Origin of the sequence: Acinetobacter corruptisaponis, assembly GCF_030053775.1 — a bacterium.
In the GTDB taxonomy this organism is placed as follows: domain Bacteria; phylum Pseudomonadota; class Gammaproteobacteria; order Pseudomonadales; family Moraxellaceae; genus Acinetobacter; species Acinetobacter corruptisaponis.
This window is the reverse complement of sequence record NZ_CP125669.1, coordinates 1,670,956-1,901,641: the sequence shown is the minus strand read 5'-3', so window position 1 is coordinate 1,901,641 and position 230,686 is coordinate 1,670,956. Positions and strand designations below refer to the sequence as shown.

213 protein-coding genes, 5 tRNA genes, 3 rRNA genes, 3 pseudogenes and 1 riboswitch (2 of these 225 running past the window's edge) are annotated in these 230,686 nt (G+C 43.5%); of the genes and pseudogenes, 115 read left to right on the top strand and 109 right to left on the bottom strand.

Features of this window, described 5'->3' with window-relative positions; translation table 11 throughout:
- A protein-coding gene (locus QLH32_RS09050; protein WP_283269246.1) for a helix-turn-helix domain-containing protein crosses the window boundary here: on the top strand, nucleotides 1-596 show its 3' portion. Its footprint begins 586 nt before the window's first position; only the last 596 of its 1,182 coding nucleotides appear in the window; its start codon lies off the left edge, out of view; its stop codon occupies nucleotides 594-596.
- Nucleotides 597-809: 213 nt separating this feature from the next.
- Here the strand turns inward: QLH32_RS09050 and mdh are convergent, their stop codons facing one another.
- From mdh to QLH32_RS09025, 5 genes are all read right to left on the bottom strand, one after another.
- Entirely contained in the window at nucleotides 810-1,982 is a 1,173-nt protein-coding gene (gene mdh / locus QLH32_RS09045; protein ID WP_279959797.1) for an iron-dependent methanol dehydrogenase, read from the bottom strand.
- Between the two features lie 455 nt (nucleotides 1,983-2,437).
- On the bottom strand, nucleotides 2,438-4,057 hold the full coding sequence (locus tag QLH32_RS09040; protein WP_283269245.1) for an ABC1 kinase family protein: 1,620 nt from the start codon (nucleotides 4,055-4,057) through the stop codon (nucleotides 2,438-2,440).
- 12 nt (nucleotides 4,058-4,069) lie between these two features.
- Nucleotides 4,070-4,780 carry a ubiquinone biosynthesis accessory factor UbiJ gene (locus tag QLH32_RS09035; RefSeq protein WP_283269244.1) on the bottom strand — a complete coding sequence of 237 codons (711 nt, stop codon included), beginning with the start codon at nucleotides 4,778-4,780 and terminating at the stop codon, nucleotides 4,070-4,072.
- Between the two features lie 10 nt (nucleotides 4,781-4,790).
- Nucleotides 4,791-5,732 (bottom strand): bifunctional demethylmenaquinone methyltransferase/2-methoxy-6-polyprenyl-1,4-benzoquinol methylase UbiE, encoded by a 942-nt coding sequence (gene ubiE, locus QLH32_RS09030; RefSeq protein WP_283269243.1) that lies wholly within the window; start codon nucleotides 5,730-5,732, stop codon nucleotides 4,791-4,793.
- Nucleotides 5,733-5,925: 193 nt separating this feature from the next.
- Nucleotides 5,926-6,633 carry a DUF8198 family protein gene (locus QLH32_RS09025; RefSeq protein WP_283269242.1) on the bottom strand — a complete coding sequence of 236 codons (708 nt, stop codon included), beginning with the start codon at nucleotides 6,631-6,633 and terminating at the stop codon, nucleotides 5,926-5,928.
- A 202-nt stretch (nucleotides 6,634-6,835) separates the two neighbouring features.
- Here QLH32_RS09025 and pap point away from each other — a divergent pair, with 202 nt between their 5' ends.
- Nucleotides 6,836-8,254 (top strand): polyphosphate:AMP phosphotransferase, encoded by a 1,419-nt coding sequence (gene pap / locus QLH32_RS09020; protein WP_283269241.1) that lies wholly within the window; start codon nucleotides 6,836-6,838, stop codon nucleotides 8,252-8,254.
- A 17-nt stretch (nucleotides 8,255-8,271) separates the two neighbouring features.
- Here pap and QLH32_RS09015 read toward each other — a convergent pair whose 3' ends face one another.
- Complete coding sequence (locus tag QLH32_RS09015; RefSeq protein WP_279959791.1) at nucleotides 8,272-8,778, bottom strand: hypothetical protein; 507 nt, start codon at nucleotides 8,776-8,778, stop codon at nucleotides 8,272-8,274.
- A 462-nt stretch (nucleotides 8,779-9,240) separates the two neighbouring features.
- Between QLH32_RS09015 and QLH32_RS09010 the strand changes: the two genes are divergently transcribed.
- The 3 genes from QLH32_RS09010 (at nucleotide 9,241) to recD (ending at nucleotide 18,432) form a co-directional block, all read left to right on the top strand.
- Nucleotides 9,241-12,864 carry an exodeoxyribonuclease V subunit gamma gene (locus QLH32_RS09010; RefSeq protein WP_283269240.1) on the top strand — a complete coding sequence of 1,208 codons (3,624 nt, stop codon included), beginning with the start codon at nucleotides 9,241-9,243 and terminating at the stop codon, nucleotides 12,862-12,864.
- A 3-nt stretch (nucleotides 12,865-12,867) separates the two neighbouring features.
- Nucleotides 12,868-16,581, top strand: a complete 3,714-nt coding sequence (locus QLH32_RS09005; RefSeq protein ID WP_283269239.1) for a UvrD-helicase domain-containing protein — start codon at nucleotides 12,868-12,870, stop codon at nucleotides 16,579-16,581.
- Nucleotides 16,582-16,728: 147 nt separating this feature from the next.
- Nucleotides 16,729-18,432 (top strand): exodeoxyribonuclease V subunit alpha, encoded by a 1,704-nt coding sequence (gene recD, locus QLH32_RS09000; RefSeq protein WP_432442312.1) that lies wholly within the window; start codon nucleotides 16,729-16,731, stop codon nucleotides 18,430-18,432.
- A 725-nt stretch (nucleotides 18,433-19,157) separates the two neighbouring features.
- Here the strand turns inward: recD and QLH32_RS08995 are convergent.
- The gene (locus QLH32_RS08995; RefSeq protein ID WP_267981231.1) at nucleotides 19,158-20,456 is read right to left on the bottom strand and encodes a serine hydrolase domain-containing protein; all 1,299 of its coding nucleotides are present in this window, start codon (nucleotides 20,454-20,456) and stop codon (nucleotides 19,158-19,160) included.
- 237 nt (nucleotides 20,457-20,693) lie between these two features.
- Here QLH32_RS08995 and rpsO point away from each other — a divergent pair, with 237 nt between their 5' ends.
- The 3 genes from rpsO to QLH32_RS08980 all read left to right on the top strand — a co-directional run bounded on the left by rpsO (nucleotide 20,694) and on the right by QLH32_RS08980 (nucleotide 24,630).
- Complete coding sequence (gene rpsO / locus QLH32_RS08990) at nucleotides 20,694-20,963, top strand: 30S ribosomal protein S15 (RefSeq protein ID WP_004637724.1); 270 nt, start codon at nucleotides 20,694-20,696, stop codon at nucleotides 20,961-20,963.
- Between the two features lie 269 nt (nucleotides 20,964-21,232).
- On the top strand, nucleotides 21,233-23,320 hold the full coding sequence (pnp, locus tag QLH32_RS08985) for a polyribonucleotide nucleotidyltransferase (RefSeq protein WP_283269309.1): 2,088 nt from the start codon (nucleotides 21,233-21,235) through the stop codon (nucleotides 23,318-23,320).
- Nucleotides 23,321-23,406: 86 nt separating this feature from the next.
- Nucleotides 23,407-24,630, top strand: coding sequence for a magnesium transporter CorA family protein (locus QLH32_RS08980; protein ID WP_267981260.1), 1,224 nt, complete (start codon nucleotides 23,407-23,409; stop codon nucleotides 24,628-24,630).
- Nucleotides 24,631-24,759: 129 nt separating this feature from the next.
- Here the strand turns inward: QLH32_RS08980 and QLH32_RS08975 are convergent, their stop codons facing one another.
- The 8 genes from QLH32_RS08975 to QLH32_RS08940 form a co-directional block, all read right to left on the bottom strand.
- The gene (locus tag QLH32_RS08975; RefSeq protein ID WP_283269237.1) at nucleotides 24,760-25,104 is read right to left on the bottom strand and encodes a hypothetical protein; all 345 of its coding nucleotides are present in this window, start codon (nucleotides 25,102-25,104) and stop codon (nucleotides 24,760-24,762) included.
- A gap of 316 nt (nucleotides 25,105-25,420) precedes the next feature.
- Nucleotides 25,421-25,750, bottom strand: a complete 330-nt coding sequence (locus QLH32_RS08970; protein WP_283269236.1) for a chaperone modulator CbpM — start codon at nucleotides 25,748-25,750, stop codon at nucleotides 25,421-25,423.
- Between the two features lie 11 nt (nucleotides 25,751-25,761).
- Nucleotides 25,762-26,727, bottom strand: coding sequence for a DnaJ C-terminal domain-containing protein (locus QLH32_RS08965; RefSeq protein ID WP_283269234.1), 966 nt, complete (start codon nucleotides 26,725-26,727; stop codon nucleotides 25,762-25,764).
- A 177-nt stretch (nucleotides 26,728-26,904) separates the two neighbouring features.
- Complete coding sequence (locus tag QLH32_RS08960; protein WP_283269233.1) at nucleotides 26,905-27,324, bottom strand: type II toxin-antitoxin system VapC family toxin; 420 nt, start codon at nucleotides 27,322-27,324, stop codon at nucleotides 26,905-26,907.
- Nucleotides 27,321-27,563, bottom strand: a complete 243-nt coding sequence (locus QLH32_RS08955) for a hypothetical protein (RefSeq protein WP_283269232.1) — start codon at nucleotides 27,561-27,563, stop codon at nucleotides 27,321-27,323. Before QLH32_RS08955 ends, QLH32_RS08960 begins: the two co-directional genes overlap by 4 nt.
- Before the next feature lie 123 nt (nucleotides 27,564-27,686).
- Nucleotides 27,687-28,562, bottom strand: coding sequence for an Hsp33 family molecular chaperone HslO (gene hslO / locus QLH32_RS08950; RefSeq protein WP_283269231.1), 876 nt, complete (start codon nucleotides 28,560-28,562; stop codon nucleotides 27,687-27,689).
- A gap of 119 nt (nucleotides 28,563-28,681) precedes the next feature.
- Entirely contained in the window at nucleotides 28,682-30,499 is a 1,818-nt protein-coding gene (locus tag QLH32_RS08945) for a cation:proton antiporter domain-containing protein (RefSeq protein ID WP_283269229.1), read from the bottom strand.
- Between the two features lie 37 nt (nucleotides 30,500-30,536).
- Nucleotides 30,537-32,762 (bottom strand): primosomal protein N', encoded by a 2,226-nt coding sequence (locus QLH32_RS08940; RefSeq protein WP_283269228.1) that lies wholly within the window; start codon nucleotides 32,760-32,762, stop codon nucleotides 30,537-30,539.
- A gap of 161 nt (nucleotides 32,763-32,923) precedes the next feature.
- Between QLH32_RS08940 and gspF the strand changes: the two genes are divergently transcribed.
- The 3 genes from gspF to QLH32_RS08925 all read left to right on the top strand — a co-directional run bounded on the left by gspF (nucleotide 32,924) and on the right by QLH32_RS08925 (nucleotide 35,280).
- Nucleotides 32,924-34,129 (top strand): type II secretion system inner membrane protein GspF, encoded by a 1,206-nt coding sequence (gspF, locus tag QLH32_RS08935; protein ID WP_283269226.1) that lies wholly within the window; start codon nucleotides 32,924-32,926, stop codon nucleotides 34,127-34,129.
- 8 nt (nucleotides 34,130-34,137) lie between these two features.
- A complete protein-coding gene (gspG, locus tag QLH32_RS08930) occupies nucleotides 34,138-34,671 on the top strand; it encodes a type II secretion system major pseudopilin GspG (protein ID WP_283269224.1) in 534 nt (177 codons plus the stop codon).
- A gap of 264 nt (nucleotides 34,672-34,935) precedes the next feature.
- A complete protein-coding gene (locus tag QLH32_RS08925; RefSeq protein ID WP_279959780.1) occupies nucleotides 34,936-35,280 on the top strand; it encodes a hypothetical protein in 345 nt (114 codons plus the stop codon).
- Nucleotides 35,281-35,343: 63 nt separating this feature from the next.
- On the opposite strand, the gene QLH32_RS08920 is transcribed toward QLH32_RS08925, so the two are convergent.
- On the bottom strand, nucleotides 35,344-35,607 hold the full coding sequence (locus QLH32_RS08920) for a DUF2798 domain-containing protein (protein ID WP_283269223.1): 264 nt from the start codon (nucleotides 35,605-35,607) through the stop codon (nucleotides 35,344-35,346).
- 242 nt (nucleotides 35,608-35,849) lie between these two features.
- Between QLH32_RS08920 and QLH32_RS08915 the strand changes: the two genes are divergently transcribed.
- A complete protein-coding gene (locus tag QLH32_RS08915; protein WP_267981218.1) occupies nucleotides 35,850-36,188 on the top strand; it encodes a tRNA-binding protein in 339 nt (112 codons plus the stop codon).
- A 1-nt stretch (nucleotide 36,189) separates the two neighbouring features.
- On the opposite strand, the gene lnt is transcribed toward QLH32_RS08915, so the two are convergent.
- Both lnt and QLH32_RS08905 read right to left on the bottom strand, forming a co-directional pair.
- On the bottom strand, nucleotides 36,190-37,749 hold the full coding sequence (gene lnt / locus QLH32_RS08910) for an apolipoprotein N-acyltransferase (protein ID WP_283269222.1): 1,560 nt from the start codon (nucleotides 37,747-37,749) through the stop codon (nucleotides 36,190-36,192).
- Entirely contained in the window at nucleotides 37,746-38,585 is an 840-nt protein-coding gene (locus QLH32_RS08905; protein WP_004656129.1) for a CorC family transporter, read from the bottom strand. The genes lnt and QLH32_RS08905 overlap by 4 nt, the downstream gene beginning before the upstream one ends.
- A 175-nt stretch (nucleotides 38,586-38,760) precedes the next feature.
- Here QLH32_RS08905 and tusA point away from each other — a divergent pair, with 175 nt between their 5' ends.
- Nucleotides 38,761-39,018 (top strand): sulfurtransferase TusA, encoded by a 258-nt coding sequence (tusA, locus tag QLH32_RS08900; RefSeq protein WP_283269220.1) that lies wholly within the window; start codon nucleotides 38,761-38,763, stop codon nucleotides 39,016-39,018.
- Between the two features lie 37 nt (nucleotides 39,019-39,055).
- Nucleotides 39,056-39,850 carry a hypothetical protein gene (locus QLH32_RS08895; RefSeq protein WP_283269219.1) on the top strand — a complete coding sequence of 265 codons (795 nt, stop codon included), beginning with the start codon at nucleotides 39,056-39,058 and terminating at the stop codon, nucleotides 39,848-39,850.
- Between the two features lie 52 nt (nucleotides 39,851-39,902).
- Here the strand turns inward: QLH32_RS08895 and QLH32_RS08890 are convergent, their stop codons facing one another.
- From QLH32_RS08890 to QLH32_RS08880, 3 genes are all read right to left on the bottom strand, one after another.
- Complete coding sequence (locus tag QLH32_RS08890) at nucleotides 39,903-42,779, bottom strand: type III restriction-modification system endonuclease (RefSeq protein ID WP_283269217.1); 2,877 nt, start codon at nucleotides 42,777-42,779, stop codon at nucleotides 39,903-39,905.
- Between the two features lie 2 nt (nucleotides 42,780-42,781).
- Nucleotides 42,782-44,776, bottom strand: a complete 1,995-nt coding sequence (locus QLH32_RS08885; protein ID WP_283269216.1) for a site-specific DNA-methyltransferase — start codon at nucleotides 44,774-44,776, stop codon at nucleotides 42,782-42,784.
- A gap of 239 nt (nucleotides 44,777-45,015) precedes the next feature.
- On the bottom strand, nucleotides 45,016-46,728 hold the full coding sequence (locus tag QLH32_RS08880) for an electron transfer flavoprotein-ubiquinone oxidoreductase (protein WP_283269214.1): 1,713 nt from the start codon (nucleotides 46,726-46,728) through the stop codon (nucleotides 45,016-45,018).
- Between the two features lie 189 nt (nucleotides 46,729-46,917).
- On the opposite strand from QLH32_RS08880, the gene QLH32_RS08875 reads away from it, so the two are divergent.
- From QLH32_RS08875 to QLH32_RS08855, 5 genes are all read left to right on the top strand, one after another.
- A complete protein-coding gene (locus QLH32_RS08875; protein ID WP_279959808.1) occupies nucleotides 46,918-47,553 on the top strand; it encodes a DUF1285 domain-containing protein in 636 nt (211 codons plus the stop codon).
- 47 nt (nucleotides 47,554-47,600) lie between these two features.
- Complete coding sequence (murI, locus tag QLH32_RS08870) at nucleotides 47,601-48,479, top strand: glutamate racemase (RefSeq protein ID WP_283269213.1); 879 nt, start codon at nucleotides 47,601-47,603, stop codon at nucleotides 48,477-48,479.
- A 103-nt stretch (nucleotides 48,480-48,582) separates the two neighbouring features.
- Nucleotides 48,583-49,611: a DUF4062 domain-containing protein gene (locus QLH32_RS08865; protein WP_283269211.1), complete on the top strand. Its 1,029-nt coding sequence runs from the start codon at nucleotides 48,583-48,585 to the stop codon at nucleotides 49,609-49,611.
- Between the two features lie 339 nt (nucleotides 49,612-49,950).
- Entirely contained in the window at nucleotides 49,951-50,967 is a 1,017-nt protein-coding gene (gene hemH / locus QLH32_RS08860) for a ferrochelatase (RefSeq protein WP_283269209.1), read from the top strand.
- A gap of 23 nt (nucleotides 50,968-50,990) precedes the next feature.
- Nucleotides 50,991-51,635, top strand: a complete 645-nt coding sequence (locus QLH32_RS08855) for an MBL fold metallo-hydrolase (RefSeq protein ID WP_283269207.1) — start codon at nucleotides 50,991-50,993, stop codon at nucleotides 51,633-51,635.
- A gap of 341 nt (nucleotides 51,636-51,976) precedes the next feature.
- Here QLH32_RS08855 and QLH32_RS08850 read toward each other — a convergent pair whose 3' ends face one another.
- Nucleotides 51,977-53,713, bottom strand: a complete 1,737-nt coding sequence (locus QLH32_RS08850) for a hypothetical protein (protein WP_283269206.1) — start codon at nucleotides 53,711-53,713, stop codon at nucleotides 51,977-51,979.
- Between the two features lie 274 nt (nucleotides 53,714-53,987).
- Nucleotides 53,988-54,179, bottom strand: a complete 192-nt coding sequence (locus QLH32_RS08845; protein ID WP_004680638.1) for a DNA gyrase inhibitor YacG — start codon at nucleotides 54,177-54,179, stop codon at nucleotides 53,988-53,990.
- Between the two features lie 91 nt (nucleotides 54,180-54,270).
- Here QLH32_RS08845 and QLH32_RS08840 point away from each other — a divergent pair, with 91 nt between their 5' ends.
- The 4 genes from QLH32_RS08840 to QLH32_RS08825 all read left to right on the top strand — a co-directional run bounded on the left by QLH32_RS08840 (nucleotide 54,271) and on the right by QLH32_RS08825 (nucleotide 57,205).
- Nucleotides 54,271-54,918: a class I SAM-dependent methyltransferase gene (locus tag QLH32_RS08840; RefSeq protein ID WP_283269205.1), complete on the top strand. Its 648-nt coding sequence runs from the start codon at nucleotides 54,271-54,273 to the stop codon at nucleotides 54,916-54,918.
- Nucleotides 54,908-56,107, top strand: a complete 1,200-nt coding sequence (locus QLH32_RS08835) for a TIGR03862 family flavoprotein (protein WP_283269204.1) — start codon at nucleotides 54,908-54,910, stop codon at nucleotides 56,105-56,107. Before QLH32_RS08840 ends, QLH32_RS08835 begins: the two co-directional genes overlap by 11 nt.
- Before the next feature lie 66 nt (nucleotides 56,108-56,173).
- The gene (locus QLH32_RS08830) at nucleotides 56,174-56,584 is read left to right on the top strand and encodes a GFA family protein (RefSeq protein ID WP_267981204.1); all 411 of its coding nucleotides are present in this window, start codon (nucleotides 56,174-56,176) and stop codon (nucleotides 56,582-56,584) included.
- Nucleotides 56,585-56,602: 18 nt separating this feature from the next.
- Entirely contained in the window at nucleotides 56,603-57,205 is a 603-nt protein-coding gene (locus QLH32_RS08825; protein WP_279959765.1) for a flavin reductase family protein, read from the top strand.
- Between the two features lie 319 nt (nucleotides 57,206-57,524).
- Here QLH32_RS08825 and QLH32_RS08820 read toward each other — a convergent pair whose 3' ends face one another.
- A complete protein-coding gene (locus tag QLH32_RS08820) occupies nucleotides 57,525-57,857 on the bottom strand; it encodes a HopJ type III effector protein (RefSeq protein WP_283269201.1) in 333 nt (110 codons plus the stop codon).
- Nucleotides 57,858-57,993: 136 nt separating this feature from the next.
- Here QLH32_RS08820 and QLH32_RS08815 point away from each other — a divergent pair, with 136 nt between their 5' ends.
- On the top strand, nucleotides 57,994-58,863 hold the full coding sequence (locus QLH32_RS08815) for a DUF2071 domain-containing protein (protein WP_283269200.1): 870 nt from the start codon (nucleotides 57,994-57,996) through the stop codon (nucleotides 58,861-58,863).
- A gap of 70 nt (nucleotides 58,864-58,933) precedes the next feature.
- Nucleotides 58,934-59,000: riboswitch (Fluoride riboswitch) on the top strand.
- 132 nt (nucleotides 59,001-59,132) lie between these two features.
- Nucleotides 59,133-59,513: a fluoride efflux transporter CrcB gene (gene crcB / locus QLH32_RS08810; RefSeq protein ID WP_283269198.1), complete on the top strand. Its 381-nt coding sequence runs from the start codon at nucleotides 59,133-59,135 to the stop codon at nucleotides 59,511-59,513.
- A 113-nt stretch (nucleotides 59,514-59,626) separates the two neighbouring features.
- Here the strand turns inward: crcB and QLH32_RS08805 are convergent, their stop codons facing one another.
- The gene (locus QLH32_RS08805) at nucleotides 59,627-59,881 is read right to left on the bottom strand and encodes a type B 50S ribosomal protein L31 (protein WP_004674493.1); all 255 of its coding nucleotides are present in this window, start codon (nucleotides 59,879-59,881) and stop codon (nucleotides 59,627-59,629) included.
- Between the two features lie 410 nt (nucleotides 59,882-60,291).
- Between QLH32_RS08805 and QLH32_RS08800 the strand changes: the two genes are divergently transcribed.
- On the top strand, nucleotides 60,292-61,257 hold the full coding sequence (locus tag QLH32_RS08800) for a metal-dependent hydrolase (RefSeq protein WP_283269197.1): 966 nt from the start codon (nucleotides 60,292-60,294) through the stop codon (nucleotides 61,255-61,257).
- A 19-nt stretch (nucleotides 61,258-61,276) separates the two neighbouring features.
- Here QLH32_RS08800 and QLH32_RS08795 read toward each other — a convergent pair whose 3' ends face one another.
- The 3 genes from QLH32_RS08795 to QLH32_RS08785 all read right to left on the bottom strand — a co-directional run bounded on the left by QLH32_RS08795 (nucleotide 61,277) and on the right by QLH32_RS08785 (nucleotide 64,610).
- A complete protein-coding gene (locus QLH32_RS08795; RefSeq protein ID WP_283269195.1) occupies nucleotides 61,277-62,569 on the bottom strand; it encodes an ABC1 kinase family protein in 1,293 nt (430 codons plus the stop codon).
- A gap of 189 nt (nucleotides 62,570-62,758) precedes the next feature.
- Nucleotides 62,759-64,120: an MATE family efflux transporter gene (locus tag QLH32_RS08790; RefSeq protein ID WP_283269193.1), complete on the bottom strand. Its 1,362-nt coding sequence runs from the start codon at nucleotides 64,118-64,120 to the stop codon at nucleotides 62,759-62,761.
- A gap of 28 nt (nucleotides 64,121-64,148) precedes the next feature.
- Complete coding sequence (locus QLH32_RS08785; protein ID WP_267981196.1) at nucleotides 64,149-64,610, bottom strand: DMT family transporter; 462 nt, start codon at nucleotides 64,608-64,610, stop codon at nucleotides 64,149-64,151.
- 108 nt (nucleotides 64,611-64,718) lie between these two features.
- Between QLH32_RS08785 and hemW the strand changes: the two genes are divergently transcribed.
- Nucleotides 64,719-65,873 carry a radical SAM family heme chaperone HemW gene (gene hemW, locus QLH32_RS08780; protein WP_283269192.1) on the top strand — a complete coding sequence of 385 codons (1,155 nt, stop codon included), beginning with the start codon at nucleotides 64,719-64,721 and terminating at the stop codon, nucleotides 65,871-65,873.
- 172 nt (nucleotides 65,874-66,045) lie between these two features.
- On the opposite strand, the gene QLH32_RS08775 is transcribed toward hemW, so the two are convergent.
- The 4 genes from QLH32_RS08775 to QLH32_RS08760 form a co-directional block, all read right to left on the bottom strand.
- Entirely contained in the window at nucleotides 66,046-67,680 is a 1,635-nt protein-coding gene (locus tag QLH32_RS08775) for a nuclease-related domain-containing DEAD/DEAH box helicase (protein ID WP_283269191.1), read from the bottom strand.
- 1,361 nt (nucleotides 67,681-69,041) lie between these two features.
- On the bottom strand, nucleotides 69,042-71,255 hold the full coding sequence (locus QLH32_RS08770; RefSeq protein ID WP_283269189.1) for a DEAD/DEAH box helicase family protein: 2,214 nt from the start codon (nucleotides 71,253-71,255) through the stop codon (nucleotides 69,042-69,044).
- 58 nt (nucleotides 71,256-71,313) lie between these two features.
- Complete coding sequence (locus QLH32_RS08765; protein WP_283269188.1) at nucleotides 71,314-72,489, bottom strand: site-specific integrase; 1,176 nt, start codon at nucleotides 72,487-72,489, stop codon at nucleotides 71,314-71,316.
- 208 nt (nucleotides 72,490-72,697) lie between these two features.
- Nucleotides 72,698-73,285, bottom strand: coding sequence for a hypothetical protein (locus tag QLH32_RS08760; RefSeq protein WP_283269187.1), 588 nt, complete (start codon nucleotides 73,283-73,285; stop codon nucleotides 72,698-72,700).
- A gap of 420 nt (nucleotides 73,286-73,705) precedes the next feature.
- On the opposite strand from QLH32_RS08760, the gene QLH32_RS08755 reads away from it, so the two are divergent.
- A complete protein-coding gene (locus QLH32_RS08755; protein WP_283269186.1) occupies nucleotides 73,706-74,194 on the top strand; it encodes a hypothetical protein in 489 nt (162 codons plus the stop codon).
- A gap of 126 nt (nucleotides 74,195-74,320) precedes the next feature.
- On the opposite strand, the gene QLH32_RS08750 is transcribed toward QLH32_RS08755, so the two are convergent.
- The 7 genes from QLH32_RS08750 to QLH32_RS08720 all read right to left on the bottom strand — a co-directional run bounded on the left by QLH32_RS08750 (nucleotide 74,321) and on the right by QLH32_RS08720 (nucleotide 77,844).
- Nucleotides 74,321-74,599: a hypothetical protein gene (locus tag QLH32_RS08750; protein WP_283269184.1), complete on the bottom strand. Its 279-nt coding sequence runs from the start codon at nucleotides 74,597-74,599 to the stop codon at nucleotides 74,321-74,323.
- Nucleotides 74,600-74,653: 54 nt separating this feature from the next.
- The gene (locus QLH32_RS08745) at nucleotides 74,654-75,001 is read right to left on the bottom strand and encodes a hypothetical protein (RefSeq protein ID WP_241283443.1); all 348 of its coding nucleotides are present in this window, start codon (nucleotides 74,999-75,001) and stop codon (nucleotides 74,654-74,656) included.
- On the bottom strand, nucleotides 74,982-75,482 hold the full coding sequence (locus QLH32_RS08740; RefSeq protein WP_283269181.1) for a hypothetical protein: 501 nt from the start codon (nucleotides 75,480-75,482) through the stop codon (nucleotides 74,982-74,984). Before QLH32_RS08740 ends, QLH32_RS08745 begins: the two co-directional genes overlap by 20 nt.
- Before the next feature lie 70 nt (nucleotides 75,483-75,552).
- Entirely contained in the window at nucleotides 75,553-75,720 is a 168-nt protein-coding gene (locus tag QLH32_RS08735; RefSeq protein ID WP_283269180.1) for a hypothetical protein, read from the bottom strand.
- An 85-nt stretch (nucleotides 75,721-75,805) separates the two neighbouring features.
- Entirely contained in the window at nucleotides 75,806-76,111 is a 306-nt protein-coding gene (locus tag QLH32_RS08730) for a hypothetical protein (RefSeq protein WP_283269179.1), read from the bottom strand.
- A 37-nt stretch (nucleotides 76,112-76,148) separates the two neighbouring features.
- Nucleotides 76,149-76,937 (bottom strand): hypothetical protein, encoded by a 789-nt coding sequence (locus QLH32_RS08725; protein ID WP_283269178.1) that lies wholly within the window; start codon nucleotides 76,935-76,937, stop codon nucleotides 76,149-76,151.
- 28 nt (nucleotides 76,938-76,965) lie between these two features.
- Entirely contained in the window at nucleotides 76,966-77,844 is an 879-nt protein-coding gene (locus tag QLH32_RS08720; RefSeq protein ID WP_283268303.1) for an IS982 family transposase, read from the bottom strand.
- A 170-nt stretch (nucleotides 77,845-78,014) separates the two neighbouring features.
- On the opposite strand from QLH32_RS08720, the gene QLH32_RS08715 reads away from it, so the two are divergent.
- Nucleotides 78,015-78,269, top strand: coding sequence for a helix-turn-helix domain-containing protein (locus tag QLH32_RS08715; protein ID WP_267981181.1), 255 nt, complete (start codon nucleotides 78,015-78,017; stop codon nucleotides 78,267-78,269).
- On the opposite strand, the gene QLH32_RS08710 is transcribed toward QLH32_RS08715, so the two are convergent.
- From QLH32_RS08710 to QLH32_RS08700, 3 genes are all read right to left on the bottom strand, one after another.
- Complete coding sequence (locus tag QLH32_RS08710) at nucleotides 78,266-78,490, bottom strand: helix-turn-helix domain-containing protein (RefSeq protein ID WP_283269176.1); 225 nt, start codon at nucleotides 78,488-78,490, stop codon at nucleotides 78,266-78,268. The genes QLH32_RS08715 and QLH32_RS08710 overlap by 4 nt on opposite strands.
- Nucleotides 78,491-78,502: 12 nt before the next feature.
- On the bottom strand, nucleotides 78,503-78,652 hold the full coding sequence (locus tag QLH32_RS08705; RefSeq protein WP_283269175.1) for a hypothetical protein: 150 nt from the start codon (nucleotides 78,650-78,652) through the stop codon (nucleotides 78,503-78,505).
- A gap of 140 nt (nucleotides 78,653-78,792) precedes the next feature.
- On the bottom strand, nucleotides 78,793-79,206 hold the full coding sequence (locus QLH32_RS08700) for a hypothetical protein (protein ID WP_283269174.1): 414 nt from the start codon (nucleotides 79,204-79,206) through the stop codon (nucleotides 78,793-78,795).
- Between the two features lie 363 nt (nucleotides 79,207-79,569).
- Between QLH32_RS08700 and QLH32_RS08695 the strand changes: the two genes are divergently transcribed.
- From QLH32_RS08695 to QLH32_RS08680, 4 genes are all read left to right on the top strand, one after another.
- Entirely contained in the window at nucleotides 79,570-80,472 is a 903-nt protein-coding gene (locus QLH32_RS08695) for a helix-turn-helix transcriptional regulator (protein WP_283269173.1), read from the top strand.
- A 73-nt stretch (nucleotides 80,473-80,545) separates the two neighbouring features.
- Entirely contained in the window at nucleotides 80,546-81,787 is a 1,242-nt protein-coding gene (locus QLH32_RS08690) for a hypothetical protein (RefSeq protein ID WP_283269171.1), read from the top strand.
- 44 nt (nucleotides 81,788-81,831) lie between these two features.
- Nucleotides 81,832-82,719, top strand: coding sequence for a diguanylate cyclase regulator RdcB family protein (locus QLH32_RS08685; RefSeq protein WP_283269170.1), 888 nt, complete (start codon nucleotides 81,832-81,834; stop codon nucleotides 82,717-82,719).
- On the top strand, nucleotides 82,719-83,810 hold the full coding sequence (locus QLH32_RS08680; protein ID WP_283269168.1) for a patatin-like phospholipase family protein: 1,092 nt from the start codon (nucleotides 82,719-82,721) through the stop codon (nucleotides 83,808-83,810). The genes QLH32_RS08685 and QLH32_RS08680 overlap by 1 nt, the downstream gene beginning before the upstream one ends.
- A 457-nt stretch (nucleotides 83,811-84,267) precedes the next feature.
- Here QLH32_RS08680 and QLH32_RS08675 read toward each other — a convergent pair.
- From QLH32_RS08675 to QLH32_RS08660, 4 genes are all read right to left on the bottom strand, one after another.
- Nucleotides 84,268-84,343: transfer RNA gene (locus tag QLH32_RS08675), tRNA-Lys, on the bottom strand.
- A gap of 23 nt (nucleotides 84,344-84,366) precedes the next feature.
- Nucleotides 84,367-84,442: transfer RNA gene (locus tag QLH32_RS08670), tRNA-Lys, on the bottom strand.
- Nucleotides 84,443-84,672: 230 nt separating this feature from the next.
- A complete protein-coding gene (locus tag QLH32_RS08665) occupies nucleotides 84,673-86,514 on the bottom strand; it encodes a long-chain-acyl-CoA synthetase (RefSeq protein ID WP_283269166.1) in 1,842 nt (613 codons plus the stop codon).
- A gap of 247 nt (nucleotides 86,515-86,761) precedes the next feature.
- A complete protein-coding gene (locus tag QLH32_RS08660; protein WP_283269164.1) occupies nucleotides 86,762-90,115 on the bottom strand; it encodes an Rne/Rng family ribonuclease in 3,354 nt (1,117 codons plus the stop codon).
- A 354-nt stretch (nucleotides 90,116-90,469) separates the two neighbouring features.
- Between QLH32_RS08660 and QLH32_RS19865 the strand changes: the two are divergent.
- The 5 genes and pseudogenes from QLH32_RS19865 (at nucleotide 90,470) to QLH32_RS08640 (ending at nucleotide 93,943) form a co-directional block, all read left to right on the top strand.
- Nucleotides 90,470-90,846: pseudogene (locus QLH32_RS19865) on the top strand (hypothetical protein).
- A 62-nt stretch (nucleotides 90,847-90,908) separates the two neighbouring features.
- The gene (locus tag QLH32_RS08655) at nucleotides 90,909-91,841 is read left to right on the top strand and encodes an RluA family pseudouridine synthase (protein WP_283269163.1); all 933 of its coding nucleotides are present in this window, start codon (nucleotides 90,909-90,911) and stop codon (nucleotides 91,839-91,841) included.
- Nucleotides 91,838-92,512 carry an HAD-IA family hydrolase gene (locus QLH32_RS08650; protein ID WP_283269161.1) on the top strand — a complete coding sequence of 225 codons (675 nt, stop codon included), beginning with the start codon at nucleotides 91,838-91,840 and terminating at the stop codon, nucleotides 92,510-92,512. Before QLH32_RS08655 ends, QLH32_RS08650 begins: the two co-directional genes overlap by 4 nt.
- A 72-nt stretch (nucleotides 92,513-92,584) precedes the next feature.
- Nucleotides 92,585-93,283 (top strand): helix-turn-helix transcriptional regulator, encoded by a 699-nt coding sequence (locus QLH32_RS08645; RefSeq protein WP_283269160.1) that lies wholly within the window; start codon nucleotides 92,585-92,587, stop codon nucleotides 93,281-93,283.
- Between the two features lie 51 nt (nucleotides 93,284-93,334).
- Nucleotides 93,335-93,943 carry a glutathione S-transferase family protein gene (locus tag QLH32_RS08640; RefSeq protein WP_267981167.1) on the top strand — a complete coding sequence of 203 codons (609 nt, stop codon included), beginning with the start codon at nucleotides 93,335-93,337 and terminating at the stop codon, nucleotides 93,941-93,943.
- A 49-nt stretch (nucleotides 93,944-93,992) separates the two neighbouring features.
- Here the strand turns inward: QLH32_RS08640 and QLH32_RS08635 are convergent, their stop codons facing one another.
- Nucleotides 93,993-94,889 (bottom strand): LysR substrate-binding domain-containing protein, encoded by an 897-nt coding sequence (locus tag QLH32_RS08635; RefSeq protein ID WP_283269158.1) that lies wholly within the window; start codon nucleotides 94,887-94,889, stop codon nucleotides 93,993-93,995.
- Nucleotides 94,890-95,304: 415 nt separating this feature from the next.
- Here QLH32_RS08635 and QLH32_RS08630 point away from each other — a divergent pair, with 415 nt between their 5' ends.
- Nucleotides 95,305-96,357, top strand: coding sequence for an MBL fold metallo-hydrolase (locus tag QLH32_RS08630; protein ID WP_283269157.1), 1,053 nt, complete (start codon nucleotides 95,305-95,307; stop codon nucleotides 96,355-96,357).
- Here QLH32_RS08630 and QLH32_RS08625 read toward each other — a convergent pair.
- From QLH32_RS08625 to QLH32_RS08605, 5 genes are all read right to left on the bottom strand, one after another.
- Nucleotides 96,344-96,751 carry a DoxX-like family protein gene (locus QLH32_RS08625; protein WP_283269156.1) on the bottom strand — a complete coding sequence of 136 codons (408 nt, stop codon included), beginning with the start codon at nucleotides 96,749-96,751 and terminating at the stop codon, nucleotides 96,344-96,346. The two genes, QLH32_RS08630 and QLH32_RS08625, sit on opposite strands and share 14 nt — an antisense overlap.
- Nucleotides 96,748-97,188, bottom strand: coding sequence for a thiol-disulfide oxidoreductase DCC family protein (locus QLH32_RS08620; RefSeq protein WP_283269155.1), 441 nt, complete (start codon nucleotides 97,186-97,188; stop codon nucleotides 96,748-96,750). Before QLH32_RS08620 ends, QLH32_RS08625 begins: the two co-directional genes overlap by 4 nt.
- Before the next feature lie 91 nt (nucleotides 97,189-97,279).
- A complete protein-coding gene (locus QLH32_RS08615) occupies nucleotides 97,280-98,800 on the bottom strand; it encodes a catalase (protein WP_283269154.1) in 1,521 nt (506 codons plus the stop codon).
- 452 nt (nucleotides 98,801-99,252) lie between these two features.
- Entirely contained in the window at nucleotides 99,253-101,547 is a 2,295-nt protein-coding gene (ptsP, locus tag QLH32_RS08610; protein ID WP_267981162.1) for a phosphoenolpyruvate--protein phosphotransferase, read from the bottom strand.
- 94 nt (nucleotides 101,548-101,641) lie between these two features.
- A complete protein-coding gene (locus QLH32_RS08605; RefSeq protein WP_004674529.1) occupies nucleotides 101,642-102,118 on the bottom strand; it encodes an RNA pyrophosphohydrolase in 477 nt (158 codons plus the stop codon).
- A gap of 182 nt (nucleotides 102,119-102,300) precedes the next feature.
- Here QLH32_RS08605 and QLH32_RS08600 point away from each other — a divergent pair, with 182 nt between their 5' ends.
- The 3 genes from QLH32_RS08600 to QLH32_RS08590 all read left to right on the top strand — a co-directional run bounded on the left by QLH32_RS08600 (nucleotide 102,301) and on the right by QLH32_RS08590 (nucleotide 104,123).
- The gene (locus QLH32_RS08600) at nucleotides 102,301-102,951 is read left to right on the top strand and encodes an HAD family hydrolase (protein ID WP_283269152.1); all 651 of its coding nucleotides are present in this window, start codon (nucleotides 102,301-102,303) and stop codon (nucleotides 102,949-102,951) included.
- A 77-nt stretch (nucleotides 102,952-103,028) separates the two neighbouring features.
- On the top strand, nucleotides 103,029-103,271 hold the full coding sequence (locus QLH32_RS08595) for a DUF2789 domain-containing protein (protein ID WP_283269151.1): 243 nt from the start codon (nucleotides 103,029-103,031) through the stop codon (nucleotides 103,269-103,271).
- A 93-nt stretch (nucleotides 103,272-103,364) separates the two neighbouring features.
- Complete coding sequence (locus QLH32_RS08590; RefSeq protein ID WP_283269149.1) at nucleotides 103,365-104,123, top strand: glycine-rich domain-containing protein; 759 nt, start codon at nucleotides 103,365-103,367, stop codon at nucleotides 104,121-104,123.
- 3 nt (nucleotides 104,124-104,126) lie between these two features.
- Here QLH32_RS08590 and QLH32_RS08585 read toward each other — a convergent pair whose 3' ends face one another.
- Together QLH32_RS08585 and QLH32_RS08580 are read right to left on the bottom strand one after the other, a co-directional pair.
- Nucleotides 104,127-104,990: a LysR family transcriptional regulator gene (locus tag QLH32_RS08585; protein WP_283269147.1), complete on the bottom strand. Its 864-nt coding sequence runs from the start codon at nucleotides 104,988-104,990 to the stop codon at nucleotides 104,127-104,129.
- 41 nt (nucleotides 104,991-105,031) lie between these two features.
- Nucleotides 105,032-105,247 (bottom strand): DUF2061 domain-containing protein, encoded by a 216-nt coding sequence (locus tag QLH32_RS08580; RefSeq protein WP_283269145.1) that lies wholly within the window; start codon nucleotides 105,245-105,247, stop codon nucleotides 105,032-105,034.
- A gap of 160 nt (nucleotides 105,248-105,407) precedes the next feature.
- Here QLH32_RS08580 and QLH32_RS08575 point away from each other — a divergent pair, with 160 nt between their 5' ends.
- From QLH32_RS08575 to leuB, 5 genes are all read left to right on the top strand, one after another.
- Entirely contained in the window at nucleotides 105,408-106,106 is a 699-nt protein-coding gene (locus tag QLH32_RS08575; protein ID WP_283269143.1) for a hypothetical protein, read from the top strand.
- 210 nt (nucleotides 106,107-106,316) lie between these two features.
- Nucleotides 106,317-107,735, top strand: coding sequence for a 3-isopropylmalate dehydratase large subunit (leuC, locus tag QLH32_RS08570; RefSeq protein WP_283269141.1), 1,419 nt, complete (start codon nucleotides 106,317-106,319; stop codon nucleotides 107,733-107,735).
- 12 nt (nucleotides 107,736-107,747) lie between these two features.
- Entirely contained in the window at nucleotides 107,748-108,398 is a 651-nt protein-coding gene (leuD, locus tag QLH32_RS08565) for a 3-isopropylmalate dehydratase small subunit (protein WP_283269139.1), read from the top strand.
- A 406-nt stretch (nucleotides 108,399-108,804) separates the two neighbouring features.
- Entirely contained in the window at nucleotides 108,805-109,380 is a 576-nt protein-coding gene (locus QLH32_RS08560; protein ID WP_267981153.1) for a hypothetical protein, read from the top strand.
- 43 nt (nucleotides 109,381-109,423) lie between these two features.
- On the top strand, nucleotides 109,424-110,503 hold the full coding sequence (gene leuB, locus QLH32_RS08555) for a 3-isopropylmalate dehydrogenase (RefSeq protein ID WP_283269137.1): 1,080 nt from the start codon (nucleotides 109,424-109,426) through the stop codon (nucleotides 110,501-110,503).
- Between the two features lie 56 nt (nucleotides 110,504-110,559).
- On the opposite strand, the gene QLH32_RS08550 is transcribed toward leuB, so the two are convergent.
- The gene (locus QLH32_RS08550; RefSeq protein ID WP_283269136.1) at nucleotides 110,560-110,904 is read right to left on the bottom strand and encodes a hypothetical protein; all 345 of its coding nucleotides are present in this window, start codon (nucleotides 110,902-110,904) and stop codon (nucleotides 110,560-110,562) included.
- Nucleotides 110,905-111,135: 231 nt separating this feature from the next.
- Here QLH32_RS08550 and QLH32_RS08545 point away from each other — a divergent pair, with 231 nt between their 5' ends.
- Nucleotides 111,136-111,507, top strand: coding sequence for a lysozyme inhibitor LprI family protein (locus QLH32_RS08545; protein WP_283269135.1), 372 nt, complete (start codon nucleotides 111,136-111,138; stop codon nucleotides 111,505-111,507).
- A 63-nt stretch (nucleotides 111,508-111,570) separates the two neighbouring features.
- Here the strand turns inward: QLH32_RS08545 and infA are convergent, their stop codons facing one another.
- Entirely contained in the window at nucleotides 111,571-111,792 is a 222-nt protein-coding gene (gene infA, locus QLH32_RS08540; RefSeq protein WP_001284370.1) for a translation initiation factor IF-1, read from the bottom strand.
- Nucleotides 111,793-112,021: 229 nt separating this feature from the next.
- Between infA and QLH32_RS08535 the strand changes: the two genes are divergently transcribed.
- Nucleotides 112,022-113,029 carry an AraC family transcriptional regulator gene (locus QLH32_RS08535; RefSeq protein ID WP_267981149.1) on the top strand — a complete coding sequence of 336 codons (1,008 nt, stop codon included), beginning with the start codon at nucleotides 112,022-112,024 and terminating at the stop codon, nucleotides 113,027-113,029.
- A 45-nt stretch (nucleotides 113,030-113,074) separates the two neighbouring features.
- Here the strand turns inward: QLH32_RS08535 and truA are convergent, their stop codons facing one another.
- The 5 genes from truA to asd all read right to left on the bottom strand — a co-directional run bounded on the left by truA (nucleotide 113,075) and on the right by asd (nucleotide 119,092).
- Nucleotides 113,075-113,872: a tRNA pseudouridine(38-40) synthase TruA gene (gene truA, locus QLH32_RS08530; RefSeq protein WP_283269133.1), complete on the bottom strand. Its 798-nt coding sequence runs from the start codon at nucleotides 113,870-113,872 to the stop codon at nucleotides 113,075-113,077.
- A gap of 13 nt (nucleotides 113,873-113,885) precedes the next feature.
- Nucleotides 113,886-114,851, bottom strand: coding sequence for an asparaginase domain-containing protein (locus QLH32_RS08525; RefSeq protein WP_283269131.1), 966 nt, complete (start codon nucleotides 114,849-114,851; stop codon nucleotides 113,886-113,888).
- A gap of 62 nt (nucleotides 114,852-114,913) precedes the next feature.
- The gene (locus QLH32_RS08520) at nucleotides 114,914-116,164 is read right to left on the bottom strand and encodes a FimV domain-containing protein (RefSeq protein WP_283269130.1); all 1,251 of its coding nucleotides are present in this window, start codon (nucleotides 116,162-116,164) and stop codon (nucleotides 114,914-114,916) included.
- A 61-nt stretch (nucleotides 116,165-116,225) separates the two neighbouring features.
- Nucleotides 116,226-117,830 carry a FimV/HubP-related protein gene (locus QLH32_RS08515; protein WP_283269129.1) on the bottom strand — a complete coding sequence of 535 codons (1,605 nt, stop codon included), beginning with the start codon at nucleotides 117,828-117,830 and terminating at the stop codon, nucleotides 116,226-116,228.
- A gap of 143 nt (nucleotides 117,831-117,973) precedes the next feature.
- The gene (gene asd / locus QLH32_RS08510) at nucleotides 117,974-119,092 is read right to left on the bottom strand and encodes an aspartate-semialdehyde dehydrogenase (protein ID WP_004674561.1); all 1,119 of its coding nucleotides are present in this window, start codon (nucleotides 119,090-119,092) and stop codon (nucleotides 117,974-117,976) included.
- A 201-nt stretch (nucleotides 119,093-119,293) separates the two neighbouring features.
- Here asd and QLH32_RS08505 point away from each other — a divergent pair, with 201 nt between their 5' ends.
- Nucleotides 119,294-120,427, top strand: coding sequence for an endonuclease/exonuclease/phosphatase family protein (locus tag QLH32_RS08505; RefSeq protein ID WP_283269128.1), 1,134 nt, complete (start codon nucleotides 119,294-119,296; stop codon nucleotides 120,425-120,427).
- A 250-nt stretch (nucleotides 120,428-120,677) separates the two neighbouring features.
- Here the strand turns inward: QLH32_RS08505 and QLH32_RS08500 are convergent, their stop codons facing one another.
- The 3 genes from QLH32_RS08500 to QLH32_RS08490 are packed head-to-tail and all read right to left on the bottom strand — an operon-like array spanning nucleotide 120,678 to nucleotide 123,651.
- Nucleotides 120,678-121,493: a hypothetical protein gene (locus QLH32_RS08500; protein WP_283269127.1), complete on the bottom strand. Its 816-nt coding sequence runs from the start codon at nucleotides 121,491-121,493 to the stop codon at nucleotides 120,678-120,680.
- 1 nt (nucleotide 121,494) lies between these two features.
- Entirely contained in the window at nucleotides 121,495-122,379 is an 885-nt protein-coding gene (locus QLH32_RS08495; RefSeq protein WP_283269126.1) for a DUF6502 family protein, read from the bottom strand.
- A gap of 57 nt (nucleotides 122,380-122,436) precedes the next feature.
- Entirely contained in the window at nucleotides 122,437-123,651 is a 1,215-nt protein-coding gene (locus QLH32_RS08490) for a cupin-like domain-containing protein (RefSeq protein WP_283269125.1), read from the bottom strand.
- A 410-nt stretch (nucleotides 123,652-124,061) separates the two neighbouring features.
- Between QLH32_RS08490 and QLH32_RS08485 the strand changes: the two genes are divergently transcribed.
- A complete protein-coding gene (locus tag QLH32_RS08485) occupies nucleotides 124,062-125,666 on the top strand; it encodes a PT dipeptide repeat lipoprotein (RefSeq protein ID WP_283269124.1) in 1,605 nt (534 codons plus the stop codon).
- 54 nt (nucleotides 125,667-125,720) lie between these two features.
- Here the strand turns inward: QLH32_RS08485 and QLH32_RS08480 are convergent, their stop codons facing one another.
- A complete protein-coding gene (locus QLH32_RS08480; protein ID WP_283269123.1) occupies nucleotides 125,721-126,656 on the bottom strand; it encodes an LpxL/LpxP family acyltransferase in 936 nt (311 codons plus the stop codon).
- A gap of 137 nt (nucleotides 126,657-126,793) precedes the next feature.
- Here QLH32_RS08480 and QLH32_RS08475 point away from each other — a divergent pair, with 137 nt between their 5' ends.
- Nucleotides 126,794-127,339 carry an O-acetyl-ADP-ribose deacetylase gene (locus tag QLH32_RS08475; RefSeq protein ID WP_283269121.1) on the top strand — a complete coding sequence of 182 codons (546 nt, stop codon included), beginning with the start codon at nucleotides 126,794-126,796 and terminating at the stop codon, nucleotides 127,337-127,339.
- A gap of 108 nt (nucleotides 127,340-127,447) precedes the next feature.
- Here QLH32_RS08475 and QLH32_RS08470 read toward each other — a convergent pair whose 3' ends face one another.
- Nucleotides 127,448-129,355 (bottom strand): ATP-binding cassette domain-containing protein, encoded by a 1,908-nt coding sequence (locus tag QLH32_RS08470; protein ID WP_283269120.1) that lies wholly within the window; start codon nucleotides 129,353-129,355, stop codon nucleotides 127,448-127,450.
- A 32-nt stretch (nucleotides 129,356-129,387) separates the two neighbouring features.
- Between QLH32_RS08470 and QLH32_RS08465 the strand changes: the two genes are divergently transcribed.
- The 12 genes from QLH32_RS08465 (at nucleotide 129,388) to QLH32_RS08410 (ending at nucleotide 139,763) form a co-directional block, all read left to right on the top strand.
- Nucleotides 129,388-129,633 (top strand): SlyX family protein, encoded by a 246-nt coding sequence (locus tag QLH32_RS08465; RefSeq protein ID WP_267981135.1) that lies wholly within the window; start codon nucleotides 129,388-129,390, stop codon nucleotides 129,631-129,633.
- Nucleotides 129,634-129,693: 60 nt separating this feature from the next.
- The gene (locus QLH32_RS08460; protein ID WP_283269119.1) at nucleotides 129,694-130,572 is read left to right on the top strand and encodes a PIN domain-containing protein; all 879 of its coding nucleotides are present in this window, start codon (nucleotides 129,694-129,696) and stop codon (nucleotides 130,570-130,572) included.
- Between the two features lie 70 nt (nucleotides 130,573-130,642).
- The gene (locus QLH32_RS08455) at nucleotides 130,643-131,092 is read left to right on the top strand and encodes an ammonium transporter (protein WP_267981134.1); all 450 of its coding nucleotides are present in this window, start codon (nucleotides 130,643-130,645) and stop codon (nucleotides 131,090-131,092) included.
- Between the two features lie 33 nt (nucleotides 131,093-131,125).
- The gene (topA, locus tag QLH32_RS08450) at nucleotides 131,126-133,765 is read left to right on the top strand and encodes a type I DNA topoisomerase (RefSeq protein WP_283269118.1); all 2,640 of its coding nucleotides are present in this window, start codon (nucleotides 131,126-131,128) and stop codon (nucleotides 133,763-133,765) included.
- An 85-nt stretch (nucleotides 133,766-133,850) separates the two neighbouring features.
- Nucleotides 133,851-134,609 (top strand): hypothetical protein, encoded by a 759-nt coding sequence (locus QLH32_RS08445; protein WP_283269308.1) that lies wholly within the window; start codon nucleotides 133,851-133,853, stop codon nucleotides 134,607-134,609.
- Nucleotides 134,610-134,787: 178 nt separating this feature from the next.
- Nucleotides 134,788-135,360 carry an HdeD family acid-resistance protein gene (locus QLH32_RS08440; protein ID WP_283269116.1) on the top strand — a complete coding sequence of 191 codons (573 nt, stop codon included), beginning with the start codon at nucleotides 134,788-134,790 and terminating at the stop codon, nucleotides 135,358-135,360.
- Between the two features lie 117 nt (nucleotides 135,361-135,477).
- The gene (locus QLH32_RS08435) at nucleotides 135,478-137,457 is read left to right on the top strand and encodes an ATP-dependent helicase (RefSeq protein WP_283269115.1); all 1,980 of its coding nucleotides are present in this window, start codon (nucleotides 135,478-135,480) and stop codon (nucleotides 137,455-137,457) included.
- A 61-nt stretch (nucleotides 137,458-137,518) separates the two neighbouring features.
- On the top strand, nucleotides 137,519-137,764 hold the full coding sequence (locus tag QLH32_RS08430) for an RNA recognition motif domain-containing protein (protein WP_283269113.1): 246 nt from the start codon (nucleotides 137,519-137,521) through the stop codon (nucleotides 137,762-137,764).
- A gap of 6 nt (nucleotides 137,765-137,770) precedes the next feature.
- Nucleotides 137,771-138,124, top strand: coding sequence for an ASCH domain-containing protein (locus QLH32_RS08425; protein WP_283269111.1), 354 nt, complete (start codon nucleotides 137,771-137,773; stop codon nucleotides 138,122-138,124).
- Nucleotides 138,125-138,142: 18 nt separating this feature from the next.
- A complete protein-coding gene (locus tag QLH32_RS08420; RefSeq protein WP_283269110.1) occupies nucleotides 138,143-138,763 on the top strand; it encodes a hypothetical protein in 621 nt (206 codons plus the stop codon).
- A gap of 105 nt (nucleotides 138,764-138,868) precedes the next feature.
- A complete protein-coding gene (locus QLH32_RS08415; protein ID WP_004674592.1) occupies nucleotides 138,869-139,372 on the top strand; it encodes a DUF6586 family protein in 504 nt (167 codons plus the stop codon).
- A gap of 112 nt (nucleotides 139,373-139,484) precedes the next feature.
- Nucleotides 139,485-139,763, top strand: coding sequence for a hypothetical protein (locus QLH32_RS08410; protein ID WP_267981123.1), 279 nt, complete (start codon nucleotides 139,485-139,487; stop codon nucleotides 139,761-139,763).
- 56 nt (nucleotides 139,764-139,819) lie between these two features.
- Here the strand turns inward: QLH32_RS08410 and QLH32_RS08405 are convergent, their stop codons facing one another.
- The 4 genes from QLH32_RS08405 to QLH32_RS08390 all read right to left on the bottom strand — a co-directional run bounded on the left by QLH32_RS08405 (nucleotide 139,820) and on the right by QLH32_RS08390 (nucleotide 143,781).
- Nucleotides 139,820-141,535, bottom strand: a complete 1,716-nt coding sequence (locus QLH32_RS08405; protein WP_267981122.1) for a cation:proton antiporter — start codon at nucleotides 141,533-141,535, stop codon at nucleotides 139,820-139,822.
- A 218-nt stretch (nucleotides 141,536-141,753) separates the two neighbouring features.
- Nucleotides 141,754-141,909, bottom strand: a complete 156-nt coding sequence (rpmG, locus tag QLH32_RS08400) for a 50S ribosomal protein L33 (protein WP_003654787.1) — start codon at nucleotides 141,907-141,909, stop codon at nucleotides 141,754-141,756.
- 12 nt (nucleotides 141,910-141,921) lie between these two features.
- Entirely contained in the window at nucleotides 141,922-142,158 is a 237-nt protein-coding gene (gene rpmB, locus QLH32_RS08395) for a 50S ribosomal protein L28 (RefSeq protein ID WP_004649871.1), read from the bottom strand.
- A 168-nt stretch (nucleotides 142,159-142,326) separates the two neighbouring features.
- Nucleotides 142,327-143,781, bottom strand: coding sequence for a coniferyl aldehyde dehydrogenase (locus QLH32_RS08390; protein WP_267981121.1), 1,455 nt, complete (start codon nucleotides 143,779-143,781; stop codon nucleotides 142,327-142,329).
- 121 nt (nucleotides 143,782-143,902) lie between these two features.
- On the opposite strand from QLH32_RS08390, the gene QLH32_RS08385 reads away from it, so the two are divergent.
- From QLH32_RS08385 to QLH32_RS08365, 5 genes are all read left to right on the top strand, one after another.
- Entirely contained in the window at nucleotides 143,903-144,604 is a 702-nt protein-coding gene (locus QLH32_RS08385; protein ID WP_267981120.1) for a TetR/AcrR family transcriptional regulator, read from the top strand.
- Nucleotides 144,605-144,688: 84 nt separating this feature from the next.
- Nucleotides 144,689-145,552: a formyltetrahydrofolate deformylase gene (purU, locus tag QLH32_RS08380; protein WP_267981119.1), complete on the top strand. Its 864-nt coding sequence runs from the start codon at nucleotides 144,689-144,691 to the stop codon at nucleotides 145,550-145,552.
- A 212-nt stretch (nucleotides 145,553-145,764) separates the two neighbouring features.
- Complete coding sequence (locus QLH32_RS08375; RefSeq protein ID WP_279959709.1) at nucleotides 145,765-146,499, top strand: energy transducer TonB; 735 nt, start codon at nucleotides 145,765-145,767, stop codon at nucleotides 146,497-146,499.
- Nucleotides 146,500-146,541: 42 nt separating this feature from the next.
- Complete coding sequence (locus tag QLH32_RS08370) at nucleotides 146,542-147,162, top strand: MotA/TolQ/ExbB proton channel family protein (protein ID WP_283269102.1); 621 nt, start codon at nucleotides 146,542-146,544, stop codon at nucleotides 147,160-147,162.
- Nucleotides 147,162-147,566: an ExbD/TolR family protein gene (locus QLH32_RS08365; protein ID WP_279959708.1), complete on the top strand. Its 405-nt coding sequence runs from the start codon at nucleotides 147,162-147,164 to the stop codon at nucleotides 147,564-147,566. Before QLH32_RS08370 ends, QLH32_RS08365 begins: the two co-directional genes overlap by 1 nt.
- A 53-nt stretch (nucleotides 147,567-147,619) precedes the next feature.
- Here QLH32_RS08365 and msrA read toward each other — a convergent pair whose 3' ends face one another.
- The 8 genes from msrA to QLH32_RS08325 all read right to left on the bottom strand — a co-directional run bounded on the left by msrA (nucleotide 147,620) and on the right by QLH32_RS08325 (nucleotide 153,796).
- Nucleotides 147,620-148,144: a peptide-methionine (S)-S-oxide reductase MsrA gene (msrA, locus tag QLH32_RS08360; RefSeq protein WP_279959707.1), complete on the bottom strand. Its 525-nt coding sequence runs from the start codon at nucleotides 148,142-148,144 to the stop codon at nucleotides 147,620-147,622.
- A 107-nt stretch (nucleotides 148,145-148,251) separates the two neighbouring features.
- A complete protein-coding gene (locus QLH32_RS08355; RefSeq protein WP_283269101.1) occupies nucleotides 148,252-148,719 on the bottom strand; it encodes an META domain-containing protein in 468 nt (155 codons plus the stop codon).
- Between the two features lie 132 nt (nucleotides 148,720-148,851).
- A complete protein-coding gene (locus tag QLH32_RS08350) occupies nucleotides 148,852-149,907 on the bottom strand; it encodes an Lnb N-terminal periplasmic domain-containing protein (RefSeq protein WP_283269100.1) in 1,056 nt (351 codons plus the stop codon).
- Nucleotides 149,908-149,927: 20 nt separating this feature from the next.
- Nucleotides 149,928-150,437, bottom strand: a complete 510-nt coding sequence (locus QLH32_RS08345) for a dihydrofolate reductase (RefSeq protein WP_283269099.1) — start codon at nucleotides 150,435-150,437, stop codon at nucleotides 149,928-149,930.
- A gap of 23 nt (nucleotides 150,438-150,460) precedes the next feature.
- Nucleotides 150,461-151,303: a thymidylate synthase gene (thyA, locus tag QLH32_RS08340; protein WP_267981111.1), complete on the bottom strand. Its 843-nt coding sequence runs from the start codon at nucleotides 151,301-151,303 to the stop codon at nucleotides 150,461-150,463.
- Nucleotides 151,304-151,483: 180 nt separating this feature from the next.
- Nucleotides 151,484-152,059, bottom strand: coding sequence for a xanthine phosphoribosyltransferase (locus QLH32_RS08335; RefSeq protein WP_004674619.1), 576 nt, complete (start codon nucleotides 152,057-152,059; stop codon nucleotides 151,484-151,486).
- 144 nt (nucleotides 152,060-152,203) lie between these two features.
- Nucleotides 152,204-152,920: a DUF3108 domain-containing protein gene (locus QLH32_RS08330; protein WP_283269098.1), complete on the bottom strand. Its 717-nt coding sequence runs from the start codon at nucleotides 152,918-152,920 to the stop codon at nucleotides 152,204-152,206.
- A 195-nt stretch (nucleotides 152,921-153,115) separates the two neighbouring features.
- Nucleotides 153,116-153,796, bottom strand: a complete 681-nt coding sequence (locus tag QLH32_RS08325; protein ID WP_283269097.1) for a hypothetical protein — start codon at nucleotides 153,794-153,796, stop codon at nucleotides 153,116-153,118.
- A gap of 242 nt (nucleotides 153,797-154,038) precedes the next feature.
- Between QLH32_RS08325 and QLH32_RS08320 the strand changes: the two genes are divergently transcribed.
- Together QLH32_RS08320 and QLH32_RS08315 are read left to right on the top strand one after the other, a co-directional pair.
- Entirely contained in the window at nucleotides 154,039-154,923 is an 885-nt protein-coding gene (locus QLH32_RS08320; protein WP_283269096.1) for an energy transducer TonB, read from the top strand.
- A 295-nt stretch (nucleotides 154,924-155,218) separates the two neighbouring features.
- Nucleotides 155,219-157,384 carry a TonB-dependent siderophore receptor gene (locus tag QLH32_RS08315; RefSeq protein ID WP_283269094.1) on the top strand — a complete coding sequence of 722 codons (2,166 nt, stop codon included), beginning with the start codon at nucleotides 155,219-155,221 and terminating at the stop codon, nucleotides 157,382-157,384.
- Between the two features lie 71 nt (nucleotides 157,385-157,455).
- Here QLH32_RS08315 and QLH32_RS08310 read toward each other — a convergent pair whose 3' ends face one another.
- From QLH32_RS08310 to miaB, 4 genes are all read right to left on the bottom strand, one after another.
- Complete coding sequence (locus QLH32_RS08310; protein ID WP_283269093.1) at nucleotides 157,456-157,755, bottom strand: antibiotic biosynthesis monooxygenase family protein; 300 nt, start codon at nucleotides 157,753-157,755, stop codon at nucleotides 157,456-157,458.
- A gap of 11 nt (nucleotides 157,756-157,766) precedes the next feature.
- Nucleotides 157,767-158,252 carry an rRNA maturation RNase YbeY gene (gene ybeY, locus QLH32_RS08305; RefSeq protein WP_283269091.1) on the bottom strand — a complete coding sequence of 162 codons (486 nt, stop codon included), beginning with the start codon at nucleotides 158,250-158,252 and terminating at the stop codon, nucleotides 157,767-157,769.
- A gap of 71 nt (nucleotides 158,253-158,323) precedes the next feature.
- Nucleotides 158,324-159,400: a PhoH family protein gene (locus tag QLH32_RS08300; RefSeq protein WP_279961339.1), complete on the bottom strand. Its 1,077-nt coding sequence runs from the start codon at nucleotides 159,398-159,400 to the stop codon at nucleotides 158,324-158,326.
- Between the two features lie 39 nt (nucleotides 159,401-159,439).
- Nucleotides 159,440-160,891 carry a tRNA (N6-isopentenyl adenosine(37)-C2)-methylthiotransferase MiaB gene (gene miaB / locus QLH32_RS08295; RefSeq protein ID WP_283269090.1) on the bottom strand — a complete coding sequence of 484 codons (1,452 nt, stop codon included), beginning with the start codon at nucleotides 160,889-160,891 and terminating at the stop codon, nucleotides 159,440-159,442.
- A gap of 309 nt (nucleotides 160,892-161,200) precedes the next feature.
- On the opposite strand from miaB, the gene QLH32_RS08290 reads away from it, so the two are divergent.
- The 4 genes from QLH32_RS08290 to QLH32_RS08275 all read left to right on the top strand — a co-directional run bounded on the left by QLH32_RS08290 (nucleotide 161,201) and on the right by QLH32_RS08275 (nucleotide 165,366).
- Nucleotides 161,201-163,099: a lytic transglycosylase domain-containing protein gene (locus QLH32_RS08290; RefSeq protein ID WP_283269307.1), complete on the top strand. Its 1,899-nt coding sequence runs from the start codon at nucleotides 161,201-161,203 to the stop codon at nucleotides 163,097-163,099.
- 73 nt (nucleotides 163,100-163,172) lie between these two features.
- A complete protein-coding gene (locus tag QLH32_RS08285) occupies nucleotides 163,173-163,811 on the top strand; it encodes a ribonuclease T2 family protein (protein WP_283269088.1) in 639 nt (212 codons plus the stop codon).
- A gap of 168 nt (nucleotides 163,812-163,979) precedes the next feature.
- On the top strand, nucleotides 163,980-164,966 hold the full coding sequence (locus QLH32_RS08280; protein WP_267981101.1) for a malate dehydrogenase: 987 nt from the start codon (nucleotides 163,980-163,982) through the stop codon (nucleotides 164,964-164,966).
- A gap of 157 nt (nucleotides 164,967-165,123) precedes the next feature.
- The gene (locus tag QLH32_RS08275; protein WP_267981100.1) at nucleotides 165,124-165,366 is read left to right on the top strand and encodes a DUF2789 family protein; all 243 of its coding nucleotides are present in this window, start codon (nucleotides 165,124-165,126) and stop codon (nucleotides 165,364-165,366) included.
- A 24-nt stretch (nucleotides 165,367-165,390) separates the two neighbouring features.
- On the opposite strand, the gene QLH32_RS08270 is transcribed toward QLH32_RS08275, so the two are convergent.
- The gene (locus QLH32_RS08270; RefSeq protein ID WP_283269085.1) at nucleotides 165,391-165,918 is read right to left on the bottom strand and encodes a hypothetical protein; all 528 of its coding nucleotides are present in this window, start codon (nucleotides 165,916-165,918) and stop codon (nucleotides 165,391-165,393) included.
- Nucleotides 165,919-165,982: 64 nt separating this feature from the next.
- Nucleotides 165,983-166,591, bottom strand: a complete 609-nt coding sequence (locus QLH32_RS08265) for a 2OG-Fe(II) oxygenase (protein ID WP_283269306.1) — start codon at nucleotides 166,589-166,591, stop codon at nucleotides 165,983-165,985.
- 118 nt (nucleotides 166,592-166,709) lie between these two features.
- On the opposite strand from QLH32_RS08265, the gene QLH32_RS08260 reads away from it, so the two are divergent.
- From QLH32_RS08260 to QLH32_RS08205, 12 genes are all read left to right on the top strand, one after another.
- Complete coding sequence (locus QLH32_RS08260; protein WP_267981097.1) at nucleotides 166,710-167,567, top strand: 23S rRNA (adenine(2030)-N(6))-methyltransferase RlmJ; 858 nt, start codon at nucleotides 166,710-166,712, stop codon at nucleotides 167,565-167,567.
- Nucleotides 167,568-167,606: 39 nt separating this feature from the next.
- Complete coding sequence (gene pssA, locus QLH32_RS08255; protein WP_267981096.1) at nucleotides 167,607-168,440, top strand: CDP-diacylglycerol--serine O-phosphatidyltransferase; 834 nt, start codon at nucleotides 167,607-167,609, stop codon at nucleotides 168,438-168,440.
- A 16-nt stretch (nucleotides 168,441-168,456) separates the two neighbouring features.
- The gene (locus tag QLH32_RS08250; RefSeq protein WP_283269083.1) at nucleotides 168,457-169,518 is read left to right on the top strand and encodes a DUF6670 family protein; all 1,062 of its coding nucleotides are present in this window, start codon (nucleotides 168,457-168,459) and stop codon (nucleotides 169,516-169,518) included.
- Nucleotides 169,519-169,898: 380 nt separating this feature from the next.
- Nucleotides 169,899-171,435: ribosomal RNA gene (locus QLH32_RS08245) — 16S ribosomal RNA — on the top strand.
- A gap of 59 nt (nucleotides 171,436-171,494) precedes the next feature.
- Nucleotides 171,495-171,571 (top strand) — tRNA-Ile (locus QLH32_RS08240).
- 68 nt (nucleotides 171,572-171,639) lie between these two features.
- Nucleotides 171,640-171,715: transfer RNA gene (locus QLH32_RS08235), tRNA-Ala, on the top strand.
- Between the two features lie 381 nt (nucleotides 171,716-172,096).
- Nucleotides 172,097-174,991: ribosomal RNA gene (locus QLH32_RS08230) — 23S ribosomal RNA — on the top strand.
- Nucleotides 174,992-175,168: 177 nt separating this feature from the next.
- Nucleotides 175,169-175,283, top strand: a 5S ribosomal RNA gene (gene rrf / locus QLH32_RS08225).
- The 16S, 23S and 5S rRNA genes sit together here with 2 tRNA genes alongside, the layout of an rRNA operon.
- Before the next feature lie 145 nt (nucleotides 175,284-175,428).
- Nucleotides 175,429-175,803 carry a hypothetical protein gene (locus QLH32_RS08220; protein WP_283269082.1) on the top strand — a complete coding sequence of 125 codons (375 nt, stop codon included), beginning with the start codon at nucleotides 175,429-175,431 and terminating at the stop codon, nucleotides 175,801-175,803.
- Between the two features lie 131 nt (nucleotides 175,804-175,934).
- Nucleotides 175,935-176,498, top strand: a complete 564-nt coding sequence (locus QLH32_RS08215) for a DUF4256 domain-containing protein (RefSeq protein ID WP_283269081.1) — start codon at nucleotides 175,935-175,937, stop codon at nucleotides 176,496-176,498.
- A gap of 169 nt (nucleotides 176,499-176,667) precedes the next feature.
- Nucleotides 176,668-177,831, top strand: a complete 1,164-nt coding sequence (locus QLH32_RS08210) for an acyl-CoA dehydrogenase family protein (protein WP_283269079.1) — start codon at nucleotides 176,668-176,670, stop codon at nucleotides 177,829-177,831.
- 94 nt (nucleotides 177,832-177,925) lie between these two features.
- A complete protein-coding gene (locus QLH32_RS08205; RefSeq protein WP_283269077.1) occupies nucleotides 177,926-179,095 on the top strand; it encodes an acyl-CoA dehydrogenase family protein in 1,170 nt (389 codons plus the stop codon).
- A gap of 71 nt (nucleotides 179,096-179,166) precedes the next feature.
- Here the strand turns inward: QLH32_RS08205 and QLH32_RS08200 are convergent, their stop codons facing one another.
- From QLH32_RS08200 to QLH32_RS08185, 4 genes are all read right to left on the bottom strand, one after another.
- Nucleotides 179,167-179,904, bottom strand: coding sequence for a hypothetical protein (locus tag QLH32_RS08200; RefSeq protein WP_283269076.1), 738 nt, complete (start codon nucleotides 179,902-179,904; stop codon nucleotides 179,167-179,169).
- A gap of 2 nt (nucleotides 179,905-179,906) precedes the next feature.
- Complete coding sequence (locus QLH32_RS08195) at nucleotides 179,907-180,650, bottom strand: hypothetical protein (RefSeq protein WP_283269075.1); 744 nt, start codon at nucleotides 180,648-180,650, stop codon at nucleotides 179,907-179,909.
- Nucleotides 180,651-180,662: 12 nt separating this feature from the next.
- Nucleotides 180,663-181,280, bottom strand: coding sequence for a DUF6915 family protein (locus QLH32_RS08190; RefSeq protein ID WP_283269074.1), 618 nt, complete (start codon nucleotides 181,278-181,280; stop codon nucleotides 180,663-180,665).
- A 110-nt stretch (nucleotides 181,281-181,390) separates the two neighbouring features.
- Nucleotides 181,391-181,990: a TetR/AcrR family transcriptional regulator gene (locus tag QLH32_RS08185; protein ID WP_283269073.1), complete on the bottom strand. Its 600-nt coding sequence runs from the start codon at nucleotides 181,988-181,990 to the stop codon at nucleotides 181,391-181,393.
- A 195-nt stretch (nucleotides 181,991-182,185) separates the two neighbouring features.
- Here QLH32_RS08185 and QLH32_RS08180 point away from each other — a divergent pair, with 195 nt between their 5' ends.
- The 7 genes from QLH32_RS08180 (at nucleotide 182,186) to QLH32_RS08150 (ending at nucleotide 194,069) form a co-directional block, all read left to right on the top strand.
- Entirely contained in the window at nucleotides 182,186-183,991 is a 1,806-nt protein-coding gene (locus QLH32_RS08180; protein ID WP_283269072.1) for an acyclic terpene utilization AtuA family protein, read from the top strand.
- Between the two features lie 14 nt (nucleotides 183,992-184,005).
- On the top strand, nucleotides 184,006-184,911 hold the full coding sequence (locus QLH32_RS08175) for an SDR family oxidoreductase (RefSeq protein ID WP_283269071.1): 906 nt from the start codon (nucleotides 184,006-184,008) through the stop codon (nucleotides 184,909-184,911).
- Nucleotides 184,912-184,914: 3 nt separating this feature from the next.
- On the top strand, nucleotides 184,915-186,528 hold the full coding sequence (locus QLH32_RS08170; protein ID WP_283269070.1) for an acyl-CoA carboxylase subunit beta: 1,614 nt from the start codon (nucleotides 184,915-184,917) through the stop codon (nucleotides 186,526-186,528).
- A 43-nt stretch (nucleotides 186,529-186,571) separates the two neighbouring features.
- Nucleotides 186,572-187,732 (top strand): acyl-CoA dehydrogenase family protein, encoded by a 1,161-nt coding sequence (locus QLH32_RS08165; RefSeq protein WP_283269069.1) that lies wholly within the window; start codon nucleotides 186,572-186,574, stop codon nucleotides 187,730-187,732.
- Nucleotides 187,733-188,147: 415 nt separating this feature from the next.
- Entirely contained in the window at nucleotides 188,148-190,988 is a 2,841-nt protein-coding gene (locus QLH32_RS08160) for an HD domain-containing phosphohydrolase (RefSeq protein ID WP_283269068.1), read from the top strand.
- A gap of 234 nt (nucleotides 190,989-191,222) precedes the next feature.
- On the top strand, nucleotides 191,223-192,053 hold the full coding sequence (locus QLH32_RS08155; RefSeq protein WP_283269067.1) for an enoyl-CoA hydratase/isomerase family protein: 831 nt from the start codon (nucleotides 191,223-191,225) through the stop codon (nucleotides 192,051-192,053).
- Nucleotides 192,054-192,122: 69 nt separating this feature from the next.
- Complete coding sequence (locus tag QLH32_RS08150; protein WP_283269066.1) at nucleotides 192,123-194,069, top strand: acetyl/propionyl/methylcrotonyl-CoA carboxylase subunit alpha; 1,947 nt, start codon at nucleotides 192,123-192,125, stop codon at nucleotides 194,067-194,069.
- A gap of 30 nt (nucleotides 194,070-194,099) precedes the next feature.
- Here the strand turns inward: QLH32_RS08150 and QLH32_RS08145 are convergent, their stop codons facing one another.
- From QLH32_RS08145 to QLH32_RS08135, 3 genes are all read right to left on the bottom strand, one after another.
- Entirely contained in the window at nucleotides 194,100-194,567 is a 468-nt protein-coding gene (locus tag QLH32_RS08145) for a ferritin family protein (protein WP_283269065.1), read from the bottom strand.
- 150 nt (nucleotides 194,568-194,717) lie between these two features.
- Nucleotides 194,718-195,647 carry a lipase secretion chaperone gene (locus QLH32_RS08140; RefSeq protein ID WP_283269064.1) on the bottom strand — a complete coding sequence of 310 codons (930 nt, stop codon included), beginning with the start codon at nucleotides 195,645-195,647 and terminating at the stop codon, nucleotides 194,718-194,720.
- A gap of 20 nt (nucleotides 195,648-195,667) precedes the next feature.
- A complete protein-coding gene (locus tag QLH32_RS08135; protein ID WP_279961206.1) occupies nucleotides 195,668-197,008 on the bottom strand; it encodes a sphingomyelin phosphodiesterase in 1,341 nt (446 codons plus the stop codon).
- 332 nt (nucleotides 197,009-197,340) lie between these two features.
- Between QLH32_RS08135 and QLH32_RS08130 the strand changes: the two are divergent.
- A pseudogene (locus QLH32_RS08130) lies at nucleotides 197,341-197,589 on the top strand (IS1595 family transposase); the annotation flags it as partial.
- A gap of 551 nt (nucleotides 197,590-198,140) precedes the next feature.
- Nucleotides 198,141-198,698 (top strand): TetR/AcrR family transcriptional regulator, encoded by a 558-nt coding sequence (locus QLH32_RS08125; protein WP_283269063.1) that lies wholly within the window; start codon nucleotides 198,141-198,143, stop codon nucleotides 198,696-198,698.
- Between the two features lie 100 nt (nucleotides 198,699-198,798).
- On the opposite strand, the gene QLH32_RS08120 is transcribed toward QLH32_RS08125, so the two are convergent.
- The 9 genes from QLH32_RS08120 to rplM all read right to left on the bottom strand — a co-directional run bounded on the left by QLH32_RS08120 (nucleotide 198,799) and on the right by rplM (nucleotide 204,402).
- Nucleotides 198,799-199,218: a roadblock/LC7 domain-containing protein gene (locus tag QLH32_RS08120; protein ID WP_249571255.1), complete on the bottom strand. Its 420-nt coding sequence runs from the start codon at nucleotides 199,216-199,218 to the stop codon at nucleotides 198,799-198,801.
- A 22-nt stretch (nucleotides 199,219-199,240) separates the two neighbouring features.
- Complete coding sequence (locus QLH32_RS08115; protein WP_004800075.1) at nucleotides 199,241-199,783, bottom strand: GTP-binding protein; 543 nt, start codon at nucleotides 199,781-199,783, stop codon at nucleotides 199,241-199,243.
- 8 nt (nucleotides 199,784-199,791) lie between these two features.
- Nucleotides 199,792-200,760, bottom strand: coding sequence for a hypothetical protein (locus QLH32_RS08110; RefSeq protein WP_283269061.1), 969 nt, complete (start codon nucleotides 200,758-200,760; stop codon nucleotides 199,792-199,794).
- Between the two features lie 165 nt (nucleotides 200,761-200,925).
- Nucleotides 200,926-201,285, bottom strand: a complete 360-nt coding sequence (locus QLH32_RS08105; protein ID WP_004652550.1) for a roadblock/LC7 domain-containing protein — start codon at nucleotides 201,283-201,285, stop codon at nucleotides 200,926-200,928.
- A 385-nt stretch (nucleotides 201,286-201,670) separates the two neighbouring features.
- Nucleotides 201,671-202,330, bottom strand: coding sequence for a hypothetical protein (locus tag QLH32_RS08100; RefSeq protein ID WP_283269060.1), 660 nt, complete (start codon nucleotides 202,328-202,330; stop codon nucleotides 201,671-201,673).
- 15 nt (nucleotides 202,331-202,345) lie between these two features.
- Complete coding sequence (locus tag QLH32_RS08095) at nucleotides 202,346-202,771, bottom strand: ClpXP protease specificity-enhancing factor (protein ID WP_283269059.1); 426 nt, start codon at nucleotides 202,769-202,771, stop codon at nucleotides 202,346-202,348.
- Between the two features lie 14 nt (nucleotides 202,772-202,785).
- Nucleotides 202,786-203,442 carry a glutathione S-transferase N-terminal domain-containing protein gene (locus QLH32_RS08090; RefSeq protein WP_267981999.1) on the bottom strand — a complete coding sequence of 219 codons (657 nt, stop codon included), beginning with the start codon at nucleotides 203,440-203,442 and terminating at the stop codon, nucleotides 202,786-202,788.
- Between the two features lie 132 nt (nucleotides 203,443-203,574).
- Complete coding sequence (gene rpsI, locus QLH32_RS08085) at nucleotides 203,575-203,961, bottom strand: 30S ribosomal protein S9 (RefSeq protein WP_004675485.1); 387 nt, start codon at nucleotides 203,959-203,961, stop codon at nucleotides 203,575-203,577.
- 12 nt (nucleotides 203,962-203,973) lie between these two features.
- Complete coding sequence (gene rplM / locus QLH32_RS08080; RefSeq protein WP_004675486.1) at nucleotides 203,974-204,402, bottom strand: 50S ribosomal protein L13; 429 nt, start codon at nucleotides 204,400-204,402, stop codon at nucleotides 203,974-203,976.
- A 261-nt stretch (nucleotides 204,403-204,663) separates the two neighbouring features.
- Between rplM and QLH32_RS08075 the strand changes: the two genes are divergently transcribed.
- From QLH32_RS08075 to QLH32_RS08060, 4 genes are read left to right on the top strand one after another with little or no spacing between them, the layout of a single operon-like run.
- Nucleotides 204,664-205,296: a hypothetical protein gene (locus tag QLH32_RS08075; protein ID WP_283269057.1), complete on the top strand. Its 633-nt coding sequence runs from the start codon at nucleotides 204,664-204,666 to the stop codon at nucleotides 205,294-205,296.
- Nucleotides 205,297-205,332: 36 nt separating this feature from the next.
- Nucleotides 205,333-206,307 (top strand): 4-hydroxythreonine-4-phosphate dehydrogenase PdxA, encoded by a 975-nt coding sequence (gene pdxA / locus QLH32_RS08070; protein ID WP_283269056.1) that lies wholly within the window; start codon nucleotides 205,333-205,335, stop codon nucleotides 206,305-206,307.
- Nucleotides 206,308-206,339: 32 nt separating this feature from the next.
- Nucleotides 206,340-207,152, top strand: a complete 813-nt coding sequence (rsmA, locus tag QLH32_RS08065) for a 16S rRNA (adenine(1518)-N(6)/adenine(1519)-N(6))-dimethyltransferase RsmA (protein WP_279960116.1) — start codon at nucleotides 206,340-206,342, stop codon at nucleotides 207,150-207,152.
- A 1-nt stretch (nucleotide 207,153) separates the two neighbouring features.
- Nucleotides 207,154-207,993: a symmetrical bis(5'-nucleosyl)-tetraphosphatase gene (locus tag QLH32_RS08060; RefSeq protein WP_283269054.1), complete on the top strand. Its 840-nt coding sequence runs from the start codon at nucleotides 207,154-207,156 to the stop codon at nucleotides 207,991-207,993.
- Here the strand turns inward: QLH32_RS08060 and QLH32_RS08055 are convergent.
- Complete coding sequence (locus QLH32_RS08055; protein ID WP_283269053.1) at nucleotides 207,990-208,895, bottom strand: hypothetical protein; 906 nt, start codon at nucleotides 208,893-208,895, stop codon at nucleotides 207,990-207,992. The genes QLH32_RS08060 and QLH32_RS08055 overlap by 4 nt on opposite strands.
- A 141-nt stretch (nucleotides 208,896-209,036) precedes the next feature.
- Between QLH32_RS08055 and QLH32_RS08050 the strand changes: the two genes are divergently transcribed.
- The 14 genes and pseudogenes from QLH32_RS08050 (at nucleotide 209,037) to QLH32_RS07985 (ending at nucleotide 222,344) form a co-directional block, all read left to right on the top strand.
- Nucleotides 209,037-210,323, top strand: a complete 1,287-nt coding sequence (locus tag QLH32_RS08050; protein ID WP_283269051.1) for a glycosyltransferase family 4 protein — start codon at nucleotides 209,037-209,039, stop codon at nucleotides 210,321-210,323.
- 27 nt (nucleotides 210,324-210,350) lie between these two features.
- Nucleotides 210,351-210,902 carry a phosphatase PAP2 family protein gene (locus QLH32_RS08045; protein ID WP_283269050.1) on the top strand — a complete coding sequence of 184 codons (552 nt, stop codon included), beginning with the start codon at nucleotides 210,351-210,353 and terminating at the stop codon, nucleotides 210,900-210,902.
- A 105-nt stretch (nucleotides 210,903-211,007) separates the two neighbouring features.
- Nucleotides 211,008-211,208: a Fe-S cluster assembly protein IscX gene (iscX, locus tag QLH32_RS08040; RefSeq protein WP_005269171.1), complete on the top strand. Its 201-nt coding sequence runs from the start codon at nucleotides 211,008-211,010 to the stop codon at nucleotides 211,206-211,208.
- Nucleotides 211,209-211,320: 112 nt separating this feature from the next.
- On the top strand, nucleotides 211,321-211,752 hold the full coding sequence (ndk, locus tag QLH32_RS08035; protein ID WP_267981992.1) for a nucleoside-diphosphate kinase: 432 nt from the start codon (nucleotides 211,321-211,323) through the stop codon (nucleotides 211,750-211,752).
- Between the two features lie 122 nt (nucleotides 211,753-211,874).
- A complete protein-coding gene (rlmN, locus tag QLH32_RS08030; RefSeq protein ID WP_283269048.1) occupies nucleotides 211,875-213,110 on the top strand; it encodes a dual-specificity RNA methyltransferase RlmN in 1,236 nt (411 codons plus the stop codon).
- A 17-nt stretch (nucleotides 213,111-213,127) separates the two neighbouring features.
- A complete protein-coding gene (gene pilW, locus QLH32_RS08025) occupies nucleotides 213,128-213,928 on the top strand; it encodes a type IV pilus biogenesis/stability protein PilW (RefSeq protein ID WP_267981990.1) in 801 nt (266 codons plus the stop codon).
- Entirely contained in the window at nucleotides 213,919-214,710 is a 792-nt protein-coding gene (locus QLH32_RS08020; protein ID WP_283269047.1) for a helix-turn-helix domain-containing protein, read from the top strand. The genes pilW and QLH32_RS08020 overlap by 10 nt, the downstream gene beginning before the upstream one ends.
- Nucleotides 214,711-214,732: 22 nt before the next feature.
- Nucleotides 214,733-215,848 (top strand): flavodoxin-dependent (E)-4-hydroxy-3-methylbut-2-enyl-diphosphate synthase, encoded by a 1,116-nt coding sequence (ispG, locus tag QLH32_RS08015; protein ID WP_283269046.1) that lies wholly within the window; start codon nucleotides 214,733-214,735, stop codon nucleotides 215,846-215,848.
- Entirely contained in the window at nucleotides 215,845-217,137 is a 1,293-nt protein-coding gene (gene hisS, locus QLH32_RS08010) for a histidine--tRNA ligase (RefSeq protein WP_283269045.1), read from the top strand. The genes ispG and hisS overlap by 4 nt, the downstream gene beginning before the upstream one ends.
- Nucleotides 217,138-217,168: 31 nt before the next feature.
- Nucleotides 217,169-217,867 (top strand): YfgM family protein, encoded by a 699-nt coding sequence (locus QLH32_RS08005; RefSeq protein WP_283269043.1) that lies wholly within the window; start codon nucleotides 217,169-217,171, stop codon nucleotides 217,865-217,867.
- Nucleotides 217,867-219,009: an outer membrane protein assembly factor BamB gene (gene bamB / locus QLH32_RS08000; protein WP_279960125.1), complete on the top strand. Its 1,143-nt coding sequence runs from the start codon at nucleotides 217,867-217,869 to the stop codon at nucleotides 219,007-219,009. Before QLH32_RS08005 ends, bamB begins: the two co-directional genes overlap by 1 nt.
- A 175-nt stretch (nucleotides 219,010-219,184) precedes the next feature.
- Nucleotides 219,185-220,594, top strand: coding sequence for a ribosome biogenesis GTPase Der (gene der / locus QLH32_RS07995; RefSeq protein WP_283269042.1), 1,410 nt, complete (start codon nucleotides 219,185-219,187; stop codon nucleotides 220,592-220,594).
- 65 nt (nucleotides 220,595-220,659) lie between these two features.
- A pseudogene (locus tag QLH32_RS07990) lies at nucleotides 220,660-221,301 on the top strand (4'-phosphopantetheinyl transferase family protein); the annotation flags it as partial.
- Between the two features lie 74 nt (nucleotides 221,302-221,375).
- Nucleotides 221,376-222,344 carry a hypothetical protein gene (locus QLH32_RS07985; protein WP_283269040.1) on the top strand — a complete coding sequence of 323 codons (969 nt, stop codon included), beginning with the start codon at nucleotides 221,376-221,378 and terminating at the stop codon, nucleotides 222,342-222,344.
- A 60-nt stretch (nucleotides 222,345-222,404) separates the two neighbouring features.
- On the opposite strand, the gene secF is transcribed toward QLH32_RS07985, so the two are convergent.
- The 8 genes from secF to QLH32_RS07945 all read right to left on the bottom strand — a co-directional run bounded on the left by secF (nucleotide 222,405) and on the right by QLH32_RS07945 (nucleotide 230,320).
- Nucleotides 222,405-223,373 (bottom strand): protein translocase subunit SecF, encoded by a 969-nt coding sequence (gene secF / locus QLH32_RS07980; protein ID WP_283269039.1) that lies wholly within the window; start codon nucleotides 223,371-223,373, stop codon nucleotides 222,405-222,407.
- A 10-nt stretch (nucleotides 223,374-223,383) separates the two neighbouring features.
- Nucleotides 223,384-225,285, bottom strand: coding sequence for a protein translocase subunit SecD (secD, locus tag QLH32_RS07975; protein WP_283269038.1), 1,902 nt, complete (start codon nucleotides 225,283-225,285; stop codon nucleotides 223,384-223,386).
- Nucleotides 225,286-225,336: 51 nt separating this feature from the next.
- Nucleotides 225,337-225,666, bottom strand: a complete 330-nt coding sequence (gene yajC / locus QLH32_RS07970; protein ID WP_004675516.1) for a preprotein translocase subunit YajC — start codon at nucleotides 225,664-225,666, stop codon at nucleotides 225,337-225,339.
- A 109-nt stretch (nucleotides 225,667-225,775) separates the two neighbouring features.
- Nucleotides 225,776-226,906 (bottom strand): tRNA guanosine(34) transglycosylase Tgt, encoded by a 1,131-nt coding sequence (tgt, locus tag QLH32_RS07965; RefSeq protein WP_283269037.1) that lies wholly within the window; start codon nucleotides 226,904-226,906, stop codon nucleotides 225,776-225,778.
- Between the two features lie 387 nt (nucleotides 226,907-227,293).
- Nucleotides 227,294-227,863 (bottom strand): LemA family protein, encoded by a 570-nt coding sequence (locus QLH32_RS07960; protein WP_283269036.1) that lies wholly within the window; start codon nucleotides 227,861-227,863, stop codon nucleotides 227,294-227,296.
- Nucleotides 227,864-227,926: 63 nt separating this feature from the next.
- Complete coding sequence (locus QLH32_RS07955; protein ID WP_283269035.1) at nucleotides 227,927-228,952, bottom strand: hypothetical protein; 1,026 nt, start codon at nucleotides 228,950-228,952, stop codon at nucleotides 227,927-227,929.
- Nucleotides 228,953-229,130: 178 nt separating this feature from the next.
- Nucleotides 229,131-230,168 (bottom strand): tRNA preQ1(34) S-adenosylmethionine ribosyltransferase-isomerase QueA, encoded by a 1,038-nt coding sequence (gene queA, locus QLH32_RS07950; protein ID WP_283269034.1) that lies wholly within the window; start codon nucleotides 230,166-230,168, stop codon nucleotides 229,131-229,133.
- Nucleotides 230,169-230,233: 65 nt separating this feature from the next.
- A tRNA-Leu gene (locus tag QLH32_RS07945) sits at nucleotides 230,234-230,320 on the bottom strand.
- A gap of 314 nt (nucleotides 230,321-230,634) precedes the next feature.
- Between QLH32_RS07945 and QLH32_RS07940 the strand changes: the two genes are divergently transcribed.
- On the top strand, nucleotides 230,635-230,686 hold the beginning of the coding sequence (locus tag QLH32_RS07940) for a sensor histidine kinase (protein WP_283269032.1). The gene runs 1,220 nt beyond the window's last position; the window shows 52 of its 1,272 coding nt (coding positions 1-52); it begins with the start codon at nucleotides 230,635-230,637; its stop codon lies off the right edge, out of view.

Sequence of the window (230,686 nt, the reverse complement as noted above, 5' to 3'; positions counted from 1 at the left end):
GTGCCTCCATCATTCAAACCGCACTTATTGATCAGCAAAGACAACATTTATATATCCGTGCTTTTTCAACCCCACAAATCTTCTTTAATGGTAAGTCATTGGTTCTTACACCACGTCAAATTGAGATTTTGGCAATTTTGGTGCTTTGTCCAAATGGATTAAATTTAGAAAAATTACATCAAGCCCTATATGGTGAGCGTAAAGTCAGCATTGGCACATTAAAAGCTGAAATGTCACAACTCAGGGATATTCTGGGTGGGATGCTAGGTTCACGGCCCTATCGTTTATTGGCCGATGTGGAGGCTGATTTTCTTTTGGCTGAACAGGCGCTTGATTCTGGATATGTGGCTTCTGCGTTACAGGTATACAAAGGGGTATTTTTGGCTAAGACGGAAAGCCCTTTTTTATGCGCATGGCGGGATTGTCTGGAGTCGCGTTTAAGTGATGCAATCTTTAAAACCACAGAAACGGATTTGTTATTGAAGCATGTTGCTCACTTCCCCGAAGCAATAGATGCGGTTGAACGCCTGATGGAGTTATTGCCTTCAGATCATCCTGCGCATTTATCTTTGAATAAGTTTAAAGATATGTTTTGAAGCTCATTTTTAGTATTCTGCGAAAAATTATCTTTGAAATTCTAATTTTAGTTTTATTAAAAAATTAAATATATCAGTATATTAATTTAATGGTTGTGTACTGCGATCACAGTTTTTATAGGGATAAAAAAAGTGGGAATATCACCAGTTTGCTATTCCCACAAAAAAAGTAAGCCAGTTCTCGGAGGCTGTGACTTACTTTTAACAGAACGATTAGAGAGCAGCTTTAAATATCTCCACAACCTGGGCATGAGTCGCTTTACGTGGGTTGGTCAGCATACATGCATCCTTTTGTGCATTTTCAGCCATGATTGCAAGATCTTCAGTTTTCACGCCGAGTTCATTCAAACCAGATGGAATACCGATTGAAGATGACAATTCCCGAATGGCGTCAATGGCTGAAAAAGCCGCTTCAGTTTCAGTAAATCCGTCAGTATTTACACCCATCAATTCTGCAATTTTTGCATAACGATCCTGACAGGCAATTAAGTTGAATTCACAGACATGGGGTAACAGTACCGCATTACATACACCATGCGGCAGATTATAGAAACCACCTAATTGATGTGCCATCGCATGAACATAACCGAGAGAAGCATTGTTAAATGCCATACCTGCCAAGTACTGCGCATAACTCATGGCATCACGTGCTTCAATATTTTCGCCATTGGCAACAGCAGGGCGTAACCATTGACTAATCATGGCAATCGCCTTTTCTGCACATGCATCGGTAATTGGATTTGCTGCTGTGGAAACATAGGCTTCTACCGCATGTGTTAAAGCATCCATACCCGTTGCGGCAGTCAAGCCAGCAGGTTTGGCCACCATGAGTTTAGGATCGTCAATTGCAATCAGTGGGGTACAGCGCCAATCGACGATTGCCATTTTTACATGGGTGTCAGTGTTGGTAATGATACAGAAGCGGGTCATTTCAGATGCTGTTCCCGCCGTGGTATTGATCGCAATCAACGGTGTCATGGGAACAGTGCTTTTATCAATGCCTTCATAATCACGGATATGTCCACCGCCAGCTGTTACCAGGCCGATTCCTTTGGCGCAGTCATGTGAGGAACCACCGCCTAAAGAAACGATGAAATCGCAGCCATTGTCGTTATAGGCCTGTACGCCATGATGCACATTGATATCTGTTGGATTGGGTTCTGCACCAGCAAAGATATGGCTGTCTACGCCAGCATCTTTTAAATATTCTGCAATGGTATTGGCTACACCAAATTTAAATAAGCCTTCATCCGTTACAATCAAGGCTTTTTTCGCACCGAGATTTTGAGCTTTAGTTCCAATCTCTTTGGCACAGCCAGGGCCAAAAAGTGACACGCAAGGGATATAAAAACCGTTTGTTTGATCTGCAATATTCTTAAAAGCCATGGAGTGATTCCTTCTTCCATAATCCATTGTTTGTTATTCAGTGATCTCGTCACTGTAGGCCTAGTATGGGAGGGTTAAAATTTTTTCCCACCTACCAAAAACCTACCAATAAATAAATGAGGCGGCATTGGAAACAGGAGAAGTGGTTCGGATATCCAACACAACAGGGGATAGGGTTTTCTTGGAAACAGTTTAAAACTAGAGCTGATAAAAAATAATATTATTAATAAAATCAGATATTAAATTTGGTTATTATGAGCTGGATTGGGATGTATAAATTATTTATTCAATTGAGACAGTTTAGAATATTCGTTATTTGATATGACCATTTAAAGCATAACGATAAGAGTGCTGTTACTTGAATTTTTATATTGATTGAGTGGCAATGATGAGGAGCCAATAGCACCCCATCACACTTGAAGCTAAAAAGTCCCTTGTTTATAGGCGAGTGTAGCTTATTTCATAATACGCCACAGCGCCAACAAGCTACTCAATACAATTAAGACAATTGAGACAAACCACGGTGTAATAATGGCAATGGTCAGCAAAATCAACATGGTGCTGCCAAACATCCAGCTACGGCGCTGTTGCTGCTGCATTTGCAAACGCATCTGCTGAATTTCTTTAAGCTGTTTGTCATGCCAGGCGGATTGATTCTTCAAGCCATTGAGACTATCAATCAACAGGCTCGGTAAGTCCTGTGCACCCAATAATAAATCAGGAATTTGCTGACCAATTTCCTTAAAATTTTTCACTGGATTCATATTGGCCTTGACCCATTCAGTGAGAATCGGTTTTGCCAGTTTCCAGATATCCAGTTGTGGGTAAAGGTCAGTGCCCAGACCCTCAACATGAACTAGGGTTTTGAGTAACAACATCAGTTGTGGTGGAATTTCCAGATGGAAACGCCGTGCAATATCCATCACCTGAATCAGGATGCCTGCAAAATCTAGTTGATCCATCGGCTTGGACACCATCGGACCAACGGTACGGCGCATTTCACGTGCCAGTGCATCCTGATCAGTTCCTGGTGGAATCCAGCCTGCCTGATGCACAATCTGAATCAACTGCATAAAGTTGCTGTTCATCACGGCCAGTAACATTCGTGCAACGGTCATTTGATCAGACTTGGACAGCTCACCCATAATGGCACAGTCCAGCGCAATAAAACGTGGATTGGCTGGATTAATGGTCTCTACAAAGACATTGCCAGGGTGCATATCGGCATGGAAAAAGTTGTCACGGAACACTTGGGTAAAGAAAATGGTCAAACCTTTTTCTGCCAAGTCTGCACGATTCATACCTAAACGGTCAAAGGTCGCAATATCGGAGATCGGTACGCCCGTAATACGTTCAGCGACCATCACGTCTTTACTGTCCATATAGACTTCAGGCACATACATCATGCTGGAACCTGTAAAGTAATGACGCATACGGCGAGTGTTGTCTGCTTCCAGACTCAGGTCAAGCTCATTTAAAATGATCTGACGGTAGTCCTGAATGATCTCGGAAAGGTGCAGCGCACGGGCAGCTTCCAGACGGTTTTCCAGCCAGTCACCCAGCCATGCCAAAATTTCAAAGTCCTGAAGAATCTGGTTGCGAATATCAGGACGGGTGACTTTCACCACCACCTCACGGCCATCATGCAATGCGGCGGTATGCACTTGCGCAATTGAGGCAGCGGCAAGTGGCTGTTCATCAAAACGTGCAAACAAGGTGCCAACATCCGCCTTGAGGGATTCCTGAATCCGCTGTTTAGCCAACTGGGTGTCGTAGGGCTTTACACGGTCTTGCAACAGCACCAGTTGCGATAAGAGTTCTGGTGGAATCAGGTCACGACGGGTAGAGAGGAGTTGACCCAGCTTAATCGCCAAAGGCCCCATCTCTTCCAGAGCTTCTTTAAGCTTAAGCGGATTCTTTTTCTCACGGCTTGACCAAGCCGCAGGATGCATTTTAATCACACCCAAGGCATGTTGGGCTTTTACAGGTAATTCTTCCGCAGGAAATAAGGTGTCAAGGCGATAATGTGCTGCAATGCGCCAAAGTTCAAATAACCGTCTAACATGCGGAATCATATAAAATCTTACCTAGTCTTGTGTGGGGTTCAATAATTCCTCTCCTTTTGAGGGGGAGGTGAGGAGGGGGTGTAATTGGGCCTGTAATTGCTGGAATCTGGCATCCAGACGATCTATTTCCTGATTGAGCTGGCGGGTCTCCCGATTCAGGTCATCCATTTGCCAGCGTGGGGCAAATAAGCCGCTATCTTCTTTTAGGGCATCTTCAACAAAGAACAGGTGGCTTTGCAATGAGCGTTTGAGCTGCTTCGGTGCAAGCTGTATCTTACCCAGTTCATGCGCCAGCTGAGGACCAATCCACGGAGATAGATGTGCGGCAAGGTCAGGTTCTGCCTGCTGCATGATACGCTGGATATCCTGCAATAAATGATAGTCACCTTGCAGTGGAATATTGCCAATCTGGTCCATATCACTGAGCAGGAGTTTGGCTAATTCGACCACATTGGCGACATGCAGGGTGGCTGTGGCATCTGTAATTTTATTTTGAACATCATATGGACGCTGTTCAAATATTGATGGGCTTTGACTGTGTCCCGTCACGGTAGGTTCAAGACGAACTTTATTTTCATCAAAAAAAACATCAACTGAGAGTTGTGGATGATCAATCACAACCCGCAATAATTGACCTTGTAGCTGATTGAGCTGAATACGGCTAATCGCATCCAGATCAATCACCTGATGAATGATACGTTCGACTGCACCCAGTGCTAAAATCGACCACATATCCTAAGCCTTAAAGTTTGAATCCACGGTGAACAGCAACAATACCACCTGTCAGGTTGTGGTAGTCACAGCTTTGGAAGCCCGCATTTTCCATCATGCCTTTTAAGGTACGCTGGTCTGGGTGCATACGGATGGATTCAGCAAGGTATTTATAGCTTTCAGAATCATTTGCAACCAGTTTGCCCATGATTGGCAGGGCCGTGAATGAGTAAAGATCATAGAGCTTTGAAAATGGTTCAAACACAGGTTTGGAAAATTCGAGGATCAGTAAACGGCCACCTGGCTTAAGTACACGGTACATGGCTGCAAGTGCTGCATCCTTATCGGTCACATTCCGTAAACCAAAACTGATGGTGACGAGGTCAAAACTGTTATCGGCAAAGGGTTCAAGCGTTTCTGCATTGGCAAGCACAAAATCCACATTGGTACAACCCGCATCAATCAGGCGGTCACGGCCCACATTGAGCATCGATTCATTGATGTCTGAAAGCACCACATGACCATTCGGGCCAACTTCGCGGCTAAACACTTTAGCCAGGTCGCCTGTACCACCCGCGATATCCAGTACATGCTGTCCACGGCGTACGCCTGACATGTTAATGGCAAAACGTTTCCATATACGATGAATACCAAATGACATCAGGTCATTCATGATGTCGTATTTGCTTGCCACTGAATGGAACACTTCCGCCACTTTCTGTGCTTTTTCATCGCTGCTGACAGTTTGATAGCCAAAATGGGTGGTTGCGCCAACATTGCCTGTATTGGCACCACGCGGCAGGTTGTATTTCGGTACGGAACCTGTTGGTGCTGAGGTCAAACCCTGTTGTAAGGATTGCTGTTGACCCTGTGGTGCTCCCTGTGGAAGCGGTGTGCTGAGGAAAGGACTGACTTTGTCTGAACCTGGGGTTTGCTCAACTTCTGGGGTGGGCTGTTGGTTTTCGTTAGACATTGTTTTCTCCTAAACTTTCGCTCTAGCGGCACGAATCAGCATGCATCATGACAGATTTTGTATTTTTTTACAGGGCTTAGCATATCATTGTTATGAATAATATACAGAAAGTCACTTTCCCAAAAGTGTTTTAATTTTTTATGTGAAGATGAAAAAAATCCCTCTTGGTAGAGGGATTGGAATAGTCCAGCATTTAACTGCGGAAAGGATCTGGATGCCCTGAATGGACTTTCTCAATGATCTCGCGTTCTTTTGCGGTAAAGGTCTTAATAAATGCTGCCGCCGACTTCATTGGCTTCATGGCATCAAAACCTTCCTGAATAAACTCATACATGCCATCAAACTGGTGTTTATGCGCCACGCCCTTACACATTTTAAACGCGGCATACATCATGGTGGAACGCATATATTTATCCAGCGTCACACCCAGTTCATCCAGCAAATCCAGTTGTTCATAACGTGCGTCATGCTGTTCCAGTTTAAGGAATGTCTGGCGCATGATTTCATCGGTTAATGGGGTGTCCAGTGGATAGTCCGCCAGTATTTGCTTCGCAACCTGCTCATCAAGCTGGGTGGCCAGTACCGCCAGACTCACCGACTTGGTGCCTGTCTTGATGGCATTGGCAGGAATCAGGCCCTCTACTTTATGGGCAAACTTAAGCAGGCGTTCGATTTGTTTTGCCAGTGCGTCAAAATCAGGGCCGCCATATAAACGTTTCAGGAAATATTGCGCCATGATCTGGTTTTCTGGCTTACTGAATAGTTCTTGATGGCTATGCTCAAGACGTTGTTTTATCCAGCTCTGGACATCATGCAAACGTTGGGCAAGGGCTGGGTCTTCATGATAGTTGAAAGCATTGTATTGTTGTAAAAGGTCATCAAATGCGGAGAGTTTAGACATAATCGGACTTAATTGAAGTAAACCATAAAATCATAGGGCGCATCATAGCTGAGAACCATGACAGCATAAACCCTAAATGTCCAACAATCGGTCAGTATGTCCATGCACTCATTTTGTCTACAGAAACTGTACAAGGGGCTTTCTTGGTGCTGGGTCGATTTCACTATACTTATTTTTAATAATGAGCCGTTTAGAGCAAAACATGAGTACCCAAGAACCAAAATTTGAATTACGTGATGAAGATGAGCTTTCGCTGGACCTGATTGAGGCCCAGTATGCATTGAAAGACAGTCGGGGCAAGAACAATGCGAAAAGTGTCCTGATCCTGGTTAGTGGCATTGAACTGGCGGGCAAGGGGGAGGCGGTCAAGCAGTTGCGTGAGTGGCTTGATCCCCGTTACCTGAAAGTCAAGGCGGATGCCCCGAAGCTATTGACAAATAACCAGACATTCTGGCAATCCTATACACCTTTTATACCTGCCGAAGGGCAGATTGTGGTGATGTTTGGCAACTGGTACAGTGACCTGCTGGCAACCGCAATGCATGTGTCCAAGCCATTAAATGAGGCGTTGTTTGATGGCTATGTTGAGCAAATGCGTACGTTTGAACATGACCTGCAACATAACCATGTGCATGTGGTTAAGGTCTGGTTCGACCTGTCATGGAAATCATTGCAAAAACGGCTGGACCAGATTGATGCCTCGGAACAGCACTGGCATAAACTGCATGGTCTGGATTGGCGCAATAAGAAACAATACGATACCTTGCAGAACCTGAGCCACAGGTTCACCGATGACTGGTTTATCATTAATGGCGAGGATGAAAAGTACCGCGACCAGTGCTTTGCACAATATGTTTTGCAAACGCTTCAGGAACTTCCTGACCACCAGACCAAAATGACTGAAAAATGGCAACAGGCAAACATCCCGAAACAATTGCTGGAACCCTCCAAAGAGAGTTTGGTTAAAGATGATTATAAAGAAGAACTCAATAAACTGACTAAAAAAGTGGCTGATGCCCTGCGCTATGATGAACGCAAGGTCATTATTGCCTTTGAGGGAATGGATGCTGCGGGCAAGGGTGGTGCCATCAAGCGGATTGTGAAAAAGCTTGATCCGCGTGAATATGAAATTCATAGCATTGCGGCGCCTGAGCGCTATGAATTACGCCGCCCTTATTTATGGCGGTTTTGGACACGACTGAATGATGGCGGCAAGATCACGATTTTTGATCGGACCTGGTATGGACGTGTGCTGGTGGAACGTGTTGAGGGTTTTGCCTCAGTGGTTGAATGGCAACGTGCTTATGATGAGATTAACCGTTTTGAACAGAACCTTGTGGACAGCCAGACGGTGATTGTCAAAATCTGGCTGGCGATTAGCAAGGATGAGCAGGCCGTCCGTTTCAAGGAACGTGAACAAACCCCGCATAAGCGCTTTAAGATTACCGAGGAGGATTGGCGTAACCGTGATAAATGGAATGACTACCTTGAAGCCGCTGCGGATATGTTTGAACGTACCTCCACTGACTATGCGCCATGGCATGTGATTGCGACGGATGATAAAAATACGGCACGGATTGAAGTGTTAAAGGCGATTCTGGAACAGCTTAAGGCAGACTAATCTGCCTTATCCTATTATTACGCTACAATCGTACTACGGCTTTTTTGCTGAATCCGTTTTGCAAGTGTGTAGCAGTCCTGAATATGTGCTTCTGTGATTTTACGCATCATAAAATAGCCAAGACTGGCCGCCACCAGTTGCCCACCCAGAGGAATGAATTTAGTCACCTGTTTGGTGGCAATCTTGGTGAAAAAACCATTAAATGATTTTTTCATTGCGGTACGTGCCACCACAAAACCTGAAAACTCGAAGCCACGTTTACGCAGTTCATCCCAGTGAACTTTTTTGGTCTCTGGGTCATAAACGCTGATATGTTCAGGTGCCAGGCCAAAACGTGCGTTAATATCAGGAATGATCTTCGTGAGCATGCCTAAATCAACCACCACATCGAAAAATGGAATGGGGACAATGGCCGCACCCGCAGAGTAGTAGGCAGTCTTCTTGGTACGTGCCAGACATTCATCACGGATTTGTTCCAGATTTAAACCTGGGTCAATTGAATCAGGAATTTTTTCAATTTTCATAAAGTTATACCTAAAGTCTATCCCTTGATCGTATATTCAACCGTATTGAATGGTGAATTTCAAAACAAATTTTTTATTTCATGCTGTGTTTAACGTGACATAGTTATATGAAGTTGTATAGTAGGGTCAGTTGATATTTCAGCCATGCCTTGCGTTATAGGCTAAAACCACACAAACAAGGCATGAAACGCAGGCAAGGGCGATCCCCTTGTCAAGTTTCATAACGAAGTTTGGGGCAGTTTTAGCGATAACCCTACGGGACAGGGACATTTTTTGCCGTTACTGCGTTATCTTGCGCAGCTTTGCTGCTCATCATTTAGAATGGCTAAATCTCATAAGTCATGCCTTGTACCGTCTAAAAATGTCCTCTGTCGCAAGCATCTGTGAAATGTCAACTGACCCTAATGATTATGTATTTTCATGTATCAAAATAGTCGTTTATTGATGAGGTTGTATTAACGGATGGGTATTCATGTTATTCAGAGTCAACGCCTTGATGTGTTATTGCAAGGTGTGATGGCCTCCATTACCCAACCCAGTGCATCACCGTTTCAGGTGTTTAAAACCCAGCATTTTATTGTGCCGAGTCCTGCCCAGGAGCAGTGGCTGACCCAGAAAATTGCCGAGCAGCAGGGTATGACCGCCAACTATCAATTTCACCAGAAAATTCGTGGTTTCCAGTGGTATGCCTATCAACAAGTGCTGGAGAATAAAGAACAAGTCCGTAAGGCCAATATTCCACGGCTGATCCTGAAATGGCGAATTTATCAGGCGCTCCAGCCCTTTATTCAGGCAGAGCAAAATAGCCTTGCGCCAGAGCATCCGCTTTATTCAATTGTGCAACGGATTTATGACAGTGCCGACCAGTTGCAACAGGGCACAGAAAAACAGCTTAAAAAACAGGGAATGTTGTATTGGGTGGCGGAACAGATTTCACAACTGTTTAACAACTACATGCTTTATCGTGGCGATTGCCAACAGGGATGCAAGGGAAATTGTCGCTGTGCAGGCAACTGGCTGGCGGCATGGGGGCTAGATCATCCTCTGGATATTGAACGGTTAATCTCCCAAACTGACCAGCAAGTTTCCGCATTTAGCTTAAACCAGACCCAGCAACTGGAAGCCTGGCAGCGCTGGCTATGGCAAAACTATTTTCATGCCGACTTTGTGGAGATGCAAAGTATTGATGCCGATTTCTGGCGGGTTCTGGACAATCCACAGACCCGCCAGCGTGCATTGGCGCAGCTTCCAGATCAGGTGATTGTATTTACCCTGTTGGACTTGCCACCCAGCCAACTGCAATTCTTGCGTCGTCTAGGGCAGTATCTGGATGTGTTGATTTTGCACTATAACCCCTCGCAGGAATATTGGGCGGATAGTGTCGATCCCCTATGGAAGCAGCGTTATGACTTGGGCGTTAAAGAGCGTTTTATTGCCAAAAATCCAGACGCCACCGATACTGAAATCCAGACCTTTTTTGAACAGTTCACCCTGTTTTTTAATTCTCAGGCGCGAGAATCCAGACATCCCTTACTGACACGGTTGGGCAAACAGGCGCGTGACCACTTTTCGCTGCTTTCACAACTTGCCACGGGTGAGGAAGGGAAATGGGTGGATGCCTTTGTGGAGCAGTTTCCCGAAACCCTGCTGGGTAAGGTCCAGTCCGATATTTTTTATCTGGCTGAACCTAAAGCGGAACAATATGAGCTTGCACTCGATGATGATTCGATTCAGGTGCATGTCTGCCATTCCAGTTTGCGCCAGCTTGAGGTGTTAAAGGAACAGTTGGTACATTGGTTGTCACAGCCTGATACGCTTGCTCGCCGTCCCAGTGATGTGCTGGTGCTTGCACCCAATCTGGCTGAGCTTGAGCCATTGATTCGCAGTGTTTTTCCTGCTGTGCCGAATGAGCATGAGGTGTTTCTGCCTGTCAAGATTGCAGGCGTGGCATCACTGGATGCCCTGAATGCATGGCGTGCGGTGCTGGGGCGTTTGCAGCTTACACAGGGACGCTTTGCCCATGATGATTTTGCCGACTGGCTCAATCTGTCTGCAACACAACAGCGTTATGGCCTAGACTATACCCAGGCACAACGGATGCTGGCCTTGTTGAGTGATGCAGGCTTTAAGCGCGGTCTGGATACTGAACATTTAAAACAGAGCTTGAGTGCCGATGATCAGGATTATCGCTATAGCTTTAAATTTGCGCTGGATCGTCTGGCACTGGGAATTGCCGTGCCAGCGCATGTGTTGGTACAGGATATACTGAGCTATGCACAGGTGCAGCCAGATGATTTTGAGCTGATCGGGATATTGATCCAGATTTATCAGGATTTATCTCTCCGACGCAATTGGTTGATTGCGCATGAGCTGGGGCAGCAGTCACCTGTTGAGGACTGGCTGAAAAAGCTCAAGGATGATATTCAGGAGTTTGAGCAGGCCGATATTGTTGCCCTAAAGGCCGTGCGTGAGATTGTACAGAAGCAGGAACGGATGCTGACTTTGGCGAGTTATTATGATGATGCTGAAACCCATTTGCGCCAGATTACACTGCCATTGCCTTATATCATTGAGGAAATTCAACGGACGCTGGAAAGCCAATCGGCACAGGTTGAGCCAACAGGACAGATCACCTTTAGCCAGATTGGACAGATTCGCCCGATTCCTTATCGCCTGATTGTGTTGCTTAATCTGGATACAGGTAAATTCCCCAATCGGGATGCGCATATTCCCTTTGATTTAATGGATGCATTACGTCAGCAATTGGGTGACCGTTCTCGTTTAGAAGATGATCAGGGGGCTTTTCTGGATGCGGTGCTTTTGGCCGAGGAACAGCTCTGGCTGTTTTATAATGGCTTTGATGTCAATGATGGGGAGGTGCGTGAACCCTCCAGTATTTTGCAGGCCTTTCGGGATCATTTGGCGTTGATTGTAAAGCCCTCCCTCTCTAAATCGCTTCCTGAGGAAGAGACTTCATTTGATGACATCCCCCCACAACTTTATCCGCTTTATCATATCCATCGGCTACAGCCCTTTGATCCACTGGGTTTTATGGCGGAACAGGGCCATGTCCGTTATCAGGACCACTGGTTTAATGTCGCATCGCAAATTCAGCAGGTCAAAGGGGAACGGCAGGCGTGGGTGAATACCCGTTATCCTGTTGAACATGATGAGATGCTGATTCTAAATAGCCAGCAATGGATTCAGGATGTGGCATTCCCAGCGCGTTTGTATTTAAAAACCCTGGGGGTGGAAAATTTAACGGCAACTGAACTGGTGGATCAAACTGAACCGTTATTGCTGGATGGTTTGGGGAAATATGCCATTCGTCATTTTCTACAGCAGCAGGATGAACAGACCTCGGCTGGTATCTTGCAGGATCAGCTTCCAGTTGGAAAGGTACAGCACAGTGCATGGCAGCAAAGCCGCTTGGAGCAACAGCGCTTGCTTGAACGTTTACAGCAATATGCGGCAGCCCCGACACCAACCACACAACGGGTCTGGCGTATCTCAAAACAACTGCAAATGGCCTGTGTCACGCCAAAACAGAATGTACAGGACTGGGTCAGTGTGGAAGCGTCGAGTGCGCGGGCTAAACGTTTTGTTAAGGTCTGGCTGGAGTATTTGTTGTGGCTGGCTGTGCTGAACGATGACTCCGCTACAGAAAAACGCCGTATCGTGGTGTTTAGTGACCAGACCGTGATTTGTGAGGGACTGGGTTCCGAACAAGCGAAACACTATTTAAACCACTGGTTACAACTGTGGCAAGAGGCACAGCAACAGCCTGTGGTTTTACCCGCAGCCTTGATCTTGAAGCCAATGGAAAAAGGCAAGTTCCACGAATGGGTCGAGCAGGAGTCTCAAAGGGTTCTAGTTGAAGACAGCCAAAAACAGGTTTTAAAAGACTGGAATGATACAGGCGATTTTTCTGGTTTTGATATGACTCAAAATGAAGCGTGTAAATTGCATCGTGACTGGCAGTTCCTTTTGCAGGAACAGGATGCAACCGTATTGTTACACTATGCCTGTGATCATTATTCCCATGCGTTGTATCAACCTATTTTCGAATTTTTACGTGTGGAGTAAGGCATGAACTCACATTTTTCTGTGTCTTATCAACCGATTCGGGATATTCAGTTTGAGGGGTTGCACCTGATCGAAGCCTCGGCTGGAACAGGCAAAACCTATACCTTGTCCAGTTTAATGGTACGGATTTTTCTGGAAAAATACTTACCGAATCAGGTCATTGCTACCACGTTTACCCGTGCCGCCGCTGCCGAACTAAAAAGCCGTATCCGTTTGCGTCTGGTGGAGATTCAGCAGTATCTGGAGCCATTACGCAGCGTACTGGAAACTGATATTCACATGCAGGCGGAGCAGGAAACTGATCCGCTAAAACAACATGTGTTAAAAACCTTTGCGCCACGTATCGCCTATGCCTGTGAACGGTTGAAACTGGTGATTGACCAACTGGATGAGTTGTTTGTCGGGACACTGGACAGCTTTAGCCAGAAGCTATTGCGCGAGTTTGCCTTTGAAAGTGGCAAGATCGAACGTGCCCAAATTACTGAAGATGCCAAGAGCTATACCCGTCAATTGATCCACGATGTGTTGCGCGAATGGATTCAGTCGCAGCCACAACAGGTGATTGATGCACTTTATAGTGTGGGTGGGCTAAAAAGCGTTGAGCATTTTATCAGCATGGTGGAAAGCTCGCTCAACTTTAGTTCGGCACAATTTAAATTGCCTGACATGCCTGAGATTGAACTGGCGCAGTTACAATATTGGCAACAACAGGCGACCGAGATCGACCTTGATACACTGGCAGATTATTTTCATCTAGATGGAGCCTATTATTCACATATTAATGGTGCGACATTCCGTAATCATGCCTTTCATAGCTTATTTACAGTGCATTGCTCAAGCTTATTGAACGCCTTAAAACAGCCTGAAAGCATCCAGATTTTTGATGCCTATTTTGCTGATGCGCGTGATGCGGTATTCAAGTTTCTGGATAGGCTGGACAATCAAAAGATTTTTAAAAAATGCCCTGCTGAAATCGCCGATGGCTTTTATCAGCATCCAACCCTATTACAACTACAGGCATTATTTCAGGCGATCCAGCAGACCCAGCAACAGTTTGAGCAGCTACAGGTTTATTTAAAGGCTTATTTGTGTGTTGAGGTAAAGAAGCGACTACCGCAAATCCTGCAACAAAAGGGTGAAACCACCTTTGCCCAGCAGATTAAAACCTTGTCAGATGCCTTAAAGGGCGAGCAGGGGCAACATTTTGCGGTATTTGTACAGGCACGTTATCCGTTGATTTTGGTGGATGAGTTTCAGGACACCAATCAGGATCAGGATGATATGCTGGCGAGCATCTGGCGACATCCGCAGCGCTACCAAAAGGGCTGCATGATTATGGTCGGAGACCGTAAACAGGCGATTTATGGCTTCCGTGGTGGCGACATGCTGACATTCCTGAATGCCTATCAGGATATTATGGCGAAGCAGGGGCGTGAATATAAACTGATCCACAACCACCGTTCGGTGAAAGAACTGGTTGAAGTGGTGGATGTGCTGTTTCAGCGGCAAATGGATTTTGGCGAGCAGGTGATCTATGACCCGATTCAGGCTGGTTCGCGTCCACATCCTGCCCTGATTGACAATGAACAGGCCAATCCCGCACCGTTGCGCTGGTTGCAACTGCAAGAGGGTAATGAGCAAGCCACTCAAGTCGCATGGAAAATCCAGAGCTTGCTGAATCAGGCACATTTGCAGCAGCTATGCCTAGATGGTGAGATACGCAAGGTCATTTGTGAAGATGATATTGCGGTGCTTTCCCGTAGCCACCGACAACTGGACGAGGTGCAGTATGCACTGGAACACTTGGGAATCCGTGTCAATCGCCCCTCAAAACGTAGTGTGTTTGATTCAAAGATTGCACAGGATATAGGCGCTTTACTCACGGCCTTGCTGCATCCCTATGATGAGGCCAAGTTAAAGCGTGCCTTGCTGAGTCGACTGTTTGGATTTGATTTAACTCGACTGTTGGCACTGGAACAAAGTTCAGAGGGCTTGAGCCATTATATCCAGCAATTCGATGACATCCGTGAGATGTGGCTGAATCAGGGGTTTCTGGTAGCATGGCAACGCTGCCTAAACCAGTTTGGTATCTGGCAGCAACTGGTTGCCACCCAGAGCAAGGACAATGAACGGGCAGTGGTCAATCTGCGCCATCTCACTGATATCCTGAGTCAGCACAGCGAGCATGTGCAGGGGGCACAAAACCTCTATCACTGGTATTTAAAGCAGCTCAATTCCCCCAGTGACCGTGAATGGGAACTGGAACATAAGCTTTCCAGTGAAGCTGGGGTGCAGTTGATGACCATCCACCAGTCCAAGGGTTTGGAATTTAAAATCGTCTTTTTACTTGGGGCGAATAAAGCCTTTTCTGAGATACAAAAGACTTTAAATTTCTCAACCACGGAAATCCAGTTGCCAGAAACAGGGCAAACACGAACACAACGCGTGGTGGCGATTGCGGATAAAAACTTTCTGCAACAGAATGAGCTGGATCAGCACCAGCAACGGGCGCAGGCTGAGCAGAACCGTTTGTGGTATGTGGCGCTGACCCGTGCCAGTCATCGGGTCTATGCGGTGTTTGAACCTGAAAAGGGCGATAAGAACAAACTTTCAGGATTGGCATTCTGGAAGAATCAGGGTGAGGTATTCCAGCATCCACATTGTCTGGATGAAGCCCTAGTTTTGGAGCGACCACAGGTATTGCATCGTCAGCAGACCCAACAAAGAATTCCACTTTCCGCACAGCCTTTACCTATGCAGCGTTTTTATGCACGGGGCAAGACCAGCTTCAGTTATCTGGCACAGCATTTAAGACACAAGGCTAGTCATGCGGATCGTCTGGCCAATATTGAGCAGAACTTTGATCAGGCTGAAGATGAGCTAAACGTTATACTGACAGCATCTGCGCCTGTTTCCCAACCAATCGCGTGGATTAAGCAATATTTCCCGAAAGGAACACTGGCTGGAAATTTTCTGCATGAGATTTTTGAGCAGATTGATTTCCAGCGACCTGAAACGTGGGTTGAGGAAATTCGCCGCCGTTTTAAGAATACCTATCAAGGCTTATGGTTTGACTTGCTGGATCAATACCAGAATTATTTTCCAGCACAGGAAAACTCAGAGCAGCAACTATACCAATGGATTGCGGCATGGCTGGGTGAGGTATTGGCCACGCCACTGAATCAGGGTTTTCAATTAAAACAATTGCTGACAGGACAATATCTGTCGGAATGTCCATTTTATCTGGCCTTGTCGGATCGTGTGCTGGCCATGCAGCGCGTACAGCAACTGTTCACAGAATATGGCATCAGCATGCCTGAATTGCTGGAGGCGAAATCTGCCCGCTACCTGAATGGCTCAATTGACTTGGTCTATTTCGATGGTCAGCGCTACCATATCGCCGATTATAAAAGTAACTATCTGGGCGCTGAACAGGCAGATTACCAGCCCAGCCAGATTGCGGACAGCATGTCGCTGTCGAGTTACTGGTTACAGGCGGCCTTGTATCTGGTGGCACTGCACCGCTACCTAAGCGTGAAACTACAGAATTACCAGATTGAGCAGCATCTAGGTGGGGCATCCTATCTGTATTTGCGTGGCATGAATGGACAGGCGCAGCAGGGCTATCTGTACTGGAAACCTGATGTTGAATTTATCTTGCGTCTGGATGCTATCCTCGGATATTTTTCTGAGGATAAAATGGGCAAACCAATGTAGATAAAAGTAATGAATTTAGATTAAACAGTAGCTTATCATGTGGATAAGCATGTTTATAACCTTGTGGACAAGCGTGTGGGTAAGTTTGAGGATAACTCTGTGGACAAACAAGTAAATGATCAGTCAGCAACGGCGGGCTGGCTTGAGATGTGGAGTAGCTATCTCACACAGGCACCATTTTCCCAATCAGCTCAGGCAGTTGGTGCAGCGCAAATCTTACAGCAACTGATTGAGGCCAGCCTGCAAGGCGACAGTTGTATTGAGGCAAATCCAGCACAGCTTGAGGCACTGGGCGATCTGGTGGTTTGCAGCGATGTTGCAGCCACTCAGGTTGCCCCATGCGTCCACGATCAGCAGGGCTTGGCATTATACCGATATTGGCAACTGGAACAACGCCTAGCTGATCAGATTTGTCGATTAAAGCGACAAACGATTCAGTTGGTCGATACAGCACCTTATCAGCACTTGCTTAGCGATGAACATCAGCAGGCTGCCCTTAAAATGGTGATGCAGCAATGGCTGAGTATCATTACAGGGGGGCCAGGAACAGGCAAGACCTATACGCTGGCCCGTATTATCGCGGTACTGAACCAGATGATTCCTGACCTACGCATTGCGATGGCTGCACCCACAGGAAAGGCAGCCCAGCGTATGCAGGAGGCCTTGCAACATTCATTGAATGATCCAAAACTGCTTGAGTCGGGATTGGTCACCGATGAACTGCGCCACCAAAACACCCAGACCCTGCACCGTTTGCTGGGTATGGGCAATCGGCAGATCCCACGTTTTCACCAAAAGCAGCCTTTGCCCTATGACGTGATTGTGGTGGATGAAGCCTCCATGCTGGACTTGAATCTGGCAACACTGCTGTTTGAGGCGGTGCCCGAACACTGCCGCATTATTTTACTGGGCGATGCCAACCAGTTGGCTTCTGTGGATGTGGGTTCTGTACTGGCAGACTTGCAGCAGGTGCAGGGCTTGGCTGAAAACCGTGTCCAGTTGCAAAAAAGCCGCCGTTTTGCGGGTGAGGCAAAAATTGGACAGTTGGCAAGATTTATTCAGGCCCAGCAGGAGCCAACACAACATGCTCAGGTATTGACCAGACTGGAACAGGAGATTGCTGCGCCTACCAGCTTGCAACCGATTGCATTATCCAAAGAGATGCCAGATTTTATTCAACTGGAATATTTGCCCAAGTATGGTGAGTTCGAAATTGAACCCTATCAACAAAAGTTGATGTATGGATTTCAGGGCTATGTTGAGGCACTGCAACACTATATGCAGGTGGATGAACCAGAACTGCATATCCAGCAGGTCATACACGCATTTGATGATTACCGAATCTTAACCGCCGTTCGACATGGTCAACTGGGATTGCAGCAACTGAACCGTTATGCTGAACAGTGGCTCAACCAGCAGCTTAAACAGATTGCGGTGGGTGACTGGTATGTGGGCCGCCCTGTGATGATGACCTATAATGACTATCAGCTTGGAATCTCCAATGGAGACATTGGCATTTGTTTTAAACATAGAAGCCAATCTCAGCAGTTTGAGGTGTATTTTCCAAGTCTGGATAAATGGATTGCTGCACATCGCTTACCTCGGAACATGCAAACTGCATTTGCGCTCACCATTCACAAGTCACAGGGCTCTGAATTTACCCATACCGCGATTGTTCTGGATGCTCCCGCAGAGAAATTACTGAGTCAGGAACTGATTTATACCGCGGTAACACGCGCCAAAAAAGTGGTCAGTATTCTGGCCGATTCAGGCACCTTGCAACAGGCGCTTACAATTCGAACAGTTCGCCGCAGTGGTTTAGTACAAAAGATCAATTTTGCTGGATTATAAACTTATTCTTTAAAATTCACTGTTTTGTAAGAAAAAGCTTACAAGGATTCGAGATATTGTCGCTAGAGCAAGCTGAGTGTTTTTGAGATTATGTACACACAAAGAGCCTAGCACGGAAAGCTAGGTAAATCGCAAAACGATAATAAGAAAGTCTAAAAGACAGCGAACTTACAGTGAGGTAAGTGATAAAAGAGGAAACTTACAGCCGCTAAGCCTTGTAGTTTTGGGAGAGACTACAGGGCTTTTTTATTTTTATCCATATTGAATGAATAACATTATGATAAATATTGGTTTTATTTTAACCAATATCGTTTGGACCATACTTAATCAATTATTGTGATAGCTCATTTGCACTGTTTTGTGTATAGACATTTATCTGTTGAAAAATAACGGCATCATCTGAGAGTAAAATATTGTTGTCTAACAATTTTTCTGGATTGTTAAGTTAAATGTTATACAGAACCGTACGTTTTTGCTTACAAAGAGATGAGAAAAATGCTATTTTTCTCCATAATTAATTTTGACAGAATAGTAAGTATAGAGGGAAGAAGATGTAACCAAAGGAAACATAAAAATCATAATATTGTGGAACGTTCAGAGGGTCTGAATGAAAAAATAACAAGCAATAAAGAATAAAAATAAATCAAAACTAGAATAATAAAAACTACGCGCAGAGGCCCAAGCGAAAACTTGGGCTTTTTTGTGCGTAGTTGTTTTTCAACTGATTAAACCAGATCATTTTCGCTACGGTCAGTGGCAAATAATGAGCGGCGCTGGTTTTTCGGGATTTTTGGACAGTTGCTTGAGATCTGGTACAAAGTTTTTGCCAGTGCGGGCAAGTGGGTACCAACCACAGATTTTCCTGTGGTGAGTAATGACACACTGATGTCACGCTCTGGATCGGCCCAGCATAAAATATTTGAGAAGCCAATATGTCCAAACGCCTGTCCCGTCATTGGGCCAAACAAGCCAATAGGGTTACTGCCTAGCATTGGCCCTAGAGCATAACGCATCGGCGCAAGTAAACTACGGTCAATACTGACGCCAGAGGTCGGCAAGGTGGAACGGAAAACGGTTTTGGCACTCATGACCTGTTTGCCCTGATACTCACCGCCGCTGAGCAACATTTCAAAAAAACGTCCTGACTGCTCTGCACTGGTGTAGATGTTGCCAGCAGGGCAGATGGTGTCCATGAAACGTGTGTCATTGGTAATGTCGACAGCCGTTTGTAGTCCAGCACCCAGCACATGCTCTAAATAACGATCAGTACCCAAACTTGGATGCATGCCAGTGGCATAGTTCAGTGCAACGTCCGCGCGGTACTCAGGTTTTAGGCCATAGTTGAAATAATCCAGACCCATTGGTTTTTCAATATGTTCAGCCAAATATTCACGCACACTTTGTCCTGTGACACGTTTTACCACCTCACCCAGAATATAGCCTGCGGTCACGGCATGATAGGCAAGATGGGTGCCTGATGGTGAAACGGGCTTGGCTGCACACAGGCGCTTTAAAATCTCTTTCTCATCAAACAGCAGTTCAGGCGTCACCTCACCCTCAATCCGTGGAATTCCACCGCGATGTGATAACAGGTGGAACAGGGTGGCGCGACGTTTGCCATTGACCCCGTATTCAGGTATGTAATAGCTGATTGGGTCCAGCAGGTTCAGGTCACCACGCTCATCCAGCATGTGCACCAGCATTGCCGTGACCATTTTAGAGGCTGAGAACAGGCAAACGGGGGTATCTGGTGTGCCGATCTTGGCATCCGTCGCAAGACCATCGGGAGAATTGCCCTGGGCATAACCAATACTACGGTTCAGCAGGATTTGTCCCTGTCGACGTAGACATAAGGTAATTAAAGGATAGTTCCCCGTTTTATAAAGACATTCAACACTATCCCAAATCTTCTGGACCTGTTTTTCCGTCATGCCGCCCAATTCAGCTGCAACTTCATCTTTGGAACGAATGACTTGATTGAGGTCATCTGGCACATAACAGGTATTGGTGGATAAGATTTTCACGATTCCCTCGCTAATTTTTCGTTTTCTTTCATTTCTGTTACAAACTGAAAACAGAATTGATAAATAGTTTGCCTGTTTTTCTGACAATTGTCATTGTCTAAATGACGAAATAAAAACATTTTTGCAATATAGCCATAGATCACTTAAAATAGGCGACTTGCTGTAGTGATGCACGGCAATCAGTTGCTTGCAACTGATCATTATCATTTTATTTTTTAAGCATCTCGGAGAAATCGAATGGCTTTAACTAACGCAGATCGCGCAGAGATCATCGCTAAATTTGCTCGTGCTGAAAACGACACAGGTTCACCAGAAGTACAGGTTGCTTTGTTGACTGCTCAAATCAATGATTTGCAAGGTCACTTTAAAGAGCATAAACATGACCACCACAGCCGTCGTGGTTTGATCCGTATGGTAAACCAGCGTCGTAAACTACTTGACTATTTAAATGGTAAAGATCACGGCCGTTATGTTGCTTTGATCGGCGCATTAGGTTTACGTCGTTAATTCGATTTGGCTTTATTTTCGGTATTTCGCATGTTGCAATGCCTTAACGCTGAAAACAAAGTTTCGCCTGATTTAAGTTAGGCGATTTTTAGAAGGGGCGCATGTTCGCTCCTTCTTTGTGTTTAAATTTATTTAAAAATTTTGATCTGGTGCGATGGCTTCTAAGCTTTGTCATTTATCCACACGCGAGTTGTGGTCTGAATGCCAAACCTTAGGGGTCTCACTAGAATAACTTTTTAAAAGAAACCAGGAAAATATAATACATGTCAATGTTTAATATCGTTCGTAAAGAATTCCAATTTGGTCAGCACCAGGTTGTTTTAGAAACGGGTCGTGTTGCACGTCAGGCAAATACAGTGTTGATCACAATGGGTGGTGTGACTGTTCTTGTTGCGGTGGTTGCACAGCCAAAAGCAAAAGCGGGGCAGGACTTCTTCCCGTTAACTGTGAATTATCAAGAAAAACAATATGCAGCTGGTCGTATCCCTGGTGGTTATGGCAAGCGCGAAGGCCGTGCTTCTGAAGCAGAGACCTTAATCTCTCGTTTGATTGACCGTCCAATTCGTCCGTTGTTCCCAGAGGGTTACTTCAACGAAATTCAGGTAACGGCAACCGTTGTTTCTTCTGACAAAACCATGGATGCTGACATTGCTGCAATGTTGGGTACATCTGCCGCATTGTCTATTGCGGGCACACCTTTCCGTGGCCCAATTGGTGGTGCGCGTGTTGGTTTGATCAATGGTGAATATGTTCTTAACCCAACGCTTGAACAGCTTGCACAGTCTGACCTTGACCTTGTGGTTGCAGGTACGGAATCAGCAGTGCTTATGGTTGAATCTGAAGCGAAAGAACTTTCAGAAGACCAGATGCTGGGTGCGGTTCTGTTTGGTCATGATGAAATGCAAATTGCAGTACAAGCCATTAAAGAATTTGCCGCTGCCGTTGGTGCCAAAGAATCTGAGTGGGTTGCGCCAACACACAATGAAGAATTGCGTGCAAAACTGAAAGAAGCGTTTGAAGCAAAAATTTCAGAGGCATATACCATTGCGGTAAAACAAGACCGTTATGCGGCTTTGGATGCGCTGTATGCAGAAGCGAAAGCGCAGTTCGTTCCTGAAGAAGATGTTGATGGCATCGCGGACGAAGTTGACTTCCTGTTCGAAGACCTTAAGTACCGTACTGTTCGTGACAACATCTTGTCTGGCAAACCGCGTATTGATGGTCGTGACACCAAAACAGTTCGTGGTATCGACGTTCAGGTTGGCGTGTTGGATCGTGCCCACGGTTCAGCATTGTTTACCCGTGGTGAAACTCAGGCACTTGTGACTGCAACTCTAGGTAACACACGTGATGCGTTGATGGTCGATACCTTGGCTGGTACCAAGACTGACAGCTTCATGTTGCACTATAACTTCCCTGCATATTCTGTAGGTGAAACAGGTCGTGAATCTGGCCCTAAACGCCGTGAAATCGGTCATGGCCGTTTGGCGCGTCGTGGTGTACAGGCGGTACTTCCTCCAGTTGACCGTTTCCCGTATGTGTTACGTGTGGTTTCAGACATTACTGAATCGAATGGTTCATCTTCAATGGCGTCTGTATGTGGTGCTTCACTTGCACTGATGGATGCGGGTGTTCCACTTAAGGCACCAGTTGCGGGTATCGCAATGGGCCTGGTGAAAGAGGGCGAGCGTTTCGCAGTGCTTTCTGACATCCTGGGTGATGAAGACCATCTTGGCGATATGGACTTTAAAGTGGCGGGTTCTGCAAACGGGATCACTGCACTGCAAATGGACATCAAGATTGAAGGAATTACCGAAGAAATCATGGAAGTTGCATTGAATCAGGCATTTGCTGGTCGTATGCACATCCTGAACGAAATGAACAAGGTGATTTCACGTGCCCGTGCGGAAATCAGCGCCAATGCGCCAACCTTTGAAGTGATCAGCATCAACCCAGACAAGATTCGTGATGTAATTGGTAAAGGTGGTGCAACCATCCGTGCTATTACCGAAGAAACCAAGGCTGCGATTGATATCGAAGACAATGGTACAGTGCGTGTGTTTGGTGAAACCAAGGCTGCCGCTAAAGCTGCAATTGCCAAGATTCAGGCGATTACTGCTGAAGTTGAGCCAGGCACAATCTATACAGGTAAAGTGATTCGTATCGTTGAATTCGGTGCATTCGTGAATATCCTACCAGGTACAGACGGTTTGCTTCACATTTCACAAATTTCAAATGAACGTGTTGCCAACGTGACTGACGTATTAAAAGAAGGTCAGGACGTTAAGGTTCAGGTTGCCGATGTGGATAACCGTGGTCGTATCAAATTGACCATGAAAGACATCGAACAAGCATAATCGCTGCAATCGACTGACAAAAAGCCCGCCTTGTGTGGGCTTTTTTATGGCATGATATTTTTAGGATTTAGATGAATATCAGGGTTATGCAGCTTTATTATTTTTATCGTCATAACAGTGAAGATACGATTTTTATTAGTGCCGAAGAACAATCAGAACATACGCTGGAATTTTTGTGGGTGGATAGTTTAAGGCAGGATCTGGTCAACCATACAGAATCCTGGCAGAACAATGTTTATGAGCACACAGGGCTGGTTTTGAATGAGTTTCATATGCGCGACCTGCTCAATATCGAACATCCCTGTGCTTTCGATAGTGTCGAGGAATATGACCTGCTGGTGTTCCGCAAACTGATTAGCCCAGACGACCAGATTTATGAAAGTGACAGTCCACTGGAATCTCATGAAAGTGTTTTTGGCTTGGCCACCACACCGATGAGTTTTATCTTAACGCCGAATGTCCTGATCAGTTTAAGGGAGCAGGGCAATAAGGCGGTGGAAAGCTATATCCAACGCATCCAGACCATTATGGGGCGGGCGATTGAGGAGCAGAATAAACCCCGTAAACTGGCCAGTACCCCAGCGGATCTCTGTTTGCGCCTGCTCAACAGCATGATTGATGGCTACCTCAACCTGCGCACCCCACTGACACGCCGTGTTGAATACTGGCAACAGCAACTGTTGCAGGGCAACCGCCGTTTTAAGCAATGGCATCAGTTGTTCCATGAGGATATGGCATTCCAGCAGATTGAAAACCTGTGTGAGGAACAGATTGAGACCTTGCAGGAATTTCGGGATGAGCTGGTAGACAACTACCATCATGTGGTCAGTGAACATAAACACAAAACACAGGACATTCTTCTGGTTCGACTGAATGACCTGATGAGCCATGTGGAGCGTGTGCAAAAGCATACCTTACGCTTGAGAAACGCCATTCAATCGGCCATTGATTTACACTTTTCGGCGATTGCCAACCAGACCAATGAAAATATGCGGATTTTGGCGATCATCACCGCCGTATTCGCACCCCTGACCTTGCTGACGGGAATTTACGGAATGAACTTTGAGTTTATTCCAGGATTAAAGTCACCTGTTGGGTTCTGGATCATGCTGGCGGTGATGTTATTAAGTACAGTACTGTTGCTGTACTATTTCTATCAGCAGCATTTGGTGGGACGGGGTGAGCGTAGTGTCATTGACCTGCTGGCACAGCAGCATAAACAACGCAACCTGAACCTGCTCTGGTTTCTGGACTATGAACCGATTAAACAAACCCTCAAAGAGGTTGAGAAAATGACCAAACTTAAATAAGTCGTATTTTATATAGCTTTTAGATTTAGTTATTATGGCTAGTTTCTTGAGTATTGGGGGTGGATTTTTGGTCTAATGTATTTGGAGAAAATTGATAAAACTAGCCGTACATATTTATATTAATTTTACTTATCTATTCCGATTCTCGATAATCACATCTGGACTATGCTGAATATTAGGTCGTGTATATAGTGGGTCATTATCTGTTAAACAACGAAATGTAAGCGTAATTGTTGTATCAATACCCATACGTGTAGGCATAATAGATTCATTGACAAACATAAAATTTTTACCCATTGTGGTACATTGTTCGGTAGCCTTGTTAAATGCCTTATTCCTTGCTGATGCGGCATCACGAAAACCATCGGCGGTAGCAGAAATAGAAAAAGTGTCTTTACCCATTGGAAGAACATGACTCGTACTAACACATCCTGTCACTATAAATGCCATGCTCACTAATAAAGTATTTTTCATAAAAGAATCTCTAAATAATAATTAATGAAATATTTTTTTTCTTACTTTGGCCATAATCTATATAGTCATAACAATAGTACTCGCTAATATCTAAAATTTTTTTTGCGGCCTCTACAATATTATGGCTATTTCTAGCTCGTACATAAATTTTATGTGTTACTTCAAGGTTATTATTCCTAAAGTAGATTAAAAAATTTTTCATATTTCTCTTAAAAAAATTTAACAGGACTTAGACTAACCAAATTTTATTAAAATGGAAAGAGACTATCTTAAGAGAGAATATGAATATTTCTTTCTAACGGAGACTATTATTTCCTCACGAATGAAAATGTTTTAACTGCCTGCGGAGTTGCTGCACTTCATCAATCAGGTCCAGCATCACCGCAACTGCAGATAGGCTGGCATCGAAGTCACGCTGTAAACGGTAGGCACGACGGGCGCGGGCAACATCTTCACCAATGAACTGGTGGCTTTGCGGATCAACCTGAATCTGCAAAATGTCGTAGTCGATCAGCTTGAGTACCCAGTCGGTGCTTTGACCACAGGCTTCGGCAAAATGCTCAAGATCAAGTGCCAATTGTTCATCAATGATTTCAACCTGGCAGTGACCGTTATATTGAATTTCTTTGTATTGAATGGTTGTCATGATCTTGCTCCTTATGAGGCACGAGGTCGGAAAGTGGAGAAGGTATCGGCAAACTGCTGATAGGCCTGCTGTTCCTGTTCACTGTGCGCTGGCGGTAACACAATATTGATGATCAGGTAGAGATGACCTGCGGTCTTGTTTGGAATCCCTTTGTCCTTTAAGCGGAGTTGCTGACCATTCTTGGCATTTTTAGGGAGGTTGACTTTCAACTGCCCAGCAGGGGTGGAAACCTCAATGCTCTGGCCCAGACCCGCTTCCCACGGGCTTACATCAATGGTCTGGTAGACATCGGCCCCCTCCACATGGATGCGGTCTGTATCCCTGTATTGAATCTCAATATACAGGTCACCATTTTCACCACCATTGATGCCACTCTGGCCCTGCCCATTGAGACGAATCTGCTGACCCTCTTTCATGCCTTTTGGAATTTTGACTTCCAGCGTTTTGCGCTGTACCTCAGGCTCACCATAGGCATTGTAGGTCGGAATCTGTAGGGTAATTTGCTGGGTCGAACCGTGATAGGCAATGTCTAAATCAACTTGAATGCTGGCATGCTGGTCTTCGCCCTTGTAACTACGTTGCTGGCGTTGCGAACGCTGCTGCCCACCACCAAACCCTGCGCCAAAACGGCCGAACAAGTCTTCAAAACCACTAAAGTCTGCACCCCCATCGCCTGAACTTTGGCGATAGAACTGGGAACCATCAAAACCACCCGTGCCTTGACCAAATCCACCTGTACCCTGGCCAAAGCCTGCAAAGCCCTGTGGATGATCCAGCATCTGGTCATATTCAGCCTTTTTAGTGGCATCACCCAAGGTATCGTAGGCGACATTAATCGCCTGCATTTTGGCTTCAGCATCTGCTTCTTTACTAATATCTGGATGATATTTCTTTGCTAATTTACGATAGGCTTTCTTGATTTCGTCTGCTGAGGCACCGCGTGTAACCCCTAGTTCCTCATAATAATTTTTTGCCATAATTTGATGAATATCGTTATCGGGTTTCTTTCATTATGAAACGAATTGCCAAGATTTCAATAGGCTGGATTGTATAAGACTTGTTTTGTTTCTGGTCGTTTAAAAAGTAAGTAAGACGCTCAATAGCAACAAGCACTTATCAGAAATAAAAGCTTTCCAAGAGCAATATGCGTCAACTCAAATATTCCAGGGATTGATGAGTTCTATACCACAATACTGAAAATCTTTTATATTACGAGTCGCTAAAATTGCGTTTTTACTACGAGTGATTGCTGCAATCATTGCATCAAACTGACTGATTGGGAGACCTTTGGTTTTACGTAAGGCTGCAATATCTGCATAATGTTCGGCTGCTTGTTGATCAAAACTTAGAATTAAATCACGAAAGTCCGTATCAAAAATATTCTTGATGCCTGTCAATAATTGCTGTTGTTTCTGCCCTTTAGGCATAATGTGGATGCCATATAACATTTCACTATAGCTAATTGTTGTGGTGAATAAGGATAATCTTTGTTGTTGAAGTAACCAGTGAATAACTTGTTCATTGGGTTTTTTGCGTAATAGTTCTGAAACGATATTGGTATCCAGAATAATCATTCTATAAATCCAGTCGTTTCGGGAATATACTCACGTTTAGGTAAATCAAGCTCTAATCCATCAAAAGACATCGCTTTTTTTCTGATGCTATCTAGCCAGTTTGCGGTATCTGTGGATGGTGATAAGGCGGCCTGTAGGATTTTATGGATTTCAACCTCAATGGGAACGCCATGTAAATCAGCTTGTCGCTGTAATTTTTCTGCAAGTTGAGCATCTAGGTTGAGCATCATATTTGACATTAAATACCTCCAACAAGACGCTTATTTTTTAGTCTTTTATTGTAGCATAGTGAAAAAAATGATTGATAGGCACTTTCCAAAATTAAGCCTTTATATCTTTTATATAAAGGCTTAATCAATAGTTTAACTCAAATGTTCGCCAAACAAGGCCAAAGCTTCTTCGGCAGTAAACTCATAACGTGCATTACAGAACTGGCAATCCATTTGAATCGGGTTCTGTGCTTCCAGCGTTTCGTGTACCGCATCCACCCCAATCTGGATCAGGGCATTGGCACAGCGTGCTTTGGAACAGGTACAGCCAAACTTTAACTGCTCAACATCAGGTAAACGTACTTCTTCTTCATTATACAGGCGGTACAGGATCTCATTGGCTGGCAGGTCGGTCAGCTCTTCTGGTTTTAGTGTTTCAGTCAGCATGGTCAGACGTGGCCATAAATCCTCATCCACCAGTTTCTGCTCTTCCTCATCATTGCGTGGAAGCAATTGAATCAGTAAGCCACCCGAACGTTTACTGTTGGTTGCCAGAACAATATGTGTTGGAATCTGTGCAGACAGGTCATAATACTGCATCAGGCAACCTGCCAGTGTCGGTTGATCCAGTGGCACAATCCCCTGATAGCGTTCGCCATGCTCAGGCTCGATATTGATAAATAGAACAGGACTGCTGAGTGACGCAAGTACAGTACGGCTGTCCGACCCCTCTACAAATCTTGGGTCATCTTCATAATCCGCCAGTGCGCGCACTTCACCCAAGTGGTTGCATTCCGCCATTGCCCACTTGAATGTGCCATTGGCCTGGATTTGCAGGCTGATACGGCCACGGATTTTAAGGGTGCTTGCCAGTAAGGCGGTGGCACTGAGCATTTCACCCAGCAGGCTTTGCACGGCGGGCATATATTCACGTTGTGCCAGAATGGTTTGCAGCGTTTCTTCCAAATGAACCACCTCACCGCGAACAGGGCAGTCTTCAATATAAAAGCGTTGGCGTAAATCAGACATCTTTTTCTCCAGTATTCCGTACAGCGCACAAACAACGCTTTGACTTGCCAAGCCTGAACGGCTGCACAAGTGGGTGAATGGGGGGTATGCAGTCAATAATGGTGGCGCTTTGCCAAAACTCAAGATGTTTCATGCGGCGATTTTGCATCAGTTTGTGTCGCCTGATCATCAGGCACGCGTTCAGGAGAAACAATTTTCATGTTTTCAAACAAATACTCAAGTTCAGCAAGCGCATGGGGATAATTGTCCATTGTTTCATACTGATCATGATACCAAGGCGACTGCTTGAGCAACTGTTGATCCTGCTGCTGGAACTGGCTGATTTTTACCTGTGCATCCTCAGTTGAATATCCAGTTTCAACTAGTGCCTGTTGAGCCATATCAAGTGAAGACAGATAGGTTTCACGCCAAACATGCTGAATGCCTAAATCATGCAATAAATGGGCATGATGTCGGTCACGCGCACGCACCAGTAAGCTCAGGTCTGGATAATTTAAACAAAGATGGCGCGCCAGATTCATGCTGTCCTCAACATCATCAATGGCAATAATCAGTAGTTTGCAATATTCAATGCCCGCCGCACGCAGATTTTCGACTTTGGTGACATCGGCATCCAGGAAATGGTGTCCATATTGTTCAATAAAATCGGCATCAGGCTGATTGCTGTCCATCACACTGAACTGCCTACCTTGCATATGTAATACGCGTGCAATTACTTGTCCAAAACGTCCAAAGCCCACAATCAGAATGGGATGCTGTGGCACATCCTGAGAATGTTCAGGAGCTTTTTTCTGCACCAAGGGCAAGATTTTGGCATTCATTAGCCAATACAGCAGTGGGGTGAGCAGCATTGAACCAAATATGATCAGCAAGGTCGGTTGCAAAATCTCTTTGCTGAGTAACTGTTCGGTTTCAGCGATTTTTAGCAGAATAAAAGACAGTTCACCGCTTTGTGCCAGCAGGATGGACAGTCCAAGGCTGAACTTGGCAGAACGGTGCTGATAATAACTGCTTGCCGCAATCATAGTTGCCTTAATTAGCAATAATCCAACGATAGAACCCAGAATGAATAAAGGTGACTGTAGCAGGGGAGTCAGGGAAAGTCCCAGTCCTATGGCAAGGAACAACAACCCAATTGCCGCATCTCTAAAAGGGGAAATAATCCGTTCAACTTCCACCTTAAACTCAGTCTCTGCCAGTAAGATGCCTGCCAGAAAAGCGCCAATCAATACATGGATATTGAGAATATCTATGATTAAAAGTACTGAGAGAACGATCAATAGTCCCAGAACGGGAATCAGCTCAATACTGTGGCGATGTGCCAAAAAGCGAAAGGCAGGTCGAACCAGATAACGGCTGGCGAGAAACAAACCTGAAATGGTGGCAATGATCGCAGCGAAATAGGCGATACCATGCTGGGTCGATGCTGTGTCTTCCAGTAGGGGAAACAAGCCAATTAGAACCACTGCAAACAGGGTGTGTAACTGTAGGCTGGGTAGTGCAGTCTGCCCCAATTTACTGTTGATTTGTATTTTATTTTGAAGCAGTTGCTGTACAAGGGTGATGGATGACAGGGCAAGTGCAAAGCCCAGAATCATACTTTTTAGAAAATCCTGTAGGATGAAAAAACTGGCACTGACCAGAAAAATAATGCTAAGTAGCAGTGGCAATCCACTATTGATCATCAGATTATGGCGCTGTACCCAGAGTTGTTGCGGTTTAAAGGCAAAGCCCAGAAACAACATCAACATGACCATGCCCAAGTCAGTCAGTTGACTGATTAGCCCTGCATCATCAATCAGATTAAAAACACCAGAACCCAGCAATAGCCCTGCCATCAGATAACCCAAAACAGGGGTTGAGGCATAGCGTTTTGCCAATGGTGCAAAGATTAAGGTCGCAAATAATAACAAAATGATTTGTAGCAGTAAGGACATCTAATGCCTCAAATTTTTATGTTTCTCATATTCAGTTCTAACTAAACTCCTGTGGGTCTACATCAATCGACAGTCTCAGTTGATGCTGACGAGGTAAATGTACCACTTGTTGCCACCATTGGCGTAAATAAAAATGCAGTTTTGCCCGATCAGCAGACAAAATCACCATATGCGCCCGATAACGACCTGCTTTACGCTCCATCGGTGCAGGAATAGGTCCCCAAATATCAACACTGTCTGTTGCCATTGTCCTTAACTGTTGTGCAATCTCAGTTAAAAACTGTTGGCTATAGGCCCTATCTCTGGATTCAACCCGAACCAGCACAGCATAACGATAGGGTGGCAATAACGCTATTTTGCGTTCAGCCAGCATTTGCTTTGCAACGGTTCGATAATCATGTTCAATCAGTGTGGTCAGCATGGGATGGTCAGGGCGTAGGCTTTGCAAATAGACATGGCCCTTGTGTTCGCCACGGCCCGCACGACCTGCAACCTGCACAATCAACTGGGCGGTACGTTCTGGCGCACGGATATCGACACTCAGTAATCCTGCATCAATATCCAGAATGGCAACCAAAGTGACATGGGGGAAATGATGCCCTTTTGCCAGCATTTGTGTACCCAGCAAAATCGTTGGTTTGTTTTGCTGAATACGGTCATAAATCTTCTGCCAGCTCCCCACCCGACTGGTGCTGTCACGATCCACCCGAATCACTTCATGATGGGGAAACAGCTCATTCAGGTGTTCTTCCACTTTTGCTGTGCCTGCACCGATGCTCTTGAGGGTTTGCTGCTGGCATTCAGGGCAGTGCTCAGGCAAACGCTGAATGGTGCCACAATGATGACAATGCAAATAATGATAGGGTTGTGAATGCACAGTAAAGTGGGCATCGCAATGTGGGCAATTGGCCTGCCAGCCACAGCTTTCACAAATCAGCACAGGCGCATAGCCACGGCGGTTGAGAAAGATGAGCACCTGTTCCTTGCGTTCCAGTGTCTGCTTGATCTGGTCAATCAAGGTTTGACTGATGCCATGCTGTTTTTTTGCCACCTTTAGGTCAATCACATGCATTTTGGGCAAGCTCGCAACGCCAGCACGTTGGTTCAATTCAAGTAGATGCAATTTACCTGATTCGACCAAGTGGTAGCTATCAATACTTGGTGTGGCTGACCCTAAAATTACGGGACATTGTTGGAGATGTCCCCGATAGAGTGCCACATCGCGGGCATGGTAGCGAAAACCCTCTTGCTGCTTATAGGAAAGATCATGTTCCTCATCCAGAATAATCAGCCCAAGACGGGGTAAGGGCGTATAAATTGCTGAGCGTGTGCCAATCACAATTGAAGCTTTACCCGTCTGGGCATGCTGCCAGGCCTGTAGGCGTTTTGAATCATTCAGGCCTGAATGCAGCAAGGCCACATCACAGTGAAAGCGAGACTTAAAACGGGCAACGGTTTGCGGAGTCAGGCCAATTTCAGGCACCAGCACCAGCATCTGTTTGCCCTGTTTTAACACCTCATGCATGACCTGTAGATAGACTTCGGTTTTACCGCTGCCTGTTAAGCCATCCAGTAAAAAAGCCTGATAGTGATGCAGCGATTTTGAAATCTGTTGAATGGCTTGCTTTTGGTCTGGATTGGCTGTGAGTGGCATTTGTGCCAACTGTACAGGCATTGGGGTGAAATCATGCGGTTCAAGCTGACATTGCACCAGCCCCTTTTTTTCCAGCGCCTTAAGTGTGGTGGTTTCCACACCACTCAGGTTTAAAATATTCTCTGTGGTTCCGTGCGGATGTAGTTTGAGAATCTGGTAGGCATCATATTGTTTTTGCGAGCGTTTCAATAAGCCATCGGGATCATCATGGGGAACGATTTTCCATTGGTGAAACAGGATGTCCAGTGCGCGGCCTTGTCTGAGTAGGGTGGGTAAGGCGCTTTGCATGACTTCGCCAATTGGAAATTGGTAATACTGTGCTGACCATGTCAATAAAGTTAAAACTTGTTGGTCTAGAATTGCTTCCTGATCGAGCAGTTCGGTAATGGCTTTAAGCTTAAATTGACCTGTAAATGCTTCGTTTGGATCAACCTTTTCAGTGATGATCCCAACCAGGTTCTGCCGTCCAAACGAAATCGCAACGCGTGCGCCAACTTGTGCCTGCGCATATTGCTCGGCACTGACCGTATAGTCAAACGTGTCATAAATATAGACAGGAATGGCAACCCGAATACGGTAAACAATGGCGCTGGAATCTTGGTTCGGCATATAGGCTTCAATCAGGTGTAAAATGGCATGACTGCATGTTGTTGAATTATGCTAAAGTGCTGTGCATTATGTCGATGAATTTCTTGCGGAACACTCGTTCCCCATCTCATACACGGATATAACGGTAACGACAACTATTTTGGGACAATTAGAACAGAACCATGCCTGCTTATCAATTTACTGCGCTTGATGCTTCAGGAAAGCAACATAAAGGTGTGCTTGAGGGAGATTCCGCGCGCCAAATCCGTCAACAGTTACGAGATAAAGCATGGACACCGCTTGCGGTCGATGCGGTTGAGCAAAAAGACAAACAGCAACAGCGCTCATGGTTTAGAAAGGGTTTTAGTGCCTATGACCTGGCATTGATGACCCGTCAGCTTTCAGTCCTGGTTGCGGCAGGTATTCCGCTGGAAGAAGCCTTGCGTGCGGTCAGTAAGCAAAGCGAAAAAACGCATGTGCAAAACCTGTTGATCGCCGTGCGTTCTAAAGTGCTGGAAGGCCATTCACTGGCTCAGGCCATGCAGCAATCAGGCCGTTTTCCTGAACTCTATATCGCAACCGTGGCAGCAGGCGAGCGCTCTGGGCATCTGGACCTGATTTTAGACCAGCTTTCAGACTACACTGAAAACCGCTTTGCCATGCAGAAGAAAATTCAGGGCGCGATGATCTACCCAATTATCCTGATGCTGATGTCATTTGCGATTGTGATGGGCTTAATGACCTACGTTGTGCCTGAAATTGTCAAAACCTTTGAGCAGAGTAAAGAAGCATTACCGTGGATTACGGTTCTGCTGATGAAAGCCAGTACCTTTATTCGCCATACCTGGATAGGGATGCTAATCCTTGCCGTGATTATCATCATCCTGTTTACCCGCTTTCTCAGAACCACAGCAGGGCATTATGCATTTGACCGTTTAACGCTCAAGTTGCCACTGTTTGGTAAACTTTCGCGTGGTATAAATGCGGCGCGTTTTGCCAGTACGCTGTCAATCCTGACCCGTTCGGGCGTACCTTTGGTTGAGGCATTACGCATTGGCGCGGAAGTGAGCAATAACTGGGTGATTCGCGATGCGATTGAAGTGGCGATGGAACGTGTAACAGAAGGTGGTAATTTGGCAACACAATTGGAGCGTTGCGGTTATTTCCCACCAATGATGGTACAAATGATTCGGAGTGGTGAGGCTTCGGGTGAACTGGACCGCATGCTGGATCGGGCATCGACCATGCAGGATCGGGAAGTCACAACCTTTATCTCCACCTTGCTGGCATTGCTGGAACCGCTGATGCTGATCTTTATGGCAGCCATTGTGTTGGTGATTGTGATTGCGGTCATGTTGCCAATTATTAATATGAATAATATGATCTAGGAAATTTGATGTTTGAGATGAAAATGAATAATTTAGTGAGTGAACAGCATTCTAAGTATAATCCTAATTCTGCTACTCGAAGCATAGCTTCTCGTCTTGCGGCAGGGTCGAGCGTTGCTCGACTTAATCCTGCCTCAGGCTTTACACTCATTGAAGTGATGGTGGTGATTGTGATTTTAGGTGTATTGGCTGCGCTGATTGTACCCAATGTGATGGGACGTGGTGAAAAAGCCAAGGTGGACACCACCAAGATCACACTGAAAGGTGTTGCAGGTGCACTGGATCAATACAAACTGGACAATAGCCGTTATCCAAGCATGCAGGATGGTGGTTTGGATGCCTTGGTAAATCAGCCTGCCTCTGCAAAGAACTGGTTGCCAGGTGGCTATGTCAAGGGTGGCTATCCTAAAGACAGCTGGGAAAATGACTTGCAGTACGTGATTCCAGGTCGTGAAGGTCGTCCATTTGATTTATATTCCTTTGGTGCGGATGGTAAAGAGGGCGGCGAGGGTAATGATGCTGATATTTATTATCAGCAATAATATCTAATCAAAAATATCACTTCACTTTTTAAATAAAATAAATCAGGAGTGAAGTGATAATTTTTCTTAGTTCGTGAATAAAATATAATACTTTGAAAAATATAGAACTATTAAAATGAATGATATTTGAGATTTATAATAAGAACTATTCCCATATTTAATAGTTACAAGAAATAGAAACTATGTAGGGAAATAGACTTTCTCTTTATATCGAAGCTTTGCATAATAAATTCAGACCATTTAAATCAAGTATGGAGTCATCAGATGAAAGCATTTTTTATGTTGGATGAGCTGAATCAGTTTCATTGGACAATGCTGAAGTCTGTATTGTTCATTTTAAGCCTGCTGCCGATTAGTGAGGGTGCCTTAAGCCTGTGGCAGACTACAGAGGGCAGTAGCCAGATCATGATTGGCTTTTTTGCATTAAGCATGTTGAGCGCATGGTTTGTGCTGTGTTTCCTAAGTGCCTTAAAAACAACGGTATGGGATAATCAGGAGATGATTTCCAGATATGAGCAATTGTTGTTTAAAGCCTACCGCTATATTCCGATGTTATTTTTATCAAGTCTGGTTGCATATTTATCCGTGCACTTATCTGTTGTATTTTAAATATCCTGAATAGTTAGGGCCAAAAACGTAGATTTAAAATCTACGTTTTTTTATTCTCCAAATTTAAGCGGGTCGTACCAGTAGCATCGTGATTTTACGAACGATAGGCAATACTAGTAACAAGACAGGAAACGCAATGAGCCATGAAATTCCCCAGGTAGATATCCAGGTATGAAAGGAAAACTGCGCGAGGCCCATACTTCGCAGCGTGCTAATACATGACACAATAAAAGTCATGATAATGGAGAGGAAGAAAGGTAAAACGATGGAAGCGTACCGACTTGGGATCTTTTGAAAATTAAAGGAAGAAGATTTTGAACTCTGCATTTTTTACTCCGTAAACCAACAAACGCCAGTGCCTGACCAAAATATAAAAATATCTTGATGTCATAGCTCCAAGCCTTGTTGGAGATATGTTGGCATGTTGATTGACGTAAACGTTTACGGCTTTAAGATCAGCAGCACTAATTTAGCATGAAGTATCTAGATTGGAAATAAAAACAGGTGTATTTATTGAGGTGGCTAAATTCGCTATGCTTCAACTGACTATGCAAGAGAAGAGAGGAAAGATGCAACAGATCGAGTGGAATGATTTTGCAAAGGTAGAATTACGTGTAGGAAGAGTTATTCAGGCAGAGGTTTTTAAGGAAGCACGAAAGCCAGCCTATATTCTACAGGTCGATTTTGGTGAGGAGCTTGGGATCAGAAAATCCAGTGCACAAATCACCAAGTTATATCAACCTGAAGACCTGGTCGGGAAGCTGGTGGTGGCGGTGGTGAATTTTCCGAAGAAGCAAATTGGCCCCATTCAGTCAGAATGTTTGGTGACAGGCTTTCATAATGCAGATGGGGAAGTTGCACTTTGTGTCCCAGAGTTTGATGTGCCTCTGGGAACAAAGTTACTGTAGGTTATCGACGTGACTTAAAGGAAACATCAACTTTACGTGGACGATAAATCCAGCCCATAACCAATAGAAGAATGGAGAAGATCAGAATTGGATAATCACTGAAACGACTATATAAGGTTTGCCCCTGCATTGCGGGTAAATCACCACGTAATACAAATTCCTCATCCAAAGGTGCCTGTTTCACGATATGGCCATTGTGGTCAATAAACGCTGTCACGCCAGTATTGGTGGCGCGAATAAACCAGCGGCCATTTTCTTTGGCGCGCATTTGCACCATTTGTAGATGTTGCCAAGGTCCAGCCGTTCCTGTAAACCAGGCATCATTGGAAACCGTGATTAAAAAGTCGCTATTGGATGCATTGCGGCGGGTGAGGTTCGGGTAGGCGACCTCATAGCAAATTGCGGCTGCGAGTGCATGACCTTTCACGATCAGTGGCTTCTGATTGGCTGCACCACGCGAGAAACCACTCATGCTGACATCATTCTGCATGGCAGGCAGTACCCATTTCAGCATGCCTGACAATGGAATATATTCCCCAAAAGGTACGAGACGCTGCTTTTTGTACAAACCGTGAGAATCGCTACCTGAAGACATGAGGCTGTTGTAGTACAGTGGTTCACCCACCTGTTGTGACTTTGTCACATCCCAGTATGGAATACCCGTTACCCAGGCTGTATCAGTTTTCTTGGCCTGAGCCGCCATGGCATCCAAAAACTCAGGAATATCGGTCTGGAACATTGGAATTGAAGATTCGGGCCAAACGATCAGGTCACGCCCCCATTCGGCACGGGTCAGGGTTGCATAAATCTCCAGAGTCTTGATCTGGTATTCAGTCAGCCATTTCAGGTCTTGAGGAATATTGCCCTGAATCAGAGACACGCTCAGTGGCTTGGTGGCTTTGGGCTGAACAAACTGGATAAATCCAGCACCCCAGGCCCCTAGCACCAGCAAGGTGGAGGGAATGGCCCAAAACCAGCGTCGATTTAAAATTTCGACCAAAGCACATGCCAGCACGATGACCACAAATGAAACTGCATAAATGCCAAATAAAGGCGCATAGCCATCCAGCAGCCGTTCAGTAAATGCGTATCCAGCAAACAACCATGGGAAACCTGTAAATACCCAGGTTTTTGCCCATTCGAACATCACCCAGAGCGGTGCAAAGGTTAATGGTGTTTCTGGAAAAAACCGTCGATAAGCCCATGTTTGAAAAGCTGTAAATAAGCCCATTGCGGCTGCCATAAAGACAATCATCAGGATGCTTAAAAAGGCATTGGTGTCGCCATAGGTATGGATGGAGGTGTAGAGCCAAAATGCCCCCACAAACCATAAACCAAAACCATAGGCCCAGCCCAGTGCAAAGGCTTGGCGTGGACTACGCTGGCGTAACACCGCATAAAGCAATGCTGGTGACAGAATCGCCAGCCACCAGAAATAATACGGTGCAAGTGCCAGACTGAAGATTGCGCCTGAGATCAGTGCAATCAGCAGTGGAACAATAAAAGGGAGCTGTTTTTGAGGTTGAGATGAATTTAACAGCTTTTCAAAATAGCTTCTCATTGACGGACAGCTCGAATCAGATGAATAGTGCGCGCATCTGCTTCAATAATGGTGAATTGCCAATCTCCAAGTTCAATGGTCTGACCCTGTAAATCGCTGACTAAACCAATTTCTTGCAGCAGTAAGCCGCCCATAGTTTCAACTTCATCGTCAGAAAAATCAGCATCTAAAATAGTGTTGAAGTGTTCGATTGGTGTAAGTGCCTGCACAATCCAGGTATTGGCTGTGGTTGGGTCATTGTCTGGCACGATATATAACGCTTCTTCATCCGCAATATCATGCTCGTCTTCAATTTCACCTACAATCTCTTCGAGAATGTCTTCAAGTGTCACCAAGCCAGAGGTTGAACCATACTCATCAATCACGATGGCGATATGGGTTTGCGTATTCTTTAACATGCGCAGCACCTGGTCTGAGCGTGCACTTTCGGGCACAAACACAGGCTGGCGCATCAATGAACGTATATCCACCTTGACATTACGCTCAGTTAAGAAAGGCAATAGGTCCTTGGCCAACAGGATACCCACCACATTGTCACTTTGATCCGCTGAAAACACAGGGAAGCGTGAATGTGCTGAATCGATGAGTACATGCAGAATATCAAGTAACTGGTCATCTTCCTGTAAGCTGATAATCGCTGTACGTGGCGTCATGACCTCTCGAATCTTTGTTGCTGGCAGATCGAGAACACCCTCAAGCATGGCAACAGTATCTGGCTCTAAAAAGCGACGTGAGTCTTGAACTAACTTGAGTAATTCATCGCGGGTTTCAGGTGCGGTACCTAACCATTTTCTTAAGCCACGCATACCCCACGATGGACTGGATTCCTCGACCATGATCTTTCCTAAAGACTCTCTATATCAATTAGATGATTTTCATCATACCGAAGAAAAAGCGGATATGCATCAATAAAACGATGCAAAAAATGTACAGTTTTTCAAAAAGCTGCCGATGATTTTTATAAGTGCAGTTTATGTTAAAATGTGAATATTAAAATATTTGAGTTTTACGATGTCTGAACAACCCCAAGTTGCTACTGTTCAATTGAATACGAGAGGTTTACGTTGCCCTGAACCAGTGATGATGTTGCATCAAGCTATTCGTAAAGCAAAGTCAGGCGACATCGTGGAAGTATTGGCAACTGATCCATCAACATCATGGGATATTCCTAAATTTTGTATGCATTTAGGGCATGAGCTTTTGCTCAAAGAAGAAAGCCTTGATGAAAATAGCAATACTGAATATCGTTATTTGGTACAAAAAGGGTAGTCTGGATATTGAGTTAAATTGTTGAGGAAATGGTTCAGTGAAATTAAAACAGCTTGAAAAACACATGTGGGTTTTTGAAACTTTGCTTGATGAGGATATAGAGCAGCAATTTGATGAAGCATTGGAGTACTTGTCTCAAGGCAGTTTACTTGCATCAGAGCTGACTCTAACCAAGCTACTTGCTGAGTATCCCCAACATATTGATGCTTGGGTTCATCTTGGGCTGGTTTATGAATATTCTGGTCGTAAAATAGAATCTTATCTTGCTTTGCGTGAGGCTCATCGTATTGGACTGGCAGCATTTCCCACTACATTTAACTGGGATAAAGATTTATTGGAATGGGGCTTTATTGAGAACCGTCCATTTTTAAGGGCTTGCTTTAATTTAGCCTTGCATATGACTGATACACCGATGGCTGTTGAGGCAGAGCAGATTTTTACAAGATTAGTCAAGATATCCCCAAATGATAATCAGGGAGCACGCTATCTGTTATTAAAACGCTTTCTTGAAACAGGGAATAAATTAAAATTGCAATGGCTGAATACCAAGTATCCAGAAGACTATAGCCCTGAATTTTTATATGGAAAAGTATTGTTTGCATTAATGCAGCAAGATATGGATAGGGCTAAAGCCGCATTTTCTGAAGCAAAAGCGGCTTTTCCCCTGGTTGCCCGAGAACTCAAGAAAAAACGTCATCCTCGACCTGCTGGATTTAATGAGGGATATATCACGGTAGGCGGCAAAGATCAGGCATTTGTCTACTGGAGAGAGTTTGGTGACTTTTGGAAAATAGACAGTCCTGCTTATGAATTTTTATTGGCTAATATATAGTCATGCTATGAATAAGCCCTGACCTTTTGGGACAGGGCGATTCCTTAATTTGTTATGCTTCCTTGATCAGGCTATTTTTAAGCAAATGTTCAAACTTGGCAATATCCGTAATTTCATGCCATTGAATATTCTGATGTTTGATTTGCTTAAAAAACCTTTCCTGTATATTAACGGCTAATTTATCTGAATCCCTTTGATTATCACTTTTTGCTTCAATGACTAGATTTAAGTGAATATTTTGACTATCTTTGGCTTGAATAGCATAAATAAAATCGGGGCTGGTTGTTCCACCAATATAAGTGGGAATACGAATACTTTTACGAGGAAGTTTGCCATACACAATCACTTCATCAGTCGGTTGAACTTTTAAAATCTCATGTTCAATTTCACTGTCATAGGCATAACGATCATATAAATATTTTTGATCATGAGGACGTTGAATATCATCCGCAATATATTCACCGACTAAACCTTGAGCCAACTCAGTGACAAGCTCTCCCTGATCATTAAAAATGCTGGTGCTAGCAGTATAATTTAAACTGGAATACTCATATTTTTGGGCAAACTTCTCAATAAAAGTATGTTGGAATGCTTTTAAAAATTGCTCAATATTATGCTGATTAAAATATTCAGGCTTCACTTCATTGTGTTGACTATAACGAATCAAGGCTTGATGTAAGCCATTCAAAGAGAGTGATGTTCGTTGATGTAACTGTTTTAAAAACTGACCATAGTTGAGTTGTCCGATGTGGCTTTGTATAGATTGATATCCTCCTTGATGAATCATGGCCTGTCGTTCAACATTCAGCATAAGGTTCTTGATTTCAATACTTGGAGCCATCCATTCTACTTGGGCAAGGGTATCATCAATTAAGCTTTCAATTTCTTCTGGTTGTGTTTTTGCAAATTCCAGCAAATAACGTTTGCTGACCACATTCCATAAATCACGGATTTTTTCAAAATTATCTTTGTTGAGTTTAAGTTTTGGTCGTGGCTTTTCTTCGCCACCCGTTACCTTGCCGTCTTGGAGTTTCTGTACAAAAGTCGTAGGGAAGAGTGAACAAAGTTTTTCTATATCCAGAATTTGATCTTGTTCATCAATAATATCCTCTAATAAAAGTTTGCCTTTGGCTTTTGCCAAAGTGTTGGCATAACTATTTTCAACCAATGTCGCTAAGATTTTATCGTTAATGCTATTGGTTTTTAAGCCACCACCATCGGCGTTAATTTCACCAATCAATTTTTTGGCAAACTCACGTTCAGAATAATCAATAATATAAGTTAAACGAAAATCTTCATGATGCTGTTCGGCATTGAGACGTGTACCATTCTCATCAAAAGGTAAACGTAAACCACGCCCAACTTCCTGTAATTTACTAATTTCTGAACCACTAGATCGGAGTTTACAAATGACAAAAACGTTAGGATTGTCCCAACCCTCACGCAATGCCCATTTTGAAAATAGAAAGCGTCTTAAATTCCAGCGACCATTGGCATGTTTAAATTTCAGCATACTTTCTTTGTTGCGTAAAATATCATCAACTTCGGCAATAATTGCTTCATCACCTTTTTTCTGTTGATCTTCGGCAAAATACCCTGCAATACAGGCATCAATATCCTGTAATGATGCTTGTAGAAATTCCTGATATTCACCCGTTGCCTTGTTTATTTCACTTGCTAAACGTTGGCGTAGTAATTCCTCAAACTTTAAACGTAACCAGCCTTTTTCCTGTTTATCCTGACCTCGAAAAGAACCAACGCTATCAATAAAAAATAAGGTATTGGTTTTGATTTTAGGTGGATGATTGGCAAGGTGTTCACGATAGAAATTGGTTTTCTCTTTTTCAAAATGTGCATCTAGTGCCTGTTTTAACAAAATTTCCTGATAACTTTGAGCAAAGGTTTGGGGAATCAGTTCCATTCCAGTCTCTAGATACAGTTCATTAGAAAGTTTAAACTTGCTGCCATCTTTATCCAGTTCCAGTCCTTTAAACCCAATATCCAAAATGCCTAAATCATCGCCAACTTTAATTTCAACAGTTTTTTTACTCCCGATCTGACTAAATAATAGGGTAGATTTATCTATTACTTTGGTTATTTTGAATTTAATCAGATCAGTCTGTTTTGGGTTTAAATGTGGATATTGAATATGCACACCTTTCACCAAATTTTCATTAAAAGCTCGAATCCCATTGAGTTCATAGACTAGATTTTCATAGTCTTTTTCAATGATTTTATGTTTGCCTGTGCCTATACTGCGTTCAGGGAAAGTTGCCCCAAAGCGGATAATCAGTTGTGGTTGTAAATTCTCAACAATATTTTTCCATGCAGTATTTTCTTTTTTAAAACGATGAGGTTCGTCAATAATCACAATTGGGCGAGTATGTGCCAGACCCTGAATTGGTGAGGAAAGATGACCAAACAGGGTACTGTCATAATCATCTGTGGTCATGGATTTAGAGGCAAGCATGGCATCATTGAGTAATAGTACTGAAATATTATTTTTTTCAGCCTGAGAGCTATCACAGAATTCTCGTATTGCTTCGGGTATTTGTTTGCGTTTCCCTTTTTTATTGGCAAAGTCACCTGCACTGACCAAGCCTAAGTGAATATTTTGATTATTAAATTCTTGTCTAAAATGCTGTATCCAGCCAGTGGATTGAATCGAGTTCTTAACACCCTCTTTAATCGCTAGACTCGGTACAAGCAGGATAAATTTAAAACAATTAAAATTCTGTTTAAGCTGATGGATCAAACGAGTATAAACATAGGTTTTTCCTGTACCTGTCTCCATTTTGACATCAATCCCTTGCTCAATATGCAGTAGGGGATTGGCTTGAGGATGGCTCGCCTGGATTTTATTCTCATCAATAGTTTCAATCACAGCTTGAACGGCATCAAGCTGATATTGTAGTTTATCCAGTTTCATTGTTAAAACCTCTCGATAATTTTAGGCGTATGCTCTAAGTTGGTTTTGAGATTGGTTTTAAGTTGATGGAGTTCCTCAAAACTAAATGAATAAGGATATAAAATAATGTTGTTGACCAATAATTGATTTTGACCCATTTGATTCAGTAAGACCTTTAAGCAATCGGCTTTAAAATCAGGTGCAAGTAAATATAAACTTTGTGCTTCTTTTAAATAAAATGCTTGATAGCCTGCAAAATTCAGTATTTCGATTGGTGTATTAAATGGATAGCCATCATTCATCAACCACGTTTGTAACAGGGTATCTATGCCTGTCGCTAGCCCATCCACTTGTAATATTGTGGCAGAGAATGGTTCGAGCATATCGTGGGCAAATAAATCCTGTTGATTTGGGTCAAAGTTTTCTATTTGTTCAAGGGTTTTTATCTGCGGTGTGGCAAGTCGATAATGTTTAAAACCTAAATCAAGCTGTTCAGGTAAATCGGTTTTTTCGCTACGGATTTTTGCAGCAGCCCGTTTAATCCGTTCTCGGGAAATCTGGTCAATCGTTTGATAACCAGCTTGGCGTGCAGCAGAATCAGGACTAGTCTGTTCGTCCCATTGCACCATAATGTATTTTCGATTGCCGCCATCTTCGGCGTTCAGTTGCATGACTGCATCGGCTGTTGTGCTTGATCCTGCAAAAAAGTCTAGGATGATTGAATTATGATGAGATGCGATGGTTAAGATTTGCTTGATTAAGTCTACAGGTTTAGGAAAATCAAAAAGTTTTTCTTCATCAAATAATTTTCTTGTTTCCCTTGTTGCTCGTTTGTTTCCTACATTATCTTTCCATAAATTAGAGGGTTGCTGTACTCTATTTTCTAGGTAAAACTTCTGATAGATTTGCCATTGCCCTGAAACTTGCTTCCATTCTATCAAATGATTTTCTTTCATTTGTTCATAGGTACTTTTTCCTACGACCCATCTACTTTCATATCCTGTTGGTCCAATTGGAAAAATGAGATTTCCATCAGGAGATTCAACTCCATAATACATTGATGGGCGATCTTCACGACGATCTTCACCACCTGTTCGGCGTAAAGAGCGTATTAAGTATTTGCCATTTTTATCTTCTTGATTATATATTTGAGTTTGTTCTTTTGTTAAAGGTAGTCCATTCGCTTGAAAATATATAGAATTTTTTGAGTAGACTAAAATGTAATCAAGTTCATTTACAAAAGTTGCATTTCCGTTGCCCGTTGGCGTACCTGTTAAACGTGAAATTGTTGATAAATAGTTATTTTCACCGAAGACATCATCCATCAATAATTTAAGGTTGGCTTGTTCATTATCATCAATAGAGACAAAAATCACACCATCTTCACGCAAAAGCTTTTGAGCGATTTTAAGGCGAGGATACATAAAAGTCAGCCAAGCCGAATGCGAAGATTTACCCTGAATAGATTTAAGGCGAGCAATTTCTTCATCACTATAGCCTAACTGATTTTTTAGCTTTTCATCAGTGAAATCAAATTTATCGTTATAAACAAACTCCTTACCTGTGTTGTAGGGAGGGTCGATATAAATCATTTTGATTGCATTATCGCCTGTATAAGCATTTTGCAAATGACGTAAAGCTTCCAGATTATCTCCTGTGATAAAGACATTTTGACTATTCTGATTTTCAGGTTTTTGATTATGCTCAATATCTGGCACAATCACGGTTTCAGAAGCTAAACCTGTTTGTAAACGGGCATAGTCTTTCCCTACAAAAGAAAGACGATAGCCATCCCGAGATTCATGGATATTATTCTGTGCTAAATCAGCTAAAAACTTCTCAATGTTAAACTCGCTAGTTTGGATCACTTGCGTTTCAGTCTGATCATCTTTAAGTTTAATCGTTTCGGTTTTTTCAGCCGTAAAATATTGGGGTAGCTTGGCTTGAAGTTCTTTTAAGAAAGCAGTATTGGCTTGTGCAGTTGCATTATGTTGTAAATTATTTTTAATACCACTCATCTTAAACCACCTTAAAAAAAGCTAGGTGATTTAAATTAAATTGTTGATTTTTATTGATTATATTTGTATAATATTGAATATTGAATATTGAATATTGAATATTGAATAACCATAAATACGTCCAGAAAAAGAAAAAATTGAGTTGATTCTAGCTTGAATGTTAAAAGTAACAAAGCCCCAATTTTTCAATCAGGGCTTTGAGTAATGACTATATAATAGATTGCATGTTTGGATACTAATTACATGTTAGGGTAATTAGGACCACCACCACCTTCAGGGGTTACCCAGGTAATGTTCTGTGATGGATCTTTAATGTCACAGGTCTTACAGTGAACACAGTTGGCTGCGTTGATCTGGAAGCGTTTAGAACCATCATCATTTTCCATGACTTCGTATACGCCAGCAGGGCAGTAACGTTGTGCAGGCTCATCCCACTTTGGCAGGTTCACCTGAATTGGTGTTTCAGGATTGGTCAGTTTCAAATGGGCAGGCTGGTTTTCTTCATGCACTGTATTTGAAATAAATACAGAGGATAAGCGGTCAAAAGTCAACTTGCCATCTGGTTTCGGATAGTTTGGCTTGAATGTTGAAGCATCAACTGTTTTAAGCGCAGCATAATCCTGTTTCAAGTCATGCAGGGTAAATGGCACTTTAAAGACGCTTTGATCAATAAAGTTAAATGCGCCACCGATCCATTGACCAAACTTGTGCATTGCTGGACCAAAGTTACGTGCGTTATATAACTCTTCTTTTAACCAGGAGTTGTTGTATTTCTCGGTATAAGCGGTGAGTTCCTTGGCAAAGTGATCTTCACCCTCAAGTACACGTGCAATCGCAAGATCGCCACCTTTGGCAACACCCGCAGCAATCGCTTCAAATACCGCCTCACCACACAACATGCCTGATTTCATGGCAGTGTGTGAGCCCTTGATTTTAGAGAAGTTCAGGAAGCCTGCATCATCACCAATCAGGCAACCGCCTGGGAAAGTCAATTTAGGCAATGAGTTAAAACCGCCCTTGACCACTGCACGTGCGCCGTAAGAGATGCGTTTACCACCCTCAAGGAATTGCTTGATGGTTGGGTGGGTTTTCCAGCGCTGCATTTCCATAAATGGATACATATGCGGATTTTCGTAAGACAGATCCACAATCATACCCAAAGTCACCTGGTTGTTTTCAGCGTGATAGAGCCACCAGCCGCCAGCAGAACCTGTTTCAGACAATGGCCAGCCAGCACCGTGCATTACAAGACCTGGTTTATGTTTTGCTGGGTCGATTTCCCAAAGCTCTTTAATTCCGATCCCGTAGTGTTGTGGATCAGAACTACTGTCTAGCGCAAAGCCTGCAATGAGACGTTTACCGAGGTGACCACGGCAGCCTTCTGCGAACAAGGTATATTTGGCATGAAGTTCATAACCAGGGGTGAAGTTATGCGTTGGCTCACCATTTTTGCCAATGCCCATATCTCCCGTCTGGATACCTTTTACAGTACCATCTTCATGGTAAAGAATTTCAGAAGCGGCAAAGCCAGGGAAAATTGAAACTTCCAGTTCTTCCGCTTTTTGGCCTAACCAGCGAACAACGTTACCCAGGGAAATTACATAGTTCCCCTCGTTGTGCATTGATTTTGGCACCATCCAATACGGCATTTTTTGTGCCTTGGTATCAGAAAGCAGGAAATAGGTTTCGTCGCCTGTTACAGGAACATTGAGTGGCGCGCCTTCTTCTTTCCAGTTCGGGAACAGTTCATTCATGGCGCGTGGTTCAAGTACAGCACCAGAAAGGATATGCGCACCTACTTCAGAGCCTTTTTCAACAACACACACAGAAAGGTCAGGTAGGTTGTTTTCAATCGCTAGTTGACGAATTTTAATCGCAGCAGATAAACCCGCAGGTCCTGCACCTACGATCACTACGTCAAACTCCATCGCTTCACGTTCGATGTGTTCCATGTAGGACTCCTCATATTTTTAAGGGTGGCAACCGTAATATTGCGATTCGGTGCTGCCATGAGTGTTCTGTATTGCCAAGCACAAAGACACTATTGTACTTGCAAACGTTTGGGATAGTATAGTTTTAAACCTTGGACTCGCCAATTGGCTGAGCGGTCATATTTTCTCGTCAGCTAGGCATAAACGACGATAAATGAAAATGATTCTCCACCAGACTCGCTACAAAATAAGGGAAAAATCGTGTTTTCTGATGATAAAAACTTAATGAGCATTGCACAATACGTAAAAGATGTACAGCAAAGTCACAAAAGGTCAATTCCACCTTTAGACCAGTGGCATCCAAAGCATTGCGGCAAAATGGATCTAAAGATAAAAGCCAATGGAGAATGGTGGCACGAAGGTCAATTGGTCAAGCGGCAGGCTTTACTCGACCTGTTTAGCAAGGTGCTGTGGAAAGAGGATGGAAAGTTTTACCTGAAAACACCTGTTGAGCAGATTGAAATTGAGGTTGAGGATGAACCGTTGCTAATCAACCAGGTGGATCAGGTTGAGATAGAGGGCAAGCGCTATTTGCAGCTCACCACCAGCAATCAGGATGTGGTGATTGTGGATGAGCGGCACCCAGTTTTTATGCGTGCCTATCCAAATGAAGCTGGGGAGGATGAATTACGTCCTTATGTGCATGTTCGTTTTGGAATGAATGCCCTGATTCAGCGTCAAAGTTTTTATCACCTTGTAAACTATGGCAGTTTGTCTGAAAATGCACAGGGTGAGACGGTTTTAACATTAAAAAGTGGTGATTTGGTCTTGCATTTAAGCACCTGAGGTTTAAGCTTAAAAGAGTGAAGAAACCACAGTGTTAATGTATTTGTATGACTGCTGTCCAATCCCTGCCCGTATTGGCTGACCCCATGCCACATGCATCCTCTGATGCGCCGATTGGGGTTTTTGATTCAGGCATTGGAGGCTTGTCGATTGCGCAGGAGATTGCCCGACATTTACCCAACGAACGGATTCTCTACTATGCCGATACCGCGCATGTACCTTATGGGGCCCGTTCAGATCAGGAAATTCGACAATTAACAGCGCGTGCGATTGAGTGGCTGTATCGGCAGGGCTGTAAGATTGCGGTGGTGGCATGCAATACTGCATCGGCATTTAGTCTGGACTACCTACGTGACTACTATGGCGAGCATTTTCCGATTGTGGGATTGGTGCCTGCATTAAAGCCCGCCGTGCTGCAAACACGTTCGAAAGTGGTGGCTGTGCTGGCGACACCTGCAACCTTTCGCGGACAGCTCATCAAGGATGTGATGAGCAGGTTTGCCGAACCTGCTGGCGTTCGGGTTTTAAAAGTCACCAGTCTGGAACTGGTGCCTTTTGTTGAGGCGGGACAGCAAATGAGTCAGGCCTGTCTGGATGTGTTGCAGGATATATTGCAGCCTGTGGTGGAGCAGGGCGCGGATTTTTTAGTGCTGGGATGTACTCACTATCCTTTTTTAAGGGATGCAATTCATCAGGTTTTTGATGAAAAGTTAAAATTAATTGATTCTGGACAGGCAGTTGCGCGACAAACAGCCTATATTTTGATAAAAAATAGGTTATTATGTGACAAAATAAGTCATAATGTTACACGTATTGAATGTTATGCCAGTGGTCATAATGCTGTTGAGTTAAAATCGGTACTCCAGCATCTCATGCCAGAACAATTAACATGGACGATTCAGAATTTGGATGATATGGGCGCCTAAACGCGTCAGTTGATTCATATTCAAGATTTTATTGGGGTTATTATTGATAAGGCTTAAGCGAAACGGCTTAAGGGTTATTGATAAGTGAATTGGGACCTAGCCTATGCAAGATACTCGTTATCAGGTTTTTATTTCTACGTCTGGCAATGAAATGCAACCAGAACGGGCGGTTTTGGCCCAAACGCTGGTTGGAATGGGGTTCTTTTCGTGGGGCTTGGAGCAGCGTACACCCTTGAGCACCTCCATTGCCCGCAGACAGATTGATGACTGTGATTACGTGGTGATTTTGCTGGGTAGCCAGTATGGTGAGCAGTCCGTTTCAGGTGTGGGCTATATGCATCTGGAATATATCTATGCCATGACCAAACAGAAACCCGTGATTGTGTTTATGCACGAAGAGCCAGAATCACGCGAAGCAAAACTGCATGACCACAAAAATGAGCTAAAAGAAAAATTCAAAGAGTTTAGAAAACAGCTGCAACATGAAGTTGATCAGGTTTTTACTTATCGTAGCTTAAGGGATCTGGAGCTTGCCGTTCGCTCCAGTATGCCGCAAATGCTGGAACGCTATCCTGTGGTGGGGTGGGTTCGTCCACAAAACACCCAGGTGTTGCGGGATGAAATTGATGCCTTGCGTGCCAAGGTTAAACAGCTTGAAACTGAAATGGGCAGTCGGGAAGCTGATCCACTTACCAGTGTACCAAAGGTATCCATGCATGAAGTATATGCATTTGAATACCGTATGCATGCCTATCAGGATGGTAATTTCAAGGAAGTCAAACCACACCGTAAAATGACCTGGGCACAATTACTGAATGTGCTTGGTTCATCATTTGTGATTCCAACGCCTGAAGAATATTTTTCCAAGCGCATGAACGAATATCTCAATGAAACGGGTCTGGATGATGCGCGTAAGGAAATGCCAAGGGCGCATGCGGTATCTCGTGCACAGGTGAATATCCGTGCCTTGCATGAAATCAAGTTGCAGATGCGTCAGAATGAGTGGATTGTGCCGACAGGACGGGATGACCGCCAACGCATGCTGTGGCAACTGACCGCAAAAGGGCAGAAGCTTCTGGAAAGCAACATACTGGACAGCAATCGGGTTTTTCAGTTTAAGACCATGCACTAGGGGCTGCTGATATTTCAACCATGCCTTGCGTTATAGGCTAAAACCACACAAATAAGGCATGAAACGCAGGTAATGGCCGACCCCCTAGTCAAGTTTCATAACGAAGTTTGGGGCAGTTTTAGCCATAACCCTGCGGGACAGGGACATTTTTTGCCGTTACTGCGTTATGCCTTATTCATTTAGAGTAGCTAAATCTCATAAGTCATGCCTTGTACCGTCTAAAAAATGTCCTCTGTCGCAAGCATCTGTGAAATGTCAGCAGACCCTAAATCCAATTTAAAAAAGTGCGGTAAAACTGCTAAAGTAACTGGAGAAATTCAGCTATAGCGGAAGCGATGTATGTCAGCGACACCAAAACCCAAAGTGACTGTGGTTTTAGCAAATTTAGGTACGCCAGACCAAGCCACTGTGCCAGCAGTACGTCGTTTCTTAAAACAGTTCTTATCCGATACCCGTGTCATTGAAATCCCCAAATTACTGTGGTGGATTATCCTGCATCTGTTTGTACTGACTTTTCGACCTAAGCGGGTTGCCGAAGCTTATGCATCGGTCTGGTCCAAAGATTCCCCAATGCGGGAAATTGTGCTTGAACAAACACGTTTGGTTAAGCAACGTTTGCAGGAAGAAAATCATCAGTTTGACCTCACGGTTGTCCCTGCGATGACTTATGGGCAACCGAGCATTTATGATGTCTTGGCACAACTGGAAAAAACACGGCAAGAGCATGTGATTCTTTTACCACTATTTCCCCAGTATTCAGCCACCTCAACTGCACCATTGTATGATGCCTTTGCCAGATGGATTCCACAGCAGCGCCATTTGCCAGGACTGACCCTCATCAAGGATTACTACCAGCATCCCCTGTTTATTCAGGCATTGGCGGATAGTGTTCTCAACTATCAGGCTGAACATGGCAAGCCTGAAAAGTTATTGATGTCATTTCATGGCATTCCCCAGCCTTATGCGGACAAGGGTGATCCTTATGCCGACCGTTGCCGAATCACTGCCCGTTTAGTTGCAGATGCCTTGCATCTGAAAGATGAGGAATGGGCGATTAGTTTCCAATCACGTTTCGGAAAACAGGAATGGGTCAAGCCCTATACCGATCAGTTATTACAACAATGGGGTAAGCAAAAGGTTCAGTCCGTGCAGGTGATTAGTCCCGCATTTTCGGCGGATTGTCTGGAAACGCTGGAAGAGTTGGCGATGCAGAATAAGGAGATTTTCCAGCATGCGGGCGGTGGTGAATATGCCTATATTGCTGCGCTGAATACCGATCAGGCACATATTGATTTGCTTGCCAGTCTGGTTCAGGCTAATCTTGATGCCCTAACCCATACCTTAGCCCACCGTTAACTGCGTTTTAGCCAGAGGTTTTTATGCTACAAGTCAAAATTGTCCCTGTGACTGCCTTTCAACAAAACTGCTCGATTTTATGGGACAGTGAAACCAAAGACGCGATTTTGATTGATGCAGGCGGTGATGCGGCAGTGCTGAAAAAAGAAGTCGAAGCTCTGGGCCTGAATGTGAAAGCGCTATGGCTCACCCACGGACATCTTGATCATGCAGGTGCGGTCGGTGAGCTGGTTGATACATGGAAAGTGCCTGTGATTGGCCCACATAAAGAGGATCAATTCTGGCTAGACATGATTCAGGAAGTTTCGGCACGTTATGGCTTCCCGATTCCACAACCCGTCAAGGTCGATCAGTGGCTAGAGGGTGGTGAAGTGCTGAAACTGGGTGAGGATGAGTTTGAGGTGCGTTTTGCGCCTGGTCATACCCCAGGCCATGTGATGTTCTACAATGCTAAACATGGCTTATTATGGACGGGCGATGTCCTGTTCAAGGGTTCGATTGGGCGTACTGATTTTCCTAAAGGAAATCACCAGCAATTGCTGGATTCTATCCAGCGTGAATGTTTTAGTTTGCCTGATGAAACACAATTTATTTCAGGGCATGGGCCAATGAGCACCATTGGTTATGAAAAGCAATTTAATCCTTTTGTGGCAAGCAAAGCAGGTTAATCTGAATGATTAATTCTTCTTTATAAAGTATGAGGTTTATGAAGAAAACCTTAGCTTAACCCGAGTTCTACTTAAAGATTTACTTAACTTATTGAAAAAAATATTTTGGTGGAATCCTGCCGAGTTATCATCCAATTTCAGGATAAGCCGTCGGCTCGACCTACTTTTGTTTCGGCAAAAGTAGGCAAAACCATTGTCATCCGCAAAACTCGTTGACTACCGTCAGCTAACTTAATGATTCGCAGAAACAACACTTTACTAACAGGGTCCTGTCTCAAACAATTGCGGATGACGCTTCCGAGTATCATATTCCTTGTCGAACTCAGGTTAACCTAATTAGGCTAAACCGTTTCTAACCATTTTTGGTTGGCCAGATTCAGGTCAAAATTTAAATGGTTGCAAATGCTCTGCAAGTCAAAAGAGGCTTTGTCCTCTGGGATCTGGATCAGAATGGGCAGGCGGGTAATTCCATTGTCTCCTGTTGGAAAAGCGTAGTGTCGTTCTTTGTGGTTGACTGAGATCAGTGACTCAAATTCCAGATACACCGTCAGGGACGGAAAACGACGCTGGATACGGATAATCTCCTGATGGGCATGTTTCTTGATTTGAGAGGTTTTCTGCTTGAGTTTAAGAATATTGTCCTTGATCTTCTGTGGTTTATTCAGCAGCTTGCTTAAAAAAGACGAGCTCTGTTTCAGCTGGCGTTGATTTTCCTTGAGCTCATAAAAGGCATCTTTGTACTCCTGTAGGGAGCTGATACTAATATCCTTTAGGATATTGGTCGGTTCCAGGGCCTCAGTATGATGTTTTTTCCATTCATCATAAGAAAACACGGTAAATACATCGGAATGTCTTTTTTGCAACAAAGTGGCATAGGACTTGAGTCGGGCAATGAACAGGATCACCTGTTTGTTGAAGATGATTGAGGGCTGTGACTGAAACTCGGTGAAATGGCGGATCAGCTCATCCAAAGTCTGCTTCACACTGATATAGAGATAATTGCATTCATCTATGTGGTGTACCGCATGTTTTAGGGCATCTGCAATCGGCTCAAGAATGTTGGTGCATAACTTCTGTTCAAAATCAATCAGCCGTTGCTCAACCAGTTTTTCAAGAAATACACCACTTGGGTTGAGTGGTTCCATGAGAAAGGGAATCAGGGTTTTATGGGTATACAGTTCGATGTTGCGGACAATATCGGACACATAATGATTGACCTGCACATCAATCGTCACAATTCGGCCAACCTGCCACTGGAATTGCTCAAGATGTGCCTCATCCTCAATCTTATCCAAATGCAGGATGGCTGAGTTGACGTAAATGTTCTCACATGCCTCAAATTTTTCCTCCTGTAAGAATCGGCGAATGGAAAAGGTGTTCATCTGGCTTTCTGGGCTAGGTGCCAGTGCAAAGATATATTTTGAGGTTTTGACAATATCCAGTTGTCTGGACTTCTGCTGTTTATATAAAAAGTATTTGAGGATATGGTCTTTTTCCTCCCTGAGCTGATGCGAGCGAAGAATATTGAATGTGTATTTTAAAAGCTGTTGTTTGAGGAACACTTCGGTGATGAATGTCTTGATCACCACTGTATCTATATGCCTTTGGTTGGCTGGCAGGTCGATTTCTTGCTTTGCCAAAATGATTTGGGCTGCGGCGTAGATGAATTCCCTTAAAATCAGTTTCTTTTGTTCCTGTAGGTCAAAATCATCTTCAGTGTCGATCTGGTGAATCTGGCTGAGAATATTCTCCAGATAGTCAGAAATGTCATGGATGTCGTTATATTTCCTTAGTTTCTCCAGAGAGCCTGCAATTCTGGTCGTCAGCAGCTTGATATGTGCATATGCAATCTTTTCAGTGAGCAAATGAAAGTCATGTTTTGCCAGATATGAAAAAGTATGCTCTTTTCTGTTCCAGTGAATTTTTTTAAGTTGCAAAATATCCTGGCAGATATTTTCCCATTCTGCTGGAGATGCCTTGGAAAACAGAACCTGTAATGCATCTTGCCAATGGAGGTCTAAATTGGGATCAATCTGTGTTGCCAACACCTTAAGCTGGTAGGGAATATAGTTATTCATTGTCACTTCCTGATAAATTTAATTTTTTTATTCACTACGCTGACTTCTTATAAAAAATGGTCAAAAATAAACCAGCGCGATATTTAATTTGTAATAGTTGATTGGTTTATATGGCTTATGGAATAAAGATTTGCATAAGGTCAAAAAAAAGTAAATTACTGTGATGTAATTCTCATATTTAAAATATGTAAGTTTTTATTAAGAATTATTTTTATAAAACAGGCATGGGATAAGTAGTGAATCCTATTCTTATCCTTTTAAATAAGGAAGATGATTAATCCTCATAATCATCTTCATGGCGTTTGAGATCCGCCTGAGGCGCATCCTGAGTTGGGAGTTTATATTCATCACTTGCCCAGGCACCCAGATCAATCAATTTACAGCGTTCTGAGCAGAATGGACGAAAATCATTATTTTCCCATGTGCTTGGCTGGCCACAACGAGGGCAGGGAAAGGTACGGGGCATGGAAAATTCCTAAGGCAGCAAGTAAATAGATTAGGCAAACGTCAGGTGAGTTGTTAGACTTATGCCGATTTATAGATAGTTTGATGGGATTATGTCGATTCGTCAATTTCAAGCACAACGCATGCAGGCACCACGTGATTTTCAGCCGATTCCAGATATCCCAATCTGCGTGGAGATTGGGGCTGGAAAAGGCAGGCATGCCTTGTTGTTCACTGCTGAACATCCGCAGGCAACGTTATATGCAATTGAACGAACCAGAGAAAAGTTTGTGGCGATGAAAAAACAGCATCAACAGGAACCGCGTGAACATTTAAATCCCATCCATGCCGATGCCTTGCCTTGGGTGGTGCATGCCCTGTTTCCAGTACAGGTTGAACAGTTTTTTATTCTCTATCCCAATCCAGAGCCGCATAATCCAGCACAACGCTGGTTGAACATGCCATTTTTCGAATTCCTGCTTTCCCGCCTAAAACCGAATGGTACGATTACGCTGGCGAGCAACATTCCAGCATATATTGATGAGGCAGAGCAACAGCTCATTGATGTGTGGAAATTGCCTTATGAAAAACAAAAGATTGCAACAGACTCGGCCCGTACCCATTTTGAGATCAAGTATCTGCAACGTGGTGAGCTGTGTCAGCAGTTAGTGATCACCAAACCACAGGACTATCAGACCCGTTTTGATGATTTTGCACCGTTGCAGGGGCGAAACATACAAGGGCAGCCTGATGCCGACTAAGCGTATTGCGATTATTGGCGCAGGCCCAGCAGGATTGATGGCGGCTGAAGTGCTGAGTCAATACGACTACGATATTGAGGTTTATGAGCAAAAACCATCAGCGGCCCGCAAGTTTTTAATGGCAGGCAAAACGGGACTGAATATTTCCCATGCCGAGCCTGTCGAAACGTTTATACAGCGTTATGACCATGCTGAATGGCTAGGCCCCTGGATTAAGCAATGCGATGCTGCATGGATTCAGGACTGGATGCACGGGCTGGGCATTGAATCCTACATTGGCAGTTCTGGGCGGGTATTTCCTGTGGAGATGAAAGCCGCGCCATTGTTGCGAGCTTGGTTAAAACGTCTAATGGCGGATGGCGTGAAATTTCATTATCGCCATCGTTGTGTGGCGTTGTCTGGTAATCAATTAATCGTTGAAAATCAAACCCAATCATTCACAAAAAGTTATGACACGATTGTCTTGGCCTGTGGTGCAGTGTCATGGCCGCAGTTGGGCAGCGATGGTGGCTGGCAACACTGGTTATCCTCAAATGAAATTAAGCCATTTCAGGCCAGCAATGTTGGTGTGTTAAAGGCTTGGTCACCGTTTATGCAGGACTGTTTTGGCCAGCCACTCAAGCGTGTCAATGCATGGGTACAGCCTGACCAGCAAACGCATGGCGATATTGTGGTGACGCATTATGGTTTGGAAAGTGGAGTTATTTATAAACTGGGACGTGAGTTAAGACAGCTTGCAGCCCAGAATCAGCCCTTGCAACTGCATCTGGACTTACTCCCTGATATTACGATTGAACAATTAAAAAAGAAATTGCAGGGCAATAAAAAGCAGTCCATTACCAATATTTGGCGTAAGGCAGGTTTGGACCATGTGAAGATCAATTTACTACGAGAAGTGGTGGATAAAAATCTGTGGTCACAGCCTGAAATGATGGCAAGGCAGATCAAACAGTTAAGCATTGCCCTGGATGGTTTCCGCCCAATTGAGGAAGCGATTAGCTGTGCAGGTGGGGTAAAGCAAGTAGCCTTATCTTCACAACTGCAATTGCAGTCCAATCCCTATATATTTTGCTGTGGGGAAATGCTGGACTGGGATGCACCGACAGGTGGATATTTACTGACTGCCTGTTTTGCCACAGGGCGAGCGGCAGGGCAAGGCGTACATCAACTATTGAATGCAGCCATATAATATTTATCTTGTTGTTGAGCTTTCAAAAATGCTAGTTTTTAGAAAACTTTGATTAGGATAATTGGCATGTCTCAAGTTACCCCTATTTACCACGGAAGTTGTTTATGTAATGGCATCCATTATGAGATTCATGGTGAAATTGGCGAGATTGTGCAATGCCACTGTCAACGCTGCCGTAAAGCCAATGGCACAGCCTTTGCTACCAATGCCCCGATTCACAGTGCAGATTTTAAAATTGTGCAGGGTGAAAACCTAATTAAAAAGTTTGAAGTATCGGGGGTGTACCGTTGGTTTTGTGGTGAATGTGGTTCACCGCTGATCAGCTCGCGTGATACACAGCCAGAGCTTTATCGTTTGAGAATTGGTACTTTAGATACTCAGCTACAACAAAAGCCGACTATGCATATCTTTGTTGCTTCTAAAGCTGAATGGGATTGTATTGCCGATGATTTACCGCAATATGCTGAACGTCCTTAAACTCTCAATGTGATTCCCATGATTTTTGATACAGCCTCCCTCAGTCCAACCGAAGCCTATCGTTTACTGGTCGGTGGAGTCACGCCGCGTCCAATTGCATGGATCAGTACCCGATCCGCTGATGGGATTGACAATATTGCCCCTTACTCATTTTTCAATGTGGCCAGTTGTAATCCTCCGATCCTGTGGTATTCACAGGTCAATCCACAAAGTGGTCAGGATAAGGACACCTTGAGAAATTTAATTGCGACCAGGGAATGTGTGGTACATATTGTGAATTCCCAGTTAATGGAAAAGATGAATTTATCCTGTGCCTTGCTTCCCCCTGAGCAGAGTGAGTTTGATTTTGCTGAGATTGAGTCATGTGCTGGCAATAGTGTTGAAGCGTTGGCAGTGAGAGATTCTCCCATTCGTTATGAATGTCATTTAAGGGAAGTGATTCAATTGAGTAGCCTGCCATCAGGTGGAACGGTTGCCTTGCTGGATGTAAAGTCTATTTATGTCGATGACTGTCTTTGGAATGGGACGATGATCAATCAGCAGCAGTTGGATAGCGTAGGCAAAATGGGTGGAGATTTTTATAGTTTAACCACTGAGCTACGCAAACTGGAAAGGCCTTAAAAATAACTTAAGCTCAGTAAAAATATGATACTCGGAAAAGTCATCCGCAATTGTTTGAGACAGGACTCCGTTAATAAAGTATTGTTTCTGCGATTTATTAAATTAGCTGATGGTAGTCAACGAGTTTTGCGGATGACAATGGTTTTGCCTACTTTTGCCGAAACAAAAGTAGGTCTAGCTGACAGCTTATCCTGAAATTGAATGAGAACTCGGCAAGATTCCACTAAGATATTTGTTTTTCAATAAGTTAGATAAATATTTTGATTGAACGCACGTTAAGTTAAAACAGATTAATCAAAATTGGAGGCTTAAACACCTCCTATTTTGCTGTTAAAGCCTCACCCTCAAACTTCACGCCATCCCAGCCATTCTGCATAAACTGGCGGATATTCTGGTGGTCGCTTGCTTCAGGTGTGGCAAGTACAGAGGCATAATGTTCCGCAAACAAATTGAGGGTATCCTGTTGGCTTAAACCCTCAAGTTTGGCAAAAGAGAACACTTTGGCACTGCCCTGATTTTCAGTTGCCGCATTAAACTGCGCGCCATTTTGAAAAGCGGTTGGCGTATGTTGATAACGCGCCTCGATAAATGCCAACACATCTGCAAACTTTGCAGAACCATCTTTTAATTGTGACAATAATTCTTGAGCCATATTCAGTTCCCTGTTGATCAAATGAATGGCAGCATCATAGCATTGAATTAATGGAATTGATGAAGACAGGAATTAAACTGGACGTAGCAATACAGGCGGTTTATGCTCAGGGAAAGAATTAACTTACTGAATAATAATGAATCGCCATGATTTTAAACCACCAAGACAAATACTATTTTTCAATTTTTTAGCCAGACTGCTCGCCTGTGGTGTGTTGTTGCAACTGCGCCGTATGTTGATGCGTGTGTTGCCATTTATGCGTTTGCAAAGTCGGGTCAGCAATATTGTTTATCTGTCATGGCTGGTGGATGCTGAACAGGTTCGGCAACGCTATCCTGAACAGGTGACATTGTGGGAAAAACAGGGTAAAACCATTTTTACGATTCTGACCTATCAGCACCATCATTTTGGATTCCAGTTTTTAGGCAGGCTACGAAAATTGATGCCATCCCCCCAGCAAAGCAACTGGCGGTTTTATCTGGATGACTCACATCCCAAGACGGTGATATTTGAACAGGTGATGTTAGACCAGTATCTATATGTGTTGGGTGGGCGTTTGGCCAGTGATGTAATGCCTGCCCAATATACGCCTGTATTTCAGCATCAGTATCATAAGCAGCAAAAAAGCATTCATACTGACATCATGCTTGATCCTGCTTACTCATTTGCCAGCAATGTACAAATCACAGGGGAAAAACGCCTGCCAGACTCATGGCGGAACGTGTTTACCTCATGGGATGAGGCGGTACATTTCCTTGTTGATCAGGATCATGCATGGGCTGAATGGGTCGACCAGCCACAACGGCTGTCACAGGGCGATATTGAAATGCCGATACAATTTCAGCAGATTCAGGCAGCAGAGATGATTTCCCTAAAAGCCCCTCAACTGTTACAGCAATTGGGTTTGGAGGATAATGCCGAAGTATTTGCCTTTGTGGTGCCTGAACTGGATTTCCATGTCATCGGCGAGCAGGTTTTAGCCAGCCCCCCCCTAAACTGTGGATAACTTAAACCTTATGCACAGCCTTATCACCGCCTAAAAACAGCAGTTGAGTTGTCGCAGAATTATGTTATTTTAGAGCAAAGGAGATGGCATTCCTCCTGTTACAAACCGCCATAGTGGCTAATGATGCCTACGTGACCCTGAACAGGGGACGTAGGTTCGTGCGTACTCTGTTCTCTATTTGGAGTTCGCAGATGAAAAATTTCCAGCACAATCTTTATAAATCCATGTCCAATCCACCATTTTCTCCAAAGCTTAATTTGGAGTGAGCCATGTATTATCCCTTAATTTCAATTGCCTTGGGTTCTGTGCTGGGTGCATGGCTACGCTGGTTTCTGGGTTTAAAGCTGAATCCCATTTTTCCAGATATTCCTTTAGGTACGGTCACCGTTAATTTTGTGGGTGGCTTTATTATTGGCTTTGCAATTTCTTATTTTTCCCAAAGTGCGCTGAGTCCCAATTATAAACTATTTGTGATTACGGGATTTTGTGGTGCATTAACCACGTTTTCCACATTTTCCGCTGAAATTATTGCCCTATTGCAAAGTGGCAAGCTGGGCTACGCCTGTGCAGCGATTTTAATTCATGTGATTGGATCGTTGCTGTTTACCATTCTGGGCATGAGCCTGCATCAGTGGTTGACGGCCACTTAGTTCAAAAAGATGAGCAACAGCTAATTTGGGCATAAAAAAAGAAGTCTAAGAGGAGGAGATAGAACCTTAGACTTCGAATTGTGTCAGTTTAATCAATAAAACTTAAAACTAGATTAAGCCTTGCGGTTAAAGCGGGAAAAGCGTTTGTTAAAGCTGGCGACACGGCCCTCATTGCTGGCCTGACGCACTTCACCTGTATAAAACGGATGTGATGCGCTGGAAATATCCAGTGTGACATAGGGATAAACCTTGCCCTGATATTCCTTGGTCTGTTTGGTTTGAATGGTGCTTCCAATCAGGAAATAGGCATCGGCATTGGTGTCGTGGAAAAGAACCTGTTGATAGGCGGGATGAATATCTTTACGCATTGTGAACTACTCCATTGTTTAAAGAAATGTTATAACATAACAATAAATGAAGTCAATTTAATCTATTTCAAGTTTTGCCTTAATGAGAATAAATCCTCATGGATGAATGGTTAAGGTAATTGCTGTTTAAGTTAAGTGGTTTGAGCATGAAAAACCCGAATACTTCATATCTTTATTTATAAAAATCTATGACTGATACATATTTTGATATGAAAAATATTCTTAAGCTATTGTTTAATATTTGTTTTATAAGAATAAATATTTAGGACGTTATCTGAATTGAACCCGAACAAAAGATCGGATTAATATGGTGTTGCTTTATATGGATTGGTCTGCACGCAAACTGGATATGCAGGCAAACATTGGAAAAACACACCACATCATCTTATTTTAGAATACAGGGAATTGCGATGCTTGTAAGGAAGTTAAAACAATCTGTGGGTAAATTGATGAACTCCACCATTGAGTACCCTGATTTTACCAAGAAAATCCCGTTCCCAATCCGTCATCTTGAGTTTAGATTTGATGGGCAGAATTTCTATAACAATTTTTACCGCAATGCAGAGCTGGCAAGTGCCTATGTAACAGCGATGTCGATTTTCCTGACCTATGGTGAGGAACTGGTGATTGAAACGGCACGTTATCACCGTGATTTTGTGAATGACCCGATTCTAAAACAGCGTGTAACCGCTTTAATTGGTCAGGAGGCGATCCATTCTAAAGTACACAATGCATTTAATGACCAGACTCTGGCAAACCATCAATATCCTGTACGTTTTTATCGTTTTTTGGCGGAAAATGTTTTCAAGTATGGTTTTCACCGTTTTCCCCAGCCGTTGAAATTATCACTGATGGCAGGTATTGAGCATTTTACTGCGGTATTTGCAGAATTTGCCATGAAGCATGATGCGGAGATCTGGGCAAAAGAAATCGATGACAAGACCAAGGGCTTATGGATGTGGCATTTTATGGAGGAATCGGAACATAAGGATGTCGCCTATGATGTTTTCCAGTTGATTTCAGGCAATTATGCCCTGCGTATTACAGGCTTCTTCCTTGCCAGTTTTACCATTATGGGACTGGTTTTCGCTGGTGCGGTAGGTATTCCAATTTTAAGACGGCCATTGAATACAATAAGTCCGCGTTATTGGAAAGATGTGGCCTACAGCCTAAATGTACTGTGGAATCCCCAGAATGGCGTTTTTGGCAGTACAATTGGGCATGTGATGGAATATCTGCGTCCAGATTTCCATCCGAATGACCATGACACAACCGTATATCTGCAAGACTATAAGCAAAAGTTGTTAAATCCTGAATCAGGCTTGCTCATCCCTTATTTCACCAAAGAATTTATGCCAAAGATTCAGGCGGCATGATAAAAACCTGCATCAGGCTTTAATTGGGAACCAGTTCCTCAAACAGGTCATTCAGGTTGTCATGCACCTTAAGATGGATCAGGTTCCAGTAATGTCCTGAAATGGTACGGTTGACCATTAACGTATCTGGAGATGGCTTAAATACATCCCAGTATTTCAATGATTTTTTCACCAGACGCATGCCATCATGATGGGATGAGTTTTCGGCAAAATCATAATGGGTGCTTAATGGACGCAACAGCACCTCAATCCACTGAACATACAGCTCGCTTGGAAATTTCTGTTTTTCAGCAATTGAATGCAGTTCTACCAGTAAATCTTCAACCTGGGCAATATCCTCCTGACGTGCAGCATTCACCAGGGCCTTAAAGTGCTGAATCAGTTCTGGCGAAAGGGTTTTGACACTGCCATAGTCATAGATGATGACACTGCCATCTTTCCGAAAGGCAAAATTGCCTGGATGGGGGTCACAATGGAAGCGTTTCAGGAAGAACATCTCCTGCCCTAGGGCACGGATCAGGCGGCGGCCAATCTGGTTGCGGGTTTCAACCGACCATGTGCTTGCGGTTTCAATGGATTCGCCCTGTTCCAGGCTTAGGGTGAGTACCCGTCGGGAAGAGTAAGGTTTATAGACTGTTGGAATAATCACTTGATCATCAAGCTGTTCATGGAAAGTCTTGAACACTTCCAGATTCTGCGCCTCAATTTCGTAGTTTAACTCGGCGGAAAGGCTATCCTGAATCTCCTGAAATAACTGGTCCTGTAATTTTTTATCAATCTTTAAAACACCCATTAAACGCAGGGCAAGACGGACCTGCTTTAAGTCACTTTCACAGGCTTGGTCAACGCCAGGATATTGCACTTTCACCACCACCGCCTGCCCGTCAGGGAGTACTGCACGATGCACCTGACCAATCGAGGCTGCCGCGAAAGGTTCTGGCTCAAATGAGGTAAAAATCTCATTCAGTGGTTTGCCCAACTCTTTTTCAACCTGCTGCTTGATTTCGGCAAAAGGCATGGCTGGGGCCTGACGTTGCAGTTTGGCAATCGCCTTGGCGACTTCGGGTGGGAAAATGTCTTTGTATTGTGAGGCGATCTGTCCGACTTTCATCACTGCGCCTTTCATTTCTCCAAGTGTATCGGCAATCTGTAAACCGATTTCCTGAAAAAGCTGGCTGCGTGCCGCATTTTTTTGTTCTTCATCTGCGGTCAGGTTGCGAATGGAGTTGGCAACGCTTTTGCTGGCGATGCTTGCAGTCATGCCAGCCAGTTTTAGAAAACGTTTACTGGGAGAACTTGCATGCTTTGCCATGATGGTTGGACCCCTGTGATCTGATTTTAAGCGATACCCTGATCATAGGCGACAAAACTTAAATTGCCTAGATGAAAATGTTAAGTCGTGTAAGTCTTATGAATCAATCACTCAATCTTGTTGATATTTACTATCGTGAGGGCAGTATCCACGCTACCCTCATGATAGCAACTGAATCGGAGCTGTTGCTTATGGATTTGAGCTTGTCAGTTGCATCAAACGTTTATTATTCAAATATAAACGACCAATCAACAGGACACAGGCAATGGTTAAACCAATGATCAGGCCCAGCCAGACACCCGCCACACCCCAAATGGTATAGCGAGCCAGATACAAGCCAATTGGAAAAGCCACCACCCAGTAGGCCATCAGGGTAATCCACATCGGGGCCTGTGTATCCTGCATGCCACGCAGGCAGCCTGCCGCACTGACCTGCCAGCCATCCACCAATTGGTATGCCATTGCGAACCAGAGTAGGTACATGGCAATCGGCATGATGTGTACATCATTGGTATAAATCGCCACGATATAGGGACGGGCTAGGGCAATCAGGGCCATGGTACAGGCGGCAAAGATGGTCGCACTGATCAACCCGACTTTTTGTACCTGACGCATAGCGAGCCAATTTTTCTCTCCATAATACATGCCAACCCGAATGGTTAAGGCTATCGCCAAGGACAGGGGAATCATAAACAGTTGTGACGTGACTGAAATGGCGATCTGGTGCGCTGCAATTGCATTTTCCCCCAATGGGCTGAGGACAATGGCACCCGTACTAAAGATGCTCACCTCAAAGAAAACCGCCAAACCAATCGGAAAGCCCAGCTTTAAAATCCGTTTTGTCCAGCCTAGGTCCAGCTTTTCCCATTGGGTAAAAATCGGTGCCTGTTGGTAAGCCTTGGCCCTGGAAATATAGATTGCCAAAGTGATGAACATCAACCATTGCAGGATGGCTGTGGCAAATCCACAGCCTGCGCTTCCCAATGCTGGAATAGGGCCAAATCCGTACATGAAAACAAGATTTAGGGGAATCAGCGCCAATAAGGCAAGTAGGCTAATTGCTGTAACAGGACGGGGATGTCCCAATGCCTCGGAATAACTGCGCAGAGCGGCGTACATCATCACTGCGGGCATGCCAAAACCAATTGCATGCAGGAACAGGCTGGCTTTGGGGAGTAAGCTTTCAGGTACACCAAACAGGGGTAAAAAGAATGGCATGCCTTGCAGGATCAGCATGGCAACCACTCCAAGAATTGCGGCAACCCATAAGGACTGGCGTGCAATGGTTGGGATTTTCTCAGGTGTTTTTGCGCCCCGTGCCTCCGCAACCAGTGGTGTGGTGGCAATCATGATGCCTGCAAACAGCAGCATAATCGGAATCCACAGCCCCACACCAATCGCGATTGCGGCGAGGTCGGCTGCGGATAAGTGGCCTGCCATAATCGTGTCAATCAAGCCTAAACCCGCCTGGGCGAACTGTGTAATCAGGATGGGTAACATCAGGTGAAACAGTTGCTTAAGTTCAAACCGTGCAGTGTGGGTGTGGGGCACAAAAAATACTCTTTAAAATTGTGAAAAATCAGCGTTGTAAAGTCAGTAAAACACCAATGAAAATGACAATACCGCCGAGTAGGCGCTGCCAGTTGACAGGGGTTTTCTCTGTCCCTAACCAGCCAAAATGATCCAGTAACATGGAAATGACAAGCTGCCCAAAAATGACCAAACCCGTAAATGTTAAGAAGCCAAGTTTAGGTGCAGTATAAATGCTCATACTAATTGCATAAACCCCAAGTATTCCACCCAGCCACAAAAACCACGGAATGTGTGAAAGTTCACTTAAACTTGGTTTTGCTGCGCTCTGGAAATAGACCATAACCGCAAGAATAATTGTACCAAACAAAAATGAAATAAAAGCTGCCTGTATGGGTGAATGTAAATATGTTTTAAGCTGGGTATTTATTGCGGTTTGAAAGGCCATTGCAATACCAATTCCCAAAGCGAGGGGAATGATAAAAAGTAACTGGCTTGAGAGTTTGATCATATTTATATCATTCATTATTCTTGGTGGTCTCATACATAACATAGATGATGAGCCGTTGATTAGTCGAGTCATGTTAAAATAATTAAGTTCTGTTATTGAGCTTATATTTTGAGTGAATTAAATCCAGCCCTTATTCCACTTTCACTTTATATCCATATGCCTTGGTGTGTGCGCAAGTGCCCATACTGTGACTTTAACTCACATGCTGTACCTGATGGTCAATTGTCCACCGACCTGGAACAGCAGTATCTGGCGGCATTGGTAGCTGACTTTGAAACTCAGGTGGAAATGGCACAAGGGCGCTCCATCCATAGTGTGTTTATTGGTGGGGGAACGCCATCGCTGATTTCTGCACAGGGCTATGCATGGTTATTTGAACAGCTCAGGGCTCGTCTGGACTTTGAGCCTGATTGTGAAATTACTTTGGAAGCCAACCCAGGAACGGTTGAACATGATCCTTTTGCAGACTATCTTGCCGTAGGCATTAACCGATTGTCGATTGGCGTGCAAAGTTTTAATGCAGAACATTTACAGCGCTTGGGGCGGATTCATTCTGCCGATAATGCGCTCAGTGCCATTCAGCAGGCGCGGCAGGCAGGCTTTGAGCGTGTCAATGTGGATTTAATGCATGGTTTACCCCAACAAACCCTTGAACAGGCTTTAACTGACCTCAAACTTGCGGTAGAGCAGGGCGCAACTCATATGAGTTGGTATCAGTTGACCATTGAGCCGAATACCGTTTTCTTCCGTACCCAACCTGTGCTTCCGCAGGATGAACTGTTGGAGCAGATACAGGAGCAGGGCGAAGCTTATTTAAAGGCACAGGGCTTTATCAATTATGAGGTTTCCGCATGGCGTAAAGAACAGCCATCGGCGCACAACCTGAACTATTGGCAGTTTGGCGATTATTTGGCAATTGGAGCGGGGGCACACGGTAAGGTCACCCGTCCAGATGGGGTTTATCGTTTTCAGAAAACCCGTTTGCCCAAGGATTATTTAGCCAAGGTTCCTGCGGATCATCTCCAGATGAAAAAGATTGAAGTGGATGAATTGCCCTTTGAATTTATGATGAATGCCTTGCGTTTAAATGATGGAGTAGAGGCTGAGCTTTATGAGCAGCGTACAGGATTGGCTTTGTTAGATTTGGAGCAGATTTTGGATTCATTACGCAATAAAAAATTACTGGTCGATGATGTATCTAAAATTGCCTGTACTGAGCAGGGGCATGTATTTTTAAATTCAGTGTTGGAAGTGTTTTTATAATTCAGCCCATAAATAGTTTTAGGTAAGGGTGTTCAAAAACTGAGAGGATGGGCATCTTTGAAAAATAGTTATTACAAAATAAAAAACCTCATTATTTTTGATGAGGTTTTTCAGAATCTGATGGGTCACCCGTGACTCGAATATAGAGTTACTTTATTAAAAAGTAAAATTTCTAAGATTCTGCGAACCAACTATCTTTCAATGCCAAAATATATAAGGCTGCTTTTGCCCGAGTCGCACCGACATAAAACCAGGTTGGGTGTTGAGCAGCTTTGGCATTGAGCCCGACAAGAATAACAACCTCGGCCTCCAAGCCTTTAAAGCCCTGAATTGTTCCGACACGTACATGATTTGGCACAATCTGTGCCATGTTGGTATTGACGTTGACATGATCTAATCCAACTGACCAAGAGGATTGTTTGTTGTTATGTCTGAAAGGGGAGAGGACTACAATGTTTTCCACAGGGATTTGTTCTTTCTCAATCAATTGCTTGAGCAACTGTCGCAGTTGTATCGCCATTTCCGCAAAATCATCGCAATAGTGCCAAAGGGGCTCAATACCTTGCTCAACTAAATAACGTTCAGCAGGTTTGGATTGGCCATATTTGGTGGCAACTAAGCCAATAGGCTGAGTATTACGCAGATTCTCGGTCAATGACATGACATTAGCTGCAAAAGGTGGTTGCCATATTTGCTTATCAAGATAAATATTCTGCTGTAAGTCAAAAAAACAATACCAGCTAAAATTTTCTGTACCTAAAGCCTCTAGGGCAATCCACCATTCTGATTTGAAGTCGGCTGCTTCATCAACAATGATGCTATCAAAACGGCTATTTACAATATCTATGGCTTCTAGCAGTAATTCTGTTGCACCCTCGCCATAAAAATATTCTAAATCAGCAGGATTTTGGGGCTCTGTATAGCTTAATCCAGCCAATTCAGCGTATTCCTTGACAAGATCATGAAAGGCAATTGCCTTGATATTGGGAATGTGTGCAGTTGCCTGTGCAAGCTGTGCCGCTAAGTAACGATTATAACAAGTGAGCAAGACTTGTTTATCTTGTTGAGTATGTTGCTCTGCCAGTGCCATTGCTAAATGAGTTTTACCAGAACCTGCAATACCATCAATCAATAAACGATTTTGACTACTGAGCATACGCAAGACATGCATTTGCTGTTGTGTTGCACGATGCAGAGCCTGACTGGTTTGTTCCATCTGTACGACTAAGGGGCTAAAGGTAACAACAGATGGAGCAAAGATTTGCTGAATGGCATGTTGCTGTGGTTTTGTCCAAGTCTTTTGTATAGAGCTTGCTTCTTTAAAGATTTGTAGCAAGGCATTTTCAATATTCTTTAAACTTTGACGATCAAGAAGAAAAGATTTTGAAGGTAATTCAGTTGGTGTTTCAGATTTCCATATCACATCAGGAAAAAACACGGCATGAGTCACCGTTAATTGATTGAGCGCCTCTTTACCAATTTTTGCACTGAGCTTTTCCATGAGCGCATAGCGATTACGCCGAGCCTGCTGACAAGGCGATTGTGACATTGACCGACCAGAAGCATAGAACCATTGCCCGTCTTTTACATATACAGCACCTGCCTTAATTTCCAGAACAATCAAGCCATGCTGGGGATGAAATACGATTGCATCCGCTTCCCCAATCTGTTCGCCATGTTGTTGTATCAATCGCCACTCTACCGAACTAAACGATTGCCAAGGCTTGCTTAACGACTCTAAGCATTCAATCACTTTTGATTCAGCCAGGTTACCAACCAATTGTGCACTGCTTATTGTGTTTTGCATATCTATGTGTTTTTGTTAAGGAAAGGTGATTTAATTATTGAGGATATGTTTATACAGTGCAAACCTTTTTATAGAAAAACTTCAATTGAACAATTCTTGAGGGAGTACCTGCCCCAAAAGCAGTCTATGAGCAAAAATATCCCATAGCTAAGTCTCCTTAGCTTTCTAATCACCACATTTTTAGCATGAATAAGTCCCCAAGCTTCCAAAGCTCACACTTTGTTCTGCTTGTGCAGCTTATTCGATGCCATTCCCCAGCATAGAAGTCTATCAAACTGTATCGCTTAAGCTGAGCCAAATTCGCAAGCAAGAGAACAGCAAAGGGGAGCGGTGATCGAGGTATTCAACCAATGAACCGTAAAATGAACCACAAAGAGAAGTTTTTTTTGAGTGATCTGGAATTAAAAAAGCATTGTAAATTTTTATTTACAAGGCTTTGAATCTGGTGGGTCGCCCGCGATTCGAACGCGGGACCAACGGATTAAAAGTCAAAGTAAGTGCTCATTATTTACATCATAAAATCAATGAATTATATTAATGGGTGTGATGAAAAAATGAATAAAATCAATAAGACCGCACGATAAACTATAACACCAAGAAAAATAAGGTTTTACGATTTCTATGTATCAGAAATATTGAGGCTACTCATTTGATAAGTCTAAGAAAAATAACAATCATATCGGACAGTTTTTTGAACAAAGACCTCAAATGAACCACAGACCATAGAGGTACATTCAATACTAAGTATCAGACTTATAAATGGTTTGAATGAACCGCAAAAGACCATGACAGTTTTATCGACAAGTTCAGACCGCAACCACAGATTTGACCATGTCATTACTTATACTCTATTTGTCCATGCAAGAATCGTTATGGCGTTAGCGTCAAGCTATAAAGCGTTGATTCCATTAGGGCAAGCAAATGCAGGGAGGATATCATTTTATCTATACAAGTGACCGATGTGGGGTGTGTTCGCATTTGAATTTTTTTCTTTTTAGAAAAACTCCCCCTTGAACTCTCTATTTTTTCTTTTGTTTTCATGTGAATACTCGAATTTTCAATGCGTCGTTTTTACTCCGCATTTGTATTATTTGGTAGCGTCATCACAATCATAGAGATCAGTCGCATCATGGTATGACGACTTCCGTACCAAATAATACAAATTCAACTAGGGGAGTGCTCAAACATGAAAATCGAAAATCATAATGAGACACGAAAAAAATAACCTCAAATACAGCGTAATTCATGGGAATAAAAGCGATTAACCTATGACGTTGTATCAAATGTATCATTTGAGCTGATCACTGCTTAAATGCTATAAAATGGTACTCATCGGGAAGTACCATTTTCAAACCATTGCTTTAGTCACAATCAAGCATGATCAATTCTTCTTTTGGTAGGTTGGCAATAAGATGACCAAATCTTGCACCAGAAAACTGATATTTGTCTAGAAGCTTCTGCTCGAATTGCAGTTTCTTACTATGTTGGGTTTTGGGTGAGGCTTGGTAGCTATACCCAAATCCGCCACCAATACTTAAAAAAATGACTTTCTTACAGTCGAGTGACTTCTTGTCATTCAATATCTGAACATGGGTATATCGTTTCAGAAAATTAATGATTTGGTCATGCTTGAATAGAATTTTGTCTTCTACCAATTCGACATATTTGAATGGGTGCTGAGCTAAAAAATGTTTGGTTGTTGCCAAACAGTCTAGACGTTGCAGATACTTATTCAAGCGTCGCTCTATATCTTTGACCGTATGGGTGATATTGAGGTTCTCTGATTTTTTGAGGTAGTCGCCCAAACCAAACATCACCGCTTTGACAATAGGATTACTCTGATAGTCATAGTCAATTTTGCGGATCAATTCAATCTTGTCATTCAACAAGATTTGATGTGCATCCTCTAGATTGGTGACGTATTGTGCGAGAAATACAGCCTGACCAAATATTTCATAGTGGAGTGGTTGTTCATCTTTCTTATAGGGTTGAATAAATAGAATATCGGAATCTTCCAAATATTGAATGACTTTGGGATAGTCTTTAATACTGTTCGATTTCATGGCTCGGACAAGTGAAGCCATAACATCAGGGACAACCTGTTTTTGATGCTCAATCAGTGCAATTTTGGCTTGTTTGAACGCTTTGTCTAGGGCTTTATTCACCTGACACGCTGACGAAGACAAGGTGATTTTGGCATTGGGCAGCAATTGCTGAATGCGAAACTGAAGATAATGAATATTGCTGTAACACTTGGCAAGATCAGTACGATAGAGTTTTGCCACAAGATTGGACTTGTTGAGAATGATCTTTTGACCATCATGCCAAAATGCTCTGACTTCAAAAGCCTCATTACTCATATTATTCAGCATTTTAACGTAGTCAACCTTACTGGAAATCATGTCACCCAAATCACGAATTTTATCTTGGGAAAACATATTTTTGATGCTCGTCAAAAAACTGATCATATTTAAATACATGCCCTCTAATTCATCCATTATTTTGGCGTGCATTTTGCGACAATCAATTTTAGTTTTACTCATCTCCTGACTAAGATGAATAAAAATAGGGGGATTTGCCTGACGAGTACGACCAATAAACTGAACGATTTCTTCAGGATGAGCATGTCGTCCAATAAAATGGATACTATCAATTTCATTATGACGATTATTCAAATTGACAGCTTCATCTAAAATAGAAGTACAAATGATGACATCATAGTTCAGACTTAATTCCGACGTTTGTAATATATCCCGACAGGATTTGCTATTCATTTCATCACGGTTGATCAGCATCACCCTGTAGCCTTTTTGGGCTAACATCGCTTGCATGGCTTTGCCATCATCCTTGTTATTGACTCGCACGAGCGCAATTTTAGATTGCCCAGCCAGAGCATTGCTTTCCAATCGCTTACATAGCGCAGGATAAAAATTCAGAATATGCGTTGCATCATAATGTGTGATGGTAATTTGACGCTGTACTGGGTTGCTTGGTTCGATATGAAAATATCGAGTCAGGGTAGGGATGATCATCTTGCATAGATGTTCAGTCGGTGTTGCTGTTAAGTACAACACCTGACTGAATTGATTGCCATTAATCGTTGCCAGAATCGGTTGAATCGCCTTATCACGATAGCTCCCTGCACTGGAAAGCTTATGTACTTCATCAATCACCAATGTATATGGATCAAAATTCAATTGCGTTGCAGGGCTATGGCGAGTTTGATATGTGGCATGACGATAGTGCAACCATTGGTCAAAAGTCATGACCACACTTTTTCTTTGAGCGATGGCGGATAAAACCTCCTCCCTGTTACTCATTTCACCATGACTGAACACCATCTCTTTGCTTGAGGCATAGTCCTGTTGAAGTTGCTTAATTTGAGAGACCATAGGGCATAACAGAATAATGGGGCGTTGTTTGGCTAAATGTTGCAAAACATAGGTTGTTTTGCCGAGACCCGTCCCTGCAATCAGCAGATTATGACCATCACTCAAGTTAATCTTATGGGCGACATCCATGATTTTTTGCTTGTTTGGCAGACGAATACATTGTGGTTTAGGAAAAAAAGACATAGAAACTCCTATGGGCACATTGGGGAATGTGCCCATTCATGATTGATAAGATTAGGGTTTAGCTCGCTCGGTTTGTCTGACGTATAGACTGAGCGATTTTTTCAGAGGCATTTCTGAGCGTGTCATGCTGTACATGAGCATAACGTTGCGTGGTGATTGGAGAAGAATGCCCCAGCAACTTTTGTACAACATACAAAGACTCGCCACTATTCACAGCCATACTTGCAAAGTTATGTCGCAAATCATGAATACGGATTTTGTCGATATCCGCAGCTTTCAAGATTTTTTCAAAGGTTTTACGAATATCCGCATAAGGCTGCAAGGTCTCAGGATTGGCAAAAACGTATGGGCAGCGTTTTGGCATTGAACAAATGATCTTCAAGGCTTCACTACTCAATGGAATCTGACGAGCTTTGCCTGCCTTATTGTGCTTGAGCAGCCAGACCCCAGTTTCCGTATCGACATCAGACCATTGCAAATCCATTGCCTCACGCTTGCGGACACCCGTGAGTAGCAGAAATCGGACAATCGCTACAATAATCAGGTTATCAATAGAGAATTGAGCAGGTTGGATCAATACCCTGTCTAAACGCTGCATCTCTGTATCATTGAGATAACGTTCAATCAGATTATTTTCCTTGAATTTCCGAACACGGCTTACAGGATTCGTCGTAATCCATTCATGCTCAATCGCCATATTAAAAATACTCGATAACAAAGCACGAATACGATTAACTGTTGCATTACTGAGACCTTTCTGCTGACATTCGATTAGTGCAGAACTGACCATCGGTACAGTAATTCCATTGATCAGTAACTTACCGAGAATTTGAATAAGGTGAGTACGGATACGAGATTCATCATCCTTGTATGAGCGTTTATACGGCTGAACCGTAGGCAAATAGATATGCGTTACGAAGTAAGCAAAGGTTGGGGTACTTTGTTGGCGACGTTGTTCAGCATCTGGGTTTATCCCTTTGTCCAGTAACACCTGATACTGTGTAATTAATTCAATCGCTTGGTAGATACTGATTTCAGGATATTTACCAAGCACCATTGAACATTTCTTACGTGCAAAGGAATAACGCCACAAAAATGTTGTACTTTTGGTTGAAACAACGATACGCAAGCCTTTTATACCATTGACAGAATATTCATGCTTGGACTTCCCCTCTGGCAAAGGATAGTTGTTCATGTCCAAAGCAGAGCTTGGTATCTTTAGGGATACATTCATAATAATGATTCCTTTTGGGGTGAAAATTAGGCATAACGACCCCTTGTCGCTTAGAGCAACAAGGGGAATGGAATAATAGGAATGTGCCAATAAGCTTTTTATAGGCGTGATTGATTCTCTGACCTTATGTAATAGTCATAGCTGAAAGGAATATTTTTAGAGTTGGATTTTAATTCAACGTAACTGCATGCCTGTTACGTTAATTTAATCAATAAGCGTTATCAGATAATACTGTCAATAAGTGATTATATTTAAATGAGAAATAATCTGGCATATTCTCAAAGAGGAACGACATACGTTCAACCATGCGATCCTCGAAAAGTAAGTCCTCAACACGATTATCTGGCTTAATTACACAATACTGATTATGGTCAACAATACATACCACTTTAGCGAAAAACTGATTGTCCTTATCAACCATATAATAACCAAAAGATGTCAATTGATTTTCTTGCTCATCTTGAGATGTGTAATTCTCTACCAAAATTACTTTAGCAGGTTTATATAGTTCAATGAGTAAAACCAAAGACTGTACTGAATCGCTACTCACTTTTAAGGTTTTTACAGATTCGACCCAATAGCCATTATTTCTAATAATAGTCATTGGTATATTTAGACTCTTAGTAATCAAAGAAGCATGTAATGAGACATCTTCAAAAAGAAGCTGTGTCATCAAGGCTGAATCTGAAATACCATTATCCACCCCATTTAGGATGCAACTTGCTTCATGATTGAGCAGACTAGAGTGATGTTGTTTTCCTGAAACAAGTTCTGGATATGTTTCTTTCTTTTCCATGTAACACCCATAGTTGATATGTCGACATGGATTAGTTTTTTCGTTTTGTACAGTGTTCATAATTGATACCTTTCATAACAATGATTGTGATTGATTTGCCTATTTTGGGGTAAGCGAATCATGTTGTATGGCTCAATGCCATGAGAGAACTATAGATGAGAAATGGAGCTTTAGAATACATGTCAAATGTTAAAATTGTATCCTAAGTAATTGATTAATATGGATTCATATTGGTTAAATTTTGATCTAAATTTTAAATTCAATTTTTCATTCTCATCCCAACTGTCCTGAAAATAAATTTCTCGGTAAGCAATCTTGGTGGCATCTAAGTGTTGATGGAGCAGTAACATTAGTAGTGATGGCGTGATAACATAAGTACACAGACTGTTTACAATAGGCTTTTCTATCCAAGGTTATGAAATGAAATCACTCTATATACCTAAAGATATTTACGACGCTTTGGAACAAGACGTTGGATTATCCATTAAGCAAGTTATGGCAATTCAAGGTACGCCTGATTCAACGGCTGCCCGATATAGAACAAATTTCAAGTTAATTAAAGATAAACCAAAATTATATTCAGTCAGACATACAAAAAATAATTTTGATATTGGAAACTGTCGAAAGATCAATATGCAACCGCAACAGATGGATGAGTTATTGAAAGATTTATTAAATCAAGATGGCTTTGCATCAACAGCACATTTAAGAGAGTTATATTATTCAAGATATTCAACCTCAAGCTCAGCATGTGAAACGCAGTCTCCAAGAAATTTCAATCGATATTTTAAAGCAGCACGTGAGAGCCTAGAGGTAGAGCAATATAAGTTGGAGATATATCGCTCTTCAAACAATAAGACGGGTTTTTGTACTCGACAAAATGCCGCATTTAAGCCCACGGACTACTAGAACGTAAGCCACTTTATCGTGAAAATCCATCACGTCATGCCTGACCTCGCTATCAAAAAAGAAACCGTAAAGCCAAAACAGCTTTACGGTCTATTTTGAGGTAAGGCAGTGGTCTGACAGGACGATTCAGTAATCAATCGGCAATAAGATGGTCGTTAGACTTCGATCAGCTTCAGTCATGATCCAAATTTTATCCGTTTCATATTGATAGCTAGAAAAAATACGTCCATCACAGATGAGAGCCTCTTCATTACTGTCTTTATCCTCAGAACATAGATTTCCCCAGTCACCTGTATGATGCCGTTGCAACAAGCCAAGTAGGTCGATTTGATGCTGATTGGCAAAGGTTAAGGCATTTACAGTCGCTACCACTTGACCAAGTTTAAATAAAGGTTTCTTTGACATTTTTACGTCCTTGATGCTGTGTGCTAAAACGCCAAGCTGTAACTCACTCAGCGTTCAGTTCGGTATCATGGGTAAAGAATGTTGAGGAAGTAATGTTCGTGGAATGAACACCAAAACGCCCTCATTGTCATTGAGTAAAATATAGATTTCATACCAATCCGATAATTCCTCTATATATTCAGCCTCGCCATTTTTGATCTTTTCATAAAGACTAAAAGACAGCTCTGGTAAGGGCTGAAATAACTCTTTGCCTTGCTCACATACAATAAACCACCCATGTTGGGTGGCTTGATAGGCTTCTTCATATTGCGTTTCCAGTCGAGATATCGTACTGGATATTGTCGAAGCAATTTCACGGTTGATTACATATTTGATGTCATCCTTATGCTTGATGTACTTCATTTTCGATCTCCTTTTCAGGGCGTTTTTTACTGCTTTTGGTTGGCGTAATCTCTTTGTCGATTGATACAAGGCTTTCCAATTGGTTCACCCACAATTCAAAATGAACATCAACTTCCAATAATCTTTCGGTCATAGGATGTGGTTGGACAAGTTTCTGGTCTACGAACACCGCAGCAAGGAAGCAATGATTATTTGCCGACTTCCCTGAGAATAGAGATTTGAATGCCGTTGCATGAAATGGCTTTTCAGTGGCTTTGAGATTTGCTAAACACTGTAAAATGTCAGTAACTTGAATGAGTTCGGCACTAAAGCCACCGCTTGATTCATTCTTGCAAAGTGAGATGCCAAAAGACTTATCTTCTTGATGCTGCCAAATTTGATAATGCAGTTTCCCTTCGGCACGTTCAGAAAGCTTATTACAGATCAAAGTCTCTACAAGGCAATAACCCACTTTGTCATGGATACGAGGTTGTGGTTGCATGATGATGCTCCATAAATACAAAACCCCCAATGCACGTGACTGCATTGGGGGCTATTGATAAGATCAAGATTTAAAGAAATTGTAAGGCGGCAATCAGTACAGCAGCAGCTTTTTCCTGATGACTGGCATCAATGCTATTACAGGTACGGATACTATTCGCCAAGTTTTGACACTTGGGATGAGGAATGTTGTCCATAACCTCACATACTTTTTCAAGTTCTGGATAATGTTTTTTCACGGTGTTTGCTCCTTGATTGAATCACCATGAAAATAATATCTATGCCAAATGCGGACGATTACAATTTATGTATGCAGCATCAGGTTTATTTACACTTTACTGTTTTTGCAGATTCAAATTCCATAACGGATATTACACCATCAGATTTTTCTAAAGTCTGATCTTTGGCTTTGATTTGAACACAATTACCTTTTTTCAGCGTATTCAAATCATTCGCCTGCTTCTTGGTTAACTCTAGGGCATAAATGGAAATGAGTCCTTTATCAGTTGCTAATTGAGCTGATTCTTCTCCCCACTGAGTATTTTTCTTCATTTTTACATTTAATGTCGCAGCATTTGCTGTGGACATTGCGAATATAAATAATGTAATAAAGATGCTTAAAGATTTCATAATTTTATCCTTTGATTTTAGTTAAATGATTTAAATATTAGACTTTACCATTATAGATGGTCGTTGCTTTTCCATCTTTTTTCACAGTCAGCTTATTCCCTTCAGCAAAAGCTTGGACATTTTCGGAACAGCCATCTATTTCAGTTTTACCTGTTACACTTTCACTTTTTGTATCATAGCTAAAGGCGTAGGTCGTGGCTGGGCAACTATTTCCATGTTCACCTGTGGAAACAATCAGTACATATTGATCAGCAAATTTATAGGCATAGTTAATCTGAACGTAACCTGTCGCTTCAACATCCTCCACGACTTGTTCCATTACATTAATTCGACCTGCTTTTGACTGATAATTAATTGCTTGCCCCATAGTATCTTCACCACGGTTTTCCAATGCAAAAATTTGGTCATAGCCTACACCTTCATCTGAAACATATAAGGCTTCATAACTGACTGTTGGTGCAGCAGGGGTTGTTTCTTTCTGCGGGCTTTGAGGAACTTTGAGATCAGATTTTTCAACTGATGACTCCTCAAAGTTTTTTGCAGCATCACGTAATTCAAAAGCTTTAATGACAGTATCATTAAAGTCAGTACCTCCTAGAAATGTTTGTAGTTGAAGAAATTCTGCTTCTTCTTTTTTTGTTACTGAAATACATTTAATAAGATCAGGATCATTTTTTATCTGCGCTGTTGAAAAAGTATCAAGTGCTTTTTCCAAGCTCATAGGACTGCATTTGGATGTAGTGGCATATTTATAGACCAATATTGTAGAAACTACGGTCATTACAACTATAGCAATAATAATAGTTGTAAGTTTCTTAATGCTCATGTTCTTTAATTTCCTATATTAACCCCAGTTACGGATAAGCCAAAGAATTAACCACATGAATTTGAGGCTTATTCTTCTGACAAAGCTGATAAGCACATAAAGAGGAAAATACACCTGATAAGAAACCCGCAATTGAACGATGTTTTCCTGTGACCAAATGGTATTTTTCTTTCAGTAAACCTATTAACGTTTCAATTCTTTTTCGTTGACGTAAGTGAAATTCATCAGAAAATGGTAATAGCATAACTTTCATATTCTTTCTAGGATAGGTAATTAAATCAATGCCTTGCTCTTTAAGAGTTTCTTTTAGTGCTTGGCTGATATATCCCCGATCACCATAGACTCTTGCTGATAATCCATCAACTAGTTTTTCTACCTTTCTAATATCAGCAATATGTCCATTCGAGATATCTGAATTTACAATCTCCCCTTGATGATTCATCAACAGGTGTAATTTACAACCATAAAACCACCCCATAGAACTTTTACCACGAGAAGCAATATCATCTAAAGCATGATGTTCTTTAGGAATTCTTTTATTTTTACATACAGGCAAAGGTGTCGAATCAATCCATAGATATGAATCTTCCTTATGCTGATTTAACGCATAATGCAAAGCATGAATCGCAAGCTGATGTTGATTGATAAGAGTAAGTATATTTTTATAACAAGGTAACTCTTTAAACAACCTGCTTTCATATTGACATAGAAGTTGGAAAAAAGCTTTAAAGTTATGCATTTGAGAAGCTTTATAGCAAATGGAGATCGTCACAATTTCAGACAAGGAGAGTGTGGCTTGTCGGATACGTTGACGTTTCTTCTCCTGTTTGAGGAATTGCCAATAGATAGGTTCAAACTTTTTGAAAAAATCATCAACACTACAAAAAATTTCTGTAAAATCGTACATGGTAGTTAGAGCTTTTAGGTTGTGTCGTAACTTTCTAAATTGTTCTAACTACTTTTTTTTCAAGTCAATTTCTTATCCGTAATTCAGGTTATATTAATCTCTTTGTACGTGTTTAAGGTACTTTTTGTATCTGTTTTGGGTACATTGTCTGGTGTATTCAAAATAGGTACATGACAAATAGTATCTATACTGACGAGATGCGAACTCTGATCCATTGGCTCAAGAGTGAACGCAAATTACGCCACCTTTCTATGCGTAGCTTGGCTGAACGCATGGACAAACCTCATTCGTACATACAAAAAGTTGAACAAGGCGAAAGGCGTTTAGATATTGTGGAATACGTTTGGTACTGCAATACGCTTGGAATCAATCCTCAAACTGGATTGGATTTAATTCAAAATGAAATCAACAAAGCAAAGGGTTAAGATTGTTTTTGCAATTCGTTTTGAATAATCTCAATCGCTATATTGTGATCAACATCCAAAGCACGGCAATATCGTAAAAATTCAACGATCTCTAAAATATGCTCTCCCTGTTCAATGTCTTGTATATATGAAACAGGTTGGTTCAGATTTTGTGCGAGCTGTTGAATTGTTAATTTCCTTTTTTCATGCTGTTCTATAAACCATTGCTGTAAGGCATCCATACAACTTTCTCCTTATTCTCTTATTACAGGGATGAATAAGGTGGAAAGAGTATAGGGTTTTGTTTTAGGGTTAATATTTACATTATTTGCAATAAGATTGAAAAATGATTTATCGCTATCAAGTAATAAACCTATATTGAATACAGAATAAATAATTTTCATGGTCACTCCTTTGTTTATAGACCATGAAAATAATATGTAAGTAAAATGTGATTAATTACATATTATTTTATAGCTTGAAGTTTTTGAGATTTATAATTAGGTATGCTCATATTAAAAATATTTGAACATGCTTTAAAATATTACTTACATGCAAGATAACTTTTGGCAGACTTAATTCGTTTAGGTCGTGTTTTATCTAAATATGCAAGTACATCCTCTTTTGTTACTTTGGATGGTGTCGTTGATAAGAACTGATTGATCGTGATCATAGATTTCATATACTTATACTGCTCATAAACTTCTGCGGCAGAATACGCTTGCCATTGACCTGTATCAGTCAAGGCATAAGCTGTTTTACCCTTTTCATTACATTGTTTAGCAAAATAATACATGGTATCTCCTTGTTCCAATGTAACTCCTGCAAAACTATTTGTAGTTATGAGTGCAATCATGGAAGCGAGTATAATTTTCATTCCTTTGTGATTTGTACGTTGGATGAATTTCTCAAATACACCAATTTTATTGACTCTTTCATTTTTTTCATAATGTGACATGACTTTTTTCCTGCAATGATTAATGTGACTGAACACACGAGACGAGATTGTGTTGTTTACCCCTAAAAAATCGTAGTAACACGTACCTTAGTTAGGTACAATTGCTGCCGACCTCACCACCAAACTTAGTATTCATAAAGTTCTAAGCACAGGTTTGATAGCGGTTTTTCCTACGTCTATTGGCGATGTTTATAAGCTAACAGGTTGGGCGGACAGGCTGTGTCGTCATAAAAATGGAAATTGAAAAAATTAAAATAAATGGACTTTTTATAAGGCACATCATTATTTTGATTAGTGACGACATCACCTGTCTATCAGTGTGGGTATTATGGATATAAGAAAGATTAACTTTGGAAAGAGTAAATGACAGATAATGAAAATGAACATGTCAAATTAGCACAACGTATCACGGACATGCTGTGTCAGCTTAATGAAGGCAAAGCATTGGATACCAAGCAACTTGCAGAACAACATCGTGTCAGTAAACGTACCATACAGCGTGATATTAATCAGCGTTTAATGTTGGCATTGCCTATGCTTGGGCTGAATGATGATGGTCTTTATGCGTTACCTGAAAATTATTATTTAGGGCAATTGAATAATGATGATATTCGTCATTTTTCCATACTATCAGGTGTTTCTGATTTATTCCCTAATATGGATAGACAATTCTTGCATCGTATCCTGAATGAAAATGCAAAATTTGTTTATGAAAGTAAAGGGCAATTTAATGAAGATGGTACAAAGTTTAAAGCTCTATTTGAGCAATTAGAACCTGCTATTTTAAAGAAGCATAAAATCACGCTTTATTATAAAGGTAGTTATCACTTACTTGAGCCATATAAATTGATTAATCATCGTAGTTGTTGGTATTTGGCAGCAGTGAAAGATGAGAAATTAAAAGCGTATCGCCTCAGCTTTGTTAAAGAGCTTACGATCCATGACAATCAACCTTCTTTTCAGCATAGCAAAGAAATATTGAAGCAATTAGAAACAGAAGAAAGTATTTGGTTTGGACAAGACAAACAGGAAGCTATTTTAACGATCAGTGCAGAAGTTGCAGATCATTTTAGACAACGGAGTTTGTTGCCACATCAGCAAATTGTCAAAGAAATGGATAACGGTGGTTTGCTGATGAGTAGTCAGTATGCCAGTTCAGTCCAACTTCTTTCGCTGATCCGTTACTGGATGCCACATATTCATGTGGTCAGTCCTGAAAGCTTGCAAAGTGAGTTGATGGATGGGTTAAAGGGCTATATTGGATAAATATGCAGCTCAATAAATAATATTTTTGTGATTTTAAGCCAAGCGTTAAATTAAAGGGAATAAAGGGGAAACCATGCGTTATACACCTATAGAAATTTTAAAAGATGAAGCTCAAGCATTATTTCAATTTGAGCAGGAGATGGTTAAGCAGATTTTTGATGAAAATATTCTATCTACGATTGATCAGGAATTAGTTGATCAAAAATCTCTATATCGTGCAATTGAAGTCATGCAGGAATCAATCTTAAAACCTAAAGAACTTCGTAAATTATTTGGAGAAATGGATACGCAAAATGATGAAACTGTGTTTACAAATTTAGATCAATTTACAGATAAGTTCGGTAATTATATAGATGCTTTAAGTCCTATTTTTTCTATTCTAAAGAACATTTACTCAGTGGATGTAAGTGATCAAAGTGAAGTAGGTGATTCTTCTGATAATAAAGAGATATCTATATTGAAAGAAGAAATTATAGCTATAGATAAAGATATATCAGTTTTAAAAACTGCAAGGGATCGTGATTTAGCTAATATTGAATCTGAAGATTATGCTTATAAAATAGATGAAATTAAAATGAGTAAAATTAAAGATGATGAAGTTGAATCTATAAGAAAAGAGGGTGATGTAAGAGGGTTTTTTGAAGAATTCTTACAAAATGATTTTGAAGATACTTTTTCAGTTTTAGATAGTAGAATGGAAGATATTGACAGTATGATAAAAGAAATAAAAAAAATAGTTAAAATAGAAAAGCTTGAAAATTTGAGCTTGGAAAATATTGGAGATAATAAAATTGGTCTTAATTTAGATGTTATTTACAATCTGGGATCTATTATTTCTACTGCTGATAATGTGTTTTTAAGGGCTGCGGAAATGTGTTGTACCTTGAGAGGAGCGGATGTTTTATTAATAACAGTAGAAAATGGTTTTGAAATGATGCAGGAAGTAGGAGAATTATTAAAAGATAATTTTGATAACTTGGGTATAGATGAGTTTACAGGATTTCAAGGGCTTGGCTTTTTGAATAATGCTATAAATCACTACTTACAAAAACTATTTGATAAACTAGACAAGAAAAAGTGGAGTAAAATACTGGTAAATCTTAAATTTTACCAAGACTTAAGTGAACTTATTGATGATAAAAATGAAAAACAAGATGAAATAAAAGAGTTGCAGAAATCAACTACAAATGCGTCATCAAAACCTCAGAAAAAGAATGAGGTAGAAAATCATGCTTTTCAAGACTTTTCTCTATCTCTAGAAAAGATGAAAGAACGCAATAAGGCATTAAAGCAATGTGTTGAAAAGTATATCTGATTTTATTGAGTTGAATAGATTACCCATTATAGAAAGGTCACAATATGAAGTTTGAAGTATCAGAAACCATGCCTTGTATGGCAGATAAGTTTGTCATTGAAATTGCCAATAGTATCCAAGTATCAAAAGATCACATTAATGTTCAATCACAACGCTTAGATAAAGTTTCTCGGTTGGTTGATGGTTTTACAGGGACAGGAGCAAAACGTCAGTATCAAATTAATCAAAATCTAAGTGAGGGTGTCGAATCTGCATTTGAGTGGTTAAACGTACTCACTCAAGAACATCGACTAGGTTTTGAAGCAATTCATATCGCTAATCAGAAAATTACTGAAGTTCAGGATGCGGTTACAGACCTAGCAAATTTTAGCGTAGAAACTCGTGACCTTTTGGCACAATTATCAAAAGATTTACATGATCGTTGTGACCATTTAGATCAAAGATTGTCTTTGATTGAAGCAGAAAGTAAAGCCGAACGCCAAATTGATTTGTTATTTAAGAAATGGGAAGTCTCTCATGACTTTGAACAATTATCTCCTTTACTGAAGTTTTATACCGTTTTGGAGCGATTATATTGGGGAGATTTTGGAGATTATGTTCGTAAGTATAAAGAAGAACCAAAAGCACGACGAGCACTCCAAGATTTAAGAGATCATATCTGCCTAACAGCTATTCAATCTTTACAAGATGATAAAGGAATTGGAAAAAGAGACTTTTTACATCCATTGCAATGGGCGGAACATGATGATGAATATAGCTTGGATTTTAATGAATCCTATGCCTATATGGGTGATTGGACACGTGTAAACAAAATGCCATTAAATTATTTTGCATCACAACAGCCTGAACAGCTATCACCTGCATTACCTCGTATTTTAACTGCAAGAACTTTGGTATTGCAGTCGTTTGATGAAATGTTTGAAGCACGATAATGGGGAACGTTATCAAAACAGGTTTAGTTCTTTCAGGTGGTGGCGCAAAAGGGGCATATCACGTTGGCGTGGTAAAAGCTCTTGCCGAATATGGTATTGAACCAGATTGTATTGCAGGGGCGAGTATCGGGGCATTAAATGGCTCAATATTAGCTTCTAGCCACTCTATGCGACAAGGTTATGAACGATTAAATCGGGTTTGGCGAGTATTGAGTCAACAATCGCCAATTAAAGTCCAAACTAAGAAATTCTTTATTCCTGCATATCTCATTTTATTGGCAAATTTGGGTTTACGTCTAAACTCACCACAGTATGTGGCATATCGTGGAATGAAAGGGTTATTACGATCATTCAATCTTGAGCCGCAATTCATCAAAGAAATTGAAGAAAAGCTACATGGAAAAGAGGGTATTTTGGATAATGCCCCTTTAACAGCATTACTGAATCAATATTTAACATGGCAAGACTTACAACAAGGTATACCGTTATACGTTTCAGCCTATAGAAGTCGTGGTGGCATGTTGGATATAGCCAGTTGTATCGCAGCTGAACTCGATTTGAAAGACACTGCACCATCCGAATTTTTTTGTTTGCAGCAACTTTCAGAACAGGATTGGAAAAGTGCTTTAATGGCTTCGGCTGCGTTACCCATACTTTATGAAAGTCAGAAAATTGGTCAGCATACCTATACGGATGGTGGGCAAGGTGGTTGGAAAACTGCACAAGGCAATACACCTATCACGCCATTGGTTCAATCAGGATGTAATCTCGTTGTTGTCAGTCATTTATCCGAAGGTTCATTCTGGAATAGACATGATTTCCCAAATACAACGGTTGTGGAAATTCGCCCGCAAAAAAATATTTCCAGAGATGGCATAACAGATTTGCTAGCGTTTAATCCTGATCGTATTGATGATTGGATAGAACAGGGCTATGAGGATACGGTTGCCTGTATTGGTACAATAAAGAGTGCTTTGGATAATCGTCATCGACTAATGACCACGATACAACAACAGCAAAATGCACAGCGAGAAATGTTAGATAGTTCAGAACGGATGCAGTCTGCAATGGCGAGGATTCGTAGACCATGACCGATATTTCCTGAAACGTTAGGCTTTTTTCTGATGAACCGCTTACGGTCTGTTTTTCAAGAACGTAGGCGATTTGTCAGCGAGAGCTTATCTTGTCATACCACAAATGGTTTGATTGGCAGGGGAAAGAGGTCAGAGAGTACCGTAGACGCATGTCAATTGCATAAAACAGCAAGAATCTATCTCGTGCAGTGTCTCTATACCCAAGCATTCATTAACATGCCTAGAAAGGGGAAAGAACGCTATTTTATTATGCCTAGATTTAAGCTAGAGAGGATAAAGCCTTGTACAGCATACTTTGATGAAAGATCATCTGGTTGAATATATAGAATGGATAGATTGAGACCATCGGAGTATTCAACCGATGAACCGTAAAATGAACCACAGAGAGAAGTTTTTTGAGATGATCTGAAATTAAAAAAGCCTTGTAAACTTTTGATTTACAAGGCTTTGAATCTGGTGGGTCGCCCGCGATTCGAACGCGGGACCAACGGATTAAAAGTCCGCTGCTCTACCGACTGAGCTAGCGACCCAGATAATAATCAAAACTATAAAGTGGTGGGTCGTCCGCGACTCGAACGCGGGACCAACGGATTAAAAGTCCGCTGCTCTACCAACTGAGCTAACGACCCTGAGCGAGGATAAGTAAAGCAACGCTTTACCCGAGCGCAAGAGAAAATCTATGATTTTCTTTGGTCTTGGATCCTAAGCAATCAGAGGAAAGATAAATCTTTCAAACACTGCATCGTTTTGATGTTGCGTATTCTAGCAATTTATTCAGCTAACACAAGAGGAAATTGTAAATCATGCGAATGATTGTTTATAAAAAACACGATTTCCTCTCGTTTAGCTAAAAAATAAACTAAAAACGGTACTGATAACTTTGAATATTGTTAAAGATTTCAGCATTTACATCGCAATAGCCTGTTGCCCCTGGCAATAACACCAACAAACGTTCAGACGTTTTGCCTGGATTAAAGGCATCCTCTTTCAGCTTGTTTTTCTGGTATTTAAATGTGCCTGTGGTTTCAACCTTGGCCTGAACACGCAGGAATACTGGGATTGCGTATGATGGCAGGCATTTCTTGAATACGTTCACCATAGCGCTTAAATCAGCTTCATTCAATTCTTCACCATCCACCAGCGTGATTGCAGCCATACCCGCACGGCCGTTGGTATTGGGAATTTCCACACCATAAACCACGGCTTCTGCAATCTTATCGTATTCGCAAACCATGTTTTCAACTTCAGTGGTTGATACATTTTCACCTTTCCAGCGGAAAGTGTCGCCTAAACGGTCCACGAACTGTGCATGGCGGAAACCGATGTCACGAACCAAGTCACCTGTATTGAAGTATGAATCACCCTTGGCAAATACATCCTTGAGAATAACCGACTTGTTCTTTTCAGGGTCGGTATAGCCATCAAACGGAGAGCGGCTGGTAATCTTGCCAACCAGCAAGCCCACTTCACCTGTCTTCACTTTCTTGCAGTGGCCTTTCTTGTCACGGACAAGCTCATTCTTTTCCTTGTCAAACTCAACAATGGCATAAGGGGTAGGAGAGAAGCCCACGGTATTGTCAAAGTTAAAGATGTTGCTAAAGCCAACATTGCCTTCACTTGATGCATAAAGTTCAAGAACTTCCTGCACACCAAAACGTTCCTTGAATTTGCCCCAGATGTTTGGACGCATACCGTTACCAATCATCTTGGTGACACGGTGGGCGCGGTCAAGTTCCGTTGTCGGCGCATCAATGAGGTAACGGCAAAGTTCACCAACATAACCAATCGCAGATGCATTGAATTTTTGAACATCTTTCCAGAATGCACTGGTTGAATATTTACGACGTACCGCAAGTGTTGCGCTACCCGCAATCACGCCACACCAGCACACCACCACGCCTGTTGCATGGTAAAGTGGCAGGGTCACATACATCACGTCATCCTTGCCAAGATTAAGGATATGGCCGTATGTACCATAAGCCAGCGTCCAGCGGCTGTGGGTGAAAATAACCGCCTTAGGCAGTCCTGTTGTACCAGAAGTATAGATATAGAACAGGCCATCCTTGCCTGTCACTGTACGGGTGGTGGATGGATTGAATTTCGGGAATTGATCAATTTGCTGGGCAAGATTGACATAGCCTTTAGGTGCAGTACCAGCATGCTTGCGCGTTTCCTGGTCAGCAAACCAGTGGAAACGGTCCTGGGCAACATTCAGGTCCTGACGGATCTCATCAATGGCAGCACGGACTTCCTCACCCGCAATCACTGCAATTGGATTGACCAGGTTGATGCTATGGGTAAGTACCTTGCCGACTTGTGAGGTATTCACCAGGGCAATGGTCACGCCAATTTTGGCCAGCGCCACGATTGTGGCAATGAGTTCAGGACGGTTTTCAACCATCACCGCAATAACATCACCCTTTTTTGCGCCCAGAGACAAATAGTAATGTGCAATCTGGTTTGCCCATTCATTTAGTGCTCGATAGCTATAGCTTTGATCTTCAAATAACAGTGCAATACCTTGCGGGTTACGCTTTACTGCTTTTTCAAAGGCGATCCCTAAACCAGCTGGAGAGGCTGGTGTCCGCAAATATGCCTGTTTAAGACCATTGAGGATATGAGGTACTTTGGTGATGAAGTTCGGAAGTCGGGTTGCGACATCACCAAGGGTAATAATATCGGTCTGCGTAGTTTGGCTCATATCAATCCTGTTTTATTTTTCGATCAATCCAAAAAATGGCTATTTGTTGGAACACAACCATTTAACATCATTGTTGTTGATGCTGTTTTTAATGGTAAGTCCCTAGAGCAATCAACCTGAGCTGCGACTAAGCAGCGCAAGGGCCTACCTCTCTTGCAATATTTCAATGACGCTACATTTTACAGTAACAAAAAAGCCTAGTCATCGAAATGACTAGGCTTTTGCTTATTGAGTGCAATTTAGCAAATTATTCATTGCCAACGGTACTCTTTTTCGGTGGACGTCCACGTGGACGGCGGGGGCGGCTAGATTTCTCTTTTTCCGCCTTTGCAGCTTCATCTTCCGCATCCGTTTCTTCAACGTTTGCGGCTGGTTCAGTATTTTCAACGGCTTGAACCGCTTCAGTTGTCTCTGTGACCACCGCAGCTTCAGTTTCAACAGCAGGTTGCTGTGGTTCAACTACTTCAGCAGGTGCTGTTTCTTCTGCCACCACAGGCGTTTCTTCATTTGCAAGTGCCAGTGCCTGTTGTTCAGTTGCTGCATCAGCAATAGTGTCTTCTGCAGCAACTGCCTCAATTGCTGTTGCCTGCACTTCTTGCGTGGTTTCAGTGCTTTCTACAGGGGCAGCAGGCGCTGTATTGGAAGCCAGATGTTCCTCTTTTGCCTGCTCAGCCGCAAGTTTTGCTAAACGACGACGTTCACGTGGATCATTTGCAACACGCGAAGCGGATGCTTCTGGTGGTGTTAATGGCAATACAGGTGCTGGTTCAGCTTCTTCCGTTGGCTTCTGGCTTGGAAGTTCTGCATCACGTGTAACAGGGCGCTTTTCCTCAGCAGCTGTTTCAACCACCAGAGTGCTGGCATATTGTTCAGCGAACTTCTGTAAGGCACGGTTGAACGTGGTCACCAAACCAAACTGCTCAATCAGGATTGTGCAATCTTCACCATAAACATGGCGAATCAGGCCACCCATGGTGTATTGCCCCAACGTTGGAATTTGCGATGGTGCAATTTTTGCTGCCGCTTTCTGACTGCTTTGCGCCCCACGCTGATGACGACGGCGTGAACGTGGATCATTGCTTGCACGTTTCGCTGGTGCCTGGGTTGCCTCTTCAACTGGTGTTGTTTCAGCAGCAACTTGCTCTGCCTGGGCAGGTGTGGCTGTTTCAATCGTCTCTACAACTGCTTTTACTGGCTCGACCTGTGGCGCTGGCGCAGTAGTCTGCTGTGGAGTGAGCGCAACAATTTCACTCTGTCCCTGATCAATGTTGACGATCAATGCCGTGTTCATTGGTTCAGTACGAGGCGTATCAATCACATCAACTTTAAGCTGCTGTGGATTGGACGCAACCTCAACTGCAACAGGCGTTTCATTGAGAACACTTTGGTCACGGTGACGGTTCGGGCGGTTTGGACGCTGCTGATTATGACGGTCACGACGTGGCAACGGTGCAGAGGCATCATTTCCATGAACAGCATCATTTTGCTGTTGCTGGTTTTGTGATTCCTGCGGACGTTTTTGCTGGCGTTTCAGGTCACGTTGCTCTTGGCGCTGTTCCTGACGTGACAGTTGAACAACTTCCTCATGCACCTGATTTTGTTGCTCATGGGCGTGTACATGCTGTTCACGCTGCTCTTTATGCTTACGTTTCTTCGGGTTCTGGGATTGATTTGGACGGTTCGACTTTTCGTCTTTATCAAACGCTTCGCGGGTTTCCTGTTTTACAGGTGTCTGGGAAATATAGACATTATTTGCTGTCGTTTCTGCAATTGCAGTTGTTGCAACCTGGCCGAATTGACCACGGCTCACAGCGCCATTATTGATCATCTGTTCAATGGCTGACGCCGCATTTTGTGCAGAGCGGGACTGATCAATGGTCTGAGCCTGTTTTTGAACAAACAGGTTCTCTAACCATGCGCAAGGGCTTGCTGCTTTTGATGCTGCTGCCTGTGCCTGTTTTGGCTGGGCAGTGCCTTGCTGTGTTGTAGCCTTTTTCTGTGGCGCTGCCGCCTGCTGCTGTGCTGGAGCAGCATGACTGTGCTCAGCTTCTTCCAGATGCCACTCAGAAGATTCATAGCCGAGTTGTTTTTCACTGTCACGAGTCGCTTCAGTACGTTCATAGCTGGATGGTGCAAAGCCTGCTGGATTGTACTGGATTTCATAATGTGGCGTTTCTAAATGTGGATGTGGCAGAATGGTGACACGCACATTGGAGGTTTGTTCCAGATATACAAGACTGTGGCGCTTTTCATTCAACAGGAATGCCGCGATTTCCACAGGGACTTCCACCTGTACCTCGCCTTGACGTTCACGTAATGCAATTTCTTCCACTTTACGCATAATTGAAAGTGAAAGGGAGCGTAGGTCGCGTACCATGCCTGTGCCATGACAGCGTGGGCACACATAGCCCGTTGCTTCCTCAAGCGATGGACGTAAACGCTGACGACTCATTTCCATCAGGCCAAAACGTGAAAGCTGGCCGAACTGGATGCGTGCGCGGTCACTTTGGGTTGCTTCACGAAGTTTCGCCTCAACCATACGCTGGTTGCGGTCCTTGGTCATGTCGATAAAGTCGATCACCACCAAACCGCCAATATCGCGTAAACGAAGTTGACGCGCAATTTCCTCAGCCGCTTCAAGGTTGGTATTTAATGCTGTTTCCTCAACATCATGACCACGGGTTGATTTCGCCGAGTTAATATCGATGGAAACCAGTGCCTCGGTTTGGTCAATCACGATTGAACCGCCAGAAGGAAGTTTTACTTCACGTTCATAAGCAGTCTGGATTTGGCTTTCGATACCGAAATGGGCAAATAATGGCTCATTCTGGGTATAGGTTTTTAACTTGTCCAGCTGACGTGGCATCACAGCCTTAACGAAGTTATAGGCTTCATTATAGGCCTGTTCGCTATCAATCAGGATTTCAGCAACGTCATCACGTAGATAGTCACGGATGGCACGTGTCACCACACCCGCTTCCTGATGCACCAGCATTGGTGATGGACCAGAACTTGCCGTACCCTGAATTTGTGCCCAGAGGTCAAGCAAATGCTGTAGGTCAAGTTGCAGTTCTTCCTGTGAGCGACCGATACCCGCAGTACGTACAATCACGCTCATGCCACGGGGAACATTCAGGGATGCCAGAATTTCCTTAAGCTCTTCGCGCACTGAACCTGAAATTTGACGGCTGATGCCACCACCTTTCGGATTGTTTGGCATCAAAACCAGATAACGGCCAGCCAGTGAAATGAAAGTAGAAAGCGCGGCACCCTTGTTGCCACGTTCCTCTTTTTCAACCTGAACCAGTAATTCTGTGCCTTCGGTGATCAGTTCACGGATGTTGGAGGTTTGGCGTGGGTCCGCCTTGAAATACGAGTTTGCAATTTCCCGCATTGATAAAAAGCCCTGGCGCTGAGCGCCGTACTCGACAAAGACTGCTTCTAGAGACGGTTCAACGCGAGTGACATGGCCTTTATAGATATTTGATTTTTTCTGTTCACGGGTACGATTTTCCAGGTCGAAATCGTAAAGACGATTACCAGTAATCAGTGCAACGCGAACCTCTTCAGCGTGGGTTGCATTAATCAGCATACGTTTCATGGGTGTGACACCTAATAGTGATGCACACAAACAACTCGCTCGCTATTTTTGAGCAAACATCAAATTGGCGTGATCAAGACTCAGGAGCAGCTTTGATATGCGAAGCTCTGAAACCACTGACTGTAAATCCAGTTCTGGGTTCTGATACGGTTATTTCGATGTCGGCAATCCTGCTTCAATCCTGGGCACCGTGATATATCACTGGACCCTAAATGATCCAAGTTTCCTGTGCGCTTCACTGGCGGGTGAGCGGTGCATTGGATGTGATGACTTTCACTGTCATTAAGCATTAAGGCCGCCCCATCTGGACGTCCCGATACGGAATGATCATCGTATCTTTGCCTGGCAGTTCCAATGCATCAACGCTTTAGCCTGAATGCGGCATCAGGGAGCAAATTGTCTGATGTGGATCAGTTTACGTTTAATAGCCAACAAACTTGTTGGCAACATATTTTTTCTGGACAAACCGTAGGGTTCATTGAAATATCAACAAACCCTATGTGCAGATGCACAATTAAACGCAACAGTTTGCCATTTTTGCCGATATAATAAGCCTTCGGCGTCGGCATAATTCTTTAGGACCTATCCGAGCTGTTGGTGAATATCTCATCAATTTGAAATTTCAACTGAATAAAATTTCTGATTTGATGCTCACTTACGGCGGTATCCGTGCGCTGAATATATCAAACCTTGCGGCATCTGCCTATGGGCTAAGTTTAGGTTTCTTGTGAAATAACTTAGCTAAATGATCATTTTTTAATCGTATTTAGCAAATCTTGGATGAATCGAGCGTATGAATTCTACACAGCAATGGCAAAGTGTCACTTGGTTTGACGTGGATGAGCATCAGGCTGGACAGCGAATTGATAATTTTTTATTTACCCGATTAAAAGGTGTTCCAAAAAGCCGTATTTACCGTTTGATCCGTGAGGGACAGGTCCGTGTAAACAAAAAAAGGGTAAAGGCCGAGACCCGTCTGGAAATTGGCGACCAAGTTCGTGTTGCCCCGATCCGCTACGAACAGAAAGATGAAAGTGCGGTTCCTGTCAGTGACAGTGTGGCACAAAGCCTGTTGAGTCGTGTGGTCTATGAGGATGAGGGCCTGCTGGTGGTGAATAAGCCATCGGGCATTGCGGTGCACGGGGGCAGCGGTGTGGCCTATGGCCTGATTGAGGCCCTGCGTGCCGCCACAGGTAAAAAATATCTGGAACTGATCCATCGTATTGACCGTGATACCTCAGGTTTGGTGATGATCAGCAAGAAACGCAGTACCTTAAAATTATTACAGGATTTACTGCGTGAGCATAAAATCCAGAAAACCTATGCGGCAATCGTCAAGGGGCAGGTCAGTCTGGATCAGCAACTGATTGATGCACCGCTGTTCCGCTATGAGCTTGCCAATGGCGAGCGCCGTGTGCGTGTCTCTAAAGAGGGTAAGCCGAGTAAAACCGAGTGGAACGTGGTTGAACGTTTCAAGGCGGCAACACTGGTGCATGCCTCACCTTTGTCAGGACGTACCCATCAAATTCGTGTGCATGGTTTAAGTATTGGTCATCCACTTATTGGTGATGATAAATATGGTCACAGCACCGCCTACGTTGGTCCAGAGGCCAGACGCTTGTGCCTACATGCCATGCGTCTGCAAATTCCAGGCTACCCAACCATTGAGGCGCCAATGCCTGAAGACATGCAACAGGTTTTAAATGAGTTGAGAAAGCAGAAATGAGTCAAAATATCGAACTGGTGATTTTTGATTGGGATGGAACCTTATTTGATTCAGTGGGACAAATTGTGGCAAGCCTGCAACATGCGGCGCAACAGTTCCAGCAGCCTTTAACCAATGAGGCTGCGAAAAGCATTATTGGGCTGGGCCTGCCAGAGGTGATGCAAATCCTGTTTCCACAGGTGCCGCATTTACAGCAGGATATTTTGCAATGCTATGCAGACCATTATGTTGCGAACTCTAAAGATGATGCATGGTTTGGTGGTGTTGCGGAACTATTGGCTGACCTAAAACGGCAGGGGATCAAGCTGGCGGTGGCAACAGGTAAGAGTCGCAAAGGTCTGGATCGGGTGCTGAACCAAACCAATAGTCACGATATTTTTGACATTACCCGTGCTGCCAGTGAAACCCGATCAAAGCCTGACCCGTTAATGTTGCAGGAAATCCTGCTTGAGACAGGTGTGGCGGTAGAGCGGGCCATTATGGTGGGTGATACCAGTTATGATCTTGAAATGGCGCAAAACCTGAATATGCAGCGCATTGGGGTGAGCTATGGGGTGCATAGTGTGGAAACCTTGCAGCAATACCAGCCCCTGACCATTGTCAGTTCAGTTCAGGACCTGCATGGCTATTTTCAAGCTGTATTGCCATCCTCAGCCTTGATTGAAAGTTAATCAACACAATATTGACCTGACTAGGGATAAGGGGAATGATGCCTTACCCTGCATAATAATAAAAGGGAAGTCATGAGTCGTTCAATCCGTTTGCTCAACCTGTTACAACTGCTAAGGGAGTACCGTTATCCTGTGACGGCACAGGTTCTGGCCGAGCGTTTGCAGATTAGCCAGCGCAGTGTTTACCGTGATATTGAAACCTTAAGGGCGCAGGGAGCGGAAATTGAGGCGGCGGCAGGGTTGGGATTTCAGCTCAGGGAGGATTTCCTGTTGCCTCCCATCACCATGAATGAGACCGAAATTGAGGCGATTGTCCTTGCCCTGAACTGGTTGAACTATATTCCTGATCAGGCCTTGAAATCGGCCTCTACTTCTGTATTGGCAAAGTTAAATGCGGTACTGCCTGAACATCGGCAACAGTTGTTGCAGCAAACCACCTTAAGGGCGATCAATGTCTGGTTGCCTGTGGATGAGGCACTGGTGGAGCAAGTCCGCTTGGCCATTCGCCAGCAGGTGAAAATCCTGGTTGATTATGCCGATGAGCAGCAAACGATAAGCTCAAGGATATTGTGGCCGTTTGCACTGGGCTATTTTAATGACCGTATCGTGCTGGCTGCCTGGTGTGAACTGCGTGATGGGTTTCGGCATTTTCGCATAGATCGGATTCAGCAACTGAGCCTGAGTCAGGAACTGTATCCACAGTTTAAGCAACAACTTTTTCAGCAATGGTGGACACAGGAGGTTTGTCGTTCGACTACTGACAAAAACTGACAATCAAAACAATTAGATTTAAATAAAACCAACAAGCAAGGAAATATGAAAATGGCACTTAAACTTTATACCAATAATTATTCACGTGGTGTGGTGGTGGACTGGTTGCTGATCGAACTGGGCGTTGAATGTGAACGCATTGAGGTTGCCTTTCAAACTGAAATGAAGACCCCTGAATACTTAAAGATCAACCCTTTTGGAAAGGTTCCCGTATTGGTGGACGATGAGGTGGTGGTCTATGAACTGGATGCGATTTGTGCCTATCTGGCGGATAAATTTGCGGACAAGGGTTTGGCACCTGCATTGAATGATCCTAAACGGGGCCTGTACTATCGTTGGCTGTTCTTTATCTCTGGTCCGTGGGAAGCGGCTTCCACCAATCAAATGCTGGGCGTGGAGGTGAAGCCAGAACAAAAATCCTCAGTGGGATATGGTGATTATCAGGATGCCTATCAGGCCTTTGTTCAGGGGCTAAGCGAGGCTGATCCATATCTATGTGGTCAGCAATTTACCGCTGCCGATGTGACGGTTGCCGCGATGCTGTTCTGGCAGCTTAAAATGGGAGGAGTTCAGTCCCATCCAGCCATAGAACGTTATCTTGACAATATAAAGCAACGACCAAGTTACCAAAAGTTTGCGGAATTTTTTAGTAATGCCTAAAGGGTAAAAAGATAGCCGACTGAATCGGCTATCTTTTTCATCATTGGGACTATGCAGGAATATCGAGTTCAAATACCTGCCGAATTTCTTCCAGAAACTGCTCTGTGGCCAGACTGGGCTCAAGTCTATTATAGCTGAAAAACACATCCAGACAGGGGAGGGAATGACTAAGTGGGCGCATCACAATCTGATCGGTTGCCAGTGCCTGCATATAGGAGGGCAGAATGGCACAGCTTTGGCCTGAATGCACTGCCTGAATACTCTCCGCAATGCTGTTGGCCTCGGAAATTGTCTGAAACTGAATCTGTCGCTGTTCAATGTACTGGGTGATGGTATCGAACAGGGGCTGGGAAAGCTTTTGGGACAGAACGGTTATGGCCAGCCCATTTAATTGCCCTACTGGAATTTCAGTTAATTGCGCCAGGGGATGCTGTTTGGGGAGCATAAACACCAAGGGTTCTTTCAGGATCAACTGACTGGCAAAAATATCATTTTGAAACTCCTGATTAATAAAAATAATGTCTAAGTCACCTTTCTTGAGTTCAGCGATTTGGTCATTCTCTTTCAGGTTCAGAGTGCGGATTTGCAGCTTGGGAAGCTTGACCCTCAGGCGCGGTAGAATATAGGGAAAAATACGGATTTCAGCAGAAGGGACAAAGCCAATTTTGAGGTACTGGACTTTTGCCGCAGCCACCTGCCGTGCCATGGTGATGGCCTTGTCCGCCTGTGTCAGGGTGAGGCGAGCCTGTTCCAGAAAAACCAGCCCTTCCTCGGTCAGTTCAACCTTGCGTTTGGTGCGGTGAAAGAGCTGTACGCCAATATCATCCTCAAGGTCCTTGATCTGCTGGCTTAATGAGGGCTGCGCCGTATGCAGCTTTAGTGCGGCTTTACTAAAACTGAGTTCTTCAGCGACGGTGATGAAGTAACGTAGATGGCGTAATTCCATAAGACTTGTCCGTGTGTGTCTTACTGTTATTCTTAATTAAAGTATTAAAAAATAATTCTCATGGCCGCATTATATAGTAGCTGCTTTTCTAGACAATATGCTTTTTTCTAAAATATAAAAAATATATTAAAACGCTATGCCTGTAAGTTTAGCTGAATTGTCATTTGGCGTTATGAGTTCAGTAAAATTGTGTTGACTCAGCCAGAGAAAATCAGCATAACTCAATGACCTTATGTTAGGATCAAGAACCGATTATGGAAAGCCATGTTTTTAAAGGATCAGGCAGGTCAAGGCCAGGTTATCGTCCCAAGCCATATCTTGATCTGGAAAAGATAAAGCCTTAAAAATAAGCCATAATCCTAAGCCAATATAACCCAGCCCCACGAGCGATCAGGTTCCACCACAGAAGAAGTACATGAAAGATAAGCCGACATTAACCTACCAATTGCCGACACAATCTTGCTTGAGCCATACCTGGGGGAAACCTCCTTTTCCACACGAGGCCTCTGACCACTGTGGGATTGACCGTTTCTACAACCTGGACAAACCGTTGACACCGTTTGACCGTAAGGGGCTGCTAAAATGGCTGACAACACGTAAATCCTTTACCTGGAATGTTGACCGTAGCCATGAGTCGAATCTGCGTAACCAGATGCTTGAGTTGCCGCAAAACCGCCCTCATGCCGGCCTGAATGACTGGCAGATTTGGTTTGTGGGACATGCCACCATTTTGATCCAGATCGGTCCCTATAATTTTTTAACCGATCCAGTCTGGTGTGAATATGTCAGCCCAAAGCAGGGACGGGGACCCAGACGGGTTTGCCCAGCGGGCATTGCACTGGAGCATCTTCCAACCATCCACGCAGTGTTGCTAAGTCATAACCACTATGACCACATGGATTTGGCTACCCTGGACTGGCTGCACCAGAAATTTGAAATGCCGATTTATACAGGTTTGGGCAATGGCCACTATCTGCCGAAGCATCTGCATGTCATTGAAATGGACTGGTGGCAGGAAATCCCCTTTCATGATGAATTAAAGATCGCCTATACCCCAGCGCAGCATGCATCGGGACGTGGTGTCAGGGACCAGAACAGGGCGCTGTGGGGCGGATTTTCACTATTGTCGAGAACGGGCCACTGTTTTTTCGCGGGTGATACGGGGTATGCAGGTCATTTCAAGAAAATTTATGAACGCTATGGGGCTGCAAGAATTGCATTGCTGCCGATTGGCGCCTATGAGCCACGTCAGTTGATGCGTTATGTGCATATGAATCCACAGGATGCCTTTCATGCGCATCTGGACCTGCATGCGCACCGTTCACTGGCGATTCACTATCGCACTTTCCAACTTACCGATGAAGACCGTGATGCACCAGAACATGAACTGATGCAGGCCATGAAATCCTCTTCAAAACTGGTGAACCCTTTTTACTGTATCCGTGAGGGGCACTTTATTCGGGCCTAGCTTCATGTAGTGTCCTGATACAGCATAAGGCAATGATGGAAAGGCTCGCAAGTCCAACATTCATCACTACAGGATTGAACGCCTGATAGGTTTGCTCTGGATAGATAAACAAAATAAGAGCCAATAATCCAGTCAAACTGAAGATGCTGAGCCAATGCAGATACTGATGGGTTATCCATAAAAATAGGCCACCAAAAATAATCTCGGCGATGCCTGACAGGGAAATCATCCAGGGAATATAAATGGTGGGTACATATAACTGTTGCCAAACGTATTGCTCACCAGTGGCCTGAAAAAACAGTTTGGGAATCAGGCCCTGATAAATCCAGAGTAGTGCGATCATCAACTGGCAAAACTTTAAAATGTGTTGAATCGTTTCAATCGGGCTTTTCATTGAAGTACATCATCCAACAAAAAGTGTTGCTGAACCTCGGGCGTGACCATATAGCAGTGGTCGGTTTTACCAAAAAGACCGTAACGGTTTAAGGCAATGCGGCGATAGGCAAAGTCGCGGATTGCTTTGGGAATCACCCCAGCATATCTCAGTAGGGCATAAGGGTTGTCCAGACGTTGAATAATGCGTAAAAAAGCGGTTGATTCGGTATAAAGCTGGCCCTTTTCAAGCAGTACCATGGTTTCAAAATGATCGGTGGGAAGCTGATATTCTTTGAGAAGTTGTTGCCCCAGGCTGGATTGAACAGATGCAAGCCTGAATTGAAGATGATGGTCATTTTTAATCATAAAATTGGCCCAGGCCGAACACAGCACACATTGTGCATCAAACAGGATAATGTGATGTGCCTGAATCAGTTGCTCTAGTTTATGCTGCATGGTTGTTTTTCTAGTCATGGCTTGACTAAATTGTCGCCTAATTCAATGTAAAAAGCCATCCGAAGATGGCTTTTTAAAGGATTCTCAGGAATTAAAGAAAGCTTGGTAAGTGACGGGCTGGATCAGTTTCACGGGCAGCCTGGGCATCAGCAACGGTCATGCCAAGTGCTTTTGCAACCCCTTCACCATAGGCAGGGTGGCAGGCATGGCAGTTACGGATATGGCGATATTTGATGAAGTCCAGCGCATCGCCCATTGCACGGGCAGTATTGCCAAACAAGACCTGCTGTTGTTCAGGTGTCATTAGTTCAAACAGGGCACGAGGCTGGCTGAAATAGTCATGGTCATCTTCACGATAATCCCAGAAATCCGCATCACCATTGATTTTTAATGGAGGTTCCCTGTATTGGGGTTGTTCCTGCCACTGGTTAAAGCTGTTTGGCTCATAGTGTGGTAAACCGCCATAGTTGGCATCAATACGGCCCTGACCATCACGGTGATTGCTGTGTACAGGGCAGCGTGCCGCATTGACTGGAATTTGTTGGTAGTTCACACCCAGACGGTAGCGTTGTGCATCGGCATAGTTAAACAGGCGTGCCTGTAGCATGCGGTCTGGTGAGGCGCTGATGCCAGGCACTAGGTTGCTTGGGGCAAAGGCTGACTGTTCCACATCCAGGAAGAAGTTTTCAGGGTTGCGGTTCAGTTCAAATTCACCGACTTCAATCAATGGATAGTCACCATGCGGCCAAACCTTGGTCAGGTCGAATGGATGGTAAGGCACTTTCTCCGCATCCTGTTCTGGCATAACCTGAACAAAAAGCGTCCATTTTGGATAGTCACCATTTTCAATCGCATCAAATAGGTCACGTTGATGGCTTTCACGGTCTTTCCCTGCAATGCTTTCTGCTTCAGCATCAGTCAGGTTTTTAATGCCCTGCTGGGTTCTAAAGTGGAATTTCACCCAGAAACGTTCTTTGGCTGCATTGATGAAACTATAGGTGTGGCTACTGAAACCATGCATATGACGGTAGCTGGCAGGAATACCACGGTCTGACATTACGATGGTGACCTGATGCAGCGCTTCTGGAAGTAGGGTCCAGAAATCCCAGTTGTTGGTTGCACTGCGCAAATTGGTTTTCGGGTCACGTTTGACCGCTTTGTTCAGGTCAGGGAATTTACGCGGATCACGCAGGAAGAATACAGGCGTGTTGTTGCCCACCATATCCCAGTTGCCTTCCTCAGTATAAAATTTTAGGGCAAAACCGCGAATATCCCGTTCCGCATCGGCCGCACCGCGTTCACCTGCAACGGTGGTAAAGCGGGCGAACATCTCGGTTTTCTTGCCGATTTCACTAAAAATTTTGGCGCGGGTATATTGGGTAATGTCATGGGTGACGGTGAAAGTACCAAATGCGCCTGAACCCTTGGCATGCATACGGCGTTCAGGAATCACCTCACGGACAAAGTTGGCAAGTTTCTCATTTAGCCATAAATCCTGGGCAAGCAAGGGTCCCCGTGCACCTGCGGTTAAACTATTCTGGTTGTCAACAACGGGAGCACCAAAGTCTGTGGTTAAGTGGCTAAAAGGACATTTTTTATCGTCTTGGCTCATGTTTGTTCTCCATCAAGATGACCTGTGTAAACTCATCTCGACCATTTGACCGTTCTAAAAGATAGATGCTTGAATCAGCTCATGTGCAAACTGGGTATCAAAATTCAGATGCCTGTACGGGATTTGCAATGATGATTGAACATCCTTTGTGTTTTTACTTTAGGTTGATGAAAGCTTTTTTTCCAATGGATTAAAGCTGATGCCGTAAATGTTTTATTTGATAAAAGCTGTATAAATATTAAATGTGGCAATGAGAATTGTTGAGCTATAAATTGTTAAAATTTGAAAAAAGTCCCATTAAAATAACCAATTAAAAGGAATTGAATGGTTCGTTAAGGGCAGTTGTATAATCAACCTCAAATCAGCTTGTATGTTCATATGTAAAAAATAGGACATTTTTCACCTGTTGCAGTTATGTAAAGGCATCCTTGAAAGGATGCCCTAGCTATTTTCTAGGCACTGACCAAACGATTGGATTTTACCATATCGGCCAAGCCGTGGGTTTTAAAGTAGTGTTCAAGCCAGCTTTTAATGACCAGTGGGTTATTCATTTGCAGGACATTGTCCAGTAGCTGTTTTGCATCTGCCATTGGGACATGGCAAATTGCCTTTCTCACCCGCAGGATGTTGCTTGAACTCATGGAAAGTGTATTGAACCCCATTGCCATGAGCAGGATGGCGGTCAGAGGGTCACCCGCCATTTCTCCACACACACTGATCGGCTTCTGGTGCTGATGGCAGGCTTGAACAAGGTTTTGCAAAGCCCGCAGCACAGACGGATGAAAATGTGAATAGACATTGGCAACATGCGGGTTGTTACGGTCAACCGCAAGCAGGTATTGGGTCAGGTCGTTGGAACCCACAGAGAAAAAGTCCACCAACTCTGCAAATTCATCAATCTGGAACAGGACACTTGGAACCTCAACCATGATGCCGATTTTAGGTTTGGTGATCTTCACCTGTTCCTCTTCCTGAACCGCAATCCAGTCACGTTCCAATAAATAGAGGACTTCCTCCACCTCGCTGACACTGGTGACCATCGGCAGCAGGATATGTAGGTTATTCAAGCCGATGCTGGCCTTGAGCATGGCGCGAATCTGTGCGGAAAAGATCTCTGGATGGTCAAGGGTAAAGCGCAGGCCACGCCAGCCCAGTGCCGAGTTTTCCTCTTCAATGCTAAAGTAGGGTAGGTCTTTGTCCGCACCAATATCTAGCGTCCGCATAATCACAGGCTTGTTGGCAAAATGGCTGAGCTGTTGACGGTAAATCGCACGCTGCTCTTCCTCACCTGGGAAGCGCTCACGCAGCATGAATGGAATTTCACTGCGGTACAGCCCCACGCCCTTGGCACCCCGTTGAACGCCACGCACCACATCAATCATTAAACCTGTATTGACGAACAATGGAATTTCCACCCCGTCAGGAGTAATGGCATCCCGTGTTTCGTATTGCTTCAAATCTTTGGCGATCTGTTCTTCTTCTTTCTGGACTTCCTTATAACGCTGACGTAAGCGGCGTGGCGGATTGACAAAGACACGCCCCTGATAGGCATCGACAATCATCTCAATGTCATCCAATGTGTTGATTGGCAATTCGGTGACACCAACAACGGTTGGAATCCCCAAGGCACGTGCCACAATCACCATATGTGAATTGGCGGCACCTTCAGAGGTCACAATTGCCGCAATATTATCGACAGGCAGTTCAACCAGTGCCGCAGTGCTGATCTCTTCACCAATCAAGATACTGTCAGGGCTGAGTTCACGATGGCTTGAATCCGCTTCCTGTAGGCAGGCTAAAATGCGCCGTCCCAAATCCTTGAGGTCAGAAACCCGTTCCCGCAAGTAGTCGTCCTCCATTTGCGCAAACAGCGCCACATGCTTGTCAATGACTTTGCGCACAGCACCCTGAGCCCAGCTACCTGTTCGGATATGGTCCTTGATTTCACTAGGTAATGCATTTTCATCCAGCATGCGCAGGAACACGCTGAATAAGGCGCGTTCCTCTGACATGAGGGAATCCTGCATTTTTTCATCCAGAGACTGGATTTCCTTACGAACAGAGGCAATGGCCTGATCAAGCAATGCCAGCTCGTCACTGATGTCCTCAGCTTCACGGTCTGGAATTGCGGTTAGGTCGGCGGGCGGATAGAGCACAATCGCCCGACCCAATGCAATACCGCCTGCGCCAGAAACTCCCTGAAAGGTCTTGTAGGTGGAACCACTATTCGGTTTGCGGAAAACATCAATATTTCCGACTGCATGGGCATGGGCGATGACGCCAGAAAGCTGTGCGCACAGTGTGACAAGGAATGATTCAGCCGCCTCGCTAAAGTCCTGGGACTCCTTGTTCTGAACCACCAGAACGCCCATGACCTTACGACGGTACATGACAGGTACACCGAGGAATGAGTTAAACAACTCTTCCCCTGTTTCGGGTAAATAGGCAAAACGTTCGTGTTTTGGAGCATTGTCGAGGTTGACAATTTCCTCACGTTTTCCAACCAGGCCTACCAGACCTTCACCCACGCTTAAGGAAACGTGTCCAACCGCCTCAGGCTTTAGGCCCTTGGAGGCCATCAGCACATAACGCTTGTTGCGTTCATCCAGCAAATAAATCGAGCAGACATCGACATGCATGGCCTCGGCCACATGGTTGACCATAATGTCGAGGGAATCATGCAAACTGACGGACGCATTGATTTCCTGCACAATGCGTCTGAGCGTGTCGAGTTGCATGTTTGACATGAGGTGCCTGCTCCAGTTTATTAAATTGTTATATGCCTATTTATAACAGCTATATCGTTAAAAATCATTGCTTAATATGATGATTTTGCGACAATTAACGCTGAGGTAACTGTAAACACAACTCCATCATGGCCTTGCGGTAAACATCACGCTTGAAGTTGACCACCTGACCCAATGGATACCAGTAACTCACCCATTGCCATTGATCAAATTCGGGTGGGTCTGACAGGTTTAGCTGAATATGGTGCGGCGATGCCGTCAACCTCAGTAAAAACCATTTTTGCTTTTGTCCAATACATACGGGGTCTGAATCTGACCGAATGTACCGATGTGGCAAACGATAACGCAGCCAACCTTTAGTTTGCGCTATAATCTGGACGTGTTCGGGCAATAAGCCGACTTCTTCTCTCAGTTCACGATAAAGTGCCTGTTCAGGGGTTTCTCCAAACTGGATACCTCCTTGTGGAAATTGCCAGGCATTGTGACCAATGCGCTTTGCCCATAAGACTTGTCCATCATCGTTTGCCAAAATGATCCCGACGTTGGGTCGGAAACCTTCTGAGTCGATCATTTGGCTACCTAAATTTTGTCTATATCGTTGACTTTGATCTCGGGGACAGTCACTCTTCACGTCCAACTCGAAAAAGGTCAAAGTAAAATGTTTAAATTGCTATGATCTTAACGAATTTTTAGTGACTTACGGAAATAGATTTACGTTTTTTTTCTTTAATTTGCATTTAAATGAGTATTTATATGAAATTGGCTTTGTTTGATTTAGATCATACCCTGTTAAATACCGACTCTGACCATTCATGGGGGGAGTTTCTGGTCAATGAGGCCTTGGTTGATCCAGTTCATCATCGTCAAATGAATGACAAGTTTTATGAAGACTATAAGGCGGGACAACTCGATCCGATTGCCTATAATGAATTTGTATTTGAATTTCTGACTCAACATGACAATGCCTATTTAACTGAGCTGCATCAGTTGTTTATGCAAAAGGTGATTCGTCCACAAATGCGCCCTAAAGGTTTTGAGGCCATCAGGAAACATCAGGATTTGGGACATGCCATTGTCGGGATTACCGCAACCAGTGATTTTATTACCGCACCAATTTTCCGTGAATTTGGCATTACTGAAATTATTGCAACCAATGCTGAGGTGCTTGAGGGTAAATATACGGGTAAAGTAACAGGCTTGCCATGCTACCAGAAAGGCAAGCTGGCACGTCTGGACCAATGGTTAGATGGTCGGATAGTTGAGGAATCGTGGGCCTATTCAGACTCGATTAATGACCGTTTCCTACTTGAATATGCCACCCATGCCATTGCAGTCAATCCAGATGACCGTTTGGAGAAGCTGGCACAGGAACAGGGCTGGGAAATTCAGGACTGGTCAATTTAGGACATTGTTGACTTTAATTTTCCAGTAAACATGCTATGTTGAATTCTTAACAAGATGAAATAAAAGGAAAATAAGTCATGAATAACGTTAGACCAAGAATGACCAACTTATTTGAACAGCTTGGCCTAGATTCAGGCGAAGCGGCAATTGCACAGTTTATTGACAGTCACCAACTTGAGGCCAATATCAATATTGTAGATGCAGTGTATTGGTCAGAGGCACAGCGTCAATTTTTGGCAGAGAAAATCAAGTCAGATGGGGAATGGGCCATTATCGTGGATCAATTGAATGAATCCCTGCATGAAGATGCCACTAAATAACGTATCAGGACGGCCTCTCTCCTTATGGAGAAAGGCCTCTTAATTCTGATTTGCTGTCATAGAATTGTCATCTTTTCTTCTTAAGATTTAAGCATGAAAATAAAAATAAATCGGGAAGAAAATACTTCCACCACAGTTGATGCACTCATCCAGTTAAAACGTCATCAACCTCATATAAAAATACGCTGGATCTTGTTACCCCTCATTATGTTGCTGTTGATGTATGCATGGCAACAACAGTTCTTTACTGGATGGGTGCTTATCCCTTTTATCTGGACCATTATTGTGGGTAATAATGCCCTGATTGCCCGAACCCGCCGTAAAAAATTGCAGAAAATAGATGAGCTAAAAATTGATGCAATTTTCTGGAATCAATTCCGAAATCAATATCCTGAACTGGGTCTAAAGCAACGGCGCTTGATCGAACTGGGTTTTAAGGATTATTTGGCACTTCATGCCATGCAACAACAAGCCTATGCGATGCCCTCACATGCGGTTGATGCCCTATGGCATGTCATGCTGGAATTTCCACAGCAATATCAGCAGCTCTGCCAGCAGACGCTTGGGAGAACGCTAAACCATCAGCCTTATGATCAAAATATAAAAGCGGAAGAACAAGACAGGCAACTCTTTGAGGCTTGGCGTTATAGCTGTATGTTGCATGGTGACCACCCAAGAAATACCACACAGATGCCGAGACTATTTGCCATTGATCAGGCGTTAAACTGGAATAATGGGCAGTATTTTGAATTGGAGCAAATGACCAAGGGCTACGCCAAATATTTACAGGATCAGTCCGCATCCTCCTCTAGTAGTTGTGGCAGTAGTTGCAGTAGCTGTGGCGGGGATTGAAGTTTAAACAAACAGCATCATGTTGATCAGTTCCTGGGCAGCCTTGGACTGGATACGTGCAGGATGCCAGACCATGCCCAGTTGACGGTTCATATTCAGTTTTAAATCCAGTTGTTTTAAATCCTGATTGAGCAAGGTTTTTGGTAATACTGACCAACCCAAACCAATTGAGACCAACATTCGTATGGATTCCAAGGGATTGTTGCTCATGGTGATTTTCGGTTTTAGCCCTTTCTTTTCAAATTCCGCCAGTGTGATCTGGCTGGTATAGGTATGTGAGGCGGGAAGCAGGCTTGGATAGGCAATCAGGTTTTCCAGACTCAGTTCTGTTTGCTGGGCTAAGGGATGAAAAGGGGAGGTTACAAAAACCAGAGGATCATTCCAGATGGTGACATAGTTGAGACGATCATCGCCAACAGGAGGCAGGGTTAAAAATGCCAGCTCCAGTTCACCTGCCAGAACCTGCTCATGCGCCTGTTCAGAATCAACAAAATGCACATCTAAAGTCACTTGTGGAAATTGCTGCACAAAACGCTTTAGGGGTTCAGCAAGGTGGTGTAGGCCAATGTGGTGACTGGTACCAATCTTTAAACGGCCCTGTACCTGTGATTGTTCATGGCTCAGCGTATGGTGAATTTCCCCAAGCTCATTCAGCCAGGTTCTCACTTTGGGTAAAAGGGAATGCGCCGCATGGGTCGGCTGAATCCCCCGTCCCGCAGATTCAAATAGTTTGACACCAAAATATTCTTCCAGACCATGAATACGTTTAGTGACGGCAGGCTGGGTAATAAAAAGTTGTTCTGCTGCAATCGAGATTGAACCTGTTTCCATTACTTTGACAAATGCTTCAAAAGCAGCAAGATTCATATCGGATGATCCAAGGAAATTTTAAAATCGTTTAATGTGTGTTATTTAACTTCAAAGTGATTCCAGACTTTTTCATGAAAGAAAAAAGCAAATGCCTGAACAGTAGGCTCAAGTAGACTTAAGGTTGCGGCGATCCAAAAGTTTCCTGTAATCACATAGGCAACCATCATGGCAACACTGATATGCACAACATAATAACTTAAAGTTTTTTTAAAAGTTTGGCGATTGTTGTGTACAAATTTTTTAATTCGAGTCATGGGGATTTCCTTGGAAGTTTTTACATTTGTAAATAATAATCATTATCGAGTGAAATGTAAAAAAGAAATTTGTGATAAACCACATTGAATAAAGCAATCGCTGACATAAAATGAAAAGTAGGGGATAAAGATGCTTATTTTTTGTAAATAAAATAGTTATATGGAAAATATTATAACCTTAGAGGGGATTGTTGAAGATTTATCAATCCAGCCAAGTCACTTAAGACTGGATATGACGAGTTATCGTGCACGTTATGTACGGAGTAAGAAGTTTACTTGCAAGATAAATGGATATCTTCTTCAGGGAAATTTTCAGGAGTTATTTTTTGAAGAGGGAAGTTGTGTTCGTGTTGTGACTTATGCTTATGATGATGTTTCTTTAAGACATCATATCGATGCATTATTAAACTTAAAGACAGCAATTCTTCATATTCCAGCTTGGATGGGGTATGGATTCAAATACGCTTTATTAGACATAGCTGTTATTTTGCCAATATTAATATGGTTAAGCATAGTCATCTCTCTTAGTTTGCTTTTTGGAGGTTCTCCAGTTGCCATTACTTTTGCCATGCTTTTAGCTAAGCTATTTTTGATCCTATATTTCATTATTCAATTGTTATGTATCCCTTTGTTTTGGGGGTTGGTTCGTGCTGATAAGGAACTATTACGTGATATAGGTTTCTCTCAAAATACGATCGCTTTGAAAAGAATTTTCTATTTTAGACATGGAAAATTCAGATTTGAGCATTCCTATGCTGAGGTTTATTTAAAGGGTAAATACTGTCATGGCATCCATGACTGCTTTAAATTGTTAGAGGTTTATCCAGAGTTTAAACTCTCTGATGTATATGTTGAATAATTCATTCTGATTAAAGTTAACCTCTTCTATTTGGTTAACTTGTTTAATGGCTTTTTAAGCAGTTAATAGCTAGATTTTTAAAATAGTTTTATCTATTCCTAAAAGTTTTTTAATTTATAAAAATGATAAATTAGATTTATGTAAAACGGTTGCTATAATCAACTCAAGATTTAATTCAGTCCTATGACAAGCACGATGGAGAGCGATGACATGGCAGGCAAAACATTATATGACAAATTGTGGGATGACCATTTGGTTAAGCAACGTGATGATGGTTCAAGCTTAATTTACATTGATCGTCACTTATTACATGAAGTGACCAGCCCACAGGCATTTGAAGGCTTGCAACTTGCTGACCGTCAGCCGTGGCGTTTAAGTGCCAACGTTGCAACCCCTGACCATAACGTGCCAACCTCGAAAAAGGAACGTGAACAGGGTATTGCTGGGATTGAGGATGATACCTCCCGCATTCAGGTTCAGACTTTGGATGACAACTGTAAAACCTTTAATATCACTGAGTTTGGCATCAATGACATCCGTCAGGGCATCGCGCACGTGGTGGGCCCAGAGCAGGGTTTAACATTGCCTGGCATGACGGTGGTATGTGGTGATTCACATACTGCAACACATGGTGCTTTTGGCTGTTTGGCACACGGTATTGGAACATCCGAAGTTGAGCATGTCTTGGCAACGCAATGTTTGGTACAGAAAAAATCGAAGAATATGCTGGTGCGTGTCGATGGCGTATTAGGTAAAGGCGTAACTTCAAAAGATGTGGTGTTAGCCATCATTGGTAAAATTGGTACTGCTGGTGGTACAGGCTACGCAATCGAGTTTGGTGGTCAGGTGTTCCGTGATATGTCAATCGAAGGGCGTATGACGGTATGTAACATGGCCATTGAGGCGGGTGCCCGTGTCGGCATGGTAGCTGTTGATGATAAAACTATTGCGTACGTGAAAGACCGTAACTATGCACCGAAAGGTGAGCAATGGGATCAGGCGGTTGCTTATTGGAATACCTTACATTCTGATGAAGATGCAGTATTTGATGCTGTAGTCGTGTTAAATGGCGCAGAAATTGAGCCACAAGTATCTTGGGGAACCTCACCAGAAATGGTAATTCCTGTTTCACAAGCAGTGCCAACTTTAGAACAGGCAAAAGACGATGTGCAGCGCAATGACTGGACCCGTGCTTATCAATATATGGGCTTAATTGCTGGTCAGGCATTGGAAGATATTCAGTTAGACCGTGTATTCATTGGTTCATGCACCAACTCACGTATTGAGGATATTCGTGCGGCAGCGGAAGTGGTCAAAGGCCGTAAAGTCGCTTCAAGCATTAAACAGGCGATGATTGTTCCTGGTTCTGGTTTGGTGAAACAGCAGGCTGAACAGGAAGGTTTGGATCAGGTTTTCTTGGAGGCAGGTTTCGAATGGCGTGAACCAGGTTGCTCTATGTGTTTGGCAATGAATGCAGATAAGTTGCAACCAGGTGAGCATTGTGCATCGACTTCAAACCGTAACTTTGAAGGTCGTCAGGGCAATGGTGGACGTACCCATTTGGTCAGTCCAGCAATGGCGGCAGCGGCGGCAATCGCAGGTCACTTTGTTGATGTTCGTTCATTCTAAGGGAGCAGGATCATGAAAAAATACACTGTAGAACAAGGTATTGTTGCACCTTTAGACCGTGCCAATGTCGATACCGACTTAATCATTCCAAAGCAGTTTTTAAAGTCAATTAAGCGGACTGGTTTTGGTGATAACTTATTTGATGAATTGCGTTATCTGGATGAAGGCTATTTAGGGCAGGACATTAGCAACCGTCCAATTAATCCCGATTTTGTATTAAATAAGCCTCGCTATCAGGGTTCAAGCATTCTTTTGGCACGTACCAATTTTGGTTGTGGTTCAAGCCGTGAGCATGCGCCTTGGGCATTGAATGAATATGGTTTCCGTACCGTGATCGCGCCAAGCTTTGCCGATATTTTCTTTAACAACTGCTTCAAGAATGGCATGTTGCCTGTGATCCTGTCTGAAGAGATCGTTGACCAGTTGTTCAAGGAATGTGCCGAGACAGAGGGTTATCAACTGACCATCGATTTAGAGGCGCAGGAAGTGCGCACTCCAACAGGTGAGGCATTTAAATTTGAGATTGACCCATTCCGTAAACATTGTTTAATCAATGGATTGGATGATATTGGCTTAACCTTGCAAGTTGCGGATGACATCCGTGCCTATGAAGAAAAAGCCAAACAGGCGCGTCCTTGGGTGTTTCAGGAAATAAAGGCCTAGGCTTTTGTTGACTGGAGATACTTTAGGGTCTGTTGACATTTCACAGATGCTTGCGACAGAGGACATTTTTTAGACGGTACAAGGCATGACTTACGAAATTTAGCTATCCTAAATGAGTAAGGCATAATGCAGTAGCGGCAAAAAATGTCCCTGTCCCGCAGGGTTATGGCTAAAACTTCCCTAAACTGCGTTATGAGACTTGACAAGGGGGGCGCCATTGCCTGCGTTTCATGCCTTGTTTATGTCGTTTTAGCCTACAACGCAAGGCATGGTTGAAATGTCAACAGACCCTAATGTCTGAGGACATTTTAAAGATAGTCATAGCGCAGACATTGAACTCTTGCTAACATGCTAGCGAATAATATTTGCTTGCATGTGTGCATGTTATGAGGACTGGGCTTGAATAATGAAAAGAAGACTCGCTTACAGTATTTTGCTGTGTTTAGGTCTTGCGACAACGTTAACGGCATGCCAAAACGCGCCGACTGTTGTTGATCAGGTTCGAATTGCACAGACCACATTGGAAAATAAAGCGAATAATGCAACTTTATATTGTTCAGGGACTGAGAATTGTGAGTTTGAGCGAATCAATGACATTGTTGTGATGGATGCGAAATCCCATCGTATCAGTCAACAGGCAATGGAACACGGCATCATCCGTCTGGATGGTTCGGTTTTCAGCCGAAAACAGCAGGTCTATTTAAGTATACCTGCCAAGCAATATGAGGTTGTGATTCGTTTCTATCCAATTTCTCCAGACCGCGCCGAGATGTTCCATGTAATTCATGAGTTTAAGCCGCATCAGCGCTACACCTTTAAAATGTATCGGGACAGGGCAAAACGCTCAGGTAGTTTATTGAATGTGTCTGCACCTGAACCCTTATGTGTGGATTTACAGCAAGAACAGCATACCATTCGCCGCTTCTGCCGCCCTTATGATGTGGTGACAGGACTGGGCGAGTTTGTTGAGAAAAAGATTTAATGACTTGCAGTTTAAAACTGCACTAATGAAACTGGAAAAATAGATGTCTAAACATATTTTAATTTTGGCAGGTGATGGGATTGGTCCTGAAATTGTGGGCGCTGCTGAGAAAGTCCTGACCAAGGTCAATGAAAAATTTAATTTAGGTTTGACATGGGAACATGGTCTGTTGGGTGGTTCTGCGATTGATGCACATGGTGAACCTTACCCTGCTGTCACCAGTGAGCAGGCGAAAAAAGCCGATGCAATCTTGTTGGGCGCAGTTGGTGGGCCTAAATGGGATACGATTGAGCGTTCAATCCGTCCAGAGCGTGGCCTGTTAAAAATCCGCAGCGAATTGAACCTGTTTGCCAACCTGCGTCCTGCAATCCTTTATCCGCAATTGGCAGGTGCTTCAAGCCTGAAGCCAGAAATTGTTGCTGGTCTGGATATCCTGATTGTACGTGAGCTTACAGGTGGTATCTACTTCGGTCAGCCACGTGGTATCCGTGAACTGGGAAATGGTGAAAAGCAAGGCTATAACACTGATGTTTATTCAGAAAGTGAGATCAAGCGTATTGCCAAGGTGGCGTTTGAGCTTGCAGGTCTGCGTGGTGGCAAGGTGTGTTCAGTTGACAAGGCAAATGTCCTTGAAGTAACTGAATTGTGGAAGCAAACCGTAACTGACTTGCAGCAGGCACAATATCCAGATATCCAGTTGTCACATATGTATGTGGACAATGCGGCCATGCAGTTGGTGCGTGCGCCAAAACAGTTTGATGTGATTGTAACAGGCAACCTGTTTGGTGATATCTTGTCTGATGAGGCGGCAATGCTGACAGGTTCAATTGGCATGTTGCCATCTGCCTCACTGGATGAAAATGGTAAAGGCATGTATGAGCCTTGTCATGGTTCAGCGCCTGATATTGCGGGCCAGAATGTGGCAAACCCACTGGCAACCATTCTTTCTGTAGCAATGATGCTGCGCTATACATTCCGTGAGGAAACTGCTGCACAGGCCATTGAGGATGCGGTAGGCCAAGTGCTTGACCAGGGCCTGCGCACAGCTGACATTATGGCTGAGGGGATGACCAAGGTCGGTACGGATGCAATGGGTGAAGCTGTGGTGGCGGTTTTAGGCTAAGTAACTTAGGCATCCCAAAAACGCAGCAATCGCTGCGTTTTTTATAACATAAAAAATTAACAGGCTTTGCCCTCATAGCGGATGGAGCGGGCAATCTGCTGCTGATCCAGCTCAAAAATAATTTTGCATTGCAGGTTGAGGTCATAGGCACTGCCTGCATTGCCCATGCTTTGAATGGGAATGTTCTGGGCACCCATCTCGGCGGACTGGGCAATTGGAATGGGAATACGTACAGGACGGATCACCGTATAAACAAGCTGGTTGTTCTGGTTTTGGGGCTGGGCCAGGGTTTGCAGTCCTAAAGGTCTTAAGTCAAGCTGCTGCTGGATACTGCTTGCAGACTGGCCAATGTAAGGTTGTAGATAGTCGGGGAGGCTGGTGTTTCGCTGCGGAGAGGTCATACATGCTGACAGTCCAATGACTGAACAAAAGAATAGGGACCTTGAATTTATCATTATGACGTTCCTTTATCGTATTGATCTTTTTTTATTCAAAGCCAAAGGGCACATCTTGTCGAGTCCATTTGTGTGAACCAATCAAAATATACATACCTATCTGTTTGTAAAGTAATGTTCAATTGACGCAAAATATGCTTAGATATGCCGCATAATTAAGCGATTGGGAAAAACTTGATGCGCAATATAATTTTAGGGTTAATGTGTGGTGCTTTCGCCACATTGAGTTATGCAGATAATTGCGACAAGGCACGTAACACTTATGATGATATTTACTGTACCAATAAAATTTATGCGAGTGCCGATGCTGACTTAAACAAGAATTATCAGCAGTTACGCCAGCAGCTCAATGAGACACAACAAAAGATTCTAAAAAGGGCACAGCTCGCATGGATACGCCATCGCGACGCAAGCTGTACAGATTCACAGCAGAACAGTGTTGATGTGCAATGCCGCCTGACCACAACACAGGAACGCAATCACTGGTTGCTGGAACGTCTTCGTGAGTGCCAAACCGTGGGATGTAAAACCACACGTTTAAGTGAATAATCCCTTGTTTATGCACATAAAAAAAGCCACATATTGATGTGGCTTTTTTGCATTCACTAATTCTTAGCGTGCACGGTAAGTGATACGACCCTTGGTTAAGTCATAAGGTGTCATTTCAACTTTTACGCTGTCGCCTGTCAAAATGCGGATATAGTGTTTACGCATTTTACCAGAAATGTGAGCAATAACTTCGTGACCGTTTTCTAGACGCACACGGAACATCGTATTAGGAAGCGTTTCGGTGACAACGCCTTCGAACTCAATGAGTTCCTCTTTATTGGCCATAGCCTACCTGATGATCAAATTGGAAAGGCGCAAATTATAGTCAATTTATTTAAATTTTACAAGATGGGGCTGTGGCAAAGCTTTGAGTCATCATTTGGAAAAAACTGTCAGACAATCGACGAATTTTTTTAACAAAAGAAGCAGAATAGTGTTGTCAGTTTGGTCAATCAACGTTAATCTAAATTTAGTGTTATTGTCACAATAAAGTATCTACAGGGAAGGGCACTGCGTGGGTCAGTTAACAGATGCATCGGTTGTATTGCGCTTTGGTTATCAGGCGATTCGTAAAGCTGGATTACCAACTGAAGAGATTTTAACAAAGGCAGGTGTCGCACTCAATCAGGTTGATACAAATGCCAGAACACCATTAAGTGCGCAGAACGCATTCTGGATTGCGGCACAGGACGTGAGCAATGACCCAGACATTGGTTTGCATTTGGGGGAGCATTTACCGCTTTATCGTGGGCAGGTGATTGAACATCTATTTATCAGTAGTGAAACTTTTGGAGAAGGCCTGAAACGTGCCTTGGCCTATCAGCGCCTGATCAGTGATGCCTTTGATGCCAAACTGGTGATTGCAGATGGTCGCTGTTACCTAAGCAATGGTGAGCAGTACTGGTCTGACCAATTTGTAAACCGTCATTTTTCTGAATGTGCGATGTCGGGCATTCTTCGCTTCTTTAAATTCATCACCGAAGGGCAGTTTCAGCCAATCTACATTGACTTCAACTTCAATGAGGGTGCGGATGATGATGAATATTTTCGGGTGTATGGCTGCCCTGTCAGCCTGGGTCAAAAAGAAACCCGCCTTTATTTTGATGATGCCGTGCTTGATTATCCATTATGGCAAGCTGAACCTGAATTGCTGCAACTGCATGAGCAGCTTGCAATTGAAAAGTTGCAGGAACTCGCCCGATATGATTTAGTGGGCGAGGTACGCCGTGCCATCGGTTCGACACTGGAAAGTGGAGAAACGACACTGGAAACTGTTGCAGCACAACTCAATATTACGCCACGCCGTTTACGTACCCAGTTGAGTGAAGCCAATACCAGCTTTCAGCAGATTCTTTCCGACTATCGCTGTCGTTTGGCGAAGAAGCTGCTGGCAAACACCAATGAAAGTGTGGAGCGAATCGTTTATTTAACAGGCTTCTCCGAGCCAAGTACTTTCTACCGTGCCTTTAAGCGCTGGACCAATGAAACGCCAGTGGAATACCGTAAACGCAAACAACGTTAGATTTTTTAGAATGACTAAGCCTTATCTTTTATCGATAGGGCTTTTTTATTCAGGCAGGTTTAACCACTGTGGGCCTAGTGGTGGCTGTGGCAAGTCAAACTCTTCAGGATAATAGGCCTGAATAAAGTAAAGTCCGTCAGGTGGGGCGGTAATACCAGCGGCTTTACGGTCCTGTGCAGCGAACATGGTGTCAATATGCTCAATCTCATACAGGCCCTGTCCAATCTCCAGTAAACACCCCATGATATTTCGTACCATGTGGTGTAGGAAACCGTCTGCCTGAATATCAAGAACTAAATAACGGCCATGTTCAAATAGACGACAATGCTTTACATGGCGTACAGGCTGGTTTGATTGACAGGCCGCTGCACGGAACGTCTCAAAATTATGAGTGCCTTCAAACTTGGCCGCTGCCGCAATCATTTTCTCTGTATTTAGCGCATAATAGATATGCGTAACCTGTTTATGCAGTAATGCTGGGCGGTGAGGGGCGTTATACACGACATAGCGATAACGACGTGCAGTCGCCTTGAAACGTGCATGGAAACTTTCATCCATGCACTTGATCCACTGAATTGAAATATCCTTTGGAAGCTGGCTGTTCGCACCCATCAGCCATCCATGGTCAGGGCGGACTGCTTCAGTGTCAAAATGGGCAACCATATTGGTGGCATGCACGCCTGCATCGGTACGACCTGCCCCATGTAATAGGATAGGTGCATTGGCAATTTTACTGAGAACTTTCTCAATGGTTTCCTGAACACTTGCAACGCCTGCCTGTTGGGTTTGCCAGCCACGGTATTGAGTACCACAAAATTCAATACCAATTGCATAACGTTGCATATTTAAACCTCAGTTAATGATGATGCCAATGTTCAAAGCATTGATCATGGGTCGGGTATTTTAAATACATTTGCAATGTTTTTGCATATAAATCGGCATGACTGTGGCAATCATTGATTAAAACCCTGGTAGATTGTATCCATGAACTGACTGCATAACGCTGGTCAAGCTGACCAAAGGTAACTTGACTGCTGACAATGGTCAGGCACTTTTGATGATATAGATCTTCAAACAAGGCCAAAACCTCATCATTGACAGCGATATTGCCTGTTCCAAAACCTTGCAGCACCAAAAACTGTGGGGGTGCAGTCAGAATGTTTTTGAGTTGTAAGATCAGTTGCTGTTGCGGTATTGGCTGTAGCATGAGGTTAAGCACACACAGTTGTGCAGCCTGTGTAATGCGTTCATCCTGTACAATAAACTGATTGGCAGATGTCAGGCATTTCTGGGTAGCAGGGATTCCTGTAAAGGCATCCAGTTCGGTTGTGTGTACTTTCAATGTGGTTTGGGCATGAAAAACCTGTTGGTGGAAAGCAAGATATACACCCGCAGGGAGTTTTAGCACCTGTTCCAGTGCTAAATACAGATTTCCAAGCGCATCGGTGAATTCTCGTGTGTCATTTCCCTCAATATTCAGTAGCGGATACTGGCTTCCAGTAATGATTGCGTGGCATGAATGTCCCAGAAAACGGGCAAGTGTTGCCGCAGCATAACTCAGTGTGTCTGTACCGTGAATAATCACGAAATGCTGGTAATTGTTGTGCTGTAACTGCTGAACCTGTTGTATCAGTTGCAGCCAGTCCATTGCCGTGCATGCGCTACTGTCCTTAATGCTGGGAGCGGCGAAACATTGAACCTGTAAATGAGGGGGAATAATCTTTTCCAGCAAAGGTAAAAAGGCTTGTTCGGGCATTGGCATAAGTGGTTCGCCAATACAGCCAAATGTACCACCCATATAAATTAAAGCGATTTTTTGCATAATCAGAATTTTTGGTATAAAAAAAGCAGTCTATAAGACTGCTTATATTAGACGGGTCAAATTCAGGAAGCTATTTTATTAAGTAACTTTTCTGAACGTTGTTGTTGTTCCGCATTTAGAAGAGCCTGGCTGTTCTTTAACAGTTCCCGTGCTGACTCATAGGCACCGAGCTCAATATATTGTTCAGCCAGTTCAAGGTTAAGCTGTGCTTCATCAAGCTGTTGGAGATCGGGGAATGATTGGGCCAAAGGATCATTGCCAGTTGCGGGTACTTGCGGTGCTGGTTCAATAAATGCTGTTTTAGGTTCAGTCTGGGTAACTGTCTCTGTAACATCAAAGGTGAACTCGGTTTTTTCAGCCGCAGGTGGCGTCTCTAGTTTATTCTCTGATGGTTCAAAATTAAAATCCAGGCTTGGAGCTGGAATATCCTCTGACTTGGTTTCAGTCTGGTTTGAACCGACTTCCAGACTGGATAGGTCGAAGTTTAATTCTGGCTTGCTCTCTACAGTTTTTGTTTCTTCAACTGCTGGAGAGGTGGTGCTTGGTTCTAAATTGAATGAGAACTCAAGTGGCTGCTGTTGTTCTTTTGTATCAACGGGTTCAGCTACAGGACTAGACTCAGCACTTTCTTTCTGTTCAAAAGAAAAGTTGAAATCCAGAGGCTGAACTTCAGGAACTTGTTCAGCAGGTTTCTCCTGTTCAGCGGGTGTGGTGTATTCAGACTGTAAATCATCAAAAGACTGTGTTGCTGGAGTTTGAACCAGTGCATCAAAATCAGCGGTATTGTTCTGAACAGGGGTTGCAGCAGGTGTATGCGGTTGTTGAAAATTACTTGGGCTAAACTCAATTGAGTCAGGCTGTCTGTTTCTTTCATACTCACGGTGTTTGGCTTCAGCGGCTTGCGCAATCTCTTCCAGTTTTAAGGCATGGACATGCTTGATCAACTGATCAGCGGCAAAATCATCTTTTTGTGCCAAATGAATATCAAGCAGGTACAGGTACAGCTCATGCTGGGTATTATCCTGTTTTAAGGCCTGATTGATCTGTGCCTCAGCAGTCTGGTAGTTGCCACTTTGAATTTGCTGTTCAAGTTTCTGGCGCAGACTGTCTGGAATCTGGTTCGTGGATTGTGGGGCGGCTTCCTGTTCTTCACGTGCCAGTGTCGTACGTGAAACTTTTTTTGTAGCTGCTGTTTTAGCTGTCTTGTTGGCACCCGTTTTGGGTGCTGTATTGCCTTGATTGTCACCCCGTTTTTTTAAAACGACTGCAACAACCAGTACAACGACTAGCAGTACAATTATTATAGTTGACATGATCCATACCCCTTGAAGATAGAGCCGCTTTTGTGCAAATTTATGAGAATTTTCCCGTAACCTAGCGTGTTGGCTTTTTAGTTTCCTGTTGCGCTTTCAGTTGTTCCTGTAGCTCTGCAAGCCGAGCATTCAGTAGCTGAATCCGTTGTTCCTTACCACGTAATGCCAATTCTAACTGTGTTACGTTTCTCTGTAATGTAACGGTTTTTTCGCGTGCTGTCATAACTTTTAATGATAAATCTGCACTGGTTTTCTGCTGTAGTGTGTCTTTTTTCGCACTTCCAGTACTGGAATCTTGATTACTTTCAGCAAGCAGGGTCATTTCCGCCTGTTGTAAGCGATATTTGGCTTTTCCTGCTGGTGCACCATGTGGTGTTTGGGCTGCAATTTGATTTGCATTTGGGTTTTGGTGGCTTGGGACAGTGCCCAGATTGAAATTTAAATGAGCACCCTGTCTTAACCGATTGGCATTGCCACCAATAAAGGCATGTTCATTTTGAGCCTTGATCTGGTTCATGACTTTGTACACAGGTTGTTGGGTTTGCCCTGCAATTCTTTGTGCAATGCTCCATAGCGACTCATTACGTCGAACCACATGCTGCTGTTGACTATTTTCAGTTGATGCTGAGGATGGGCTGCTTTGGGGCGATGGCTGTTTAATTGGCTGCTCTTTATTTTTTGCCTGATACTCAGCCACGGTATCCTGCTTTTTTTCCACAAGTTTATTTTCAGTATTTTGGATTGGTTTCTCAGCAGGAATATTTTCATTGGCTGGCTGGGCATTTGCCGCCTGAACAACCGCAGCCTGTTGAACTTCCTGCTTGATTGTTGGTGCAGGAGTTACTGGTTTTTGCTCGGCCACTGCTGTATTGGAAATAGGAGGTGGTGCTGGATTGTTTGCTGCCTGAACAACAGCCGCCTGTTGAACCTCCTGCTTGATTGTTGGAGTGGCTGGCTTTTGCTCAGTCGCCGCTGTTTTAGCTGTCGTTGCTTGTGTATTGCTGGCTGTCTGAATGGTGGTCGTCTGTTCTGCTTTAGCTGGAGGTGCAACCGAGATGGCTGTGACAACAGGCGCTTTGCTCTCTGGAATATTTAATGCAGGAGGAAGAGCAAAGGGTGCGTTCAGGAGTTTTTCCTGTCTTAGGTTTGTTTCTTTTGAATTTGTTGCTGCATTTGCGTTGTAACGTGTACTTTCTGGTAGGTTCAGTGCAATATCTTTTTCACTGACAATGTATTTAGGCGCCAGCGTTTTTTCATTGCTACTTTTAGCTGCTGCAATCTGGGTTTTTTGGCGTATTGGCTGTCTGATATGTTTTAGGTGTGCTGCGCCATTTTCCTGAATTTTAACAATAATGTTCAGCTCGGCGTCGGTCATTGGTCTTGAAGAGGTAATGACAATCACCCCTTCACCCTTGTTGTTACGACGTGTAAAAAAATTAAGGGCGGCGGGTGGCTGGTGTGTTGCACCAAGCATCATCAGGTCTTCTGGCGTTGCAAGGCTAACATCCAGTTTTGAATTGGCATCTGCCTGATGAAAGCTCATTTCTGCATAAAGCAACTCGCCTGGTGCGGACTGGATTTGCAATGGATCAAGTGTGATTGCATAAAGATGTTGCGAGGATAATATGGTTAAAATGGCAATTTTTAATTTGTTATAAATAGTCATCTCGATCCATGAAACAGTGATGTTTTAGTCAATTCAAAAGTATACATTACCGTGATGTAAATGAATTGTAAAATCTTCATCGGCAATCACAAGAAAAAAGCCGATCAACTGTGATCGGCTTTTGATTTTCATCTATTTTTTGCTTAGGCGTTCTTGTATTCCACTAAGATGCGCAGCATGCGGCGTAACGGTTCTGCCGCACCCCAGAGCAGTTGGTCACCCACTGTAAACGCGCCCAGGTATTCTTTACCCATATTCAGCTTGCGCAGACGGCCCACTGGAACAGTTAAAGTACCTGTAACCGCCACAGGAGTCAGGTCAGTCATGGAGGCTTCGCGGGTATTTGGAACCACTTTTGCCCACTGGCTTGAATTGCGGATCATATCCTCAATCTCGTCAAGCGGTACATCTTTCTTTAATTTCAAAGTAATGGCTTGAGAATGACAACGCATTGCACCAATACGAACACAGTGGCCATCAATTGGAACGATTTGCTGGTTACCCAGGATCTTGTTGGTTTCGACCTGACCTTTCCATTCCTCTTTTGACTGGCCGCTTTCCAATTGCTTGTCGATATAAGGAATCAGGGAACCTGCCAACGGTACACCAAAGTTCGCTTTAGGGAAACCCTCACCACGTTGTAAATCAGCAATTTGACGGTCAATATCAAGGATGGCGGATTTTGGATCGTCCAGTAATGCTTTGGTGTTGTTATACAAATAGCCCATGCCTGTGATGAGTTCACGCATGTTTTGCGCACCCGCACCAGAAGCGGCCTGATAAGTCATTGAGGTTGCCCATTCCACCAAATTGTTCTGGAACAGTGAACCCAAGCCCATCAGCATTAGGGAAACGGTACAGTTGCCGCCAACGAATGTTTTAGTGCCATTCACCAAACCATCCTTGATCACATTCAGGTTGACTGGATCAAGCACAATAATTGCATCATCCGCCATACGCAGGGTGGATGCGGCATCAATCCAGTAACCATCCCAACCCTCAGCCTTAAGCTTTGGGAAGACTTCAGAGGTATAGTCACCGCCCTGACAGGTTAAAATGACATCCATTTGCTTCAGGCTGTTAATGTCTGATGCATCCATAAGTGCTGGGGCAGTCTTACCACCAAATGCAGGCGCTTCACCACCTGCATTACTGGTAGAAAAATAGAATGGCTCAATATGAGCGAAATCATTCTCTTCAACCATACGTTGCATCAGGACAGAACCAACCATCCCACGCCAACCGACCAGACCTACTTTCATGTCATTGTGCCTCGGTATGTAAAAAACTTTTAAGGGGTTTGAGTGTATCAAAAGTGCCCGCAACTGCAAGCTTTACCTAAATAAAACCATAATTTTCTTGAGTGGAATAACTTGTTTATATTAGATAGAAAATTGATAAGACCATAACATGATTCAGAAATCCACAACATCAGCAATGAAGTGTAATAAGAGTAGGGCAAAATGATAGCAATTGAGGTTTGTGCGGTGCTGGCGATCTGGTTGAGTGGATGGTCATTGATTCGACGGGATGAGTGGTGGTTTCGGGGGGCTGATTTTCCAAGATTACAGATTCTGTTCGTGGGATTGGTTGCGCTTGCTGGCCTGCTTTTTATTGATGCAGAGTGGACATCCCTTAGGGAGTTACTGCTTTTGGGTGTGATTGCGGCGGTTGCCTACCAACTTAAGATGGTGCTGCCTTATACACCTGTCTGGAAAAAGCAGGTTTTGCATGTGCGTCGGGATCAACTGAATCTTGAGCAGCAAATCTCATTGCTGGTCGCCAATGTGCTTACGCCAAACCATAAATATCACCTGTTGCTGGAACAGATTGACCATTTGCAGCCTGATGTGGTGCTGACACTGGAAACCGACCAGGTTTGGCAGGAGGCATTAAAACCGATTGAAGCGGATTATCCTTACCGTGTTGCAGTGCCTCAGGATAATTTGTATGGAATGCATCTATATAGCCGCTTGCCGTTATCGGACACCGAAGTGAAATTCATCCTGAGTGATGAAACCCCATCCATCCATGCAACAATACGCCTGCGTTCGGGGCTAAGTGTGCAGTTGTACTGTCTGCATCCAAAGCCGCCAAGTCCCACAGAGGCAAAGGATTCCACCTTAAGGGATGCTGAACTCCTGATTGTGGGCGACCAGATCAAGGATATTGATGAGAGTTGTATTGTGATGGGTGACCTGAATGATGTGGCATGGTCAAGAACCACACGCCTGTTCCAGCGGATCAGTGGTCTGCTTGACCCGCGTGTGGGACGTTATTTTATGAATACCTTTCATGCGGATTATCCACTGTTACGTTGGTCGCTGGACCATATTTTCCACAGTACTGACTTTGGTCTAGTTGAAATGAAGCGTTTGCCCCATATTGGTTCAGACCATTTTCCAATCTATGTGGTGCTGCAAACAGGAAAGATATTTGAACAAAAGCAGGAAGAGCTGGAGCAGACAGAAAGTGATGAGGACGAGGCGCAGCAGGCGATTCAGGAGGGCATAGCGAAAGCGGAGCAGGAGGAAAAAGTGGTGGTGGATGAACTTGCCCAGACTCATAAAAGTGCAATCATTAAGAATAATCACTAAACTCTCATGTAAGCATTATCGTACAGTGATTTAGGTCCACAGCGAATAGTCTTGGCCGCTTAAAAGATTTATTCTAAATACATCAGCACAGGGACGCAGGAAAGGATTTCCGATTAAGGATAGCGACGCTGAGATGGAAAAAGCATCATGGATATGATGCATGCTATGGAAGCAAGATAATAAAAATATTGTGAAAGCACAACCTCATTTGCCCGAGTTTTGCAGGATGCGAAACTCGGGTTTTAATTTTCTATTGAGCCACTTTCATTTTTTGCATTGGTTTTCCAGCTGTTGGCTGTTCTGGTGGTGCTGTTTCATTTTCCTGTTCGGTTACAGGTATTTCCTCTTCACCCATTGAGTCCCCAGCTCCATCTGGTCTGGCGGCATCCTCTGGGTCCATGACTTTCTTTGGTTTGAAAATCTTGTCTACTGGAAGTGTGATCTCCAAAGGCTGACAGCGTGTCCAGCGTAAATCGTTGCTTGATGACTGGATACTATAATTGGCTGCTGTATATTTTATTTTCCAACGCTCAGCATCTGACGGTAGTTTGGCATCAAATTCGTAGATGCGGGTTTCATAAGGGCGTAGCACCTGAATACTGTCTTGTTCTGCTGCACATCTTAAATATTGGTCTGACTGAATATGTACATTGCCCAGTTCCGACCATACTTCCACCTGTCGGCATTGTGGTACATGCTCAAATATATAGTTTGGTGTGGTATTTCTCAGCTCAATCTGTAATGGTGTTGCCGCAAGCTCCTGTACAGTGCCTGACGGGATGGGTTGCTTGCTATCAGCATAGATAAATTGCATGGAGCGTTGTATGCCAAGACATTCATCTACAACTGCATCAGGGATGGTCATATAATATTCATAGCTATCTTCATCACCTTTACCATTGCCTGTTGCATCACTGCCTCCAGGTCGGGGTTTCTGTGTGCCTGAACCACTGCCGCCCAGACTGACATTGGCCGCCAGATAATGGTAATCATCGCCACAGGCGGTCAAGGCACTGGACAAACTACAGAACAAAAGCACTAGGCCTAAATTTTTACCTGAATTCATTTTATCCACCCTTATAAATATAAGGTACTTGTAGATTTATTTTTCTATCGTACTGATAGACCCCGAAACGAAATTGATAGTCCGCATCCTGTTTTTCCTGGTCTTGTTCGCAGTAGTGGATGGCGGCATTGAGTAACTGTTTGGCCATGTCCTGCCACAGTTCGAGGCTGAGCTGGCGTAGCGCTTCAATCGACGACATGGTGAGTTTTTCCGCCAGTACAGCCTGTTCCAGATGGGTAAAGCTTTTGTCACTAATAAAGTTGTCAATACCCGCTGCAAGATGATCGCTTAAGTTTGCGGAGAACAGTGCCTTGCTTTCCTGCATCTGGTTGTCTGGTGTAAAGCTATTCTGTTGCAGCACCACATCCTGCCCAACCTGTTGCACCACGCCCAGACGTTGTAGTTCAAACAAAATTGAACGGGGATGTTTCTCGGTTGAGATATGTCTGACCAGCGCCTCAAAACTATTTTCCTCACCTGAGACTGGAATCTGGTGGGGCAATTCAAGGGCAATCCAGCGTGCAATCACCCGTGCAGGGACACTAATGGCATAGGTTGCCTTGGCTGTTTCAGTGAGCTGGGTGGCCTGTTGCCGAAAGGCACTGACATCTTTGCGGTGCAGGCCAGAGAGCAGGCTGACAGCAGAGTCAGTTTTATTCTGCTTGATCCGTCCCAGCTCAGCCAGGGCCTGTTCGTAGAAAACAGGTTTCAGGGCAGCCACAAAATCGGTATAACCCACCCCTGAATGAATGAGCCAATGCGCAATATGCTGCATCATTGGCACAATACTCTCCAACGTGGTTTCTGCGTCTTGGGGAATCACGCCCTGTGTATTTGCAGAGGATTGCTCTATAGCGGCGGTCATTTGCTCGGCTGGTTTTTCCATATCAAAATACCCTAAGCGGTTGATGCACTGAAGCAGGCAAGTGTCTGATCCCAACTACTAAACAGAGGATGGGAATGTCTCGGCACCAGCATTGTCAATATTAAAATGAGTAAAAGAGACACTGATGGATACATCTAAACTTTCCACACAGTGCCACCAACCCAATGGAATGAACAAGGCCTCTCCCTCATTCAGCACACATTCAATTCTGCTGCTCTGTGCAAATTCGGGAAAGGATTCCACGAGATTTACGGCATGAGGATCAGCAATTTTACTGAACACCGCAACATCATTGTACAAATGGGCGACTTGCAGGGCTGGAATGAGGGTGACCTTTTTCCTGCCATAGACCTGAACCAGAACGTTATTGGTTAAGTCATGGTGCAGGGGGGTAAATGCACCCTTGGGGCCAAACCAGATAAAGCTGCGATCTGTCATCTGTGTGTGGTCGGTATAGCCATTAAAATGTCCAATATCCCTAAATAGCTTGGTCAGACTGGATTGGCTGGCTTTGGCATTATTCGCCGTCATGTAAAAATTATTGGAATGATCGGTTTGGGTGACAAGGTCAACATAGTCCCGCATGGTCATTTTGGTTTTGTGTCGGATGGAGTTTCTTTCAAAGAGTGGGTCCTGTTCACGGTTAAACTGGACCTCAATCTCCTGATCACCCACTACCTGCTGAAAATAGGCGGGTGACCAGTTTGTCAGCGCTGGCCAGTGATCAATCGCATGCGTCAGGATAACGGGTAAATTTCTGCTGTAATAATGCTGAATAAAAAAATCAAAAGACGGAATCTTAATACGTGTAATCTGTTGGTATTCAGGGTTGAGTCGTGCAAAGCGGTCTAAGGTATCCAATAGCCAATTTCTCTTTTTGACTAAAAAGTGCTGTTGCTGGGCAATCTGAAAATAGGGGTCCTGTTTAAGTTGCAGTAATTCCTGAGTGATGGCTTTTTCACTGAGACCCTGAGCCTGAAGTGTTTGATAAATATCTATTTGAGCTTTTTTTTCAAGAACCGCCTGAGCCAGCCATTTTTTCTGTTCGATACTGAAATGGACGGTGGACTCAGCAGGACTTGCTATCCCAGTCAATGACTCCTGCGGTCCAGTAAAAGTTTCATCTGTCTCAAGTGTAATCAGGCCCTCACGCAGCAAAATATTGGCAAGCTCCACAGGGTTGCAGCCACGTTCAAAGTTTTCTTCCAGCCATGCACGCCATTCCTCTGGTAATGCATTGAATTGTCTTATTAAGTTTTGCTGAACATCCATGGCTTTTGACCTATCAATACAACGATTTGACCTTTTGTCTAGGGGCTGTTGACATTTCACCTTGCGAGCTTTCAGCTCTCATTGCGACAGAGGACATTTTTTAGACGGTACAAGGCATGTTTTGCGTAACTTAGTGATTCTAAGTAAGCAAGACATAACGCAGTAGCGGCAAAAAATGTCCCTGTCCCGCAGGGTTATGGCTAAAACTACCTCAAACTTCGTTATGAAACTTGGTAAGGGAATGCCCTTACCTACGTCTCATGCCTTGTTTGAGTTGTTTAGCCTATAACGCAATGCATGGCTGAAATATCAACAGACCCTAAATTTAAGCATAAAAATATTTGCACTCAAGCAGAAAAGTGTTAAATTTTCACAGACAATATATGTGAAAATTTCACACAGAGGGCAATATGATGAAAAATATATGGACTCAACTTGCGATTGGCATGACATGCGCAGCTTTGGTGGGATGTAGTGGAAGCTCATCTTCCAATAACACCCCTACGCCGACTCCAACCCCCACACCGACTCCAACCCCTACGCCGACTCCAACCCCCACACCGACTCCAACCCCTACGCCGACTCCAACCCCTACGCCGACTCCAACCCCCACACCGACTCCAACACCCACACCGACTCCAACTACCGTTGCGGACCGTTTTGTGGGAACATGGATGGCTGGGCAGGGGGCTTGTATCAATGGTTCTGGCTTAAAAATGAATATTGTTAAGATGGCTGACAATAGCGTCCGTTTTGTCAATGAAACGGTAAAATATGCGAATGCAAAAGACTGTACAGGTGAACTTTCCCCAAGCTACAAACAGCCAAGTGAGTTTAGTTTGGCGACTGAGATTGGGGCAGCACAGACCATACAAAGTTCCAGCTTTAATCAGGCACAATGGCAACTTGAAGTAGGGGGTAAGTTGGGGAGCAAACAGCCTATGGTGTTTGGCTTCAAAAATGCAGATCAGTTCTGTCTTGTGCCCACAGATCAGCCGAATGATATTCATGCTTACTTGCAACAAGTTGATTTTAGTCGGGTGAATACCTGTTATACCCGTAGTGCTCCCTCTTTAAGCCAGCAAAAGCCACAGCAGATTGTTGCAACCGCAAGTTATCGTTTCGGTGATAATCAAACGGCATGGGCAGATGTTCTGAACCAGTTGAATGACCAGGGTCGCCAAGGCTATGCACTCATTACACCGTCAGTTGCATTAAAAAATCCAGAGGGAAGCAACAGCATCTACAAAAACTTATATGTGAAAAATAACGCCTCACAGGATACCTACACCTATACCACAGCTGATGTAAGCACCAATATTGTCGCCAGCCGTTATACACTTTGGTTTGATGAACTGAAAAAGCAGGGTGCGTTGGGCTATCTCTACAAGCTATCTTTTGGAGAAACCTCGAATAATACCCGCAAATATTTATTTGTAAAAAATGACCAAAAACCAGCGACCTATAGTTATGAAAATCGTTTTATAACAGATACGACCAGAGCCAATATTCTGGCTGCATTTAATGACATGGGCGCAAAAGGCTGTAAATTAATTGATGCAGGTTCTACCTATACCAATAATGGTACAAGTAATGGCACATTTTATGTGACCACCTGTGCAAACAGCAGCACGCATCATGGCATCTATAACTACCGTTATTTCCAGGTTGAACGTAATATTCCATTTAATGCCGAAGATGTGGCGAAGCTGGAAAAACTATTAAAAGAGCAGGCAGCAGAGGGTTACCGTCTGATTGACAAGGATAACAGTATTGGGTTTGGAATTAACACCAAGGGATATTTGTTTGAGAAAGATAGCGAAAACACAGGCGCGGTTGAATACAAACTTTATGCGGACGATGCGGTAGATAGTTCAGAAAGCGTTTATGGGGTTGAAAACCGTATTCAGGATCAGGGTAAATTGGGGTGGTTCTTTGCAACGAGTTTGGGTAGAGCGTATAGCAATGCACCAAGTCAGTATGATTTAACCACGGGTGTGGTTTTCCCTAAGTAAACTATTATTTTAAAATGAAAAAATCTGTGCTTTCGGGCACAGATTTTTTTATGGCTAATAGATTTTTTCGTAACCCTCAGCCCGAGTTTTAAAACGGCGATGGAACCACATCCATTGTGTTGGTGCGATTCTAAGCTGGGCTTCAATAATCTTGTTCACGCGAACAGCATCATCCATTTCATCCTCACTTGGCATATTTTCAACCATTGGCTCAATCAGCACTTTGTACTGAGGATTGCGGATATCACCATAACGGTAGAAATAAAGGGGAATGGCAACAGATTTGGAAATTTTTAACAGGCGACGATGTGCAGTCACCGTTGCGGCAGGAACACCAAAGAAAGGAGCCATCACCCCTTGCTTTAAACCAAAATCCTGATCGGGACTATACCAGATTGCACCGCCATCCTTGAGCCTGCGAATCAGGCCACGCATATCATCATGGTCAATTTGGTGCTGGTAAATAGTGGCACGGCAACGATAAATCAGCATATCCAGCATGGGATTGTTTTGTGGACGATAAACCACATCGGGCTCAAAGTATTGCGCACAGATATAACCGCCTGCATCCAGCAGGGTACTATGTGTGCCAAGCAATAAGATGCCTTTACCCTGTGCTTTGGCATGGGTAATGTGTTCCAGACCGTCAATGCTATGACGACCTTTAAACCATTTCGGACAGTACCAGGCATTCAGTGTCTCAAACACACCCAGCATCATATCCACAAATACCTGCTTCGCCTGTGCTTCAACCTCGGCAGGTGACCATTCGGGAAAACACAGTTCCAGGTTTCTAAGCGTGGTTTTACGGCGTGACTTGAGTAAATGCCAGCACAAGGCAGCCAGGCTATGTGCCAGTCGCCATTGAATTGCCCAAGGCAGGATTGCCAGTAGCATGAGAAAGCTGATGGCGATCCAGATTTTCCAGTATTTGGGTAATAGGAATTCCCATTGAAATTCGCCAGGTATATAAGACTGCTGTTGACTCATAAACTTATAAATATGAATGACATTGAATTTTGCAGCAGTGTAGCATGAACTTGGTTTTGCAACTTTAAATATGGCTTTAAACCCAGACTGTTTTATATTAAGACATTGATGGGTGATCATCAGAACAGGAGCATATTTTGAAAACCATAAGAATTATCAAGGGTGATATTACCCAAGTTGCTGTAGATGCGATTGTTAATGCGGCAAACACCTCGCTTTTAGGTGGTGGTGGTGTGGATGGCGCAATTCATCGCAAAGGCGGGGCTGAAATCCTTGAGGAATGTCAAAAGATACGCGCCAAGCAAGGAGGCTGTGGGGTGGGAGAAGCTGTGGTTACCACTGCTGGAAATCTGCCTGCTCAATATGTCATTCATACCGTTGGGCCAACATGGCGCAAAGGTGAAAATAATGAAGCGATTTTGCTGGAAAATGCTTATCGCAACAGCTTTAAACTGGCTGAAAGCTTGCAGTTAAAGACAGTTGCCTTTCCCAACATTTCAACTGGCGTGTATCGGTTTCCAAAACAGGCTGCGGCGCAGGTTGCCTTAAGAACGATATGTGAGGAACTAAACAAGGGGCAGTCAGTACAGGAGGTGATTTTTGTCTGTTTTGATGATGAGAACCTTAAAATCTATCAGGAAATTAAAGCTGATTTTTTATCACAAGATATTGAAATCATGTAAATAGAAAGTGGGATGGCAATCACACCAATTAATTGATTAATTAAAGTGGGGTGATTGCCATCGTCATACAAAATGAATAAGTACCCTATTTAGAAATGGTACTTTTCTTTAATTTCCTTTAGACAGGTTCTCCAACGTATCCCAACGTTCCAGTTTTTCCAGCATTATTTCCTCAATTTCGGCTAAACGCTGGCTGGCTTTGGTGGCTGTTTCCGCATCTTTTACAAACCACGACCCATCAGCAAGTTTTGCAGAAAGCTCAGCCTGTTCCTTTTCCAGTTTCTCAATTTCAGCAGGAAGCTGTTCAAGCTCACGCTGATCCTTATAACTGAGTTTGACTTTTTTCGGTGCAGTCGCAGCCAATGCTGCTGCCTCTGCTTTGGCCTGCGCCTTTTTCACATCGCTTTTTTGATCAACCACTTTCTGGTCAGGACGTTGTTCCAGATAGTCTTGATAGCCACCGATGTATTCATCAATATTGCCCTTGCCATCAAAGACCCAGGTTGAGGTCACGACATTGTCCATAAAGGCACGGTCATGCGAGATTAGCAACAGAGTGCCTTTATACTCAGACAGCATTTCTTCCAGCAATTCAAGCGTTACCATATCCAGGTCGTTGGTCGGCTCATCCATCACAATCAGGTTTGATGGTTTAAGCAAAAGTTTTGCCAGTAGAATACGGTTTCGTTCACCACCAGACAGTGCCTTTACTGGGGTACGGGCACGTTCTGGTGAAAATAAGAAGTCTTGCAAATAGCTATAGATATGGCGGCGGTTACCATTGACATCAACAAAGTCAGAACCCTCTGAAACATTTGCCATCACCGTTTTTTCAAGGTCCAGCGCATTGCGTAACTGGTCAAAATAGGCGATTTCGAGCTGTGTACCTGTCTTGACTGAACCACCATGTTCGATTTCACCTAAAATGGCCTTGATCAAGGTGGTTTTACCCACGCCATTGTCACCAACGAGACCAATACGGTCTCCACGCAACACGATTGCGGAGAAATCCTTAATCAGTGGCTGTTCATTATAGCTAACACGTAGATGTTCAATTTCAAACACCAGCTTGCCTGAGCGATTGGCTTCCTGAGTTGCCATGCTGACTTTGCCCTGTTGGGAACGACGTGCTTTTGATTCTTCACGTAAGGCTTTTAGGGCACGGACACGCCCTTCGTTACGGGTACGACGTGCCTTGATGCCTTGACGAATCCAGGCTTCTTCCTCAGCAAGCTTTTTGTCAAATAAAGCATTTTGTTTTTCCTCTGCCTCCATTTGCTGTGCTTTGAGGTCGAGGTAACGTGAATAATTGCCCTCATAACCACGCAAAACACCACGATCAAGCTCAACAATACGTGTTGCAATGCTGTCAACAAAGGAGCGGTCATGCGAGATAAACAGTAAAGTAAGATTATTCTGGTCGAGCAGGAATTTCTCCAGCCATTCGATGCTTTCAACATCCAGATGGTTGGTTGGTTCGTCCAGCAATAACACATCAGGCTGGGTCAGTAGGGCACGGGCAAGCAACACACGGCGCTTACGTCCACCAGACAAGTCAGCCAGATCGGCATTTGGATCAAGTCCCATTTTACCCAAAATGGTGTTGACCTTGTTTTCCAGTGCCCAGCCATCCAGTTGGTCGAGTTTGTGCTGGAGCATGCCCATACGGTCACAGGCTTCCATATCGCCCAGAACACAGGCATCGCTTGCCTCATGGTATTCTTTTAATACGCTTGCTGCTTCGCCTGCGCCATCGGCAACAATGTCGGCCACCTTACCTGAATCCATTGGCACATCCTGTGCCAGCATGGAAACGGTTAAACCATTTTGAATCGAAACTTCACCTGTATCGGGTAATAGGCTTCCCTCAATCAGTTTTAATAAAGTAGACTTACCCTCGCCATTACGACCGATTAAACAGACTCGTTCGCCACGCTCCAGATTAAAGTTCGCGCCGTCGAGTAGGGCAGGTCCGCCAAATGCGAGATGGACATCCCTTAAAGTAATATAGGCCATAATGTTTCCTAAAAGCTCAGATGAGGTCTGAAATGACTAAACCAAAAAATTTTGATGATCACGCGTCATTTTCCGCACCCATTGAAGATTTGCAAGTGCGAATTGCATTTTTGGATGATTTAGTTGAGCAATTGAATCAACAGCTCGCCATTCAGACACGTGAAATTGCTGATTTAAAAAAACAGATGCAGTTGTTGTACCAGCGTGTTGAGGCATCCGATCTGTCTGATGGAATAGCCCCTTTTGATCCCATGAGTAATAAACCGCCGCATTATTGATAAAATAAATTTGAAAAGTTAAAGTGATGAAATTAGGGGATTTTGTATTTAGAGATAAAAATGAAGAAAGTTTTGCTCTTGGATATTGAAAATATTCATAAAACTGAAAAAGAGCTATTACATTTATTGAAAACTTATGCTTGTGTATATTTAGTTTACGCAAAATCACCTGTGACTTTAAGTTTAGATGCATTGATTAAATTTTCTCCTTTTGTCGTGGAGAAAAAATTAGTTGTGATTAAAATGCCTAAAATTGGTAAGGATGCTGCTGATTTTGGTTTAGCATTTTTAGCAGGACAACTTTCAATTCAGATGGATAAAACAGCAACTTGTTTTGATGTGATGTCTAATGATGGGGCTTTAGAATATATTGTTGATTTACTGAAAATAATGGGTTTTCAATCAACTCAAATAAAAACATTAATTGAACAACCAAAAGAAACATTGAAATCTGATTTAAATGAAGAAATTTCGACGATTATTCCTGATATTACTCAATTTTCCCAACGTCCACATTTAATGATTTTTAAAAAGTTCTGTGAATATTTGGCAAAAATTCCAACCAATAAACCCACAAAAATTGAGAGTTTGAAAAATACAATTCGAACAAAAGTACAGGTGGAACATATTGATGAAAATTTAATTTTTAGTTTGTTGTTAAACTATAAAATAATTCAGAAAGATGAACTCAAAGTAATTTACATTGAAAACAATCTTCATACATGGGCAAATTTAATTCTGCCTGAAGATATTGGGAGGGAACCTCAAAAAGAAAAAATAGTTCAACTGGACAATGTGGTGAAAGAGAAATCTACTTTACCTGAACTTTTACAACGTAGACAGGCATTACAACAAAAGCATGAATATACCTTTACAGAAAAACCGACACTGACGGAACTGTTACGACGACATGACCCTCGTTTTAAGCAAGCTCTTTGAAGTATAAAACGGACTTGCCTTTTAACTTAAACTTATGTAACGCTAATAAAAGGAAGTTGTAGGCGGCTTTATGAGTAATATTGGAATTTGGATCACGGTTGCGATTGTACTGTTTGTACTTGGCTCTATTTTTGGCTTACGTGTCAGTCCACGGGAAAAGGCGCTTGGCATGATGCGTGAGCAGGCCCGTAAGATGGGGCTGCATCCACGTTTGATTGTGGCACCAGAATGGACAAAAATTCCAATGGCATCGGAAAAACGTGCCAGCATGGTGGCTTATTATAGTGTACTGATTCCAGATGCACGTTTGGCACTCATGCGGGCTAGGGTAGTGGATGGAAAGCTTCAGGTGGTGCAGGGTGATCAGAAATTTAATGATTTAACCATTGCATTAAAAGGAGTTTATGCTATTGATATGCAAGCGAACTGTGTCGGACTGTACTGGGATGAGGAAACTGACCTGAGAGCCACACAACTCGATGATATGAAAGCTTATTTACATGAATTGGCACAACGCTAATTCATTGATTGATTATAGGAAAAACGATTTATTATGGCGAATACTCCACGCTCTGCTTCAGAAAGCACAGCAGCTCCCACATCTGCTGCAAAAAAACGTGCCTTGGTGATTGTGGAGTCGCCTGCAAAAGCGAAAACCATTAATAAATATTTAGGTTCACAATTTGTTGTCAAGTCATCAGTGGGTCATGTGCGTGACCTACCTACAGGTGGTGGTGCAAAATCGACTGAAAAGAAGCCTGCGACCCGTACCAAGTTAACCGAAGAACAAAAAGCTGAAAAGGCTCAATCGGCACTGATCAACCGTATGGGTGTCGATCCAGAACATGACTGGATTGCCCATTATGAAGTACTGCCTGGCAAGGAACATGTGGTTGCTGAACTCAAGAAGCTTGCCAAGGATGCGGATGCCATCTATCTCGCAACGGACTTGGATAGGGAAGGAGAGGCAATTGCCTGGCATCTACGGGAAGTGATTGGTGGCGATGACAGCCGTTACCATCGTGTCGTCTTTAACGAAATCACCAAAAATGCCATTCAGGAAGCGTTTAAACAGCCAACACGTCTGGATTTGAACCGTGTCAATGCACAACAGGCACGCCGTTTCCTTGACCGCGTAGTGGGCTTTATGGTTTCGCCGTTGCTGTGGGAAAAAATTGCCCGTGGTTTATCGGCAGGTCGTGTTCAATCAGTTGCGGTAAAACTGGTAGTAGAACGTGAACGTGAAATTCGTGCCTTTATTCCAGAAGAATATTGGCAAGTTTTTGCAGACACGCTATCAAAGAAAGATGACATTCGTCTTGAAGCAGTTAAACAGGCAGGTAAAACGCTTAAACTCAAGAATAAAGCAGAAACTGATGCGTTGTTAAACGTATTAAAAGATGCTGAATATAAAGTGGCACTGCGTGAGGATAAACCGACCAAGGTCAATCCAAGTGCGCCATATATCACCTCGACCCTGCAACAGGCGGCCAGCACACGTTTAGGTTTTTCGGTGAAGAAAACCATGATGCTAGCGCAGCGTTTGTATGAGGGTGGCTTTATTACCTATATGCGTACTGACTCAACTTTTTTGAGTGATGACGCGGTGAATATGGTGCGTAACCATATTCAGCAAAATTTTGGTGAAAAATATATCCCAGCCAAACCAAATCGTTATGGTAACAAGGCGGGCGCACAAGATGCGCATGAAGCAATCCGTCCATCGGATGTTGGATTGACTGGGGATAAACTTGCAGGTGTGGAGCGTGATGCACAACGTCTGTATGACTTGATCTGGCGTCAGTTTGTTGCCTGTCAGATGACACCAGCAGAATATCTATCTTCAACCCTGACTGTTGAAGCGGCAAATGTTGAGTTAAAGGCAAAAGGTCGTACTTTGGTATTTGATGGCTTTACCCGCGTTCGTGGGGCCAATAAATCTGATGATGATATTTTATTGCCTGCGGTAAAAGTGGGCGAAGTGCTCAAGCTGGAAAAACTTGACCCAAGCCAGCATTTTACCAAGCCACCTGCGCGTTTTACCGAAGCCTCCTTGGTTAAAGAGCTGGAAAAACGCAGTATTGGTCGTCCATCAACCTACGCCGCGATTATTTCCACGATTCAGGAACGTGGTTATGTGAAACTTGAAAACCGTCGTCTCTTTGCAGAGAAGATGGGTGAGATTGTTACTGACCGTCTGGATGAAAGTTTTAACAACCTGATGAATTATGCGTTTACCGCAGATTTAGAGGGACAATTAGACCGTGTGGCGACAGGTGAACGTAACTGGAAAGAATTGCTGGATACGTTCTATGGTGACTTTAAAAAGCGTTTGACCAATGCACAAGGTGAGAACGGCATGCGCCGTAATCAACCTATCGAAGTTGCAGACGTGGCTTGTCCTGAATGTTCTCGCCCCATGCAAATTCGTACAGGCACAACAGGTGTATTTTTGGGATGTTCAGGTTATAACCTGCCACCCAAAGAACGTTGTAAGGGTACATTGAACTTAACGCCTGTCGAGTCTTTGGCTGCATTGTCTGATGATGATGGTGCTGAAACAGCAGACCTGATGTCAAAACATCGCTGTCCTAAATGCGGTACTGCAATGGACAGCTATGTGGTGGATGGCGGTCGTAAACTGCATGTCTGTGGTAATAATCCAGACTGTGATGGCTACGAAGTTGAAGAAGGTGAATTCAAGATCAAGGGCTATGATGGCCCAACCATTCCATGTGATAAGTGTGATGGTGAAATGCAACTGAAAACAGGCCGTTTTGGTCCGTATTTCGCCTGCTCAAGCTGTGACAATACCCGTAAAGTATTGAAGAATGGTCAGCCTGCGCCACCGCGTGTTGACCCAATCAAAATGGAACACCTACGCTCAACCAAACACGATGATTTCTTTGTCTTGCGTGATGGCGCGGCTGGTTTATTCCTTGCAGCAAGTAAATTTCCGAAAATTCGTGAGACCCGTGCACCGAAAGTGGCTGAACTGCGTAGTGTTGCTGATCAGCTTGATCCGAAATATCAGTTTTTACTGGAAGCACCAGATGTTGATCCTGAGGGTAATCCAACTGTGGTGAAATTCAGCCGTAAGAATCAGGCACAATATGTCGGGTCTGAAACTGCTGAGGGCAAGCAGACCAAGTGGAGTCTGGTTTTCCAAAATGGAAAATGGGTTGAAGCGTAATTGTTGACTTCAAAAAAGATGCTAGCAATTGCTAGCATTTTTTATGAAGCAAATAAAAAGAAAAGATTTTATTGAGATGAAAACGATGTGGAAGAATATTCGGGTTGCATGTTTACTGGCTGTGCTGTTAATTGTGGCAGTCAATGCTTATCGTGACCAAAATCAGGATTGGAATCAGCCGATAAATATTCTTTTGCATCCGATTAATGCAGATGGTTCAGTGGCAGCACAACGGTATATTCAACAATTACAGCAAGATGATTTTACTGAGGTGAAGTATTATTTAGGGAAAAATAGCCAGCAATACCGAGGGCAAAGTAGTTATTTTATGGTTCAGTTAGGGCGTGAACTCTATCAAGTACCTCCTAAAATGTCAGAACAACCAAGTATTCTGAACAATATTTTATGGAGTTTAAAGTTTCGATTTTACGCATGGAAACAACATCAGGCTGTGGATGGTTCACCAAGCTTAACTTTATATTTAAATTATTATGATCCAAAACAAGTCAAACAGCTAAAACATTCTACCGCTTTGGAACGTGGGCGGATTGCCTCTGTGAACTTGTTTGCTTCACAAAAACAGGCACAGCAGAACAATGTGGTGCTTGTACATGAGTTACTCCATGGCTTTGGCGCGACTGATAAGTATCATTTAAATACGGGTGAACCTATCTTCCCAATCGGTTATGCACAGGCAGATAAGCAGCCTTTGTATCCACAAACTGAGGCGGAAATCATGGGGGGAAGTATCCCTCTTTCAGAACATAAAAGTAAAATGCCGAATGATTTGGAACAAACCGTGATCAGTGTGCTGACTGCCCAGGAAATTGGCTGGATCAAGTAAATTGTGGATAAATTTTGACTTATCCATATCTTGTAAAACAACAAGCTCAATAAAAAATTATGGAATAAAACACTGGTTTTTCAACATTTTGTCATGAATTGTCAACATGCCTTATACAGAATTAGATCTAAAACACGCTCAATATATACATAGCACATTGATGATAAAAGAGTAAATCATGATGAAAACGGTGGGTAATGATCTGGTTCGCAATCAGCTACACGCTGATCGTAAATGGTATCTGTTATTGGGTGTCTTGTTAGTTATTTTCGGTTTGGTTCTTTTAGCCGCTCTACCATTCGCAACATTATCCGCCGTACTGCTGTTCGGTGTATTGATGATGTTGGGCGGTATTCTGCATTTTGTTGCGGCATTTACGGTGTTTAAGGGTGGTACACGCTGGTTGTGGGCATTGTTTGGTGTGTTGTATTTGGTAGCAGGTTACTTTGCGTTTACCACACCTGTAATTACCGCTGTTGTGTTGACCAGCTTTTTGGCAGTTGCCTTAATTATTGCGGGGATTATCCGTAGCGTAAACGCATTTATCCTGAGACCGATTTCAGGCTGGGGATGGGTGCTCTTCTCAGGCATACTCACCCTGTTAACAGGTATCCTGATTTTATCATCACCTGATTCACCATTCTGGGTATTGGGAATGTTCCTTGCGATTGATATTTTATTTCAGGGGATCAACTATCTGAGTTTTGCAGGGGCGATTAAGCAATTACCCCATAGTTCAACCACAGTTTAATGGTTCAATTTAAAAGTAAGGGCATGTGTCACACATGCTCTTTTTGTTTTGTAGCAGAAAATATCTCTCCTGCTTTAGTCTGTTAAAATAGCACTTCGTTTTTAATTGACCGCTTTTATGACGCTTGCCAAGCTAATTGATGAACTGAATCCACAACAAAAACGGGCTGCCACCACGACTGCACAAAACTGTCTGGTGCTGGCAGGGGCAGGTTGTGGCAAGACCAAAACCATTGTGGCAAGGGCAGCGTATTTAATTGACAAAGGTTTGCCAGCACAACAGATCCAGATTTTGACCTTTACCCGCCGTGCAGCCAGTGAAATCGTGACCCGAGTTGAACAGCATATGGGCGTGCAGGCAAAAGGTTTGCGTGCCTCGACTTTTCATACTTTTTGTATTTACCTGCTGCGCCGTAATCCAAAAGTATTTGGTCTGACCCAGTTCAGCATTATTGACCGAGATGATCAGTTGCTGATGTTTCGCCTGTTGCGTGGCAAGGATAAGGGCAATGTGTTGCCGAAAGCAGCCGAGCTGTGTGACCTATATTCCTATGCCCGTAATACCAAGACCAAACTATCAGAGGCCTTGGTTGAACAGTTACCCCAAGCCATCGAATATAAAACACAAATTGCTGAATTGATGAAAGCCTACGAACAGCGTAAGCAAGAACGTAATTTTCTGGATTATGATGATATTCTGGCGATTGTGGCAGTGCATTTACAGAATTCACCTGAGTTGGTGAATTGGGTCACTGGTTTCTGTTCGGCACTGTTAGTTGATGAAATGCAGGATACCAACCCACTGCAATGGGCCTTACTACAACCTTTGATTGGTAAAGTGAAACTGTTTTGTGTTGGGGATGATGCGCAGTCCATTTACGGCTTCCGTGGCGCTGACTTTGAAAATATTCATCACTTTAAAGAGTGTGTACCCGATGCTGAAGTGCTGACGCTGGAAATGAATTATCGTTCCACACAAGGCATTCTGGATTTATCCAATTGGTTATTGCAACAAAGTCCGATTGAGTATGGCAAACATTTACAGGCCTATCGTGGTCAAGGTTTAAAACCACAACTGCATATCTTGAGTAATGAGTTTGAGGAAGCCAACTGGATTATTCAGGATTTAAATCAGCGACATAGTCAAGGTGCTGCTTGGGCTGAACATATGGTGTTATTACGTTCAGGATTTAGCGGTCGTTATCTTGAGGGAGCGTTAATTGCGGCGAATATTCCATATCGTTTTATTGGTGGAGTGAAGTTGCTTGAATCAGCGCATGTCAAAGACGTGTTGAGCTTACTTCGCGTTAGTGTCAATCCACAGGATGATCTAGCCTGGATGCGTTTCCTGACGCTCTGGGATGGGGTGGGTGATGTCGGTGCCAGTAAATTGGCGCAGGAACTCATTCAACTGCCTGATATCGAGGCACGTTGTCAGCGCTTGGAGCGACATGGCAAAGTACCACAACAAGCGATTTTAATCTTGATGCAACTGGATGTATTGCAACAGCATGTTGAAGCCTGCATTGGTCTGGCCTTGGATGCCTTGAATGAACAACTGGAAAATAATTATAAAACTAAAGATTGGTCACGTCGTGTCAAAGACTTTGACTTGGTCAAGCAACTGGCACGCAAGCACAGTTCGCTTGGAGAATTCCTCGAGGAATATGTACTTGATCCGATTTCTGTTTCAGAAATTGATAAAACTCCAGATCAGGACCTGGTCACATTGATTACCATCCATTCAGCCAAAGGGGCTGAACAAAAGGTCTGTTATGTGCCGCATGTCTCACCCACACAATATCCGCATGCGCGGGCACAGGGTGACTTTGATGATGTGGAGGAGGAGCGTCGAGTGCTTTATGTTGCCTTAACCCGTGCGGAAAATGAGCTGATTTTGACCAAACAGAATTTAAATTTATGGTCACATGATCAGTATGATGAGCTGGGTAGAAAAATAGAAAGCTATTTCCTTAATGATTTACCTCAGGATTTGGTCGATATTCGGATTCATCGTGATATTCCACGTGCCTATGGTCAAGCCAGTCGCTCCCGTTCAACTGCAATCAGTTTAGGTTTTGGGATTGATTTGGATTAAACTAGACGGATTCATTTTTTGATTCACCTCTTTAAGCGTGAATCATCTTTTAGGTTTTAACATGAAAATTTTAGTTCGTAATTTAGACCGTGGCGTAACCGATGCAGAAGTGCTCGACCTATTCAAAGCATATGGCGCAGTCGAATCCTGTGTGGTGGTCAAGGATGCTGCAACAGGCAAGTCGAAAGGCTTTGGTTTTGTGGAAATGCCAAATCCACGTGAGGCGGTTAAGGCTGTTAAAGGCCTAAATACCTTGAAAGTGAAAGGCGCTGGTATCCGTGTGAAAATAGCGGAAGACAAAGCCTAAATCCAGATGTTAAAGCAATATACCGCTTTATCCATTGTCACACCGAATGGTGGGCGGATTGTACAAGGGCTAAAGACCCTGGAGGTTCGCTCATGGCAACCTGAAAGCTTTCCATTAAAAAACCTGGTTATTGTTGAGAATCAAAACTTCCTTTTGAATGATGGTGATGAGGAAGCGGGATTGGCAGTGGCGCTGGTTGACATTGAATCAGTGCATCCGTGGCAGCCAGACGAAATGGAGGCTGCCTGCGCCTCCTATTGGGCTGAGGGATATTTTGCCTGGGTGATCAGTAATGTACGGCCTTTTGCTGAACCGATTGAGGTCATGGCTAAACGAAAGCTATATAAAATTGAAGTATAAATAACAAGGTATAAAAATATGTACAAACTTTTGATGGGTTTATTATTTTTCTTCATTTTACAAAATAGTTTTGCAATGCCTGACTATCGGGCAGAAATGAGAAAAAAACTACAAGACCAAAAGGTATCACAATTTAATTTTGAAGATGCTTCAGTGTCAACTGTGACCCATTTGATTAGGCATGAGTTTGGTATCAATTTTAGTTTTGATGCAAATGTAGACCAAAACAAGACAGCCCCTATTCGCCTAAAAAATTCTAATTTTTTACAGTTTTTAGAAGTAGGACTAAATAAGCTTGACATGAGCTATCAGGTCGTAAGTCCAAATAGTATTAGAATTATGGCTAAAGCACAGCAGTTAAAACCCTTTCTTAATTCTCCTCCACAACTGTGGTCAGACCATAAACAATTAAACCTGTCAGTGGGAGCATGTGCGGATAAGGGATATAAGGTATTACAGAAGCTTGGTTTTTCAAAAATTGTGCAAAATCAATTTAATGTTTATGGTAATTTTCAGAATAACCGTGCTGCGGTGAAATGTGTAGATCAAAATCAGCAATCTTTTGTATATGCCATGGTGGCAGGGGAAGATGTAAAACAGGTTGAAAAGCTCCGTAATGCGATTATGAAAGAACTATAATCTGAATAAATTTGCATATTCAAAGAGAACAATTACTTCTACAATACATTAAGGTCTTTTGAATGAAATAGACCCAAGTAAATGCTTGACTGAAAGGAATGTGTTATGTCCCGTGTTGCCCGTTACCATGCTGATCGCACCAATCAAAAACTGTATTTTGCCCGACTCGCATGTCAACAAGCTGAGCAAACTGAACATATCCAACAGGCACAGGCCTATCGTGAGGCTGCGGTTTTCCATTTGCATGGAGCGATTCTAGCTTTTTTGCAGGAACTGGTGCGCTACTACCGCTTAAATGATTTACAGCCGACCTTTAAATCCATTGAGGAACACATGGCGGACAAGGGGCAGGTGTCGCCAGAAGTGCTGGTGTTGCAGCAACTGGCGAAAGATGGTTTTATTGCCGAATTAAAACGTGCTTACCGCATGTGTCAATACGCACCAGAACCAACAGCACCAGAGCCTGAAAATGAGACCTCCTCAAACCTGATTATCAAGGTCACCCAAAGCCCACAGGCATGGCTGCCAGATGCCAAGATTCTGCGGGAGTGGCATCGTGAGTTAAGCCATTTAATTGATGGTTTTCGTAACGAGATGGTTGAGTTCTAGCCTGAATTGATCTTAGACTTGAAATCTGCGCAAACAGGACCTATATAGATAAGACGTGAGAGCGCAAAGTGCAAGGGTACTTTGCCACCATGTTGAAGCATGGAGAAAATATATGTCAATGCAACAGTTAAAAGAGTTATTCGGTAATCAGGAAGCGATACTGGAATTGGTTCAACTTGAAGGTGGCGAACTTGCTTTGCGTAATGCTGGTTCTGAACAGGAGCCCTTGGTGAAGATACAGTTTAGTGATGAAGTTAAGGCAATTTTAGGTGAACAGACACCAATGGTTGCACAGCATATGATTCAGGCGGCCCTGTTTGGCCTGCTGGAAAAGCAGATGAATCAGGTGCAGGCTGAGATTGTGGATGAGCAACCCACCCATTTCAGCTAATGCTGAAAGTTAAAAAAGCGTACTTTGGGTACGCTTTTTTATTGCCCTGAAAATGTTTAATGTGCAGGGGATTGGTGTGCGAGTTCAATCTGGTTCAAAATATGATGACTCATATTCTTCGCCATTTCTTCCTTGGCATAGAATACTTCACCCAAGTGCTCCTCCCGAATCACCGCAGCCTCTTCCTTGCTCTCAGCACAGACCAGTACCTGAATTTCAGGGTTAAGCTGTTTGGAAATATCAACAATACGGTGAATATCCAGAATATCCATTGGGGAAATGACCAGCAGGCGTGCATGTTGGATATGGGCCTGAATCAGCACATTGGGTTCAGTTGCCTCACCGCTGACCGCGGCAATGCCTTGAGAACGCAGTTTTTCCACAATCTCACGGTTTTCCTCAGCAATCACCACCTTGATGTTTTGCTGTATCAGGTTTTCACTGATACGGCGACCTACGCCACCATAGCCAATAATCACCACCTGATCGCGTAAATAGGCCTGATCCACCTCATCTGGAAGCATAGCCAGTGGGTCACCACTACGTTCCAACAAACGTGCCAAATGCGAGCGCTCACGAATCCAGCGTTGTACAGGTTCAATGGCAGAAAACACAAATGAGTTGAGGGTAATTGAGAACAGTGCACCTGCCAGAATCAGGTTCTGTGCATCAGGAGTGAGTAAACCCAGTGATAGCCCAAGTGTCGCAAGGATAAACGAAAACTCACCGATTTGCGCCAAACTGGCACCGACTGTTAAAGCGGTATTGATCGGATAGCGGAAGAATAAAACCAATGCCATCGCGGCCAAAGTTTTACCCACCATAATAATGGCGATGACCGCCAGAATACGCAAAGGCTCTTCAATCAGGATACTTGGATCGAACAGCATTCCGACTGAGACAAAGAATAAAATTGAGAAGATTTCACGTAATGGTAGGGTTTCCTCTTCTGCACGATGGCTAAAGTCGGACTCTTTCACCACCATACCCGCGAAGAAAGCGCCAAGTGCCATTGAAACACCAAAAACAGCATAGGAACCGTAGGCAATCGAAACCGCCGCTGCAACTACAGTTAAGGTAAATAATTCGCGTGAACCTAAACGAGCGACAAACTGCATTATCATTGGCACAAGGCGTTTGCCAATAATCAGCATAAATGCAATAAAGCCTGTGACTTTGAGTAGGGTAATGCCAATCGTCAGCCAGATACTTTGTGAGGTGTCTGTACCAGGCAAGGCGTGTCCGCCCAGTAACACGGCGGTTGCAGGTAAAAGAACCAGCGCGAGAACCATGACAAGGTCTTCAACCAACAGCCAGCCCACTGCAATTTTTCCATTAACCGAGTCGAGTAGCCCACGATCACCCAGTGCCTTGAGCAAGACCACGGTACTGGCACAGGATAGGCTTAAACCAAAGATGAGCGCTGAACCAAAGCTCCAGCCCCATAACATGGAAACACCGATACCAAGCAAGGTGGCAACCGCAATTTGCAGAATCGCGCCAGGTAGGGCAATACGGCGGACCTGAAGTAAATCATTGAGGGAAAAATGCATGCCCACGCCAAACATCAGGAACATCACTCCAAGTTCGGCAAGCTGGTTGGCGAGCTGAATATCACCCACCACACCAGGCGTATTTGGACTAATAATAATGCCTGCAACTAAATAACCGATTAAGGGAGGTAGGCGTAGACGTGCTGCGATATAGCCAAAAATAAGGGCCATACCAAAACCGACAGCAAGTAATATAATCAAATCAACATCATGTGGCATTGTAGTTCCTTAATCGTTGCGGTTAAGGTAGAAATAAATGAGCATAAAACATGCCAAGAAAACAGCGAATAAATTGTAACAAGTAAAATCGAATTTGTTGATGACAATTTTTTTAATGATCAAAAAAAATCATGTAACTCATTTCTTACTATTAATAGCATTTTTTAGGCAATAAAAAAAACGGCTTCAAGAGAAGCCGTTTTTTTAAGGAACTAAAATTATTTAATTTTAGCTTCTTTGAAAATCACGTGTTGACGGATTTTTGGATCAAATTTTTTGATTTCCATTTTTTCCGGCATAGTACGTTTATTTTTAGTTGTGGTATAGAAATAACCAGTACCAGCTGTAGAAACGAGACGAATCTTATCACGCATTGCTCAGACTCCTTAGATCTTTTGACCTTGAGCACGGAGATCAGCAACAACTTTCTCGATACCCAATTTATCAATAATACGCATACCTTTAGTGGTTAAGCGAAGACGTACAAAACGTTTTTCGCTTTCTAACCAAAAGCGGTGGTGGTGCAGGTTCGGCTCGAACCGGCGTTTGGTTTTGTTGTTTGCGTGCGATACGTTGTTACCAACGATTGGACGCTTGCCGGTAACTTGGCAAACCTTAGACATGGTGAACTCCATTGCTAGTTTATACAGCACTGTTTCGTGCAACTAGCCATTCAAGTAAACGGATGAAATCATTCAAGGGGCGTTTTATACCAAAAATACGATTAAAAGACAAGCGAATTTGGTAAAAACGGGGCATGATCTAGTGTAATAGATCATGCCTTGATCAGCTTAGCGGAATAGGGTTTTCAAAAGCAGTTTGTGCGCTGCTTTATTGTACGGCGGCAAAATAAATTTGAGGCTGTACAGTTTCGGGCTAACAGGATTGGACATCATTGAGCGCTCATGCGAGAAGCTGAAGAAGCCTTCCTTACCGTGGTATTTACCCATACCTGACGCACCGATACCACCGAATGGCAGGTCATCCTGTGCCACATGGGTCAGTACCTGGTTGATGCCAAAATGTCCTGAATGGGTGCGTCCAGCAACATAGTCCGCACGTGCGCTGTCAATGTCAAAATAATAGAACGCCAATGGACGTGGACGGCTGTTGATGAACTGGATCGCATCTTCAATGTGCTCATATTCTAAAATAGGCAGAATAGGGCCGAAGATTTCATTCTTCATGATGTCCATTTCGGTGGTCACACCCGTCAAGAGTGTAGGGGCAATTTTACGAACCTCAGTTAAAGGCTCATTTTTGCTATTTAATTCAACAATACTTGCGCCCTGGTCACGTGCATCTTCCAGATAACCTTGCAGACGGTTGTACTGCTTGTCATTGACAATAGAGGTATAGTCCTTGTTGTCACGCAGAGTTGGGTACATCGTGTTCACAAAATCCTGATAGTGTTTTGTGAACTCTGCGGTCTTGCCTTTAGGCAGGAACATATAGTCAGGCGCAACACAGGTCTGACCTGCATTCCAGAGCTTGCCTACAGCAACACGTTGCGCCACATCACGGATATTCATTGAAGAATGGACCAGTGCTGGAGACTTGCCACCTAGTTCCAGAATCACAGGAACAAGGTTCTGTGAAGCGGCAGCCATCACGGTTTTACCGACAGAGGTTGAACCTGTAAAAATCATTTTATCGAAAGGCAGATGGCTGAACGCATCCGAAATGGCACCACCACCATTGACCACGGTCACCAACTCTTGAGGAAATGCTTCAGAAAGGGCATTTTCAAGCACATAACCGAAGTTTGATGATGCACTTGAAATCTTGATCATGGCATGGTTACCCGCAGCCAATGCACAGATCAGTGGACCAACTGAAAGTAGTAATGGATAGTTCCACGGTGCAATAATACCGATCACGCCTAATGGCTGATACTGTACCCAGCCTTTTGCAGGTTGGTGTAACATGCTGATATGGCGCTTAGAGGGCTGCATCCATTCAGTCAGGTTCTTGCTATAGTACTTGATATGCTCTAAACAGGTAAGAACTTCACCAATCTTGGTTTCCATAATGGCACGGTTGCCATAATCCTGACTGATTGCGTTCGCAAATTGATCTTGATATTTTACCAAGATGTTTTTAAGTCGGGCTAAGCGTTCAATACGTTCTTTTGCGCTTGGTACAGGATGGCGTTGGTAGGCTGCTTGCTGCTGCTCAAGCAAATCATGTAACCGTTGTACATCGACACGAGGTGTCATCGCGGTTGTTTTTGTTTGACTGTTCATAGGAGTGGACCAAAAGAAAGCTTATTATTTTTTAATTTTTAGAGTAAATACTCTAAAGTGTCAAGTCGCTTTATAGGTTTGTTTTATAACCTATTGATAATGTTATAGATGGTTAAAATCAATGTCGCATGCTAAACCGAACAAAACCAAAGATCGAATTTTGCAAATCAGTTTGCAGCTGTTTAATGAGCGTGGCGAGCGTTCGGTCACAACCAACCACATTGCGGCTGAACTGGGGATCAGCCCAGGCAACCTGTATTATCACTTTAGAAACAAGCAGGAAATTATTAAAGAATTAGCACAGCAATATCAGGCTGAAACTTTGGAAATGTTGGCATTACCAACAGATCGACCTTTAAATGCCAATGACAAAATCAGGTATTTTCAGGTGTTGAGCAACCAGTTATGGGCCTATCGTTTTATTCATCGTGATGTCTATCATCTGGTCGAAAATAATGAAGACTTTCGCAAAGTTTATCCACATTTTGCAGGTCAGGTGATGCAGCAGGGGCAGAAAATTTACCGTGCATTTGTGGATGCTGGCCTGATGAAAATGACGGACTCGGAAATTGAGGCATTGATCATCAACCTTTGGATTGTACTGACCAACTGGACCAACTTTTTGTATATGTCGGGCCATATCAGTGACAACAACCGTCTGGAGGAAAAGTGGGTCTGGCAGGCATTGCGTCAAATGGTTTTCCTGGAAGGCCCATATTTAATGGGGGAAAGCCGTCAGACCTACGAGCAGTTACTGCGCTCACTCGGTCCATCAGAATTGTTTGCCAGCCTCTCCAATCTTAAAAATGACGACGATGAGTAGGCTTCACCTATTTAGTCAATGACAAAAAAGCGCTAGAATGCTCGGCTTGATTTTAACTTGATTCGAATAAGTGATATTAACCACATGAACACGACCACTGCCCATACGGCACGACTACTGATTACTTGCGAAGACAAGCCAGGGATCGTGCAAGCTGTATCGAGCTTTTTGTATCATCAGGGAGCAAACATTACCGCACTTGATCAGTACGCAACAGAAGCTCAAGGCGGACGTTACTTTATGCGTGTTGAGTTTGAGCTAGATCATTTACAGTCCCGTAAAGAAGCCCTGATGCAAACCTTTGCGGCCAATGTTGCAGATCGCTATGAAATGCAATGGAAACTAACTTTCGTGGGTGAACTAAAGAAAGTCGGGATTCTGGTTTCCAAAGTGGACCATGCCTTGCTGGAGCTGTTATGGCGCCATGCACGTGGTTCGTTGCCATGTGAAATCACCCAAGTGGTTTCCAACCATCCAGACTTACGCGAAGCGGTTGAAAATTTTGGTATTCCGTTCCATGTGGTGCCTGTCAACAAGGACAACAAGGTGGAAGCTTACGCCCAGATTAATGAGATGATGCAAGGCAATGACCTATTGATTCTGGCGCGTTATATGCAAATCCTGAGCGAAGAGTTTGTTTCGCAATGGGAAATGAAGATCATCAACATTCACCATTCATTCCTGCCTGCTTTCGTTGGTGCAAACCCGTATAAACAGGCCTATGAGAAAGGGGTGAAGCTGATTGGTGCCACAGCGCATTATGTCACTGCCGACCTTGATCAGGGTCCAATCATTGAGCAGGATGTTGAACGTGTCAGCCATGACTACAATGTTGAGCAATTGCGTGAGTTGGGCGAGGACGTCGAACGTAATGTATTGGCACGTGCAGTCAAATGGCATCTGGAAGACCGCATCATTGTCGATGGCAATAAAACTGTAGTGTTCTAATTTGTTATTGTGTATGCATTATGTAAAAAGAACATGCTGTAAGGCATGTTTTTTTATGCCTATTTTTCAATGGCTAATGATTATACAAGAAAAAATAGTTGCAAATGAAAACACTTCTCATTTATTATTAGCCCACTTTCATTGTTCTATCCGATGAGTGAAATCGTTTTTTATTTTTAAAGCGTCACCATCTATTAGGTACTTAGATTCTTATGAGTCAATCTCCTGCAATATTGAATACACCTCATCCGATGAAGAAAAAAATCATCGCTGCCCTCGTGGCGGTTGTGATTGGTCATGTGGGAGTTCTGTGGGCGGTGAGCCACATGAAAACGATTGAGTTAAGACCAGTCGAAAAACAGCCGCTCAAGGTCAAGTTCGTTAAAATTAAGGAACCACCGAAGCCTGAGCCACCGAAGCCTAAAGAAAAGCCAAAGCCACCTGAACCGAAAAAAGAAGTGAAAGAGGTCAAGGTGGTTGAAAAGGCATTACCTCCACCACCGAAGAAGATTCAGCAGGTTAAAAAAGCAGAAACGCCAAAACCTGTGGTTGAAACAGTTGAGCCCAAGGTTGAATCTGTTGTGGTGAGCACCACTGTGGTTGAAAAACCACAGCCAGTGGTCGAAGCACCAAAACCAGCAGCGCCGCCAGCGGATCCATCTCCAAAACGTGTTTCAATTGGTGGTTCAGGCGTGCAGTGGAGCCGTTCACCAAAACTGTCAGTGTCCGCAAAAGATCTGGAAAACCAGCCGCGTTCAGCAATGGTACTCATCGAAGCAGATGAGAAAGGTAAAATTACCAATGCCCGCATTACGCGCAGTAGTGGTTTGCCAAGTCTGGATGAAAAGATTTTACGTGCTGTCAGAAGTGCAAAATTTAAACCTTATATGGAAAATGGTGTTGCTTACCCAATTCGAGCAGAGCAACCGTTTGATCTTAGTCCTTAATCAATTTGAGTCCTCGCGACAGATAAAATCAGGAGTTCGTATATGAACTTTTCAGTTTATTGGCAACATGCAGATGCAGTAAGTAAAACACTGTATTTCATCCTTTTAGCAATGTCGATTGCGACATGGACTATTTTCATTCTACGCCTATTGGGAACACGCCAGTTGAAGCAACAGGCCTATGCCCAGCTTGCCCAGGCCTTGGCCACGTTGAAGTCTAAGCTACAGCCTTTAACCTTTGAACAGCGTAAGGCTGTTGCGGAACAGGCATTGCTTCGCCAGATTTCTGCCGAAAAGTCACAGGCGGAAAAAGGTGTCTCTGTTCTTGGGACGATTGCCTCACTTGCACCATTTGTGGGTTTGTTTGGTACGGTGTGGGGAATTTTCCATGCACTGGTCGCAGTGGGTAATAGTGGACAGGTAGGCCTGGCTCAGGTGGCAACCCCAGTCGGTGAAGCCCTGATCATGACTGGTCTTGGTCTTGCTGTGGCAATTCCTGCGGTACTTACCTATAACATCTGTGTACGTTTCAATCGTGGTTTGGCACATGACTTACAGGATCAGGCGCACAAGCTATTGATTGACACCATGTTGCAACAGGAAACAGCGGCAGTGTCAGAAACCAAGACAACGCAACAAAGCTTAGTTGGAGGTCAGGCTTAATGGGCTTTCAATTGGGTGAAGACCACGATAGTGGCATGAATGAGATGAACCTCATTCCTCTGATCGACATTATGTTGGTATTGATGATTATCTTTTTAGTCACAGCAACGGTTGCTAACCCATCAATTCCATTAAATTTACCACAAACTCAGGCAGAGATTCAGCCACCGCCACCAAAAGCGATGACCATTAGTATTAAAGCCAATGGTGAAATTTTCCTGGACGGGCAAAATCTAGGTTTAGCAGAGCTTGAAACCAGGTTGCATGAGGCAGGACAGGGCGAGCAAAAGCCAACAGTTCAACTGGAAGCGGATAAAGAGTCCAAATATGATACCGTGGCTCAGGTGATGTCCCGTGCCAGTGAAGCAGGTTTAAGTGATATTGCCTTTGTAAGCAAAAACTAGACTTTCAATTCGTTAGATAAAAAGCAACTCAATGATGAGTTGCTTTTTTATGTCTAATCAGTTTTGAGCAGGTCTACAAATCTGGAGCGTAATTTGGAAAGCTTGGGTGGGATGCTAAAGTTGCAGTAACCCTGTGATGGGTTGCGGGCATAGAAATTCTGGTGATATTCTTCCGCAGGATAGAATGTAGGTGCTGGACTTAACTCGGTGACAATGTTGAGGTTTTCATCTTCCAGACCCTGAATGACCTGCTCAGCCTGCTGTTTCTGTTCATCATTGAAATAGTAGATGACGGAGCGGTATTGTGTGCCAATATCATTGCCCTGGCGGTTTAATGTGGTTGGATCATGTGTGGTGAAAAACACGTTCAGGAGTTGTGAATAGCTGATCTGCTGTTCATCGAAATCAATCAGGACCACCTCGGCATGCTGTGTATTGCCCTGACAGACCTGCTCATAACTTGGGTTGTGGACAATACCCCCCGCATAGCCACTCACCACTTTCTCTACACCTTTAAGCTGTAAAAACACAGCCTCTACACACCAAAAACATCCACCACCAAACAGTGCTTGCTGCATATATTTCCCTTTTCTAATTTTTCAGAATGCTATTAAAGTAAACGAAGTGCCTAAAAAGTAAAAGCCCGTATTTGAAACGGGCTTTTACTTTTTGGCTCAGGACATTATCAGTTCTTGAAAGGAAGTGGCTGAATAACCGTCACAAATTTCACTAAAGTTTGACCTGATTTGTCTAGAAATTTCAACTCATGGCCTTTAATTTCATAACGATCTGTTTTTGCTAAAGCATCATTAAACTGACGGGAAACCGTGTCCTGTACGCCATGGCAAGCCATCAATGTACCTGCAATTTGGCCTAGGCTAAGCTGTTGGCCCTTGGTTTCATAGCTACCCTGAATCTTGTTACAGCCGTCAGCACCGCCAAAGCGTTTACTGTCTGTATCAAAAGACAGTGTTGGGCGGTTCGGGTTATCCAACTGGATTTTTGTCCCATTGACTTCGGTTGCAAACCATGGGGTATTCTGTAAAACAATCGCTGTTGAAGAGTTTGCGTTTAGGGAAGATTCAAGTGATGCACAGCCTGTAAATGCCAATGTTGCAGCCAAAGTGCTTGCCGCTAAAATTTTTTTTACCATAAGATAAACTCAGTTGTTTGTTTTGCTGGATATATTACATCAAAATATAATGTGAAATGATTCACGTTTTTATAAGTGTTTTTGTAGGATGAACGTAGTTTTTGGTAAATATTCACGTGAATTTATACTTAATTATTCACTCTTTGGTAAACCTGTTCGAATCAACCTGGAAAATGCCTCACTGCTTTGGTCTGACCGCTGCCCAAAATCTGCGGTACGCGTATTGATATAGGCCATCTGATACCATTCTTTCATGCTGTAATTTTGATCCAGTGCCCTAAGATCATAGAGGTAATTGGGTAGATAGCCTGATGCCAATAAACGGTAATCTTTAGGTAGTCGTTGTGGATTAATCGCCTGTACCATATCAAATACCAGCGTGGTGCAGTTACTGGTCAGTGTATTGTACCATTTCGCCTCAGCCCGTAATTCATCAGCCTTGTCGAGATACTCAATGAAGAGGGCCTTGCGTTCAGTGGCAGGCATTTTGATCGGGAATAGGTAGACCTGTTCATGGCGGATATTGCTTCGGGTATACACAATGTCTTTTTCGTCAGAGGCGACTAGGCTGAGTTCATATTTACGGAAAAAACCGCCAATGGCTGAAAATTCTTCACCTTTTTCTTTGCGAATTTCAATGGAAAAAACCAGGGGTTTTTGATCAGAGAAATCAAAGCTGACCAATGTATGTGCAATTTGTGGCCCCATCCAGTAGGAGGTAATCACATTCACGCCTGTGATTTTATTCAGGTCAATGTGACGGTCTTCCCAGCGAATATCGTAGCTGCCATCTTTATGCCAGTCAAAATTGCGAACTTTATGCAAGGTTACAAGGTCACCTTGTTTTTCGTAGCTCAACTGTTCAGCAACTTCAGGATTCCAGTCTCGGTCCTGTCTTGCATCCAAAGAAAAATACCAGCCAAGTGAACAGGCAAACACCAGACAGTAGATGATGATGTCAGTACGGCGGCTAAATAAATGCCCACTGACATAAAAGCCAATTAGGCTCAGGGCAAATAAGCCCCAGATGACGATGACCACACGGCTGAGCACCGTTCCGAGGGGCTGTTGAATCCATAAGGCAAGGCATAACCAGATACTGGAGAGGATCACGAACAGGGCAAAAAGGCTGTGTAGGAAACCAATCCCTAGTGCAATAAAGAACTCTCGTGATCCAATGTTATGCATGAGCATCTGCAATCCATTTTTTATTTTTGGTAGGTTGCAAACTCGAACGCTATATTGGTTTTTTCATCAGTATGATGTTCTGAGTTTACTTTATGAAAATCCTCAGAGAGTTCTGGATAATGTGCGTCTCCCTGAACATCCAGATCCACATGGGTTAGTTCAAGGCGATCGGCAATCGCAAGTGTTTGGTTGAAGATCTCTCCTCCACCTATAATAAATAAGGATGACTTTTCAGCGTGTTGTACGTCTGTAAGTGCACCATCAAGTGCCTCTTCGATGCTGTGCGCCACCTTCACATCCTCATACAGCCATGACGGATCACGGGTAATCACCCAGTTCACACGGTTTGGCAGGGCACGTCCCATTGATTCCAGGGTTTTACGGCCCATGATCACCACACCGCCCTGGGTGATGGCCTTGAAATGCTTGAGGTCAGCAGAAATATGCCAAGGCAGGGCATTGCCCTTGCCGATGCAGTTGTTTTTATCCATTGCCACCACGTGAACAACTTCTATACCTTGCCATGCCATTTGATCGTCTCCCTAATCTGATTTTAAACTGCCACAGGTGCCTTGATCGCAGGGTGTGATTCATAACCCACAATTTCAATATCTTCAAATTTAAAATCGAAAATATCCTTGATGTCTGGGTTAAGCTTTAACTGGCACAACGGTAAGGGTGCACGCGTAAGCTGTAACTGGGCCTGCTCAAAATGGTTGGCATATAAATGCGTATCACCGCCTGTCCAGACAAAGTCACCTACCTCTAAACCGCATACCTGCGCAATCATATGCGTAAGCAGGGCATAGCTGGCAATATTGAATGGCACGCCTAAAAACACGTCCGCACTGCGCTGGTAAAGCTGGCATGACAGTTTGTTATCCTGAACAAAAAACTGGAACAGGGTATGGCAGGGTGGCAAAGCCACTTTTCCAGCCTCGTTTGGATTCCAGCCTGACACAATCAAACGACGTGAATTGGGATTGGTTTTGATTTCATTGACCAGCCATTGGATTTGGTCAAAACCATTTTGCTGGTAGCTGCCATCCTGATTTTGTGTTGCGCCAAAGTTGCGCCACTGATGGCCATAGACTGGACCAAGCTCACCTTCTGGACGGCCAAAGCGGGCGGTTTGTTCCGCAGTTGCCCACTCATCCCAAATGGTGACTTTGTTGTCCTTGAGATATTGAACGTTGGTGTCACCTTTCAGGAACCAAAGTAGCTCAATCACAATGGAACGAAAGTGAACTTTCTTTGTGGTTAATAGCGGAAAGCCTTTGGAAAGGTCAAAGCGCATCTGATGACCAAATACTGAACGTGTACCCGTTCCAGTGCGGTCACCCTTGTCACCGCCATTGTCGAGGATATGTTGTAAAAGGTCTAAATATGTACGCATAACTCTCTCTAAAACATTCTGTGGTTAATCAAAAGATGTTGAAACCAATGAATATGGAACAGCAAAATTGTTGTCATGATACCTTGATTGCGCTTGGCATGACACTTGCGATGTGTAGTATTTTTTCATTTTCCAATATAAAAAAGAGCGCTCAAGGCGCCCTTTCGTCAGCGGTCAAGCTTATTCTGTGATAAAGCTAACTTTACCGTCCGCCAAGGATTTTACACGTGCCAGCGACTCGACACGGTAGCCTTTCTCAAGCAAGACATCACGGCCTGGCTGGAATGACTTTTCAATCACAATCCCGACCCCCACAACTTCCGCGTTGGCCTGATGAATGAGGTCGATGAGGCCCAGTGCAGCCTGACCATTTGCCAGAAAGTCATCAATCACCAGCGCCTTGTCTGTTGAACTGAGGTGCTTGTTTGAAATGGCAATGGTGCTTTCAGTTTGCTTGGTGAATGAGAACACTTTAGAGCGGTAAAGATCATCCTTAAGTGTTAAGGACTGATATTTACGGGCAAAAATCACAGGAACACCAAGTTCTAGACCCGCCATGATGGCTGGCGCAATCCCCGATGCTTCAATGGTGATGATTTTGGTAATTCCCGCATCCTTAAAACGAGCGGCAAATTCCTTACCAATCAACTGCATCAGTACAGGGTCGATTTGGTGGTTCAAGAAAGCGTCAACTTTCAAAACTTGGTCAGATAGAACGATACCTTCATTTAAGATTTTCTGTTCTAAAGCGTACACGGGAGAATCCTCTAAACGGATGCTTTTTCAAGCAAAGGCATATTTTAAAAAGCATCCAAAAAATTGCAAGCCAAAATTGTTGGGTTGATGCAGTTTTCAACCCTATTTACACACTGAACCCGAAGTCGCGTCTTGTTTTAGAACTTAGTTGGTTTTCCCTGAATAGCCTGTCAATAAAAGGCCATAGGATGATTTGCCATCATTATGGGTCACTTTTACTGGCAGATAGTCGAGCTTTGGCGCCAGCCAGAAAACAGTGTTGCGTTCAGGCTTGTCATGCTGGAGCACCACCTTAATTGTGTTAAAAGTACCATAATTGGTCTTGATGGTTTCGTTGCCCTGTTTCACAAAACGACGTTCATCCACCGCCTTGTCATCAGCAATCAAATAGCGCGTCTGGAGTGTGTTGCCATTCTTCAGGTCTTCACGCAACTGGAGTTCGGCGTTCAACTCATCCAGTGCACCTGCCTGCCAGGCGAATGAACGGGTTTTGTCATCCTTTTTGGTGTTGATCACCTTGCTGGCTGGATTAAAGTTGATGCTCATGGTGTTGTTTTGGATCAGGACTTTACTGCTGCGGCTAAATTTTTGTGAGGTGATTTTATTGTCCGCAAGACTAAACTGACTGGTTTCAGTTGCGGATGCAATACCACCTGCCTTTGCATTGAATACATAGGTCCAGTTGTTGCCTTGTTGCGAAAGGGTACGTGTCGCAGAACCGAGATTCTTGTTGTTGTAGCTGAACTGATAGCTCGCCTGAAAAGGGGCCATTGCCAATGCATGGCTCGATAAGCCTGCACATAGGATTGCAGCTGAGGTTACTGTCGTAAAACCAAGAACTTTCGATAATTTCTTTGTCATAACACGGTTTCCTTTGAGTGCATCGTAAAGTAGAACACTCATTTATCATTACGATTTATGGTTATTATGCCTGTAGATTATGAAGAAAAGATCAGGTTTTTTACTAAGCGCTTGTTAATTTTTCGTATAAAACATGAAGATGTATAGTTTTGAGGCGTGAACGATTTTATGACACGCCCCATGCATGCGATTTCCTTATCTTCTGGTATCTTTTTGCTGGATAGGGGTAACTTCAGTCTCGTCCAGCCCATCCTCATCAAAGTCATCTTCGTTGGATGGATACAGGATTGCAGCCAGATTGACATTGCCCCAGACAATCAATTCAGCGGGGCGTACTCTGGCACGGTTCACATGCACCTTGCTTAGCGTTTCGATGATGCTCGGCTTCTTGCTAAACCACTGGTTTAAATCCAGATAAAGCAAGTCATCCTTAACCGAGACAATGTCAAAATGCTCCAGAATTTTACCGAGTGGGTCTTCCTCACGAAATTTCTGGTAATACCAGATTGCGGTGTGAAAACCCCATTTCAGGAAAATGTTTTTAAACCTTGCCTCAATCACCTGGGTGTTGCTGATCTGTTCAAATACCATCAGTTGAACATCTTTATTCATTTCCATCTGAATCAGTTTCAGGTCCACGGAAAGCGTGGTGTGTATTCCCTTGACATCAAGTGTTGCATAAAGGCGTAGCCAGCCATCATAAAGGTCTGCATGCAGGTCCTTGATGATCTCCACTTTCTCGGTGACATAACGTTCCATTGTCGCATTCACAAACACCTGCGATAACGAAAACTCTCTTTCTTCTTCGATGAATTCTTCGGCTTTTTGGTAAACTTTACGTAGACGTTTAACAACGGATGAAATTAGCGTTTGCATAAAAGTTGTTCCAGAAAGTGAATTGTTTTTAATGCAATGCCACGATCTTTGTAATAACTAAAAAATAAAAATAAATTTCTAACTTGCAGTGTAGCAAAATTAATTGCTACATTTTCATAAAATGATGGTATGGAAACACTGTAGCTATAAGTGGATCACATTTTTGTAAAATTTTGAATATCTGTTAGGTTTTTATACGGTAACCACCGTTGGGGATGAGACATTTTTGTCGCTTGAATCGCATGTGGAAGAAAATAAATTTTCGTTCTGAACTGTCTCCTTATTGGTGGCAAGATCCAGTTTTTATTGCAGCAGTGGCTTTGGCGATGCTGTTGCATGGTGTTGTCTTGACCATTCAGTTTGCGATGCCATCACCTACTGATACCTCAACCAAGGAAATTGCGGTCACGGTTCATCCCAGCAAGGAGCAGGTAAAAGATGCCGACTTTTTGGCACAGGCTGACCAAAAGGGTTCAGGTGAATTCCGCGAGGCACACCTGATGTCGAGTGACATGCCCTCACCAATGCAGGCGGATGCAACGACAGGTGAGTCAGAACTGGAAAGCCTGGAAAAGGTTCAACAAAAACGGGAATTAAAATTCGAAGAAAAAGTCTTGATGACCGTACTTAGCTGGCAGAAACAGGCTGAACAGAGTGAGCGGAAAAAGGCGCTGGATGAATTGCAAAGCCAGTTTCAGGCGAAAGCTGCAATGGTGGCAAGCCTTGAGGCCCAGTACCTGAAACGCCAGCAAAACTTTAGCCGCAAACAGCGTATTAAAACAGTTGATGGCATACAGGCAAAGCAGGATGCTTCGGCTGCCTATCTGGATAAGTTCCGTCAAAAAGTTGAGTTGTATGGCAACCGTTACTATCCAGATGAAGCAAAACAACAGCGCCTGTCGGGTGAAGTGCGTCTAATGGTCATTCTGAATGCGCAGGGGGGTATCCGTGCCATTCGCCTCATTGAAGGTTCAGGACATGCAATTCTGGATGAGGCAGCAAAAGCCTCTGTACGCCGTGGTGCACCATTTGGAGCTTTTGATGCCAATATGAAAGATATTTCTGAGTTGCGAATTGTGCGTACCTGGCGTTTTGACCCTGTCGATGCTGAATTTGAGGTGCATTAAGCCAGTATTTTAGAATTTATAGAAAATTATTATTCTAAAAATAATAAATATTTTTATATATAAATCATAATATTAATAGTTTTAATTTTTAAATATTACTTTAAGTGAAATAAAAACAAGGAACTAAATTTATTCGAATTTTCTTGAATTGATAATAAAAATAATTATCATTTGCTATGTCTTTTATTGAACTCTCCTTTTGAATAATCTTATCTCTCACTTTAAATACTGGTTTTAGGGGGAGTGAGAGGGAATGTTGTTCAAATGCTCCATACCTTTTATAAGGACCTGCCTTATGCATCACTATCCGACTGGAGCTTTCAAGGCTCATCCACTTATGCTTGCCATGGCGATGTTGCTGCCATCATTTGTTTATGCTGAGACAAATGAAAATGCACAGTTGCCGACAATTACAGTCAAGGCGGCAGATGAAAACCAAGAGAAGAAAGCTTATACCGTTAAAAAAACGACAACTGCCGTACCCTTGGGCTTATCTGTTAAGGAAACACCTCAGTCAGTTTCGGTGGTTACTGAACAAAGAATGAAAGACCAAGGGCTTACAAGCCTTATTGATGTTGCCGATAATGTAACGGGTATCAATGTTCAGCGTTATGAAACTAACCGTAGCAGTTTACATGCACGTGGTTTCCAGATTGATAATTACCAAATTGATGGTGTTCCAACACGTTATGACCAGCCATGGAGTTCTGGTGAAACTGTAACAAGTACAGCTTTATTTGATCGAGTTGATGTGGTGCGTGGAGCAACAGGGCTTATGACTGGACCTGGCAATCCATCAGCAGCCATTAATATGATTCGCAAGCGTGCAACAAGTAAAGTGCCGACAGCTAATTTAGAAGTCAGTGGCGGTAGCTGGAATAATTATCGTGTCATGGGTGATATTGCCAATAGTCTGAATGAATCAGGGGCATTGCGTGGACGTGCAGTTGCTCAGTATGAGCAGGGTGATAGCTATATTGACTTGTTGAAGAAACAGGCTTTAACTACTTTGGTGACAGGAGAGACTGATATTGCAGAAAATACCGTATTGTCGGCAGGTGTAAGCTATCAGGAAAATAAAACTGATAGTCCAATGTGGGGTGGTTTACCTGTTTGGTATAGTGATGGTACTCGTACAAAATGGAATCGTAGCAAAACAACGAGTGCGAATTGGGCACAATGGGATAGTGATTACACTAATTTATTTGCAGATGTAACCCACAGTTTTAATGATAACTGGAATGCTAAATTATCTTATAGTCGTGGTGACCGTAATGGCGATTCAAAATTATTATTTTTGAGCGGTTATCCAGACTCAAATACTGGATTGGGATCGGGTGCGTTTGCAGGTTCATATAAAGTCAACACTACTCAGGATGACGTGAGTTTACAAGTCAATGGTAAGTTCGGTCTTTGGGGACAGCAGCATGAATTAACATTGGGATATCTCTATTCTAAACAGGATTTCAATGCGGATAGCCGTACTGCTGATTTTGGATGTGGATGTGTACCTAGTGTGGGCAATTTCAATCGTTGGAATGGGAATTATCCAACCCCAACATGGAGTGCAACAAGCTTCTATGAAACAAGTAATAGCAAGCAGAATGCGGCTTATGTGGCGACACGCTGGACTATTATTGACCCATTAAAATTCATTTTAGGTGGTCGCCTCACTGATTTTGAAAAAACTGGTGCAGTCGTTTATACACCTGGCTCATATCAGCTTAAATATAACAATGAATTTACACCTTATGTTGGTGTCGTATATGACATTAACAAGTCTATTTCAGCTTATGCAAGTTATACCAATATTTTTCAACCGCAAGCTGAAAAAGATGTGAAAGGTACGGTGCTTGATCCAATTGAGGGGAATAGTACAGAGATAGGTATAAAATCTGGTTGGTTTGATGGCAAGTTAAATGGAACCTTGGCGTTATTCCAAATTCAGCAGGATAATTTAGCCCAACAGGCTGGTATTCATGAGAATAAGGAAGTTTATTATCGTGCTGCGAAAGGGACTGAAAGTAAAGGTTTTGAAGTTGAGTTAACTGGTGAGATTTTACCTAGCTGGAAAGTGACCGCAGGCTATAGCCAGTTTAAGGCAACTGATGTAAATGGTGATGATGTAAATTCTGAGTTACCACGTAAATTAGTACAGACCTTTACAACATACCAGTTACCAGGCAAATTAAATGCACTTACTGTTGGTGGTGGTGTTAACTGGCAAAGTAGTACTTATGTCATGGCAGGCAATCCTTTAGGAGTGTCAGAAAAAGTTGAGCAAGATGCTTATGCATTGGTGAATCTAATGGCTCGTTATCAATTAACCAAAGATTTTTCTGCACAATTGAATATTAATAATCTATTTGATAAGGAATATTATGGAATCTTCCCTGCATATGGTCAAACCACATGGGGAACACCACGCAACGCAACTTTAACTTTACGCTATCAATTCTAATTGCAGCGAATAATAAAAAACGGCTTGATTAAGCCGTTTTTTATTGGGATTGTGGATAAGTCCGAGGTTATTCACAATCCATTTTGACTTGAATAGGCGCGTTCTACTTTGCAAATTTCAACGCTAAAATCCTGATACCATTTTTCTTTACCTAAACGCTGAGCAAGCAGATGCTCTACATCTTGCTGCCAACGTTTAATATCTTCAAGACTATTCCAATAAGACAAGGCAATTTCAAAACCATTCTCACTGCAAGCCTCAAACTTTATGCAGTGATATTGACTCAATGCCTTATTCCTTAGCTTTTGTGCCATTGCTGAGTAGGTTGAATCTAGTTCTTTGACAGTGGCTTTAAAAATAACGATATACATGGAAAGTTGTTCTAGCTTTCATCTGCCTGATATGGATTTGCAACACCAAGCTTTTTAAGAATCTCAATTTCCAATGCTTCCATTTCTTCAGCATCAGATTCACTGGTTTCATGGTCATAGCCAAGCAAATGCAGGATGCCGTGAACCAATAAATGCGTGAAATGATTCGTTGGTGTTTTTTGCTGTTCTGCGGCTTCTTGTAAAACCACGGGAATACAAATCACCAAGTCACCCAAAGGTTCTGCATCCAGTAAGCTAAGCACTTCTTCTGGAATGTCACTTGGAAAAGACAGTACATTGGTGGGTTTATCTTTTTCACGGTATTGCAGATTTAGCTCGTGGCTTTCTGCCAGATCAACACAGGCAATACCAATTTCACAGTCCGTATTGAAACCAACATGACGGAGGGTGGTTTCGATATTTTTTTTGATTTGACCACGTTTAAGTGGTAGTTCAGCAGCTTGAAAGTCTTGTTGCAGACTTAAATTGATTTTCAAAATAGATCCTTAAAATCGTCCCCCTGAGATGCGACTAAAGCATCGCAACAAAAGAGGGATTGGAGATTTTTCTAAGAGTGTTGCGCATCTGCCGCAGAATCATTTTCTGCAATCAATGCTTCTTGTCGAGCTTTGCGTTCGGCACGGGCTTCAGCAGACAGGCGTTGCTGTTCGCTGTCCCAGCCTTCGTAAGCCTCAACAATTTTTTGTACCAGTTGATGACGCACCACATCACGGGAATGGAAACGGGTAATATGAATTTCATGGACATTTTCAAGCACCCGTAAGGCATGAGCCAAACCAGACTGCTGCCCACGAGGTAAGTCCACCTGAGTCACGTCACCTGTAATCACGGCACGCGAACCAAAACCTAAACGGGTGAGGAACATCTTCATCTGTTCAGGTGTGGTGTTTTGTGCCTCATCTAAAATGACAAAAGAGTGATTGAGGGTTCGTCCACGCATATAGGCAAGCGGAGCCACCTCAATCACCTGACGTTCAATCAGTTTGGCCACTTTTTCAAAGCCCAGCATTTCATAGAGGGCATCGTAAAGTGGGCGTAAATAAGGGTCAATTTTCTGGGTGAGGTCACCTGGCAGGAAACCCAGTTTTTCACCTGCTTCAACCGCAGGGCGGACCAGCAGGATGCGCTGGATTTCATTGCGTTCCAGCATGTCCACTGCAGCAGCAACCGCGAGATAGGTTTTACCTGTACCCGCAGGGCCAATTCCGAATGAAATGTCACTTTGTAAAATACGCTGCACATAGCGTTTCTGGTTGGCACCACGTGGGTTGATTCGCCCTTTGCGGGTCTGCAACCAAACGCTATCCAGTCCTGTATGTTCCTGATCTGAATCATCCATCAGTTCACGGTCGGTCTGTGAACCCTGAATCATCAAATGCAGGACATCAGCACTGATTTGTGAGGAAATTTCTGATTCTTGATAGAGCCGTTGCAACAGTGCCTCGGCCCTTTCGACTGTTTCTATATCACCGTCTAGATAAAAGGCATCGCCTCGGTGAGTAATTTTGACATCTAAACGTTGTTCGATTTGCTTTAAATGCCCGTTGTATGCACCGAGCATTCGTTTTAAATGTTCCATGGAAATTTCAGGGAACGTTACAGTACGTTTAATCGCTGAAGTCAAGAGAAACCCTTTTAGCTCACGTGTAGGAATACCCTTACATTACGCCACGTCAGGTTCAAGATTCAAGAGTTCACCATAAACTAAATTTAAAGTTTTAATTTCCGTGATCTCGATCTCCGCGAAACGCCCAATCCACGCGGCGTCACCGATAAAGGTCACGAGACGGGTATTGTCCGCTGTACCAATTAAAACATTCGGATCCTTGTCAGATACCTTTTCAATCAGGACACGTTCAATTTTACCCAGCATGGCATCAGTCTTATCAATACTTGATTGCTTAATCACTTGCTGAACCTGAGACAAACGGTCTTTTTTCACCTGTTCAGGCGTATCATCTGGCAGGTCTGACGCAGGCGTACCAGGACGTTTTGAATAGACAAAACTATAGGAATGGTCGAAATCCAGGTCTTTAATGAACTGTAGGGTTTCAGCAAAGTGTGCATCGGTTTCACCTGGGAAACCAATAATAAAGTCGCTGGATAAATGCATATCTGGACGCACTTTACGCAATTTGGCAATTTTATCAATATAGACATCAATGGTGTGGTTACGTTTCATTGCCTGCAACACATCGTTTGAGCCACTTTGTACAGGCAAATGCAAATGCGACACCATCTGTGGCAGGTCACGGTAGCATTGAATCAGGTCATCTGAAAATTCAAGCGGGTGGGAGGTGGTATAACGCAAGCGCCCAATCCCTGGAATTTCGGCCACTAAACGCAGTAATTCAGGGAAAGTACAGATGTCGCCATCAAAGGTTTCACCACGATAACCATTCACATTTTGACCGAGTAGGCTGATCTCGCGTACGCCTTTTTCAGCCAGCCCTGCAATTTCTGCCAACACATCATCCAGAGGGCGAGAAACCTCTTCCCCACGGGTATACGGCACTACACAGAATGAGCAATATTTTGAACAGCCTTCCATAATCGAGACAAAGGCCTTAAATCCCTCAACGCGAGGTTCAGGCAGGAAGTCGAACTTTTCAATGTCAGGGAAAGAAATATCAACCAGCTTGATTTTTTCTTTCTTTGGCTTTTCCACCTGTGCCTGATGCTGATCAAGCATCTGTGGTAAACGGTGCAGGGTTTGCGGACCAAAGACCATATCCACATACGGAGCGCGTTTCTGGATGTTGTCGCCTTCCTGAGAGGCAACACAGCCACCCACACCAATCACCAGATCTGGATTCTGTTCTTTCAGCTTACGCCAGCGACCTAGGCCACTAAATACTTTCTCCTGCGCTTTTTCACGGATTGAGCAGGTGTTCATGAGCAGAATGTCTGCTTCATTTGGATTGTCGGTGAGCACATAGCCATGTGAATCACCGAGCAAGTCTGCCATACGATGACTGTCATACTCATTCATCTGACACCCTTGAGTTTCAATATACAGCTTCTTTATTGAAACATCAGCGGTGTGCATTGGCTGGGTAACAGTGTTTTCTGAGGCAGCTTTTACAGCACTGGGAATGAATGTTTGAACCGTCATGCAGGCTCCTAAACAAGATGGATTTAAACAAACCGCGGATTATAGCAGTATTTTTCGATGTGCGCAGAGAATAAAAAACTGACAAAAATGGACACATTGTGGATGAAATTACGTGAATTTTAATGAATATGAATCAGCAAGTTACATAACACAACAATAGTGGGGAGCCAGACTTATTACACTATAACGGCAGGGCAAAACTGGGCAAATGTATTGATGAAGATGAATAAGCAACATGATTTTATAACAACCGTGACCAATAAACTGAATAACAAGAAAAACTTCCGCCGTATTGTGGCGGTTGGTGGAATGATTGCGTGCTCTTCTGTCTATGCGCTGGATGAACAGTTTAACGATGCCCTGCGTGCGGCCAATGCCAGCAACATCGCCTTGCTCGACCAATATCAAGATGCCATGCAAAATGATGTATTGGGCTATTATCCAGAATATTGGAAACTCAACACCAACCTTGGTTTTCAGCCTGCATCCTCAATTATCAGCTTTGCCCAGCGCTATCCACAATCTGCAATGGCTGAGAAGCTGGCGGCTGACTACGTTGAGGAAAAAGTCAAACAAGCGAATTTTAGCGAAGCAAAACCTGTTTTAAGCTATGTGACCAATCCAGACCAGGCCGAAAGTTGCGCTGTTGCGCAGGTCAGGGCACAGACAGGTGACAGTCTGGTTTATGCGGAATATAAAGATGTCTGGTTAGCCACCAATGCCCAGCCTGACTCATGTACGGGGTTGGGGCGAATGATGCTTTCCAGCCCGCTTATGACTGCCCAGGACCGTCAGCAGCGGTTATGGGGACAGTTGCGTGCAGGGCAGTCGGGACAGGCTATTGCAACCGCACAAACTATGGGGCTGAATCTTTCGCTTGCCCAGTTGAATCAGATTCAGGAAAACCCATTGGGGTATTTATGGAGTGCGCCAAAAACCAATGATGCGGATTATGCCTACCTGATTTTTGCTCTGGGGCGTGTGGCTGACAGTGATTTAACCAATGCCTTGGCAAATATCCAGCGCGCGGCTCAGGATACGCCACCGCCTGTACAAAAATATTTGTACCGTACCATTGGGTATGTCGGTGGCACCACAGTGATGAAAAATGGTTTTAATCGTGAAGTGCTCAATGCCTACGACCAAAGTTATGGTTATCCGCTGAGTCCAGAGGAAGCCGAAATTTACGCGCGTCAGGCGATTCGTTTCGGTGCATGGGAAAGTTTGATTCGTGCCATTGATGCGATGTCAGTCACCCAAAAACAGGAAGATCGTTGGCAATATTGGTTGGCGCGTGCCTCTGAGCAACGTTCAGATGCAGCATCAAAACAGGCGGCGCAGCAGATTTATCGAAAGCTGGCGCAAAGTGGTGATGACTATCACAATTTGCTTGCCAAGGACCGTTTGGGCGAGCGTTATAACCATCAACCCTATGATGAGCAGCCGAGTTCACAGGATATACAGCGTTTAAATCAAAACATCCATTTTAGACGTGCATTTGCACTTCGCGATGTGAATGCGCCAGCAAACTACACCAACAGGGAATGGAACTGGGCGGTTCGTCAGGCCTACTTGCAGCAGGATGATGGAATGTTGCTGGCGGCGGCAAAACGTGCACATGACATGGGCTGGTATGATCGCGCGATTTACGCCGCTGACCGTACCATGAACAAGCATAACGACACCTACCGCTATGCAACACCGCACCGTAGCAATGTCACCAGCCATAGTTACAATGCTGGTATTGATCCTGCATGGGCATATGGTTTAATGCGTCAGGAAAGCCGATTTGTAACAACAGCACGTTCCAATGTTGGAGCGGGTGGCCTGATGCAGATCATGCCAAACACGGCCAAGTTGGTTGCCCGCCAAATGGGGGAAACCTATAACCCAGCCGCACTGAGCGAAATGAATACCAATATTCGCTATGGCACCTATTACTTGTCCATGATTCAGAGCCAATTGAGTGGCAATGCGGTACTGGCAACAGCAGGTTATAACGCGGGGCCTAATCGGGCAAAACGCTGGCAGCCAGATTTCCAGACCATGGCGGCAGACCAGTACACAGAAACCATTCCATTGTTGGAAACACGTGATTACGTTAAGCATGTGATGACCAATGCAACACATTATGGCGTGGTACTAGGGCAGGGTGCGCAATCCCTGGAGAAACGGATGAGTATCATTCCTGTGCGCAATGAACCCTAGAACACGAGATGTTTAATTTGAAACAATGAAGTTTTTGTATTTGATGAAATTGAAAAAAATATTCAAGCAAGCAATGTTAGGAACCTTGCAGAGTTTGTTCTGTTACTTGGTTCTATCATTCAGTGCGCCATTATATGCAGCAGATAATAACGATCTGGTTGGTTATGTCATGCATATACAAATGACGCCCGCGGCTTGTGCATTGGATACATCGAAGCAGAAACAGCGCAAATGCCTTGAGGGTTATTCACTAACCATCTCAAGCCTGCTGCCAGAAGTGCCTGTCAATAAAAACTGTGAAACCAAGACTTTAGCAAAACTAAGCCCATTGCAGGCAAAGGTTGTCGCACGGGTTATGCCTGATGAAAACGCACGGGTTCAACTTTGGCAAAATGTTGGCGGCTGTGTCCCCATGAATGCAAGTCAGTATTTCAGGACGGTCATCAACTTTGCCGAGCGCCTGAAAATTCCTGCTGACCTGACCAGTCCAAATACCATTGAGGTACAAAAGGAAAACCTGCGTCAGCAATTTACCAAGCTCAATCCATCCCTGCCACCAAACGGAATCCGTTTTAGCTGTCAGGCTTCCAGGTTCGATTCCATCCTGACTGAAATTCGCGTGTGTTACCAGAAAAATGGGCAATACAAACAATGTGCAAGCCATATTGTCACGGGCTGTCCAAACGAATTTACCATCAAGGGCAGCTATTAGGCATTTTTTCTGGCTTAATTTGTATTTTCTATCAGACTTTTGTTGAAATCCATTCTCTTTTACATGCATCTACGTTCGCTTTAGAGTACAATCTTTGCCGTTTATGATAATTCGGTTGAATAACAAGAAAATTCAATCGTGCTAACGCATCTCACTGGAGAATATCACATGAAGCAACCCGTTCGTGTTGCCGTTACAGGCGCTGCTGGTCAAATTGGTTATAGCTTACTATTCCGTATTGCAAGCGGTGAAATGTTAGGTAAAGATCAACCAGTCATTCTACAATTGCTTGAAGTTCCTGTTGAAAAAGCTCAACAAGCGCTTAAAGGCGTAATGATGGAACTTGATGACTGTGCTTTCCCATTATTGGCGGGCATGATCGGGACTGATGATCCAAAGGTTGCATTTAAAGATGCAGACTATGCGTTGTTGGTAGGTTCTCGTCCACGTGGTCCTGGTATGGAACGTGCTGACCTGTTGAAAGTGAATGGCGAAATCTTCATTGGTCAAGGCCAGGCTTTAAACGAAGTTGCCAGCCGTGACGTTAAGGTATTGGTTGTAGGTAACCCTGCAAACACCAACGCTTATATCGCAATGAAATCTGCTCCAGACCTTCCAGCGAAAAACTTCACCGCAATGTTGCGTCTTGACCACAACCGTGCGTTGACCCAGATCGCTCAGAAAGCGGGTGTTGCGGTTGCTGACATCGAGAAATTGACTGTTTGGGGTAACCACTCTCCAACAATGTATGCTGACTACCGTTTTGCAACTGCAAATGGCGAAAGCTTGAAAGACAAGATCAACGATGCGGAATGGAACAAAGACGTATTCCTTCCAACTGTTGGTAAACGTGGTGCTGCGATTATCGAAGCGCGTGGTTTGTCTTCAGCTGCTTCAGCTGCCAACGCTGCAATCGACCATATGCGTGACTGGGCGTTGGGTACAAACGGCAAATGGGTAACGATGGGTATTCCATCTGACGGTTCTTACGGTATCCCTGAAGGCGTAATGTACGGTGTGCCAGTGACTTGTGAAAATGGCGAGTACACACGTGTTGAAGGTCTTGAAATTGACGAGTTCAGCCGTGAGCGTATGGACAAGACTCTTCAGGAACTTGAAGAAGAACGTGCGGCAATTGCTGACATGCTAAAATAATTTATCTTTTTGATAAATTGAAAGCACTCTCTTGGAGAGTGCTTTTTTTGTTGCGATAAAAAACAAAAAACTACAAGAAAATATAGACATACATCTCCATGCAATCCGTATTTGCTGTTAGATTATTTTGATCGGGACAATGATGTGGAGAATAACAATGTTTGAACAACAACCAACACTTGAGCTTTTATTTGAACAACTGGGACTTGAGGCGGATGATGCCTCAATTGAAAGTTTTGTGAAAACACACCAGCTTGGGGCTGATCAAAAACTACATGAGGCTGAGTTCTGGAGTGCTGGCCAACGTGATTTCCTAAAAAGCCATTGGGATAAAGATGACGACTGGGCAATTGTGATTGATGAGCTTAACCAGCAACTGCATTTAGATAGCACTCGATAAGCACATATAAAAATAAAGCTCATATCAGTGAGCTTTATTTCGAATCAGGGTTTTAAACCATTCTTCCTCACGGGCAAGGCTAAATGCGGGGTGAACCTGTAACAGTTCCAGATCATGGTCTAAACAGGACACATACTTTTTCAGCCAGTGTTGGGTTAATGCCTGTTCCTTTTTCGCTGCTGAGGCATAGGCCAGAAAGAAGTAAATATCCAGATGGTTGTGGTGTGCCAACGGCTTTAAAATCTGCTGGGTGATCAAGGCAAAACGCTGTTCTTTGGTCAGTTCAAAATAGATCATGTAGGCTTTGGCAAGTTGCAGGGACAGGTTTAGATAGAGACTAAGTGGCATTTCTTCATATTCAATCCGTGCCTGTTCAAGCAGAACGATGGCTTCCTGCAAAAAATGCAACTGTTCCTGACGAACATGGCTCAGCAAGACCAGTTGCAAACGCAATTCAGCCCGCTCCAAAGCCAGTTCAGGGGTATTGCCATTTAAATAAAGTTGGTCGGTTTCACCAATCCGTGCAATCACCTGTTTGGTTTCATTTGACATTTATTGATCCAAAATCGTCAGTTATACCGAGTTATATCGGGCTGTTTTTCGTAATTTAAAGGATTTAACCATTCCATATTGAGTTTCCACTTCGTAGCCATGCGGTGATGGATAAACGCTGTTGTTTCGATAACAGAACTTCGTGCAATAAATCACTTTGAAAGATTGCAAGGCGATTGGGTAGGGGCTGGATGATATGCCACTGATCATTCTTATCCTGCAAACGTAATTGACCACCCCAATCCTCCTGCCAGTCTTTATGCAGATAGAACACGGTTGAAATCATGCGGTCATTTTTCTTTTGTGGATTGTCCCGATGCAAGGCATAAAACTCACCTGCGTGATAACAGGCAAAATGTGCCTCAACCTCTTTAATACCCAGATAAAAAGCCTGATTCAAAACTTGGGATAAATGTTCCAAGGTCTGGATATGTTGCTGCGCAATCGGAAGTTGACCATCAATCCATAAAATATGATCGCTACGAATGTGGCTCACCACACCATTCTGCACACCTGCCGCCCTGAACTGCTCCAGATGTGAACTACATTCATGTACCAGTGCTTGTACATATTCATTTGGATACACCTCATCGATCAGGGCAAATCCAGACGCATTTAAATCATCCAGAATCTTGTCCAGATTCCAGTAGCTTGGGAGAGAGGAAGATTGCATACAGTTCCAGTTCATGCTTAATCATTTATAGGGCAATTTGAGGTGATCACATCAATGCTAAAGAATAGCCTCTATTTTCATGTTAAACTATCCTTTGAATTGAGGAATAATTGTCAACATGAATTACCGTCACCATTTCCATGCGGGTAACTTTGCCGATGTTATGAAGCATGTACTTTTGCTTCAACTGCTCACTCGTTTAAATGCCAAAGATAAACCTTATCGATATATTGATACTCATGGCGGGGCGGGCAAGTATGATTTATCACTTGCGCCAGCGCAAAAATCTGGCGAATTCTTAACAGGGATTCATCGTCTGGTACAGTTGGGTGAAATGGAAAAGCGCCAGGCACCTGAGGCCATTCAGGAATACCTGAAACTGGTGGAAAGCCTGCGTACTGAAGAGGGCAAAGGCAGCTATCCTGGTTCGCCGTGGTTTGCCTTGCAGGCGATGCGTGAAATTGATAAAGCGACTGTGTTCGAAATGCAGCGCGATGTATTCCAGCAATTACGCCACAACATCCGTGATAAGCGTATGGGCTTGCATGAGCGCGATGCTTATGAGGGTTTGTTGGGTGTTATTCCACCCAAAGAAAAACGTGGTTTGGTGATGATCGACCCACCTTATGAGATCGAGCGTAAAGATTTCCCACAACTGGTTGAGCTGTTGCAGACTGCTTATAAAAAATGGCCTACAGGCGTATTTGCGGTTTGGTATCCAATTAAAGACCGTGCCATGATCGAACGTTTTGAAAAGAAAATGTTCAAGACAGGGATTCGCCGTCAGTTGGTGTGCGAAATCTGTGTATGGCCAGATGACACACCAGTCGGGTTAAATGGCTGTGGTTTGTTGGTGATCAACCCACCCTGGAAATTCTCAGAAGATGCGGACCAGGCCCTACAATGGCTGTTCCCACATTTGCGCATGAGTGAAAATGGTGGTCACGCTGCGGTGCGTTGGTTGGTGGGTGAATAAGCCCACCACCGTCAAGATATTCTCGAGGAATTGAAAATAATGACAAATTCTCCTAAACCAGATTCTGATTTAAATAATAGAGACCATTCTTTCGATGGCATCACCTTTGAAGTGGAAGAAGAAGAGCAGACGCATGAGGGGCAGAAAGTAAAACGCCGTGGCATCTATCTATGGCCTAACCTGATTACCACTGCTGCACTTCTTTCGGGTTTCTATTCCATCATCGCAAGCATGAATGGAAACTTTAACCAGGCGATTTATGCCATTTTTCTGGCGGCATTGCTGGATGGTCTGGATGGTCGTGTTGCACGGGCAATCGGGGCTCAAAGTGCATTCGGCGAACAATATGATTCACTGTCTGACCTATTGGCATTTGGTGTTGCGCCAGCAATTCTGATGTATAGCTGGAGTTTACATGATCTTGGCCGTATTGGTTTAGCATGTTGCTTTATCTATACGGCTTGTGCCGCATTCCGTTTAGCGCGTTTTAATGTGCAGATTGGTGTGGTGGACAAGCGTTACTTTATTGGAATTGCCAGCCCGCTTGCAGCGGTGACGGTGATCTCAATGGTCTGGGTTGGGCGGGACTTTCCATTTGTATTCGACTTAAAAGATATCGTAGTTCAAGTTGTTAACTGTATTGTCATGGTCAGTATTGGCTTGTTGATGATTTCAAATATCAAATACTACTCATTTAAACAAATGGACCGCAAACGTGTACCTTTTGTTGTGATGTTGCCAGTGGTCTTGATTTTTGCCGCAATCACGTACAACATTCCAGTAGGAATCCTGATTGTATCTATTCTCTATATTCTTTCAGGTTTCATCACCACTTTACTAGCCAAAAAGAATGATTCAAAAATAACAACCTAAAAAATGGAGGTTCAGTATGCCAATATTGATGAATAACAATCAATTAAAGCTGCTGAACCTGAATAAGACAGATGCTTTAACTTTTTACCCTCCAAAAGGCTTGTTCAAGATTGTCTATCAGGCCTTGATCCTGCCAAACTTGCCTGAACCGTTTCATTACCTCAACTTTATCAGCCTGATTGGGCAACCACGAATTCCTGTCTGTTATAATGCCAGCGCAATTACGACTACGGCTATTGATACCGCAACCGTTCTGGTCAGTAGTAGTGTTGCCACTGTAGGGCACCTTAAAAGCTATAGTGCCAAAGAACAGTGTCAGTTTGAAATGGACCGTTATCAATTTTTAGATGTTGACCATATTCAGGCAGAATTCCCCAATTATTACTTTAAGCGTATTGATGACGAATTAAGTTGTCAGCTTAAGGTAAATACCCATGCGGAAATAGAAAATCATTCAGCCTTGCAATGGGGGGTGGCGGACTATTGGTATGTAAGATGCCAATGTGAGGGTGAGATCACCTACAAACAGCAGAAATACCAAATTGAGGCGCAGGGTATCTTAAAACATGCCAGGGCAATTTATTTACCTTTCATAGCCTTTCATTTTTTTACTTATCAAATTATTCAGGTGATCCCAGACTTACAAATCGTACTCTCAGAATTAAGGAATCAATGGAACAACATCGTTTTTTCAAGAATTGAGATTCAGTCTGTGGGACAGCAAACACAACTTTATGAGAAACAGGTTATTTTTGATGTGACACGGGTCTATCCTAAAATCCAGACACCGAATGGTCGGGAAATGTATTTGCCCAGAGAGTTTATTTGGCAGTATCAGGAAAATGATGAGGTTGTTTTTCATCTTCAGGCACAAAGCCGAGGGGATTATAAATTTGGCTTGGCTGCGGGTTATGTGGGAAGCTTCAACTACCAATTGTTCTGGAAAAATGAAAAATATGAGGGTTCAGGCTATTGTGAATATGTGGACTGTCGTCCCTTGCATTGGCAGGAAAAAAGTAAAACTGAACAAATAATGGACCAAATTCCACATTTTCAACCCTATTTGTGCAAGAAGTAGGCAGTTGTTGCAATAATTTAAAGAAAGGGGTTGCAAGGTATTTGGAATGATCTATAATGCGACTCCATCGGTGGTGCTGTTGATTGAAAGTTGTTTTAAATCAGTTACTTAAAGTGGTTTGAAATAAATTTGAGATTGATGGTTGACTTTAAAGAGATTTAGGGTAACATAGCCGACCTAGCTTGATGATGACGAATCATCGAGAAGATCATTAAGAGAATAGAAGAACAACTTGTGTGGATTTTTACTGGTTGATCGATCGATAAATTATCATTGATTAATTGGTTAAAATTTCTCGAAGTTTATTTGAGCGAATATATAAGTCAGTAATTGATGAGCCAGAATTGGCACCTTGTCTTTAATAAGGTGCAAAATGATTTTAACTGAAGAGTTTGATCATGGCTCAGATTGAACGCTGGCGGCAGGCTTAACACATGCAAGTCGAGCGGGGTGAGGTGCTTCGGTACTGATCCTAGCGGCGGACGGGTGAGTAATGCTTAGGAATCTGCCTATTAGTGGGGGACAACATTCCGAAAGGAATGCTAATACCGCATACGCCCTACGGGGGAAAGCAGGGGATCTTCGGACCTTGCGCTAATAGATGAGCCTAAGTCGGATTAGCTAGTTGGTGGGGTAAAGGCCTACCAAGGCGACGATCTGTAGCGGGTCTGAGAGGATGATCCGCCACACTGGGACTGAGACACGGCCCAGACTCCTACGGGAGGCAGCAGTGGGGAATATTGGACAATGGGGGGAACCCTGATCCAGCCATGCCGCGTGTGTGAAGAAGGCCTTTTGGTTGTAAAGCACTTTAAGCGGGGAGGAGGCTCTTGAGGATAATACCCTTGATGAGTGGACGTTACCCGCAGAATAAGCACCGGCTAACTCTGTGCCAGCAGCCGCGGTAATACAGAGGGTGCGAGCGTTAATCGGATTTACTGGGCGTAAAGCGTGCGTAGGCGGCTGAATAAGTCGGATGTGAAATCCCCGAGCTTAACTTGGGAATTGCATACGATACTGTTTGGCTAGAGTATGGGAGAGGATGGTAGAATTCCAGGTGTAGCGGTGAAATGCGTAGAGATCTGGAGGAATACCGATGGCGAAGGCAGCCATCTGGCCTAATACTGACGCTGAGGTACGAAAGCATGGGGAGCAAACAGGATTAGATACCCTGGTAGTCCATGCCGTAAACGATGTCTACTAGCCGTTGGGTCCTTTGAGGACTTAGTGGCGCAGCTAACGCGATAAGTAGACCGCCTGGGGAGTACGGTCGCAAGACTAAAACTCAAATGAATTGACGGGGGCCCGCACAAGCGGTGGAGCATGTGGTTTAATTCGATGCAACGCGAAGAACCTTACCTGGCCTTGACATACTAGAAACTTTCCAGAGATGGATTGGTGCCTTCGGGAATCTAGATACAGGTGCTGCATGGCTGTCGTCAGCTCGTGTCGTGAGATGTTGGGTTAAGTCCCGCAACGAGCGCAACCCTTTTCCTTACTTGCCAGCATTTCGGATGGGAACTTTAAGGATACTGCCAGTGACAAACTGGAGGAAGGCGGGGACGACGTCAAGTCATCATGGCCCTTACGGCCAGGGCTACACACGTGCTACAATGGTCGGTACAAAGGGTTGCTACCTAGCGATAGGATGCTAATCTCAAAAAGCCGATCGTAGTCCGGATTGGAGTCTGCAACTCGACTCCATGAAGTCGGAATCGCTAGTAATCGCGGATCAGAATGCCGCGGTGAATACGTTCCCGTGCCTTGTACACACCGCCCGTCACACCATGGGAGTTTGTTGCACCAGAAGTGGGTAGTCTAACCTTAGGGAGGACGCTCACCACGGTGTGGCCGATGACTGGGGTGAAGTCGTAACAAGGTAGCCGTAGGGGAACCTGCGGCTGGATCACCTCCTTAACGAAAGATTGGTGACTGGTAAGAATCCACAACAAGTTGTTCTTCGAAGATGTATCTGAGGGTCTGTAGCTCAGTTGGTTAGAGCACACGCTTGATAAGCGTGGGGTCACAAGTTCAAGTCTTGTCAGACCCACCACTACTGACGAAGTGATGAATAGTCACAAGCTGCTAGATGAGAAGATATATCGTTCAAGATGATAAGCTGGGGACTTAGCTTAGTTGGTAGAGCGCCTGCTTTGCACGCAGGAGGTCAGGAGTTCGACTCTCCTAGTCTCCACCACGAATTAAATGGAAACATTTAATTTAAAGCTAAATAAATTATAGAAATTAATAAATGTATAAATAAATCAAAAGAGATTTTGATTTGAGTTTATTAACTTCTGTGATTTATCACAGTTTACTACTCGCTGACGAGGCAGTAGTTAATCATTAACAGATTAGTAGAATTGAGTCTGAAATAAATTGTTCAAACTCGATTAAGTATTAAATTAACAAGTAATTGTTAAGAAGATATTTAATCTGAGAACTAGCAAAAACACTGAATCAAGCGTTTTGGTATATGAATTTAGATTGAAGCTGTACAGTGCTTAAGTGCACAGTGCGTCAAACTGAAATGTTGGTAATACTACTTGTAGGTATTAACGACTGTTTGGGGTTGTATAGTCAAGTAATTAAGTGCATGTGGTGGATGCCTTGGCAGTCAGAGGCGAAGAAAGACGTGATAGCCTGCGAAAAGCTTCGGGGAGGCGGCAAATATCCTGTGATCCGAAGATGTCTGAATGGGGGAACCCACTTACCATAAGGTAGGTATCATAAGCTGAATACATAGGCTTATGAAGCGAACGAGGGGAAGTGAAACATCTCAGTACCCTTAGGAAAAGAAATCAATTGAGATTCCCTTAGTAGCGGCGAGCGAACGGGGATCAGCCCATTAAGTGGTGTGTGTTCTAGTGGAACGCTCTGGGAAGTGCGAACGTAGAGGGTGATATTCCCGTACACGAAAGGGCACACATCATGATGACGAGTAGGGCGAGGCACGTGAAACCTTGTCTGAATATGGGGGGACCATCCTCCAAGGCTAAATACTCCTGACTGACCGATAGTGAACCAGTACCGTGAGGGAAAGGCGAAAAGAACCCCTGTGAGGGGAGTGAAATAGATCCTGAAACCGCATGCATACAAGCAGTGGGAGCCCACTTTGTTGGGTGACTGCGTACCTTTTGTATAATGGGTCAGCGACTTACATTCAGTAGCAAGGTTAACCGCATAGGGGAGCCGTAGGGAAACCGAGTCTTAATAGGGCGTATAGTTGCTGGGTGTAGACCCGAAACCAGGCGATCTATCCATGAGCAGGTTGAAGGTTGGGTAACACTAACTGGAGGACCGAACCCACTGTCGTTGAAAAGCCAGGGGATGACTTGTGGATAGGGGTGAAAGGCTAATCAAGCCTGGTGATAGCTGGTTCTCCCCGAAAGCTATTTAGGTAGCGCCTCGGACGAATACCATTGGGGGTAGAGCACTGTTTCGGCTAGGGGGTCATCCCGACTTACCAAACCGATGCAAACTCCGAATACCAATGAGTACTATCCGGGAGACAGACTGCGGGTGCTAACGTCCGTAGTCAAGAGGAAAACAATCCAGACCGCCAGCTAAGGCCCCAAAATCATAGTTAAGTGGGAAACGATGTGGGAAGGCATAGACAGCTAGGAGGTTGGCTTAGAAGCAGCCACCCTTTAAAGAAAGCGTAATAGCTCACTAGTCGAGTCGGCCTGCGCGGAAGATGTAACGGGGCTAAAACTATGTGCCGAAGCTGCGGATTTACGCATTAGCGTAAGTGGTAGGGGAGCGTTCTGTAAGCCGATGAAGGTGGATTGAGAAGTCTGCTGGAGGTATCAGAAGTGCGAATGCTGACGTGAGTAACGACAAAACGGGTGAAAAACCCGTTCGCTGAAAGACCAAGGGTTCCAGTCCAACGTTAATCGGGGCTGGGTGAGTCGACCCCTAAGGCGAGGCCGAGAGGCGTAGTCGATGGGAAATTGGTTAATATTCCAATACTTCTGTGTAATGCGATGAGAGGACGGAGAAGGTTAAGTCAGCCTGGCGTTGGTTGTCCAGGTGGAAGACAGTAGGCATGCATCTTAGGCAAATCCGGGGTGCTCCATGCTGAGAGTCGATAGCAAGCTGTACTTGTACAGTGAAGTGGCTGATACCATGCTTCCAGGAAAAGTCTCTAAGCTTCAGTTACACAGGAATCGTACCCGAAACCGACACAGGTGGTCAGGTCGAGTAGACCAAAGCGCTTGAGAGAACTCTGCTGAAGGAACTAGGCAAAATGGTACCGTAACTTCGGGAGAAGGTACGCTGCTGACGGTGATGGGACTAGCTCCCTGAGCGGTTGGCAGCCGCAGAAACCAGGCCGCTGCAACTGTTTATTAAAAACATAGCACTCTGCAAACACGAAAGTGGACGTATAGGGTGTGATGCCTGCCCGGTGCTGGAAGGTTAATTGATGGGGTTAGCGTAAGCGAAGCTCTTGATCGAAGCCCCAGTAAACGGCGGCCGTAACTATAACGGTCCTAAGGTAGCGAAATTCCTTGTCGGGTAAGTTCCGACCTGCACGAATGGCATAATGATGGCGGCGCTGTCTCCAGCAGAGGCTCAGTGAAATCGAAATCGCTGTGAAGATGCAGTGTACCCGCGGCTAGACGGAAAGACCCCGTGAACCTTTACTGCAGCTTGACATTGAACTTTGACCTTACTTGTGTAGGATAGGTGGGAGGCTTTGAAGTACGAACGCTAGTTTGTATGGAGCCGTCCTTGAAATACCACCCTGGTAATGTTGAGGTTCTAACTCTGCCCCGTAATCCGGGGCGAGGACCATGTCTGGTGGGTAGTTTGACTGGGGCGGTCTCCTCCTAAAGAGTAACGGAGGAGTACGAAGGTGCGCTCAGCGTGGTCGGAAATCACGCGTAGAGTATAAAGGCAAAAGCGCGCTTAACTGCGAGACCCACAAGTCGAGCAGGTACGAAAGTAGGTCTTAGTGATCCGGTGGTTCTGTATGGAAGGGCCATCGCTCAACGGATAAAAGGTACTCTGGGGATAACAGGCTGATACCGCCCAAGAGTTCATATCGACGGCGGTGTTTGGCACCTCGATGTCGGCTCATCTCATCCTGGGGCTGAAGCAGGTCCCAAGGGTATGGCTGTTCGCCATTTAAAGAGGTACGCGAGCTGGGTTTAGAACGTCGTGAGACAGTTCGGTCCCTATCTACCGTGGGCGCTGGAAATTTGAGAGGATCTGCTCCTAGTACGAGAGGACCAGAGTGGACGAACCTCTGGTGTACCGGTTGTGACGCCAGTCGCATCGCCGGGTAGCTATGTTCGGAAGGGATAACCGCTGAAAGCATCTAAGCGGGAAGCCTACCTCAAGATAAGATTTCCCTAGGACTTTATGTCCTCTAAAGAGCCGTTCGAGACCAGGACGTTGATAGGTTGGGTGTGGAAGCACGGTGACGTGTGAAGCTGACCAATACTAATTGCTCGTGAGGCTTGACTATACAACACCCAAACAGTTGTATATAAAGCATCAACTTAAATGATTAAACCAAAGTAAAACTTGATTTAGTGCAGAAACTAGTTAAACTACGAACACTAAAACAGACTCAACAGCTAATCCGTTAAACTCTTCGGTACTAGGTGGCAGAATGTAAGACCACCGAAAGCCAAAACAGTTTGCTGGCGACAATAGCAGGAGTGAACCACCTGATCCCTTCCCGAACTCAGAAGTGAAACCTCCCCGCGCTGATGGTAGTGTGGCGTTTGCCATGTGAGAGTAAGTCATCGCCAGCTTTTAAATTGAAAACCTCCCAACCAATGTTGGGAGGTTTTTTTATTGACTAAAATTTTATTTAGTTTCTTTATCAATACTCGAACTGTTATTTTCTTCAAATGATAAGTTATATTCTCGAATCAAAATAAAAAGAGTATTGAAATAATGAATATTGTAAAGAATATTTTATGGATTGATTGTGGGGCAGCTGCATTAGCAGGAGTGGTTGTGTTGCTTGTTGCCCAATGGTTAAGTCCACTTTATCATTTGCCAAAGAAAGTTATTATTTTTGTTGGCTGTGTCAATTTACTATATGCATGTTATTCATTTTTATTAGCTAATTATAAAAGACGTTCAATCACCTTGGTCAACATTTTGGTGGTTGCTAATAGTATTTGGGTTTTGATTTGTCTGATTATGTTATGGATGTTTAGGCGGGAAATGACAATCTTTGCAATCATACATATTTTAGGTGAAGCATTTTTTGTTGGTGTCTTAGCAAGATTAGAATATCTTTGGCGGGTACAACTTTCATCTTAATACCATTAAAGTAATGAGGAGATAGGATAGAACAAAATTTGAACTCTCCAGTTTAATACGGTAAAACAATAAAAAATGAATCAGTTTGATGGTCGATCTACCTAAAACTAAGAATTTAGAGCACTGATAAAATGAGTAAGAAAAAACAATTAGACGTAGAACAAACAGAGACATTATTGCTGATCTTAAAACAACGTTTTGAACAAAATATGCATCGTCATCAGGGCCTGAATTGGGATGATATTGAAAATACGTTAAAACAGCAGCCTGAAAAGCTTTGGTCATTGAATGAGATGGAGAATACAGGAGGAGAACCTGATGTGGTTATGTTTGATTCAAAGGTTTCAGAAATCGTATTTTATGATTGCGCTGTAGAATCACCAAAAGGACGTAGAAGCCTGTGCTATGACCGTGATGCATTGGATTCCCGTAAGGAACATAAACCTGAAAATAATGTTATTGATGTAGCTGAAAGGATGGGTGTTGAATTATTGACAGAAGAGCAATATAAGCAATTACAGTCAATTGAACATTTTGATTTAAAAACGTCAAGTTGGGTGAGAGCGCCAGATGATATTCGAATAAAAGGTGGTGCTATTTTTTGTGATAGTCGTTATGGTCGAGTTTTTACCTATCACAATGGAGCACAATCTTATTACTCTACAAGAGGATTTCGTAGTTTATTAAAAATATAGAGTTCGATGAGTATGAATAATTTCTTATAAGAAATTAAAGCAGTGGGTGAATTGTATATATTTTTTAACTTTTAATTTTGCCAAGCGCTTGCTTGGTTTTGGTGGTTTTGATACCTTAGTGTTCACTAAATATTCGAAAACAATGATTAATAATCGCCAGGAAGGAAGCATGCAACTTAATCCCCTATATTATACTGAACAACATTTAGCCTTTGCTGAGAGTGTTAGGCGCTTTACTGAAAAAGAAATTAGCCCTTTTATCAATGAATGGGATGAAGCTGAAACCTTTCCTCGAGAGCTTTATAAAAAGGCCGCAGATATTGGCTTACTCGGTGTTGGTTTTGATGAAAATTATGGCGGTATTGCAGGAACGGATGCATTTTACACCTTGCTTGCTTCGGTTGAATTGGCAAAGTGCGCATCGGGTGGTTTAGCTGCATCATTGCTTTCGCATACTATTGGGACACCACCGATTCAGCATTTTGCCCAAGAGGAGCTAAAAGCTGAGGTCTTACCACAAATTTTGTCAGGCGAAAAAATCTCGGCATTGGCAATTACTGAACCCAGCGGTGGTTCTGATGTGGCAGCCCTAAAAACCAAAGCAGTTCGGGATGGCGACGATTATATTGTCAGTGGTGAAAAGACCTTTATTACCTCAGGTATTCGCGCCGACTATTATACCGTTGCAGTGAGAACCGACCCCAATGCCAAAGGGGCAAATGGTATTTCCATACTGCTGATTGACGCGCATAGTGAGGGCATCACCAAATCTAAGTTGGATAAAATGGGCTGGTGGGCATCGGATACAGCACATTTGCATTTTGATAACGTGCGCGTGCCAGCCAGAAACCTGCTTGGTGCAGAAAATATGGGCTTCTTTGTGATTATGAACAATTTTAACATGGAGCGTTTTTTTCTTGCCGCGAGTAGTTATGGCTATGCGCTGGTTTGTTATGAGGAGGCTTTGGATTGGGCAAAACAGCGCCAGACTTTTGGTAAGCGTTTAATTGACCATCAAGTGGTTCGACATAAGCTGGTGGATATGGCAACCCGTCTGACTTCAACCCGTGCCCTATTGGAAGATACAGCCTATCGTTTAGGAAAACCAGAATTGCAGGGTAATGAACTGATTGCACAAATTTGTATGCTCAAAAATGTGGCAACACAAACCATGCAATTTTGTGCTGATGCTGCGGTACAAACATTAGGTGGTATGGGCTTTATGCGTGGCACAAAATCTGAACGTATTTACCGTGAAGTGAAAGTCAATATGATTGGTGGTGGAGCAGAGGAAATCATGAAAGACCTTGCCAGTCGCCAACTTGGCTATTAATCGAAATCTTTTAGGGCTTTAGATCATGAGGAAATTGGTTTAAAGCCTGATTCATACAACAACAATGAGTTAAATAATAATTTAGGAAAAGAGCATGGATGGTTTATTCAACCCGATTTATTACACAGCAGAACATCGGGCTTTTGCAGACAGTGTAAAACGCTTTGTAGAAAAAGAAATTTCACCTTATGTCAATGAATGGGATGAAGCAGGAACATTCCCACGAGAGCTTTATCAAAAGGCTGCAAGTGTCGGTTTACTGGGCTTGGGTTTTGATGCTGAGCATGGTGGCATTCCTGATGCTGATGCCTTTTATGTGATGTTGGCAGCAATTGAAATGGCAAAAGCGGCATCAGGTGGTGTTCATATTTCCCTGATGATTCATAGTATTGGTACACCACCGATTCATCATTTTGCTCAACCTGAAATTCGGGATCTGGTGATGCCCCAGATTATTGCTGGCGAAAAAATCTCGGCTTTGGCAATTACTGAACCGAGTGGTGGTTCTGATGTGGCGGCAATTAAAACCAAGGCAGTTCGAGAGGGTGATCACTATATTCTAAATGGTGAAAAGACCTTTATCACTTCAGGAATTCGGGCTGATTATTATACCGTTGCGGTCAAAACTGATTCAAATGCGCAGGGTGCTAAGGGTATTTCCATGTTATTGGTCGATGCACATAGTGATGGGATAACCAAATCACCGTTAAAGAAAATGGGCTGGTGGGCATCGGATACCGCACATTTACATTTTGACAATGTCAAAGTGCCTGTTAGCCATTTATTAGGCGAAGAAAATGCAGGTTTTAAAGTGATTATGAATAACTTTAATATGGAGCGTTTTTGGCTGGCGGCAATGGCGTATGGGTATGCGTTGGTATGTTATGAAGAGGCGCTGGATTGGGCCAAACAGCGTCAGACTTTTGGCAAGCGTTTGATTGACCATCAGGTGGTTCGACATAAACTGGTGGATATGGCAACGCAACTGACCACAACGCGGGCATTGCTGGAAGATACAGCCTACCGTATGGGACAGAAAGAGTTACAAGGAGCAGACTTGATTGCGCAAATTTCTATGTCGAAAAATGTGGCAACACGTACCATGCAATTCTGTGCAGATGCAGCTGTTCAAACACTAGGTGGTATGGGCTTTATGCGTGGCACAAAGTCAGAGCGAATTTACCGTGAAGTGAAAGTCAACATGATTGGCGGTGGGGCAGAGGAAATCATGAAAGACTTGATCAGTCGCCAATTGGGCTATTAATTCTTGGTTTGATCATAACAAGTGAAAAGTGCGGTCAAAACACCGCACTTTTTTAATCTCACTTTGGTTGATTATTCTAACTCAGCCAATTGTTCTAAGGAGATTTGACGAATTTCAAAAATTGGTTGCTTAAGAAAGGAGTTTAAGGCTTTTAAGTGAATAAATTTGATATTGTCTAAGGCAATACCAACGATGGAGTCTTTTTCAGCATCGTAACGAATATCTGGCGTTTGCTCGATAAATGCTTTAAACAGGTCTGGACTATCACTTAACTCGGAAAGTGGCTTGTCGAAGAGTGCTTCAAACTCATAATCCATCGCATAAATATTGGATTCCCAGGATACATCACTAAAGTTTTCATCCTGACTGGAAATGATGCTGCCAGTTTCATAGCCACTAAAATAGTCTTCTTCCGAGTTGATCCAAAGCACATAGCAGGGTTGTGTTGCATCGACTTCCAGTAGCTGATACCAGACAATACCTGAGATTTTAGCGAACTCAAATGCATCATCTTCATTCAGTTGAGGGATTTCTCCATCATCAATATCAAAGGTTTTGCCTGTTTTTTCTAGGATAAAAGCTTCAAGTTTTTCATAGGTTTCATCATCTGCCTCACCATTGCCGATGTCATAGTTGCATAGCTCATCATAGTACAAGCCCTGCACCACCAATGCCTTGTATGCCTGTTCAGCTTCGGCCTTGTCTGTGTAAATCTCCTTGATTGTGCCTGTTGAGACGCAGTTGGTGAGATGCCATTCATCATTATAGGCAAAGTCGTTTTGACGGATAACGTATTGGATGTTGCTCATTTTTACTCTATTCCTTTTAAGTAAGTTTGATTGAGTGATTTTTCAAGTTGATAAATTTCTTCAATGCTTAAATAACGAGCTTCTTTTTCAATTGGTTTCTTTAATAGAGCATTGACTTGGGCTAAATCCTTAAATTGTATTTTTAATGAATTGGGTGAATAAAATTTAATATCAGGATTTTCTTCAATTAAGCGTTGTAATAAGAGTGGAGTATCACTTAATTCCTCTAAAGTACCTTTTAAATCAATGTCATGTTCAATAAAAATATCATGGATAGGTGGTGAAATTTCATCATTTAATGGGGAATCTTTGATGAAATTACTTGGAATAAAAATATTGCTTTCTACATCATCATCGTCCATACGAAGATCACAAAAATCATATTGCTGTGATTTCTGGTTAAATAAGACTAGTTGTTTGAGTTGCTTTGGATATTCATATAAACCATATACATAGCATTGTAGCTCTTGGATGATCTCAAATATCTCATCTATAGATTTTTGAGCTAAGATATTCTCTTGTCCATGAAATTCTTCATGTGAATATTCACAATACATGATATTTTCAAAATGAACTTTATGACTAAAATCATATTCAAGTTGTTTCCATTTTGAAACTGCATCTTCTTTATTATCAAATAAGTCTGTGATATGACCTGTATGGTCAGTATAATCTATCAGAGGTTTATACCATTCATCGGTATAAAAAAATGATAAATGACGAATCACATAGATTTTTTCTTGCATGATTATTTTCCTTTAAGCAATTTTAGTTTTTAATTCTTGTAATTTCACTGCACTAGGCGGCACAGCCATTCCATTATCCATCCAAAGCTCAAAACGCATTGGATTGAAAAAGAAGTCTGGACTGATATCAAAATCAATAAACTTGGCTTCAGCTTTTCCCATCATTGGCAAAATGGTATTAATAAACCAACTATTATGCGTAATCAGTAAGGACTTTAATTGTCCTGTGACTGATAAAGGTGAAAGTAAAGTCGCAGAGATTTTGGGATCATCAATCACATCGGAATGGAATTTTTCCAGACGTTTCGCCAGCCCATCAGTCGGAATATCCTGCATGGCTGCAACAAAATCGCCTAAGGTTGGAATAAAACGATGATGAAAATCCACCAGTAAATGATCTTTTTCGCACAGGTCTTTGACTTCGATACTTTTGCCAGCACTATTTTCAAAATGGTGTCCAAAGATTGGAATAATCACTTCCTGAACACCCCAAAAGGTATGCAGGATACGATGGCGGTTGTCGGTACAGAGCATTTTGGTGCTGTCGATCAGCGCATGAATATCAATATAGTCTTCAAGCTCGCCCCCACGACGTTTCACCGAAATATTGGCATGTTGTACTGGATTCATTTTTACTATTTCTTGTAATCGTTTGATGTTTCAACAGAATAGCAGTTTTTATTTTGAACAAGAATAGAGAAAAATGACTAGGCGTTAAGTTATGTCGTGCAATAATCCAGTTATTTCAAGGCCATTTCCCAGACCATTTCAGTCAGTTCATCTACCTTTACTTTTCCCTCAGGTCGATACCATGTGACCGACCAGGAAATAGAACCACCAACCAAACGTCGCCAGATAAAGGCATCATGTTTAACCTTGCCTTGGGCACGTAATTTCTCAATCACATCCAGCCAAATCTGCTCATATTCATTACGCATTTTAAGCAGATATTCCTGTTTCTCTTTAGAGAGGGCAAACCATTCATGTACCAGTACAGCCATTGCTGCCCCTGTATCGCCTGTAATTGAAATCAGTTCAGCCTTGATTAAGTCGCGTAATTGTTGTTCAGGATCACTGGAGCGCTCAGCCGCTTCTTTTAAACGGGCAAAATTGTAAATAATGGTTTGTTCCATCACGGTGGCGAGAATGTCATCCTTACTTTTAAAATGATGGAAAAGACTGCCAGACTGGATACCAATAAACTCACCGAGTTGGCGAACCGTGGTCTTGTCATAACCCTGTTTGTAAAACAGATAGGCGGCACCAAGCAGCAAGCGTCCACGTGGACTATCGTCAAAACATACAATTTTAGGTATTTGCTCAATTGAAGTAGCAATCATGCCAATCTATCTATCCCGTTTACTCTAGTGTGTATTGTAACAAAATTCATTTCGTAAATTGTCTTATCTTTTTATAACAAGTATTTGCCTGAGTTTGTTTATTTTTGCCAATACAGCATATCATTATGCACTTTACAAACCAAGCACTTGCTTGGTAATGTTAAGGCGTTTTTAGCAATAACAATGAGAAAGCTCATGACAAGCGTCAAACAGGATGACCAGAGGGTAGTCAAAATCGGGTGTGCATCAGGATTCTGGGGCGATACCAACACAGCTGCATTTCAGTTGGTCCATCTGAGTGATATTGATTATCTGGTTTTTGATTATCTGTCAGAAATTACCATGTCGATCATGGCCAAGGCGATGATGACCGATCCAAGTCATGGCTATGCACTGGATTTCGTCAGTCGTGTCATGTCGCCCCTCATCAAAAAAATTGCAGAGAAAAAAATAAAAGTCATTAGCAATGCTGGGGGTGTTAATCCTTTAGCCTGTCGTGATGCACTACAAAAAATCATTGATGAAAAGGGATTGGATTTAAAAGTTGCAGTGGTACTTGGTGATGATATACTGCCTAAACATGCTGAATTACTTAAACAAAATGTTCAGGAAATGTTTAATGGCGAAGCTTTGCCTGCGCATGTTGCCAGTAGCAATGCCTATCTAGGAGCCGTTGCGATTCGGGATGCCTTGGACTTGGGTGCGGATATTGTGATTACGGGGCGTGTGGTCGATTCGGCGGTTGTGCTTGCACCCTTATTACATGAATACAAATGGTCACTGGGTGATTATGACAAGCTGGCACAGGGTTCATTGGCAGGGCATGTGATTGAATGTGGTGCGCAATGTACAGGTGGTAATTTTACCGATTGGCGTTTGGTACAGGGCTTTGACAATATGGGCTTTCCGATTGTGGAAGTCAGTGCAGATAGCTCCTTTATCGTGACCAAGCCACAAGGTACAGGTGGATTGGTTTCAACTGCGACTGTGGCAGAGCAGATTGTTTATGAAATTGGCAATCCACAAGCTTACTTACTTCCTGATGTGACTGCTGATTTTAGCCAAGTCCATTTAGAACAGGTAGGTGAAGATCGGGTTAAGGTGACAGGGGCGACAGGTCGTGCGCCAACAGGGCAATATAAAGTCAGTGCCACTTATGCTGATGGTTATCGTGTTCTCGTCAGTTTCTTGATTGCAGGTCGTGAAGCGCCTGAAAAAGCACAGGTTATTGCTGATGCGATTCTAAATAAATGTGAACGCGTCTTGGCTCTGCGTTCAGTCCCACCATTTAGTGAAAAATCGGTGGAGATTCTTGGGATTGAAAGTACCTATGGTTCACATTCAAGAATCAAGGATAGCCGTGAAGTGGTGGTCAAGATTGCCGTGAAACATATGTTTAAAGAAGCCTGTATGTTCTTTGCCTCTGAAATTGCACAGGCATCTACAGGTATGGCACCTGCTTTGGCAGGCATTGTCGGTGGTCGCCCTAAAGCTTCGGCAGTGGTGAAACTGTTCTCTTTCCTGATTGATAAAGATCAAATCAATGTTGAGGTGGACTTCGCAGGACAACGCCATCCAGTTCAGATTCCAACAGGTTTAGCTCCACAAGACATTATCCTGCATCCAGTGGGTGAAGTGGCGAGCTATCAAGGCGATGAAATTGAAGTGCCTTTGGTTGAGGTCGCTCATGCACGTAGTGGCGATAAGGGCAATCACAGCAATATCGGGGTGATTGCACGTAAAGCAGAATATTTGCCGTGGATTCGTGCTGCACTCACCGAAGCCAATGTTGCGGACTATATGCAGCATGTTTTAGATCCAGATAAATCAAAAGTCATTCGTTATGAATTACCTGCCATGCATGCACTGAATTTTATGCTGGAAAACGCACTGGGTGGTGGGGGAATTGCCAGCCTGCGTATTGACCCACAAGGTAAGGCATTTGCACAGCAATTATTAGATATGCCAGTCAAAGTACCAGCACAATTGTTAGAAAAATAAGTAAGGATGTAAAAATGGGTTATCAATCAATTTTCAGGGCAGATGCTTTTGCCGACAAAGTGATTATCATCACGGGTGGCGGCTCGGGTATTGGGCGTTGCACCGCACATGAATTGGCATCCTTAGGTGCACAGGTCATCATCACAGGGCGTAAAATTGAAAAGCTGGAAAAAACCGCTGCGGAAATTAACGAAGATGGTGGCAAAGTTCATTTCATCGTCTGTGATAACCGTGATGAAGAACAAGTCAAAAACATGATTGCCGAAGTGATTGAAAAATTCGGCAAGCTGGATGGTTTGGTCAATAATGCGGGTGGGCAATTCCCATCTAATCTGGAAAGTATCTCTGCCAATGGTTTTGATGCGGTGGTGCGTAATAACCTGCATTCAACTTTTTACCTGATGAGAGAAGCTTATAACCAGTGGATGGCAAAACATGGTGGCAGCATTGTCAATATGGCTGCCGATATGTGGGGCGGTATGCCTGGTATGGGGCATTCAGGTGCAGCACGTTCAGGTGTGGACAATCTGACCAAAACCGCTTCAGTGGAATGGGGACGTTCAGGTGTTCGGGTTAACTGCGTTGCACCAGGCTGGATTATTTCTTCTGGCATGGATAATTACAGTGGTGATTTTGCCAAATTCATTATCCCAAGTTTGGCTGGCAATGTTCCTTTAAAACGTATGGGGACAGAGTCTGAGATTTCTTCAGCGATTTGCTATTTACTTTCTGATGCCGCTGCTTTTGTCTCAGGTGTGACGTTAAGGGTCGATGGCGCAGCTTCACAAGGGACACGGATGTATCCATTGGCAGATGCGACCAATAGCCATTCTTTTAATGGTTTCCACCGTGCTTTTATTCCTGATGTACTCAAAGATCAGATTGGAAAAGCAGAGCAACAAGATGAAAAGAAGGACTAAACCATGACAATTCTTCAATCTGAAATTGCAGTGGGTAGTGAACAGTACCAAAAAAATCGGGATGCTTTACTCAATCAAATCGCAGAAGTCCGTGCCGTACAACAAAAAGGCATTGATAAGTCTTATGCAGCAAAGCCGAAGTTTGATAAGAAAGGCAAAATTCTGCCGCATGAGCGGGTGCGTTTACTTCTTGATGCGGATTCGCCTTTTGTCGAGCTATGTGGCCTAGTTGGCTACAACATGCATGATGATAAGGATGGTTCGGAGGCAGGTGGCGGCATTATCGCGGGGATCGGTTTTGTCAGTGGTGTTCGTGCTCTAGTGACTGCCAGTAATAGTGCGATCAAGGGCGGCACCATGTCCCCAATGGGCGTACAGAAAACCTTACGCTTGCAAAAGATTGCGCTTGAACAAAAATTACCGATTGTGACATTGACCGAGAGTGGTGGGGCGAACCTGAACTATGCGGCAGAAGTATTTACCTATGGTGGCATGACCTTTGCCAATCAGGCACGCATGTCTGCGGCAGGGATTCCACAGATTTCGGTGGTGCATGGTAATGCCACTGCGGGTGGTGCTTATCAACCTGGTTTATCTGACTATGTGATTGCTGTGCGTAAGCAAACAGAAATGCTGTTGGCTGGTCCACCATTATTGTTGGCCGCAACAGGTGAAGTGGCAACCGCAGAGGAGCTCGGTGGTGCAGAAATGCATACCCAAGTGTCAGGTGTGGCGGAATATCTGGCTGAAAATGATGCCGATGGCATTCGTATTGCCCGTGAAATTTTTGAGCATCTGAACTGGAAAGAACAAACCACCAGTCTCAATCAGGACTATAAGGAACCACGTTATTCAGCAGAAGAACTTTTAGGCATTATTCCACAGGATCCAAAGCAACCTTTCGATATGAAAGAAGTGGTAGCACGGATTATTGATGATTCTGATTTTCTGGAGTTTAAGCAGGAATATGATGCTTTAACCGTTTGCGGTTGGGCAAAAATGGGCGGGGTACATATTGGCATCATTACCAATAATGGTCCAATCACACCACAGGGGGCGGTCAAGGCAGCGCAGTTTATTCACCTCTGTGAGCAAACCCAGCGCCCACTTTTATTCCTGCATAACACCACTGGCTTTATGGTGGGGACCGATGCTGAACAGAATGGCATCATCAAACATGGTTCCAAGTTGATTCAAGCCGTTGCCAATGCGACTGTGCCGAAAATCTCGATTGTGGTGGCGGGTTCCTATGGCGCAGGTAACTATGCCATGTGTGGGCGTAGTCTTTCACCTAGCTTTATCTTTGCTTGGCCAAACTCGCATGTGGCGGTGATGGGTTCTGCTCAGGCAGGGAAAGTGCTGCGTATCGTGGCTGAGGGTAAACAGAAAGCCTCTGGCATGGAGCCGAATCCGCAGATGCTGGATTTCCTTGAGCAAAGTACCTCAATGAAACTGGAACAACAATCAACGGCATTGTTCAACACTGCAATGTTGCATGACGATGGCATTATCGACCCACGAGATACCCGTAAGGTATTGATCTTCTTGTTACAGACCATTTATGAAGCACAGCAACGTGAGTTAAATCCAACACGATTTGGCGTGTCACGTTTCTAATTCAACAAAAAATTTAGGCAATAAAAATATTTAGGACAAAACCATGAAATTTACCGCAGAGCATGACGCTTTACGCCGTACCGCACGTCAGTTTGTAGAAAATGAACTCAACCCATTTATTCCAGAATGGGAAGAGGCAGGACGTTTCCCAATCCATGATGTATTTAAAAAAATGGCAGACTTGGGCTTACTGGGTATTTGTAAGCCTGAAGAAAATGGCGGCTTAGGTCTGGATTATTCTTATAACCTTGTGGTGGCAGAAGAGTTGGGCCGTGCAGCCTGTGGTGGTGTGCCATTGGCGATTGGTGTGCAAACCGATATGGCAACCCCAGCCCTTGCCCGTTTTGGTAGCAAGGAACTGAGAGAAGAATTTTTGAATCCTGCGATTCGTGGTGAGTATGTGGCTTCAATTGCAGTATCAGAAGTACATGCGGGTTCAGATGTAGCCGCAGTTAAAACCACAGCAAAAAAAGATGGCGATGATTATGTGATTAATGGCAGCAAAATGTGGATTACCAATTCACTGCAAGCAGATTTCTTCTGCCTGCTTGCCAATACCTCTGATGATAAACCGCATGTCAATAAATCCATGATTATTGTCCCAGCGAAAACCGCAGGGATTAGTTTTTCAGAACCGTTGAATAAATTGGGTATGCGCTCAACCACAACCGCTCAAGTTTATTTTGATAATGTCCGCGTACCGCAACGCAATCTGGTGGGTGCTGAGGGTATGGGCTTTATGATGCAGATGATGCAGTTTCAGGAAGAACGCATGTGGGCATGTGCCAATGCAGTCGGTGGGCTGGAAAATGTGATTAAACAAACCATTGATTACACCAAGGATCGTACCACTTTTGGACAGCCACTCATTAATAACCAATATGTACATTTCCGTTTTGCTGAGTTGATGACCGAAGTGGAAGCCCTTAAGGCACTGACTTATCAAGCCTGTGAGCAGCATATTGCAGGGGAGAATGTCACCATGATGGCTTCAATGGCAAAACTCAAGGCAGGGCGTTTAACCCGTGAGGTGGCGGATAGCTGCCTACAATATTGGGGCGGTAATGGCTTTATGTGGGATAATCCAGCTTCTCAGCTTTATCGTGATGGTCGTCTTGGCTCGATTGGCGGTGGTGCGGATGAGATCATGTTGGGAATTATCTGCAAGCTAATGGATATTTTGCCGAAGAAGCAGAAAGGGTGATCTAAAGTTAATTGATATTTTACCTATATCTAAATCTTCCCTGAGATGCGGCTTAAGCATCATGGTAGGGAGGATTTAGAAAGGTAAAATGAAAAATGATGAAAGATTGGTATACCTCAAGTGGCTAAAGTTTGGCTTTGCATTATCCTGATAATAAAACGAAATATTTTACCTATAAAAATAGTTTTAAAATCTTTATAAAAACATCAATATTTATTTGATATCAATTATTTAATTTTTTAAATTCATCGCAATTTTTTCCCTCTGGATTGTCATCTTCAGGGTATTGACTTATGATGTTTGTGATGACCTGCCAAAATAGAATGTTATACAAATACCCAGAATATTTAAAAAAATATTGGCCTTTTGTCGTGTTGCAAGATGCAACACATGGAACAAAAATATGCAAAGGATAATGCAGCGGCTCCAACATAAATGGCGTATTCGCATGGTGATGACCATGATGATGATCATTGCCATCACATTGACATCCGTCACTTTTACAACAGTTAACTGGTTTGAGGCAAAGACTTTGCTTCTGGATGCCGCAACTAGCAAGGCGGAAATGACCAGTCAAATCACGGAACAAAAAGTACAACAAATTATTGATCCTGCTGAAGCACTGCTGCGCGTTCTGGCCTTTGATCCTGTGGTTGAAGCCAGCACATTGCCCCAGCGGTTGCGACGCCTAGAGGCCTTTACTACCAATTTGTATGCCAATCCATTATTAACGTCTGTGTATATTGGCTATGATAATGGTGACTATTTTCTGGTGAGTCCATTAACCAAGGCGACATTACGTCAGAGCTATCGCGCACCAGAACAGGCAAAATACGTGGTTCGTGCATTGTTGGGGCAGGCAGGAGAAAAGCGTACACACCAACTTTTATTCTATGATCAGCATCTCAACCTGATTGAGCAACGTACAGATCCAGACTATGTGTATGATCCTCGGCAACGTCCCTGGTATAACAATGCGCTTGCCACCACAGATGTTGCCATTTCAAAACCCTATATTTATGCAGATACACCTTTAATGGGTGTAACACTTTCCATGCGCAGTAGTAATTCCCATGCGATTGTTGCGATGGATTTACCCTTAAATGGAATTAAGGATGCACTGCAACAATTGAGTATTACCCCCCATAGTCAAATTGCATTGGTGGATAGTCAGGGCGAAGTGATTGGGGTCAATACGGGGTCGGCTATTGATCAAGTCACATCCACCACACCAGCCCCTGCACTGCAACATCTGGAAAACACAGCCTTATTGCAGTTGTGGCAGTTACCATCACAAACTCAGGTGATGACCTATCAGGCTGATGATCAACAATGGTTGGGGCGAAAGATTGAACTTGCCCAATATCGTGAACTGGGGCTACAGCTATTGGTTGCCATTCCAAGTCAAGAGCTACTCAAGGATTTGCCTGTTTATCGCCGCCAGATGATTGGGATTGCGATTGTCTTGGGGATGCTGCTTCTTGCTTTGGGGGCATGGCTTGGTCATCGTATTGGCCAGATTATTGAACAGCATATTCGTCGTGTTCGGCAGATGTCACATTTTGATTTTAGTCGTCCTAGCCCTGAGTTTAGTTTGTTGTATGAAGCCTATCAACTGACCGATGTTACGGATGATGTCAGCCGTACCATGGAAGCATTGTTAAAAATCAGTCAGGTGCTGCAAGCTGAACCACAGATCGACACCATGCTGAATAAAGTACTTCGGTTGTTTGTAGAGGCCGCTCGTTGTGATAGTGGCGCAGTGTATCTTTTTCAGTCAAAAGATAACAGTTGGCAAAAAAATGCCGCCTATGGACGACAAGATCAGGTAGATACCGTTGCGGCACAATTGGGCAACATTGAGAATCAGCAGCCTAACCGCCATGCCCTGTGTCAGGCTTTTGCCATACGTGGGCGTGATGGACATATTTTGGGTTATGTGATTTTAGAGCATAAAGGTGATCATGAACATACGTCACAAAACTTCCTGATTTTTAGTGAACGGTTAACTGGAATGTTGGCAATTCCAATTGAAACAAGGCAATTTATTGAATCACAGAAAGCGCTTCTGGAGGCTTTCATTCTGGTTCTTGCCGATGCGATTGATACTAAGAGTGCCCATACAGGAGGACATTGTCGTCGTGTGCCCAAACTGGCAATGATGATTGTGGATCACTTGTCAGCAGAAACACAAGGGCAATATGCTGATTTCCATTGCAATGCGGATGATCGTGAGGCTTTCCGTCTGGCAGCATGGCTACACGACTGCGGTAAGATTACCACGCCTGAACATATTATTGACAAAGCCACCAAACTGGAAACCTTGTACAACCGTATCCATGAAATCCGTACCCGTTTTGAAGTGTTATATCGGGATGCCGAGATAGCGTGTCTAAAGGCTCAACTGACAGGAACAGAACAGGCATGTGCAGAAGCCCAGCGTGATGCACAGTATGCGCAACTACAGGCTGATTTTGCCTTTATTGCCAAATGCAATATTGGAGGGGAATTTTTAAGTGATGAGACGATTTTACGTTTAGAACAGATCGCACAGCGAACATGGTTACGTCATTTTGATAATCGTCTTGGGCTATCGCTACTGGAACAGTCACTTTATCATCATCCTGCGCCACCACTCCCCGTACAGGAGCGACTACTGGCAGATAAACCTGAGCATATCGTTGCATGGGATGAAAATTATAAGCCCCATGTAGAGCGGGATGATCCGTTAAACATGCATGGTTTTGACATGCAACTTCCGCATTACCAAAGAAATACTGGAGAAATTTATAATCTCAGTATTCGCCGTGGGACACTGACCAGCGAAGATCGTTTTGCGATTAACAATCATATCGTCCAGACCCTGATTATGCTGACCAAATTACCTTGGCCCAAGCATTTGCAGCGTATTCCTGACCTTGCCACTAACCATCATGAACGTATGGATGGACAGGGTTATCCAAGACGCTTACAAGCGGCACAAATGTCTGTTGAGGAGCGTGTTCTGGCATTGGCCGATGTTTTTGAGGCTCTCACTGCCGCGGATCGTCCTTACAAATCTGCCAAAACCATTTCTGAGTCGCTGATGATCATGGCAAAAATGTGTCAGGAAAATCATCTTGACCGTACACTGTTTATCTATTTTGTCCAAAGTCGTTTATGGCTGGATTATGCCCAACAGTTTATTCCACCTCATCAAGTTGATGAGGTTGATATAGACGCTGTGGTGCGTACCGCCAAAGCTAATCACGCATGATAATGCTTATTTTACAAACCAAGCACTTGCTTGGTTTGTAAAGTGGAGATATATTGTGAAGCATGGTTGGGTTGATGTGAGGGGCTGAGGTCATGGTCATCTGGGCTATAACAATGTCATATGTTGGGCAAGGATCTTTGATCCAGGTAATGCTGCCCCTGTGATCATGTGGTTGCGTATGATATTGATCCCGTATAGCTAACCTGTGATTAAGAATGAAAAATTAGGAATAAAATGAGTAATCTGGATACTTTACAAGTGGATGACAGCATCCAGCTTGAACGACAAGGCAGTATTTTAACGCTATGGCTGAACCGACCTGAAAGCCGTAATGCCATGAGTTTAAACATGGTCAATGCCATTCAGCAGGTCTTTGCTCATATTGCCGAAGATACCTCGATTCGTGCCGTGATCCTGCGTGGAAAAGGCGGGCATTTCTGTGCAGGTGGAGACATTAAGGATATGGCGGGCTTACGTGTTGAAGCTGCCAATGCTGGTAGCCTACAACCCTATGTTGATTTTAACCGCCGTTTCGGTGCCATGATTGAACAGGTTGATCAGGCACCGCAAACTGTTGTGGCGATTTTAGAGGGTGCGGTACTGGGTGGTGGTTTTGGCTTGGCCTGTGTTTCTGATGTAGCGATTAGTCGTGATAACGCCCAGTTTGGTTTACCTGAAACAGGTTTGGGTGTGTTGCCAGCACAAATTGCCCCTTTTGTGGTGAAACGAATTGGACTGACCCAAGCGCGTCGTTTGGCACTATTGGGCTTGCGTTTTAATGGTGAGACCGCATTAAAGCTCGGTGTAGTGCATGAAGTGGCTTCAGATGAAGCAGCGCTTGAACAAAAACTTGCTGAGACCGTTCAACAGATTAAACGTGCTGCGCCGTTGGCATCCCGTACCACCAAAGCCTTATTACACCGTACTTTAAATGAGCCTTTAGACACTTTGCTTGATGATGCTGCACAGCAGTTTGCTCAAGCCGTTGGTGGGGCAGAAGGTCAGGAAGGCACGATGGCCTTTATTCAAAAACGTTTGCCAACTTGGGCAATGGATGAGCAGTGATCAGCAAAGCACTGCTCACTGCGCAAGAGTAATCAGCAAGGCGAAATGATGCTTTGAGAGAGAATAAAAATGGCTTTTACAAAAGTTTTAGTGGCAAACCGTGGTGAGATCGCCGTTCGGGTGATGCAAACAGCGAAAGCAATGGGCTATCAGACCGTTGCAGTATATTCAGATGCCGATGCCAATGCACGCCATGTTCAGGTTGCAGATGAAGCGGTGTATATCGGAGCCTCCAAGGTTTCAGAATCCTATCTGTCGATTGCCAACATTATTGAAGCCTGTCAAAAGACAGGTGCCGATGCGGTACATCCTGGCTATGGTTTCCTGTCTGAAAACACTGATTTTGCACAGGCATGTATTGACCATAACATTACCTTTATTGGGCCGACTGCACCTGCAATTGAATTGATGGGGAGCAAGCGTTTATCCAAGATTGCCATGATTCAGGCGGGTGTGCCGTGTGTTCCTGGCTATGAGGGTGATCAGCAAGACATTGAATATTTGGCTGAACAAGCAGAGAAGATTGGTTTCCCTTTAATGGTGAAAGCTTCGGCAGGTGGTGGTGGACGCGGTATGCGTTTGGTACACCAGTCGGCTGATTTGTTGGAAGCCTTAAAGACTGCACGTTCCGAAGCAGAAAATGCCTTTGGTTCAGGTGAGTTGATCATTGAAAAAGCGGTGATTGCACCGCGCCATGTGGAGATACAGGTATTTGGTGATACACACGGTAACTATGTGTACCTGTTTGAACGCGATTGCTCGATTCAACGCCGTCACCAAAAAGTGGTGGAAGAAGCTCCGTGCCCAGTGATGACACCCGAACTACGCCAGAAAATGGGCGAGGCTGCTGTTGCAGCAGCCAAAGCCTGTGACTATATCGGTGCGGGTACTGTTGAGTTTTTACTGGATCAATCGGGTGAGTTTTATTTCCTTGAAATGAATACCCGTTTGCAGGTGGAACATCCAGTCACAGAAATGATCACAGGGCTGGATTTGGTCGAGTGGCAACTGCGTGTGGCCAATGGCGAAACACTGCCATTACAGCAACATGAATTGACCCTAAACGGGCATGCGATTGAAGTGCGTTTATATGCGGAAGACCCACGTCAGGACTTCTTGCCACAGACAGGGAAAGTGTTGCGTTGGCAGCCTGCCGCATTGCCAAATGTACGTATTGATCATGGCATGCTGGAACAGGGTGAAATCAGCCCATTCTATGACCCAATGGTTGCCAAGGTGATTGCCTATGGCAAAACCCGTCAGGATGCCATTCGCTTACTGGCAAGGGCAGTTGATGATTGTGTATTGTTAGGTGTAAACAGTAATAAACAGTTTTTGGTGAATTTACTGCGTCATCCAATTATTGTGGCGGGTGATACCAATACCGCATTTATCCAGCAGCATTTTCAGGATGATGTTAGCTTGCATCAGCAAAGCCTGAATATTGAAACATTGGCGGTTGCTGCGGCGTTATTTACCCAGCAGAACCAGTCAAAAGTATCTTGGCAAACTGGGGTTTCAATCCCGTTCCCACTCAAGCTGAAATATGCAGACCAGCAATTATTGCTGCATGTCCAAACCAATCACCAGCAAGTGAAAGTGGAACTATGCGACCAGCAAAGCACGGTGGATGTGGTTGAAATAAGTGATGATCAAGTTATTTACAATGTGAATGGTGTACGCCGTAAACTGGATTATGTGCTTGATCAAAACCAGCTTTATCTAGATGCAGGCAATGGCAATGTTGTGATCGAAAATACCACTTATGCGGCTCCAGAGGCGGCTGAGGTGGTGGGCGATGGTAAAATCCGTGCACCAATGGATGGAGCGATTGTCAATCTGTTGGTGAATGTGGGTGACACCGTAAGCAAAGGCCAAACCTTACTGGTCTTGGAAGCCATGAAGATTCAGCAGCAGATCAAGTCTGATGTGGATGGTGTGGTTGAGGAACTGATTGGTCAGGTGGGGCAGCAGGTGAAAAAACGACAATTACTGTTAAATGTCACGATTGCATAAAGCGTATAAATTAAAAAGCTAGGTTGATACCTAGCTTTTTAATAACTTGAATACAGCTTCTAATGAGTCTGTTGAATTGCCTTTTAATTCCTGCATTGCAAATTCAGCCAAAGCCTGTTCATGTGCGAGCAGATATTTGAGGAAATCCTGAGTATTTGCATCGGCGTGCTGATTCATCCGTTCGAACGTTGCCATAAAGGGTTTTGTGCCCTGTTTAAGTAGATGCATGGCAAGTTTCCAGGGAAGTTTCGCCATTGCAATACCCGATGCCTTGGCTTGCAGTTTAAGATGAAAACGAATGGAGGCAGTTTGCCCCTGTTGTTTCAGAAAATCCTGTAACCGTTGCAAAGTCTGGGTTTCCAGTTGTGCCAGGGTTTGCCACTTTTGCTGTTGTTCTGCTGAACGGGCATGTTTGGCCGCATTTAGAAAAATAAGCTCACCCAGTATTTCCGATTCCAGTGCCGTATTTAAGTCGTGTTGATATTGCGGGTAGTTCATTCCTTTGATTCCTATCAATCTTTTTGTATTTAGATCTAGGGATTGATCTTAACATTCATTTGGAAAGAATGACGAAAAACTATGCAGATTGACCAATATCATATTGGTTATTCAAGATTTGAACCATCTATATGTGGATGGCTCAATTATTTAAGAAAACATATCTAAACGCAGTTTTTCCAAACGTTGTTGGTACTGCTTTTGCCATTCAGTTTCCGAGATTTGAGATTTGAGGGGTTCCATTTCTTGCTGCAACTGTTTAACAGCCTGTTGATACTGAATAACTTGTTGCTGCTGTTGTACTTCACGTTGATCACGACGTTGAATATCTTGTTGTTCTTGCTCAGTTAAATACTGCTGTTGTAGTTTTTGTTTCAAGCTCGCAATTTCAGTAGGATTACTTGAGCTATGATTAAGTAATTGAATTGCCTGTTCGTAAAGCCCAATGTTATTTTCTTGCTTTACTGCATCAGGATACTGACGTTGCAGTGACTCAAAAGCTTTTAGACGTTGTTCTGCGCTGAGATTTTGATTTTGGGACAAATCATTATAGGCGAAACGATAGTCTGCATAATTTCGCTCTTGTCCGAAACCGAGCATCGTTTCTGCTGTCCCTAAAGTCTGTTCTCTTAATTTCCATAGTGCATCGAAACGCTGTTTAGGCGATAAGGATGTGGATAATACTGTACTCTGCATTTGTTGTTCATATTGCGGCATGCGTTTTAATAGGTTTTCAACCAAATGCGCAAATGCTTGATCAGGGTAATTGGCTAATGCTTTCGCTAAAGCGGCATTACAATCCTGAACATGACAATTCGTATTAAAATCATTTAGGAATTGAGTAATATTGCCAGGCTGTTTTTGTAGCGATTGTAATTGCCTGGAAAGAGACTCTTGTAAAATTTCCTCCTTGTTCTTATTTTGCATTTTGGTATCGCTAAAGCCTGTAGATGGATCATTTGATTGGGTGGTTGTTTTGGTCTGCTGGATTGCAGCGGAAGAGCTGGTGCTCTTCCAAACTACAAAACCGACCAAGACCACCAAAACAACCATGATTGTCAACACTAGTCTTTTGTTCATATCTTAGTCTACTTATGAAGTTAGTAGTTAAATTGACCCATTACTGGAAAATGATCAGATAAATCCCAGGTCATAAAGAGTGGGTCAGCCGTAGAACGCAAAATACGAACATCATTACGGGATTGGAGAGGTTGGCGGTGTGTATTTGAAGAAACAATATAATCCAGATATTCAACAGTTGTTCCGCCCGAACCTGCTGCTCCAGCCAGTTTGTTTACACGAGGGTCAAAAGTTGACGCAGTGTAGCCTGTGCTAACGGGTGCGGTTGCATTTAAGTTTGTCAGCATATCCTGATAATCTTGCGGCCATAGGAATTTATTCACATTAAAATCACCACCCATCAGTACCGCATCAAAATTTGGAACATTCTGTTGATCTACTAACTGGCGAATTTGCTGAAATTGTACCTGACGTAAAGCACGCGCCTCAGTTGTGTCAAACGAAGCAGTATGGGTTGAAGTCACATGATAGGCTTTACCATTCTTGATAATCTCAGCATACAGTACCCCCTTGTCAGCAAAGCAGTCTGTTCCCGTGCAATCTGGATAAATTAACTGTGCTGTTTTCACAATTGGGTAACGGCTCACAATCACTAAGCCACTGTCAAATAAGTTGTAGCCAGAACCAACTGGAATATGGGTTTGATATGGATATTGCTGAGCGAGTTGATTCAACATGCCTGTGCGTGATGATGCAAATGCTTCCTGCATCATAATCACATCATAGCCTTTTACATGGTTTGGAAGTTCAGCCAACCGCTCACTAATCTTGCTTGCAACCATGGGTAGGGCATACACATTATAAGTGAGCACCTTTAATTCATCTGCACTGCTTGATACAGGTTCTTGAACTGTGTTCTGGTGAATGGTGTAATGGAAATCATCATATCCACCTGTGTATTCTGCTTTTACAGCAGCCTGTGCTGACAACCCACCATAAGTTGTATTGAGGCGATACACATTACGGTCAGAATACCAGGGTGAAGTGGCTGTGGACGTTTGAATACCGTGCTTGATATTGCTACCAGTCCATGTTCCAGTCATGGTTTGCTTCAATATAACCTGTGAGTTGCCGCTAGTGACCACAGTATCAAAATTATAGGTCTGTCCAGATTTAATTCCAGAATAACGGTTTAGGCGTAATACACGTTTGGTTTCATAAGGTGCGATTTGCGTTGCTTCTTGAGCCCATTGGTTTCCCTGCTGCAAAATTTGGCTACCTGTATGGTTCACCTGTATTGACACAGTTTGTGGTGTTGTATTGGTTACAAATACATAGGAATCTGCCAGTGTATTTTGACTTGCAAAACCACTTAACAGTAACGCGACCCCTGCGCCTAGTTTTAAGCTATTCAGCTTCATTGCTCTCTCCATAGTGCTTAAAGATTCATGAACAAAAAATAACTACACTTTGTTGGTTGTGTTCATTAACGAACATTTTATGGTGTATTTTTGTTCAAAAAATATAATAATGAAAAAATGTTGCTAAATCATTTAAAATTCTTACCATTCATCTGATGTTTAAAAAACAATTGTTTATTTCTTTAGTCTAAAGCCATAGTGTGAAAGCTGGGTAAGATATGAACATATTGATAGATAAGAATAGATGATTCTTTTTTCAAAAAAGAAAATTGAAAAATAACATATAAAAATTAAGGGGCTGTAGTGGATTAGAACAGTGATAATCTACTTTTATGAAGATAAACAGATGTAAATTAAGTAAAAAAACTCAAAGAAAACTGCTTGAGTTTTCTATAGCAGAAGTAACCGCTAGAACAGCAGCCGATTTACTCCGCACTCAACCTAATTCTGCTGCTTTGTTTTAGAGAAAAATACGTCAGTTCATTATGTCTCATCTTGCCCAACATGCCATAGATGTCCTTGAGGGACAAATTAAGCTGGATGAAAGTTATTTTGGTGGTGTGCGCAAGGGAAAACGTGGGGATGTGCTGATCCGCCACTATATTTAAAAGTTAAGAAATTTAATAACTTGCCATTTCTCTACATTGACACTCATAAACTCACAGATTATTCTGTACATGCTGACCCACATGGTCAGTCGGTCTTGACGGGCCGTTTCAACTACATCAGGATTATTTCTTCTGAGGAATAGTTTTGTGTGTAAGCTTCTCGTCTCCTCCCGTAGCGGTAGGACGGGAGTGGGACACCTTCGGGTGTGCTGGAGTTGAACCAGTCCGTCAACCCTCTTTCGTTCTGCCACCATAATTTTGAATGCATTGGCAGAATTCCGAATTTTAGGAGTTGGCTATGTATTTTATTCTTATACCTCCAGATTAGTCTTTCGCATAGTTTGATCGCCTTTGGGTGTTCAGGCCTTAGGTCGTTGCGACTAAAAAAACATATCAACAATAAAACTTGAGATGCGACAGGGCAGTCTTTCAGAGTCGCTGCATGCCTTTTTTTACTCGTTATAGGGTAAGGGCATTTTTATCTCATTTAAATACAACAAAAAAGATGAGTGGATGGTATCTATATGCCAAATTTAAAAATTTCTCCAAGAGCATTACAGGTGGTTCATACTTCAATCCAGCTATTTGATCGTTATGGATTTCACAAGGCAGGCATCGACTTTATTTTGCAGCAAACCAAAATTGCCAAAATGACGTTTTATAATAATTTTCAGTCTAAAGAACGATTTATAGAAATATGCATGACCGTGCAAAAAGAGCGGCTTAAACAAGAGGTGCGGGCAATTATTTATTCATGCCAACACCTCACGGCAGCCGATAAACTCAGGGAAATTTATCTTTTACATGCAGACCTCAATAGCCCTTACCATCTTCTGTTCAAGGCCATTTTTGAAATTGAACAGCTTTATCCTACAGCCTATCAGGTAGTGCTTGAATATCGGGAATGGCTGGTGCGGGAAATTCTTGAGTTGTTGTCAGGTATGGAAATCAGCCTGTTAAAACCTGATATTGATCTGTTTTTATTTATGATTGATGGGGCAATGGTTCGGCTTTTGTGTGGGTTTGAGGTGGATCAAAATGGAATATGGTCCAAATTTACCAATCTGTCACAATACAATTGAGTGTACCTTGAGTATTAGGCTGTGAAATAGATCACTTTATATAAAAAGAATCCGAAAAGTTGGCGGCTTTTCGGATGTGTAAACTGGTTAATGCTAAGAATTATGTTTGATCAGCGGCAACAATCGCGGCACTGGCCTGTTTTAAACTATAAAGCAACTGTCCGAGTAGAACATCCTTATTACTCAGCGTCACCATGACCATCGGATGATGTGGTGCAGGAATAGAGGTCAGGATGGCCTTGCCATTCTCCGCATCGAGGGTGATGCTTTGACATCCAGTCAACTGGATTTCATTCAGGAACGCACTGACCATTGCCAGAATGGAACTGCTGACAGCAGCAAGCTTGGTACTGTTATAAGGATTCTTCTTATAAACGGAAGCCAGTTCAAATCCATCAGTTGAACAGAGCATGATGTAATCAATACCCCGAATGTTCATTAAAATATCATTGGCCTGGGCTTTCGCCATTTGAATGAGTTCTTTGGGCGCCGTACGTTGTTGACTCGGAATACTGAACATAATTCTTCTCTTTATAAAGTGATTAATTTGTTGCTTTTAAATTGACTTCTAGTGCTGCAATGAGTGATTCAATCATGAGCAACACATGCTCCTGTTTACGGGCATCAATAAAAAACAGGGGATATTGATACTCGTTCTGTATCAGCCACTCCCGATAAATAGAGGTGGTATGTTCCTTGTTTTCATCGACATGAGTAATACCAATAGAGATATTCTTGGTATAGTCCTTAAACGTGTCAAGATAGCCCTCAAGTTCTTCAAGGGGAACCTTGCTGTTATGGTCGACTAATAGAATAACACCTAAAGCACCCTGACAAATGACAGGCCAGATAAAGTCAAAGCGCGATTGCCCAGGTGTTCCATATAAACCAATCTTTACCCCATCATCTAATGTAATTTCACCATAATCAATACCAACTGTCGTTTGCATCTTATTATGGGCCTGGCTATCTGTATTGAGTGCTTCGGTGGCAAGGACTGGAATTTCAGAAAGGGACTTAATCGCTTCTGTTTTACCTGCACCCATGCTTCCTGCAAACACAATTTTATATTGTTGAAGAATCATATTGTTCCTTAAAGCCCAAAGCGGCGTCTGATTTTGCCGAAAAATTTATTCAGAAAACCTTGCTGTTCAGCTGGTTGTTCAGCAGTTTCAGTTTGTAAATAATGGCTTTCTGATGCAGTGATAATGCCGCCGTTGTTGGAAACAATGCAGGCAGCAATAAACTGTTGAACCGTTTGAATGGGAAGTTTTAATTGTGTGGCGACTTGGGAAAGTTGTGCTCCTTGTATAAAGCAGGCTGAAAGATGCAGTGTAATTTTTCGATCGCTGCTTTGCGCTGGTTGAGGCCAGTATTCGATTTTATAGTATTCACTTTCGTTTGGCGCTAAACGCTGAAATTCAAGTGAATGCCAAAACAGGTTCCATAACCAGTCCTGTAAATTATATTCGACTTTACGGGACACCTTGGTGAAGTCTGAGGTGGTCGCAAACTCATAATTAAAACTGTGGTTGGTTTGGGTCTGGGTTCGTGTTGGCTCCAGCCAGGCAATCTGGCTACGTGTGTCAATAATTGCCAGGGTGCCGTGATCATCAAAAAGATGAAGTCGGGCATTCTCTGGATTCAGCATGTCTGTTAAAAACTTTTTATTGACCGCATCATGTCCTGAAACAGGCTCTATCTTGGTGTGTTGCGATTGTTGATTGGATAGATAACTTAAAAGACGAAGATGAATCCAGTTTTTCAAGGCGTCGGTTTGTTGAAAGGGTAGGTAAAGTGTATTGTGTTCTTCTATGTTGCAAGTTCCTTGCCCTTTGGAAACCTTTAAGCAGGGAAGTTGTTTTTCTTCTAAAATACGTTGAATGCCTTCAGTATCAAAAAAATTTTCATTTATTAGTAGTAAGTCGATATTTGGATCGGCAATGTTAATCCAGTTAATGCCAAATTCATGAGGTATTGTTTTTCTAAGTTCTATTTTTAATTCATCTGAAACTTTTAAACTTATACCCGAAATCGCGATATTAATGCAATGTCCATTCATAGTATCACTTTAATAATTTATAAAATATTGGACTGCACAAAACTAGTCTTTATAATAGAGACTAATAATAGACCGCTTGTATTATCTTTATCTTCTTATTATAAATAAAGAAGATAAAGATATATACAAGAAGTCTAATTATATTAAATATTGTGTAATTGCCAATTAAGCAAAGTCTAACTCTTTTTCAAATGTTTTTAACTCATGTCGAGCCATTGCCAGATTAGATTTACTGCGGTCCAATACTAGATAGAGGAACAGGTTGCCATTGCTTTCCAGAGGGCGGATCAAGTGATATGCCTTACCAAGGGTGATGAGAATATCTTCAATATCATCATTAAGTTTCAGAGAGTTAGCAACACGGCGTTTAGCTCGAATAACTTCAGTATTACCCGCAGCCGCCAATTCTAAATCAAGTGCGCCCCCGCCTTGAGTTGCCAGCGCCAAACCGCTTTCTGTATCTACCAACGCTGCTGCAACGAAACCATCAATATTTGTTAAGCTTTCTAATGAAATTTTAGCCATGATTTTATCTCTACTTAATACATCTTGTTTATGAATTTATATTCCCTACTTTTGCTTTTGATTAGTTTTCAAAAGTAGATAACTTTATTATAGGAAACTCTTTTATTAAATCAATAATACTTTAAAAGTGTTGAAATCACAGGAGTGCTAATAATTGACAATTTTTGTCAAATAAACAACTTAAAATACCAATTAAAGATAATAATCTAAATTTAATGTGATTTTATTCACACTAATATTTGATTTTAAATTCTCCTTTTGATTGTAAATAAATGTAAATATTTTTCTTGTTAAACTGTATTAAAACATATTTTATGAAATTTAAATTTATTATAAGTACATGATAAAGAAAGTTTTTAAACTTTCTTTATCAATTATTGTTTAATTAATGTGCAAGTAATTGACTGTAAGAACAATACATGAATAGTAAAATGACCAATGCAATGAGTGGGGAAAGCAGATAGGACCAGGCTGGAACATCTGGCTGTTCAACCTCAATTTCTTCAGTGTGATGGATGCTAGGTTGTGCTTGATGAACCATTTGATTGAACTCCTGCATGGTGGCTTCCAGTGAAATATCTTGCTGCTCAACGGGCTTGGAACCTTTAAGTTCAGTAAGCTGGTTGGTTGACCAAACCCAGTCTTCTGCCTGCCCAGACAAGTGCTCGATTTGTCCAAGCAAAAGCTCTGTGAGTCCTGTTTGTCCAAAGCTTCCTGTCTGGTCAAGTTGATTCAGTTCAGTAAACTGTAGACTCAATACTTCCGAAATATTGGACTCTAGCTCGGCTGGGCTAAGTGCAGATTTATTATGTTTGGAGGTAGTGAGGTGTCGGGCAATTTCCTGAATATAAAGTGGGTCAGCAGCCTTGATCTCTTGATAAAGTTTTTGGGGATTTTGTCTCCAAAGGCTAATCAGTTGCCCCAATGTCAGCACATTGACTTCATGAATATAAGATTGCTTTTCTTTGGGAGAATACTGGCTAAAAAGCTGTGGTTTTTGAAGCTTAATTTGTTCGGAAAAGTATTGAACTAAGTCAAATGCCATCGTGTATTTCCTCGTTTAATCTAAAATTCTAAGAGAAGGTTTCTTTTTACTTGGTTCTGCTTCTTGCTTTGTTTCAGACACCTGAGGAGTGTTTGTATCTTCAATGTCAGCATATTCAGCTGGATCGAAAAATAAACCCTGTCCATTTTCTTTGGCGTAAATTCCCAACATCGCCCGAACAGGCACATAAATTTCTTTTGCCACGCCGCCAAAACGTGCCGAGAACGTGATGGCCTCATTACTCATATGCAGAGCATGGATGGCATGTGGGGCAAGGTTCAGGACAATTTGTCCGTCTTTGACGAACTGTAGTGGAACATCGGTATGGGGTTGTGTGGCATCAACCAATAAGTAGGGTGTCAGTTGGTTATCGCAAATCCATTCATAAATGGCGCGGGCAAGATAGGGACGTGTCGGGGTAAAGGTTATTTGCTCAGACATAATTAAAAAACTTATTAAATCGTAGAAATTAAGTCATTGTAGCTGTTTTTTTCTTGAGCTGTCATTGATTTAATAAAAGATGGTCGGCTAAAGATACGATGGCAATACAAGAAAATGGGACGGCAGTGCTGTTGGGGAAGCTCTATCCCCATGCTCCTTAAGCGCAGGAAAATGGGAGCAAGCATACAGTCCAGAATGGAGAAATTTTCAGACATGAAAAATGGAAAATGCTGAAATAAAGGGGTCAGTGAGATTAGGGTATCTCTCAGCTCTTTCTGTGCTTTCTGTTTTTGTGCGGGATTGAGTGTGTCTGCATGGCGGAGCATGTGGTCAGCCAGTTGAAACCAGTCCTGCTCAAAACGCCAGATATATTGACGCTGCTCAGCCCTTGCCATTGGCGCATCTGCATAGAGCTTGTTCTGGCGATAACGGTCATCAAGATATTCTGCAATCACATTTGCCGAGAAAAGTTTTAGGTTCTGCTCAATGAGCATCGGCAACTGGTTATATGGATTCAGGTCAGCTAAGTCCTCATCTTCATGGTCGGTAATGATTAGCTGATACTTGATCTGTTTTTCAGCAAGTAAAAAACGAATCCAGTGTGAACGGAAATCATCTGCATGACTATAAAGCGTAATACCTTGAACAGGCGTATTTTCAACCGATGACATATCACAAAGCTAGAGATATAAACGGATTAGCATACTAAAAAAATGCTAGAAAAGCATCTTTGTGGAATGAAAGTCTATGCAAATAAAAAACCTCGGAAAAATCCGAGGTTTTTTGTCCAATTCGTAAAACGATTAACGTTTAGAGAATTGAGGACGTTTACGTGCTTTACGTAAACCAAGTTTCTTACGTTCAACTTCACGAGCATCACGAGTAACGAAACCAGCTTGACGAAGAGCAGGTTTTAAAGTTTCGTCAGCAGCGATCAACGCACGGGTAATACCGTGACGGATTGCGCCAGCTTGACCACCGATACCACCACCCTTAACAGTGATGTAAAGGTCATATTTTTCAGTTGCTTCTAAAAGCTCTAAAGGCTGACGCACAACCATACGAGCAGTTTCACGACCGAAATATTGCTCTAAAGTACGATTGTTGATTACGAGTTTGCCTGTACCAGCTGATAAGAAAACACGTGCAGTTGCGGTCTTACGGCGACCTGTACCATAATTAGTAGCCATGTGCTGTATCCCTTAGATGTCCAAAACTTGTGGCTGTTGAGCAGTATGAGGATGCTCGCTACCAGCGTACACTTTCATCTTCTTGATCATCGCGTAACCAAGAGGACCTTTTGGCAACATACCTTTTACAGCACGTTGGAAGATTTCTTCTGGTTTGTGCGCAACTAATTTTTCAAAATTAGTTTCACGAATACCACCAGGGAAACCAGTGTGGCGATAGTATTTCTTATCAAGTGATTTGTTACCAGTCACCTGAACTTGTTCAGCATTGATCACTACGATGTAGTCACCAGTGTCAACGTGAGGGGTATAAGAAGTTTTGTGTTTACCGCGTAAACGACGAGCGATTTCAGTCGCAAGACGACCTAAAGTTTTGCCAGAAGCATCAACAACGTACCAGTCGTGTTGAACTTCAGCTGGCTTAGCGCTGAGAGTTTTCATTAACCACTACCTATTATAGTTGGTTTGGGCAAGGAATCGCCCAAACAAAAGGAGACCGAATTCTATATGAATTTGAAAAAGTGTACAAGAACAATTCGATGAGGATGCCATATTTTGCTGTAAAGTGACTGATTTTGTAACTATAGCGTCGCGAATTTTAGGCTACATTATTTGCCTTGTGAGGGTATGGGATTTGCCCTATCATTTTTACATCAATTAATTGAAATAAATAGAAGTATCTAGCTCTCTTAGGAACCCTCCATGAAACTGTCGTTTGCTGCAAAAATTGCTGTAGTCAGCCTGTTAATCGGTGTTTGCTCTACACAAGCAAACGCACGGCGACTGTATAAGTGGGTAGACCAGAGCAGCGTGACCAATTATTCAGAATTCAAGCCTAAAGAGGGGACAGAGCGCAAGCTGGAAGTTCTGGAAAGTCGTGGTAATGATCATGTTGACCCAGCCATGGCGGTAACTGCTGAAATGAAGCCGATTGAAATTCCTGTGGATATGGTCAATCCAGCCAGTTCACCTGTGGCAACCAACCCCAACTCGCAAACGGTTTATAAACAGGGAGCGATTGTGGAGCCATATACGCGCCCAGCAAGTGGCGTGGTGGCAACCCAGCCATCTGTAGAGAAAAAAGAAGCGGTTATTACACAACATCAGCCAACTAGCCCTGAAAAACAGGGAACGACTGCAATTGCAGAAAGACCAGCGAGTACAGTTGTTGCAACTGTAGAAAAAGTGAAAGAAGAACCAGTGGCGGCGACTGTACCAGCAGAGAAAAAAGTACAAATCAAGGTCAATCCGTGGACACGTACGGTGGATGCCGTTCCATCAAATCTGGTTCCTGAAAATCTACCTAGAACATCAAGTGGTAATCCTGAGAAATAATCGCCATACTGAACGTGATACAGCTTGGGAACCCAGATGATTATGCTTCCTTTATATGTCACGTCAGGTGAACCCGCAGGGATTGGTCCTGATATCTGCTTAAGTTTGGCTGGGCGAGTGGATGAGCGCCCAGTGGTGGTTTTGGCGGATATGCAGATGTTGCGGCAGCGTGCAAAACAACTGGGCAATCCTGTTGAATTGGTTGCATATCAGGGACAGGAGCAGTCAAGCCTGTCAGGGCAGCTTTTTGTGGAGCATATCCCTTTAGTTGAACCTGTTGAACTGGGACAATTAAATCCCGCCAATGCGGCTTATGTGATTGAGCAGTTACGACGTTCAGCCGAGTATGCGATGTCTGGACGTAGTGTGGGTGTTGCAACGGCACCTGTGCAGAAATCCGTGATCAATGATGCAGGCATTACCTTTAGTGGGCACACAGAATATTATCAGGAGTTTGCGGGTGTTGATCGTGTGGTCATGATGCTGGCCACCAAAACATTACGGGTTGCTCTGGCCACGACACATTTACCCTTGCGTGATGTACCAGATGCGATTACCAAACAACGCCTGCATCAGGTGATTGACATCCTGATTCATGATTTAAAAACAAAATTTAAAATAGCCAAACCACGAATTTTGGTCTGTGGTCTAAATCCGCATGCAGGTGAGGATGGTTATCTGGGGCGGGAAGAAATTGATGTCATCAATCCCGTGCTGGAAACCTATCGGGCGCAAGGCATTGATATGAGTTTAAGTTTACCTGCGGATACCCTGTTTACCCCTGAAAACCTGAAAGATGCAGATGCGGTTCTGGCGATGTATCACGATCAGGGCTTACCTGTGTTAAAATCACAGGGCTTTGGTGAAGCGGTAAACATTACATTAGGCCTGCCATTTATTCGAACCTCTGTCGATCATGGTACGGCACTTTCTCTTGCAGGTACTGGACAGGCAAAATCGTCGAGTTTGCATGTTGCGGTTGATTTAGCACTTGATTTAGCTCATCAGTGATTGACGGATAAATTATTCACGTTGGAATTATTATGTATCAAATTAATGCCCTAAACCCTAAAGATGAAGGGCATCAGGCTCGAAAACGTTTTGGTCAGAACTTTTTGCATGACCAGCGTGTGATTGCCAAAATTGTACGCTCAGTGAATCCACGTGCGGGCGATAATATTGTTGAAATCGGCCCAGGTTTGGCTGCACTGACATCGCCCCTGATTGGTGAGTGCGATGCGCTCACAGTGGTTGAACTGGACCGTGATCTGGCAGCAGGCTTGCCTGCTCGCGTGCCACATCCTGAACGTTTGACCATTGTTGAGGCAGATGCCTTAAAATATGATTTCACCCAGTTGTTTCAGGCAGGCCGTCCACTCCGTGTCGTAGGAAATCTGCCCTATAACATTTCAACCCCACTCTTGTTCCATCTCTTAGAGTTTGGTGACAAAGTCAAAGACATGCATTTCATGTTGCAGAAAGAAGTGGTTGATCGTATTACCGCTGTGCCAAATACCAAAGAGTACGGGCGTTTATCGGTGATGATCCAGTATTTCTGTAAACCGACATTCTTGTTTGAAGTGCCACCAGGCTCATTTAATCCACCACCGAAAGTGACTTCTGCGGTATTCCGTTTAGAACCTTATGAAACTAAGCCAATTATCGCAAAAAATGAAAAAGCTTTGGCACGTTTAGTCAGTCATGTGTTTACCCAGCGCCGTAAAACCTTGCGTAACAGCTTAAAAGGCATGTTGGTTGAAGAGGGTTTTGAGAAAGCAGGTGTGGACCCGATGGCACGTCCAGAAACCTTGAGTCTGGCTGATTTTGTGGCATTGTCCGATCAAATGGTGTCTTAAAATGTCCAAGCGCTACAATTATGTCATCGGTGATGTGCAGGGCTGTTTTGAAGCCCTGAAAGCGTTATTGAAAGAAATTCGCTTTGATCCAGATCAGGACTTTTTATGGTTTGCAGGTGATTTGGTTGCGCGTGGCGAAAACTCGGTGGGTGCCTTGCGCTTTGTTAAAAAGCTGGCTGACCGAGGCGCTGCTGCAACCGTTTTAGGCAACCATGATTTAACCCTGATCGCCTGCGCGCGTGGCTTGAAAAAAATCAAGGACAAAGACCGTACACAAGAGATTGTTGATGCCATTGATGGTGATGAATTGATTGATTGGCTGCGTAAACAGCCTCTAAGTTTATGTCCGAATGATCACACCTTGATTACCCATGCAGGTGTGCCTTGTATTTGGTCGGCAGAGCAAACTGTGCAGTTGGCAAGTGAAGTGCAACAGGTGGTTGGGCATGACGATCTTACGGTATTGGATGCTTTCCTTGCGGAAATGTATGGTGAGCAACCTGATCTTTGGTCAGATGATTTGACTGGGCAGGCTCGCTTGCGTTGTATTACCAATTATTTAACCCGTATGCGCTTAACCAATGCAGAGGGTAGGCTGGAGTTTGAGTTCAAGGATGCACTGGATGCACCGATGCCAACAGGCTTTCAGCCGTGGTTTGAGTTTGATAGTCAGGCTGCACAAACTCATCAAATTATTTTTGGACATTGGGCGGCCTTGCAGGGTAAAACCATTAGCTCTCAAATTCAAAATGTCGATGGTGGCTGTGTCTGGGGGCAGCAACTGGTTGCCTTGCGTTTAGAGGATCAGAAAATTTTTGCTGTGGATAATCCACTTGCCTAATTTTTGGGATAAAGCAATAGTGATTGTAGTTGGGGGTTTTGCTTAAACTCCCGATATTTTTTCTGATCAATTCGGCGTAACATTTTTTCCAATATATTAAAACCTTGTGCTGAAGATGGAACAATATAAGTTTGATGGTTAGTGATCATCTGTAATTCATAATTTTGATGGTCATGACGAACGGCATCAACTCGGCAAATATGAATAAAATTTTGTGCTAAAGCAGAGGGTACTGTTGGCAAACTTTGATTTTTAAGTTGTTGTAGTGAGAAACGTTCAGAAAAGGCTTCGGAAAGCAGTTGGAAGTTTTCATAACTTTGTTTGGCTTGTAGTCGAAAAATGCGTTTGGACTGTGGTAAATAACAGACTTCGACTTGTTGTCCAATCCATGTGGTTGCTGCCTTTAAAAAATGTGCATTTCCTAACAAAAAAATAGAGGGGAATAGTAGGTTTAAATGTACATATTGATCGCAAATGATTTCTTCTGAATCCTCTAATTGCAAACGAAGCGTATGGAATTGTGTTCTAAATAAACGTTTCGGTTGAATCTGCACCTCAATAATAGTGGCGTTGGCTTTGATATAATTCAGTTGGGTTAGATCCTGACGTAAATCTTGGTCAATAATATATTTTTCAGCAAAAAAAGGCAGCCGATGGTCTTGAAAGCTATTGCTTGGTGCAGTAAATGCCAAAGCACAGATCCAACCAACAATGAGATAAGCAAAATGAAATTGATAAGGATGACCTTTTATCCAATCTATAATATAAATGAGTAAGGTGAATAATAAGCCATAACCTAATAAGAAAATCACATAAACCCCAATCGCTTTCATTTTATTGGGAATGGTAAAACGCAAATATTCGCTAAATTCAGTTCTGTGTTTTACTTTAAGTATTTGCATGATTTTAAAATCTTTTTATTTTATATGAATGTGGTGAATCATATCATTCGATTCATGAAACTGTCACACACTGATCATTAAAGTGTCAAAAAATATTTATAAGCTAAACGCATGAAAATAACGACACAAATGGATGGCGATATGCAGAGTACATACGCGACATCTCTATTAAAGCAAGACCAGTTTCCTGAAAATTTTAAATTCTATTTTAAGAGGAAGCAGCAAAACGATTATTCTTATGAACGATCCGAGCTGCGGGATTTGGTTCGTCCACGTCTCAGAATCGCAATTGTAACTGAAACGTGGCCACCAGAAATCAATGGTGTGGCTTTATCCATGATGCAGTTATGTCAGGGCTTGCAACGTCTTGGGCATAAAATCCTGCTGGTTCGTCCAGTGCAGAAAGAAACCTGTGCGGAATTCCATCCTGAACAGGAATGTCTGGTGCTGTCCCAACCGATTCCAAAATATCCAAGCCTGCAATTTGGCTGGCCACAATATCTGAAAGTCACCAAGGCCTTTGAAAAATTCTCACCCGATGTGGTGCATATTGTGACTGAAGGACCTTTAGGACTCACTGCATTACAGGCAGCCAAGGCAAAGAAGATTGCGGTTTCCAGTGGCTTTCATTCACCTTTTCAGGATTTTAGTCGCTTCTTTGATCTGGCCTTTCTGGTCAAGCCCATCCAGCGTTACTTAACCTGGTTTCATAACAGTACCGATGTGACCTGTGTGCCGAGCCAGTATACCGAACAGGCACTGCGTGGTTTTGGCGTGACCTGTCCATTGGTTGTGGTTGGTCGTGGTGTCGATACAGCACGGTTCTCCCCAAAACATCGTTCCCAGCAACTCCGCCAACAATGGGGTATCGATGCTGATACCCGTGTGATGCTGTATGTCGGGCGCTTATCACCCGAAAAGGAAGTTGATGTGCTGATTAAAAGCTTTCATGCCTTGCAGGCCCAGCAGGGTGTCAATATCAAGTTTGTGATTGTGGGTGATGGGCCTGACCGTGTCCGACTCAGCAAGATGACCACATCCAAAGACGTAATCTTTATGGGGAGTCTTGGCGGGCATGAGTTGGCAACAGCCTACGCAAGTGCAGATGTGTTTACCTTTGCCAGTCAGGCGGATACCTTTGGCAACGTGGTGCTGGAGGCAATCGCCAGTGGTTTGCCCGTGATTGCCTATGACTACGTCTGCGCACACCAGCACGTCAAACATAATATAACAGGATGGTTGAGTCCTTTGGGGCATACAGCCGAATTGATTCAGTCCATTTGCCGTTTACCTGCGCTTCCGCAATTGCGGCAAATGGGCATGCTGGCCAGTGAAAGTGTGCAGCACAGCAGTTGGCAGTTTCCTGTACAGCAACTTGAACAAGCACTTTATCAGGTGGTGAAGGAGTCTCCCATGACCTCTACCTAAAGTATTCTCAACAAGAGGAGAAAAAGTATGAAATTTCAAAATGCAAAAATAAAAATGCTCGATCTCGATTTAAAAGGCTGCGTATATCTCAATCATCTCTCCCAGACGCAAGCAGTTGCCCTGTTTTTTAAAACCATCAGTCGTTTGGGAGATGGGCCTTTTTGGTATGTGATGTTGCTGTCCGTATGGATCATGCAGGGGTTGGCATACGGTCTACAAATTCTGTACCTGATTGTGGCAGGTTCAGCAGGCACCTTAATTTATAAATTCCTCAAACACAAAACCACACGTCCAAGACCTTACCAGGTCCATCAGGTCATTGTTTTGGGCGAGCGACCGCTGGACCATTTTAGCTTTCCATCAGGCCATACCCTGCATGCGGTGATGGTTACGATGACCGTGGGCTATATTCAACCCATCTTATTATTGTTGATGTTGCCATTTACGATTCTGGTTGCATTGTCAAGAATGATTCTTGGGCTACATTATCCAAGTGATGTGATTGTGGGGGCGATCATTGGGGCCTCAGTTGCAAGCGCAATCATCCTGCTGGCACCAAGCTTTAATATTCTTTTATAGACATATCAACAAATTTCAGGTGAATTTACCAAAACAGCACTATTCCTTAAATCTGCTGATTTGTTAAAGTAGGCTGAATCACATTCATTACATTCAGGTTGTCATATGGGCTTACGTTGGACAGATACGATTGATATTGCGATTGAACTCACCGAAGCGCATCCAGAGGTTGATCCACAATGGATTCGTTTTACCGATTTACACGCATGGGTCTGTGCCTTGCCTGACTTTAGTGATGACCCAAATAAGTCAACAGAGGGCCTGCTGGAAGCCATCCAAATGGCATGGTTGGATGAAGTTCGATAAAAATTCATCAGAAATTAGCGAACTTTTACAGATTCAAGCTGATTATTGGTGCTGACATCGGTATAATGCGGCAAATTTTTTTAATGTTTAGACCTGGATTAGGGAGCCAATCATGGCAGTTGAACGTACTTTATCAATCGTAAAACCAGATGCAGTTGCAAAAAACCACATCGGTGACATTTTTGCCCGTTTTGAAAAAAATGGCTTAAAAATTGTTGCAACTAAAATGAAACACCTTTCTCAGGCAGATGCTGAAGGTTTCTATGCTGAGCACAAAGAACGTGGTTTCTTTGCTGACCTCGTTGCATTCATGACTTCTGGTCCAGTGGTTGTTTCAGTTCTTGAAGGTGAAAACGCAGTTCTTGCTCACCGTGAAATCTTGGGTGCTACAAACCCTAAAGAAGCGGCTGCTGGCACAATCCGTGCTGACTTCGCTGTAAGCATCGACGAAAACGCAGCTCACGGTTCTGACTCAGTTGCTTCTGCTGAGCGTGAAATCGCTTACTTCTTTGCTGACAACGAGATCTGCCCACGCACTCGTTAATCCAAAGCATTCAGGCCAGATAAGTGGTATACTGCTTATCTGGTTTTTTATTTTCTTATAGATCAGTTTGTGTAAATAATGCACAGCCTTTTCTAGCGTTGACATCTTTTAGGTAAATTCACATGAGTTCTGTAGCCGTAGTTTCATCGGAAAATATGGATGAAAAACAACAGTCTGTTTCTACGCCTGTGGTTCAAGCTACCCATACAAAAGTGAACCTATTGGGCATGTCTCGTACTGAACTGGAAAAATTCTTTGAAGACCTGGGCGAAAAGAAGTTTCGTGCTGGTCAGGTAATGAAATGGATTCACCAGTATTTCGTAACTGATTTCGCTGAGATGAGCAATATCTCAGGTAAGCTGCGTGAAAAACTGGAAAAGATTTGTGAGATCAAGGCGCCTGAAGTGGTGCACCGCAACTATTCCAAAGACGGTACACGTAAATGGGTGTTCCGTGTTGGTGATGGCGAGGGTTCCCTGGTTGAAACCGTGCTGATTCCTGCTGAGGATAAAACGGGAGCACGAAAAACCCTTTGTATTTCTTCGCAAGTTGGGTGCGCACTCGATTGCTCATTCTGCTCTACAGGCAAGCAAGGTTTCCAGCGTGATTTAACCCCTGCGGAAATTATCGGTCAGCTCTGGATGGCAAACTATTCCTATATGGAAGATGTGCCTGTTGCTGAGCGTGAACGTACTGTAACCAATGTGGTGATGATGGGCATGGGTGAGCCATTGCTCAACTATGATGCTGTCCTGAGCTCCATGCAGTTGATGCTGGATGACTTTGCCTATGGGATGTCAAAACGCCGTGTGACGTTGTCAACATCGGGTGTGGTTCCCAAGATTGACCAGTTGGCACAGGATATAGATGTGGCACTGGCGATTTCACTACATGCACCAAATGATGAGCTACGTAATGAACTGGTGCCGATTAATAAAAAATACCCATTACAACAATTGATCGCTGCATGCCAGCGTTATCTGGCAAAAGATGGCAACGAAAGTGCACGTCGTCATGTCACCATTGAATATGTCATGCTGGATGGGGTGAATGACCAGCCTGAACATGCACAGCAGTTATTAAAATTATTAAAAAATCTGCCAAGTAAAATCAACCTGATTCCATTTAATCCATTCCCGCATGCGCCTTATGGGCGTTCAAGCCGAAACCGTATTATTGCATTCCAAAAAACTTTGTCTGATGCAGGTTTTGTGTGTACGATTCGTCAGACACGTGGCGATGATATTGATGCTGCCTGTGGTCAATTGGTGGGGCAGGTGGCTGACCGTACCCGTCGTGCCGAACAGTGGAAAAAGAAAGTGGCGCAGCAACAAGAAATTTTGCGCACACAAGGATAAAACTTGAGGGTAAAGCGTTGAATACAACTCGACCAAAAACGATTATAGCGACAGCTGTTGTGTTTACTGTATTGGGCCTAAGCGCCTGCCAATCAACAACACTGAAGAAAGACCCAGAAAAAGGGGTGCAGGTGCGTACCCAGCTCGCCGCAGAATATATCCGTACAGGTGACTTGGATTCAGCCAAACGCTCCCTTGACCAGGCATTGAAAGTCGATTCCCGTGATGCAAACGCCAACATGATGATGGGCATCCTGCTGCAACAAGAGGGCAGTAAACCCAATATGGAGAAAGCGGACGCCTATTTCAAGCGTGCGATTTCCTCTGAGCCTAATAATGCACAGGCCCGTAATAATTACGGTACATATTTGTACCAGCTGCAACGTTATAATGATGCCATTGAGCAATTTACCCGTGCGGGTGCAACCCTGGGCTATGACCAGCGCTATCAGTCGCTGGAAAATCTGGGGCGGATCTATTTAAAACTGGGCGATGTTGCGAATGCCGAAAAATCATTCAAACAGGCGCTACAGGCGAATCGAAATGCCACCATCTCCATGTTAGAGTTGGCGGAAATTTTCTATTTGCAGCAGAACAATAGAGATGCATCACAGCTTTATGAACAATATGTTCGTAATGTGGGGCAGAAGAATCAGGGTGCCCGCGCACTCTGGATTGGTATACGCATTGCTCGAGCCAATGCGGATCAGTTGGGAATGCAGGTGTTGGTCAACCAAATGCGTGCCTTGTTTCCTGATAGTCCAGAATATCAACGTTATTTGCAATTACAGTACAGTACTGAGGCCGTATGGAAATAAATCCAAATTCACATCAGCCAACTGGCTCAAACTCACTTTCGTCAACGTTAGGAAATATTCAACGACCTGGTGAGTATTTGCGTCAAATTCGTATTGCACAAAAGAAAGAACTTGAAGAGATTGCAAACGTATTGAACATGCCTGTCAAAACCCTGACGGCATTGGAGCAGGATGACTACAAGTCATTGCCTGAAGCCACATTCATCAAAGGCTATTACCGTGCCTATGCGAAACTGCTGAATGCGGACGCCAGCGCCATCATCCAGCGTTTTGATGAAATCTATGTCAATGACACGGGTCTCAAGGCGAATCATGCCCTGAGCAACTCACCAATCAAGACCATGGGCAAGCTTGCTGGGTCGAAAAGTGTGCGCAACCGTAAATGGTTAAAACGCATTGCAATTCTGGCTGTGTTGGCATTATTGGCATGGTTGGCTGTGATGGCGGTGCAGAACTGGACCTCCAGCCATAAGGATGAAGCGGATGTGCCTAAAATCACCAACTCGGATGTTGAGATTCTCCCAATGGGGAATAGTGTTGCAACAACGGGTGACCAGCTTGTATTGAATTTTAGCCGACCAACCTCTGTGCATATTGTCGATGCAACAGGTAAAGTGTTGGCTACAGGTCGTCAGGCATCGACATTGACCCTGAGTGGTGAGTCACCATTCCAGATTCGTCTTGATGACGCGACCGCCGTATCATTGACCTTAAATCAGGAACAGATTTCCCTGTCTCCATATACGGTCAATGGCAGGGCAGAATTCCGTTTGTCTCGTTAATGCCAAAGAGTAGAGCTATACGATGATTGTGAACCCAATTAAACGCCGTCCAACACGTAAAATCCGTGTCGGTTCGGTGTATGTCGGTGGTGATGCCCCGATTAGTGTTCAAAGCATGACCAATACCGAAACCTGTGATGTCGATGCAACGGTTGCGCAAATTCAGCGCTGTGCCGATGCAGGTGCCGACATCATGCGTGTTTCTGTGCCTTCAATGGAAGCGGCGGAGGCGTTTGGTGCCATCCGTAAGCGTGTTTCCGTACCATTGGTGGCGGACATTCACTTTGATCATCGTATTGCCTTGGCGGTTGCCGATTATGGTGCGGACTGTTTGCGGATCAACCCAGGAAACATTGGTTCAGACCAGAAAGTCCGTGAAGTAGTGGCTGCGGCCAAACATCATGGCATCTCAATCCGTATTGGGGTGAATGCGGGATCACTGGAAAAAGACCTACAGGTCAAATATGGTGAGCCGACAGGAAAGGCCCTGCTGGAGTCTGCCATGCGCCATATCGACATTCTTGATCGTTTAGACTTTCATGAGTTTAAAGTCAGTGTTAAGGCATCGAATGTATTTTTAACCATGGATGCCTACCGTTTGCTGTCCCAGCAGATTGATAATCCGCTGCATTTAGGTGTGACTGAAGCAGGGATTTATCGTACAGGTACGGTGAAATCGGCCATTGCACTGGGTGGCCTGTTGATGGAAGGCATTGGTGATACCATGCGTATCTCATTGGCGGCCGAACCTGAAGATGAAATTAAAATCGGTTTTGATATTTTAAAATCGTTAGGTCTACGTTCCAATGGCATTAACTTTATTGCCTGTCCAAGCTGTTCGCGTCAGGAATTCAATGTGATTCAGGTGATGCAGGCACTGGAAGAGCGTCTGGAAGACATTCGTACCCCAATGGATGTTTCTGTGATTGGCTGCAAGGTCAATGGACCTGGGGAAGCCAAAGAGGCAGATATCGGGATTGTTGGTGCATCGCCACGTTCACTGGTCTACCGTAATGGCGAAAAGAGTCATTTGATTGACACCAATCAGTTGGTTGATGAAATTGAAACAATGGTTCGTCAACGTGTTCAAGAGCTTGAAGAAGCTAAATCCAAAGAAATTATTCGTAGTTCATCATGAGTTCAATTGTTGCTATCAAGGGTTTTAATGACATCCTTCCAACGCAAACTGCGGCTTGGAGAAGTCTGGAACAACAACTTGCATCCCTAATGGATGCCTATGGTTATCAACAAATCAGGTTGCCGATTGTTGAACAAACAGGTTTATTTAAACGTGCCATCGGTGATGCAACAGATATCGTTGAAAAGGAAATGTATACCTTTTTTGATAAAGGTAATCCGCCTGAATCACTGACCTTGCGCCCAGAAGGCACGGCGGGTTGTGTACGTGCCATGCTGGAACATAACCTGCTACGAGGCGCTGCACCGCGGGTTTGGTATGTTGGCCCAATGTTCCGTTATGAAAAACCACAAAAGGGCCGTTATCGCCAGTTCCACCAGTTTGGTGTGGAAACCTTTGGTGTGGCAACACCTGATATTGATGCCGAAATCATTTTAATGACCGCTCGTTTATGGAAACGTATGGGTGTGTCAGCTAATGTCCGTTTAGAATTAAATACCTTGGGTGAAACCGATGAGCGTGCAGAATATCGTGCCGCACTGGTTGAGTTTTTAAACCAGCATAAAGACGCGCTGGATGAAGATTCGCAACGTCGCCTGACCACCAATCCATTGCGTATCCTTGATTCTAAAAGTGAATCCACCCAGAAGATTCTGGAAAATGCACCCAAGTTGCATGACTTCCTCAAAGAAGATTCAATCCAGCATTTCCAGCAATTACAGCAGTATTTAACCGATGCTGGTGTTGAGTTTGTGATTAATCAAAAGCTGGTTCGTGGTCTGGACTACTACAACAAGACAGTTTTTGAATGGACCACTACCATGTTGGGTTCACAGGGGACGGTCTGTGCGGGTGGCCGTTACGATGGTCTGGTTGGGCAGCTAAAAGGCAAGGTGGATCAGTCTGTACCAGCAGTCGGTTTTGCCATGGGGATGGAACGCCTGTTGTTGTTGCTTGAGCAGGTTGAGCAGGCGAAAGTGGTGCGTGACTGTGAAGTGTTCCTGGTAGCCGAACCAGCTTATCAAGCAAAAGCATTGGTGTTGGCAGAGAAAATCCGTGACCAGTTGGAAGCTGTGAACAGTAATATTCGCCTAAAAACAGGTTCCCAAGGCAGCATGAAAAGCCAGATGAAAAAGGCAGACCAGTCAGGTGCGGTCTATGCCGTAATTCTGGGTGAGCGTGAATGGGATGCGCAGCAGCTTTTGGTGAAAGAGCTTGCCACGGCTGAACAGTCACAGGTGAGCCTGACTGAGCTGACTCCATTTTTTATCGAAAAATTTAAACAATAAATTGCACAATATTTAGGAAAAGGACAATCACATGAGTTTAAGTGATGAAGAACAACTCGACCAGATAAAGTCGTTTGCCAAAAAATATGGTTCTGCCATGATTAGCGGAATTCTCATTGCCCTGATTGCCTTTTTCGGATGGGAATACTGGCAAAAGAAGAACCTGGCTGAAGCCCAGAATCAAACCGCCAAGGTACAAAAGCTGATGGATGAGGCAAAAGCGGCATCAGGTCAGCCAAATGCCTTGGCAACGGTTTCTGAAGCGGCAGACAAAATTGTTAAGGATGATGCGGATTCTGTGCAGGCGATTCAGACCCAGTTTATTCTGGCAAAGCTGGCTTATGACAAGCAGGATTATGTTGCTGCTGAAAAAGCATTGAAGAAAGTTGAAAACTCGAAAGTCAAAGATGCGGGTTTGGTGCAGATTGTTAAATTACGCTTGGCTGATGCACAACTGGCGCAAAAGAAGTTTGATGATGCGTTGAAAACCTTGTCAGGTGTGACAGAGCCTGCCTTTAAGGCAACCGCAGATGAGTTGCGTGGCGATATCTTTGTTGCGAAAAAAGATAATGCATCCGCGCGTAAGGCGTATCAAAGTGCCTGGGATAACCTGCTTGAGCGTAAACAGGAGCGTCAGCTTTTACAAATTAAACTCGAAAGTGTTGGCGTTTTAGTAGATGATCCTGAAATTGAGCGCCCGATCTTAGATACCAAAGTGGATGAGTCTTAATGCAGAATAAACTAAAACTACCTTTGGCAATTGCAGTTGCTTCAGCTTTATTGCTTGGATGTTCAAGTAATAAGGTCAAAGAGGCCAAACCAAATCCATTGCCGAAAATTCAGCAACAACAAGGCTTGAACCTTGTGTTTTCGCAAAGTGTTTCATCTACAAATGCGGCTGAGGCTTTACGCTTACAGTTGGATACCGACAATGGCGTGATTTTTGCGATTGATCCTGATGGTCAGGTTTCTGCCTATAAGGGCAAGGAACGACTTTGGAAAAGCAAGATTACCAAACAGGAGCTCACTGCTGGTGTAGAGGCGGCTGAGGGAATTGTTGTGGTGGGCAACCGTAAGGGACAGTTATTTGCATTGGATCAGGCCACGGGTGAACAAAAGTGGACAACACAGTTGTCTGGTGCAATTCTTTCTCCATCACTAATCCAGTCTGGCCGTGTGATTACCATTGCCAATGATGGAACCATCTTTGCGCATGACGCTGTATCTGGGCAACAGGTTTGGGCATATAAGCTGCCAAACGTCCAGTTTAGCCTGCGTGGTCAGCCTGCACCTGTACGTCTGGATGACCGTACTATTTTGGTCGCATCAGCGAATGCCTATGTATATGGTCTGGATGTGATTAGTGGCGTGCCACGTTTCCAGCGCCGTGTTGCGATCAGTGAGGGGCGTTCAGACATTCAGCGCCTGATTGACATTGTGGGCGATCCAGTGGTTGCGGGTCAGTATCTGGTCACCACCAGTTTCCAGGGACAGGTCACAGTCACTGATCTAGCTACACAACGTGTGGTGTGGAGTGAAGATGCCAGTAGTACCAACCGCCCAGAAGTATCGGGTGACAAGGTATTTGTTTCTACGGTGGATGGTAAGCTGAATGCCTATAGCCTGAGCACAGGTGAATTAGCTTGGCAAAATGAAGAGTTGCTGAACCGTCAGCTCAGCAATCCTGTCATGTTGGGACAAAACCTTGTGGTGGGTGATCTAGATGGTGTGATTCATCTGATTGATCCTGCTTCGGGTAAACTGCTTGGACGTGCCAAAACCAGTGGTGAAGTACAATCACTCCGTGTGATTGATAACCAGCTTTACGTCGCTACGCGGAAAGGTGCATTAAGCATTTGGCAGAATCGTTAATTTTAGCGCTGCTTGTGCTAAAATAATCAATTAGCGATTGCTAAACAGAGCATTGATCGGGGTATTTGATTATCAAAGCCCCGAATTTTTATTGTGATTACTTGATCACCAAAATCTTCCATACTGTTTCTGATACGATGTCATCAAGATGGCTCGTCTGAATTAAGGTTAGTTTATGAAACCCGTTATTGCGCTCATTGGTCGTCCAAACGTCGGAAAATCAACGCTATTTAACCAAATCACCAAAAGTCGTGATGCTTTGGTTGCTGACTTCGCTGGTTTAACCCGTGACCGCAAATACGGTGATGCGGTTTATCAGAACAAATCGTTCATTGTGGTCGATACAGGTGGTATCGGTGAGAATGAGGGTGGTATCGACACCTATATGGCGGAGCAGTCAAAAACTGCCATCCATGAAGCCGATATCATTATTTTTGTTGTGGATGCCCGCGCAGGCCTATTGGCTTCAGATGAACAAATTGCGCGTGAATTGCGTACCCTTGGCAAGAAAGTCTACCTCGTTGCCAATAAGGTCGATGGTGTCCATGCTGAAGCGGCTCTGGTTGAGTTCTATAAGCTTGGTATGGGTGAACCAATGCAGGTCGCGGCCAGTCATGGTCGTGGTGTGCAGCAAATGCTGGAAGAAGTCCTGGCGGAAGTCCCAGAAGATGAAAATCCAGAAGAACACAATAAAAACACGGGCTTGCGTTTAGCAATCATTGGTCGTCCCAATGTGGGGAAATCAACGCTGGTTAACCGTTTACTCGGTGAAGAGCGTGTGGTGGCTTTTGACCAGCCTGGAACAACACGTGACTCGATTTATATTCCATTTGAGCGTGATGGCCGCCAATATACCCTGATTGATACCGCAGGTGTGCGTCGTAAAGGTAAGGTGGATGAAATGATTGAGAAGTTCTCAATCGTTAAGACCCTTCAGGCGATGAAAGATGCCAATGTTGTAGTCGTGGTGGTTGATGCCCGTGAGGGGATTGTAGAGCAAGACCTGCATTTAATTGGTTATGCGCTTGAAGCTGGTCGTGCCATGGTCATTGCGATCAACAAGTGGGACAATATGAGCGAGTATGACCGCAAGCAATGTAAGCTTGATGTTGAACGCCGTTTTGACTTTATTCCCTGGGCAAAAATCCACTTGATTTCTGCACTGCATGGAACTGGGGTGGGAGAATTATATCCATCCATTCACCGTGCGTATGAATCATCAAACTTAAAAGTTTCACCAGCGAAACTGACCCAGATTTTAAATGATGCCACCGAAGCGCATCAGCCGCCATCCATTGGTGGCCGCCGTATTAAAATGCGTTATGCGCATATGGGCGGACAGAATCCACCAACCATCGTCATTCACGGAAACAAGGTTGATAAAACCCCTGCGGATTACCGTCGTTATTTAGAGAATGTGTTCCGTAAAGTGTATAAGCTTGAGGGTACACCTGTAAAAATCGACTTTAAGACCTCAGAAAACCCATTTGAAGGACGTAAGTCTCAAGTGGATGAGCGTGTTGCCGCACGTAAACGTCGTTATATCCAGAAATTTAAAAAGGCGGAAAAGAAATTCAAGCGTTAAGTTTTTCTTGATGTCAAAAAGCCCAAAGTCTGCTTTGGGCTTTTTTATCTGCAATGGAGGCTATTATGGCGCGTATCATCCAGATTTATGTTCAGGCATTGGCTCAACTGCTTGAAAAGAATAAAACAGATTTTGCTGATTTAAGCAGTTTTAATCATTATAAAAAACAGCAGATTCAAGCTCAGCGTAATCACTTTCTCGCGAATCAACTGGATTGCTCAATAGAAGACTTAGCTTTTGCCCAGCATGAACATGGCAAACCTTTTTTAACGTCCCATTCGCTACATTTTAACCATTCACATAGTCAGCAATATTATGCTTTGGCCATGAGTGAACGTGTTAAAGACATTGGGATTGATGTTGAGGAACTGGATCGAAAGGTTCGCTTTGATGCCTTGGCACAACATGCATTTCATCCCGAAGAATATCAAACATGGCAAGAAAGTCAGGATGAGGAATATTGGTTTAGGGTCTGGACGACCAAGGAAGCAATTTTAAAGGCATCGGGTCTGGGGATTCGTTTGGACCTCAACAGTTTAAATACCCAAGTTCACCCAACCAGTCATGGAGGAATGTGTTCCCATCCGCTACTGGGGACTTTTGCCTATCAGAATTTTATCTTAAATCAGAAGATTGTGTTGACAGTGGCATGGCGGGCAGAGCAGTCCTGTCGTGGTTTTCAGTTTCCACAGATTCAGGTGATTCAAGCTTGGTCTGTTTTGACTTGTGGAGATGATTTTTTCTATACTCTCGGTTCAAAAGCGAATAAAAATTGAAAACAATGAAGAAAATTTTTTTGGTTGTGGTTTTATTGGGGGGAATGGGAATCGTTGCTACATATCATTATGCAGATGCACAGTTATTGCCCAGAATCATTACTCAAACATTTCGTCCTCAATATGAGCAGCTTTTAATTCAGGACTGGCTTAAATACCAAAACCTCATACAGCAGCTGGAAATTCCCCGTCTCAATACTGAGAAAATAGATTTAAGTTCATCAGCAGGAAGAGAAAAATTTAAACAAAACTATGTTAAATATGCCAAGTTAATCATTGATGCCAATAATCAAAATATTGCAAGAATTCGGCAAGCCACTTTTGCCACGGAAAGTTACCGAAATATTCAAAGTCTGGATATGCAGACCTTAACAATAATGAATCAGCTTTTTCAGGACAACGTCATTGATTATTATGCCAGGCATGGTGATACTCAGACATTTTTAAGAGAGCCTGCACTCAAAATAGAGACTGTCAGTAAATATCAGGCACAGCAAGTAGAAATAAAAGTTCTGGAACAGTTAAGAATCTTGGCGATTAAGAAAGATAGACGTTTAAGGCATATTGATGCTGATCTGTTCTCGGACTGGTTGGATTACTCAATACTTGAGCATCAACTTTATCCACGAGATGCTCAGTGGGATACACTTGGAAATCTTCAAAAGCTATCGCAACGAACAGAATATGACGATGTACGGGAACTGCAAGCTTATCAGGCCTTGCAACCACGTACAGCGACTTTTAAAAAGATTCAACAGCTCAATGTGCAATCTATACAATCAAACCTCCAGATTTTTGCCGATTTTAAGCAACCTACAAATGCCCAGCAGGCTTTGGAGAATATCAAGGCCCTCAATAAAACGATGCAACAACAGGATTTTAAAACAGGCATTGAACTTTCCAATCAGCTTACCGCAGAGCAGCAACGCATAAATAAACAAATGGTTTTGCAACTCAGTCAGGCACTTTTGTAGGTCATAAAAAATGCCAGCAATCATGCTGGCATTTTATTTGAATCAAGAGAAGTAGAAAGTTTAAGGAATCTCTTCTTCTTCAAACTCAGGTTTAACCTGGACAATAAAGTCCTGACGATTCAGGCCACGCCATAAAGCGAAAGCTGTACCAATATAAATGGATGAGTAAGTACCGACGAATACACCGACAAACATCGCCACAGAGAACCAGTGCAGGCCATCACCACCTAAGAACATCATGGCAAGCACCACGAGTAACAGGGTCATCGAGGTATGGATAGTACGGCGTAAGGTTTCAGTAAGGGCAATATCCACGATTTCACGCGGGGTTGCACCACGAATCTTACGGAAATTCTCACGGATACGATCCGATACAACGATGTTATCGTTGAGCGAGAAACCAATGACTGCAAGTACCGCAGCCAATACCGTTAAGTCGAAAGGCCACTGGAACAGGGCGAAAGCACCAATAATAATGATGATGTCGTGGAATAACGACATGACCGCACCCATCGCGAGTTTAAACTCGAAACGAATGGTCACATAAATCAGCATCAGGATCAGTGCAAGTGCCACCGCACCCGCAGAGCGGATATACAGTTCATTACCTACCGCACCACCCACAGAATCGACCTTGTGAACCTCTACTGAGTTGTTTGGCAATTGAACCGCTTTGGTAATGCTGTTGCTTAAATCTTCAACCTCAAGGTCTTCCTGCACAGGCATACGCACGATCAGGTCGGTATTGCTTCCCAGAGTTTGTACCACGGCATCCTTGAATCCAGCACGATCCAGTGCCTGAACCACCTGAGCAGGCTGAACCGCCTGTTTATAGTTCAATTCAGCCGAGATACCACCAGTGAAGTCCAAACCGAGGTTCAGGCCTTTGGTCACAATAAAGAAGATGCTGGCAATAGTCAGCAAAATCGAGAAGATTGCGGCAGGTTTGGCAATCTTCATGAATGGGATGATTTTTAGATCATCTGGACGGCCGTATTGCTTTGAGTCCTGTTGAGTCAGATCAGTCATGTGAATCTCCTTAAATACTCAACTTGGTCAAATTACGGCGTTTGCCATAAATGAGCTGTACGATTGCACGTGTTACCGTAATTGCAGTAAACATCGAGCAGACAATACCAATCATCAGGGTAACGGCGAAGCCTTTAATCGGGCCTGTACCAATTGCGAATAAGATAAACGCAACAAGGAATGTGGTTAAGTTCGAGTCAAAAATGGTGTTGTAGGCTCGATCATAACCCGCGACAATGGCCTGCTTGGGCGAGGCGCCCCAGAGCATTTCTTCCCGTATCCGTTCACAGATCAGTACGTTGGCATCGACCGCCATACCAATGGTGATCACGATCCCCGCAATACCTGGCAGGGTGAGGGAAGCGCCAATCCATGACATCACGGTAAGGATCATGGCAAGGTTAAACACCAGTGCAAAGTTGGCAATCAAACCGAATAAACGGAAGAATACGATCATCCAGATTGCAACCAACAGGAAGCCGATTTGGGTTGATAATACACCCTTATCGATATTTTCCTGACCAAGGCTAGGACCGACCACACGTTCTTCCACGAAGTACATTGGTGCAGCCAAGGCACCTGCACGAAGCATCAACGCGAGTTCAGCCGCTTCCTGTGGAGAGTCAAGCCCTGTGATACGGAACTGTGAACCCAACACGGCCTGAATAGTTGCGGCATTGATCACCACAGACTCGGTATATGGGGTGCGAACTTCAGTCTGAGTTCCTGTTTGAGGATCAGTGACATAGCTGATTTTTTGCTTATTTTCAATAAACAGCACGGCCATACGCTTGCCAACAGAATTGCGTGTCGCATCAGCCATGAGCTTACCGCCCGCGGTGTCCAGGGTAATGTTGACTTCTGCACCACCTGAGTCCTGACTAAAGCCAGAGCTTGCATTCTGGACGCGTTCACCTGTCAAAATACGGTTACGGTTTAACAGAAGTTGTCGGCCACTATCCAGTGATTCATAGGCAAATACTTCCGTACCTGGAGGAAGCGGCTGACCATTATATTTACCTGTATATTTGTCAATATATTGATCATTGCTGTCAGCAACCAAGCGGAACTCAAGGTTTGCGGTACGTCCAAGAACACGTTTTGCCTCGGCAGTATCCTGTACGCCTGGCAATTCAACCACAATACGGTTGTTACCCTGTGTCTGTACCAGTGCTTCAGCCACACCCAACTCGTTAATACGGTTACGTAGGGTGGTTAAGTTCTGGTTCACCGCATAAGACTGGATTTCCTGACGGCGGGCATCGGTGTAATTCAGTTTTAAGGTCGCGCCTGTAGCCGTTGCAACTGCCTGCTGGCTAAACTCATTACCATTACGGCGCAGGAAGTCTGTCGCCGCATCACGGTCAGCATTGTCTGCAAACTGGATGGTAATGGTGTTGTTGCTTAAATTAAGGTTGTTAAACTTGATTTTGTTGTCACGAAATTGACGACGCAGATCAGTCGCAGATGTTTCCATACGCTGACTAATTGCTTTATCCATGTCGACTTCAAGCAGGAAATGTACACCACCACGCAAGTCCAAACCAAGTTTCATCGGTTTGGCCCCAATCTTTTGCAACCATTCTGGTGTGGTTGGTGCAAGGTTGAGGGCAACCACGTAGTCATCACCCAAATCACGGCGCAGCACTTCCTTGGCCTTTAACTGGGCCTCTGAGGAGTCTAAACGTAGTAATGCCGCGTTGTTGGTGAAGCTGTTGTCGTGACTGCTGAGGTTGGCAGCTTTTAAAATCTGCTCAGCTTTTTGCACTATGCTCTGATCAATCTGGGTACCTGCCTTTGCCCCAGAAATCTGGACAGCAGGTTCATCTGGATACAGACTAGGAAGTGCATATAACGTACTGATCACAAGTACCACAAGGATCAGTAAATATTTCCATGCAGGGTAACGCATTCGCTTTCTTCTTAAATGAAAAAGTCGTGCTGAGGCACGACGATCTTATGATTAAAGGTTGTTTAAAGTGCCTTCAGGCAATACTGAAATGACACTGGCACGCTGGATTTTGACTTCTACGCCACGAGAAAGCTCAACAACGGCAAAGTCACCATCAAGTTTGGTAATTCTCCCCATCAAACCACCAGCAAACACGATTTCACTACCAACACCCAGACTTTCGATCAAAGAACGATGTTCTTTGGCGCGTTTCGCCTGTGGTCTCCAGATCAGGAAATAGAAGATCGCGATAAACACCGCAATCATCAATAAGTTTGCCATCAGGCTAGGACCTTGCTGGGCCGCTGGTGCAGCGTGAGCAGTAGAAATTAAAAAGCTCATTTCGATTTCCTAAAGTTAAAAAGCCAAAAAATTAACAATAAATTCCAATTCGTTTTGCAATGTACCCTGTCTTGCGGTCAGGCGCAAATCTTGATGCATTTACTTCACATCAGTCCTCAGGGCAGGGTGGAACTTCCAGTCCTCGACGCGCATAAAAGTCCTGAACATAGTCATCAAATGTGCCATTATCCAGTGCATCACGTATGCCCTGTGTCAGGCGCTGGTAGTAACGTAGGTTATGGATGGTGCCAAGCATGGAGGCCAGCATCTCACCGCACTTCTCTAAATGATATAAATAGGCACGGGTGAAGTTTTTACAAGTGTAGCAGTCACAATGTGGGTCTAAAGGCCCTTTATCATGGCGATATTTACTGTTACGGATTCTGACCAGACCATCGGTGACAAAATAATGGCCATTACGTGCGTTACGGGTTGGCATCACGCAGTCGAACATATCCACGCCACGGCGAACTGCTTCCACGATATCTTCAGGTTTACCTACACCCATTAAATAGCGAGGTTTGTCATGTGGCATTTTGTTGGGTAAATAATCCAGTACCTTGATCATTTCATCTTTCGGTTCACCCACCGATAAACCACCAATCGCATAGCCATCAAAACCGACCTCTAACAGGCCATTGAGTGACTCATCACGCAGGTCTTCGTACATCCCACCCTGAATAATGCCGAATAAGGCATTTTTATTCTTTAGCTCATCATGGTGATGGGTTTTACAACGTTTCGCCCAGCGTAAGGAAAGCTGCAATGATTTTTGCGCTTCTTCATGCGTTGCTGGGTAAGGGGTACACTCATCAAAGATCATCACGATGTCTGAGTTGAGTACACTTTGAATCTCCATTGAAATTTCTGGAGACAGGAACACTTTCGAACCGTCGATAGGTGAACGGAATGTTACACCTTCTTCTTTGATTTTCCGCATCGCGCCCAAGCTAAAGACCTGAAAACCACCTGAATCAGTCAAAATCGGTTTATCCCAGCGAATAAACTCATGTAGACCGCCATGCTCTTTAATGACTTCCAAGCCTGGGCGTAAATATAAATGGAACGTATTGCCCAAAATAATTTGTGCCTGAATTTCTTCAATATCACGAGGTAACATGCCTTTCACTGTACCGTAAGTACCTACAGGCATAAACACAGGGGTTTCCACCACACCATGTTCTAAGGTGAGTCGACCACGACGGGCACGCCCCGACTGGCCTAATTTTTCAAATTGCATGACACTATCCTGAGCAAGATCGAAGCACTGCTTTGAGCGCAGCGCAAGGCGAAAAAACAGTTCGCTGATCAAAAGCGGGTATTTTCCTTGATTATGGCGTGTAGTTCTACTACTAAATGTAGCGAGGGATAAAATAAAAAAGTTTTCTGTATGAAGTGGCTGAATATTGGTTGGTGATGTGTGGAAAAGTCCCCCCTTTGAAAAAGCATAGGTATCTACAATCTGTAACCCCCTCCTAGCCTCCCCCTTGAAAAGGTGGAGGAACACCATTTAAATCAATTCTTTATAGGATTCGTGGGAAGTCTCCCCCTGATAAGGGGGAGATTTAGAGGGGGTAAAATTAGAACTTGATGATCCTGCTTTGAAAAAGGGGGACTGAGGGGAATTCTAAAAATTCGGCTTATAGTCAAAATTTTCCGTTGCAAGGTTGTCCTTGAATGGACGAATACTCTTTTTAGATAAGGTTAGGGTGTTGATCAGGTTGTTCGGAAACACCTCAATCTGGTTATTAAACAACTCAACATTACGGTTAAAGATAGTAATTGCCGCACCGACATTTTCATTTTGTTCCTGAATGTCATCCATCATTTTGCTATACAGCGCATCGGCTTTGAGTTCAGGATAGTTCTCAACCACGACATTCAGGCTGCGAATCAGTTCCTTGCTCATTTTTTCAATGTGCTGTAACTGGGAAATATCCGTGTCATTCACATTTAAATTGAGAATCTGTTGACGTAGCTCAGTGACTTTTTCCAATGTCGATTTTTCAAACTGGGTGTATTGGGCAAGTGTTGCCTCTAAGGCTTCTAGCGTTTTGACTTTTTGACGTTCAAAATTTGCAACTTCAGACCAAGCACGTTTGGTGGCATTAAAATAACGCACGATGTTGTTTCGTGTATAAACACCCCACACGATGATCACAACAAAAATTCCCAGGAAGATCAGTAAACCTGTCATCGCCATTCCCCTTATTGTTATTCCCCCATCAATTTCCTTTTCTTTAAAAAGGACTAGGGGGATTTATTGAATTAAGTTGAGCATCAATTGCTGAAACTTTTGATATTGCGGCATGGTCATGGTACGTAAATGACCACGTAATGCGGGAATATCATGAATTTCACTACGTTTACTGGCGGTTTGGAAAAGATTTTGTTCGCCCACGTAACACAATATTTGCTCTTCATGATGATAAATTAAATCACCTGTAAAATGTTCAAAAAAATCATGCAATTTTAATGTCATACTAGGGCCAACTTCCTTGGCGAGCTGATGCTGGTCAAGACCGAAAATTTTAAGTTTCTGGTTGATTAAAATATCGCTGCTTTGCCATGAGCTGGTATAGGGTGCAAAAAAACGTGAACGCTGATTGCTCACCGCGACACCCAATGCAGGCATTTGAAAGATAAAAGCGCCCCATAAGTCCTTGTGAATTTCTTTTACGATTTTTTTCTCATTGTTTTCCTGAAAAATTGGCATTTCACTGATGTAGTGATATTGAAAAAGCAGAACTTGATGTTCTGTTATGCCATCATTCCATGTGGTAGACGCATATTGCGTAATTTCATTTGATTCAGTGCCACGATTAAACAGGGGAAAGTATTGCTTTAACCTGCTCATTACCAAGAGGGGTTGTGCCTGTATTGGCAGGTAGGCAGGCAACTGTTGAAACTGTAAATCATAACGCAATACAGTCATGCGCTGTTCCAGATAATTGATGACCTGTGTCAATGGTTCTTTGGGTTCATAGAGTAAATAGGCTAAAAAGCCTGTCAAAAAAGCCCCCAGAAAACTCCAGATAAACTGGATGTGGGGATGAAGAAAATAGCCAAAAATGAGTGTACTAATACTGGTAATTGCCAATAGATAGGGCAGTACATTAAAAAAGCGTAAACCATGATCCTCACGCCAAGGATGCAACGCATCCAGCAATTCTTGATCGTTATGTGATTTTTGCCCGATCTCCCAAAGTCGGGCAATATTGCGAAAAACCTGGGCATTTTTTTTACGTCTTATATGTAGGGCTTCTTGGACGGTGTCGATCGGCATGGAGAGGATCAATTCATTGTAATAAGGCTAAGATCGTTTAATTATGCTTTAACTTTCATAAACTAAGAAGTGTCATGTGAATCTAATTGTTTTTTTATCCCAAAATAAATTTCCTATCATTCAATTTATTTTTATGAGGCAATAGGCTAAACCTTGATTTAGCCTATCTTTATATTTTTTAAATTTCTAGTTTATCAACCAGCATCGCATCGCCATAACTAAAGAAACGATAGCGCTGTTCAACAGCATGTTGATAGGCCGCTAAAATATTCTCTCGATTGGACAGAGCCGAAACCAGCATCAGCAAGGTCGATTCTGGTAAATGGAAATTGGTGATCAAACGATCTACGATACAGAACTGATAACCTGGATAAATAAAGATTTGTGTATCACCTGTCCAGGCTGCAATCTGACCGTGATTGGCTTGCGCTGCACTTTCCAGCGCACGGGTTGCGGTTGTACCCACAGCAATGACTTTATTGCCACGCGCCTTGGTTTCCAAAATCAGGTCAATGGTTGCCTGTGGTACGTCACACCATTCACTGTGCATAATGTGGTTGCTAATATCTGTGGTACGCACAGGCATAAATGTACCAGCACCGACATGCAGGGTCACAAAGGTTTTTTGAATACCTTTGGCTGCCAATTTTTCCAATAGGCCTTGGTCGAAATGCAGGCTTGCTGTTGGGGCTGCTACACTGGCAATTTTTTCAGGGTCGTGAAATACCGTTTGATAACGTTCGGTATCAATTTCTTCAGCTTCACGGTTGAAATAAGGAGGGATCGGCAACTGACCATATTGATCAAGCACAGATAAAATTGGTTGTGAAAACTCAACGATAAACAGGTTTTCATGGCGACCGTGTACTGTCACAGGAATGGCATCTTCACCAATATATAGTTCTGCACCAGCCTTGGGTGAGTTGCTTGACTTAATGTGGCAGTGACCTGTGTGGGCATCCAACATCCGTTCAACCAGCACTTCAATTGCACCGCCTGTGGCACGCTTTCCTTTTAAACGTGCTTTCATGACCTTGGTGTCATTCAACACCAATAAATCACCATCTTCCAGTAAGTCCAGAATATCGGTAAAGGCATGATCATGATAATGACCCTGCACATCAATATGCAGTAGGCGTGAAGCGCTACGGCTTTCTAGTGGATAACGTGCAATTAGTTCATCAGGAAGGTCAAACGAAAAGTCAGAGAGTTTCATATTGTTCGGGGCCACATATGAAAAAACCCCAAACTTTTAATGCTAGTTTGGGGTTTTTTGAATCTTGGTCCCGAGGGTCGGACTCGAACCGACACGTCATCTCTGACAGCGGATTTTGAGTCCGCCGCGTCTACCAATTTCACCACCTCGGGAAGAGTGCGATGCTTTGTGTTGCGTATAATACCCTGTTTAAAACAGTTGTCAATCATGCCTGCTGATCAGTTGTTTAGTTTTAGAGCAATTTATAGATTTTTTATGTATTTTTATAAAAATGTTCAGAAACAGCGAAGTTGCTTGTTTTATAAGCAGAAATAAAATTTTGTTGAAAAATCACGTTTTGTTGCGAATTGATCGAATCAACAATTGCCTTTTATGTTAAAGTTTGTTAATAGTGGGTGATGATTTTCTCATTTTTTTTAAATAAAACCTACATACATGTCATAACGATAATATTCGAGAGGCGAGCATGGCGATTCAACTATTAGAATTACATCAGGCTGATAAGTTAAGTGCTTGTA

Bases quoted from the DNA above. Each gene is read 5' to 3' on its own strand.
- QLH32_RS08750 (WP_283269184.1), bottom strand. From the start codon at position 74,599: ATGTCAAAGAAACCTTTATTTAAACTTGGTCAAGTGGTAGCGACTGTA.
- QLH32_RS08315 (WP_283269094.1), top strand. From the start codon at position 155,219: ATGCATCACTATCCGACTGGAGCTTTCAAGGCTCATCCACTTATGCTT.
- gspF (WP_283269226.1), top strand. From the start codon at position 32,924: ATGCCTGCTTATCAATTTACTGCGCTTGATGCTTCAGGAAAGCAACAT.
- topA (WP_283269118.1), top strand. From the start codon at position 131,126: ATGGCGAATACTCCACGCTCTGCTTCAGAAAGCACAGCAGCTCCCACA.
- murI (WP_283269213.1), top strand. From the start codon at position 47,601: ATGACTGCTGTCCAATCCCTGCCCGTATTGGCTGACCCCATGCCACAT.
- QLH32_RS08855 (WP_283269207.1), top strand. From the start codon at position 50,991: ATGCTACAAGTCAAAATTGTCCCTGTGACTGCCTTTCAACAAAACTGC.
- QLH32_RS08600 (WP_283269152.1), top strand. From the start codon at position 102,301: ATGAAATTGGCTTTGTTTGATTTAGATCATACCCTGTTAAATACCGAC.
- QLH32_RS08785 (WP_267981196.1), bottom strand. From the start codon at position 64,610: ATGATCAAACTCTCAAGCCAGTTACTTTTTATCATTCCCCTCGCTTTG.
- QLH32_RS08145 (WP_283269065.1), bottom strand. From the start codon at position 194,567: ATGAACTACCCGCAATATCAACACGACTTAAATACGGCACTGGAATCG.
- QLH32_RS08635 (WP_283269158.1), bottom strand. From the start codon at position 94,889: ATGGAATTACGCCATCTACGTTACTTCATCACCGTCGCTGAAGAACTC.
- QLH32_RS08365 (WP_279959708.1), top strand. From the start codon at position 147,162: ATGGGCTTTCAATTGGGTGAAGACCACGATAGTGGCATGAATGAGATG.
- QLH32_RS09040 (WP_283269245.1), bottom strand. From the start codon at position 4,057: ATGATTCCGCATGTTAGACGGTTATTTGAACTTTGGCGCATTGCAGCA.
- QLH32_RS08770 (WP_283269189.1), bottom strand. From the start codon at position 71,255: ATGTCTTTTTTTCCTAAACCACAATGTATTCGTCTGCCAAACAAGCAA.
- QLH32_RS08430 (WP_283269113.1), top strand. From the start codon at position 137,519: ATGAAAATTTTAGTTCGTAATTTAGACCGTGGCGTAACCGATGCAGAA.
- QLH32_RS08435 (WP_283269115.1), top strand. From the start codon at position 135,478: ATGACGCTTGCCAAGCTAATTGATGAACTGAATCCACAACAAAAACGG.
- hemH (WP_283269209.1), top strand. From the start codon at position 49,951: ATGTCAGCGACACCAAAACCCAAAGTGACTGTGGTTTTAGCAAATTTA.
- der (WP_283269042.1), top strand. From the start codon at position 219,185: ATGAAACCCGTTATTGCGCTCATTGGTCGTCCAAACGTCGGAAAATCA.
- QLH32_RS08425 (WP_283269111.1), top strand. From the start codon at position 137,771: ATGTTAAAGCAATATACCGCTTTATCCATTGTCACACCGAATGGTGGG.
- rpsO (WP_004637724.1), top strand. From the start codon at position 20,694: ATGGCTTTAACTAACGCAGATCGCGCAGAGATCATCGCTAAATTTGCT.
- QLH32_RS08850 (WP_283269206.1), bottom strand. From the start codon at position 53,713: ATGAATAACTATATTCCCTACCAGCTTAAGGTGTTGGCAACACAGATT.
- QLH32_RS08190 (WP_283269074.1), bottom strand. From the start codon at position 181,280: ATGAATCCAGTACAACATGCCAATATTTCGGTGAAACGTCGTGGGGGC.
- QLH32_RS08385 (WP_267981120.1), top strand. From the start codon at position 143,903: ATGTCGCATGCTAAACCGAACAAAACCAAAGATCGAATTTTGCAAATC.
- QLH32_RS08220 (WP_283269082.1), top strand. From the start codon at position 175,429: ATGAATATTGTAAAGAATATTTTATGGATTGATTGTGGGGCAGCTGCA.
- QLH32_RS08805 (WP_004674493.1), bottom strand. From the start codon at position 59,881: ATGCGTAAAGATATTCATCCCGCCTATCAACAGGTTCTTTTCCACGAC.
- QLH32_RS08965 (WP_283269234.1), bottom strand. From the start codon at position 26,727: ATGGCAAAAAATTATTATGAGGAACTAGGGGTTACACGCGGTGCCTCA.
- QLH32_RS08485 (WP_283269124.1), top strand. From the start codon at position 124,062: ATGATGAAAAATATATGGACTCAACTTGCGATTGGCATGACATGCGCA.
- infA (WP_001284370.1), bottom strand. From the start codon at position 111,792: ATGGCCAATAAAGAGGAACTCATTGAGTTCGAAGGCGTTGTCACCGAA.
- QLH32_RS08280 (WP_267981101.1), top strand. From the start codon at position 163,980: ATGAAGCAACCCGTTCGTGTTGCCGTTACAGGCGCTGCTGGTCAAATT.
- QLH32_RS08550 (WP_283269136.1), bottom strand. From the start codon at position 110,904: ATGACCTCTCCGCAGCGAAACACCAGCCTCCCCGACTATCTACAACCT.
- hslO (WP_283269231.1), bottom strand. From the start codon at position 28,562: ATGTCTGATTTACGCCAACGCTTTTATATTGAAGACTGCCCTGTTCGC.
- QLH32_RS08630 (WP_283269157.1), top strand. From the start codon at position 95,305: ATGAAAGATAAGCCGACATTAACCTACCAATTGCCGACACAATCTTGC.
- leuC (WP_283269141.1), top strand. From the start codon at position 106,317: ATGGCAGGCAAAACATTATATGACAAATTGTGGGATGACCATTTGGTT.
- msrA (WP_279959707.1), bottom strand. From the start codon at position 148,144: ATGCAGCAAGCACTGTTTGGTGGTGGATGTTTTTGGTGTGTAGAGGCT.
- QLH32_RS09035 (WP_283269244.1), bottom strand. From the start codon at position 4,780: ATGTGGTCGATTTTAGCACTGGGTGCAGTCGAACGTATCATTCATCAG.
- QLH32_RS08285 (WP_283269088.1), top strand. From the start codon at position 163,173: ATGTTAGGAACCTTGCAGAGTTTGTTCTGTTACTTGGTTCTATCATTC.
- QLH32_RS08765 (WP_283269188.1), bottom strand. From the start codon at position 72,489: ATGAATGTATCCCTAAAGATACCAAGCTCTGCTTTGGACATGAACAAC.
- QLH32_RS08490 (WP_283269125.1), bottom strand. From the start codon at position 123,651: ATGGATGTTCAGCAAAACTTAATAAGACAATTCAATGCATTACCAGAG.
- QLH32_RS08710 (WP_283269176.1), bottom strand. From the start codon at position 78,490: ATGGATGCCTTACAGCAATGGTTTATAGAACAGCATGAAAAAAGGAAA.
- QLH32_RS08180 (WP_283269072.1), top strand. From the start codon at position 182,186: ATGACAAGCGTCAAACAGGATGACCAGAGGGTAGTCAAAATCGGGTGT.
- rpsI (WP_004675485.1), bottom strand. From the start codon at position 203,961: ATGGCTACTAATTATGGTACAGGTCGCCGTAAGACCGCAACTGCACGT.
- gspG (WP_283269224.1), top strand. From the start codon at position 34,138: ATGTTTGAGATGAAAATGAATAATTTAGTGAGTGAACAGCATTCTAAG.
- QLH32_RS08840 (WP_283269205.1), top strand. From the start codon at position 54,271: ATGTCGATTCGTCAATTTCAAGCACAACGCATGCAGGCACCACGTGAT.
- lnt (WP_283269222.1), bottom strand. From the start codon at position 37,749: ATGAGAAGCTATTTTGAAAAGCTGTTAAATTCATCTCAACCTCAAAAA.
- QLH32_RS08175 (WP_283269071.1), top strand. From the start codon at position 184,006: ATGGGTTATCAATCAATTTTCAGGGCAGATGCTTTTGCCGACAAAGTG.
- hisS (WP_283269045.1), top strand. From the start codon at position 215,845: ATGAGTTCAATTGTTGCTATCAAGGGTTTTAATGACATCCTTCCAACG.
- QLH32_RS08140 (WP_283269064.1), bottom strand. From the start codon at position 195,647: ATGAACAAAAGACTAGTGTTGACAATCATGGTTGTTTTGGTGGTCTTG.
- QLH32_RS08160 (WP_283269068.1), top strand. From the start codon at position 188,148: ATGCAGCGGCTCCAACATAAATGGCGTATTCGCATGGTGATGACCATG.
- QLH32_RS08755 (WP_283269186.1), top strand. From the start codon at position 73,706: ATGAAATCACTCTATATACCTAAAGATATTTACGACGCTTTGGAACAA.
- mdh (WP_279959797.1), bottom strand. From the start codon at position 1,982: ATGGCTTTTAAGAATATTGCAGATCAAACAAACGGTTTTTATATCCCT.
- QLH32_RS08845 (WP_004680638.1), bottom strand. From the start codon at position 54,179: ATGCCCCGTACCTTTCCCTGCCCTCGTTGTGGCCAGCCAAGCACATGG.
- QLH32_RS08800 (WP_283269197.1), top strand. From the start codon at position 60,292: ATGCTTGTAAGGAAGTTAAAACAATCTGTGGGTAAATTGATGAACTCC.
- QLH32_RS08940 (WP_283269228.1), bottom strand. From the start codon at position 32,762: ATGCCGAACCAAGATTCCAGCGCCATTGTTTACCGTATTCGGGTTGCC.
- rsmA (WP_279960116.1), top strand. From the start codon at position 206,340: ATGTATCAAATTAATGCCCTAAACCCTAAAGATGAAGGGCATCAGGCT.
- leuB (WP_283269137.1), top strand. From the start codon at position 109,424: ATGTCTAAACATATTTTAATTTTGGCAGGTGATGGGATTGGTCCTGAA.
- QLH32_RS08045 (WP_283269050.1), top strand. From the start codon at position 210,351: ATGAAATTTCAAAATGCAAAAATAAAAATGCTCGATCTCGATTTAAAA.
- QLH32_RS08945 (WP_283269229.1), bottom strand. From the start codon at position 30,499: ATGTCCTTACTGCTACAAATCATTTTGTTATTATTTGCGACCTTAATC.
- QLH32_RS08605 (WP_004674529.1), bottom strand. From the start codon at position 102,118: ATGATCGACTCAGAAGGTTTCCGACCCAACGTCGGGATCATTTTGGCA.
- QLH32_RS08580 (WP_283269145.1), bottom strand. From the start codon at position 105,247: ATGACTCGAATTAAAAAATTTGTACACAACAATCGCCAAACTTTTAAA.
- secD (WP_283269038.1), bottom strand. From the start codon at position 225,285: ATGCGTTACCCTGCATGGAAATATTTACTGATCCTTGTGGTACTTGTG.
- QLH32_RS08050 (WP_283269051.1), top strand. From the start codon at position 209,037: ATGCAGAGTACATACGCGACATCTCTATTAAAGCAAGACCAGTTTCCT.
- QLH32_RS08120 (WP_249571255.1), bottom strand. From the start codon at position 199,218: ATGTTCAGTATTCCGAGTCAACAACGTACGGCGCCCAAAGAACTCATT.
- QLH32_RS08320 (WP_283269096.1), top strand. From the start codon at position 154,039: ATGTGGAAGAAAATAAATTTTCGTTCTGAACTGTCTCCTTATTGGTGG.
- QLH32_RS08725 (WP_283269178.1), bottom strand. From the start codon at position 76,937: ATGAGCATTAAGAAACTTACAACTATTATTATTGCTATAGTTGTAATG.
- ubiE (WP_283269243.1), bottom strand. From the start codon at position 5,732: ATGTCTAACGAAAACCAACAGCCCACCCCAGAAGTTGAGCAAACCCCA.
- QLH32_RS08955 (WP_283269232.1), bottom strand. From the start codon at position 27,563: ATGTCAAATATGATGCTCAACCTAGATGCTCAACTTGCAGAAAAATTA.
- rlmN (WP_283269048.1), top strand. From the start codon at position 211,875: ATGAGTTCTGTAGCCGTAGTTTCATCGGAAAATATGGATGAAAAACAA.
- QLH32_RS08685 (WP_283269170.1), top strand. From the start codon at position 81,832: ATGAAGTTTGAAGTATCAGAAACCATGCCTTGTATGGCAGATAAGTTT.
- QLH32_RS08650 (WP_283269161.1), top strand. From the start codon at position 91,838: ATGAGTCAAAATATCGAACTGGTGATTTTTGATTGGGATGGAACCTTA.
- QLH32_RS08465 (WP_267981135.1), top strand. From the start codon at position 129,388: ATGACTAAACCAAAAAATTTTGATGATCACGCGTCATTTTCCGCACCC.
- QLH32_RS08440 (WP_283269116.1), top strand. From the start codon at position 134,788: ATGATGAAAACGGTGGGTAATGATCTGGTTCGCAATCAGCTACACGCT.
- crcB (WP_283269198.1), top strand. From the start codon at position 59,133: ATGTATTATCCCTTAATTTCAATTGCCTTGGGTTCTGTGCTGGGTGCA.
- rpmB (WP_004649871.1), bottom strand. From the start codon at position 142,158: ATGTCTAAGGTTTGCCAAGTTACCGGCAAGCGTCCAATCGTTGGTAAC.
- QLH32_RS08700 (WP_283269174.1), bottom strand. From the start codon at position 79,206: ATGTCACATTATGAAAAAAATGAAAGAGTCAATAAAATTGGTGTATTT.
- QLH32_RS08260 (WP_267981097.1), top strand. From the start codon at position 166,710: ATGAATTACCGTCACCATTTCCATGCGGGTAACTTTGCCGATGTTATG.
- QLH32_RS08545 (WP_283269135.1), top strand. From the start codon at position 111,136: ATGCGCAATATAATTTTAGGGTTAATGTGTGGTGCTTTCGCCACATTG.
- QLH32_RS08265 (WP_283269306.1), bottom strand. From the start codon at position 166,591: ATGCAATCTTCCTCTCTCCCAAGCTACTGGAATCTGGACAAGATTCTG.
- QLH32_RS08375 (WP_279959709.1), top strand. From the start codon at position 145,765: ATGAGTCAATCTCCTGCAATATTGAATACACCTCATCCGATGAAGAAA.
- QLH32_RS08590 (WP_283269149.1), top strand. From the start codon at position 103,365: ATGAAAATAAAAATAAATCGGGAAGAAAATACTTCCACCACAGTTGAT.
- QLH32_RS08390 (WP_267981121.1), bottom strand. From the start codon at position 143,781: ATGAACAGTCAAACAAAAACAACCGCGATGACACCTCGTGTCGATGTA.
- QLH32_RS08125 (WP_283269063.1), top strand. From the start codon at position 198,141: ATGCCAAATTTAAAAATTTCTCCAAGAGCATTACAGGTGGTTCATACT.
- miaB (WP_283269090.1), bottom strand. From the start codon at position 160,891: ATGACGGTTCAAACATTCATTCCCAGTGCTGTAAAAGCTGCCTCAGAA.
- tgt (WP_283269037.1), bottom strand. From the start codon at position 226,906: ATGCAATTTGAAAAATTAGGCCAGTCGGGGCGTGCCCGTCGTGGTCGA.
- QLH32_RS08135 (WP_279961206.1), bottom strand. From the start codon at position 197,008: ATGAAGCTGAATAGCTTAAAACTAGGCGCAGGGGTCGCGTTACTGTTA.
- QLH32_RS09010 (WP_283269240.1), top strand. From the start codon at position 9,241: ATGGGTATTCATGTTATTCAGAGTCAACGCCTTGATGTGTTATTGCAA.
- QLH32_RS07960 (WP_283269036.1), bottom strand. From the start codon at position 227,863: ATGACAGGTTTACTGATCTTCCTGGGAATTTTTGTTGTGATCATCGTG.
- QLH32_RS08185 (WP_283269073.1), bottom strand. From the start codon at position 181,990: ATGATTGCTACTTCAATTGAGCAAATACCTAAAATTGTATGTTTTGAC.
- QLH32_RS08905 (WP_004656129.1), bottom strand. From the start codon at position 38,585: ATGGTCGAGGAATCCAGTCCATCGTGGGGTATGCGTGGCTTAAGAAAA.
- QLH32_RS08715 (WP_267981181.1), top strand. From the start codon at position 78,015: ATGACAAATAGTATCTATACTGACGAGATGCGAACTCTGATCCATTGG.
- QLH32_RS08695 (WP_283269173.1), top strand. From the start codon at position 79,570: ATGACAGATAATGAAAATGAACATGTCAAATTAGCACAACGTATCACG.
- QLH32_RS08915 (WP_267981218.1), top strand. From the start codon at position 35,850: ATGCAACAGATCGAGTGGAATGATTTTGCAAAGGTAGAATTACGTGTA.
- QLH32_RS09015 (WP_279959791.1), bottom strand. From the start codon at position 8,778: ATGAAAATTGAAAAAATTCCTGATTCAATTGACCCAGGTTTAAATCTG.
- QLH32_RS08655 (WP_283269163.1), top strand. From the start codon at position 90,909: ATGAATTCTACACAGCAATGGCAAAGTGTCACTTGGTTTGACGTGGAT.
- rpmG (WP_003654787.1), bottom strand. From the start codon at position 141,909: ATGCGTGATAAGATTCGTCTCGTTTCTACAGCTGGTACTGGTTATTTC.
- QLH32_RS08865 (WP_283269211.1), top strand. From the start codon at position 48,583: ATGCAAGATACTCGTTATCAGGTTTTTATTTCTACGTCTGGCAATGAA.
- QLH32_RS08060 (WP_283269054.1), top strand. From the start codon at position 207,154: ATGTCCAAGCGCTACAATTATGTCATCGGTGATGTGCAGGGCTGTTTT.
- QLH32_RS08445 (WP_283269308.1), top strand. From the start codon at position 133,851: ATGTGGAAGAATATTCGGGTTGCATGTTTACTGGCTGTGCTGTTAATT.
- QLH32_RS08640 (WP_267981167.1), top strand. From the start codon at position 93,335: ATGGCACTTAAACTTTATACCAATAATTATTCACGTGGTGTGGTGGTG.
- QLH32_RS08195 (WP_283269075.1), bottom strand. From the start codon at position 180,650: ATGCAAGAAAAAATCTATGTGATTCGTCATTTATCATTTTTTTATACC.
- QLH32_RS08720 (WP_283268303.1), bottom strand. From the start codon at position 77,844: ATGTACGATTTTACAGAAATTTTTTGTAGTGTTGATGATTTTTTCAAA.
- QLH32_RS08470 (WP_283269120.1), bottom strand. From the start codon at position 129,355: ATGGCCTATATTACTTTAAGGGATGTCCATCTCGCATTTGGCGGACCT.
- bamB (WP_279960125.1), top strand. From the start codon at position 217,867: ATGCAGAATAAACTAAAACTACCTTTGGCAATTGCAGTTGCTTCAGCT.
- pdxA (WP_283269056.1), top strand. From the start codon at position 205,333: ATGATTATGCTTCCTTTATATGTCACGTCAGGTGAACCCGCAGGGATT.
- QLH32_RS08775 (WP_283269191.1), bottom strand. From the start codon at position 67,680: ATGCAAAACACAATAAGCAGTGCACAATTGGTTGGTAACCTGGCTGAA.
- QLH32_RS08095 (WP_283269059.1), bottom strand. From the start codon at position 202,771: ATGTCTGAGCAAATAACCTTTACCCCGACACGTCCCTATCTTGCCCGC.
- QLH32_RS08575 (WP_283269143.1), top strand. From the start codon at position 105,408: ATGGAAAATATTATAACCTTAGAGGGGATTGTTGAAGATTTATCAATC.
- QLH32_RS08925 (WP_279959780.1), top strand. From the start codon at position 34,936: ATGAAAGCATTTTTTATGTTGGATGAGCTGAATCAGTTTCATTGGACA.
- QLH32_RS08415 (WP_004674592.1), top strand. From the start codon at position 138,869: ATGTCCCGTGTTGCCCGTTACCATGCTGATCGCACCAATCAAAAACTG.
- QLH32_RS08090 (WP_267981999.1), bottom strand. From the start codon at position 203,442: ATGTCATCGGTTGAAAATACGCCTGTTCAAGGTATTACGCTTTATAGT.
- QLH32_RS08345 (WP_283269099.1), bottom strand. From the start codon at position 150,437: ATGGCATGGCAAGGTATAGAAGTTGTTCACGTGGTGGCAATGGATAAA.
- QLH32_RS09025 (WP_283269242.1), bottom strand. From the start codon at position 6,633: ATGTCTAAACTCTCCGCATTTGATGACCTTTTACAACAATACAATGCT.
- QLH32_RS08885 (WP_283269216.1), bottom strand. From the start codon at position 44,776: ATGAGTGGTATTAAAAATAATTTACAACATAATGCAACTGCACAAGCC.
- QLH32_RS08560 (WP_267981153.1), top strand. From the start codon at position 108,805: ATGAAAAGAAGACTCGCTTACAGTATTTTGCTGTGTTTAGGTCTTGCG.
- QLH32_RS09005 (WP_283269239.1), top strand. From the start codon at position 12,868: ATGAACTCACATTTTTCTGTGTCTTATCAACCGATTCGGGATATTCAG.
- QLH32_RS08005 (WP_283269043.1), top strand. From the start codon at position 217,169: ATGAGTTTAAGTGATGAAGAACAACTCGACCAGATAAAGTCGTTTGCC.
- QLH32_RS08880 (WP_283269214.1), bottom strand. From the start codon at position 46,728: ATGGAACACATCGAACGTGAAGCGATGGAGTTTGACGTAGTGATCGTA.
- QLH32_RS08505 (WP_283269128.1), top strand. From the start codon at position 119,294: ATGATAGCAATTGAGGTTTGTGCGGTGCTGGCGATCTGGTTGAGTGGA.
- QLH32_RS08110 (WP_283269061.1), bottom strand. From the start codon at position 200,760: ATGAATGGACATTGCATTAATATCGCGATTTCGGGTATAAGTTTAAAA.
- purU (WP_267981119.1), top strand. From the start codon at position 144,689: ATGAACACGACCACTGCCCATACGGCACGACTACTGATTACTTGCGAA.
- QLH32_RS08960 (WP_283269233.1), bottom strand. From the start codon at position 27,324: ATGATTATTCTGGATACCAATATCGTTTCAGAACTATTACGCAAAAAA.
- QLH32_RS08355 (WP_283269101.1), bottom strand. From the start codon at position 148,719: ATGGTAAAAAAAATTTTAGCGGCAAGCACTTTGGCTGCAACATTGGCA.
- recD (WP_432442312.1), top strand. From the start codon at position 16,729: ATGTGGAGTAGCTATCTCACACAGGCACCATTTTCCCAATCAGCTCAG.
- tusA (WP_283269220.1), top strand. From the start codon at position 38,761: ATGTCTGAACAACCCCAAGTTGCTACTGTTCAATTGAATACGAGAGGT.
- QLH32_RS08455 (WP_267981134.1), top strand. From the start codon at position 130,643: ATGAGTAATATTGGAATTTGGATCACGGTTGCGATTGTACTGTTTGTA.
- pnp (WP_283269309.1), top strand. From the start codon at position 21,233: ATGTTTAATATCGTTCGTAAAGAATTCCAATTTGGTCAGCACCAGGTT.
- QLH32_RS08745 (WP_241283443.1), bottom strand. From the start codon at position 75,001: ATGAAGTACATCAAGCATAAGGATGACATCAAATATGTAATCAACCGT.
- QLH32_RS08210 (WP_283269079.1), top strand. From the start codon at position 176,668: ATGCAACTTAATCCCCTATATTATACTGAACAACATTTAGCCTTTGCT.
- QLH32_RS08500 (WP_283269127.1), bottom strand. From the start codon at position 121,493: ATGAATTCAGGTAAAAATTTAGGCCTAGTGCTTTTGTTCTGTAGTTTG.
- QLH32_RS08665 (WP_283269166.1), bottom strand. From the start codon at position 86,514: ATGAGCCAAACTACGCAGACCGATATTATTACCCTTGGTGATGTCGCA.
- QLH32_RS08480 (WP_283269123.1), bottom strand. From the start codon at position 126,656: ATGAGTCAACAGCAGTCTTATATACCTGGCGAATTTCAATGGGAATTC.
- QLH32_RS07985 (WP_283269040.1), top strand. From the start codon at position 221,376: ATGAAGAAAATTTTTTTGGTTGTGGTTTTATTGGGGGGAATGGGAATC.
- QLH32_RS08660 (WP_283269164.1), bottom strand. From the start codon at position 90,115: ATGAAACGTATGCTGATTAATGCAACCCACGCTGAAGAGGTTCGCGTT.
- QLH32_RS08730 (WP_283269179.1), bottom strand. From the start codon at position 76,111: ATGAAATCTTTAAGCATCTTTATTACATTATTTATATTCGCAATGTCC.
- QLH32_RS08980 (WP_267981260.1), top strand. From the start codon at position 23,407: ATGCAGCTTTATTATTTTTATCGTCATAACAGTGAAGATACGATTTTT.
- QLH32_RS08615 (WP_283269154.1), bottom strand. From the start codon at position 98,800: ATGAGCCAAGACGATAAAAAATGTCCTTTTAGCCACTTAACCACAGAC.
- QLH32_RS08515 (WP_283269129.1), bottom strand. From the start codon at position 117,830: ATGACTATTTATAACAAATTAAAAATTGCCATTTTAACCATATTATCC.
- QLH32_RS08970 (WP_283269236.1), bottom strand. From the start codon at position 25,750: ATGACAACCATTCAATACAAAGAAATTCAATATAACGGTCACTGCCAG.
- leuD (WP_283269139.1), top strand. From the start codon at position 107,748: ATGAAAAAATACACTGTAGAACAAGGTATTGTTGCACCTTTAGACCGT.
- QLH32_RS08585 (WP_283269147.1), bottom strand. From the start codon at position 104,990: ATGAATCTTGCTGCTTTTGAAGCATTTGTCAAAGTAATGGAAACAGGT.
- QLH32_RS08020 (WP_283269047.1), top strand. From the start codon at position 213,919: ATGGAAATAAATCCAAATTCACATCAGCCAACTGGCTCAAACTCACTT.
- QLH32_RS08520 (WP_283269130.1), bottom strand. From the start codon at position 116,164: ATGTCAACTATAATAATTGTACTGCTAGTCGTTGTACTGGTTGTTGCA.
- QLH32_RS08215 (WP_283269081.1), top strand. From the start codon at position 175,935: ATGAGTAAGAAAAAACAATTAGACGTAGAACAAACAGAGACATTATTG.
- QLH32_RS08310 (WP_283269093.1), bottom strand. From the start codon at position 157,755: ATGTATATCGTTATTTTTAAAGCCACTGTCAAAGAACTAGATTCAACC.
- QLH32_RS08270 (WP_283269085.1), bottom strand. From the start codon at position 165,918: ATGTCAAATGAAACCAAACAGGTGATTGCACGGATTGGTGAAACCGAC.
- QLH32_RS08170 (WP_283269070.1), top strand. From the start codon at position 184,915: ATGACAATTCTTCAATCTGAAATTGCAGTGGGTAGTGAACAGTACCAA.
- QLH32_RS08275 (WP_267981100.1), top strand. From the start codon at position 165,124: ATGTTTGAACAACAACCAACACTTGAGCTTTTATTTGAACAACTGGGA.
- QLH32_RS08680 (WP_283269168.1), top strand. From the start codon at position 82,719: ATGGGGAACGTTATCAAAACAGGTTTAGTTCTTTCAGGTGGTGGCGCA.
- QLH32_RS08795 (WP_283269195.1), bottom strand. From the start codon at position 62,569: ATGGCAAAGCATGCAAGTTCTCCCAGTAAACGTTTTCTAAAACTGGCT.
- QLH32_RS08290 (WP_283269307.1), top strand. From the start codon at position 161,201: ATGATTGCGTGCTCTTCTGTCTATGCGCTGGATGAACAGTTTAACGAT.
- ptsP (WP_267981162.1), bottom strand. From the start codon at position 101,547: ATGTCAAACATGCAACTCGACACGCTCAGACGCATTGTGCAGGAAATC.
- queA (WP_283269034.1), bottom strand. From the start codon at position 230,168: ATGAAACTCTCTGACTTTTCGTTTGACCTTCCTGATGAACTAATTGCA.
- yajC (WP_004675516.1), bottom strand. From the start codon at position 225,666: ATGAGCTTTTTAATTTCTACTGCTCACGCTGCACCAGCGGCCCAGCAA.
- QLH32_RS08975 (WP_283269237.1), bottom strand. From the start codon at position 25,104: ATGAAAAATACTTTATTAGTGAGCATGGCATTTATAGTGACAGGATGT.
- QLH32_RS08075 (WP_283269057.1), top strand. From the start codon at position 204,664: ATGAAACTGTCGTTTGCTGCAAAAATTGCTGTAGTCAGCCTGTTAATC.
- iscX (WP_005269171.1), top strand. From the start codon at position 211,008: ATGGGCTTACGTTGGACAGATACGATTGATATTGCGATTGAACTCACC.
- QLH32_RS08495 (WP_283269126.1), bottom strand. From the start codon at position 122,379: ATGGAAAAACCAGCCGAGCAAATGACCGCCGCTATAGAGCAATCCTCT.
- QLH32_RS08820 (WP_283269201.1), bottom strand. From the start codon at position 57,857: ATGGCTCAAGAATTATTGTCACAATTAAAAGATGGTTCTGCAAAGTTT.
- QLH32_RS08920 (WP_283269223.1), bottom strand. From the start codon at position 35,607: ATGCAGAGTTCAAAATCTTCTTCCTTTAATTTTCAAAAGATCCCAAGT.
- QLH32_RS08705 (WP_283269175.1), bottom strand. From the start codon at position 78,652: ATGAAAATTATTTATTCTGTATTCAATATAGGTTTATTACTTGATAGC.
- QLH32_RS08830 (WP_267981204.1), top strand. From the start codon at position 56,174: ATGTCTCAAGTTACCCCTATTTACCACGGAAGTTGTTTATGTAATGGC.
- QLH32_RS08690 (WP_283269171.1), top strand. From the start codon at position 80,546: ATGCGTTATACACCTATAGAAATTTTAAAAGATGAAGCTCAAGCATTA.
- QLH32_RS08410 (WP_267981123.1), top strand. From the start codon at position 139,485: ATGTCAATGCAACAGTTAAAAGAGTTATTCGGTAATCAGGAAGCGATA.
- QLH32_RS08055 (WP_283269053.1), bottom strand. From the start codon at position 208,895: ATGCAAATACTTAAAGTAAAACACAGAACTGAATTTAGCGAATATTTG.
- QLH32_RS08525 (WP_283269131.1), bottom strand. From the start codon at position 114,851: ATGCAAAAAATCGCTTTAATTTATATGGGTGGTACATTTGGCTGTATT.
- QLH32_RS08100 (WP_283269060.1), bottom strand. From the start codon at position 202,330: ATGGCATTTGACTTAGTTCAATACTTTTCCGAACAAATTAAGCTTCAA.
- QLH32_RS08405 (WP_267981122.1), bottom strand. From the start codon at position 141,535: ATGCCACATGATGTTGATTTGATTATATTACTTGCTGTCGGTTTTGGT.
- QLH32_RS08165 (WP_283269069.1), top strand. From the start codon at position 186,572: ATGAAATTTACCGCAGAGCATGACGCTTTACGCCGTACCGCACGTCAG.
- QLH32_RS08370 (WP_283269102.1), top strand. From the start codon at position 146,542: ATGAACTTTTCAGTTTATTGGCAACATGCAGATGCAGTAAGTAAAACA.
- QLH32_RS08155 (WP_283269067.1), top strand. From the start codon at position 191,223: ATGAGTAATCTGGATACTTTACAAGTGGATGACAGCATCCAGCTTGAA.
- QLH32_RS08200 (WP_283269076.1), bottom strand. From the start codon at position 179,904: ATGAGCAACATCCAATACGTTATCCGTCAAAACGACTTTGCCTATAAT.
- rplM (WP_004675486.1), bottom strand. From the start codon at position 204,402: ATGAAAACTCTCAGCGCTAAGCCAGCTGAAGTTCAACACGACTGGTAC.
- QLH32_RS08835 (WP_283269204.1), top strand. From the start codon at position 54,908: ATGCCGACTAAGCGTATTGCGATTATTGGCGCAGGCCCAGCAGGATTG.
- QLH32_RS08595 (WP_283269151.1), top strand. From the start codon at position 103,029: ATGAATAACGTTAGACCAAGAATGACCAACTTATTTGAACAGCTTGGC.
- QLH32_RS08890 (WP_283269217.1), bottom strand. From the start codon at position 42,779: ATGAAACTGGATAAACTACAATATCAGCTTGATGCCGTTCAAGCTGTG.
- QLH32_RS08625 (WP_283269156.1), bottom strand. From the start codon at position 96,751: ATGAAAAGCCCGATTGAAACGATTCAACACATTTTAAAGTTTTGCCAG.
- QLH32_RS08760 (WP_283269187.1), bottom strand. From the start codon at position 73,285: ATGGAAAAGAAAGAAACATATCCAGAACTTGTTTCAGGAAAACAACAT.
- QLH32_RS08620 (WP_283269155.1), bottom strand. From the start codon at position 97,188: ATGCAGCATAAACTAGAGCAACTGATTCAGGCACATCACATTATCCTG.
- ispG (WP_283269046.1), top strand. From the start codon at position 214,733: ATGATTGTGAACCCAATTAAACGCCGTCCAACACGTAAAATCCGTGTC.
- QLH32_RS08150 (WP_283269066.1), top strand. From the start codon at position 192,123: ATGGCTTTTACAAAAGTTTTAGTGGCAAACCGTGGTGAGATCGCCGTT.
- QLH32_RS08420 (WP_283269110.1), top strand. From the start codon at position 138,143: ATGTACAAACTTTTGATGGGTTTATTATTTTTCTTCATTTTACAAAAT.
- QLH32_RS08815 (WP_283269200.1), top strand. From the start codon at position 57,994: ATGAATCGCCATGATTTTAAACCACCAAGACAAATACTATTTTTCAAT.
- QLH32_RS08645 (WP_283269160.1), top strand. From the start codon at position 92,585: ATGAGTCGTTCAATCCGTTTGCTCAACCTGTTACAACTGCTAAGGGAG.
- QLH32_RS08105 (WP_004652550.1), bottom strand. From the start codon at position 201,285: ATGGCTAAAATTTCATTAGAAAGCTTAACAAATATTGATGGTTTCGTT.
- QLH32_RS08350 (WP_283269100.1), bottom strand. From the start codon at position 149,907: ATGCATAACATTGGATCACGAGAGTTCTTTATTGCACTAGGGATTGGT.
- secF (WP_283269039.1), bottom strand. From the start codon at position 223,373: ATGACTGATCTGACTCAACAGGACTCAAAGCAATACGGCCGTCCAGAT.
- QLH32_RS08325 (WP_283269097.1), bottom strand. From the start codon at position 153,796: ATGCAAACGCTAATTTCATCCGTTGTTAAACGTCTACGTAAAGTTTAC.
- ndk (WP_267981992.1), top strand. From the start codon at position 211,321: ATGGCAGTTGAACGTACTTTATCAATCGTAAAACCAGATGCAGTTGCA.
- pssA (WP_267981096.1), top strand. From the start codon at position 167,607: ATGACAAATTCTCCTAAACCAGATTCTGATTTAAATAATAGAGACCAT.
- QLH32_RS08460 (WP_283269119.1), top strand. From the start codon at position 129,694: ATGAAGAAAGTTTTGCTCTTGGATATTGAAAATATTCATAAAACTGAA.
- QLH32_RS08740 (WP_283269181.1), bottom strand. From the start codon at position 75,482: ATGCAACCACAACCTCGTATCCATGACAAAGTGGGTTATTGCCTTGTA.
- QLH32_RS08250 (WP_283269083.1), top strand. From the start codon at position 168,457: ATGCCAATATTGATGAATAACAATCAATTAAAGCTGCTGAACCTGAAT.
- pap (WP_283269241.1), top strand. From the start codon at position 6,836: ATGAGTACCCAAGAACCAAAATTTGAATTACGTGATGAAGATGAGCTT.
- QLH32_RS08205 (WP_283269077.1), top strand. From the start codon at position 177,926: ATGGATGGTTTATTCAACCCGATTTATTACACAGCAGAACATCGGGCT.
- QLH32_RS08825 (WP_279959765.1), top strand. From the start codon at position 56,603: ATGATTTTTGATACAGCCTCCCTCAGTCCAACCGAAGCCTATCGTTTA.
- truA (WP_283269133.1), bottom strand. From the start codon at position 113,872: ATGCAACGTTATGCAATTGGTATTGAATTTTGTGGTACTCAATACCGT.
- QLH32_RS08115 (WP_004800075.1), bottom strand. From the start codon at position 199,783: ATGATTCTTCAACAATATAAAATTGTGTTTGCAGGAAGCATGGGTGCA.
- asd (WP_004674561.1), bottom strand. From the start codon at position 119,092: ATGAAAGTAGGTCTGGTCGGTTGGCGTGGGATGGTTGGTTCTGTCCTG.
- QLH32_RS07955 (WP_283269035.1), bottom strand. From the start codon at position 228,952: ATGCCGATCGACACCGTCCAAGAAGCCCTACATATAAGACGTAAAAAA.
- thyA (WP_267981111.1), bottom strand. From the start codon at position 151,303: ATGCGTACATATTTAGACCTTTTACAACATATCCTCGACAATGGCGGT.
- QLH32_RS08330 (WP_283269098.1), bottom strand. From the start codon at position 152,920: ATGACAAAGAAATTATCGAAAGTTCTTGGTTTTACGACAGTAACCTCA.